Consider the following 227,806-nt stretch of genomic DNA (forward strand, 5'->3'; position numbering starts at 1 on the left):
CGGTCATCGTCGTCGAGCGATGGCTTAAGCAACATTTGCTCGAGTGCGGCGTACGAGGCGAAACGTTGCAAGCCGCCATCGACACCAGGCCAGTACAGCAGCAGGCTGCCGTTCGCGGTGGTGTCATCGAGCACGTCCTGGCGAGTGATCACCAGGACGCCATCCAGTTCGCGGGAGCGGCGCGCGCCCCCGGTTTCAGTCATGGACACCGACACCGTGGCGGCGACCACTGAGTTGTCCAGACGGTGAAGGGCGACCGGAGCGTCCAGCACGCTGATGATCATCGCCGCCTCGGCGCTATCCAGCTGCTTCAGCGCTTGCTGGATTTCGGCCTCGGCGCGCAGGCCCGCCAGGCGTGCGGCGTAGAGCTCGTCGTAGGCGGCGTTGGGTAGTTGGCGGAGGCTGTAAAGGTCCTGCGGGGTCTGCGCCTGCACCAAGGTGCGCGCTGCGGTCAGTGCGGCGAGCTGCTGGGTGCTCAAGGCGTCGATGGCGCGCTTGAGCGTCAGCAGGTTCGGATCATCGGCATCGCCTTGGTAATCGGTGCCAAGCAGCGCCTCGAAGGCATCGCGTTGCTGCATAATCGAGGTTTGCCGAGCGGCAAAGTCGAGGTCGGCGTAGAGCTGGCCGAACGGGCTGGCGGCGCCCTGCCGATCCTCAGCGTCGGGCAGTTGCGGGGCTGGGGCGAGCAAGCTCTGGCTGCTGCGGGATGCGTCGAAGCTATCGGCGGCGGCCAATGCCTCGCGGGCACTTTGCGGGAGCGGTAAATCGTTATGGCGGTAGAGGCTGTTGATCAGGTTGTTGCGCAGGCAGTTGACCAGCTCCTTGAACAGCGGCGCAATCCCGTGCTCCTGCTGGCCATAGCCAATGCTGTCCACTGCCGAAAATACCTGCGACGCATCGGGCCACAGGCGATGTTTGTTTTCGAGCAGCCAGGCCTCCAGCGCATTGCGATCGGCGAACAGCGACAGGGCCGGCGCCTGGCCGGGAAGGAAGAGCAATTGCTGGGTGGGCTCATGGCCGTCGTGGGTAATCACCAAGGCCCCTGGCAGTCGCTGTGAGCCAGCCCCCCAAGGCAACAGGGTGATGGTCTCGATATAGACGTGTTCATTATCGAGCAGCGGTTCGCTGTCGCCTGCTTCCAGCACTGCCAGTAGCGGCTTGAGTTCGGCGGCCGTCAGCGTCCCTTGGGCGTAGCTCAGTTGATAGGCGCAGTGCAGGTGTGTCTTGAAGTGCCTGGCGGCGAGATCCCGCCGAGCGTGTGGCGTGCCCGGCGCCCTGGCATTCCAGTAGGCATCCCACTGGCCTGTCACGAAGGCTTGGGGGGCAAGTGCCTTGAGTCGCTGCGCCAGTTCAAGGGCCGTTTTGCCGTGCAAGGGGTGTTGATCCGCAACTCCGCTGACTGCTGCATCGAGGTTCAGCGCGCTCAGGTCAGGCTGCTGAATCACCAAGGCGCAGAGTTCGAGCAAGCTGACGAATTGTTCGCTGTGGGTTTGATCCTCGACGTCGAGCGGGCCGGCGGGGTAGGTCAGGCCGACCTGATCTCCATCCAGGGCCAACTGGGCGTGGAGCAATTGGCGCAGTGAGGCCCTTGCACCGGGGGCGGCGCCTACCAGGTCGAGCAGCTGTTGGCGGCATTCCGTCCATTGCCTGGAGGCACTGAGAAACAGGCTGGGATCCTTGATCGGGCCGGGGCCGGCGTCGAACGGACGTGCAGGAAGCGTTGAGTCGATGGAATCTGTCATGGTTTACCTCTCCATTGGCGTGAAGCCGGCGCGGTCAGTCCTTGCCGGGTCGTGGCGCAATTAGAGAGGTACAGCGGTGCGTGCAGGTTTTACATATGTAGGGATCGATACACGCGGGATAGTCGCTAGCCCAGGCCGTACTTCTTGACCTTGTCGAACAGCGTGGTCTTGGCCATGCCCAGCTCCTGGCTGGCCTGGCTCTGATTGCCGCCACTGCGTTGCAGGGCTTCGCTCAGCAGGTTGCGTTCGAAGGCCTCCACCGCCTCGGTGAAATTCAGCGGTTGCTGCAGGGCGTCGCTGGCGCTCTTCTTGAACGCCGGCAGCCCCAGGGCATGACGCTCGGCGACGTTACGCAGTTCGCGCACGTTGCCGGGCCAGTCGTGGCTCATCAGACGCGACACCGTGCTGGCCTCCAGCGGTGGCGGCTCACGGTCGAAGCGCAGGGCCGATAACTGCAAAAAGTGCTCGAACAGCATGAGGATGTCCTCGCGGCGCTCGCGCAATGGCGGCAGCTCCAGGGTCACCACGTTGAGCCGGTAATACAGGTCGCTGCGAAATTGGTTTTGCTGGCTCAGCGCTTCGAGGTCGGATTTGGTCGCGGCGATGACCCGGCAATCAACCGCGATGGTCTGGTTCGAGCCCAGGCGTTCGAGGGTCCGTTCCTGCAGGACGCGCAACAGCTTGATCTGCATCGACATCGGCATGCTCTCGATCTCGTCGAGGAACAGCGTGCCCTGGTCGGCGTGTTCGATCTTGCCGATACGGCGCTTGCCGGCACCGGTAAAGGCATTGGCTTCATGGCCGAAGATCTCGCTGTCGAACAGGCTCTCGGGCAAGCCGCCGCAATTGAGCGCGACGAAGGCGTTGGTCTGGCGTCGGCTGAAATCGTGCAGGCAGCGCGCGACCAGCTCCTTGCCGGTGCCGGTTTCGCCTTCGATCAGCACGTTGGCCGAGGTGTCGCCGACGTTGGCGATCAGTTCGCGCAGGTTCGCCATCGCCGGCGAGCGCCCGATGATGCGCGTCTCCAGCGCCGAGCGCCCCGCCAGTTGGCGCCGCAGGGAGGTGACTTCTCGCGCCAGACCGCGATGCTCCAGCGCGCGGCGCACCACATCGACCAGCCGCTCTGGCGAAAAAGGCTTTTCCATGAAGTCGTAGGCGCCGGCGCGCATGGCACCCACCGCCATGGAGATGTCGCCGTGGCCGGTGATCAAGACGATCGGCAGGCTCGGGTCGCGGGCTTTCAACTGGTCGAGCAGCTGCAGGCCATCGATGCCGGGCAGGCGGATATCGCTGACGACGATGCCGGCGAAATCCTCGCCGATTCGTGCCAGGGCCTCTTCGGCGCTGCCGACACCTTCGCTGACGATGTCTTCAAGGGCCAAGGCCTGCTGGCAGCCCAGCAACACATGGGGATCATCTTCGACGATCAAAACGCTCAAGGGTGGGTTCATGCTGAGGGGCTCGCTGAAAGGGGTGCGCTCAGGGGCAGGCTGAGGATAAACACGGTACCGTCGGGGCCGGAGCTTTCCATCCCCAGATGCCCACTGGCGGCAGCGGCGAGGCTGGCCGAGAGGGTCAGGCCAAGGCCCAGGCCGAGGTCGCCCGGCTTGGTGGTGAAAAACGGTTCGAACAGGTGCTCGCGGGCATCTGCGGTAATGCCATGGCCGTTGTCGCGCACCCGCAGGCGATATTTGCCCGGTGGCTGTTGCTCATCCAGTTCACCGCTCAGCCACAGTTGCGGCTGGGCCTGGCTGTGCATGGCGTCCAGGGCATTGCCGATCAGGTTGACGAGAATCTGCTCGAGGCGGGTCTGATCGATGGGCAGTTGTGCTGCGGCAACGTCGCGGTGTACTTGCACGCCTTGCAAGCGCGCCTCCAGCAATTGCAGGGCGGCATCGACCGCGCCGGTCAGGGACGCCTGGCCCTGGTCATCGCCGCGTCGGGCGAAGGCGCGCAGGCTGGCGGTGATGCGGCCCATGCGGTCGATCAGATCGTTCATGGTGCGCAGATTGGTGCTGGCGGTCTCCAGCGCGCCGCGCTCAAGAAAGCGCACCGTGTTGCCCGACAGCGTGCGCAGCGCCGCCAATGGCTGGTTGAGCTCGTGGGCGATGCTGGTGGACATCTGCCCGATGGCCGCCAGCTTGCCGGCCTGCACCAGTTCGTCCTGAGCCTTGCGCAGGGTGTCTTCGGCCTGGCGTCGTTCGCGGATCTGGCCCTTGAGCCGTTCGTTGCTGGCACGCAGGTCGCTGGTGCGTTCGGTGATCCGTCGTTCCAGCAGGTTATTGGCTTCCTCGAGTGCCTCGCGGGCGGCCAGGCGCGTGGCGATGACCTTGCGCCGCTCGTTCCAGGCGATCATCAAGATGGTGCACAGGGCGAAGGCCACCGCCACCAGCACGCCGTGGATGATGGCTTCGCGGCGCTGATCCTGCAGGGGCGTGAGCAAGGTGAACTGCCAGCGCGAGCTGTTCAGCGGCTGGCTTTGCGCAAGATACGCGGTGTTGCCATGCAGCCCGTTGTTGCTCGGGAAGGTCAGTTTTTCGATGCCGTCGGTCAGGGTTTCCCGGGCCAGCGGTTGCAGCTCCGAAAACGGCGTCCAGTAGTACTGCAGGCTGCGGGCCAGGCGCTCCTTGGTTTCGGGGGAGAGCGGGCGGGTCGACTTGAGTCGGCGCTCAGGATCGCTGGAGAGAATGATGATGCCGTTCTCGTCGCTGACGAAGGTTTCCAGGTGGGCCCGTTGCCACAGGGATTCCAGCGCTTGCAGCTGGACCTTGATGACTGCCACGCCGATGATCCGGCCATTCAGTTCCAGGCCGTGGGCCAGGTAGTAGCCGGGTTCGCCCGAGGTGCTGCCGATCCCGTAGAAGCGTCCTTGCAGGCCGCGGATGGCGTCCTGGAAATAGGGGCGAAACGCCAGGTCTTCGCCAACATAGCTGTCGCTGTCGCGCCAATTGCTGCTGGCCTGCACCCGGCCGCTGGTGTCGAGCACGTAAATGGCACGGCTGTTACTGCGCCGGTTGAGGCCGTCGAGGTACACGTTGACCGGCTCGCGGTGGGCCGAGTCGGGGTGGGCGAGCAGGGCCGACACGGTATTCTCCAGCTCCAGCAGGCTGGGCAGATAGGTGTAGCGGTTGATTTCGCTTTCCACCGCCCGCGCTTGCAATTCCAGCTGGCGCTGGCCGTTTTCGCTGAGGCTGCGGATGCCGGCGCGATCACTGATCCAGAAGCCGAGGTAACCCAAACCGATCATCAGGGCGACCAGCAGGGGAGGCAGGAACACTTGGCGGATCAGTCGGGGTTTCACGGCGAGATCTGGCGGCGCAGCGCGAAATTGGGAGGGAGCGCATTTCATCACAGTCGCCTTGGGCCGACCAGCGTCCTGCGCCCGACGGGCGGGCACAGAAACGGTATGGCGATGCATCAGTGTTGCAGGATTTTCGCCAGGAACTGCTGGGCACGGTCGGAGCGCGCGGTGACATCGCCGAAAAACTCTTCCTTCTGGCAGTCTTCGACGATCTGTCCCTGGTCCATGAAGATCACCCGATTGGCGACCTTGCGGGCGAAGCCCATTTCGTGGGTCACGCACATCATGGTCATGCCTTCATGGGCGAGTTGCACCATGACGTCGAGCACTTCGTTGACCATTTCCGGATCGAGTGCCGAGGTCGGCTCGTCGAACAGCATCACCACCGGGTCCATCGCCAGCGCACGGGCAATCGCTACACGCTGCTGCTGACCGCCCGACAATTGCCCAGGGTGCTTGTGGGCATGGGCCTTGAGGCCGACGCGGTCGAGCAGCTGCAGGCCCTTTTGCGTCGCCTCTTCCTTGCTGCGGCCCAGCACCTTGATCTGCGCGATGGTGAGGTTTTCGGTGATGGTCAGGTGCGGGAACAGTTCGAAGTGCTGGAACACCATACCCACCCGAGAACGCAGCTTGGGCAGGTTGGTCTTGGGGTCGGCGATCGAGGTGCCGTCGACCACGATGTCACCCTTCTGGAAGGGCTCCAGGGCGTTGACGCATTTGATCAAGGTCGACTTGCCCGAACCCGACGGCCCGCAGACCACCACCACTTCGCCTTTTTTGACTTCGGTGCTGCACTCGGTCAGCACCTGGAAGTCGCCATACCACTTGTTGATGTTCTTGATGGAAATCATACGGCCAACCTTTTCTGCAGACGTTTGACCAGCAGCGACACGCTGAAGCTGATCACGAAGTACACCAGGCCTGCGAACAACAGGAACTCATTGGCCTGGCCAATGATGTCGCCATTGGCGCGGGCAGCATTGAGAAAGTCCACCAGGCCGACGGTGTAGACCAGCGAGGTGTCCTGGAACAGGATGATACTTTGCTGCAACAGCAACGGCGTCATCTTGCGGAATGCCTGGGGCAGGATGATCAGGCGCATGGTCTGCCCGTAGGTCATGCCCAGCGCCTGGGCCGCGCCCATCTGGCCCTTGGCGATCGACTGCACGCCGGCGCGCACGATCTCGCAGAAGTACGCGGCCTCGAACATCATGAACGCCACGACGCAGGAGGTGAACGCGCCCACCGGGGTGTCCTGGCCAGTGATCCAGCGCAGCACAAACGGCACCGCCAGGTAGAACCAGGTGATCACCAGCAGCAGCGGGATGGAGCGGAAGTAGTTGACGTAAGCGCCGGCAATGCGCGACAGCAGCTTGCTCGGCGACAAACGCATCAGCGCCAGCAAGGTGCCGAGGACGATACCGCCGACGATGCCCATGACCATCAGCTGCAAGGTCATCAGCATGCCGTTCCACAGGCCGGGCAGGGCGGGAATGATGCCACTGAAGTCCATTATTTGCCCCCCAGGGAGATCAGCCCGGGCACCGCGACTTTCTTCTCGATCAGGCGCATCAGCAGCATCAGGCTCATGTTCAAGGTGAAGTAGATCAGCGTCGCCAGGGTGAAGGCTTCGAACAGGTTGGCCGAGAACTCGGCGGTCTGCTTGGTTTGTGCCAGCAGTTCCATGAGGCCGATCAACGAGGCCACCGAGGAATTCTTGAAGACGTTGAGAAACTCCGACGTCAGCGGCGGAATGATCACCCGGTAGGCCTGTGGCAGCAGTACGTTCCAGTAGATCTGCGGCAGGCGAAAGCCCATCGCGCGGGCAGCGGATTCCTGGCCACGGGGCAGGGCTTCGATGCCGGTGCGCACTTGTTCGCAGACCCGCGCGGCGGTGAACAGCCCCAGGCACACGACCACGCTGAGGAACGCCGAAGTGGTCGGGTTGAGGTCCTGCTTGTACCACTCCTGCAGGTTGGCGGGCAGCAAATCGGGCACCAGGAAGTACCAGATGAACAGCTGCACGAGCAGCGGCACATTGCGAAACAGTTCGACGTAGGCGCTGGCAATTCCGGCTACCCAGCGGTTGGGCAGCGTACGCATCACGCCCAGCAGCGAGCCCAGCACCAGCGCGATCAGCCAGGCGACGATGCTGATGCCGATGGTCCAGCCCAGGCCGGCGACATACCAATCGAGGTAGATTTCGCTGCCGACGCCGGTGGATTTAAAGAACACGCTCCAATCCCAGTTGTAATTCATCAGGGTCTCCCCTCTGTAGCGAGCCACGGTTGCTCGCTGGCCCGCGATGGCGGGCCAGTGAGGTCAGTCAGTTGTTACTGCTTTTTATCCGGGGCGGGCTGGTCGCTGGGGTTGGCGATCAGTTGCTTGAGCTCGTCGCTCATCGGGAAGTTCAGGTTCAGGCCCTTGGGTGGGATCGGCTGGGTGAACCATTTGCTGTAGATGCCGTTGATATCGCCCGACGCGAAAGTGGCCTTGATGGCGTCGTCCACGGCTTTTTTGAATGGCTCGTCGCCCTTGCGCATCATGCAGCCGTAGATTTCATAGGACTGCGCGGTGCCGGTGACGGCCCAGTCGGTGGGCTTCTTGGCCTTGGCCATTTCGCCGGCCAGCAAGGCGTCGTCCATCATGAAGGCCACGGCGCGGCCTGATTCGAGCATCTGGAACGATTCGCCATGGTCCTTGGCCGAGATGATGTTCATGCCCATCTGCTTGTCGGCGTTCATCGACTTGAGGATGCGTTCAGAGGTAGTGCCAGCGGTGGTCACCACGTTCTTGCCCTTGAGGTCGTCAAAGTCCTTGTAGTCCGAGCCTTGCTTGGACAGCAAACGTGTACCGATCTCGAAGATGCCTACCGAGAACGCCACTTGCTGTGCGCGTTCGGCGTTGTTGGTGGTGGAACCGCACTCGAGATCGACAGTGCCGTTCTGTACCAGCGGGATACGCGTCTGGGAGGTGACCAGGTTGTAGTTGACCTTCAGGTCCGGCATGTCCAGGTCTTTCTTCAGGGCGTCGACGATTTTGAGCTGGATGTCGTGGGAGTAGCCAACGGGTTTGCCCGAGGCATCGGCGATGTAGGAAAACGGAATGGACGCATCGCGGTGGCCCAGGGTGATGGTCCCGGATTCCTTGATCTTTTTCAGGGTGCCGGTGAGCTCGGCGGCGAATACGGGGGTGCTGATCAGTGCGGCGGTAATGGCAACGCCCAACAGGTGGGGAACGATACGCATCGACTACTCCTCGAACTTTGTTTTTTTTATGGAGCCCGCAGGCTCGCTCGAACGAACGCCTGTTGAGGCATTCGATGAGAAGGGTAGAGCAGAAGTCGTGCCAGCCTGCGTGTTGATGTTTTTGCTACTGATTTATAAGGATTTTTTGCGTGTGGGGGAGATAGGGCGCAAATGTGATGTACGGTTTTTCGAATGCTTGGCTGACGAGGATTCGGAAATCCGAACGGGGTTGATAGCCTGTTTGCGAGCAGAGCCCGCTCCCACAGGTGCGTGAATCTGTGGGAGCGGACATGCCCGCGAAGGCATCGGCTCAGGCGGCCACGGTGCCGCTGGCCAGCTTGGCCTTGTCCAGGTAGCGCGCCAGATTGGCCTGCTCTTCCGGGGTGGTGAACAGGCCGAGCTTGGTGCGGCGCCAGAGGATGTCGTAGGCCTCGCAAGCCCATTCCTGGCTGCGCAGGTAATCGACTTCGCGGGTATACAGACCGCCCCCCAGATGTTCGCCCAGATCGTTCAGCCCCTGCACGCCCTCAAGCAGCTGCCAAACGCGGCTGCCATAGGTGATCGACCAGCGCTGGGCAAGGCCTGCGGGCAACCAGCCGAAGCGGTTCTCGAGGGTCTGCGCCAGCGCCTGCGGGGTGGTCATGTCCTCGCCGCCAGGCAGCGTTGCCTTAGCGGTCCAAGGTGCGGTCATCTGCTTGAAGAACGGTGCCAACTGGGCCATGGCCGACTCGGCGAGCTTGCGGTAGGTGGTCAGCTTGCCGCCGAACACCGACAGCAACGGGGCCTCTTGCGCCGAGCCGCTGAGCGACAAGGTGTAGTCGCGAGTAATGGCCGACGGATTGTCGGACTCGTCGTTGCACAGTGGGCGCACGCCGGAGTAGGTGGTGATGATGTCGTCGCGGGTCAGCTGCTTCTTGAAGTGTGCATTGACCACGTTCAGCACGTAGTCGGTCTCCTCCTCGGTGACGGTGACCTTGGACGGATCACCGCTGTATTCGCGGTCGGTGGTGCCGAGGATGGTGAAGCGCTGCAGATAAGGAATGGCGAAAACGATGCGCTGATCCTCGTTCTGCAAGATGAAGGCGTTTTCGCCTTCGTAAAGCTTGGGCACGATCAGGTGGCTGCCCTGAATCAGGCGGATACCGTACGCAGACTCCAACTTGAGATCTTCGCGAATGAACTTGGCAACCCATGGCCCGCCGGCATTGACCAGCGCCTTGGCGGTGATGGAGAAGCGCGAACCATCGGCGCGCTCCAGTTGCACCAGCCACTGGCCGCCGACGCGCTGAGCGCTCAGGCAGCGGGTGCGAGTATGGATGTGCGCGCCGTTTTCACGGGCGGCGATGGCGTTGAGCACCACCAAGCGGGCGTCATCGACCCAGCAATCGGAATATTCGAAACCGCGGCTGATCACGGGCTTGAGCGGGCTGTCGGCGCCGAAACGCAGGCTGCGCGAGGCTGGCAGCTTCTCGCGCTTGCCCAAATGGTCATAGAGGAACAGGCCGGCGCGGATCATCCAGGCCGGGCGCAGATGCGGGCGGTGCGGCAGCACGAAGCGCATAGGCTTGACGATGTGCGGCGCCTTGGCCAGCAACACTTCACGCTCGGCCAGCGCCTCGCGCACCAGGCGGAATTCGTAATGTTCGAGGTAACGCAGGCCGCCGTGGATCAGCTTGCTGCTGGCCGACGACGTGTGGCTGGCGAGGTCGTCCTTCTCGCACAGGAATACCGACAGTCCGCGGCCGGAAGCGTCCGCAGCAATACCGACACCATTGATGCCGCCACCGATCACGGCAACGTCGTAAACCTCGGCCAGCGGTGGGGTGGTCACGGTTGAATGGGGCATCGGGCGGCCTCCTGAGCATATGTGGCGCAAATTATTAGAGTGATTTCGAACATTCATGTTCGATTTCGAAAATACTAGCGCAATACTGAAGGCGTATCCAGTCGAATTCGATTGAATTTATGCAGGAGTGGGCTAAAGAAAGGAACATTAACGAACATTCAGCGGGGGCGAGAGGGCGGGCCCCCGATTTCATTACCGAAGCCACCGTCTGTGTGACTGAGCCACTATTCGGCGGCAAGCCCCCTCGCTACGGGCTGGGGTGGCGTTACACCACTTCGAGGCGCACCTTGTGCTGGTTCAACAGCTGGGTCAGGGAAGCCACCGGTGGTTGGTCGGTCACCAGGCAGTCGATCAGGCTGATCGGGCCCAGGCGGACCATGGCGTTGCGCCCGAACTTGCTGGAGTCGGCGGCCAGGATGACTTGCCGCGCGTTGGCGATGATCGCCTGGGATACCCGTACTTCCTGATAATCGAAGTCAAGCAGGCTGCCGTCTTCGTCGATGCCGCTGATACCCACCAGCGCGTAATCGACCTTGAACTGATTGATGAAGTCGACACTGGCCTGGCCCACCACACCGCCATCGCGGCGCACGTTGCCGCCGGCCAGCAGCACTTCGAAATCGTCCTTGCCGCTGAGGATGGCAGCCACGTGCAGGTTGTTGGTGATGACCTTCAGCTGGTTGTGGTTGAGCAGGGCGCGGGCGATGGATTCGGTGGTGGTGCCGATGTTGATGAACAGCGAGGCATGGTCCGGAATCTGCGCGGCGATGGCTTCTGCGATGCGCTGTTTTTCGTCGCGCATCTGATCGGCGCGCATGGCGTAGGCGGTGTTTTCGATACTGGAATCATAGGCCGCACCGCCGTGGTAGCGACGCAGCAGGTTGCTCTCGGCGAGCTGATTGATGTCGCGGCGGATGGTCTGCGGGGTAACGACGAACAGCTGGGCCATTTCTTCGATACTGACGTAGCCGCGTTCGCGGACCAGTTCGATGATTTGTTGTTGGCGCGGAGGCAGGTTCATGGGCATTCCTTCAGGCTGCCGTACAAATTCCCCCATGATGCCGCAGGATTGGCATTAGAGCCAGCATGCACGGCGCCGGCCCCCTCCTCCAGAGAGGGCTGGCGCCTGTCGGACTGCAATCAATCCGCGTCGTGCGGTTCCCAGTCGCGGGTGCGCTCGACCGCTTTCTGCCAGCCGGCATAAAGCTTCTCTTTCTCCGCTTCGCCCAGCAGTGGCTCGAACTCGCGCTCGATCACCGCCTTGCCGCGCAGCTCGTCGAGGCTCTTCCAGAAACCGCATGCCAGGCCTGCCAGATACGCCGCGCCCAGTGCCGTGGTCTCGCGCATTTGCGGGCGCTCGACGTGGGTGCCGAGGATGTCGGCCTGGAACTGCATCAGGAAGTTGTTGGCTACCGCGCCGCCATCCACGCGCAAGGCCTTGAGACGTTCGCCGGAATCCTGTTGCATGGCGTCCAGGACGTCACGGGTCTGGTAGGCGATTGATTCCAGTGCGGCACGGATGATGTGATCGACCTTGACCCCGCGGGTCAGGCCGAACAGCGCGCCACGGGCATAGGGGTCCCAGTACGGTGCGCCCAGGCCGGTAAAGGCCGGTACCAGATACACGCCGTTGCTGTCCTTGACCTTGCTGGCGAAGTACTCGGTGTCGTAGGCATCGTTGACCAGCTTGAGCTCGTCACGCAGCCATTGCACGGTAGAACCACCGTTGAACACCGCGCCTTCCAGTGCGTAAGCCACTTCGCCGCGCGGGCCGCAGGCGATGGTGGTGAGCATGCCATGCTTGGATTCGACCGCCTTGGAACCGGTGTTCATCAACAGGAAGCAGCCGGTGCCGTAGGTGTTCTTGGCCTGGCCCGGTTCCACGCACATCTGCCCGAACAGCGCTGCCTGCTGGTCGCCGGCAATCCCGCCGATGGCGATGCCGCTCTTGGTTCGGCCGTAGATTTCGGAGGACGATTTGACCTCTGGCAGCATCTCGCGCGGGATGTCCAGGGTTTCGAGCATCTTGGCGTCCCACTCCAGCGTGTGGATGTTGAACAGCATGGTGCGCGAGGCGTTGGTGAAGTCGGTGACGTGGGTCTTGCCGCCCGTGAATTTCCAGATCAGCCAGCTGTCGACGGTGCCGAACAGCAATTCGCCACGGCGCGCGCGTTCGCGGCTGCCTTCGACGTGGTCCAGGATCCATTTGAGCTTGGTGCCCGAGAAGTAGGGGTCGATCACCAGACCGGTGGTGGCCTTGATGTACTCTTCCATGCCGTCCCGCTTGAGCTGCTGGCAGATCTCGGCGCTGCGTCGGCACTGCCAGACGACCGCATTGTAGATGGGACGGCCGCTTTCCTTTTCCCAGACCACGGTGGTTTCGCGCTGGTTGGTGATGCCGATGCAAGCGACCTGATCATGGTGCAGGCCCGCTTTTGCCAGGACCTCGACCATGGTCGCGCTTTGCGTGGCGAAGATTTCCATCGGATCGTGTTCGACCCAGCCTGGTTGCGGGTAATGCTGAGTGAATTCGCGCTGCGAGCTGCACACCACATTGGCATCGCGATCGAAGATGATCGCCCGCGAACTCGTGGTGCCTTGGTCAAGGGCGATGATGTAGTTCTTGTTCTGAATATCGGTCATGGCGATGGCCTTGCGCAAAAAGTGGATGAATCAGCACGGTGGGCACGAAGCGGGTCAGGCTCGGGCTTTTTCCCCGGCAATGTTTTTGACGGTATCAGCAACAACGGGCTCGGGCGTTGCGACCGGCAGATTGCGGCCGATCAACACGCGGTATGCCCCGGCACCCAGGCAGGCACCAATGATCGGTGCAAAGATGGGAATCAGGAAATAGGGGATATCACGACCACCGGTGAAGGCGATATCGCCCCAGCCCGCGAGGAAGGTCATCAGCTTGGGCCCGAAATCCCGCGCCGGGTTCATCGCGAAGCCGGTCAGCGGGCCCATCGAGCTGCCGATGACCGCCACCAGCAAGCCAATCAGCAGCGGTGCCAGCGGGCCGCGGCGCACGCCGTTGTTGTCATCGGTGAGGGCCATGATCACGGCCATCAGGATAGCGGTGATGACCATCTCGACCAGAAACGCCTGGGGGGTGCTCAAGGCCGGATGCGGATAGGTAGAGAAAACCGAAGCCAGTTGCAGGCTTTCGACGCTGCCCCGCACCATGTGATGGGTTTGTTCGTAATCGAAGAATAGCGAGCTGTACAGCGTGTACACCAGCGCCGCGCCGCAGAAGGCGCCGGCAACTTGGGCAACGATGTAAAACGGCAGTTTGCGTTTTTCGAAACCGGCGAACACGCACAAGGCGATGCTCACCGCGGGGCTCAGATGGCCGCCGGAAACACCGGCACTCAAATACACCCCGAGGCTGACGCCCACGCCCCAGATGATGCTGATTTCCCACAGGCCGAAGCTGGCGCCCGCGACCTTGAGCGCGGCCACGCAGCCGGTACCGAAAAAGATGAACAGTGCGGTTCCGAGAAATTCGGCCACACATTGACTGGACAACGTCGGTTGCTGGATCGAGTGGGTCATGTGGTACCTCTTTTTTGTTTTTGTCTGGCGCCGTTGTGGCGCTCTGTATTGTCCCGGCCGTAAAACCCCATCACGGTCGGCGGTGTCGCGGCGAATGGTCGCAGTTTGACGCACGATCTTCACAAACGAAAAAATATAGACAAGAAACGCATATGTCAAAGGTCGAAAGTGAACCAGCGGCCATTATATGACCGTCGGGCGGGTCGATGATGGCGAAAAGACTGCGCAAGGCGTCGATCAAGGGGGAAAAATACTGCCGTTTCGGCCAGAATCCATTGGGCGTCGGTGTGGTAGCCGGCGCTTTCCCTGAATTGCAGGAGCCCTCATGACACCCGCTCTGGATTTACTGAAAAAAGCCCGCGCCGAACATCGGATTCACAGTTACGAACACGATCCCAAAGCAGCCTCCTACGGCTTGGAGGCGGCAGAAAAGCTCGCCCTGCAACCTGAGCAGGTGTTCAAGACCTTGTTGGCCGCCACTGAGCGTCACGAATTGCTGGTGGCCGTGGTGCCGGTGGTGGGTAGCCTCGATCTGAAAGCGCTGGCCCAGGCCGCCGGCGTAAAAAAGTGCGAGATGGCCGATCCGGCGGCGGCGCAGCGCTCTACCGGCTACCTTCTTGGTGGCATCAGCCCGTTGGGGCAGAAAAAACGCCTGCGAACTTTCATCGATCAATCGGCTCAACCCTTTACTACGATCTTTGTCAGTGCCGGTCGTCGTGGTCTGGAGGTGGAATTGGCGGCATCGACGCTGGCCGAGCATACCCAGGCTCAGTTCGCCGCCATTGCCAAGGCCTAAGTTTTTTCAATCGTCGCTCGCTTATCCTAGAGGTCTGGCCATGCCACTGGACTTTCACCAGGTTGACGCTTTTACCGAACATCCGTTCGCCGGGAATCCGGCCATCGTCTACCGCCTGGACGCCTGGTTGCCTGACGGGCGGATGCAGCAGATTGCCGCAGAGCATAACCTGGCAGAAACGGCGTTCGTGGTGCACGAAGCGGCGGGTTGGCACATCCGCTGGTTCACCCCGACCACCGAGGTCCCCCTGTGCGGGCACGCCACTTTGGCCGCTGCCCACGTGCTGTTCGAGATCTATGCATTGCCCGGCGACTTCATCGAATTCGCCAGCAAGTCCGGGCGTTTGAGCGTCACCCGCGAAGGTGGTCGGCTGTGGCTGGACTTTCCAGTTATCGAGCCCAGCGAGCTAGGCGTGACGGTCGATGTCGAGCGGGCGCTGCGCACGCCGGTGGTCGATGTGCTGGCGTCGATGTCGCTGCTGGTGGTGCTCGAATCGGAAGCGGCGGTGAGGGCATGCCAGCCGGACTTCGCGTTAGTGGCCAAATTGTTATGGCCGGGGGTGATTATCACCGCTCGCGGCGACCATCACGATTTTGTCTCGCGCTATTTCGCGCCGGCTATCGGTATCAATGAAGATTCAGTGACCGGATCAACTCACTGCAGCTTGATTCCCTATTGGTCGCATCGTCTGAACAAGACGTTGCTCAGCGCCTGGCAGTGTTCCGCCCGCGGCGGTGAGCTGGCGTGCAGGTTGGAAGACGATCGAGTGAAAATCGGCGGATATGTCAGGCTGGTGGCCAGCGGCAGGTTGCTGGTGGAGTAGCCGGCTGCACTGGCGTGGCAACTGGGGCATTGGCGGCTAGAGCCTGCTCCAGCAGGTTTGCTAGCGCTGCTGGAGCGGGATTATTGACTGACTGACGGCGCAAAGCTGACCAGCGGCCCGGGTCGCAACGCGATGCCGATTTCGCTCCCGAGTGCGTACTGCAACTGGCTTGGCAGCAAAGCCTCTACCGCCGCGCCGCTGGGCAATTGCAGGCGGTACAGGATCGACGCACCCTGGAACACCGTGCCCAGCACCCGCGCCCGCACCGGGCTGTCGGGGGCGTGCAGCAGGCTGTCCGGGCGAAGCAGTATATCGACGGCAACCCCTGGGGCGACGTCAGCATGGGCTTGCACCTCACCCAGTTCGGTGTTCACACCTCGCCCCTGGCCCTGCTGGCCGCGGATGAAGAACCCTTGGCCGATGAAGCTGGCAACATAGGGTGTTTTTGGCGCGTGATAGAGATTGTAGGGCGTATCCCACTGCTCCAGTCGGCCCTGCTTGAACACTCCGACCTGATCGCTGACGGCAAAGGCTTCTTCTTGGTCGTGGGTGACCAGGATGGCACTGGTGCCGCGGTGCTTGAGGATATCGCGTACCTCATGGCTGAGGCGCCGACGCAACTCGACATCGAGGTTGGAGAAGGGTTCGTCGAGCAGCAGCAGTTGCGGTTGCGGTGCCAGGGCGCGGGCGAGGGCGACGCGTTGCTGCTGGCCACCGGACAGCTCATGGGGGAAGCGCTGCCCCAGCCCTTGCAGGTTGACCAGCTCGAGCATTTCATCGGCCAGCGTACGCGCCTCGGCCTGCTGGCGAATACCGAACAGTACGTTGTCGGTCACCGTCAGATGGGGAAATAGCGCGTAGTCCTGAAACACCATGCCGATCCGGCGCTTTTCGGGTGCCACGGTGAAACCGGAGCGGGCGACGGTTTTGCCGCCCAGGCGAATCTCACCGGCGTGCACCGCCTCGAAACCGGCGATGGCGCGCAGAGTGGTGGTCTTGCCGCACCCCGAAGCCCCCAGCAGACAGCCGATGTCGCCCGCTTGCAGCTGCAGATTCAATTGCTGGACGACGGGCTGGCCACCATAGCTGCAGGCCAGGTCGTGAAGCTCGAGCAGGCTCATGCCGGGTGATAGCCCGTCTCGACGAGGAATTCGAGCAGAGCTTTCTGGGCGTGCAGGCGGTTCTCGGCTTGATCCCAGGCCACGGCGCGTGGGTCGTCGAGCACGTCCAGGCTGATTTCTTCGCCGCGGTGCGCGGGCAGGCAGTGCATGAACAGCACATCGCTGGCCGCCAGGTCGAGCAGCTCGCGGTTGACCTGATAGGGCGCGAACAATTTGAGGCGCCGGGCGGTTTCTTCTTCCTGGCCCATGGAGGTCCAGACGTCGGTGCTTACCAGGTGAGCGCCACGTACGGCTTCTTTCGGATCACGGAAAATCTGCACGCGATCGCCAGCCAGGGCGACGAATCTGGGGTTCGGTTCGAAACCTTCCGGGCAGGCGACGCGCAGCTGGAAATCGAACTGGATAGCGGCTTCGATATAGCTGTTGCACATGTTGTTGCCATCCCCGATCCAGGCCACGGTGCGGCCCTTGATCGAGCCACGGCGCTCGAGGAAGGTCTGCATGTCCGCCAGCAGCTGGCAGGGGTGCAGATCGTCGGACAGGCCGTTGATCACCGGTACGCGGGAGCTGGCCGCGAACTCGGTGATATTGCTGTGGGCATAGGTGCGGATCATCATCACGTCGAGCATGCTTGACATGACGACCGCGCAATCGCCGATCGGCTCGCCACGACCCAGTTGGGTATCGCGCGGCGACAGAAAGATCGCCTGGCCACCGAGCTGGATCATGCCAGCCTCGAAAGACAGCCGGGTACGGGTCGAGGATTTTTCGAAAATCATGCCCAGCACACGGCCTTTCAGCGGTTCGAACAGTACGCCGCGGTTACGCAGGTCTTTGAGCTCGACCCCTCGACGAATGATGCCGACCAACTCATCGGGCGTGCAATCCATCAGGGAGAGAAAGTGCCTTGCGCTCATCATTGACTACCTTTTTGCAACGGACCGCAGATCGTCTATAAGACCGTTTCGACAAAAACAGCTGAGACCTGCGGGCGAAAGCCGCACGGGGCGACGAAAATAAGGGAAGACGCGATCGTATAAGAAAATGTCGCGCCTTACCAATAGCGGCTACTCTTTATCGATGGGTTTGCAAGAAATAATGCCGCGAGACCACCGAGAAACCGCTACTGGAATGCCTCGGGAAAGAGTGCAACGATTTATGACAGGCGCCGGTGAACAGCCCTTTTCAGAGCCTGTTTGACTCCCACGGGGGCCGAGCAGGGCTTTTTGTACACTGGACCTGCAGTCTTTGGCAATGAACTCCGTGCAGACGCCCAGGGTCATTGGTAGAGACGGGCATCCCGCAATTCGTTCCGATCCGATAGCGGGACGTTCCATAAAGTCCTTGGGTGAGATATATAGTGTGTCCCATGCGATACAGGGAGTCGTGGAATGGATTCAAGAGAGCAACAATTGATGGAGTTGCTGGGCATTACCGCCCGTACGCTGACCCATCTGACGGCATCGATGACGTCGATGTCGTTCGAGCTGCTGCGCAGTGAAGACTCCGTTACCCGCGCCGCAGGTAAACGCATGATCGACCGAATGGCGACCATCAGCACCGGGCTCGATGAGCATTGGCGTCTGATCGGCGAGCTGACGGGCGTGCCATTGGCTCAGGAAGAGGTCGAGACCGTGCTGGAGATCCAGCTGCTCAACCCGCCTTCCACGGTTGTGCCATTGACTTCATGAGGCGAGGGGCTGCCCCTTGATTCATGAAAGTGGGCCGGTGGTCCCATGCTTGAGCGTTTTGCTCGGCTTTTTGTTACCATTGGTCACCGTGCCGACATTCTGAGTCGGAAAGTTTAGCCGAGGTGCTCCAATGGATATCATCGAAACGATCAAAGATCAGATTGCCGCCAACACCGTACTGCTCTACATGAAAGGTGCACCCAATGCACCGCAGTGTGGTTTTTCGGCCAAGGCATCGCAGTGCATCATGCAGTGCGGCGAAAAATTCGCTTACGTGGACATCCTGCAAAATCCGGAGATCCGCGCCAATCTGCCTAAGTACGCCAATTGGCCGACCTTCCCGCAACTGTGGGTGGGCGGCGAGCTGATCGGCGGCAGCGATATCATCGCTGACCTGTTCGCCAGCGGCGAGCTGCAAACCACCATCAAGGCTGCCGTCGAAAAAGCCAAGGCCGCTGAGGCCCAGGCAGACGCCTGAAGTCTAGCCTGCGTCGTGGGAGCGGGTCCTGCCCATTCCCACAGTAGAGGCAGTGTTTGCCAGCCATGAAAAAGCCCGGCCTCCTTTGCAGGAGCCGGGCTTTTTTACGGCCGGCCGAAAGTCAGTCTTCTTCGCCCATGCCCGATTGCAAGTAGTTTTCGATACCGATCTTGTCGATCAGGCCAAGCTGGGTTTCCAGCCAATCGATATGCTCTTCTTCCGATTCGAGGATATCTTCAAGCATTTCGCGGCTACCGAAGTCTCCAACGCTTTCGCAGTGGGCGATAGCGGCCTTGAGGTCCTGATGGGCCTTATGCTCGAGCTTGAGGTCGCATTCGAGCATTTCCTGGGTGTGTTCACCGATGAGGATCTTGCCCAGTTCCTGCAGGTTGGGGATGCCTTCCAGAAAGAGAATACGCTTGATGATCTTGTCAGCGTGCTTCATCTCGTCGATGGATTCTTTGTACTCGAGCTTGCCGAGGCGATTCAGGCCCCAGTCCTCATACATGCGTGCGTGCAGGAAGTACTGATTGATCGCAATCAGCTCGTTCCCGAGGACTCTGTTGAGATGCTGGATAACGCTGATATCGCCTTTCATGGTTGGCCCTCACCGGCTCTTTAACTGTCTATGTGCCGGAGTTTGAGCCTGGCCACGAAGACTGTCAAACCTAAGTTATTGAATAATAAGTGAAAATTAATCGGAATAAGAATGTTTGTGTTCCGCATCATGGTGCTAACTAATTGAATTTCATGCATAAAAAAACCGGACACTAGGTCCGGTTCTTTAAAATCGAGGATTCAAGCCGCAGTAAATTCCACTGGATACGGTATGGCCGCTTGGGTTGCCTGGAGTTCGGTGAGCGTCTCGCGGACAACATCCTTGGCCAGGCATGCGCATTTACCACATTGCGAAGCGACGCCGGTAGCTTCCCGGACTTCCCGATAGCTGCAGCAGCCATCGAAGATTGCATCGCGGATTTGACGATCGGTGACACCTTTGCAGAGGCAGACGTACATAGAGAAAAACCGTCGCGGTGAAAAGCTGATGACGGAGATCTTAATGGTAATGAGAATGCTTGTCAAAGTACGAACATGAAACCTCTGTAACCCGCGATGAACGGTCAGATCACTTCCGTGGTGGGAGCCGGCTCTGCCCACGAAGGCGTCGGTTGAGGCCCCCACACAGAGAGCAGTACAAATCGCTTTCGCGGGCAGAGCCCCACAGATAACGCTGGCTGTTTACTCGTCGTAGTCCGGCCAGCCGCCCATTTGCTTCCAGCGATTGACGATCCCGCAGAACAGCTCGGCGGTCTTCTCGGTGTCATAGCGAGCCGAGTGAGCCTCGCGGCCGTCGAAGTCGATATCTGCCGCCTGACAGGCTTTTGCCAGCACGGTCTGCCCATAGGCGAGGCCGGCCAGCGTCGCGGTGTCGAAGCTCGAAAAGGGGTGGAAGGGGTTGCGCTTGATGTCACCGCGCACCACGGCAGCGTTCAGGAACCCAAGGTCGAAGCTGCTGTTGTGGCCGACCAGGATCGCCCGCTTGCAACCGTTGGCCTTCAAGGCCTTGCGGATACCGCGGAAAATATCGGTCAGGGCGGTTTCTTCGCTCACCGCCATGCGCAGCGGGTGGTCCAGCTTGATGCCGGTGAACTCCAATGCCGCCGCTTCGATATTGGCCCCCTCGAACGGTTCGACTCGGAAGAAGTAGGTGTGATCGGGGAACACGAAGCCTTTTTCGTCCATGCCGATGGTCGTCGCGGCGATTTCCAGCAGGGCGTCCGTGGCGCAATTGAAACCACCGGTTTCGACATCGACGACTACCGGCAGGTAACCGCGGAAGCGTGCGGCCATGGGATGGCGCGAACCGCCACCGCCGCTGCCTTCGGACTCGTCATCGAAATGATCTTCACTCACGCATTTTTCTCCAGCAGGCGCCAGCGCAGTTTTTCACCGGCGCGCAGCGGAATGACAGTCTGCTCGCCAAACGGCAGGCTGACCGGGGCAGTCCATTCTTCACGGACCAGGGTAATGCTGTCGGTATTCACCGGCAAACCGTAGAACGCCGGGCCGAACAGGCTGGCGAATCCCTCAAGTTTATCCAGGGCGTTACGCTGTTCGAAAGCTTCGGCATACAGCTCGATGGCCCCGTAGGCGGTATAGCAACCTGCGCAGCCGCACGCGGCCTCTTTGGCGTGTTGAGCGTGGGGCGCCGAGTCGCTGCCGAGGAAAAACTTCGGGTTGCCGCTGGTGGCGGCGTCCAGCAAGGCCACTTGGTGGGTGTTGCGCTTGAGGATCGGCAGGCAATAGAAATGCGGGCGAATCCCACCCACCAGCATGTGGTTGCGGTTGTACAACAGATGCTGGCAAGTGATGGTCGCGGCGACGTTGGCCGGGGCCTCGGTGACGAACTGCGCGGCTTCACTGGTGGTGATATGTTCGAAGACGATCTTCAGCGTCGGGAAGCGGTCGACCACACGGCGAAGATGCTCGTCGATGAACAGTTTCTCGCGGTCGAACACGTCGACCTCGCCACGGGTCACTTCACCGTGCACCAGCAACAGCATGCCCAGCTCGGCCATGGTTTCCAGGGCCGCGCTGATGTTGTCGAGGTGGGTGACCCCGGAATCCGAGTTGGTGGTGGCGCCAGCCGGGTACATCTTGGCGGCGCGCACGAAGCCGGTGGCAAAGGCCGCACGGATATCTTCGGGTTGGGTGCGGTCGGTGAGGTACAGCGTCATCAAGGGCTCGAACGCGCTGCCGGCCGGGCGGGCATCGAGGATGCGCTGGCGGTAGGCGGTGGCATCGGCGGCGTTGCGCACCGGCGGTACCAGGTTGGGCATGATGATCGCGCGCCCGAAGGTGCGGGCCACGTCGGCTACGGTATGGGGAAGCACTGCGCCATCTCGAAGATGGATGTGCCAGTCGTCGGGACGCAGGAGGGTCAGGCGGTCGGACATTGGGGATTCCAGGCGGGTCGAACTCCCGGCGAATGCTACCGGAAAACGGCGGTCCAGGCACTCGCTATCAAGTTTTGCCACAACCGACCGATATCCCCAGAGTATGTAAAAGCAATCAGGGGAGTCTCCCGTGCGCCAGCTCTATCTAGCCTTATTCACTGCATTCGCCAGCTTGCCTGTCATGGCGCTGACCTTCCAGACACGCATGGAGAATGCGGCCTGGACGGTCGACGGCGATCAGTTCGAGTGCCGCTTGACCCAACCAGTCAGCGGTTTCGGCAGCGGCGCCTTTGTGCGCCGTGCCGGCGAGCAGGCCACTTTTCACCTGGCCTCGACCTCGTCCATGCTGGGCAGTGGCTCGGCGACGTTACTGGCCGCCGCTGCTGCCTGGCAGCCTGGGCGCAACGATATCAACCTCGGTGCGGTGCGCCTGGGCGCGGGCGATAATCTGTTGAGCAGCACCCAGGGGCAGGCCAGCCGACTGCTCAACGGCCTGCTCGAAGGCCGCAGCGTAGTGGTGCGCAGCGGTGCCGGTGAGGGCCCGCGGGGTACTGAAGTGCGGGTGTTGCCGATCAATTTCAGCAAAGCCTACGGTGATTTCCAGATATGCGCTGGCAAGTTGCTGTCGATGAACTTTGACCAGGTGCGCGAATCCCAGGTCGGCTTTCCCAAGGACATCGAACTGGACGCCGCAGCGAAGAAACATCTGGACGTGATTCTGGCGTTCATGAAGGCCGACCCGACCGTCAACCATGTCGAGCTCGATGGTCACTCCGACAACAGCGGCAATCGCCTGACCAACCGCGATCTGTCCCGCCGTCGTGCACTGGCGGTGATGGAGTACCTGAAGGCCAATGGCGTGCCGGAAGAGCATATCGTCATGCGCTTCCATGGCGAGCAGTTTCCGCTGGTGCCGAACAATTCGCCGGCCAACCGCGCCCGTAACCGTCGGGTGAATATCGAGCTTGAGCGGGTCACGGGCGAGCAGAAAGCCGCTCCTGCACCGTTCGTCATGCCGCCGACGCCCGTCCCCAGTGCGCAAGCGCCTGCCTCGGCGGCGTCGGTGATACCGGTGACACCCGCCAAGCCTGCGGTACCGGCTGCACCTGCCGCAGCCCCTCCCGTAGCCGCCGCGGCACCGGCCAAGCCCGCCACACCTGCCAAACCCTGAACCCTGTGGCAGTGAGCTCTGCGCGCGAAGCCGCGCGGGCAGAGCTCACCGCAACAGCGGAATGCAGCGCAGAAAAACACAATAAACCGTCGCTTTGTCGTCATTGGCTGTCGCGCCACTGTAATTTCACGGGTTTGGACGGTAGAATCAGCGGTTTTCCGTACAACCCCGTGGAGTGATGGCATGGCGGACGTAAACAAGGTCGTTCTGGCGTATTCCGGCGGCCTGGACACTTCGGTGATCCTCAAGTGGCTGCAGGATACTTATAACTGTGAAGTCGTGACCTTCACCGCTGACCTGGGTCAGGGCGAAGAGGTCGAACCGGCACGCGCCAAGGCTCAGGCCATGGGCGTCAAGGAAATCTACATCGACGACCTGCGCGAAGAGTTCGTGCGCGATTTCGTGTTCCCGATGTTCCGCGCCAACACCGTCTATGAAGGCGAGTACCTGCTGGGTACGTCCATCGCTCGTCCGCTGATCGCCAAGCGCCTGATCGAAATCGCCAACGAAACCGGCGCCGACGCCATCTCCCATGGTGCGACCGGCAAGGGCAACGACCAGGTGCGTTTCGAGCTGGGCGCCTATGCCCTCAAGCCGGGCGTCAAGGTGATCGCTCCGTGGCGCGAGTGGGACCTGCTGTCCCGCGAGAAACTGATGGATTACGCTGAAAAGCACGCTATCCCAATCGAGCGTCACGGCAAGAAGAAATCGCCTTACTCCATGGATGCCAATCTGCTGCACATCTCCTATGAAGGCGGCGTGCTGGAAGACACCTGGACCGAGCACGAAGAAGACATGTGGCGTTGGACCGTCTCCCCGGAGAAGGCGCCCGACCAGGCGCAGTACCTGGAGCTGACCTACCGCAACGGTGACATCGTGGCACTCGACGGCGTCGAGATGACCCCGGCCACCGTGCTCGCGACCCTCAATCGTATTGGTGGCCAACACGGTATCGGCCGTCTCGATATCGTCGAAAACCGTTACGTGGGCATGAAGTCCCGTGGCTGCTACGAAACCCCGGGCGGCACTATCATGCTGCGCGCGCACCGCGCCATCGAGTCCATCACCCTTGATCGCGAAGTCGCGCACCTCAAGGATGAGCTGATGCCCAAGTACGCCAGCCTGATCTACACCGGCTACTGGTGGAGCCCGGAGCGTCTGATGCTGCAGCAGATGATCGACGCCTCCCAGGCGCACGTGAATGGCGTAGTTCGTCTGAAACTGTACAAGGGCAACGTTATCGTTACCGGGCGCAAGTCCGACGAATCGCTGTTCGACGCCAATATCGCTACCTTCGAAGAAGATGGCGGCGCCTACAACCAGGCGGATGCTGCGGGCTTCATCAAGCTCAATGCGTTGCGCATGCGTATTGCTGCAAACAAAGGTCGCAAACTGTTCTGATCGACGGTTGCTGACTGAAAAAGCCCTGGCTCATGCCGGGGCTTTTTCGTTTCGGGCTATTGGTCGGGAGGCCTGCCTGGTACATCAAGTGCCCAGCCGATCGCTGCTGACCAATATCACCACTTGGCTATCCACCGTCTGCTGATCACTGGCCCGAGACAGCGCGCTGATTTTCTCGATCAGTTCGAAGCAGTGGTGGCGGTCCCTGACATGCTGGCAGTCGATGACATGCACCAACCCACCGGGTAATGGCAGGTAAGCCGACTCGGCAATCTTGCTCGCGGCGCGGGCGGCAATGGCCAATTGATTGTAATCAGTGGCAGTGCCGGAAACGCCGGCAGGCGCTTCCTTGCTGGTATTTTGGGTCTTCAGGAAGTTCTCCTGGTCAGTAAAGTCTGACGGTGAATAGAGTGCCCGATTGTTGAAATTAAGTGTCACAAAAAACAGCAGTGTCAAAAAAGGCGGGAAGCCAATCAGAAACCACGTATATATGTATTGATTGTCCGATTCGAGCAGTGGCAGTGATGCAAGCGCAGAGGCTTCTATTGTCGCTGCAAATATTGCAATGATCGTCAGCGGGCTTTTGGCTAGTTGCGTGCTTTCCATGAGTTGGCGCTCCAGGTCGATGCGGCACTGTCTGCTGGTCAATGTCTGTCGAGCCAGTCTGCGTGCTTCGCGGTGCAGCGTCAGGCTCTATCCAGAGGTGCGCGAGTGGTTTTCTCGATTGTCTCAATCCCTTGGCGGAGCGACCCCGTACATAGATAGCGCATTGAATCGGTGGCCTGCTTCTTGAAATGGAATAACAAGTTAAAACATTTAGAAGTTATGCCTGATGCTCGGTAACGCCTTGTGAAGATTGCTGATGTCAAGTCGTTTGCTGATCACTAACCGCTTGTGTACCGTTTGGGCTTGCGCGGAGATAGCTGTTGGCGAGGCCGGCTGACGATGCTTTACGGTGATATCGGAAAGATATTCTGTAGGAAAATTCGTTCGCTGTTGTAGGAATCGTCTCAACCACTAGTTGGATGGAGTACTGCGATGCAAACGGAAGAAAGACTGCGCTATCTTGCGCGCTCTAAAAATTCTAACAGCGAAATTTGGATGCCCCATGAATAGAGTGCTGATCGTGGATTATCATCCGGTCGTTCGCCTGGCGGTGCGCATGCTGATGGAACGGCACGGCTACGAGGTGGTGGCGGAAACCGATAACGGCGTCGATGCTCTGCAGCTGGCGCGGGAACACAAGCCGGACATCGTGATCCTCGATATACGTATACCCAGGCTTGGCGGGCTTGAGGTCATTCATCGCCTGACGGCGCCGGTTCATGCCCCGCCCGTCAAGGTGCTGGTGCTGACCTCGCAGACGCCTGGACACTTTTCCGGACGTTGCATGCAGTCTGGTGCGGCGGGGTACGTGTGCAAGGAGCAGAACCTCACGGAGCTGCTGAGCGCCATCAGGGCTGTCCTCTCCGGGTACAGCTACTTTCCCAATCAGGCCTTGCATTCGGTCCGAGCCGACATGGCGAATGCCTCTGAGGCAGACATGGTCGACCGCCTGTCCGGGCGAGAGATGATGGTGTTGCAGCAGTTGGCTCAAGGCAAGAGCAACAAGGAGATCGCCGAGGGCATGTGCCTCAGTAACAAGACGGTGAGTACCTACAAGACTCGGCTGCTAAGCAAGCTCAATGCCCGCTCGCTGGTAGATCTGATAGAGCTCGCCCAGCGCAATGGCCTCGTTTGAGCGATGCAGGCACATGTCGCCGCCGGACGCCAGCGAGGGATAGGCGCAATGTCGCCAACAGTGGGCCGTTCGCAGGCGCCGGTTGCTAGATATCGAAGTCCAGATCGGCCAGGCGTTTTTGCAGCCGTCGTTCCTCCAGCAGGTTATCGATGGTGCGGCGTTTGCTCAAATTGGTCTTCGCGACTTCCACCGGTGCCTCGGCCTCGTCGTTATCGCCCGCGACAAAATCTTCGTCAACATCCAGTTGTTCTTTACCAGTGCTCATCTGTCCTCTCCAGGCATGGGCCGTTGGCGCCTCTTATAGCGATATTCGGTGACCGGGGGAAAAAGATTTTTTCAATCGAGTGATGCGCTTTTTCTATAAAGAACCAATGAATAGCTAACGAACGGTCATGGGAGCCTCAATCGTCCGAGGTCTTGAACCGGTAATCGCACAGGTCTTCGACTCGGCAACTGCCGCAACGGGGCTTGCGCGCCTGGCATACATAGCGACCGTGGAGGATCAGCCAGTGATGGGAATCCAGCAAATATTCGCGGGGCACGAATTTCATCAGGGCTTTTTCAACGTCCACCACATTCTTGCCAGGAGCCAGTCCGGTGCGATTCGATACGCGGAAAATGTGGGTGTCTACGGCCATGGTCAGCTGCCTGAACGCGGTATTGAGCACCACGTTGGCGGTTTTTCGCCCAACCCCTGGCAGTGCTTCGAGGGCTTCTCGGCTCTGCGGCACTTCCCCGCCATGCAGCTCCACCAGCAGGCGGCAGGTCTCGATGACATTCTTGGCCTTGCTGTTGTACAGGCCGATGGTCTTGATGTACTCCGACAGTCCTTCCACACCCAGCGCGTAGATGGCCGCCGGCGTATTGGCCACGGGATACAACTTGGCAGTGGCCTTGTTGACCCCGACATCCGTGGACTGCGCCGACAGGATCACCGCGATCAGCAGCTCGAACGCCGAACTGTAGGCCAATTCGGTTTTCGGCTCGGGGTTGTCCTCGTGCCAGCGGCGGAACATTTCTCGGCGTTTGAGCGCATTCATCGCGGTCGGCAATCCTGAGTAGGGGCAAGGGTAGGGGGTTGCAAGCGCAGCAGGTTGGCTTCGGCCGCGTCGAGTTCATCCTGCAAGGTCTGCAGGCGCGCGAACTGTTCGGCGGTCGGCGGCGAATCGTAGGCCTGGCGAGTCTTGTTGACTTGAGCGCGGGTCATGGCCACGGCGATTTTTGCCTGTTTCAGCGCGGTGTTCTGGGCCAAGGCCTTTTGCGCCTTGATCCGCTCGATCGCCGAGAGGGGTGTACCTGAGACTGGGCGCACTGCAGTATCAGGCACGTCAGACGCCGCGAGCCTGGACTGTCGGGCCACCTGTTTGCGCTGCAAATCACGTTGCAGGCGGGCGGTGCGATTTTCGAAGCGTCGCCGGGCCTGGTCGCGTTTGTCAGTGCGCAGTTGCCGCTGGATAGGTGCCAGGGCCAGGTCGCCCACCAAGGCGATCACTGGCTGCTTCAGGTCGGCCAGCGGGATCAGATCGATACAGTCGACCGGACATGGCGCCACGCACAGGTCGCAGCCGGTGCATTCGTCGATCAATACGGTATGCATCTGCTTGGCAGCGCCGAGGATGGCGTCCACCGGGCAGGCCTGAATGCATTTGGTGCAACCGATGCACTCGGCTTCGCGAATGAAGGCGACCTGGGCTGGGGCATCGCCCCGTTGCAGGTCCAACTCGATGACGGGGATGTGCAGCAGCTCGGCGAGGGCGGCAATGGTTTCGCTACCGCCCGGCGGGCAGCGGTTGATCGGCTCGCCGGCAGCAATGCCTTGCGCATAGGGCTTGCAGCCCGGATGGCCGCATTTGCCGCATTGGGTTTGCGGCAGCAGGGCATCGATGCGTTGGATCAGGCTCATGGGATCGGTCGAATGGAAGGGGCTGGATAGGGCAACCAAGCCGACCTGGTGTCTGCCAGATCGGCACGCGGGCTACTTGATGCGTTGGCCCGGTTTCGCGCCGCTGTCCGGACTGAGCAGGTAGATTTCGTCGCCACCTGGGCCCGCAGCCAGCACCATGCCTTCAGACATGCCGAAGCGCATTTTGCGCGGTTTGAGGTTGGCGATCATCATGGTCAGCCGCCCTTCCAGTTCGGCGGGGTTGGGGTAGGCGCTCTTGATGCCGGAGAACACGTTGCGCTGTTGATCGCCGATGTCGAGCGTCAGGCGCAGCAGCTTGTCGGCGCCCTCGACGGCTTCGGCCTTGAGGATCAGCGCGACGCGCAGGTCGACGGCGGCAAAGGCGTCAAACTCGATCTCGGCGGCCAGTGGCTCCTTGAGCAGTTCACCGTTGCCAGCGGCAGGCGCGCCTGTATCGCTCGCGGCCAGGTCTTCCTTGGAGGCGTCGCTCATGGCTTGCACCTTGACCGGGTCGATACGGTTCATCAGCGCCTTGAACGGGTTGAGCGGGTGATCGGCCAGCAGAGTGTTGTGGTCGTCCCAGGTCAGCGGCGCGACGTTGAGGAAAGCTTCGGCGTCGGCGGCCAGGTTCGGCAGCACCGGCTTGAGGAAGATCACCAGTTGACGGAACAGGTTGACGCCCAAGGCGCAGATGGCCTGGACTTCATCCTGTTTGCCTTCCTGCTTGGCCAGTGACCACGGCGCCTTTTCGGCGATCCAGGCGTTGGCACGGTCGGCCAGGGCCATGATTTCGCGCATGGCGCGGGCAAAATCACGGTTCTCATAGGCCTCGCCGATGCTTGGCGCGGCGGCCAGGAACGCGTCGGTCAACTCGGGCGCGGCGTTGCCGGCGACCAAGGTGCCGGCATTGCCTTTATGGATGAATCCGGCGCAACGGCTGGCGATGTTGACCACTTTGCCGACCAGGTCGGAGTTGACCTTCTGCACGAAGTCATCGAGGTTGAGGTCGAGGTCGTCGACGCCGCGGCCCAGTTTGGAGGCGTAGTAGTAACGCAGGTATTCCGGCGCCAGGTGATCCAGGTAGGTGCGGGCCTTGATGAAGGTGCCGCGCGACTTGGACATCTTCTGGCCGTTGACGGTCAGGTAACCGTGCACGTTGAGTGCGGTCGGCTTGCGATAGCCGGCGCCTTCGAGCATGGCGGGCCAGAACAGCGCATGGAAGTTGACGATATCCTTGCCGATGAAGTGGTACACCTCGGCAGTCGAGTCCGTGGCCCAGTAGGCGTCGAAGTCCAGTTCCGGGCGGCGCGCGCAGAGGTTCTTGAAGCTCGCCATGTAGCCGATCGGTGCGTCCAGCCACACGTAGAAATACTTGCCTGGCGCGTCAGGGATCTCGAAGCCGAAGTATGGCGCGTCACGGGAGATGTCCCAGTCATGCAGACCGGCGTCCAGCCACTCGGCGAGCTTGTTGGCGACGGCGTCCTGCAGGCTGCCGCTGCGAGTCCAGGTCTTGAGCATGTCCTGGAAGCTGCTGAGCTTGAAGAAGAAATGTTCCGAGTCCTTGAGCACCGGTGTCGCTCCGGAGATCGCCGACTTGGGGTTCTTCAACTCGGTCGGGGCGTAGGTCGCACCGCATTTCTCGCAGTTGTCGCCGTATTGGTCTTCGGTGCCGCACTTGGGGCAGGTGCCCTTGATGAAGCGGTCGGCCAGGAACATTTTCTTGTCCGGGTCGAAATACTGAGTCACCGAACGAGTGGCAATGTGCCCGGCATCGCGCAGCTTGAGGTAGATCTGCGACGACAGCTCGCGGTTTTCTTCGGCGTGGGTCGAGTGGAAGTTGTCGAAGTCGACCAGAAAATCCGCGAAGTCGGCGCTGTGCTCGGCCTTGACCTCGTCGATCAGCTGTTCCGGGGTGATGCCCTGTTTTTCGGCGCGCAGCATGATGGCCGAACCGTGAGCGTCGTCCGCACAGACATAAGTGCACTGATTGCCAAGGTGCTTCTGGAAACGCACCCACATGTCGGTCTGGATGTACTCGAGCATGTGGCCAAGATGGATGGAACCATTGGCATAGGGCAGGGCGCTGGTGACGAGAATCTTGCGGGGCTCGGACATGGGGCTCGGCTACTTGAACGGGATCGAAGACCGACCACTATAAAGCCCAAGGCGTTTTTTTTCATCCCCGAGCATTGCCCGTGTCGCTGTTGATGTGCGGTGATAAGCGCTAGGATAGCCGCCTATTTTACTCAGTCTTTATTTCCGGGAGTGTCCATGAGCGCCGTCAACCGCGCAGCGGTGGAAGCCGTCCTTCGTCAATACACCGATCCTTACCTGAATCAGGACCCTGTCAGTGCCGGTTGCGTGCGCGCCATCGACATCGACGCAGGCAGAGTCCGGGTGCAGCTCGAGCTGGGCTATGCCGCCGGTCTGTTCAAGTCTGGCTGGGCGCAGATGCTGCAGCTGGCCATTGAAGGCCTCGACGGCGTGTCATCGGCGCAGGTCGAGGTCGCGTGCGTGATCGCCGCGCACAAGGCGCAGGCGCAGATACCTGGCATGACCAACGTCAAGAACATTATCGCGGTGGCCTCCGGCAAGGGCGGCGTCGGCAAGTCGACTACGGCGGCCAACCTGGCATTGGCGCTGGCCCGCGAAGGCGCGCGGGTGGGCATTCTCGATGCGGATATCTATGGCCCCAGCCAAGGTGTGATGTTCGGTATCGCCGAAGGTACCCGGCCCAAGGTCAAAGACCAGAAGTGGTTCATGCCGATCGAGGCTCACGGCGTCGAGGTGATGTCCATGGCCTTTCTGACCGACGACAACACGCCGATGGTCTGGCGCGGGCCGATGGTCTCTGGGGCATTGCTGCAATTGATCACCCAAACGGCCTGGAATGACCTGGATTATCTGGTCATCGACATGCCTCCGGGTACTGGTGATATCCAGCTGACCCTGGCGCAGAAGGTGCCCGTCAGTGGCTCGGTGATCGTCACCACGCCGCAAGATCTGGCACTGCTGGATGCGAAAAAGGGTGTCGAGATGTTCCGCAAGGTCAACATTCCGGTGCTGGGCGTGGTCGAGAACATGGCCGTGCACATCTGCTCGCAATGCGGCCATGCCGAGCATCTGTTCGGTGAAGGCGGTGGCGAGAAGCTGGCCAGCCAGTACGGGGTCGAGCTGCTGGCCTCGCTGCCGCTGTCGATCTTGATCCGCGAGCAGGCCGACAGCGGCAAGCCCACGGCGATCGCCGAACCGGACAGTCAGATCGCCATGATCTATCAGGAACTGGCTCGTCAGGTGGGTGCGCGCCTGGTGCTGCAGGCTGCAGCCAGCCCGGCGATGCCGACCATTAGCGTCTCAGACGACTGATGCACTGATCTTTGCGGCCCCTCTGCGTGCAGGCCTTGCTACCACATGTGGGAGCAAGGTTGCGCGTTCGGCCGGGAAGAGGCCGGCAGCAGCACCACAATCCTGCAGGCAAGAAAAAGCCCCGCCTTTTAAGGGGCGGGGCTCTTTCAAGCTTTAAAGCAGCAGTTAGATAACTGTTACTTCTTCAGCTTGCATGCCTTTCTGACCGCGGGTAGCGACGAAAGAGACCTGTTGGCCTTCTTTCAGGCTTTTGAAGCCGTCAGATTGGATAGCTTTGAAGTGAACGAACAGGTCGTCACCGGATTGTGGAGTGATGAAGCCGAAGCCTTTTTCATCGTTGAACCACTTAACGGTACCGGTTTGGCGATTGGACATGGTGTATCTCCTTGGACAAAGTTAACTGCGGTTCAGGAAATGCCCTGGCCGAGACTGAGTGCAAAGAGCAGGAAAATTCGTGAAGATGTAAAACATCGTGTAGAGATTCTCAGAGACATAAGCAACACAGTGACGCCACCTTAAACCTTTTTCGGGGAGGTGCCAATAACCTTTAGCGTGCTTTGCAGTATTTCGTGACATAAGTTTCTTTGGCAGCCCTGCGAGCCGCCAAATGAGCGGCTTTCGGCAGCACAGGTGTGGCCAACTGCCACACATGGCGCAGGGCCCAAGCGTCGCAGCGTTCGCCAGCATATGGCGCAGGTCCTTTAACCTGCGAGCCGGGCCCGGTAAGATGCCGGTCAGATTTTCTTCACCTCGCTATTCACCTCGTTATTCAGGACAGCCCGCCATGAGCATCAAATCGGACAAGTGGATTCGCCGCATGGCGCAAGAGCACGGCATGATCGAACCTTTCGTCGAGCGCCAGGTGCGCGGCGAGGGCGCTGATCGCGTCATCTCCTTCGGCGTGTCCAGCTATGGCTACGACGTGCGTTGCGCCGACGAATTCAAGGTGTTCACCAACATCAACTCGGCCACTGTCGATCCGAAGAACTTCGACGAGAAGAGCTTCGTCGACATCAAGAGCGACGTCTGCATCATCCCGCCCAACTCCTTCGCGCTGGCCCGTACCGTCGAGTATTTCCGCATTCCGCGCAACGTCCTGACCATCTGCCTGGGCAAGAGCACTTACGCCCGTTGCGGCATCATCGTCAACGTCACGCCCCTGGAGCCGGAATGGGAAGGCCACGTGACCCTGGAGTTCTCCAACACCACCACCTTGCCGGCGAAGATCTATGCCAACGAAGGGGTGGCGCAGATGCTATTCCTGGAGTCGGACGAGGAATGCGAAGTGTCCTACAAGGACCGCGGCGGCAAGTACCAAGGCCAGCGTGGCGTCACGCTGCCACGCACCTGACCCCGCGACGGGCCGACGAAGCGACGGAATTAGTCGCCGAAAACGCACTCTATTGAGCGAACTGCCCCCATTCGTTGCTGCGAGTGGGGCCATTGCTCAGGAGTGTCTATGAAAATCGACCCGACCATCAGCGCCAAACTGGCCAAACTGCAACCCAACCAGATCGGCATGCTTGCCTGGTCATTGCTTGCAGATCCCTACGCCCACCTGGCCGGTGGCATACCCGGTCAGCCGGATCCGGACCCCAACCCCGATTTCCCTCAGCCTAGTGAACCTGGCAGCCCCACCCAGCCGGATGAAGCCCCACCTGCGCCAGTGGCGTGATTCATCGGTCTGTCAAAGCACGCCTGTTGTCGGCTAATCTGCTCGGCGCCCCTTGAGGCGTTCAGATAATCCCGACAACAAGGTCTGCCATGTCTTCGTCTTCTCGATTCAAGCGTACAGCGCGTTTCTGTGCCATTGGCCTATTGCCCCTTGGCCTGTTGTTTGGCACGCCGGGTTTTGCTGCCGATGCACCCATCTCCGCACCCGCTGCGGTGACCACTCCTGTTGCCAGCAACCATCTGCAACAGATCATCGCTCGCGGTACCCTGCGTGTCGGTACTACTGGCGATTACAAGCCCTTCAGTTACCGGAACGGCGACAACGACGGCTTCGTCGGGCTCGATATCGAGATCGCCCAGGGGCTGGCCGATTCACTGGGGGTCAAGCTGGAACTGGTGCCCACCACCTGGCCGACGCTCATGGCCGACCTGCAGGCCGATCGTTACGACCTGGCCCTGAGTGGCGTTTCGGTGAACATGGAGCGCCAGAAGCAGGCGTTCTTCTCCGAGCCTTATCAGCGCGACGGCAAGACCCCGATCACTTTGTGCAAGAACCAGAGCAAGTTCCAGACCCTGGCGCAGATCGACAAACCCAACGTGCGGGCCATCGTCAATCCGGGCGGCACCAATGAGAAGTTTGCACGTGCGCAACTCAAGCAGGCGCAGATCATCGTGCATCAGGACAACGTCACCATCTTCCAGCAGATCGTCGACGGCAAAGCCGACCTGATGATGACCGATGCGGTGGAGACGCGCCTGCAACAGAAACTGCATCCTGAGCTGTGCGCCGTGCACCCGGACAAACCGTTCGATTTCTCTGAAAAGGCGGCCTTGTTGCCGCAGGACATCGTGCTCAAACAGTACGTTGACCAATGGCTGCATCAGGACATCGCCAGCGGTCGTTTCAGCCAGCGATTTCAGCGCTGGCTGGCGTATCCATGGCCGGTGGCCCGTCACTGATCGGCCAGACCCGCCCGTCGCCGCTGACGAACAGGCGCACCCCGGCTTCGCGCTGCACGGCGTAACCACCGGTAAAGGCGCCGAAGGCCGGCAGCACGCTGACCTCGGTGCCGATCTGAAAGCACGGCAGGCGCAGGCTCTGGCGGCCTTTGCCGCGTAGCCGATAAACCGGGTGCACGTGCCCTGCCAGCACATGCAGGCCGGGGCACGGTGTGGGCTCGTGCTGCAAGGCGAACGGCCCGAGTCGCAATGGCTCGGTCACCACCTCGAAACCGAGCTCGGCGGGCGGATCGCCGGCGCGCAGATCATGATTGCCGCGTACCAGAATGATCCCCAGCCGTGGATGTCGCACCCGCCATTGCGCCAGCGCCGCCAAGGTGTTGATGGCGTGGGAGCCTGGGCCGTGAAGAAAGTCGCCCAGAAATACCAACGCCTGGCTGGGGTACTGGGCCAGCAGCTGATCCAGCACCAGCAGATTGCTTTGAGTGGTGCCATGGGGCACCGGCTGGCCCAGGCGCCGATAGGCTGCGGCCTTGCCAAAATGCGCATCAGCGACCAGCAGGACTTTCTGCTCGGGCCAGTAGGCGGCTTTCTCTGGCAGCAACCACAGCTCGGTGCCGGCCACACTGATCGGGTGATAGGCCGTCATGCTCCTTCCTCAGGGCCTGCGGCCTGTTCGAGGTCATTGACCATGCGCTGGATGCGGTCTGCAAGTTTCTCCGAACTCAGGCTCTCGCGAAAGCGCTCGACCATCAGTGGAAAGGCCAGGGGCGTTGCGCGTTTGATCGAGTGGATGTCCAGGCGCCGCTGCTGCAGGCGCTGCAAGGTGTGTTCGAGGTGCTGCACGTCGAGTTCCTGGCGCAGTACTTCCTCCTGAGCCTGACCGAGCAGCAGGTTGCCGGCATCGTATTGCTTGAACACCTCAAAGAACAGCCCGCTGGAGGCTTGCACTTGGCGTGTGCTCTTTTGCGCCCCCGGGTAGCCACCGAACACCAAGCCGGAGATCCGCGCGATTTCGCGAAAACGTCGCAATGCCAGCTCACCGGCGTTGAGGCTGGCGAGCACGTCGTGCAGCAGGTTGTCCGGGCTGAGCCAGTCGCTGGCAAGTGCTTGTGGCCAATCCACGGCTGTGGCGCTGAGCAGCTCCAGGCCATAGTCGTTGACGGCGATCGAGAAGCTTAACGGCTTGCTCTGGCTCAGGCGCCAGGCCAGCAGGCTGGCCAATCCGAGGTGCACCTGGCGGCCGGCGAAGGGATACAGAAAGAGATGCCAGCCCTCGCGGGACTTGAGGGTTTCGGCCAGCAGGGTATGGCTAGTCGGCAGCGCCGACCATTGCCCTTGCAGCTCCAGCAACGGCCGCACGGCTTGCAGCGCGGGGCTTTGGTACTCGCCGCGAGCGGCGGCGTCGAGCTGCGCCACCACCGCATCGGCCAATTCGCTCGACAGCGGCATACGCCCGCCATTCCAGCGAGGCACGGCGGCCTTGCGTGCGGTCGAGCGCTTGACGTAGGCGGTCATGTTCTCGACCCGTACCAACTCCAGCAGGCGCCCGGCGAACAGAAAGCCATCACCGGGCCGCAGGCGAGCGATGAAGCCTTCCTCGACGTTGCCCAAGGTGCGACCGCCACCGCCCTTGCTCCAGAATTTCAGCTGCAAGCTGGCATCGCTCACAATGGTGCCGATGCTCATGCGATGTCGCCGGGCCAGGCGCGCGTCCGGCACGCGCCAGCGGCCCTCGGCGTCGGGCGCGACCCGTTGGTAGTCCGGGTAGGCGGTCAACGAATGGCCACCGTGGCGGACGAAGGCCAGGGCCCAGGTCCATTCCTCGTCACTCAGATCGCGGTAGGCCCAGGTGCTGCGCACTTCATCCAGCAGTGCCGGCGGCTCGAAGCCGCCGCCCAAGGCCATGCTCACCAGGTGTTGAACCAGTACGTCCAGAGGTTTGTGCGGTGGCTTGCGGGCTTCGATATGGCGCGCGGCGACCGCAGCCTGTGCGGCGGCAGCTTCGACCAGTTCCAGGCTGTGGGTCGGCACCAGGGTCACCCTTGACGGCCGTCCCGGGGTATGGCCAGAGCGCCCGGCGCGCTGCATCAGGCGCGCGACACCTTTGGCCGAGCCAATCTGCAGTACCCGCTCGACCGGCAGGAAGTCGACCCCCAGGTCCAGGCTGGACGTACACACCACCGCACGTAACTGGCCCTCCTTGAGGGCCTGCTCGACCCAGTCGCGGGTTTCACGGGCCAGCGAGCTATGATGCAGGGCAATCAGCCCGGCCCAATCGGGGCGCGCTTCGAGAAGTGCCTGGTACCAGACTTCGGCCTGGGCGCGGGTGTTGGTGAACACCAGGCAACTGTTGCAGGCCTCGATCTGCGCGGCGACCTGCTTGAGCATCCGCAGGCCCATGTGACCGGCCCAAGGGAAGCGTTCGATGGTCTCCGGCAGCAGGGTGTCGACCAGCAGGGTCTTGGCCTTTTCGCCCTGCACACTGATGCCATCGCCGGCCGGCAGCAGCACCTGCTGCGCTTGCAGCTGATTGCCCAGGGTGGCGGAGATCCCCCACACCATCAGCCCAGGCTGCCAGCTGCGCAGGCGCGCCAAGGCCAGTTGCAGTTGCACGCCGCGCTTGTTGCCAAGCAGTTCGTGCCATTCATCGACCACCACCAGGCGCACGCTGGCAAGCTCGGTGGCAGCGTTTTCGCGGGTCAGCAACAGGGTCAGGCTTTCCGGGGTGGTCACCAGCGTGCTGGGCAGGCGTCGGCCTTGGCGGGCGCGTTCGCTGCTGCCGGTGTCGCCGGTGCGCAGGCCGAGGCTCCAGGGGATGTTCAGATCATCGATGGGCCGCTGCAACGCGCGCAGGGTATCGGCGGCCAGCGCGCGCATGGGCGTGATCCACAGCACGGTCAGGGGCGCCATCGGCGGTTTGCGTTTGGTTGCCGGCGCCACGGCAGGCGCTGGCGGCGGCGCCAGATGTTGCAACGCGGCGAACCACAGGGCGTAGGTCTTGCCGGCGCCGGTGCTGGCGTGCAGCAACCCGGATTCACCACGCTTGACCGCGGCCCACACGGCCTTCTGAAACGCGAACGGCTTCCAGCCGCGGGCGGCGAACCAGTGCTTGGCTATATCGCGAGGGGCTGGCATGCGCGAGCGGTGAACTCCGGTAGTAGGTAGTTCACAGACTCGCAGGTGGGTGGATTAGTTGCCTGGAATTTGCTGGCAACTGCAGATCTTCGTCGATTGTGCCGACCCTTTCGCGTGCAAGCCTTGCTCCCACCGGCCTGCATCTGTGGGAGCAAGGCTTGCCCGCGAAGGGGCCATCATAGGCAACGCATAACTACTTCAAATTGCCGCTGAGGAACTGCCGCAGCCGATCGCTTTTCGGATTGCCCAGCACCTCGGCCGGCTCGCCGTGCTCTTCCACCAGCCCCTGATGCAAAAACATGATCTGGCTGGACACTTGGCGGGCGAAGCTCATTTCGTGGGTAACCATGATCATCGTGCGACCTTCTTCGGCCAACGCCTGGATCACCTTCAATACCTCACCCACCAACTCCGGGTCGAGCGCTGAAGTCGGTTCGTCGAACAGCATGATCTCCGGTTCCATCGCCAAGGCGCGGGCGATCGCCACCCGCTGCTGCTGGCCGCCGGAGAGGAAGGCCGGATACTGATCGGCGACTCGGGCCGGCAAACCGACCTTGTCCAGATAGCGGCGCGCGCGCTCTTCGGCTTCCTGCTTGCCCACGCCCAGCACGCGGCGCGGCGCCATGGTGATGTTTTCCAGCACGCTCATGTGGCTCCACAGGTTGAAGTGCTGGAACACCATGGCCAGGCGCGTGCGGATGCGCTGCAGTTCGTCCGCGTCGGCGACGCGCATGCCATTGGCGTCGCTGACCATACGGATCTGCTTGCCATCCAGGCTCATGGCGCCGTCGTTGGGGGTCTCGAGGAAGTTGATGCAGCGCAGGAAAGTGCTCTTGCCCGAACCGCTGGCGCCGATCAGGCTGATCACGTCGCCGGTCTTGGCTTTGAGCGAGACGCCCTTGAGCACCTGGTTGTCGCCGTAGCTCTTGTGCAGGCCATCGATCGTCAGTTTGTACATGCGCAAGGAGTCCTCAAGGAGAAAGAAGGTAGCCGCTGCGGTAGGCTTCATGCCCGGCGACATGGGCGATGACCATGCCAGCGGTGGCCATGCGGCGCAGCGAGCGGGCGTAGAGCAAGCCCGCTTGAACGTTATGGACCGGGGTCACCTGGTCCGAAATCGGGTCGATGACTTCGGCGATCAGCGTGCCGGCCTCGACGTAGTCGCCCGGCACGGCGAAGAACACCAGCAGGCCGCCGGCCGAGGTGGTCACCGGCTCGACGGCAGCCAGTGGGGTGGCCGGTTGCAGCAGTTTTGGCAGCAACTCGGTCGCACCACCGATTGCGCCATAGTGGCTCAGGTAATCGAGGATCGCCTTGCAGTCGGCAATCGCCAGCGGGTGGCTGACGTCATGCTGGCCGCGCAATTCCACCGTCACCGAGAAACTGCTCAGCGGCAGGCGGTCACCGAAGCGCTGTTGCAGGTTCCACCACACCAGCGAAAAGCATTCGTCGAACGACTGGCCGCCCGAGTCGGTGGCCAGCAGGCTGGCCTGCGCACCCAGGTAACGCGACAGCGCCTCGACCCGTGGCCAGGCTTGCGGAGTGGTGTACAGGTGCTCGACGGCCTCGAAGTCACAGTGCAGGTCGAGCACCATTTCGGCGTCGCAGGCCAGGCGCTGCAAGGTCAGACGCTGGGACTGCAACTGCGTGCTCGGCACCTCGCGCTCCAGAGCCTCGCGCAAATGCTGGCGGACCAGATTGGCGTTGTGCTGGGGATCATCGTTGAGCAAGCCTTGGATGGCATCACCGACCACCTGGCTGAGATCGACGAAACGGCGGTTGAAATTCTCCCCGCTCTCGAGCTCGTAGCGGCCCAGAGGAGTGTCCATCAGCACCTGCTCCAGGCCGGCCGGATTCGCGATCGGCACCAGCACGATTTCACGGCGCAGACGGCCTTCGGCTTCCAGCTCGCGCAAGCGCTGCTTGAGGTGCCAGCCCACCAGCATGCCGGGTAGCTCGTCGGCGTGCAGCGAGGCCTGGATGTAGATCTTGCCGGCGGCTGCAGCGTCGGGTGCGAAGTGAAAACTATGGATTTGCCGCGCGGTGCCAGGCATCGGCGCGATCAGGTTGTGGGTGCGATGTTCCATGACAGCTCCTAGTGCGCCGGGCCGAGAAAGGCCAGCCAGCGACGTTCAGCCAAGCGGAACAGGCCGACGAGGGTGAAGGTGATGGCGAGGTAGATGAGCGCGGCTATCCCGAACGACTGGAAGGTCATGAAGGTCGCCGAGTTGGCGTCCCGAGCGACCTTGAGAATATCCGGGATGGTCGCGGTGAAGGCCACGGTGGTGGAGTGCAGCATCAAGATCACTTCGTTGCTGTAGTACGGCAACGAACGGCGCAGCGCCGAGGGCATGATCACGTAGGCGTACAGCTTCCAGCCGCGCAGGCCGTAGGCCTTGGCCGCTTCGACTTCGCCGTGATTCATGCTGCGGATGGCGCCGGCGAAGATCTCGGTGGTGTAGGCGCAGGTGTTCAGCGCGAAGGCCAGCAGGGTGCAGTTCATGGCATCGCGAAAGAACGGCCCCAGCAGCGGCTGGTCGCGGACCGCTTCGAGGCTGTAGATGCCGGTGTAGCAGATCAGCAGCTGGATATACAGCGGCGTGCCGCGGAACACGTAGGTGTAGAACTGCACCGGCCAGCGTACCCAGAACCTGGGCGACACGCGGGCGATGGACAGCGGAATGGAGAGGAAGAAACCGATGAAGATCGACGCGCTGAGCAGCCACAGCGTCATGGCCAGGCCGGTCATGTTGACGCCATCGGTGTAAAGGAAGGCTTTCCAGTATTCCTGCAGAAGTTCGATCATCGGACGGCCTCACGGGTACCGGCGCTGTAGCGGCGCTCCAGGCGGCGCAAGACGACGTTGGAAGCGCTGGTGATCAACAGGTAGATCAGCGCCGCCAACACCAGGAAGTAAAACAGCTCGTAGGTGCTCTTGCCGGCGTCCTGGGCGTTTTTCACCAGGTCGGCCAGACCGATCAATGACACCAGCGCCGTGGCCTTGAGCATCACCTGCCAATTGTTGCCGATGCCGGGCAGGGCGAAGCGCATCATTTGCGGGAAGATCACGTAGCGAAACCGCTGGCCACGGCTGAGGCCATAGGCGGTGGCCGCTTCGGCCTGGCCGCGCGGCACGGCGAGGATCGCGCCGCGGAAGGTCTCGGTGAAATAGGCACCGTAGATGAAGCCCAGGGTAATGACCCCGGCGGCGAAAGGGTCGATCTCGATGTAGTCCCAGCCGAGGGCATCGGTCAGATTGCTCAGCCAGGTCTGCAGGCTGTAGAAAATCAGCAGCATCAATACCAGATCGGGCACGCCGCGAATCAGCGTGGTGTACACCTGCGCCGGGATGCGCACGGCCTTGACGCTGGACAGCTTGGCACTGGCGCCGAGCAGGCCGAGCAGCACGCTCACCAGCAACGACAGCACTGCCAGCTTGATGGTCATCCAGGTGCCTTCCATCAGCAGCGGGCCAAAGCCCTTCAAGCTGAGGGAGGTGAGCCCCAGGGTTTGCAGCAGGGAATCAAACATGGATCAAACCTTTTGCGCTCGATAAAACGCCCGCTCCCTCGTGAGGAGCGGGCGTTGATGCAAGGTGTCGCTTACTTGCCGCTGTACAGGTTCAGGTCACCGAAGTGCTTCTTCTGAATGGTGGCGTAGGTGCCATCATCGTGCAGTGCCTTGATACCCTTGTCGATCAGAGCCTTGAGCTCAGTATTGCCCTTTTTGATGCCGACGGCAGTCTTGGCAGGCAGCAGTGGGTCGTCGATCGGCTTGCTGACTTCGTAGCCGGCGCCTTGTGGCGACTTCAGGAAGCCCAACTCTGCTTGCAGCATGTCTTGCACCGAGGCGTCCAGGCGGCCCGAGACGAGGTCGGCGTAGACCTGGTCCTGGTTGGCGTAGGCCTGGGTCTTGACGCCAGCCTTGTCTAGGACGGCCTTGGCGTAGGCTTCCTGGATGGTGCCTTGCTCGTAACCGACGGTCTTGCCTTTCAGGGTGGCGACATCGGTGGTCAGGCCTGCACCTTTTTTGAACACCAGGGAGGTTGGGCCGGAGAACAGTTCGTTGGAGAAAATAATGGCTTTCTCGCGGACTTCGGTCACGGTCATGGACGAGATCACGCCGTCGAACTTGTTGGCGTTCAGGCCCGGGATCATGCCGTCGAAATCGCTTTCAACCCATTTGCACTTGACCTTCAGTTCGGTGCAGATGGCGTTGCCCAGATCGATGTCGAAGCCGACCAGACTGCCGTCGGCGGCTTTGGACTCGAACGGTGCATAGGAAGGATCGACCCCGAAACGCAGCTCTTTGTATTCCTTGGCCAGCGCGCTACCAGCAGACAGACAGAGAGCCAGTGCAGAGAGGGTCAGCAATGCTTTTTTCATTGTGCGGTCCTTGAAAACCAAAAATACGTGCGAGCACGCGAGTTCTGTTACCGGCTATTGCCAGACATCAGGGTAATAGCAATATTCGCACCATAGTTCATGGGAGGACCGGTGTCGCGGCGCCTGGGAATTGCTTTTCGTCGCAGTTTCGACCGAATGGTTTTTTAGCGACGTATGCGCCTGTATATATAGGTGCACTTAACGGTGCACGGCAAAATTTGTGCGCCATTGTGGTGCCTCGCGAACCTCAACTCAACAGGTCTTGTAACATTTCCAGACTGTCCGCCTCGTCGACCGGTTTGTCGTGGCGCCAGCGCAACATGCGCGGAAAACGCACCGCGATCCCGCTTTTATGGCGTTTGGACAGGGCGATGCCCTCAAAACCCAATTCGAACACCAGTGTGGGGGTAACACTTCGTACCGGGCCGAATTTCTCGACCGTGGTCTTGCGAACGATCGCATCGACCTGGCGCATCTCGGCATCGGTCAGGCCGGAGTAGGCCTTGGCGAACGGCACCAGGTTGCGCTCGGAACTGCCGGGCGGGCCATCCCACACCGCAAAGGTGTAGTCGCTGTAGAGGCTGGCCCGGCGACCATGGCCTGCCTGAGCGTATATCAGCACAGCATCGACGCTGAATGGGTCGACCTTCCATTTCCACCACACGCCCATGTCCTTGGTGCGGCCGACCCCATACAGCGCCTCGCGGGCCTTGAGCATCATGCCTTCGACGCCCAGGCGGCGGGATTCCTGCCGCAGCTCGGCAAGCTCGGCCCAGGTGTTACCGCTGATGACCGGGGACAGCCGTAACACCGCCTGGCCCTGGCTGGCCACCAATTGCTCCAGGGCCTCGCGCCGCTGCCATTGCGCGATGTTGCGTTGGTCCTTGCCTTGCCATTCGAGCAGGTCGTAGGCCAGCAGGACCACCGGCACTTCGTCCAGCAGCTTCTTGCTCAGGGTCTTGCGGCCGATGCGCTGTTGCAGCAGGGCGAAGGGCTGTACTGCCGGGGCGTCTTGAGCGTCGTGGTCACTCGCAGGCTCGAGGGCGAAGTCCTCGGGCGCTTTGTCAGTGTCGCGGGCGGGCTGTTTCCACACCACGATTTCGCCGTCGATCACAGTGCCGTCCGGCAGGCTTGCGCCCAGACTGTGCAATTCGGGGAAGCGGTCGGTGACCAGTTCTTCGCCCCGCGACCAGATCCACAAGCGGCCCTCGCGCTTGACCAATTGCGCGCGAATACCGTCCCATTTCCATTCCACTTGCCAGTCGCTGCTCGGCCCTATGAGCGCTTCGAACTGCTCGACCGGCTGCTGCAGGGCATGGGCGAGGAAGAACGGATAAGGCTGGCCGCCGCGCTGGGCATGCTCGTCGCTGGACTCGGGGGCGATCAATTTGAGGTAGCTGGCCGCGACGGGGCGGTGCGACAGATCGGTGTAGCCGACCAGGCGTTGGGCCACTCGCTTGCTGTCCAGATCGGCCAGTTGCGCCAGCGCCCGGGTGACCAGCAACTTGGAGACGCCGACGCGAAAACTGCCGGTGATCAGTTTCAGGCACACCATCAGGCTTTGTTGATCGAGTTGGGCCCACAGCGGCGGCAGGCGCTCGGCGAGCTCCTCGGGCGGCAGGCCGCGCAGGGGCAGCAGCGCCTCTTCCAGCCACCAGGCCAGGCCTTGCCCGGCACTGTGGGGGTTTTCCGGGAGCACCAGCGAGACGGTTTCGGCGAGGTCGCCGACGGCCTGGTAGCTTTCCTCGAACAGCCATTCTGGCAAGCCAGACAGCCGGGTCACCAGCTCGCGCAACAAGCGCGTAGGGATCAGCTGGCGAGGGCGGCCGCCGGCGAGGAAGTACACCGCCCAGGCGGCGTCTTCGGGCGCGGCTTGGGCGAAGTAGCTCTGCAGGGCCTGCAGCTTGGCGTTGCTGGAGGTGGTGGCATCAAGGTCGGCGTAGAGGGCGGCAAAGGCTTTCATGGCGCGGCATCCGCAGCGGGTTCGGCGCTGCTCTCGGGGTTGTCGTCCTCATCGCCGTATTCAGTGGCGAACCCCTGTGCATCCAGGCCGCGCTGCTCGCGCAGGTAGCGCACCAGCACGTTGACCGACCCGTGGGTGACCATCACCCGCTCGGCGCCGGTCTGCTCGATGGCCCACAGCAGTCCCGGCCAGTCGGCATGATCGGAGAGGATGAAGCCGCGATCGACCCCACGTCGCCGACGGCTGCCACGCAGGCGCATCCAGCCGCTGGCGAAGGCGTCACTGTAATCGCCGAAACGGCGCATCCAAGTGCTGCCACCGGCCGAGGGTGGGGCGATGATCAGGGCGCTGCGCAACGCCGGATCGGTCTTCTTGAAGTCGCCGGCATAAAGGGTCGGTGGAATGTCGATGCCGCCCTCGCGGTACACCCGGTTCAATGGCTCCACGGCGCCATGACAGAGGATGGCGCCGATGCTGCGGTCGATGCCGTGCAACAGCCGCTGCGCCTTGCCGAAGGCATAGCAGAACAGCACGCTGGCCTTGCCCGCCGCAGCGTTGGCGCGCCACCACTGGTTGACCTCGGCGAAGATCTCGGCCTGGGGTTGCCAGCGGTAGATGGGCAGACCGAAGGTGGATTCGGTGATGAAGGTGTGGCAGCGCACCGGTTCGAACGGCGCGCAGGTACCGTCGGCCTCGACCTTGTAGTCACCGGAGGCGACCCACACTTCGCCGCGATGCTCCAGGCGCACCTGGGCCGAGCCGAGTACGTGGCCGGCGGGATGAAAGCTCAGGGTCACACCGTGATGGACCAGGCGTTCGCCATAGTCGAGGGTCTGCAGGTTGATGTCCTGGCCCAACCTTGCACGCAGGATGCCGGCGCCGGGGGCGGCGGCCAGGTAGTGCTGATTGCCGGTACGGGCGTGGTCGCCATGGCCATGGGTGATGATCGAGCGCGGCACCGGGCGCCACGGGTCGATATAGAAATCGCCGGCGGGGCAGTAGAGGCCTTCGGGGCGGGCGATGACAAGGTCCATGGGCTGGCCGGGGTGGTGGGCTTGTCAGTTATGAGGGGGATGGCTGGCGGGAAGTTCAGCTCCGTTGCATGCCATCGACTCCTGTGGGGGCGGGCAGAGCCCGCTCCCACAGTGGAGCGGGTGAGCCTTACTTCCCAGGCACCAGCGTCAACCGCTGGGTGCCATACGCCTTGTCGAAGTTCTGCCGCTGCATCGGGAACGACACGTACTGCGCCTTGAGCCAGGCATCGATGCCGTCCGCATAGTGCGGGCTGGCCGGGTTGCCCGACTGGCCGGTGCTGTTGAGGCCCATCATCGGTTCGACCTGACCGAAGTCGACGATGATGCGCATCGCCGGTGCCAGGAAGGTATCGAAGTTCTGCCCGCCCCAGTGATAAGCCGACGCGTTCAGCGTGCTCTGGTCACCACCGGCCGGATAAGGCCCGCGATCCAGGGTGCTGCTGGCGGCGCTCAGGCCCAGGCGCTGGCTGGCATCGAGCAGCGGCGCGAGTTTGATGCTGTCGGACTTGAAGCTGTAGGTGTGCAACTTGCCCCACTGCCAAGCCTTGCGGTCACCACCCAGCAGGTTGTCACCGGCGGTGACCGCAGCGGCCAGGCTGCGGGCCAGAATCGTCGGTTTGTCTTCCTTCTGCGGGGTACGCACGTCATCCCAGAACGGGCTGTCCTCGCGGCCCAGCAGGTGATCGGCCTGGGCCGAGTAGGACAGGTCGGCATTGGCCACGAAGGCTTTCCAGGTCGGGCTGTCTTGCGGGCCGAGCTCGTCGAGGAAGATCTGCTTGGCGCTCTCCTGCAGGAACAGCTCGTAGAGCGCCGCATCCGCCGAGGTTGGGCTCAAGCGGCCATCGAACGCCATCAAGCGCGAGTAGGCCTCGCGGGCCTTGGCACGATCAGCCTCAGGCAGTGCATCGATAGCGGCCTTGAGTGGCTTGGCCATGCCGGGCGCTTCGAACATCTTCTTCAGCTTGTCGGCGAAGGTGGTGGTCTGGTCGTATTGCATGGCGATCATGCTGCGGGTGTCCTGCTGCGTTGCACTGGCCAACTGCGCCAGGCGCTCGCTGCGCTCCGGGTAGTACCAGGAGTTGGACAACTGCATGCCGTAGCCCTTGCCGATGGTGCGCTGGTTGGCGGTGCCGAGCCAACCCTGGGCAGGGTCCTGGTCATAGGGGTGCAGCATCGGGTCGGCGTAACCGTCCCAGTCGTAGCGCGGCGTCCAGCCCGGCGATGGCACCAGGCCCAGGCCGTCCTTGCGGTTGGGGTAACGGCCGGTGACTTGCCAGCCGATGTGCTGGGCATCGGCGAACACCAGGTTCAGCGCCACTGCGCGGATCTGCCGGCTGGCGTCGGAGGCCTGCTCCACGGTTTGTGCGCGGGACAGGTCGAAGAACGCGTCGAGGCTCTTGTCGTCCTTGAAGTCCGGGGTCTGCAGGGCCAGGCCGTAGCCACTGTTGAAGCTGGAAGGCTGCAGGTCGAGCTGCTTTTGCCCCAAGGTGCCGTTGAGCAACGGGCCGTGGCGGGTTTCATAGACGGTCTCGCGGATCGGCTTCTGGCCCTTGATCAAGAAGGTTTCGTTGCGCGCCATGGCTGGTTGCCATTTGCCGTCGACTTCATACATCAGGCGGCTGCCTTCGCGTTTGACCTTCTCCAGAAACAAGTCCTGATTGTCGCCCATGACCATGGTCATGCCCCAGGCCACCTTGCCGTTGAAGCCGGCGACGATGGCCGGTACGCCCGCGATGGTCACGCCTGCGGCCTGGTATTTCGGCGCGCTGATCTGCATGTAGTTCCAGGCCGAGGGCAGCGAGATCGGCAGGTGCGTGTCGTTGGCGAACAGGGTCTTGCCGCTGCGGCTGTGGGACGGCGCGATGGCCCAGTTGTTGGAGGCAGCGACGCCGAGCATGCTCACGTCGGCGAGTTGCGCGACCACTTTGTCGAGGCCCTCGAGGCTGGCCAGTTGACCACCCAGATTGAGGCCCTTGAGCTTGCTGGTTTCGTCGAAGGGCAGGGCTTCATCGGGGTAGGTCGGCAGCAGCCAGGCGAGCTTGTCGGCGCCGACTTTTTGCGCCAGCACCAACGAGTTGATCTCTTCCTGGAGGTTGACCGAGAGGTTGAAGTTGACCAGGCAGAAAATCAGCGCCGAGTCCTCGGGCTTCCAGTATTCCGGCTTGTAGTCGGCCTGGGCCAGGTCCATCGGCAGGTTGTCGCGGTAACGGAACAGGTAGGCGTTGACGCCACGGGCGTACACCTCGAAGAAGCGCTTGAGGCGTGGCGAGGCGCTGGCGTAGAGCTCGTCGGCGCGGCGCTTGAGGTTGACGGTGCGCATGAAGCGGTCGACGTCGAGCACCCCTGGGCCAGCCATCTCGGCAAGGCGCCCTTGGGCGAGCAGGCGCATGCCGACCATCTGGCTGATGCGGTCGCTGGCGTGTTCATAGCCCATGGCGAACAGCGCGTCGTGGAAGCTGCTGCTTTCGATCAGCGGCATGCCCAGGCGGTTGTGGCGGATCGACACGTTGTTGGCCAGCCCGGTCAGCGGTTGCACCCCGGTGGTCGGCGGTACGCTGGCGGCGTAGCGGTCTTCGAGCCAGCCCTGGCAACCGGCCAGGCTCATCAGCGCGGTGACGGCAGCGGCAGTGCCGAGGGTGGGGAGGAAGCGAAGGCGGGCGGACGAGGCCATGGGTGAAACTCCTGCGGGTCTGGCGTCACAAAGGCGCTACGTTAGTGAGCGCATCGACGCCACGCAAGACGGGGCGGGCTGTTTATTTTCTCATGCAGAACTCACTGACGATGATTTCCTTGTGGGAGCGAGCTCTGCTCGGAGATGGGCCACCCCGGACGCCGGTGCCTGACATGAGGCTCCTTCGCGGGCAGAGCCCGCTCCAGCAGGGGTAATGACGGCTTGGGCGGGTGGATCTTCGCTATCCATTCATAGGCCCGCGCGGTCGCAGGGCGGGCCTTGATGGCGTTGAACCGGCGGTGGACGTTGGGGAAGTCCGCAAGGTCCTGATTCTGCCACTCGTGGGACACGGTCCACGGATAGATGGCCATGTCGGCGAGCAAGTTTTGCTCCCGCTTCATACATCTAAGGGCGCAAAGCTTGCTCACGAAGAGGCCCGGTAGACCACTACGTGATCAGGCGCCGTGGCACTTCTTGAATTTCTTCGCGCTGCCGCATGGGCAAGGATCGTTGCGGCCGACTTCCTTCAAGGCATTGCGCACCGGCTCTTGAGGCGCATGATTGCAATGCGGGCCGTGAACATGGCCATGGGGCTCGTGATGGTCATGTGCATGGTCATGATCGTGGTTGCAGTCGGGGCCATGGACATGGGGTTGCTGGGTCATTTGTGCTTACTCCGGAAGATAATCGCCGGGAATTATCTCACCACTGTGGTCCAGATGCAGGTTATGCCTGAATAAAAATCCGGTTTTCAGCCTGCCTTCCAGACGATAGGGCACGGGACGATCGGGATGCTTGAGCAGTTTCGCCAGGTCGCGCACGTGCTCCCACAGGTTGGTGCGCACCGGGATCTCGTAATATTCCTTGCTGCGCGCCGCCACGGTGAACCAGTCGTCGACCTCTCCGTCGGTCAACAGCGTATCGCCCAGCGTCACCCGGTAGATCAGCCCGCGCACCCGCAATCGCGAGTTGTTGGGGTTGTCGATGCTGAACCGCAACACGAAGCGCTGCTCAAGGACCTTGGCCTTGACCACCTCGACGTGCACCAGATGCACTTGCGGATCCTGGTCAGGGCCGCTGAACCAGGACGAGCAGCCGCCAAGGCCGAGCAGCAATGCCAAGCCTATAGCGTGCTTGAGGCCAACGGCGTGAGTCAGGTGCGTCCTGTAGTTCATCGGTGATTCCCTCTTGCCAGCAGTCTAACAAGCGCCGGGGCGGGGGCAAGCCCTCTGACGGGATATCACGCGGCCCTTGTTGGGCAAAAAGCCCCTGGGTCATACTGGCCCCCAGCCGGCGCGGCCTGTGCGGCCCACTGAGGAGAATTGCCATGAGCGTTTACGAAATCGTCTTTACTGGCCAGGTGCTGCCCGGCGCTCGGCTGGAGGCGGTCAAGGCCAACCTCGCGCGGCTGTTTCAGGCGGATGAACAGCGCATCGAATTGCTGTTTTCCGGGCGTCGTCTGGTGCTCAAGAACAGCCTCGACGCCGCCGCCGCCGAGAAGTATCGATCGACGCTGGAGCGCGCCGGTGCTCTGGTCGAGGTGGTCGACCTTGGTGCCCAGGTCGAGGAAATCGAAATGGCCCCGGCCCCGGCGCAGGCCGTCGGGCGCGTCAAGGTCGTGCCGCGGGATGTCTATATGGCGGCGTTTACCGAGGTGGATGCGCCTGATTACGCGATCGCCGAGGTGGGCGCCGCGATGCAGCCACCCAAACCCGATGTGCCGCCGCCGGCACTGGACCTCAGCCAACTCAGCCTGGCGCCCACCGGCAGTGATCTGGGTCAGGCCAAGGCGGCACCAGCGGGCCCTGCGCCGGATACATCGCATTTGAGCATTATTGGTTGAGGTAGGCAGCGCAGCACTTCTTGAACTTCTGCCCGCTGGCACAGGGACAGGGGTCGTTACGCCCTGCATCGAGGCCCACCGTGGGGTCGATGAAATACCAGCGGCCACTGTTTTGCACGAAAGCCGAACGTTCGCGATGGCTGTGTTCACCGTTGCTGTCGTGCCAGCGCGCGACGAAGGTGACGAAGGCGTGTTCGGGCTGCCCGCCGATGACCTGCGCGTTTTCCACTTCCAGCCCCAGCCAGGTGCTTTGCGCGCTCCATTGCTCGATGGCATCTCGGTCGAGGCCGGGCTGCTGGGCCGGCAGCGTGGTGGCCAGCAGATAATCGATATGGCCCAGCACGTACGCGCTGTATCGCGAGCGCATCAACGCCCGGGCGTCAGGCGCCGGGTGGCCTTCATGATAGTGACCACAGCAGACATTCAGCAGGTTGCCGCTGCCGCAGGGGCAAATCGCCATGCTCATAGGGTCACCACCAATATTTGCCGAAGTTTTCCGGGTTGGCCCAGAACCGCGCATTGAGCCAGTCCGGGACCTGTTTGTACTCACGTAGATCATAGGTGAACAACGTCAGCACCTGGCCGTCGCGCTCGAAGCGCTCGTTGGCCTGCAGGGCCAGGGAATAGAAATCGGTATCGCTCCAGCCGCTCGCGGCCAGGTCCACCAGCACGGCGATGCGGCTGGCGTTGAGATTGCGGATGCCACCGAGCAGTTGCAGGCCCTCGCGCTTGGGCAAATGCTCCAGGCAGTCGATGACCACCGCCAGGTCGAAGCGCTGGCCGGCGAGGTCTGCCGGCAGGGGACCTGGGGCGCAGGACGAGATCCGCGAACCGGAATGGGCCGCAGCATAGGCGTCGAGCGCCGGGAATTGTCCGGCACCGACCACCAGCAGGCGTTCTGCCGCCTGCTGGTCGAGCAGGGCCGCCAGGGCCTGCTGCGGTGTGCGTGTGGAAAAGCCTTCAGTCATGGGGTGTCCTCGATCAGAACTGCCAAGACTAGCCGGGTCACGCGTCGAGGCCTATAGGCGGGTCAATAATTGGCAGATTTCAATCACTTGCGAGGGAACTTTTTCAAAGTGTCAATTTTTCTGCAGCCCGCGCCGGCTTTAGCTTGTAGAGGCGTTGCGGGCCTGCTTTACTGCACCTGGACCGGCATCAGCCGGTAGAAACCAGGAGTAAGACGATGAGAAATCTCACGCGGGGATTCATTCCCGTTCTTCTGGTCAGTAGTGTTCTTTCGGGGTGCGCAATGACCACACACAGTGATGGCAGTGCACCGCTCAACCAAAGGAACTGGCCTATTTGCAGTGTGGTGGGTGGCCTGGTCGGCGGCGGCCTCGGTGCTATCAAAAGTGGTGCGTGGGCAGGTGGCGGTGCAGCCTTGGGGGCTATCGCCGGGGGGTTGATCTGCTTTGCCCATGACGGCGACGAAGACGGTGATGGGGTGTTCGACCGTCGCGACCGTTGCAAAGGCACTCCGCCGCATACGCCGGTGAGCATGGCCAACGGTTGCCCGCTGCCGCAGTATCCAGCCAAGGCACCTGAAGCCCCGCCGCCTGTGCCGCCTGTGGCTGAGCAGGTGATTACGCTCAGTGATGCCGAGAATGTGCTGTTCGCCTTTGATTCGTCGGTGCTGACGCCGGAGTTCCAATCGGAGTTGAGCAAGCTGGTCGATGATCTGAAGAAAACCGACATCAAGGGCATCAAGGTCGTGGGGCACACCGACAGCGTCGGTACTGATGCCTACAACCAGAAACTCTCCGAGCGCCGCGCCGCCAGTGTGGTGAAGTTCCTCACTGCCGAGGGCGTGTCTTCCAGCCTGCTGACCAGCGAAGGCATGGGTGAGAGCCAGCCGGTGGCGGATAACGCGACCGCAGAGGGACGATCGCAGAATCGACGGGTCGAGTTGCATTTGAGTCGTTGAAGCATTGGCGCTGCCGATGACGTCTTCGCGGGCAAGCGTTGCTCCCACCGTGTTGAGTCGCGTATTTGTGGGAGCAGGGCTTGCCCGCGAAGAGGCCAGAGAGGCAGGCCAAAGGTCTTGGCTGGGAAATTGTGCATTCAGGCGCTAAGGTACGCCTCTTTCACTTTTACCGAGGTCGCCGATGAAAGGGCTGTTGTGGTTCGGCAAAATGCTCACGCTGTTGTTCTGGTGGGTAGTGCTGGTCAATCTGTTCGTGCCGTTGGGGCAGCCTTTCGAGTGGCTGATTCACTTCGGCGCCTTGGCGTTGCTGGGGCTGCACGTGGTGGAGTTGGTCGCATTCAATCGGCGCCTGCACGGTCGTAGCCATCCCTGGTTCGATCGCCTGCAGATCCTGCTGACCGGGATCTTCCACGTCATTTCCATTCCCCGTGTCGGGCCCGCAACGACTGCCTGATTGCCCTTTATTGGCGCACTGGCTTCAGCGCCACTGGCTAAAACCATGGTCGCGCCGAGGCCAAGGCGATCACTGCCAGGCCGATCAGCAGGTTGATTCCTACCAACCTGCGGATGCGCGTCATGGCCTCCGCGCCCCTGGTCCAGTCCTGAGCATCCACCGCGCGTCGCAACTCCGGTAATTGCAAGCCCTGGACCCGCAAAAACAGCGCGGCCATGACCACATACAGCCCCATCATCGCCTGCACATAACGCGGCGCACCGTCGAAACCGTGGTAGCGCAGGTGCAGCATGGCCACGCCGCTGATCGGAAGCGTCAGCAAACACAGCCAGACCCAGGCGAAGAAGCGTGGGAAAATTCCCGCCCATAATCCCAGTCGCGTCGGCCCTTCCAAGGTTGCAGCCGCTACGGGCCGCAGGATCATCCAGGCGAAGAACATCCCGCCGACCCACACCACCGATGCCAGGACATGCAAGGTGTAGAAGAAGTTGAAGAGGGCCATGCATATCTCCGTTCGGCGTTCCGAGGTTTAGCGGGGTATGATAGCGACCCGATTGAAACACTGAAAATTTATACAGGCTTCAGCGCCCAAGACTCATGATCAGCACAGCACTCAAATCTCAGATCCAGGGCGCCTATTCGCGTTTCCTCGAAGCCAAGAGCCTCAAGCCACGCTATGGCCAGCGCTTGATGATCGCCGAGGTGGCCAAGGTCCTGGGTGACATCGAGGTCGATGACGAAGGCCGCCGCAGTGGCCCGCCCGCCGTCGTTGCCGTGGAAGCCGGTACCGGTACCGGCAAGACCGTCGCCTACAGCCTCGCCACCATTCCGGCTGCCAAGGAGGCCGGCAAGCGCCTGGTCATCGCCACGGCCACCGTCGCCTTGCAAGAGCAGATCGTCTACAAGGACCTGCCCGACCTGATGCGCAACAGCGGGCTGAATTTCACTTTCGCCCTGGCCAAGGGGCGGGGGCGCTACCTGTGCCTGTCCAAACTCGACGCGCTGCTGCAGGAGGGCCACGCGCAAACCGCCACGGCCCAGCTGTTCGAAGACGAAGGCTTCAAGATCGAGGTCGATGAGGTCAGCCAGAAGCTCTTCACCAGCATGATCGAGAAGCTCGCCGGCAATAAATGGGATGGCGACCGCGACAGCTGGCCCCAGGCGCTGGAAGATCATCACTGGGCGCGGCTGACCACCGATCACAGCCAGTGCACCACCCGGCACTGCCCCAACTTCCAGCAATGCGCCTTCTACAAGGCCCGTGAAGGCATGGGCAAGGTCGATGTGATCGTTACCAACCACGACATGGTGCTGGCCGACCTCGCTCTGGGTGGGGGCGCCGTGCTGCCCGATCCGCGCGATACCCTCTATGTATTCGACGAAGGCCACCACCTGCCCGACAAGGCCATTGGTCACTTCGCCCATTACAGCCGCCTGCGCTCCACCGCCGACTGGCTCGAGCAAACCGCCAAGAACCTCACCAAGCTGCTGGCCCAGCACCCATTGCCCGGTGATCTGGGCAAGCTCATCGAGCAGGTACCGGAGCTGGCGCGGGAGATCAAGGCGCAACAACAGTTCATGTTCGCGGCATGCGAGCAGGTCGCGGACTTCAAGCCGGGCGAAGACATGGAAGGCCGCGAGCGTCCCCGTCATCGCTTCGTCGGCGGGGTGATTCCCGAGCACATGCGCGAAATGGGCATCGAGCTGAAAAAAGGCTTTTCGCGCCTTACCGACCTGTTCACGCGCTTGAGCGATCTGCTCAAGGAGGGCATGGAAGGGGAGGTCAATATCGGCATCGCCAGCCACCAGGCCGAAGAGTGGTATCCACTGTTCGGTACCTTGCTGGCACGTGCCTCCGGCAGTTGGGAGCTATGGACCGCGTTCACCGCCGAAGACCCGGAAGACAGCGCCCCCATGGCGCGTTGGTTGACGTTGTCCGAGAGCGGCGCGCTCTATGACATCGAGGTCAATGCCAGCCCGATCCTGGCGGCCGAAATGCTGCGGCGAAATCTGTGGAACGTGGCGTACGGCTGCCTGGTCACCTCGGCGACCCTGACTGCACTGGGCAAGTTCGACCGCTATCGCATGCGCGCCGGCATTCCCAAGGATTCGGTGACCACCGTGGTGCCAAGCCCGTTTCATCATGCCGATGCTGGCGTGCTGCGCGTTCCGGACCTGGGCGCCGATCCCCGGGATGCCGCCGCCCATACCGCCGCTATCATCCGTGACTTGCCCGACCTGGTCGAAGGCTCGCGCGGCACCCTGGTGCTGTTTTCCTCGCGCAAACAGATGCAGGACGTCTTCGATGGACTGGATCGCGACTGGCGGCGTCAGGTGTTCATTCAGGGCAACCTGTCCAAGCAGGAAACCCTCAACAAGCACAAGGCGCGAGTCGACGGTGGCGAGAGCAGCGTGCTGTTCGGCCTTGCCAGTTTCGCCGAAGGCGTCGACTTGCCTGGCGCCTATTGCGAGCATGTCGTGATCGCCAAGATCCCCTTCGCCGTACCGGACGATCCCGTCGAGGCGGCGTTGGCCGAATGGATCGAGGCGCGGGGCGGTAATCCGTTCATGGAAATCGCCGTGCCCGATGCCTCGCTGCGCCTGATCCAGGCCTGTGGTCGGCTGCTGCGCACCGAGCAGGACCGCGGCACCATCACCTTGCTGGATCGCCGTGTCGTCACCCAGCGCTATGGCAAGGCGATCCTCAATGCACTGCCGCCGTTCCGCCGCGAAATCAGCTGAGCCGTTGACCGCTCAGGTCCAGTGCGGGCATTGAGCGCAATGCCCTTCTATGCTGTCTATACACAAATACCGAGGTCCGCCGGGCCTCATCGAGGAGATACATCCGTCTATGTTGCGCCGTTCCCTGCCAGCTGTACTTGCGCTGATGTTCGTGGCTCCACTGATGGCCGCCGAGAGCGAGGCACCTGCCGTGCCCGCCAGCGCGCCGAGCCAAATGCCAGTCGCTGCCACGCCGAGCACTGAGGCGCCAACCCCTGTTACCCCGGCAGCCGCTATCCCGCCATCCGCCACTTCGGCTGCGGACTCCAGCGGCCCGGCCGGCGCTGGCGGCGCGCAGGCACTGTTCAACTTCGTGCGACCGACCGATACGGTCAAGATCATCACGCAGGGTGCCGATCTGCCTCAGGCCAATGCCGAGCAGACCGCTGAGGGTGAGGTCTTGCGGCGCGTTACCTTCAGTGCGGCAGACAAACCCAGCTTGCGCCTGGCACCCCCGACCGGGGTGTGGGACTGGCGGCAGAACAGCGCCCTGACCCTGCGCGTGCAGAGTGCAATGGATTGGGCCCTGACCCTTTATGTCACGCTGCAGAGTACTGACGGCAAGACCCTCACCAGCCGCATCGATCTACCGGCCGGTCCTGCCCAGACGGTGATCGTGCCGCTGCTGGCCAGTTCGCCATCCAGCCAGGGCATGCGTGCCGGCCCGCCGATGCCCTGGACGCAGGACGGCCAACGCGTGCTGCTGGCCAGCAGTGCCGGTGACCTGAGTCGTGATCAGGTGGCGTCGGTGACGCTGTCGCTGGACAAGCCCAACGTCGCGCAAAGCATTTTGGTCGAACGTGTGGCGTTGTTGTCCGGCGATACGCTGCAGAAGGCCGCGTACAGCCAGATCGTCGATGCCTACGGGCAGTTCACTCGCAGCCGCTGGCCGGAAAAAATCAGCAGCGACGAGCAACTCCAGACCGAAGCCGGGCGCGAGCAGCAGCAACTCAAGGGCTGGCTGGCTGAGCGTAAGAAATCGGGCCTTGATCGATTTGGTGGCGTGACGGGCGGCGTGAGCTTCGAGGCCACTGGTTTTTTTCGCACCCAGAAACAGGACGGTCGCTGGTACCTGGTGACGCCTGAGGGCCATCCGTTCTATTCGCTCGGGGTCAACGCGGTGACGGCCGACAACGAGCGGACTTACACAGAAGGCCGTGAATGGATGTTCTCCAGCCTTCCCAAGCCTGAAGACCCGGCGTCGGCATTTTACGGCCAACGGGATGATCGCAGTGGCAACGGCTCGGCCCAGGGCGTGGGCTATAACCATGGGCGCTGGTTCGATTTCTATGCTTCCAACCTGCAGCGCACCTATGGCAAGCCTGGCGCGCCGGCGGCGTTCGATGCCGCGCGCTGGCAGGCCCATACCCTTGATCGCCTGCAAGGCTGGGGTTTCAACACCATCGGTAATTGGAGCGACGCTGGCTTCGAAAGCGCCGAGCGCGTGCCCTACACCCTGCCGCTGTCGATCGTCGGCGATTACGCCAGCATCAGCACTGGCATGGATTGGTGGGGGCGCATGCCCGACCCCTTCGATCCACGCTTTGCCATGGCCACCGAGCGCGCCGTGGCTATCGCCGCCCGCGATCATCGCGAAGATCCTTGGCTGATCGGTTACTACGCGGACAACGAGCTGGCCTGGGCCGGCCCCGGCGCCACGCCTGAAACCCGCTATGCGCTGGCCCTTGGAACGCTCAAGCTGACGACCGATATCCCGGCCAAGCGCGCTTTTCTCAAGCAGCTGCGCGATAAATACCGCAATCAGGAAGGGCTGTCGAAAGCCTGGGGCATCCAGCTATCGGCGTGGGAATTGATGGAAGATCCCGGCTTCCAGGGCCCGCTGCCAAACGCCGAACATCCACAGATCGAAGCCGACTACCAGCACTTCCAGGAAACCTTCGCGGACACCTACTTCAAGACCGTGTCCGATGCGTTGAAATGGCATGCGCCGAACCAACTGCTGCTAGGCGGCCGCTTCGCTGTCAGCACTCCGGAGGCGGTCGAGGCCTGCGCCCAGTATTGCGATGTGCTGAGCTTCAACTTCTACACCCCGACGCCGCAGGACGGCTATGACTTCAAGGCCTTGGCGGCGCTGGACAAACCGGTGCTGGTCACTGAGTTCCACTTCGGCTCGCGTGATCGCGGTCTGTTCTGGCCGGGTGTGATGGAGGTGGCCCATGAAGAGGACCGTGGCCCGGCCTACGATAAGTTTCTCGATGCCGCCTTGAAGGAACCGTCGATCGTCGGTGTGCACTGGTTCCAGTATCTGGACGAACCCCTGACCGGGCGCTTGCTGGACGGCGAAAATGGCCACTTCGGCCTGGTGGCGATCACCGATCTGCCCTATACCGGATTTGTGACGTCGGTACGCAAGAGCAATCTCGCCGCCCTTGACCGGCTGCGCAAGCTGGCCCCGGCTGTTGCAGCCCCGGCCCATGATGGCAAGGGCGGTGCCCATGGCGCGGCTGGCGGCCCTGGTCATGGCGGCAAAGGCGGCTCGCACTGACCGGATAACCGGCCATGGGCGCCACCCAGCGCCCATGGGTTCCCAAACGCCGCGCAGACTGGAACAATGCCCGCACTTTTGTTCATGGGTTGCGGGGGCTTTCGGTGCAGATTCAGGGTCATTACGAGCTTCAGTTCGAACCGGTACGCGACGCTTTCGCGGCGTTGTTCGATGATCCTCAGGAGCGCGGAGCGGCATTGTGCATCCAGATCGGCGGCGAGTCGGTCATCGATCTGTGGGCCGGCACCGCCGACAAGGACGCCAGCCAGGCCTGGCACACCGATACCATCGCCAACCTGTTTTCCTGCACCAAGACCTTCACGGCGGTTACCGCCCTGCAACTGGTGGGCGAGGGAAAGCTCAGCCTCGACGTGCCGGTCGCCCATTACTGGCCGGCGTTCGCTGCCGCGGGCAAGGAGCGGGTCACCTTGCGGCACTTGCTCAGTCACCGTGCCGGCCTGCCTGCGTTACGCCAGCAGTTGCCGGCCGAAGCGCTCTACGACTGGCAGGTAATGGTCGATGCCCTGGCCGCCGAAGCACCCTGGTGGACGCCCGGTACCGCCCATGGCTACGCGGCGATCACCTATGGCTGGCTGGTGGGCGAACTGATTCGACTGGCCGACGGTCGCGGCCCGGGCGAGTCTATCGGCGCGCGAGTGGCACGGCCGTTGGGGCTGGATTTCCACGTCGGGCTGGATGACCAGGAGTTCCACCGCGTCGCCCATATTGCCCGTGGCAAGGGCAACAGTGGCGACGACGCCTCCCGGCGCCTTTTGCAGGTCACCATGCGCGAGCCCGAAGCCCTGAGCACCAAAGCCTTCACCAATCCGCCTTCGATCCTGACCAGCACCAACAAACCCGAATGGCGGCGCATGCAGCAGCCAGCGGCGAACGGGCACGGTAACGCCCGCAGCCTGGCCGGCTTTTATAGCGGCCTGCTGGACGGGCGGCTGCTCGAGCCGGAGCTGCTCGAAGAGCTGACCCGCGAGCACAGCATCGGCCAGGACCTGACCCTACTGACGGCCACGCGCTTCGGCCTGGGGTGCATGCTCGATCAACCGTACGTGGCCAACGCCACGTTTGGCCTCGGGCCGAAGGCGTTCGGCCACCCGGGCGCCGGTGGCTCCATCGGTTTCGCCGATCCCGAGCGAGACGTCGCTTTCGGTTTTGTCACCAACACTTTGGGGCCTTATATCCTCATGGACCCAAGGGTGCAGCGGTTGTCAGCGGTGCTGGCGAGCTGTCTTTGAGCGAATCGACCGACGGTGCGCTATGATGCGCCGAATGTTCTACTATCCAATCAATAGTTTATGCGGGTTTGTTAACCCGATTTATCTTCACATCACCTTGCGGACTGATCATGTTGCCGAATAAATCCCTCGCTTTTGCACTTTGCCTGGCCATTACCGGTTGCGCGCAAACCCCGTCCCAGAGCGGTGCCGACACCGGGCCGCACTGGTGGCAGTTCGGTTTTCAACAGCCGGCGGACAAAGGTGTCGAGCAGGCGGTGAACGATCGCGTCGCCAAGGCTGATGCGGCCTCCGATGCCAAGGCCCAGAGCGAAAACCACTGGTGGTGGCCGTTCGCAAGCAGCGACAAACCAGCCGATGCCCCGGCCGTGGCAGCCGTTCCCAAGATCGATGCCAAAGCGACCAAAGCCTGGCTCGACAACTACGAGCCCAAGGTGCGCGAAGCTCTCAAGGACAGCAACTTTCAGGTCGAGCGTCGTGAAGACCTGCTGGTCATCACTGTGCCTGCTGACAGCAACTTCAACCCCAAACGTCCGGAAATGCTCCTGCCAGTGACCCTGGGACCGATCACCCGCGTCGCCAAGGTCATCGAAACCGATCCGAAAACTGCCGCATTGGTGCTTGGTCACGCCGACACCAGTGGTGCTGCCAGCGCCAACCAGTCGTTGAGCCTGCAGCGTGCACAGTCAGTGGCGTCGATCTTTCGCCTGAGCGGCCTGCAGCGTGACCGCCTCAACCTGCGTGGCATGGGCTCGGTCATGCCGCGCGCCGCCAACGATAGCGTCGAGGGCCGTGCCCTTAACCGCCGCGTCGAAATCATGCTGACCCCGCAAGAAACCATGATCGCGCTGGTAGCCCGCTATAATCAACCGACGCCACCGGCAGCCGAGATGGTCGCGGTGCAGGACGTCAAGCCGTTGCCAGCAACGACTGCAGCCAAGCCTGCTACCGCCGCAGCCAAGAAAACCGCCGGCAAGAATGCCGTTGCCGCCAAACCTGCAGCAACCAAGAAAAAAACCGCTCCGGCCAAAGCGGCGACTCCAGCGAAAAAAACCGTAGCCAAGAAAGCCACTACTGACACCACCAGCAATAACTGAGCGGCGGATAAACAGTCATGAGCCAAGCCATCGCTGACATGCGTCGCGACTACACCCGGGACGGGCTCGCCGAGGCGCAAGCCCCGGCCGAACCTTTCGCGCTGTTTCGGCGATGGTTCGAAGACGCTGTAAAGACCGAACAACCCCCGGTCGAGGCCAATGCCATGACCTTGGCTACCGTGGACGCGCAAGGGCGTCCGCATTGCCGGGTGCTGTTGCTCAAGGGCCTGGATGATCAGGGTTTCACCTTTTTCAGCAACTATGGCAGCGCCAAGGGCCAGCAACTGGCGGACACCGGACTGGGTGCGATGACGTTCTTCTGGCCGATGCTCGAGCGCCAGGTGCGTATCGAAGGGCGAGTGGTCAGGGTCAGTGCTGAAGAGTCCGATGCCTACTATCAGGTGCGTCCGCTGGGCAGCCGGCTCGGGGCCTGGGCCTCTCCGCAAAGCCAGGTTATCAGTGACAGAGCCGAACTGGAGGCGCTGTTGGCGCAGACCCAGCAGCGCTTTGCCGATGATGCGCCCACTTGTCCTCCCCATTGGGGTGGTTATCGACTGCTGCCCGAGCGCATCGAGTTCTGGCAGGGCCGCCCGAGCCGCCTGCACGATCGCCTCAACTACCGCCTCGAAGGGGCCGCCTGGACGCGCGAGCGTCTGGCACCCTGATCCTCCTCCTGTACAATGCGCCTGACCTTTCGGGCGCTTGTGCTGTCGACTGAACAAGGCCGCTGCAGCGATGCCAGCACCGCCTGACATCTCTGTACCTGAGCTGAATGGAAGCAAATTTAAACAGCTTGTTTCGTGACACCGAGCAGACTGCGGCGTCTAATAGCCATCTGCCAATCTGGAGTATTTCTCATGCGTAAATCTGTTGTGATGGTTGCCTTTTTCTCTACCATGTCACTGTTGTTGAGCGGTTGCATGTCCGATCTGAGTGGCGACTCCTACTCCCGCGATGAAGCGCGCCGTGTGCAGACCGTGCGCATGGGCACCATTGATTCGCTGCGGCCGGTCAAGATCGAAGGCAGCAAGACCCCAATCGGCGCTGGCGCTGGTGCGGTAGTCGGCGGCGTCGCTGGCAGCGCGATTGGCGGCGGCCGCGGCAGCATCATCACCGCTGTCATTGGCGCCGTCGCTGGTGGTTTGGCGGGTTCGGCCGCCGAAGAAGGCCTGACCAAAACCCAAGGCGTGGAAATCACCGTTCGCGAAGACGATGGCAGCATGCGCGCCTACGTCCAGGCCGTGCAGGAAAACGAGATTTTCCGTGTCGGTGAGCGTGTTCGCATCATGACCGTCGACGGCACCAGCCGCGTCGCTCACTGATCCAGCGCTGCAATAAAAAGCGGGCCCTTGCATGCAAGGGTCCGCTTTTTTATGCCTGCTGGTTAGGTAAGTTCACGCCAGGTTGGATTTTTTCCTGCTGGCCGCTGCCGTGATCGCGTAACCCAGCAGCGCGGCGATCACCGACCCGGTCAGGATACCCATGCGGTCTTCGCCGGCATACTCGCTGACCCCTGGCACAAATGCCAGCGAGCCGACGAACAGGCTCATGGTGAAGCCAATGCCGCACAGTACGGCGACGCCGAAAACCTGACCCCAGTTGGCGCCGGACGGCAGCTTTGCAATGCCGATTTTTATCGCCAGCCACGTGAGCCCGAACACGCCAGTGGCCTTGCCCAGTAGCAGGCCCGCGGCGATACCCATGGGCACGTGATGGGTGAAACTCTCCAGCGTCACGCCTTTGAGAGACAGCCCGGCATTGGCGAACGCGAACAGCGGCAGGATCGCATACGCCACCCAGGGATGCAGGGCATGTTCCAGGGTGGCCAACGGCGCGGGCTTGTTGCCCGTACGCAGGGGAATGCAAAAGGCCAGCGCCACGCCAGCCAAGGTAGCGTGTACGCCGCTCTTGAGCACGCAGACCCACAAGATCACACCAACGATCAGGTAGGGCGCCAAGCGCACGACACCCAGGCGATTCATGCCGATCAGCACCGCCAGGCAAGCGGCGGCGAGCAGCAGGGCCATGCTTGACAGTTCGCTGGTGTAGAACAGGGCGATGATAATGATCGCGCCCAGGTCATCGATGATCGCCAGGGTCATCAGGAATAGCTTGAGGCTGGTCGGCACACGGTTGCCCAGCAGCGCCAGTACGCCCAGCGCGAAGGCGATGTCCGTGGCGGTTGGAATGGCCCAGCCGGCCAGCGCTGCGGAGTCGTGGTGGTTGAGCCACCAATAGATCAGCGCGGGCACCAGCATGCCGCCAATGGCTGCCGCGCCGGGCAGAACGATCTGTGCCGGGTTGGACAATTGGCCTGCCAGCACTTCGCGTTTGACCTCCAGCCCGATCAGCAGAAAGAACAACGCCATGAGCCCGTCGTTGATCCACAGCAGCAGAGGCTTGTCGATCTTCAATGCGCCGATCTGCGCTACCACTTGGGTATCAAGGAAGCCCTGATAGAGGGATGACAAAGGCGAGTTGTTGATGATCAATGCCAATACGGCACCCGCGATCAGCAGCAGGCCGCTGGACGCTTCCATTTGGATGAATCGGGTCAGAGCGCCGCGAATACGCATGGCAGCCTCGTTGAAGAATGTTGAAGGACCGCCACCCTAACCCGTGTCGTCAGTTGTTAAAATAAAATTTATATTCTTTTTTGTTATAAGTAGCAGGGCCGGGAGTTTTGCGGTTTTGGGCTAATAGGACGTGTCTGATAAGTGTTACAACCCGTTTCTGAAGCATCGATGTAGCGAGGGGCTCGCCCCCGAAAAGAGTGTCGGCTACAGGGCTGTGGCTGGCACTCTGATCGCGGGCTCGCCGATTCGCTACAGGCGTTACGGTGTTGGGATACCAAGGATATCCCGCGCCACCGCCTCGGCGATGCGGATTCCGTCGACACCCGCCGACAGAATACCTCCAGCGTAGCCTGCGCCTTCACCCGCCGGGAACAGGCCGCGAACATTGAGGCTTTGCAGGTCGGCGCCGCGAGTAATGCGCAGCGGCGACGAGGTCCGGGTTTCGATACCGGTGAGAATCGCGTCGTGCATCGCATAGCCCTTGATCTGCCGGTTGAACGCCGGCAGCGCCTCGCGGATAGCCTCGATGGCAAAGGCCGGCAACGCCAGGGCCAGATCGCCCAGCGATACGCCGGGCTTGTACGAGGGCTCGACGCTGCCCAACTCGGTCGATGCCTTGGCGGCGACGAAGTCCCCCACCAGTTGCGCGGGCGCGTGATAGTTGCTGCCACCCAGCAGGTAGGCTTTGGATTCCAGCTGTTCCTGCAACTCGATACCGGCCAGCGGGCCACCCGGGTAGTCCTGCTCGGGGGTGATGCCGACGACGATGCCGGAGTTGGCATTGCGTTCGTTACGCGAATACTGGCTCATGCCATTGGTGACCACGCGCTCGGGCTCGGAGGTCGCCGCGACCACGGTGCCGCCTGGGCACATGCAGAAGCTGTACACAGAGCGGCCATTCTTGGCGTGATACACCAGTTTGTAATCGGCCGCGCCGAGTTTCGGGTGGCCGGCGTACTTGCCCAGCCGTGCCTGGTCGATGACGGTCTGCGGATGCTCGATACGGAAACCCACCGAAAACGGCTTGGCCTCCATGAACACGTCGCGGGCGTGCAGCATGCGGAAGGTGTCGCGGGCGCTGTGACCCAAGGCCAGCACCACGTGCCGGGACAGCAACTGCTCGCCGCTGGCCAGTTCGATGCCTTGCAGTTGCCCGTTGTCGATCAGTACATCGGTGACTTTCTGTTCGAACCGCACCTCGCCACCCAAGGCTTCGATTTCCTTGCGCATGGTTTCGACCATGCCGGTCAGGCGGAAGGTGCCGATGTGCGGTTTCGACACGTAGAGGATCTCGTCCGGCGCACCGGCTCGCACAAACTCATGCAGCACCTTGCGGCCGTGGTGCAGCGGATCCTTGATCTGGCTGTAGAGCTTGCCGTCGGAGAAGGTTCCGGCACCGCCTTCTCCGAACTGCACGTTGGACTCGGGGTTGAGCACGCTTTTACGCCACAGGCCCCAGGTATCCTTGGTGCGCTGTCGGACTTCGCGGCCGCGCTCCAGCACGATCGGCTTGAAGCCCATCTGCGCCAGCAGCAAGGCGGCGAAGATGCCGCATGGGCCGAAGCCGACCACCACAGGACGCTCGCCCAGGTCGGCCGGCGCATGGCCGACTACTTTGTAGGTGACGTCCGGCGCCGGATTGACGTTGTGATCGTCGGCGAACTTTTGTAACAGTGGCGCTTCGTCGGCGACTTCGAGGTCGATCGTGTAGATGAACTGCAACTCGCTGTTTTTCTTGCGGGCATCGTAGCTGCGCTTGAACAGGGTGAAGTTCAGCAGGTCAGCGTCGCTGATGCCCAGGCGCTGCACGATGGCAGGGCGCAAGGCCTCGTCGGTGTGGTCGAGGGGCAGCTTGAGTTCGGTGATTCGTAACATGACAGGTCCAATATCCGAGCCGCAGGGACGGCCCCGCAGCTTTTTCTAGCCGGCGATTATAAGCTGGCAGGGCCTGCCTGCGTCAGGCTAAATCAGACGTTCAGTCGTTGCGCCCACCACCGAAATAGCCGCAGCCGCGCTGAGCCTGGCCGTTGACGCGGATTTCGGCAGTCAGAAACTGCACGCTGGCGCCGTCGACGCAGCGCTGCGGCGCCAACCAGACATCGATGCGCTGGTCGTTGGCGGCACTCGACAGGTTGAGGCGGCCGTCGGGCAGTTGTTCTTCCAGATAGGGCAGGGCCAAGGGGGCTTCGCCGGCACGGTTGAGGACCATCCCGCTGGCGCTGACTTTCAGTTCCCATTCAGGGTTGTGGCCGCTGGCATGCACGGTTTGCAACTTGAAATTGGGATCGCTGCAGGCCGTATCGGAACGTTCGACGCGGTACAACTGCGATAGTTTGAGCGTGCCATCCATGCCCCCGGTCTTGCTGGCATCGAAGCTGCCGCGCAGGTCGACGAACAAGGTGCCAGGTTTGCTCGCCAGGTTGCCGGCTTCCTGCAGCACGCCGGTGTTGCCGACATCGCTCACCGCAAAGCGGCGATGTTCGCCACAAGGTTGAAACAGCAGATGACCGCCTTCGCCAATCAGTGCGCCTTGCATGCGCGTGAGCCCGGCATTGGGGTGCGGTTCGTTGGCGCCCAGTCCGAGCATCTGGCAGGCGGAAAGCAACGGCAGGAGGGTGAGGAGTGCAGCGGTGCGCAGGTGATGCATTGACGGGGCTCCTTGAACGAGGCGGCCACCGTAGCACAGGCAATAATGGTAAACGTCAAAACGGTGTTGGGGGTTGGCTGGGGGCGGTGTCAGGGCGGGCCTCTTCGCGAGCAAGCTTTGCTCCTGCAGTGCCAGCCGATATCGAGTCGCACTGTAGGAGCAAGGCTGCGCGTCCGGCGGCGAAGGGGTCATCAGCCGCGCCGTATGGATCAGCCGCCCAGATACGCCTCGCGCACCTTGGGATCGGTCAACAACGCCTCGCCCGAACCTTCCATCACCACCCGGCCGTTCTCCAGCACATAGGCGCGGTCAGCGATTTTCAGCGCCTGGTTGGCGTTCTGCTCCACCAAAAACACCGTCACACCATCCTTGCGCAGTTGCTCGATGATATCGAAGATCTGCTGGATGATGATCGGTGCCAGCCCCAACGAAGGCTCGTCGAGCAGCAGCAGCCTGGGCTTGCTCATCAACGCCCGGCCGATGGCGAGCATCTGCTGTTCGCCCCCGGACATGGTGCCGCCGCGCTGGTTGAAGCGCTCCCTGAGCCGCGGAAACAGCGCCAGTACCTTGTCCATCTGCGCCTGGTAATCGCCCTTGTCGGTGAAAAAACCACCCATGGCAAGGTTTTCCTCGACCGTCAGCCGCGCGAAGATCCGCCGCCCCTCGGGCACCACCGCAATGCTCTTGCGCATGATGATCGAGGAGTTCTGGCCCACCAGTTCTTCACCCATGTAGCGGATGCTGCCCGAGTGCGCCTGGGGCGAACCGCAGAGGGTCATCAGCAAGGTCGATTTACCCGCGCCATTGGCGCCGATCAGGGTCACGATCTCACCTTGACGGACCTCGACGTTGACGCTGTGCAGCGCCTGAATCTTGCCGTAGAAGGTCGAAACGTTTTCAAACTGCAGCATTTACGCTTCCCCCAGGTAGGCTTTGATCACGTCAGGATTGTCGCGGATCTGTTCAGGCGTGCCATCGGCCAAGGGTGTGCCTTGATTGATCACCACGATGTGGTCGGAAATGCTCATGACCAGTTTCATGTCGTGTTCGATCAACAGCACGGTGGCGTTGTACTCCTCGCGCAGGACGCTGATCAGCGCTTTGAGATCCTCGGTTTCCTTGGGGTTGAGGCCAGCGGCGGGTTCGTCGAGCATGAGAATGCGCGGGCGCGTCATCATGCAACGGGCGATTTCCAGGCGACGCTGTTGGCCATACGCCAGGGTACCGGCGGTACGGTTGGCGAACTCCTTGAGGTTGACGCGCTCCAGCCAGTGCTCGGCGTACTCCATGGCTTCGCGCTCGCTGCGGCGAAACGCGGGGGTCTTGAAGAGGCCGGAGAAAAAGTTGGTGTTGAGGTGCCGGTGCTGGGCGATCAACAGGTTTTCGAGAGCGGTCATTTCCTTGAACAGGCGTACGTTCTGAAAGGTGCGCACCACGCCCTTGCGGGCGATTTCGTGGCCGGGCATGCCCTGGATCGGCTGGCCGTCGAGCAGGATGGTGCCGCCAGTAGGCTTGTAGAAACCGGTCAGGCAGTTGAAGACCGTGGTCTTGCCGGCGCCGTTGGGGCCGATGAGGGCGACGACCTGTTTTTCCTGGACCGTGAGTCCGACGCCGTTGACCGCCAGCAGGCCGCCAAAGCGCATGCTCAGGTTGCTGACTTCGAGAATGTTCCGGATCATTTACGCAGCTCCAGGTGTGGCCTTTGCATCGGGAGAAAGCCCTGCGGACGCCAGATCATCATCAGCACCATCATGGCGCCGAACATCAACATGCGGTATTCGCTAAAATCGCGCATCATTTCCGGAAGCACGATCATCACGATCGCGGCGAGTATCACCCCCAGTTGTGAGCCCATGCCACCCAGTACGACGATCGCGAGGATGATCGCCGACTCGATGAAGGTGAACGACTCGGGAGTGACGAGGCCTTGGCGAGCGGCGAAGAAACTGCCCGCGAAGCCCGCAAAGCTTGCGCCCAGGGTGAAGGCCGACAGCTTGATGATGGTCGGATTCAAGCCCAGTGCCCGGCAGGCGATTTCGTCTTCACGCAGCGCTTCCCAGGCACGGCCGATGGGCATGCGCAGCAAGCGGTTGATGATGAACAGCGCCGCCAAGGCCAGCACCAGCGCCACCAGATAGAGGAAGATCACCTTGCCTACCGGGTTGTACGTCAACCCGAAGTAATCGTAGAAGGTCTGTCCGCCATCTGCGGCAGTGCGATCGAAGCTCAGGCCGAACAAGGTCGGTTTGGGGATGCTGCTGATACCGTTGGGACCGCCGGTGAGATCGGTGAGGTTGCGCAGGAACACCCGAATGATCTCGCCAAAGCCCAAGGTCACGATCGCCAGGTAATCACCACGCAAGCGCAGCACCGGGAAACCGAGCACGAAGCCGAACGCCGCTGCCGCCAGGCCGGCAATCGGCAGGCACACCCAGAAGCTGAAACCGTAGTAATGCGACAGCATGGCGTAGGTGTAGGCACCCACCGCATAGAAGCCGACATACCCCAGATCGAGCAGGCCGGCGAGGCCGACGACAATGTTCAGACCCAGGCCCAGCATCACATAGATGAGCACCAGAGTGGCCAGGTCAACCGCGCCCCGCGAGCCGTAGAACGGCCAGATGAACGCCAGCACGATCAGGCCGATGATGAACCACTTCTGGGTGCTCGGCAGGGTCAGGAAGTTGCTGGCGCTGGGCGGGATCAACGCGCCCTGGCGACGGGATTTCCAGGCAGCGGTCAGGGAACGATCGAACAGCACACGCAAGAACATCAGGACCGAGCACAGGGCGATGATGGTCACCGTAGTGGTGCTGGCGTTTTCGACGATCAGGTTAATGCCATCGATCGACAGCTTGAGGCCGAGCACCGGGTAGGCCACGGCCCACACCAGCAACGCGCTGAACAGCGCGGATTTGAGAGGACGGGTCATACTTTTTCTACCTCCGGACGGCCAAGAATGCCCGTGGGGCGGAACAGCAGCACCAGCACCAACAGACCGAACGACACGACGTCCTTGTACTGATCGCCGAACACATCGGCGCCGAAGGCCTCGGCCACGCCCAGCACCAGGCCGCCGAGCATGGCGCCCGGGATACTGCCGATGCCGCCGAGTACTGCTGCGGTAAAGGCCTTGAGCCCCACCAGGAAGCCGGCATTGGGGTTGATCACGCCATATTGCATGCTCAACAGCACGGCGGCGATCGCCGCCAACGCGGCACCAATGACGAACGTCAGGGCGATGATGTTGTTGGTGTTGATGCCCAGCAGGTTGGCCATCTTGATGTCTTCGGCGCAGGCGCGGCAGGCGCGGCCCAGCCGCGAACGCGAGATGAACAGGGTGAGGCCGAGCATGGCGATGAGGGTGATCGCGAAGACCAGTACCTGCATGTAGGAGATCAGCACTTCCTGTGCCCCGCCGGGGCCGAAGGAGAAGTTGCCGGGCAACAGGTTGGGGATCGATTTGTCCTTGGAATCCTGCGAGAGCAGCACGGTGTTTTGCAGAAAGATCGACATGCCGATGGCGCTGATCAGCGGAATCAGGCGGTTGCTGCCGCGCAGCGGTCGGTAGGCGATGCGTTCGATGCTGTAACCGTAGGCGCTGGTGACCACGATGCTGGCGATGAACGCCACAGTCATCAGCAGCGGCAAGCTGTGGATACCGAACATGGCCAGGCCGGCGATGGCGATGAACGCCACGTACGAGCCGATCATGTATACCTCGCCATGGGCGAAGTTGATCATGCCGATGATGCCGTAGACCATGGTGTAGCCGATGGCGATCAGGGCATAGGTACTCCCGACAGTCAGGCCGTTCACCAACTGTTGGAAGAAGTGATAAAGGTCGGGCATTGCTGTGCTCCTAAATACAAAGCCCACTGCAGGGAGCAGTGGGCTTTGTAGTCAGTCTGTGGATCTTACTTGGTCGGGGCTTCGGTTTTGCTGCCGTCTTTGTGCCACTCGTAGACCACGAACTTGAAGTCTTTCAGGTCGCCCTTGGCGTCGAAGCTGAGGTCGCCGGTCGGAGTCTTGAAGGTCCCGGCGTGGATGGCTGCCGCCACCTTGGCGGTGTCTTCGCTCTTGGCCGCTGCGATACCGTCAGCGATCACTTCCACCGCTGCGTAAGATGGGAACACGAACGGGCCGCTCGGGTCTTCCTTCTTGGCTTTGAAGGCCTCTACCAGTGCCTTGTTGGTAGGGTCCTGATCGAAGGATTTCGGCAGGGTCACCAACAGACCTTCCGACGCGCTTTGGGCGATCTGGGAAATTGAAGCGTTACCGACGCCTTCAGGCCCCATGAACTTGGCCTTCAGGCCCTTTTCCTGGGCCTGGCGCAGGATCAGGCCCAGCTCGGGGTGGTAGCCGCCGTAGTAGACGAAGTCGACGTTGGCTTGCTTGAGCTTGGCGATCAGCGAGGAGAAGTCCTTGTCGCCGGCATTGATGCCTTCGAACACCGCTACTTTCACGCCTTTGCCTTCCAGGGTCGATTTGACCGCGGTGGCGATGCCTTCACCGTATTGCTGCTTGTCGTGGATGACCGCGACGATCTTCGGCTTCACCTGGTCGGCGATGTAATTGCCGGCGGCCGGGCCCTGGGCGCTGTCCAGGCCGATGGTGCGGAACACCATCTTGTAGCCACGGGCGGTGATGTCCGGGCTGGTGGCGGCCGGGGTGACCATGATCACGCCTTCGTCTTCGTAGATATCGGAAGCCGGCTGAGTGGAGCTGGAGCACAAATGGCCGACCACGAACTTGACCCCGTCGTTGACGACCTTGTTGGCGACCGCGACCGCTTGCTTGGGATCGCAGGCGTCATCGTATTCGACCGCTTCGAGCTTCTTGCCGTCTACGCCGCCTTTGGCGTTGAGCTGCTCGATCGCCATTTTAGCGCCGCTGAACTGCATGTCGCCGTATTGCGCGACAGCACCCGTCTTGGGACCGACAATGCCGATCTTGATGGTGTCGGCGGCGAACGAATGACTGGCAACGCCGGCCAATACCATAGCGGCGAACAGCTTGGAAATCTGCTTGTGCATAATGCTCCACTCTCGTGTTTTAGTTTTTATAGTTCTGGCGGCCAGGGCTGCCGAACCGGGTAGGTCTCGGCCCGTATCGAAAGCACTTTGCTCCCTTTACCAAGGCGCTCCGACTCCCCCGACTTTTTCACCGAGGGCAGTGTAGAGCGCCGGTTTACGCCTTGAAAAGCGGCGAATGGCGAGCGCGATACGGGTGTCGCTAAATCGACACAAAGTTACAGAAACACGGCGCCGCTATCGATTTCAGCCCGCCAAAAGCCCTTTGTGCAACAAGGACTTGCCCATGGCTGGCAAGCAATTCGACCCGGCAGGTGAACCGTCCCCGACGGCGTGCACACCTTTGCCGTTTTAAACGCTGTAATCAATGCTGGATTTGCAACCGGGTTTTGCCGAAAGCGCGCCGACGTTATGATTGCGCCTTCGTTTATTCGGTGAGACCCATGACAGAACAACCTAGCACCCTCTATGCCAAGCTACTCGGCGAGACCGCCCCGATCAGCTGGAAAGAACTGCAACCCTTCTTTGCAAGGGGCGCCCTGTTATGGGTCGACCCCGGCCTGGATCTGGTCGCCGTGGCCGAGTCTTTTGCCTTGGATCAAAAGGAGCCGATCGCTGCCTGGTTGGAGGCCGCAAAGGTTGAAAAGGTGTCTGACTCGCGGGCTCTGGAGCTGCATGACGGCGCTCCAGACCTGTGGGCGGTGGTGGTATCGCCCTGGATACTGATCCAAAACAGGGCGTCATGATCTTTAGAGCCCTGTTGTGGTGCGAAAAAAACGTAGGTGTCCGGCTCAGCGGTTGGGCGTCTTGCCTACGATCGACAGGGTCGGCGGCGGCGCGGAGGGTGGGGGTGGACGTTTCTCGACCTGGCCTAGCAGTTCACGCAGCTGCGCCATGGGCACCGGATGCCCGAGCAGGAAGCCCTGTGCAAAGTCGCAGCCATACTGTTTGAGCATTTCGTATTGCTCTTCGGTCTCCACACCCTCGGTAATCACCTGCATGCCCAAGGTGTGGGCCATGGCAATGATCGCCTTGACCACTTGCATGTCGTAAGGCGCGGGCGAGGTGTTCTGGATAAAGCTGCGGTCGATTTTCAGGGTATTGAGCGGCAGGCGCTTAAGGTAGGCCAAGGACGAATACCCGGTGCCGAAGTCATCGATCACCAGCGATACACCCAGTGCCTCGATGCTGCTCAGCACCTTGATGGCGGCATCGATGTTGAGCATCACTGCGTTTTCGGTAACTTCCAGTTCCAGTCGTTGTGGCTTGGCGCCGGTATCGGCCAGGGCCTTGGCGATTTCGTCCACCAGCGACTCGCGCTTGAGGTTGAGCGCCGAACAATTGAGGGCGATGCGCAGCTTGTCGTGACCCAGGCGCTCCAGTTCGCCGAGGTCCAGGCAGGCGCGGTGCAGTACCCAGCCGTCCAGTTCGGCGATCAGGCCGTTGGTCTCGGCAATGCCGATAAAGGCGTCTGGGCTCAGCAGGCCATGCTCGGGATGTCGCCAGCGCACCAGGGCTTCGAGGCGGGTAACCTGGCCGCTGCGCAGGTCGAAAATAGGCTGGTAGAACAGTTCAAGCTCCTGTCCGCCGCGCAAAGCCTCACGCAACTCGGCTTCCAGATGCAAGGCCATGGAAGCCTTGCTGCGCAGGTCCTCGCTGAAAAAGTGCGCGCTGTTGCGCCCGTTTCCCTTGGATTGATAGAGCGCCAGGTCGGCGTTTTTCAGCAACGCTTCGGTGCTGTTGCCGTCATCCGGGAACAGACTGATGCCGATGCTGGTGGTCATCACCATGCGCCTGCCAGCCAGTTCGATGGGGTTTTTCATGGCGGTCATGATGCGCTGGGCCATCATCCGCGCCTCGTCCCGGGTACGCAGGCTCAGCAGCACGCAGAACTCATCGCCGCCAAAGCGCGCGACCACATCATCCTGGCCGCGGGTGGCGTTGCGCAGCAGATTCGCGATTGCCTTGAGCAGCTCGTCACCGGCGTCGTGGCCGAGGCTGTCGTTGATCCGCTTGAAGTGGTCGATATCGAGGAACATCACCGCCAGCATGCCCCCCGTAGCTCGGCGCTCCTGCAGTTTGTCAGCGAACAATTGATCGAAGCCGCGGCGGTTGACCAGGTTGGTCAGGCCGTCGTAGTGGGCCGCCTGCTGCAGTGAGACCTGGGCCTGATCGAGCTGGTTGAGCATGGCGGTGGCGTGGCGCAGGTCCTGTTCCTTGCTTTGCAGCTTTTTGTCGGCGAGGGCGGCGTTGATGCACAGGGCCATGATCAGCAGGGTGATCGCGGCTACGGTGATGCCCAATTGGGTGCCGTTGGAGGTGACGTTGCCATGCATGTGCAGGTCGACCGGCATGGCCATGGTCAGCGCCCACATACCGGTAAAGTGGGTGCTGATGATGCCTGCCGCCATCAACAAGGTCGCGGCGTATTTGCGCAGCTCTGCATAGCGCCCACTGGGATAGCGAAAGCGTCGCGTCAACACCAGTGCGGCGAAGCTCACGGCAATGGCGATCACGATCGACAGCGCGAACAGCCAAGGGTCGTAATAGGTTTGGGCATTGGAGCGCATGGCCGACATGCCGTAGTAGTGCATCGCCACGATGCCCAGGCCAAGGATGACCGCCGCTTGCAGGTATTGGCCGCCGTTGAGCGTCGCGCGCTCGAGACTGCGCAACGTCGCCAGGCTGGCGATCAGCGCAATCAGCAATGAGACAATGGTGATGGGCAGATCGTAATGCACTTCCATCGGCGCCATGAACGCCAGCATGCTGATGAAGTGCATGCCCCAGATGCCACCCGCCAAACAGGCGGCACCGGCCCAGCGCCAACGGCGGCGAGTGCCTGGATGTTCGGCTTGTTGCAGGCGTTCGGCGATATCGAGGGTGGCAAAGCTGCCAGCGCAGGCGACCACGTAGGCCAGTAACACCAGAAAGGGGTCGTGCGTGCAATGCAGGAGCATCTGCCCCTGTTCGGGGAGCGCACCGGTGAAACGCAAACCAAGCCAGTCCATAGCGCGCCTCGTACAGCCTGTACGTTTTTTAAGGCGAGTATACCCAGCACCCTCGCGGTGATGGCGAAGTGGCTTCAACTATTTCGGAATAAGAACGGCTTTCTCAGAAGCACATTACACCCGTGGGGGCGAACTCTGCTCTCGTAGCTTTCAAAGGCTTTAGGAGCAGAGCTTCCCGCAGGTGTTGATGTGCAGCTTAGCCGGCTACCAGCACGCGGATGGCCTCGAGGCGCAGCGCCGCCTTGTCGAGCATGGCCAGGCCTTGCTCGCGCTGGGTGCGCAGGGCTTGCAGCTCACTGTCACGTACGGTCGGGTTGACCGCTTGCAAGGCAGTCAGGCGCGCCAACTCTTCATCGGTTTCTGCCGCCAGGCGGCGCTGGGCCTCGGCCACACGTTCGGCATGCCGTGGGGCGACCTTGGCTTCGCCGGCGTTGATACGCGGGGTCAGCTGGTCGCGCTGGGCCTGGATGAACTTGTTGGCGCTGGCCTTGGGTACGCTCTCGAGTTGGTCGTTGAGGGTCTCGAAAGACACCCGTCCGGCCAGGTCGTTACCGTTGGCATCCAACAGGCAGCGCAATGCCGCCGGTGGCAGGTAGCGGCCCAATTGCAGCGAGCGTGGCGCCACCACTTCACTCACATACAGCAGTTCGAGCAGCACCGTGCCTGGCTTGAGGGCCTTGTTCTTGATCAGCGCGACGGCGGTGTTGCCCATCGAACCAGCCAGTACCAGGTCCATGCCACCCTGCACCATGGGGTGTTCCCAAGTGATGAACTGCATGTCTTCGCGGGACAGCGCCTGATGACGATCGTAGGTGATGGTCACGCCTTCGTCGTCACCCAGCGGGAAGCTGGCGTCGAGCATTTTTTCGCTGGGCTTGAGGATCAGCGCGTTCTCGGAGTGATCTTCGCTGTCGATGCCGAAGGCGTCGAACAGGGTTTCCATATAGATCGGCAGGGCGAACTGATCGTCTTGCTCCTCGATGGCCTCGACCAGTGCCTGGCCTTCGCCGGCGCCACCGGAGTTGAGCTCCAGCAGGCGGTCGCGACCGCCATGCAGCTCGGCCTCCAGGCGTACGCGTTCAGCGAGGGCTTCGTCAACCAGCACTTGCCAGGCCTCGTCGTCACCTTCATCCAGCAGTGGCAGCAGGCGTGGGCCGAACTGGTGCTGCAGGGCGTTGCCGGTCGGGCAGGTATTGAGGAAAGCGTTGAGGGCCTGGTGATACCACTGGAACAGGCGCTCTTGCGGGCTGTTCTGCAGATAGGGCACGTGCAGCTCGATGATGTGCTTCTGGCCGATCCGGTCGAGACGGCCGATGCGCTGTTCGAGGAGATCGGGGTGCGCCGGCAGGTCGAACATCACCAAGTGATGGGCGAACTGGAAGTTGCGACCTTCGGAGCCGATCTCCGAACAGATCAGCACCTGGGCGCCAAACTCCTCGTCGGCAAAGTAGGCCGCAGCGCGGTCGCGCTCCAGAATGCTCATGCCTTCATGGAAGGTGGTGGTCGGAATGCCGGAGCGCACGCGCAGGGCGTCTTCGAGGTCCATGGCGGTTTCGGCATGGGCGCAGATGACCAGGACCTTCACGCGCTTGAGCATCTTCAGAGTATCGATCAGCCACTCGACCCGTGGGTCGAAGCGCCACCAGCGGGTTTCTTCGCTGCTGTCGGCCTGCGCCTGGAAGGCCACCTCCGGATACAGCTCGGCCTTTTCGCCAATCGGCAGTTCGAGGTATTCATCCGGGCAGGTCAACGGATACGGGTGCAGCTTGCGCTCGGGGAAGCCTTGCACGGCGGCGCGGGTGTTGCGGAACAGCACGCGGCCGGTGCCGTGGCGGTCGAGCAATTCGCGGATCAGACGCGCGCTGGCTTCGGCGTCGCCATCGTTGACCGCGGCCAGCAGGGCATCGCCCTCGGCACCCAGGAAGCCCTGGATGGTGCTGTGCGCGCCAGGCGACAGGCGACCTTGTTCGAGCAGTTCCTGCACAGCTTCGGCCACTGGGCGATAGTTTTCGCTCTCGGCGCGGAAGGCAGCCAGGTCGTGGAAACGGTTGGGATCGAGCAGGCGCAGGCGCGCGAAGTGGCTGTCCTGGCCCAGTTGTTCCGGGGTCGCGGTGAGCAGCAGTACGCCAGGGATGACCTCGGCGAGCTGTTCGACCAGCGAATATTGCGGGCTGGCCTTTTCTTCATGCCACACCAGGTGGTGCGCCTCGTCGACCACCAGCAGGTCCCAGCCTGCGGCGAACACGGCATCTTGAGCTTTTTCGTCTTCGGTCAGCCACTCCAGCGAAACCAGCGCCAGTTGCGCGTCTTCGAAGGGGTTGCTGGCGTCGCTCTCGATAAACCGTTCGGCGTCGAACAGGGCAACCTGCAGGTTGAAACGCCTACGCATTTCAACCAGCCATTGATGCTGGAGGTTTTCCGGGACCAGGATCAGTACCCGATTGGCGCGCCCCGACAGCAACTGGCGATGGATCACCAGGCCGGCCTCGATGGTCTTGCCCAGGCCTACTTCGTCGGCCAGCAGTACCCGCGGGGCGATACGGTCGGCCACTTCGCGGGCAATGTGCAATTGGTGGGCGATCGGTTGCGCGCGCACGCCACCCAGGCCCCAGAGCGAGGACTGCAATTGCTTGCTGGTGTGTTCGAGCGTGTTGTAGCGCAGCGAGAACCAAGGCAATGGGTCGATCTGCCCGGCGAACAGGCGGTCACTGGCCAGGCGGAACTGAATGAAGTTGGAGAGCTGGGTTTCCGGCAGCACGCAGGTCTGGTTCTGGCTGTTGAGGCCATGATAGACCAGCAGGCCGTCGACGTCCTCGACCTCGACGACCGTGAGCTTCCAGTTCTCGAAGTGCGTGATGACGTCGCCTGGCGAAAACCGCACTCGGGTGAGCGGGGCGTTGCGCAGGGCGTATTGGCGAGTCTCGCCAGTCGCCGGATAGAGTACGGTCAACAAGCGGCCGTCCTGTGCCAGAACGGTGCCTAGACCTAACTCGGCTTCGCTGTCGCTGATCCAGCGTTGCCCCGGTTGATACTGCTGCGCCATGCTGCCTGACTCCCGCCCTAAAAAGCCGACTATTCTAACGGATAGGGACCCCGAGGGCCAAAGACTCTGGTCAGAAACATGGCAATGAGCTCGGTTATCTTCTGTCGGAGTGGGGCTCTGCCCACGAATGGGGCTGTGCGGTGCCCCGGCTGACGCCTTCGCGAGCGAAGCCCGCGCCTGCAGGAAGCGACCGGCGGTGCAGTGAAAGTGTGATCCAGGTAACGATATTGATACAAGGTGCGACAAATAGACTCAAGTCGCCTCATGCGCTGCCGACAGCCTTGGCGACAGGAGACCTAAACGATGATACCGCCCCATTTACCGATCAGCGCCTTGCCCGTGACGTCGCAACTGGATCCCGTGCGCCAGCCGCCCGCGATCCCTCCGGTGGCGCCGGTTCAGGCCAGTCCGGGGAATCCGACGCTCGAATTTCGTCAGCGCGATCAGGACGAGACCGCGCAGCGCCTGCATGAAGAATTCCAGCGCCAATATCGCGAGCGGCGCGGGGAGGGCGAGGAAGAGGAGCACGCCGAGCCCGAGGAGCCCGAGGCCTATCTGCCGATGCCCGGCTACGAACTCAACCCCGATGACACGGTGCCGGTGGCGCCGCTGATCGACAACGAGCCGCGCCAGGGCCTGTTGATCAATATCGAGGTCTGACGGCGGGGCTGGTCAGCGGCCCGAGCAGCCCGCATTATGAGTGCATCCCGAAATCGAAAACCGATGTGCGATGACCATGAGCGATGATCCGAACCTGATCGACTTTTCTGCCGAACGCGCCAAGCGCGTGCATGACCTCAACGAAAAACGCCTGAAGGAAGTCCGTCAGGCGTTCGAGCAGGCGCTGCCGCTGGGCAAAGGTGCCAAGAAAGCGAAGAAGAAACCAAAGAAGAAATGACCCGTGGTCACCTTGATCCAGGTCAATGTCGCCCCGCTGCCCTGCGGTTATTCTTGCCCCATGCACTCGCAAACAGGCACGCAAGGCATTTGGGGCGACTTCGGTCGCCTTTTTTTTCGTCTGGATTTTAGTGCCGATCAACCCACCTGAATCGCCGGCAGCGTCGCCAAGGTCACGGTCTGCTGCTTGCGCGGCGCGAGGATTTCCGCTTCGCCGTCCACCACCAGCTCATCGCGCTGATTGAAGACGCGAGTAGCGATGCGCACGCGAAATTTCGGCAGTTTTTCGAGAATTTCCAGGCGCACGGTCAGGGTGTCGCCCAGTTTGACTGGCTTCTGGAAAGTCATCTGCTGGCCCAGGTAGATGGTCCCCGGCCCAGGCAGTTCGCAGGCCACTGCCGCGCTGATCAGGGCGCCGCTGAACATGCCGTGGGCGATGCGCTCCTTGAACATGGTGGCGGCGGCGAATTCGGCATCCAGGTGCACGGGGTTGCAGTCACCCGACATGGCGGCGAACAACAGGATGTCACGTTCCTCGACGGTCTTGCTGAAGCTGGCGGTCTGGCCGACTTCAAGCGCTTCGTAGGGCGTGTTGGTGACTTGTGTCATGGAGAAGAATCCTTCGCTGAACGTGAAAAGCCGCGATGCACCGTGCATCAGGTGGACACGGTAGTGGCAGCGGTGACGAAAACTGCTTTGAATGGTTGAGACGTCCGACCAAGCGCAGTGGAGCACATTGGCGATGCCTCTATATTAAATAGATTCACGATGTTAATAGTGAAGCATTGCCTGTGGGACTGTTCGTGCTGACCTGCTAACGTCCTGAACGCTGCGCTGTGCTTGCCCTGCATGGGGTTCGGCAGGTGTCTGCGCGGCCTGAGGACAATAATAATGAATGCCGATTTCTGGAACGACAAACGCCCTGCCGGTGTGGACTCGTCCATCGACTTGACTGCCTATCGCTCCGTGGTCGAGGTCTTCGATCGCTCCTGTGAACGCTTTGCCCAGCGCCCGGCGTTCAGCAATCTGGGTGTAACGCTCGATTACGCCCAGCTCCAGGCTCACGCCCGTGCCTTCGCCGGCTGGTTGCAGCAGCACACCTCGCTGCGCCCCGGTGACCGCATCGCCATTCAGATGCCCAACGTGTTGCAGTACCCCATCGCCGTGTTCGGTGCGCTGCTGGCCGGGCTGGTGGTGGTCAATACCAACCCGCTGTACACCGTGCGCGAGATGCGCCACCAGTTCAAGGATGCCGGGGTGCGCGCGCTGGTCTACCTCAACCTGTTCGGCGACAAGGTCGAGCAGGTGTTGGATGACACGGATATCGAATTTCTCATCGAGGCAAGGATGGGCGACCTGCTGCCGGCGCCCAAAAGCTGGCTGGTCAATCTGCTGGTGGCCAAGGTGAAGAAAATGGTGCCGCTCTATCACCTGCCGCAGGCCGTCAAGTTTCGCCAGGTGCTCCACGCGCAACTACAGGCCGTTGCGGTAGCGGTCGGCCAGGATGACACCGCGGTACTGCAATACACCGGCGGTACCACCGGTCAGGCCAAAGGCGCGATGCTCACCCACGGCAACCTGATTGCCAACATGCTGCAGGTGCAGGCCTGTTTTTCCCAGCGGGGCGAAGGCGGCGAGCGGATGATCGAGCCGGGGCAGGAGGTGATGATCGCGCCGCTGCCGCTGTACCACGTGTATGCCTTCACGGCCAACTGCATGTGCATGATGGCCAGCGGCAATCACAACGTGCTGATCACCAATCCACGGGATATCGGCGGCTTTATCAAGGAACTGAAAAAGTGGCGGTTCACCGGGCTGCTGGGGCTCAACACCTTGTTCGTCGCCTTGATGGATCACCCGCAATTTCGCAGCCTGGATTTCTCCTCGCTGAAGGTCACCAATTCCGGCGGTACGGCGTTGTCCACCGCCACGGCCGAGCGCTGGGAGGCGCTGACCGGTTGCCGTATCGTCGAAGGCTATGGCTTGACCGAGACCTCTCCCGTGGCCTGCGCCAACCCCTATGGCCCCAGCGCGCAATTGGGCTCGGTGGGTATCCCGCTGCCGGGCACTGCCGTCAAGGTCATCGATGACCAGGGCGTCGAGCTGGCGCTGGGCGAGCGCGGCGAGTTGTGCATCCAGGGCCCGCAGGTGATGAAGGGCTATTGGAACAATCCCCAGGCGAGCGCCGACACTCTGGACAGCGACGGCTGGTTGAAGACCGGTGACATCGCCATCATCAGCAGCGACGGCTTCGTGCGCATCGTCGACCGCAAGAAGGACATGATCATCGTCTCGGGCTTCAACGTGTACCCCAACGAAGTCGAAGAGGTGGTGATGGGCCATCCCAATGTCGCCAGCTGCGCCGCCATCGGCGTTGCGGACTCGCGTACCGGCGAGGCGGTCAAGCTGTTCGTGGTGCCGCGCGGGGCGGGCCTCGACCTCGAGGAGTTGAAGCAGTTCTGCAAGGCTAACCTCACCGGCTACAAGGTCCCGCACCAGATCGTCCTGCGCGAGAGCCTGCCGATGACGGCGGTGGGCAAGATCCTGCGTCGGGAGCTGCGGGACAAAGGTTGACCGCTTGCATGCTCGTAATGGGTAGGACCGGGCAGAGCCCTGTCCTACAGTGTGGTGCTTTTACTTTAAATATGACCAGATATTAATATTTGGTTCCGAGTATGACCATTAAGCCCTGCTCGGCCCTCTGGTGGCCGTTTTGCAAAGCTGCTACTCTCGGCCGCGCTTTGGCTCTATCTCGCTGTTGTGGGAGAGGCCGAACGACACTTTTAATAATAGCCGCATCAAATGCGGTGAGTCTTTGCAGTGGCTGGAGGAGCGGGGTTCGATGATCGACAACTTCTGGAAGGACAAATATCCGGTGGGCATCGCCGCCGATATCGATCCGGATCAGTATCCGAATATCCAGGCAGTGTTGCAGCAGTCCTGCCAGCGTTTCGCCGACAAGCCGGCGTTCACCAACCTGGGCAAGACCCTCACCTACGGCGAGCTCTACGAGCTGTCCGGCGCCTTTGCGGCTTACCTGCAACAGCACACCGATCTGCAGCCCGGCGATCGCATCGCCGTGCAGTTGCCCAACGTGTTGCAGTATCCGGTGGCGGTATTCGGCGCTATCCGTGCCGGGCTGATCGTGGTCAACACCAACCCGCTGTACACCGCGCGGGAAATGGAACACCAGTTCAACGATTCCGGCGCCAAGGCGCTGGTGTGCCTGGCCAACATGGCGCATCTGGCACAGAACGTGGTGCCCAAGACCAAGGTCAAGCACATCATCGTCACTGAAGTGGCCGATCTGCTGGCGCCGCTCAAGCGCCTGCTGGTCAACAGCGTCATCAAGTACGTGAAGAAAATGGTGCCGCCGTACCACCTGCCCACCGCCGTGCGTTTCAACGACGTGTTGCGCAAGGGCCATGGCCATGCGGTGCGCGAAGCCAATCCGCAGCATGACGATGTAGCCGTGCTGCAGTACACCGGTGGGACCACCGGTATTGCCAAGGGCGCGATGCTCACCCATCGCAACCTCATCGCCAACATGTTGCAGTGCAAGGCGCTGATGGCCTCCAACCTCAACGAAGGTTGCGAGGTGGTCATCACGCCATTGCCGCTCTACCACATCTACGCGTTCACCTTCCATTGCATGGCCATGATGTTGATCGGTAATCACAACATCCTGATCAGCAACCCGCGGGACCTGCCAGCGATGGTCAAGGAACTGTCGAAATGGAAGTTCAGCGCCTTCATCGGCCTCAATACGCTGTTCGTGGCGCTGTGCAACAACGCTGAATTTCGCGCGCTGAACTTTTCCTCGTTGAAGGTCACCCTGTCCGGCGGGATGGCCTTGCAGCTGGCCGCCGCTGAACGCTGGCGGGAAATCACCGGTTGCCCTATCTGCGAAGGTTACGGCATGACCGAAACCAGCCCGGTGGCGAGCGTCAACCCGATCCAGAAGATTCAGGTGGGCACCATCGGCATTCCGGTACCCTCGACGCTGTGCAAGGTGGTCGACGACAGCGGTCAGGAATTGTCCTTCGGTGAAATCGGCGAGCTGTGTATCAAGGGCCCGCAGGTAATGAAAGGCTACTGGCAGCGCCAGGAGGCAACCGACGAAATCCTCGACAGCGAAGGGTGGCTGAAGACCGGTGATATCGCCTTGATCCAGGAAGATGGCTACATGCGCATCGTCGATCGCAAAAAGGACATGATCCTGGTCTCGGGTTTCAACGTGTATCCCAACGAGCTCGAAGATGTACTGGCTTCGCTGCCAGGCGTGCTGCAGTGCGCGGCCATCGGTATTCCGGACGAAAAATCCGGCGAAGTCATCAAGATCTTCGTGGTGGTGCGCCCAGGCATGACCCTGACCAAGGAGCAGGTCATGGAGCACATGCGCGCCAACGTCACCGGCTACAAGGTGCCCAAGTCCGTGGAGTTCCGCGATGCGCTGCCGACCACCAACGTCGGCAAGATCCTGCGCCGCGAGTTGCGCGACGAAGAGCTGCGCAAGCTGGGGCTGAAGAAGATCGCTTGATCGGATCGTGCGGCGATGCGCAGGGCCTGTTCGCGAGCAAAGCTCGCTCCCACGGTGGTACGGTGTACACCTGTGGGAGCAAGGGCGCGCGTTCGGCGGCGAAGAGGTCGGTACAGCCTGCGCACATTCCCCCACGCCCACGTCACCGGGCATTTCTGCGATAATGCCCGATCACGGTGAAATGCCCTCCTGTAGAAGACTCCGACGTACCTGATGACCCTCCAGACTCCCGCTACCGGCGACCTGCTCAATACCCTCGACCATGCCATGATCGGCGATCGCAACCGCCTGCGACGCCAATTGCTGGAACTGCGCAAAAAGCCCGATGAAGGCAAGCTGGCGCAGTGGGTCGAGAAACTGCAGGCCTCGTGCGCCCGGGTCACGGCGCGGCGCGACAGCGTGCCGACGATTCGCTACGACGACAATCTGCCGATCGCCGCCAAGCGCGACGAGATCAAGAAGCTGCTGTCCGAGCACCAGGTGCTGATCATCGCCGGCGAGACCGGCTCGGGCAAAACCACCCAGTTACCGAAGATCTGCCTGGAACTGGGCCGCGGCCAACATGGCCAGATCGCCCACACCCAGCCTCGACGGATCGCCGCACGCAGCGTCGCCGCACGAGTCGCCGAAGAACTCGCCACCCCGCTGGGGGGGCTGGTGGGCTATCAAGTACGCTTCGAAGACCAGAGCGACAGCAATACCTTGGTCAAGCTGATGACCGATGGCATCCTGCTGGCCGAAACCCAGCACGACCGCTTTCTGGAGCGCTACGACACTATCATCGTCGACGAAGCCCACGAGCGCAGCCTCAACATCGATTTCCTCCTCGGCTTCCTCAAGACCTTGCTGCCACGCCGCCCGGACCTGAAAGTCATCATCACCTCGGCGACCATCGACCTGGAGCGGTTTTCCGAGCACTTCGACAAGGCGCCGATCATCGAGGTGTCCGGCCGCACCTACCCGGTGGACACCTGGTACCGGCCGCTGACCAGCGAGCAGGACGAGGAGGGCAACAGCGTCGAGGAAGACCTCAGCGTCGACCAGGCAATCATCGCCACGCTCGATGAAATCGCCCACTTCGAACGCAGCAACGGCAAAGGCCCGGGCGACGTGCTGGTGTTTCTGCCCGGCGAGCGGGAAATTCGCGATGCGGCCGACATGCTGCGCAAGGCGCAACTCAAGCACACCGAAATCCTGCCGTTGTACGCGCGGTTATCGCCGGCCGAACAGCAGCGCATCTTCCAATCGCATCCAGGTCGACGGGTGGTGCTGGCCACCAACGTCGCCGAAACCTCGCTGACCGTGCCCGGCATCCGCTACGTGATCGACAGCGGCACCGCGCGCATCAGCCGCTACAGTTACCGTGCCAAGGTCCAGCGCTTGCCGATCGAGGCGGTGTCCCAGGCCAGCGCCAACCAGCGCAAGGGTCGTTGCGGGCGGGTCGAGCCGGGCATTTGCGTGCGCCTGTACAGTGAAGAAGACTTCAACGCGCGGCCGGCCTTCACCGATCCCGAGATCCTGCGCACCAACCTGGCGGCCGTGATCCTGCAGATGCTGCACCTGCGCCTCGGCGCCATCGACGCCTTCCCGTTCATCGAGCCGCCGGATGGCAAGGCCATTACCGACGGCTTCAATCTGCTGCAAGAGCTCTCTGCGGTGACCCGCGACAATCAACTGACCCCCATGGGCCGGCAGTTGGCACGTTTGCCGGTGGACCCGCGTCTGGGGCGGATGCTGCTCGAAGCCGCGCAGCAAGGCAGCCTCCAGGAAGTGTTGATTGTCGCCAGTGCGCTGTCGGTGCAGGACCCGCGCGAGCGCCCTCCCGAGCGCCAGCAAGCGGCGGACCAGGCCCACGCACAGTGGAAGGACGCCGATTCGGATTTCGCTGCATTGGTCAATCTGTGGCGCGGCTTTGAAGAGCAGCGTCTGGCCCTGACCGCCAGCCCGCTGCGCAACTGGTGCCGCAAGAATTTCCTCAACTACCTGCGTCTGCGCGAGTGGCGCGATGCCCACCGCCAGCTCGGGCTGATCTGTCGCGACCTGCAGCTGACCGTCAACAAGGACCCGGCCGATCATCCCAGAATGCACAAGGCGATCCTCTCCGGCCTGCTCAGCCAGATCGGCCAGAAAACCGAAGAAGGTGATTACCTTGGCGCTCGCCAACGGCGCTTCTGGATTCATCCGTCGTCAGGTATTGGCCGCAAACGTCCGCAATGGTTGATGGCCGCCGAGTTGATGGAAACCACCAAGTTGTACGCGCGGATGGTGGCCAAGATCGAACCGGACTGGATCGAGCCCCTGGCGCGCCATCTGGTCAAGACCAACCACTTCGAACCGCACTGGGAGAAAAAGCGCGGCCAGGTGGTGGCCTTCGAACAGGTCACGCTGTACGGCCTGATCATCATCGGTCGGCGGCCGGTGCATTTCGGCCCGGTGGATCCGGTCGCCTCGCGCGAACTATTCATCCGCGAAGGGCTGGTGCGTGGCGAGATCCAGTCGCGGGCACGCTGCCTGAGCGCCAACCGCGAATTGCTCGAGCAGCTCGATGCACTGGAAGCCAAGGCGCGCCGCCGCGATATCCTCGCCGACGAGGAGACCCTCTACGCCTACTACGACGCGCGGGTACCGGCGCAGATTCACCAGACGGCCACCTTCGACAGCTGGTACAAGGTCACCAGCCAGAAAGACCCGCACTTGCTGATCATGCGCGCCGAAGACGTGCTGGCACGCGAGGCCAGCGAAGTCACCGCCGCGCAGTACCCCGATACCCTGCGCCTGGGCGACCTGACCCTGGCCCTGAGCTATCATTTCGAGCCCAACCATGCCCGTGATGGCGTGACCCTGACCGTGCCCGCGCCGCTGTTGCCTTCGCTGCCAGGCGAGCGCCTGGAATGGCTGGTGCCAGGCCTGATCGAGGCCAAGTGCATCGCCCTGGTGCGCAACCTGCCCAAGGCGTTGCGCAAGAACTTCGTGCCGGTGCCGGATTTCGTCAAGGCCGCTTTGCAGCGCATGACCTTCGCCGAGGGCTCGCTGCCGCAGGCGCTGGGCCGCGAGTTGCTGCGGATGACGGGCGCGCGGGTCAGCGATGAGGCTTGGGCCGAGTCCGAGCAGCAGGTCGAAAGCCACCTGCGCATGAACCTCGAAGTGCTCGACGGCGCGGGCAAATTCCTCGGCGAAGGGCGCGATCTGGCCGAGCTGACCGCGCGTTTCGCCCAGGCCAGCCAAGCGGCGCTGGCGGTACCGGCGACGGCAAAAAACCAGAAGCCGGTGGAGGCCAAAGTCTTCGCCGCCGTGGCCGAGACCACCCAGCAGAACATCGCCGGGCTGTCGCTGACGGTATATCCGGCGCTGGTAGAAGAAGGCGGTACGGTCAAGGAAGGGCGTTTCTCCACTGCCGCCGAAGCCGAATTCCAGCATCGTCGCGCGCTGCAACGCCTGCTGTTGCAGCAGCTGGCGGAACCGGCGAAGTTCCTGCGCGGCAAGCTGCCGGGGCTGACCGAGCTAGGCCTGATGTATCGCGACTTGGGGCGCATCGACGCGCTGGTGGAGGACATCCTGCTGGCTAGCCTCGACAGTTGCGTGCTCGAGGGCGAGCCCATCCTGCCCCGCGACGGTGCCGGGCTGCTGTCGCTGGCCGAGCGCAAGCGCGGTGCCTGGGCCGAGCATGCCGAACGCCTGGCACGCTTGAGCCTGGAGATTCTCAAGCTGTGGCACGGGCTGCAAAAACGCTTCAAGGGCAAGATCGATCTGGCCCAGGCCGTGGCCTTGAACGATATCAAGCAGCAGTTGGGCAACCTGGTCTATCCGGGGTTCGTGCGTGAAACGCCTGGGCTGTGGCTCAAGGAGCTGCCACGGTTCCTCAAGGCCATCGAACTACGCCTCGAAAAACTGCCGGCCCAGGTGCAGAAGGATCGGGTCTGGAGTGGCGAGCTGTCCGGTTATTGGGCGCAATACGCCACACGCCTGGACAAGCACCGCCAGGAGGGCAAGCGTGATCCGCAGTTGGAGCTGTTTCGCTGGTGGCTGGAGGAGTACCGGGTGTCGCTCTTCGGCCAGCAGCTGGGCACCAAGGTGCCGGTATCGGACAAGCGTCTGAGCAAGCAGTGGAGCCAAGTGGAAGCCTGACCCCCCTGCAGGCAAGCGGGGGCGCCAGGGTTCAGGCAAACAGGCGAGTCGCGTAGGGCATGGCCGCGCGGTCGGTGTAGCCGACGGCGAGGAGCTTGCCGTCGGGTTGGGCAATCACGCTGGCGCCAATGGCGTCGAGAGTATCCAGACGGGCAACGCCCGCGACACCGAACTCGGGGTCGACGCTGCCATCCGCCATGAGGCGGGTGACCATGGCGCGCAGATAGCCCGATTGCATGTCCAGATAATCACCAATGAAAAACAGACGCCCTCTCGCGTCGATTCCCGCGTAAGTCAGGGCGGAGTAAGCGAGCCCGGGGATGTAGGCACCGTTGTCGCCAAAGTCGTCATCTTGCACGCCGCTGGCGCTGAAGCGCACAACGATGGCCCGCATACTGCTGCCGACACCGACGCCGAACAGTTCGCCTTGATCATCAACGACCAGATCGTTGATACGGAAGGCCTGACGGGTCAGGGCGAAGCCGTTGTCAGTGCCAAAGCCTGGATCCTTTATGCCGGCGTAGTCGACGCGGACGGCCAGCGCGGGATTGCTGCCTCCGGCCGCGCCGCCGGCCACATAGATCCAGTTTTCCTGCACGGCGATGGAGCGCAGCAACACGCTGTAGTCGTCCGATTGCAGCGCCGCCACACCTTGGTCGGCAAACGCTGCGTCCAGCCGACCTTCGGCGGTGATACAGAAGATCAGGCCGGCCAACCGAGGAGAATCGCCGATCCTTCCGGTAGCCACCACGTACAGCTTGCCGTGGGCCACACGCATGTCGAAGTTGACCTGATTGAAATCCTGCATCTGCCTGGACGGCGCCGCAAAGCGGGTATTGATGGCCAGGCCGGTAGTGCTGCACAGGGCCAGATTGGTTTCGAAGCGGATAGGGCCCATTGCGCATCGTGCCGTTGCCAGCACCTCGGCCAACACCAACTGACCGGTGCCATTGAATCGGGTCACACGCTGGCCCTGTAGGTCATAGCATGCGATGGCGGGGGAATATTGGCCTGGTAGATATTCGGTCATGCCGCCGATCATGATGGTCTGGTCAAGGATCGCGACACGGCGGCCTGGGGTGATGCCGTCGCCGACGTTGGAGCCGTAGCAGTCGCGAACGATACCTGCCGAGCCGAATGCCGGGTCGGCGATACCTTGATCGTCGATGACCGCCAAGGCGTACTCGCGCCCTTTGCTGAGAGCCAGGCAGGTGCGCGAGTGTTGCTGCCAATGGGTGACACCGTGCAATTGGAAACCATCCAGGCTCGCTAATACAGAGGCAGGATTGAAGCTGGCATCCGGGGTGCCGGGCAGGGCGTGCGGGTGGGTGTGATCGTGCATCAGGGGCATCCTTAATAGGTTCTAGGGTTCCATACCGGTGTGTGCCGGGCGGATGACTATTAAGTGCTCCGGGAGCCGTGCTTCCTATGGGGAAGTGATTCCCTGTTGACAGCCCTGGCGGCGCTCAAGGGGGCGCCGGATAGGCCGTCAATCGGGGCGGCGCTCAGTATTTTCTGGGGGAACAGCGTTGAGCGACGACCGACTCGGGCGGCGAACTTTGAAATTTACGGTAATAACATCCTGCTTTATGGACGACATCTACCGCTTTCAGGCGGGTGTAGTTTTGTAGGGCGGTTTTGCACAGGCGCGCGCATCGAAAGCGGATATGGCACACTTGGCAACTAATAACGAACAACATTGGCGTCATTCATAGAGGAACGATCGTGCATAACGTCGTCATCAGCGGTACCGGGCTCTACACCCCGGCCGACAGCATCTCCAACGAAGAACTCGTGGAGTCCTTCAACGCCTATGTGCACCAGTTCAACAGCGACAACGCCGCCGCCATCGAGCGCGGCGAGGTCGTCGCCCTCGGCGAATCCAGTGCACCGTTCATCGAGAAGGCCTCGGGTATCAAGAGCCGCTTCGTCATGGACAAGGCCGGCATCCTCGATCCCCAGCGGATGAAGCCGCGGTTGCGTGAACGCAGCAACGATGAGCCGTCGATTCTGTGTGAAATGGCCACCGCCGCCGCCGAGCAGGCCTTGCAGCGTGCCGGCAAGACCGCCGCCGATATCGATGCGGTGATCGTCGCCTGTTCAAACCTGCAGCGCCCCTATCCAGCGGTTGCCATCGAAGTCCAGCAGGCGCTGGGTATTCAGGGTTTCGGCTTCGACATGAACGTCGCTTGCTCCTCCGCCACCTTCGGCATCCAGACCGCCGCCAACAGCGTGCAGCTGGGCCAGGCGCGGGCGGTGCTGGTGGTTGATCCGGAGATCTGCACCGGGCACCTGAACTTCCGCGACCGCGATAGCCATTTCATCTTTGGCGACGCAGCGACCGCCGTGGTGGTCGAGCGCGCTGATCTGGCGACCTCGGCGCATCAGTTCGATATCGTCAGCACCAAGCTGTTGACTCAGTTCTCCAACAACATTCGCAACAATTTCGGCTTCCTCAACCGCACAGCAGAAGAGGGCATTGATGCCATCGACAAGCTGTTCGTGCAGGAAGGCCGCAAGGTGTTTCGCGAAGTCTGCCCGATGGTCGCCGAGCTCATTGCTCAGCACCTGGCCGAGAACGACATCGAGGTCAGCGCGGTGCGGCGCTTCTGGCTGCACCAGGCCAACCTCAGCATGAATCATCTGATCGTCAAGAAGCTGCTGGGGCGAGATGCCACGCTGGACGAGGCACCGGTGATTCTCGATACCTACGCCAATACCAGCTCGGCGGGTTCGGTGATTGCCTTGCACACGTATCAGGATGACTTGCAGGCTGGGGCGTTGGGCGTGCTGAGTTCTTTCGGGGCGGGGTATTCGATCGGTAGCGTGATCTTGCGCAAGCGTTGAAGCGGCTGGCCTCATTGCGAGCAAGCTTTGCTCCCACGCACTGGAACGGTGTGAACGGTGGGAGCAAGGCTTGCCCGCGAGGAGGCCGGCAAGCCTGTCGAGATGAACCTTAGAACTTGGCTTCCAGGTCCAGCTGCAGGGTGTTGACGTCGTCGTCGCGCTGCAGGTTCGCGGCACCGTTGGACTGGGTATTGGTCTTGGCCATGAAGTAAGTCACGCCCAAGCCGAAGTTCTTGTCGATGTCGTAGCCCAGTTTGATCTTGCTGCCGTGGGCGCCGGTGTAGCCGTTGCCGAAGTCGGAGTCGGTGAACGCGCCCACCACTGCGTTGTTTTCTACGCGGCGGTAGTTGTAGTCCAGCGAGAAGTCACCCAGCTTGGTTTTGACACCCACCAGGTAAGCTTTGTCGTCGCTGTCGACTGCTTGGCTGTTCTTCACGTATTGGCCATAGATCGCCAGTGGAATCGGCAGGTTCTTGATGTCGAGTTGACCAAAGCCTTCCCACAGACGGAAGTCTTCGTTGGCCACCGAGTTGCCGTTACGCGACAGCGCAGTATTGGCCGCGACGGTGCCGTTGTTGTCTTCGTTGTTGTAGGTATAGAGGCTGCCACCTACGGTCACGCCGACGGCATTGCCCAGGTTGAACTTGCCACCCAACTGACCGGCGTACAGGCTCAGGTCGTGGTTGTATTGATAGCCTTCGCCGTCAACGTTGTCGGTCAGGGTGTAGTAGCCCAGGCTGCCGAACAGCGATGCGTCTTTGCTCAGCGGCAGTTTGTAAGTGGCGGCGACGCCTTCAGGGTTGATGTCGCTATCCCAGATCACGTCGCCCATGCTCACCCACGGCTGGTTCATCTTGCCGCCGATCAGATGCAGGTTGGGCACGGCAGTCGGGTGCCAGTCGAGATAGCCCAGGTCCAGCCACAGGGATTTCTTCGAGAAGTTGCCGTTCAGGTCCTGGTTGGTCGAGCGGGTGTCGTTGCTGCCACCGGTGGCGACGCGGATACCAGCGTCGACCTGCGGGTTGATCTCGCTGTACACACCCAGGCGGGCGCGGATGCGCTGGCGGTCGGCGATGCGATCACCGTCGGAGCTGGAGGAGCCGTGATCCTGGTCGATGTTTTCCTGGCGCACGCGCACGTCACCGTGAATCTGGGTCTTGGCGGCCCAGGCAACTTTCTGATCAAAAGCCGAAAGTTCGGTCTTTTTCTGCGCGGCATCGGCGGCGGCTTGCTGTTGGTCCTTGGCCAGTTCGCCTTGCAGCTCGCTATATTGGGCGGGTGTGATCGAGCCGTTGGCCTTGAGCATTTCCAGCAGTTTGGCGTCGACAGCGGCATTGGCAGAAGCGCTGGCGGCGAGAATCAGACCGCCGCACAAACCTGCCGCAGTACGTTTAGATACGAAACCCATGTGTGAACTCCCCAACTCTAATACGGCGAAAAGCGCCTGAATGCACGCCGAGCGCAAGGCTCGGTCGCGTGGGGGTTTAGCACCCCCGGTTCTAAAAACAGGCGCCAGTATTGCGAGGGCTTATGACAGATAGATGGCGGTTTGATAGCAGAAAGATGAATCGGTTTAGCCCTCGAGAACACCGAACTAGAGCGGTTGCGTTGGTTTGTCGCAGGGTATTGAAAGTCGACGAAGTCAGGGAAACCGTGGCTTTCACGGATTTTTCACATGTGTGGGGAGGGGGCCCTCATGTCGTTTTCAGAAGCGTCTCGACGACAATTCGAGTTCCGTTGTCATAAATAATTAATTTACATAAATCTCCATAGCGTTTTCTTAATCCAGTTTCATTGGTGGCTGTACCCTGTGCTCGTCTTAATGCCGCTACACGATTTTCGTGCAGGGGAGTGACATAAAATGAGAATCTTTAATACGCTTCAATTGAGCGCCATGACCGCTGCCGTCGTGATGGCATTGCCAACCTTGGTGCACGCCAGTGATCAATCCGACACCAAAGGCTTTGTCGATGGCAGCAGTTTGAATCTGCTGAACCGCAACGTGTTCTGGAACCAGACCGGGGGCGGCGGTCATACTCGTGACTGGAGCCAGGCGCTGATGGCCACCTTCAGCTCGGGCTTCACCCAAGGCACCGTCGGCGTGGGCGTTGACGCTTTCGCTGACCTGGCATTGCGTATCGATGGCAGTACTGACCGTGCGGGCGGTCCGACCATTCCCACCGATAACGACGGTGATCCGAAGCACGGCATCGCCAAGGGCGGCGGCGACGTCAAGTTCCAGGTGTCCAACACCCAGTTGAAAGTGGGGGATCTGCAACCCAATGCGCCGGTCTTTGCCACCGCTGACAACTATCTGATGCCGCAAACCGCGTCGGGCTTCTTGATCACCAGCCACGAGTGGGCGGGGCTGAACCTGGAAGCCGGTCACTTCACGTCGGGCACGGGCACCACCACTGCTGCGCATAGCGGCAACATCATGGCCAGCTATGCCAAGGTCGATACTCCTTCGGCGAGCTATGCTGGCGCCAAGTACCAGTTCAGCAAGGAGTTCACCGCTTCGCTGTACGGGGCTCACCTGGAAGACGTGTGGAACCAGTACTACCTGAACCTGAACCTGGTTCATCCGTTCTCGGATAACCAGGCGTTGGCGGTGGATTTCAACCTGTACCGCACCCTCGATGACGGCGATGCCAAGGCCGGTACCATCAACACCACCGCGACGTCGCTGTCGGCGGCCTACACTTTGGGCGCGCACACCTTCACGCTGGCCGGGCAGAAGATCAACGGTGACGAGCCGTTCGATTACGTCGGCTTCGGTGACAACGACGCTGCCGGCCGCTACGGCAACTCGATCAGCCTGGCGGACTCGGTGCAGTACTCCGACTTCAACGGCCCGAACGAGCGCTCGTTCCAATTGCGTTATGACCTCGACATGACCAGTTACGGCGTGCCAGGGCTAGGCTTCATGGCGCGTCATATCCGCGGTTATGGCATCGATGGCACCCACGTCGACAGCTCTTCGGCGTACGTCAATTTCTATGGCGCGGATGACAGCGAACACGAAACCGATGCCGAGGTGAAATACGCGGTGCAATCGGGCCCTGCGAAGAACCTGACCTTCCACCTGCGCGAAGCCTGGCACGATGGAGATGCGTCCACCGGTGGCAAGTTGATTCAAACTCGCTTGATTACCGAATACCCGCTGAATATTTTCTGATTCTATACAATTGATATCAAGTGGCTCACCGGCATGTCATAAACGTTATATATAAAGTTTCAGTGAAGGATGTTTAAAGGTTGCCGGTGATGGTGGCTGTTAATATCCAGTCTTGATTGCTCCTACAATCAACTTGGCCGGCAGGGCGCCCACTCTGTCGGCCTTTTTTATGGGCGCCGATTGTCCACCTGCGGATGAAAATCCTTGTACCGCCTTGCGAGGCGGGGCCTATGTGCTGATACTCGACCTATTCTTGCGTCGAGGTGGGTCATGTCCGTTCGTATAATTTCCAGCCTCGCTGATGTTCTCCCTGACCAGTGGGATAGATTGCTGGACGCACCTCAGCCGTTCTTGCGCCACGGATTTCTCTCGGCACTCGAGGACAGCGGCAGCCTCGGGCCCCAATCGGGCTGGCGCGCCGAGCATCGGCTGCTGGAACAGGACGGACAGTTGGTGGCGGCGCTCCCGGCTTATCGAAAATGGCATTCCTATGGCGAGTACGTCTTTGACCACGGTTGGGCCGACGCATGCCGGCGCGCTGGCATCGCTTACTACCCCAAGCTGCTCTGCGCCGTGCCGTTCAGTCCGGTAACCGGGCCGCGCCTTTTGGCCCGCAATCCAGGTGATGGTCTGGCGTTGTTGCGCGAGCTACCGGGCTATCTGCAGGCAGAGGGGCTGTCCAGCGCCCATTTGAATTTCACCGAGCCTGCGCTCGACGAGCATATGCGTGGTCAAGTGGGTTGGCTTGAGCGGTTGGGGTGCCAATATCACTGGCATAACCGCGGTTATCGGGATTTCCAGGATTTTCTCGACACCCTCAGCTCGCGTAAACGCAAGCAGATGCGCAAGGAGCGTGAACAAGTGGCCGCCCAGGGCATGGTGTTCGATTGGCGTGAAGGCCACGAGCTGAACGAACGAGACTGGGATTTCGTCTATCTGTGTTACGCCAATACCTACGCGGTACGCGGGCAGTCGCCGTATCTGACACGTGAGTTCTTCAGCCTGCTGGCCGAGCGCATGCCCGAAATGATTCGCGTGGTGTTCGCCTTGCAAGGCTCGCGTCCGGTCGCCATGGCGTTCAGCCTGGTCGGTGGCGATAGCTTGTATGGCCGTTACTGGGGCTGCCTTGCCGAGTTCGACCGGTTGCACTTCGAGACGTGTTTCTATCAGGGCATGGATTACGCGATCGCCAAGGGGATCAAGCGCTTTGACGCTGGCGCTCAGGGCGAGCACAAGCTGATTCGCGGCTTCGAACCGACCATCACGCGGTCGTGGCACTACCTGACGCATCCTGGGCTGGAGGCTGCGGTGCGAGAGTTTCTGGAACAGGAGCGGGTGGGGGTAGTGGCCTATGCCGAGGAGGCGCGGGCGGCGTTGCCTTATCGGCAGGGGTGAGTGATGAATCTTTATGGCTGATGGCCTCTAGCGGGCAGAGGCCATCAGCAGCGATCAATCAATCCCGACAAACCCTCCCGTCTGGTGATGCCACAGCCGCGCATACAGCCCTTGTTGGGCCAGCAGCTCGGCATGACTGCCGACCTCGACGATACGCCCATGCTGCAGCACCACCAGGCGATCCATCTTGGCAATGGTCGACAGTCGGTGCGCGATGGCGATCACGGTCTTGCCCTTCATCAGCGTCTCGAGGCTCTCCTGGATCGCTGCCTCAACTTCCGAGTCCAGTGCTGACGTGGCTTCGTCCATGATCAGGATCGGTGCGTTCTTGAGCAATACCCGCGCAATCGCGATGCGCTGACGCTGACCACCGGAAATCTTCACCCCGCGTTCGCCCACATGCGCTTCGAAACCGGTTCGTCCCTCGGAGTCGGACAGCAGCGGGATGAACTCTTCGGCGCGCGCCTTGCGTACCGCATCCCAGACCTGTTCCTCCGTGGCATTCGGCTTGCCGTAGCGCAGGTTCTCGAGGATCGAGCGGTGCAACAGCGAAGTGTCCTGAGTGATCAGGCCGATCTGTGCTCGCAGGCTCTCCTGAGTGACGCTGGCGATGTCCTGGCCGTCGATCACGATGCGCCCGGCAGGCAGGTCATAGAGACGCAGCAGCAGGTTGACCAAGGTCGACTTGCCGGCGCCGGAGGGACCGATCAGGCCGATTTTTTCGCCGGGGCGAATATCCAGGGTCAGGCCATCGATGATGTTAGGGCCTTTACCGTAGCTGAAGTCGACGCTTTCGAAGCGCACATTGCCACGGCTGACGTTGAGCGCCGGAGCGCCTTTGGGATCGGTCACCGTTACAGGCTGGGCGATTGTCTGCAGGCCGTCCTGCACCATGCCGATGTTCTCGAAGATGCCATTGACCACCCACATGATCCAGCCAGACATGTTGACGATACGAATTACCAGGCCTGTGGCCAGCGCGATGGCGCCCACCGAAATCAGCGATTGCGTCCACAGCCACAGCGCCAGCCCGGTGGTGCCGACGATCAGCAGACCGTTGATGGCGGTGATGGCGAAATCCATGCTGGTAATGACCCGGCTGGCCATCTGGGTTTTTTCGGTCTGCTCGGTCAATGCTTCACGAGCGTATTGCTGCTCCATGCTGGTGTGGGCGAACAGCTTGAGGGTGGCGATGTTGGAATAGCCATCGACGATGCGCCCCATCAGCTTGGAACGGGCATCGGAAGAGATCACCGAGCGTTCCTTGACCCGTGGCACGAAGTAATACAGCGACAGGATGTACAGCCCGATCCAGCAGATCAGCGGGATCATCAGGCGCCAGTCCGCCTCGGCGAACAGCACCAAGGCACTGATGGAATAGATCAGCACGTGCCACAGGGCATCGACGGCAGCCACGGCCGAGTCGCGCAGCGAGTTGCCGGTCTGCATGATGCGTTGGGCGATGCGCCCGGCGAAGTCGCTATGAAAGAAGTTCATGCTCTGCTTGAGCACGTAGTTGTGATTTTGCCAGCGGATCATGCTGGTCATGCCAGGGCTGATGGTCTGGTGCACCAGCAGGTCGTGCAAGCCGATGAAGATCGGCCGCAGCACCAAGGTGACCACCACCATCCAGATCAGCTCGAGGGCGTTGTCCTGGAAGAAGTGCACGTTGGGTGTGCCCTGCGCCATGTCGATGATGCGGCTGAGGTAGCGGAACAGCGCGACTTCGATCAGCGCGCCGATCAGCCCGACTACCAACAGCACGGCGAAGGTCGGCCAGACCTGACGCAAGTAGTAGATATAGAACGCCAGGACCTTGCTGGGCGGCGACTCGGTTGGAGCTTCGCGGAAGATATCGATCCATTGCTCGAAGCGGCGGTAGATCATGGGGGCGGGCTCTCCTGTGCGGTTGGGGCAGTCCTGGCGGGCTAGAGCTAGACGTCAGTCGATGCGCTTGGCCGAAAGGATCAATACGGGGTCGACGGGCACGTTCTGCATGCCGCTTTTGGTCGTGGTGTTGCTGTTGGCGATGATGTCGACGACATCCATGCCCTTGACCACCTTGCCGAACACCGCGTAGCCAGCGTTACCTGGGGCGTAGTTGAGCGAGTCGTTGTCGCGGTGGTTGATGTAGAACTGGCTGGTGGCGGAGTCGGGATCCGAGGTACGGGCCATGGCGATGGTGCCACGCGCATTCTCGAGGCCGTTGTTGGCTTCGTTCTTGATTGGCGGGTTGGTGTCCTTTTCCTGCATCTGCTGAGTGAAACCGCCACCCTGAATCATGAAATTGGGGATCACGCGGTGGAAAATGGTGTTGGTGTAGAAACCCTTGTCGACATACGCGAGGAAGTTCTTGGTGCTGATGGGCGCTTTGTCGCCATCCAGCTCCAGCTCGATGTCGCCGTTGCTGGTGTGCAGCAATACGTGGGGCTTGTTGCCGCTGGCCGGTTGCGCGGCCATCAGGTTGGCGGCGAAGAGCAGGGTGGAGGCGGCGATCAGGATTTTCTTGAACATGGACTCATTGATCCTTGAGGGTGTTGTCTGCGGTGGCGATGAAGCGCAGCAGGGTTTGGTTGAAGCGTTCTGGTTGATCCAGCGGTGTAGCGTGACGCGAATCTTCGATGACCGCCAGATGCGCGTCCGGAATGAGTGTGACGTAATGTTCTTTTACCGCCACCGGGGTGTAATCGTGGTCAGCGCTGATCACAAGGGTAGGACAGTCAATGGCGCCGAGACGTTCCTGCACACCCCAGCCAACGATGGCGTTGAAGCTGGCGAGATAAGCGCGTTTGTCGTTGCCGGCCCAGCGCTCGGCGACTTTGGCGCGCAGTGCGCCCTGGTCGGGTTTGGGAAAAAGATTCTTGCCCAAGGCGATGCCGATGGTGCGCATGCTGGCCACCCGCATGAGGCCCCAGCGCTTGAACCACTGCCAGTAATCGCTCGGGGAATGCAGCTTGACCTGTGGGCCACTGTTGACGATGCACAGGCTCTTGAGCCACTGCGGATGATCCACCGCCAGTTGGAAACCGATCATGCCGCCCATCGACAGGCCGACCAGATGTACCGGCCCGCAACCCAGGTGTTCGAGCAGCGCGATGACATCGGCGCTGAAGCCTTCGATGCTGTAGCGCTCGCGGGGCTTGGCAGATTGGCCATGGCCGCGCAGGTCGAGCACGATGACTTTATAGTGAGCCGCCAACGCCTCGGTCTGGTATTCCCAGTCCAGCCCGCTGGAGCCCAGGCCATGCAACAGCAGCACAGGGCTGCCATGGCCGGTGACTTCATAGTGCAGGGCGCAGCCTTGGTGGTCGAAGCGAGCCATGGAGCTTCCTTGTCAGACGGTCAGCGCAGTGGCTTGCAGGGTGCTCAGCGGGGTGGTATCGAAAGTGCGCAACAACTCGATGAGGATCTGCGTCGCCGGGCCGAGAGGTTTATCCTTGTTCGAGTATAGGTAGAACAGCGGATGGCGCGAGCCGCCCTGATCCAAAGGCAGTGGCTTGAGCACGCCCTCGCGCAGTTCGCGGCTGATCATGTGCCGAGGCAACCAGGCGAAACCCAGCCCGCTGCCGACGAACGTGGCGGCGGTACCGAGGCTGCCGACGGTCCAGCGCTGTTCGGCGCCGAGCCAGCCGACATCACGTGGTTGCTGGCGGCCGGAATCGCGGATCACCACCTGGAGCTGGCTTTCGAGGTCCTGAAAGTTCAGTGTGCGGTTCATCTTGTGCAGCGCGTGGTCAGGGTGGGCGACGGCGACGAACTCCACTGCGTTCATTTCCGTGCCGAGGTAACCGGGGATGTTGTAGCCGCTGATGGCCAGGTCGGCGATGCCTTCGTGCAGCACCTCCTCGACCCCTGACAGCACTTCTTCACGCAAGCGCACGCGGCAGCCACGGCTTTGCGGCATGAAGGCCGTCAGCGCATGTACCAGCCGCGCACTGGGGTAAGCGGCGTCGACCACCAGTCGGACTTCCGCCTCCCAGCCCTGTTCCATATGCAGCGCCAGGTCTTCCAGCTGGCTGGCCTGTTTGACCAACTGCCGGGAGCGGCGCAGCAATACACCACCCGCTTCCGTGAGTACCGCCTTGCGGCCATCGATACGCAACAACGGTACGCCCAGTTGCTCCTGCATGCGCCCGACGGTGTAGCTCACGGACGATTGCGAACGGTGCAAGGCTTCGGCGGCCTGGGCGAATCCGCCGTGATCGACCACTGCCTGAAGCGTGCGCCATTGGTCGAGGGTTACGCGTGGCGCTTTCATGACCGGCTCTCAAGGTAATTACACATCTGGCTAATAAAACAATTAAATCGATGGATTACGAGCCTTTTTTCAAATGTTTCATCGAAGGTTAATAGGCGAAGCGATCAACCAAGCACAACAATTGCCTCACGCCGAGCGAGCCGCTATGGTCGCCGGCTCACTGCACGAGGCCGTCATGCCCTACCTTCTGATCGTTACTCTTATCCAGGCATTTTCCTTCAGTCTGATCGGCGTCTACCTTGCTGGCCACGTCGACAGCTACCTGGCTGTGGTCTTGCGAATCCTCTTCGCCGGCCTGGTGTTCATCCCGCTGACCCATTGGCGTCAGGTCGAGCCACGGTTCATGCGCTCGATGCTGCTGATCGGCGCTTTGCAGTTTGGCGTCACCTACGTGTGCCTGTACCTGAGCTTTCGCGTGCTGACTGTGCCCGAGGTGCTGCTCTTCACCATCCTCACGCCGGTGCACGTGACCTTGATCGAAGACGCGCTTAATCGGCGCTTCAATCCCTGGGGATTGGTGGCGGCGCTGGTGGCGGTGATGGGTGCTGCGGTGATTCGCTTCGACAGCATCGGTGCGGACTTCTTCATGGGCTTTTTGCTGTTGCAACTGGCCAACTTCACCTATGCGGCGGGGCAGGTGATGTACAAGCACCTGATTGCGCGCTACCCCAGTGATCTGCCGCATTACCGGCGATTCGGCTATTTCTATGTCGGGGCATTGCTGGTGGCGTTGCCGGCCTGGCTGGCGTTCGGCAACTTGCACCACTGGCCAGAGGCGCCGCTGCAGTGGGGCGTGCTCATGTTCCTCGGGCTGGTGTCCACGGCGCTGGGCATGTACTGGTGGAACAAGGGCGCGTGTCAGGTGAGCGGTGGGACCTTGGCGGTGATGAACAACCTGCATGTACCGGTGGGGCTGTTGCTGAATCTGCTGATATGGAATCAGAGCGAGCCGCTGGGGCGACTGGCGTTGGGTGGGGGGGTGATTATGGCGTCGTTGTGGATCAGTCGGCGTGGGCGACGGGCTTGCCACTCGCCTGCCTTGCGCCACGCTGATTCGGGTCTTGAGCGATAAGTGCTCCATCTCCAAGGATCCGTCACTTTCAAGCCAGCAGCCTCTTAGGGCGCCGTAGCCCTGGACGCAATTGCATACCCGCGCGCAGCGGCAATAACTGCGATATACCCATTCAGTGGCGTACCTGCGCTGCGGTCATTCCTGCATCGGAGATGGGATGGAGGGCGCATCCGCGGATGGCAGGCGTATACCGCCCCCCAGTAAGCCTGCCCGCATATCCGCGCCACTCGGCTGCTGAAACACCCCCAGCCCGAACTCCGGCAATACCGCCAGCAGGTAATCGAAGATATCCCCCTGAATCCGCTCGTACTCCACCCAGACCGTCGTGCGGGTAAAGCAGTAAATCTCCAACGGCACCCCCTCGGCGCCGGTTTCCATCTGCCGGACCATGCAGGTCATGTTCGGTTGGATGTCCGGATGGCTTTTCAGGTAGGCGAGGGCATAAGCCCTGAAGGTGCCGAGGTTGGTCATGGTCCTGCGGTTGGCCGCGACGCTGGCGACATTGCCCTGGGCTTCGTTCCAGCTCTGCAGTTCGGCTTGCTTGCGGCCCATGTAGTCCGTCAGCAGATGCACCTGGGTCAGCCGCTCGATCTCGTCCTGGCGCAGAAAGCGCACGCCACTTGAATCGATGAACAGGCTGCGCTTGATGCGCCGGCCACCGGCCTGCTGCATGCCGCGCCAGTTCTTGAACGACTCGGACATCAAGCGCCAGGTAGGAATGCTGACAATGGTCTTGTCGAAATTCTGCACCTTCACGGTATGCAGGGTGATATCCACCACATCGCCATCAGCCCCCACCTGGGGCACCTCGATCCAGTCGCCGACCCGCAGCATGTCGTTGCTGGTCAGCTGCACGCCGGCCACGAACGACAGCAGCGTGTCCTTGTAGACCAGCAGGATGACGGCCGACATGGCGCCCAGCCCGGACAGCAGCAACAGCGGCGAGCGGTCGATCAGGGTGGCGACGATAATGATGGCGCCGAAGATGTAGAGGATCATCTTGGCCAGTTGCACATAGCCCTTGATGGAGCGGGTGCGGGCATGTTCGGTGCGCGCGTAGATGTCCAGCAAGGCGTTGAGCAGGGCGCCCACGGCAAGCATCTGGAACAGGATGGTGAAGGCCAGGGCGCCGTTGCCGAGGAAGTGGCGGGCGACTTCGGTCAATTCCGGCACCAGATTGAGCCCGAATTGCACGACTAGCGAGGGGACCGTCTGGGCCAGGCGGTGGAAGACCTTGTTGTGCAAAAAATCGCTGAGCCAATGCAGCGCCGGTTGGCGGCTGAGCAGCTTGATGCCGTGGATGATCACATACCGCGCGACCCGGCCGAGCGCCAAGGCCACACCGAACAGCAGGATGAGGCCCAGAGTGGCGTGCAGCCAAGGATGTTGATCAAGCGCGCCCCAGAGATGCTGGGCGCGCAGCCAGAGTGATTGAAAATCCATGTTGGTGGCAGGCCGTCGCTCGATAGGGCGGCTATTAAAGCGCAGACCTTGTTGTCGATGCCATGCGCCGAGGCCTCAAAGAGTGTGACTGTATGTTTGAGAGCCGAAGTCATGCTGTGGTCCTGCGCAGCATTCTCCGGCGTCTTCGCGAGCAAGCTTTGCTCCCACAGGTGTACGCCGATGCAACTGTTTGCAGAGTGGGAGCAAGGCTTGCCCGCGAAGAGGCCCGACGCGCCACTGCAAATCTTGCAGTATCGTACTTAAGCCCGGGCCTGATCCTTGGCCGCTGGGGCAACCGAACGCCGAGCGCCGATATCCTCCACCTTGCGCTGCTTTTCATACAAAAAGCTCAGCACCGCATGACGATACTGGTTATACAGGGGATCGTCCGCCAGCTCGATGCGGTTGCGCGGGCGCGGCAGGTCGATGCTGAGGATCTCGCCGATGGTCGCCGCCGGGCCGTTGGTCATCATCACGATGCGATCGGACAGCAGCACGGCCTCGTCGACATCGTGGGTGATCATCATCACCGTATTGCGCAGTTCGCCCTGAATCCGCATCACTTCATCCTGCAGATGCGCGCGGGTCAGGGCGTCGAGGGCGCCGAACGGCTCGTCCAGCAGCAGCACCTTGGGTTGCATGGCGATGGCGCGGGCGATGCCGACGCGCTGCTTCATGCCGCCGGAAATCTCGCTCGGGCGCTTGTGCAATGCATGGCCCATGCTGACCATCTCCAGGTTGTACAGCGTCCATTCATGCCGTTCGGCCTTGGTCTTGCTCGACTTGAACACCTTGTTGACCGCCAGCGAGACGTTTTCGTACACCGTCAGCCACGGCAGCAGCGAGTGGTTCTGGAACACCAGGCTGCGATCCGGGCCGGGCGAATGCACTTCGCGGCCATCGAGGATCACTGCGCCGCTGCTGGCCTGCAGCAGCCCGGCGACGATGTTCAATACCGTCGATTTGCCACAGCCCGAGTGGCCGATGATGGAGATGTATTCGCCGCGCTCGATGTCCAGGTTGACGCCGCTCAGGACCTGACTGCTGACCCCGTCGCGCTCGAAATGTTTGTCGACGTTTTCGATGCTCAGATAACGTGTGCCCATGGGCTTTGCTCCTTAGCTGGCGGACGTGCCGCGGGTGACCAGTTGGCCCACAAGGGCGACCAGGCGATCGAGGCAGAAGCCGACGATACCGACGTAGAACAGCGCGAGGATGATGTCGCTGATGCGCGAGGCGTTCCACGCATCCCAGATGAAAAAGCCGATGCCTACGCCGCCGATCAGCATTTCGGCCGCGATGATCGCCAGCCACGACAGGCCCACACCGATGCGCAGCCCGGAGAAGATGTACGGCGCGGCGGCGGGCAGCATGATCTTGACGAAGTACTCGATGCCATTGAGGCGCAGCACCTTGGCGACGTTACGGTAATCGTCGGGGATGTTGCGCACGCCCACCGAGGTATTGATGATGATCGGCCAGATGGCGGTGATGAAAATCACGAAGATGGCCGACGGGTGACTGTCCTTGAAGCCTGCCAGCGACAGCGGCAACCAGGCCAGCGGCGGCACGGTACGCAGGATCTGGAACAGCGGATCGAGGCCGCGCATGGCCCAGCTCGATTGTCCGACGAGCACGCCCAGGCTGATGCCGGCGACCACTGCCAGCAGGTAGCCGTAGGCGACGCGCTTGAGGCTGGCGAGCAGTTGCCAGGCCATGCCGACATCGTTGCCGCCATTGTCGAAGAATGGATTGACGATCAGCTCCCAGGTGTCCTTGATCACCTGGGTCGGTGGCGGCAACGCCGAGCCCTTGCCGCTGCACAGCAGTTGCCAAAGACACAGCAGCAGGGCGGCGATCACCAGGGGTGGCACGACATTGTGCAGCAACGCCGTACGCAGGCGCTTGAGCCAGCCGGGCATCGGGCGCTGAACAATCGGTTTGGGCTCTAGCGCGTGAGCGGTGGCCTTGGGTAGTTTTGCATCAGCGTTCATCGGCGTCTCCAAGGATGCGTGAATAACGGTATTTTGCGCTGGGATTGCGAGCCTCTTCGCGGGCAAGCCTTGCTCCCACAATGCGTGCCGTTGTGGGAGCGAGGCTTGCCCGCGAAGAGGCCCTCAGAGGCCCCGCAGATGTCAGGGAGTTACACCAACGCCTTGATCGCCAAACTATCGAGATAGGCCTTCGGGTTCTGCGGATCGAACTGCTTGCCATCGAAAAAGGTTTCGATGCCACGGGAAGTCGAGGTCGGGATCAGCTCGGCGGACAGGTTCAATTCAGCGGCAGCCGTGCGCCAGATGTCCTCGCGGTTGACCTTGTCGATCAGCGCCTGGGTATCGAGGTTCTGCGGCAGGTAGCCCCAGCGCTGGTTCTCGGTGAGGAACCACAGGTCGTGGCTCTTGAAGGGATAGGAGGCGTGGTCATCCCAGTAGCGCATCATGAACGGGCTGTTTTCTACCACCTTGCCAGTGCCGTAGGCGAAGGTGCCCTTCATGCGCGAAGCGATGTCTTCGACCGGCGCGTTGATCCAGCGACGCTTGGCGCAGATCTGCGCGACCTCGTCCTTGTTCTCCGGTTTTTCGCAGAACATCTGCGCTTCCATGATGGCCTTGAGCAATGCCTTGGCGGCATTAGGGTTGGTGGCGACATAGTCCGAGCGCAGGGCGAAGGCTTTTTCCGGGTGCTTGTCCCACAGCTCGCCGGTGGTATTGGCGGTGTAGCCGATCTTCTGGTTGACCAGCTGCGAGTTCCATGGCTCGCAGACGCAGAAGGTATCCATGGTGCCGACCTTCATGTTGGCGACCATCTGCGGCGGCGGTACGACGATAGTGGCGACGTCCTTGTTGGGGTCGATCCCGCCGGCGGCGAGCCAGTAGCGCATCCACAGGTCGTGGTTGCCACCGGGAAAGGTCACTGCGGCGTTGACCGTCTTGCCGGCGGCTTTCTTGGCCAGCAGGGCGGCCTTGAAGGGACTCGAATCGGTGCCCAGTTTCAGCGCCGAGTACTCCTCGCCCACGGAGATGCACTGGCCGGCCAGGTTGAGGCGCGCCAGGATGGAGATCGGCACCGGCTGGTTGTTGGTGGTGATCTTGCCGGTGCTCATCAGGTACGCCATGGGCGTCAGCAGGTGCGCGCCATCGATGCCATTGGCCGCCGAGCCGAGCACCAGGTTGTCGCGGGTGGTGCCCCAGGAGGTTTGTTTGAGGATGTCGACTTCGGTCATGCCGTATTTGGCGAACAGGCCCTTTTCATCGGCAACGAACAATGGCGCAGCGTCGGTGAGGGCGATGAAGCCCAGCTTGGCCTTGGTGGTTTCCGGCGCATCGCTGCCGGCCGCCCAGACCTTCGACTGCAGGCCCGCCGGCAGCAGGGTCAGCGCTGCGCCAGCGCCGAGTACACCGAGGGATCGCTTGAGAAAGGTGCGCCGCGGGGCATCGTGTTGTTCATCTGCTGCACTGAAAGGTGTGTCATCCATCGTCGATTCCCCAAATGACGCGCATAAAAAAACGGCGACCACTCTTGATGGGCAATGCTGCCGCAAGAAGAATGGACGCCGTTGTCCTGTATTCGATTGAGAGGCCCGTGTCGTGCGGCCTGATCAACACAAAGCAGAATGTGTGCCAGCGAGAAAGATGAACGAATGCTCTGAAACTAAACCTTTTAAATCATGGGTTTGTGGGGCACCAGCATGGGCGATGCCGAGTCATCGATCCGGTTTGCGCCGCACACTGCAGGAGCACGCTGCACTTCAACGGCGCAACCCTGGGCCGCTTCAGCGCCGCCGTGCGGCAAGATTGAGCAGATTCTGCGCGACATCCACCAGGCGCTCGCCGCGCTCCATGGCGGTCTTGCGCAAGCGCACGTAGGCCTGGCTTTCAGTGACTTGATATTCCTCCATCAACAGTTTTTTCGCGCGCTCGACCACCCGCCGCTCGTTCAGTGCCTCGCGCGCCTCGTCGAGTTGCTCGGTGGCAGTGACCAGGCGCTGGGTCTGGGCTTGCAGCAGGTCCAGCACCGAGCGGCTGAGGTGCGGGCCCAAGGTGTCATGACCATTGCCGCCGAGGTCGCTGGCGTGGACATTGAACAGTTTGCTGAACTCGCCTTCGTCGCGGCGTTCCAGGCTGCCCAGGCGTTTGAGCAGCTCGCGGTGGTTGTCGAGGTCGGCGCGGGCGTGCTGGATGCCACGGTGGCAACTGCTGTGGAGCAAGGTAGAAATATGATTTTCGACACCCTTGAAAGCATCCATGCGCTCGGTGCAGACGTCGAACCAGAGCTCGGACAGCTCCGGCGAGACCTTGTCCTTTTCCGAGGTGCGCAGCGCCATCGCGCGCATGCGTGCCTGCTTGGCGTTGACGTCGCTGGTGGCTGTGTTGAACCACATTTCTCGGGCCCGGTCATCGGCGAAATCGAGAAAGGTTTCGAAGCAGCGCTCCTGGCTGTGGGCGAGTTGCTCCATTCGATCGCGCCGTGGGGCGTCGAAAAACCCTTGGGAAAAGCCGCCGACGCCGCACGCGCGTTCCTGACCGGCCAGTTCCTTGCCCTGCATGAAATTGAACATGGCCACCAGCACCCGCGTGATAAGCGGATCGGCGGCCGTGTCGGCGGCTTCGAACACCACGGCCAGCAAGCCGCCGATCATGCGCGTGAACGCTACTGTGGCATCCCCAGGCTCCAGCATCTGGTCGCGAATTCGCCGGCGCAGGCCGGGCAGCTCGTCGAGGCCGTGCAGCACATGGGCGATCCGGTTGAACAGGCGGGCGCGATCGGTGGCGCTGTTGGATTCCAGATCCATGCTGTCGAAGCGTTCGCGCACCACCCGCTCGATCTCCAGGGCGTCGTCGCTGAGGTGATCGAGGTAGACCCGGTGGGCATCGCTGAGCTGGGCCAGATACAGGTTGGTGTAGCCGCGTTCGCGTTGCAGGGCGTGGATCAATTCGCTGATGCGCGTGACCAGCTCGCAGGTGACGGCAAGGCCTTCAAGGCCCTCCAGCTCGATTCGGCGTGCGGCAAGCATGAAACGCAGGGCGGGCGGCATCTGACGGTCGGGCATGGCGGCGGTCTTGTGTCGAGGTGGGAGGGCTGTGTCTGCTCGTTACAGCCTATACCAGCTTGATGCCAAATATGTAGTGGGGCGAAAAAGCCATCCGCCCACATCAAAAGAACGCGCGGACGGCCTGAACCGTGAACACCCCTTCACACTGCGGGTTGTGCCCCGAGTACGCCGAGCAATCTTCGCCACGCAGGCTCGAATCGCTGTAGATGAAGTCCAGGTTGACGCCTTTCCACGGTTTGGAAAGCTGCAGCGACCAATCATTGAAGCTGGCCACCTGGCCGCCGGAGCCCAGTATGTACGGGGAGTCGAGCTGGTGGTTGGTAACCTTGAAGCTCATGTCGACATCCAGCAGCGGTAAACCGTGCAGGCTCGCGAAAAGGGTGCTGTTACGGCTATCGACGGCTTCGTTGAAGGCAGCGCCGAAGCGTGTGTCGAGCACTTTCAGGCCCGCGTAGAACTCATGGCTGTCAGTGGCCTCGAGACGGGGATAGCTGTAATGGATAATGCCCGCTTCATAGCCCATCCCCAGATTCTTGTCGAAGGGGTGCTTAAAACCGGCATAGGAGTCGATTTCCAGGGTGCTGTCACTGGTCAGTCCGACACTGGGTGACCACTGGCCCGCGTAGAAGCCACTGTCGTGAGTCAGGTCGAGGCCTCCGTGTAAGGTGCCAACGGAGGCCGGTTGAACCAGGCCTGCCGCCATGCTGCGCGTAGGCGTGGTGCCGATCTTGAGATCGAAGTCACCCAGATTGCGCTCGGCAACCTGCCCATGGGCGTAGGGTATGGCCAGAAGCGTGGCGGTCAGAACAAGTCGGGTTCTGAGCATGTCTTACTCCGTGTAGTGCCGAACGCAGTGTGCCGCGCAATGATCGGCGCGGTCTGTGAAGGTGGGCGCAAAGGCCCGAGCTAGACGGTGCAAAGCATACCCTCTGAACTGCGCAGATGGGCGCCACTCGTCTATTTTTCGGCAGGCTGCGACATCGAGTCGCAAAAAAGAGGATGTTGCGGGCGACGGTTTGTCGCCTGAAGCCGTGGGCGTTTCGCGCTGCCCACTGACTTCGATTCAGGCTCGGGTGCTTTTAAGCTTACTTCTTGCCGAGGCTGATATGGCGCGAAGGGGTGAAGGTCTGGCCGCTCACACCTTTGGCGATCTGCTGGATCTCGCCGCCCTTGTTCAGAAACGCAGCGATCTGTTCGTTGATCGACTCGCTGGTCTCGACGGCCGGAGCTGGTTTCGCTTTGGTGGTGGATGCTTTTACGCGCATGGCTGCCATTAACCTTTGAAAATTAACTTGGCCAGGCATTGTACACGAAATAACCAGTGGCCGGTGGCCGAATGTCGCAACGGGCCAGAATGCCACGGTTGCCGTTCGTCAGGCAAGGCATGCGGCAGCGATCTCGGGTAGAATACCGGCCTCGCAGTGAGGATCTTGAGCATGGCTTTGATTGGGCGTTACAACAGTTTGCAAGTGGTTAAGCACACGGACTTCGGTCTGTATCTGGACGGAGGCGCCGATGGCGAAATCCTGCTGCCCAATCGGTACATTCCCAAGGACACGCCCTCGGAGGTCGAGGACTGGCTCAACGTGTTCGTCTACCTCGACAGCGAAGACAAGCTGCTGGCCACGACCGAAAAGCCCAAGGTTCAAGTCGGCGAATTCGCCAGCCTCAAGGTCAAGGAAATCAACAGCATCGGCGTGTTCCTCGATTGGGGTCTGCCCAAGGACCTGCTGCTGCCGTATTCCGAAGAAAAGCGCCAGCTCAAGCAGGGCGATTACTGCGTCGTGCACGTCTACCTAGACAAGCGTACCCGGCGCATCACCGCCACCGCTCGCCTGGACCGCTATCTGGACAAGGTCGCCGCCAACTACAGCCTGGGTCAGGAAGTGAAGTTGCTGGTGGTCGAAGAAAGCGACCTGGGTTTCAAAGCGGTGATCAACAACCAGCACTGGGGCTTGATTCACAAGAACGAAGTCTTCAAGTTCCTGCGTTCGGGCAAGCAGGAAATCGGCTACATCAAGGCCTTGCGCGATGATGGCAAGATCGCCTTGAGCCTGCAGCCGGTCGGCGCCCAGGCGGCGGACAGCCTCAACGAGAAGATCCTCGGCAAGTTGCGCGACAACCAGGGCAGCCTGCCCGTGAGCGACAAGAGCGAACCGCAGGTGATCGCCGATCTGTTCGGTGTCAGCAAGGGCAACTTCAAGAAGGCCATCGGCGCGTTGTACAAGAACGGCCAGATCGTCATCCACGCCGATCGCATCGAATTGAGCTGATTAAGCGCGTGAGTTGAGCGAAAGTCCCTGTGTGAGGTCCACTTTCTGTCTTTACACAGAATTCTTCGCACAGAGGCTTCCCCATGAAACGTTTCGCCCTTGCCTATCTGGGTGCCTTGCTGGCGCTGATCATCCTCGATGGATTGTGGCTCGGGGTGTTGATGGGCCCCACCTACAAGGCCATGCTCGGGCCATTGATGCTCGATCAACCACGGTGGCTGCCGGCGCTGCTGTTCTATCTGCTGTATCCGCTGGGCGTTGCGTATTTTGCGGTGTTGCCGGGGCTGCTCAGCGGGCGCCTGGGGCGAGCGCTGAGCAGCGGCGCCTTGCTCGGCCTGATCGCCTATGGCACTTACGACCTGAGCAATTGGGCGACGCTGACCGGGTGGCCCGGCGCGCTGGTTGCCATTGACATGGCTTGGGGCGTGGTCATCTCGGCTCTGAGCGCGGCTGCGGGCGTGTTCATCGCTCGGCGTGCGACCGAGTGAAGCCCTTCGCGGGCAAGCCTTGCTCACACTAGTGCAAGCTCAGGTGCGGCGGGCACTGAGGGAGCAGAGGTTGCTCGCGAAGAGGTCATCAGCCACAGCGCAACTATCGGGATCTCGGTATCAATCCTGCACGAAAGACGCGAAGCCCATATTGCTGCCCAGCGGCCGGACGTCCTTGAGGAAGGAATCCTTGTCGGCGCTCAACTCCAGGCTCACCGTCGATTTGCGTTTGCCGGCGTTGCGCACGACCAAACCTTCAAGCCCCTCGCGCATGACTTTTGTCGGCACCTTGGCATGAACCAGGCGATCAGTCAGCGGATCGTGCATCAGCAGGTGAATCCACTCGTACTGGCCAATCTGCAAGCGTGCCACCGGGATATCGAACCACCAGATGTTGCGGCGCTTGTCGAGAACGGAAAAATGGCAGTTATTGACGCCGAGCACTGCGCCGCCGAGTTGTTCGTTGCGGCGAACGATGGCCTGGGGTTTATCGAGCTTCATGGAAAACCTGTAAAAAAATGACGCACGGGCACATGCCTGAACTGGCGCCTATTCTGGTGGCAAAGCCTTTGAATATAAAGCCCCGGACGATTTTTTCAGGCGCGCCGATGAACGGTTGCAGTAAAAATTGAAACTCTCTCGCCTGCGTTGCAGTCAACCTTATGTCGATTAAGACACTTCGATCTCATTAGGAGAAACACCATGAGTGGCACTAAAGATAAAGTGAAAGGTGCGGTAAACGAAGCAGTCGGTAACGTCAAGCAAGGCGTCGGCAAAGCCACTGGCAGCGCCAAGATGCAAGCTGAAGGTAAAGTGCAGGAACGCAAAGGCGAAGCACAGAAAACCGTCGGCAAGGTCAAAGATGCTGTGAGCAAGAAGCATTAAGGCGCACGCCGACACCGGACGCGCTCCGGTGAGCTGTAGCACTATCAACGGTCATCCACGGATGGCCGTTGCGCTGTCAGCGGGTAGCGAATTGGCCCCGCGCATCAAGATAGGGTAACGTCGGCGCGCCGCAAGGCATTGGCTGCGCGCGTTGACTGATCAAAAGCGTTCACGTTGTCGTGGCGAGTGAAGGGGGCTGCCAGATGCCCCGTTGTATTCAAGCCGCTGCTCGACAAGGCGAGGCGAAAGGAGACGCTATGATTTTCCCCACATTACGTAATTTGTCGTTGGGCCAGGTCATGGTCAGGACGGTCAAAGAGTTCGTCGACGACGAGATGTCGACCTATGCCTCGGCATTGGCCTATCAGATGCTGTTTTCACTGTTCCCATTCATCCTCTTTCTGATCGCCTTGATCGGTTTCCTGCATTTGCCTGATTTCTTCTCCTGGCTGCGCATGCAGGCGGGGATGGTCTTGCCGCCTCAGGCGCTGGATCTGGTCAATCCGGTGATCGACCAATTGCAGACTTCCAAGAGTGGCTTGTTGTCGGTGGGTATCGTCGTCGCGCTGTGGAGTGCGTCGGCGGGTATCCGCCTGCTGATGAGCGCGATGAACGCCGCTTACGATGTTCCGGAAGAGCGCCCGGTCTGGAAGCGTCTGCCGTTGTCCGTACTGTATACCGTCGGGATTGCTGGCATGTTGCTGGCGGCGGCGGCCCTGATGGTATTGGGGCCGCAAGTGATGAACTGGATCGCTGCACAGATCGGCCTCGAAGACATAGTCGTCACGTTATGGACCATCGCCCGGTGGCCCGTGATTATCATTTTGATGATGGTGGCCGTGGCGCTGATGTATTACGTGCTGCCCGACGTGAAGCAGGAGTTTCGCTTCATCACCCCTGGTTCTGTGTTGGCGGTGGTGATCTGGATCATCGCATCACTGGGCTTCGCCTTCTATGTGAAGACATTCGCCGATTACAACGCCATGTATGGCAGCATCGGCGCGATCATTGTCCTGCTGCTGTATTTCTATATTTCCTCGGCGGTGCTGTTGCTGGGGGCAGAAATGAATGCCGTGATCGAGCATATGTCGACGGAGGGCAAGGCCAAGGGTCAGAAGGACGCAGACGCGCCAATGGAGGAAAAACATGCCACAGTATTGGGCCACACGCACAGCCCATCTCCTGTTGCGCCGCCCCCTCCAACTGGAAGCATGACCCGATGATCCGCGACATTCTGAAAATGGGTGACGAGCGTCTGCTGCGAATCGCCCCACCCGTGCCTGAAGCCTTGATCGGTACCGAGGAGCTCGATGCGCTGATCGCCGATATGTTCGAAACCATGGAGCATGTCGGTGGCGTCGGTCTTGCCGCGCCGCAGATCGGCATCGACATGCAGTTGGTGATATTTGGTTTCGAGCGCAGTGAGCGTTACCCCGAAGCCGAGCCGGTGCCGCAGACCGTGTTGCTCAACCCGTTGATCACGCCGCTGAGTCCGACTGTGGAAGAAGGCTGGGAAGGGTGCCTGTCGGTGCCAGGCTTGCGCGGTGTAGTCGAGCGTTATCAACACATTCGCTATGAAGGGGTCGATCCGCAGGGGCGGCCCATTCAGCGTGTAGCCCATGGATTTCATGCGCGTGTGGTGCAACACGAATGCGATCACTTGATCGGCCGGTTGTATCCGTCGCGCATTCGCGACTTCACCCGGTTCGGGTTTACCGAGGTGTTATTTCCAGGGCTCGATCCCAACGCCGACGATTGAATCGTCGCTGCCGGCCCGTTCGCGGGGCAGCGCTCGCTCCCACAAGAGCCGTGGGTTGGATGGGAGCGGCTCCGCCCGCGAAGAGGCAATCGGGGGACACCACCCTCACCCCCGCTGCATCGCAATCAACTCTTTGCTCTGCTGATAGCGCCTGAGGCGCTCTGCCAGCGCTGGCGGCAGTGTCTCGGCGACATCGAACTCGACCCGCTCATAGAATCCACGCAACTGCGGATGACAGAACAACCATACTGGTCCTGCAGCGATCGAGGCGTCGATCAGCGCGTGCGCCACGCCACGCCCCCGCCAGCCTGGTGTCACCAGCAAACCCGTCAGCCATTGACCCCGAGCCACCGGGGTCAGGCACAAGCCAGCGATGATTTCGGCGTCACGTGCGACCCAGCCTTGAGCATCCGGGGGCAGGCGCATGGCAGAGCGGTGTTGGCGGTAGTACTTGTTCAGCAGTGGGCGAGCGGCGGCTTGCAGCGCAGCGTACTGGGGTATGGACATGGCTGGCCTTCCTTGGGACTTAGGCAGAGTGTATCCGATTGTTGCTGAAACGGTAATAGTGCATGTCTATAACATGTGTTTAATCTAAATTTCATTCTTGTAAGATATGTTCATCCCTTACGAAAACAACCCGCAGGGGACTCCGGAAGAGTAACTGTCTTCTAAGAGGTCTGGATACTTCGTGTTACGACGCGGTGAATCGTCAAACTATAATAAGCTGTTTAATTTGACCCTATACTGTCCTTATAAAAACTAATAAGCCTAGTCGCCACATGAAGCAAATCGGTTGTAAGATTGCTCTAAAGGCCATTGATCATGAAAAGTATCGCTGCTCTCGCTCTTGTTGGTTTTTCGATTATCGGTTGCATGTCCGCTGCTCAGGCGGCTGATGGCAGCAGTCGTAAGTTGGCGGTTACCGAGTATACCTACGGTACCAAGCTGGATATCGCCAAGGTCGTGGATGTTTCACCGGTTCCGGATGTGTGCGGTGTGGTGCCCGTCACCATGACTTATTTCGACCATCAGGGTCAGGAACACAAGATTGAATACCGTGTGATGGGTAACGGTTGCCAGCAAGGCTAATGTGTTAATTGTTACGCCAAAAGCCCCAGCAGCAGCTGGGGCTTTTTGTATTCGAACTTTAATGCCCTGCCTTGCGAAAAGTGCAATTGATCCGCCAGGGGCCCAGCAATGAATGCTCGGCAGGTTTGATCGGTAATACGCCATGAAATCGCAGCCGGTCGGCACCGCCCCATACCACTACGTCGCCATGGACCAGCGGAACACGCTGGGTACGGTCGCTGCGCTCGAAGCCACCAAATAAAAACGTCGCAGGCAAGCCCAATGAAACAGAAACAATGGGTTCGCCCAGTTGTTTTTCGTCGCGGTCTTGATGCAGTGACATGCGCGCACCCGGCGCGTAGTGATTGATCAGGCAGGCATCCGGATCGAAGTGCTCGAAGCCGGCTTTCTGCGCGGCCTCGCGCGCCAGTTCCAGCATCAGCGGCGGCAGCGCGGGCCAAGGCTCGCCGCTTAGGGGATCGACGGCCGAGTAGCGGTAACCCTGGCGGTCGCTGACCCAGCCGAGGGACCCGCAATTGGTGAGGCCGACGGACATGGTGAAACCGCCAGGGGTGACCATGTGACGGATCTGTGCGCGGCGTTTGATGCTGTCCAGCAATGGCAGCAGCGCGGCGATGTAGGGCAGGGCGAAGCCTTCGAGCACGAATGCCTGACCGCCGATGGCGCGCACGCCACCTGGTGCGCCGGGCAGACCGTCGAACAGGCCTAGGGTGTATTGCACCTGGGTTTTCTCCGATTTTTTGGGGGGAGCCAGTAGGTTCATCGGGCGGGGATAGCGGCCCCTTGCACGTGGTACGACTATGCGTCTGCTGGCACCGCGGGAGCAAGGCTTGCCCGCGAAAATGCGCATGCATGAGAACCCAGGACTTGCGCCCATCGTTCAAGTTTGCAGGACATGCAGGTATTCTGCCCGGCCTGATTACTGATGCGATGGAACCCGCCATGCAATTCACCAGTGGCTTCTTGCTGAGCCTGTCGTTGTGCCTGGATATCGGTGTGGCGAACATCGCCATGATCACGCTGGCCATGCAGCGGGGCTTTTTGCCTGGGTTCTGGTTGGGCCTTGGCACCTGTTTTGGTGATCTGGCCTATGCCGTACTGGCACTGGCAGGCATGACGGTGCTGCTGCAATACCAAAGCGTGCGCTGGGTGCTGTGGCTCGGCGGTTCGGCGTTGTTGATCTGGTTTGCCGTGCGCATGCTGGTGTCGGCAGTCACTAGCAGCAACGAGCTGGCAGTGGCGGGCGAGGCCGGGCAGCGGTCGTCGATCAGAGCGTTTGGCCGTGGGGTGTTCCTGGCGATGTCGTCACCCAGTGCGATTCTGTGGTTTGCGGCGGTCGGCGGCGTGTTGATTTCCCGCGCAGGGGCCTCGGGGCCGATGGGCACCGGGTTGTTTCTGGGCGGGTTCTTCAGTGCCGGGGTGTTGTGGTGTCTGGCGTTATGCGGCGTCGCCAGTCAGGGTGGCAAGCTGCTGGGCGCGCGCCTGCTGAAGGTGTCGTATCTGGTGTCGGCGGGGATTTTCGTGTGGTTCGCGGTGTTCGTGATCATGTCGGGGTACCGCGAGTTCATTCTTGGGGCCGCATCATGAAGTTGAGGTGATGCGGCCGGCCTCTTCGCTAATCCAGGCCCCGGTGAATCAGCGCTTGCAACTGTGGAAGATATCCAGCGCCGGCTGATACACCGCCGTTTGCACCGAAAACAGCCCCAGCACCGAGTGGAACATGTAGTCCTGGCTCAAGTCCGCCTGGTCGCGCTTGTTCGCCAGGCAGTCGCGATCAACACCTGCCGCCGGCAAGGTGCCGTCACCGAACCACATCACCATCGGCACGTGAATCTGCGCCTCTGGCGCAATCGCGTAAGGCGCTGCGTGCAGGTACATGCCGTTCTCGCCCAAGGATTCGCCGTGATCGGAGATGTAAATCATCGAGGTGTCGTATTTGTCCTGATTCTTCTTCAGGAAGTCCACTACCTGCGCGAGGAAGTGGTCGGTGTAAAGAATCGTGTTGTCATACACGTTGACCAATTCGTCCTTGCTGCAACTGCCTAGCTGGTTGGTGTGACAGACCGGCTTGAAGCGCTCTTGATCGGTAGGGTAGCGATCGTAATATTCCGGGCCGTGACTGCCGTCGGCGTGCAGGACGATGATGGCGTTGTCCTTCAGGCTATCGACATAGGGCTGCAGCCCCACCAGCAGCGATTCGTCCAGGCAGCGATTGCCATCGCAGAAGGCGCTCGGCTGGTTCTTGGGGATGTCCTTGTGCGGCACGCGCAGGCAGGCACCCTTGCAGTCGCTGTTGTTGTCGAGCCACAGCACCTGGACGCCGGCGCGCTGCATCACGTCCAGCAGGCCCTCGTAGGTCTTGCCTTTCTTGTCGCTGTAATCCTTGCGCGGGAACATCGAGAACATGCAGGGTACCGACACCGCGGTCGAGGTCCCGCAGGAATGCACCTGGGTGTAATTGAGGATATTGAGCTTGGACAGCTCCGGGTTGGTCTCGCGTGCATAGCCATTGAGCGAGAAGTGGTCGGCGCGAGCGGTTTCACCGACCACGAAGATCATCAGCTGTTTTTTCGGGCGCTGCAGGGCCGCGTTGCTCAGCACGGCGTCTTCGCCGATCTTCTGCACCACCAGGTTTTCCTTGATGGCGAAGCGTTGTTTGATCAGGCGGTTGCTGGCGTAGATATAGTTGGTCGGGTTGATGAAGTGCGTGAGCTTGTCCTGCTGGCGGAAGATCGGCGCGTAGGTGGAATAGAAGCTGCCCACCGATGCTGCCACCAGCACCAGACAACCAACGATCACCAACACCTTGTTGATCAGCCCCGGTAACCAGCGCCGATACACCACCGGCCAGCAGCAGACCAACAGCGCGGGAACGACGCCGAGCAGCAACAGATAACCGAACAGTTTCGGGCTGAGCAGCGCGGCGGCCTCGCCAGGATTGGTTTCGAGGACGTTCTGCATCATGTCGGTATCGATGGCGATACCGTAGGTGTCCATGAAATAGGCCGCCGCCGCCGAGCACAGGAAGATCACCACCAGCACCGGTTTGAACACAGGCCGAAACGACACCACTGTCAGTAGCACAGTGAAGGCCGCCCACAGGAATACGGCGAACGACAGATTGAACGCCAGCGCCTTGAGACCCGAAAAATTCACCAGTGCGTCAACGGCTTTCCAGGTGGCCAGATTGTAGATCGCCACTAACACTGCGGCGCAGAGCATCACCAATCGTTGGCTGCTGATGGAGGGGAGGCGACGGCTTATAACGCTGATCATCGATGGCTCTTGTTGTTAGAGGGAGTGGCGGAAAAGGGACGCCAGGGGCTAACTGGCGCGCCCGTCGACTGTAGAGTGCCACTTATCGAAAAATTGTGAAAACGCTACGACCTGGCACGCAGCGGCGGTACGAAATGACCTGTTCGTCGTGAATTTTGGCATTGCCGATTTTAGCTTTGAAGCGCCATCATGGGCCGGCGAATCGTCAGCGTTCCAACCCGAACGAAGGAAATAACAATATGAGCCTTCAATCACTCGCCGTTGCTTCACCTGCCTACGAACTGTCCATTACCCGCCTGATCGACGCCCCTTGCGCCCGCGTGTTTCGCGCCTGGACCCGCGCCGAACTGCTCAAGCGCTGGTGGGGACCCCACGGCATGACTACCCCTGAATGCACCCTGCAGCTATGGCCCGGCGGCCTGTTCAGCACCCTGATGCGCGCCCCGGATGGTAGTGAGTATCCGACCCAAGGCGTGTTCCTGGAAATCGAAGCGCCGCGCCGGATCGTCTTCACCGATGCCTTTTTGCCCGGTTGGATACCCTCGGCCAAGCCCTTCATGACCGCCGTTATCGAACTCGAGGACGTGCATGGCAAAACCCGCTACACCGCCAGCGCCTGGCATTGGAGCGCCGAAGATTGTCGCAGTCATGAGGCAATGGGGTTTCATCAGGGCTGGAATGAAAGTCTGGATCGGCTGGTGGAGCTAGTCACCCGCGAGTTACGCGATGATTGATCGGCTCACTCCGGCTTGAGCGCCAGCCTGAAAGTGAACAGCGTGCCCGTCTCGGCCGTCGAAGACACCTCCATATGACCGCCATGGGCGCGGGCGATCTGATCGGCGATGTACAGCCCAAGGCCCAGGCCGCTGGGCGGTGCATCGGCGTTATGGCGGGTGAAGGGCTGAAACAGTTGCGCCAGCACCGGCGCCGAGATGGGCGTGCCCTGGTTGTGCACGCTCAGGCGAAATATCCCGTCTTCGACGTCCGCTTCAATGATCACCGGACCCTCTTTCGAACCATGGTGAATGGCGTTGGCCACCAGGTTGGAGAGCAGTTGGGTGATACGCTCGCGATCGCCTTTGAGGTCGCGCAGGTCGCCAATATGCAGATTGAACACCCGCTGCGGATTGACTCGATGAACTTCGGCGACCACATGTTGCAGCGCCTCGGCAAGATCGGGCAGCGGCACCATGTTCACGGTGATGCCGGAGCCCAGGCGACCGCGGGCGAAGTCGAGCACGTCCTCGACCAGCCGCGAAGCGCGATTGCTGCTGGTAATGATGTGCTCGATGATGCTGATGCTGCGCTCGTCCACGGCGCGGCGCAGAAGCATTTCGGCCCCGGCGTTGATGGCGAACAGTGGATTGCGCAGGTCATGGCCCAGCACGGCGATGAACTGCTCGCGCAATTCGGCCACCTGACGCTCCTGCAGCAGCGCCTGTTCGGTCTCGACGAAGGCTTCTTCACTTTCCATCTGGATCGATAGCAGGCGCGCGAAGGACTCGATCATCGGCTGAATGGCCGAACCCTTGAGCTGTACGGGATTGGGGTCGAGCGCGCAGATGGTGCCGAAAAACTCGCCGTTGGTGCGGAACACCGGCACCGAAATATAGCTCTCGAACTTGTAGATGCGCGGGGTGTGATGATCGCAGTAAAGCGGGTCGGTGCTCGCCTGATCCATGATGATGGTGCGGTGGTGATCGCGAATCTCGTCACACAACGTGGTGTTGAGCTCGAGTTCGCCACCCACTTGCAGACCAAATCCGAGGTTGTCGAGCACCGCGCAGGCGATCCAAGCAGTATCCGTCACCCTCGCGACGGCCGCAAAGCGCATGCCAGTGGTCTCGCAGATCACCTGCAATAACGCGGGCACGGCATTGATTCGGCCGATGGTGGCGATATCGGCAGCAACGGTTTTCGCCATGGAGCAGTGGATTTCCCAGAAAATGGAAGCGGCTCGCGTCGGTGCGAGCATACAGTAGCTGGGAGTCTAAGCGAGACCGTAGTGCGCTGTAAAAAGATGTTTTCGGACCGCATTATCTGCTGTCAGGGCCCGCATGGCTCATGCGCTACGACTGGGCAACCGAGCTTCATCCTGCTGGGCCAACAGCCTGCCCAGCGCCAGTTTGTCGATCGGCCTGCTCATATAGAAGCCTTGCACCTCGTGACAGGCATCGGAGTTCAAGAGTGCCAGTTGCTGCTCGGTCTCTACCCCTTCGGCGGTGACCTTCAAACCCATGGCCTTGCCCAGGTTGATGATCGCCTGTACCACCGCGCGATCGTTGCTGCCCAGGGCCATGGCGGCGATGAAGCGCTTGTCGATCTTGATGCTGTCGAATGGGTAGGTGCGCAGATAGCCGAGAGACGAGTAACCGGTACCGAAATCATCCATGTTCAGGCGCACGCCCAGCTCCTTGAGGGCGTTCATGATGTGCAGGGCATTGTCGATATCGTTGAGCATGACGTTTTCGGTGATCTCCAGCTCCAGGCGATGGGCCGGCAGGCCGGTCTGGATCAAGGTCTCGCGTACATCCGCGACCACATCGCTGCGGGAAAACTGCGCGGGCGACAGGTTCACCGAGACCATCAGATCGCCCGGCCAGTGGCGCGCCGTCTCGCAGGCTTCGCGCAGCACCCAGCGGCCGAGGGGCACGATCAGCTCGGTCTGTTCGGCCAAGGGAATGAAGGCATCGGGGCTGATCAGGCCCTCGATCGGATGATCCCAGCGTACCAGTGCCTCGACGGAGACGATGGTCATGCCGTCGAGCTCGTAGCGCGGTTGATAGTGGAGGATGAACTCGTGGTTCTTTACCGCCAGGCGCAGTTCGTTTTCGAGGTGGCGGCGATGCTGGATTTCCTCGTTCATCTGCGCCGAGAAGTAGCGCCAGGTGTTCTTGCCTTCGGCTTTGGCGGCGTACAGGGCGATATCGGCGCAGCGGATCAGTTCAGTCGGATCCGGCCCCTGCAGATGGCTTTGAGCGATGCCCATGCTGGCGCCGATGTACAACTGTTGATCGCCATGGACGATGGGCTGGCGCATGCTTTCGATGAGGCGCGCACAAAAGCGATCGATCTCCTTGTCGTTGGTCAGGCCGCTGAGCACCATGAGGAATTCGTCCCCGCCCAGGCGCGCCACCAGGTCCTGCTCGCGGGTGGCGTCGCGCAGGCGCTTGGCGACTTCGAGCAACACGGCATCGCCGACGGGGTGGCCGAGGGTATCGTTGATCGGCTTGAAATCGTCCAGGTCCAGCAACAGCAAAGTCAGGCCATGGGCATTGCCGTGGTTGCCGGGCGGATGCGACAACCGACCAAGGGCCTCTTCCAGGTGGCGAGCCAGCAGATTGCGGTTGGGCAGACCGGTGAGGGCGTCGTGCATCGACAGGTGCTGGATCTGCGCATGGGCGGCCACTTCGTCGGTGATATCGCTCGCCGTGCCGCGAAACCCCGCTACCTGGCCATCCTGCAGTATCGGCCGAGCCGACACCCGGCAGTAACGTGGTTGCGCACAATGATCTCGGTAAGTGCAGCGCAGATGAGCCGTGTGGGGCTGGCTGTTGCGCAGATCGGCCAGCCAGGTGTCGATCGGCAACGTGTCGCAATGCAGCAGCTGCTCGAGGGGTTTGCCCAGCCAGTCGTCACTGGTAAAGCCGGTCACCGCCACGAATCGCGTCGACAGGTACAGGATCCGACCTTGCTCATCGGTTTCCCAGATCCAGTCCGAGGCAGCCTCTGCCACCGCGCGAAACCGCTCCTCACTGGCTTCCAGCGCCTGGTTGCTGACTTTTAAAACCCGGTAGTTGGAGTCCATTTGCTGTGAGGTGCGCAAGGCGAACCGGAAGAAGTAACCCAGCAGCAGGCATAGCACCATACCGGCAGCCAATAGGGGAGGGACCACCGACCACAGCAGGTCGTTGCCGGGTCGCGGCTGATCCCAGGTCAGGCGATAGCCGGTGCGGCCCAGATTGAGTTGCGGACGCGACGAGGTCTGCACCCCTGGCGCCTCGATCGCAAGGCCCGTGAGGCCATAGGCTTGACCCAGTTTGAGCAGTTTGGCCGGGGTCAACTGGTCGACGAAAATCATCACCGACAGGGAGGCCGGATCGACCCGCGTGCCGTCGTCACCGGGTTGAATCGCCGCAGCCGTGACCAGCGCCGGCCAGCCATTGAACAGCGCGAAGCGGTCTACTGCTCGGGCCTGTGCGGCTGCATCCTGGGCGGCGTCGATCAGGCTGCCCAGCGAGGTGTCCAGGTACCGCGACAGCGCAACCTCGGTGAGGCGTCCGTTGAGCAGGCCGTATTTGGTGCTCTTGCGGTCGATCACGAACACGCCTTCGTAGCCGTTGTTGATAAACAGCGGATCGCCCAGATTGCGCTCTTTATAGGCCCACTGAGTGTCGGCAATGCCGTTGAGGTGGTCGTAGGCGCTGTCCCAGACGGCAAAGGAGCTAATCAATGCCGCCGACGTGGCAGTGCGGGTTTCCAGGGCCTTTTGGGTATAGAAGTAGCTTTTCTGCAGCTCTTCGCTGTTGAGGTTGCGGGCGATGTTGATCAGGGCGCCCATGCCGAGCAAAAACGCTGCGGCAAACAACAAGCCGATCAATGCCACCAGCGTGCGGGTATGGGGCGTTTGGGGTAGGGCAGGTAAAGACGAATCCGCATTGGTTTTATTCATTATTGTGCTGATCCTTGCGATTGTGCGTTGGATTGACTGACCCTGGCACTTTTGCTTCCTGCAAAGGGCGCCCTGAAGCGTCGGCAGCCCTTGTTCGTAGAGTCTGGTTGGCATACGTAAATGTGTCGAACTCGACGACAAGATGCGCTGAAAAAGCAGACGAGTGGTGGAAGGAACTTTGGTAATAAATTGTCACGTTTGTGGGAATTTGCCCCATTGACCAAAGCGGGTGGTTGCAGGATCGGCGGTGCGAGCACCGCCTCCAATCGGTAGCCAAGTCGGAGATTTAGCCTTGGCGAGTAAAGAAATTCGGCCTTTGGCGTGGAAACCGTTACGCTATGCCGTTGAATTTCCGAACTGCGCCGAGGTAACACCCGTGTTTTCCCAATTTGCCCTGCACGAACGCCTGCTCAAAGCCGTGGCCGAACTGAAATTTGTCGAGCCTACGCCAGTGCAGGTCGCGGCCATTCCGCTCGCGCTGCAAGGCAAGGACCTGCGGGTAACCGCCCAGACCGGCAGCGGCAAGACGGCAGCGTTTGTGCTGCCATTGCTCAATCGCCTGATGGGGCCGGCCCAGGTACGCGTCGATATCCGTGTGCTGATCCTGTTGCCGACGCGCGAACTGGCGCAGCAGACCCTCAAGGAAGTCGAGCGCTTTTCGCAGTTCACCTTTATCAAGGCCGGCCTGATCACCGGCGGTGAGGACTTCAAGGTCCAGGCCGCCATGCTGCGCAAGGTCCCGGACATCCTGATCGGTACCCCGGGCCGCCTGCTGGAGCAACTCAACGCCGGTAACCTGGACCTGAAAAAGGTCGAGGTGATGGTCCTCGACGAAGCCGACCGCATGCTCGACATGGGCTTCTCTGAAGACGTCCAGCGCCTGTGCGACGAAGCCGTCAATCGCCAGCAGACCCTGCTGTTCTCCGCCACCACCGGCGGTGCCGGCCTGCGCGACATGATCGGCAAGGTGCTCAAGGACCCTGAGCACCTGCTGATCAACAACGTCAGCGAGCTGGCCTCGGGCACTCGTCAACAGATCGTAACTGCCGACCACAACGTGCACAAGGAACAGATCCTCAACTGGCTGCTGGCCAACGAGACCTACCAGAAGGCGATCATCTTTACCAATACCCGGGCCATGGCCGACCGTATCTACGGCCGTCTGGTGGCGCAGGAATACAAGACGTTCGTCTTGCATGGCGAAAAAGATCAGAAGGACCGCAAGCTGGCGATCGACCGCCTCAAGCAGGGCGGCGTGAAGATCCTGGTGGCCACCGATGTCGCGGCCCGTGGCCTGGATGTCGAAGGCCTCGACCTGGTGATCAACTTCGACATGCCCCGCAGTGGTGACGACTACGTGCACCGTATCGGCCGTACGGGCCGGGCTGGCAACGAAGGCCTGGCTGTGTCGTTGATCTGCCATGGCGATTGGAATCTGATGTCGAGCATCGAGCGCTACCTCAAGCAGAGCTTCGAGCGCCGAGTGATCAAAGAGGTCAAAGGCACCTATAGCGGCCCGAAAAAGGTCAAGGCATCAGGCAAGGCCGTCGGCGTGAAAAAGAAGAAGGTCGACGGCAAGAAAGCCGACAAGAAGACTGCCGCCAAGGGCCCGACCAAGCGCAAGACGGTCAATCGTCCGAAAGCCGACCCGTTGGTGAGCGGTGATGGCATGGCGCCGCTCAAGCGCCGCAAGCCAGAGGCTGCGGCCGAGTAATGCGAGGCCCCGTAGCGAGGGGGCTTGCCCCCGATTAGGCTGATCAGCCATCTGGATAGTGCTGGCTTCCCTTTTGGTGGCTAGCCTGCTCGCTACGGGTTCTGAAATGAAATGTGGCGATATTTGGTGATTTAAGGCAAGCGCTGCTATGGACATCGGACTATCATCAGTTTGAAGCGCAGCAGTTCTGCCGCTCAGTATCACCCTGAAGGGGGGCTGTATGAGAAATCCACTGTACAACTGGCTCCATGACCTCGCCGTCGCACTCGGCCTGGTGCCTCCACCTTTGCAACCCGTGCCTATTCCCACCGAAGACAAGCGCCGTCAGCCGCCACGCCGCCGCTGAATATATCCAAAGTCCGCACGGCTCTTTCGCGGTATAGCCTTGCTCCCAGAGGTGTGCGCTCACAAGCGGAGCACACAGTGGGAGCAAAGCTTGCTCGCGAAGAGGCCCGCAGGATGCCTTCACCAGCAAGCCCTTACGCTGATCAAAACCGAGGCTTGACCTGCGTCCAGTCAGGTTTGTACTTGCGCATCTGCTTCACATCATCCCGGCTGCGAATCCCGCAGCTCAAGAATTGCTCGTGCAGCTTGCCCAACTGATCGTAATCCAGCTCCAGGCCCAACCCAGGGGTCTTGTTGATCTGCACGGCGCCGTTGACGATCTTCAGCTTGCCGCCCTTGATCACTTCCTCGTCCGGTTCCTGCCACGGGTAGTGGGTATCGCAGGCGTAATCCAGATTCGGCGTCGCCGCCGCCACGTGAGCCATGGCCATCAGGCTGATCGCCAGGTGCGAGTTGGAGTGCATCGACACGCCCAGGCCCCATACGTCGCACATCTTCGCCAACGCCACCGTGTCGCGCAGGCCGCCCCAGTAATGGTGGTCGGCCAGCACGATCTGCACACTGTTCAATTCCACGCTGCGGCGGAACTCGTCGAAGTCGGTGACCACCATGTTGGTCGCCAGCGGCAGACCGGTGCGCTTGTGCAGCTCGGACATGCCGTCCAGGCCCGGGGTCGGGTCTTCGTAGTACTGCAGGTCGTCGCCCAGCAGCTCGGCCATGCGGATGGCGGTTTCCAGCGACCAGTTGCCATTGGGGTCGATGCGCAGCGGGCAGTTGGGGAAGGCTTTTTTCAACGCCTTGATGCACGCCACTTCGTGTTCCGGGTCCAGCGCGCCGGCCTTGAGCTTGATGCTCTGGAAGCCGTTCTCGTCGATCATGCGCTTGGCCTGGGCGACGATCTGCGCTTCGCTCAGGGCTTCACCCCAGGAATCCGGCGCGTAGGGTGAGTCGATATGCTGGGCGTACTTGAAGAACAGGTAGGCACTGAAGGGCACTTCGTCACGGCAGCGGCCACCGAGCAGGTCCACCAGCGGCAGGTTCAGCGAACGTGCTTGCAGATCGAGGAACGCCACTTCGAAGGCCGAATAGGCGTTGCTCACCGCCTTGCTGGCGTGGGAACCCGGGGCCAGTTCGGCACCGGCCAGGCTGGCGGGCCGATGCTTGGCCACCACGCTTTTGACCACTTCGCGCAGGTGGTTGAGGTTGAACGGATCCAGGCCGATCAGTTCGCCTTTGAGGGCTTCCTGGATCGCCAGTGCCGGCGCATCGCCGTAGCTTTCACCGAGGCCAATGTAGCCGTTGTCGCTTTCGATTTCGATGATCGAGCGCAGTGCATAGGGCTCGTGGATGCCGCTGGCATTGAGCAACGGCGGGTCACGGAAGGCAATCGGGGTGACGGTTACGCGTTTGATTTTCAAGAGTCAGCTCCTAAGACTTAGTGAACCATGGCCGGGCCGGCCGGCTGCGAGCCGGCCTTGTCACCCTTGGGTTTGGTGCGCGCGAAGAAGATCACGATGGCGGCCAGCAACGAGGTCGCGGCCAGGCCATACAGGCCACCCTGGATCGACCCGGTTTTCTCTTCCAGAAAGCCGAACACGGTCGGCGCAACGAAACCGCCGAGGTTGCCCAGCGAGTTGATCAGCGCAATCACCGCCGCTGCCACGCGAGCATCCAGGTAGCCCTGTGGAATCGGCCAGAACAGCGCCGATGCCGCCTTGAAGCCGATTGCCGCAAAGCAGATGGCCACGAAGGCGAACACCGGGCCGCCGTAGGTGGAAGCGAACATGCCGATCGCCGCGATCACCAGGCAGGTCGAGACCCAGGCCTGCTGAAACTTGAACTTCGCAGCCAGGGCGGCAAAACCGTACATGGCAATGATCGAGATGATCCACGGAATCGAGTTGAACAGGCCGACTTCGAAGTCGCCCATGTTGCCCATCTTCTTGATCATGCTAGGCAGCCAGAAGGTGGCGCCATAAATGGTCAGGGCAACGGAGAAGTAGATAAAGCAGAACAGCGCGATCTGCCGGTCCGCCAGCAAGCGCATCAGCGACGGACGCACAGTGTATTCGGCGTCCTTGAGGCGTTGTTCTTCTTCGATGCAGTCGATCAGTGCGGTTTTTTCGGGTTCACTCAGGTACTTGGCTTCGCTGATATGCGAATCCAGCAGGGCGTAGACGAAAAAGCACAGCACCACCGAGAAGCCGCCCTCGATGATGAACATCCACTGCCAGCCGTGCAGGCCCAGACCGGAGACGCTGAGCAGGGCGCCGGTGACAGGCCCGGAGATCACCGAGGCGATGGCCGAGCCGCTGAGGAAGATCGCCATGGCTTTGCCGCGTTCGCTCGAAGGCAGCCACTGGGTGAAGTAGTAAATGATGCCTGGGAAGAAGCCCGCTTCCGCTGCGCCGAGCAAGAAGCGCAGCACGTAGAAGCTGGTCTCGCCCTTGACGAACGCCATGGCCATGGCCACCACGCCCCAGGTCAGCATGATGCGCGCCAGCCAGGCGCGGGCGCCGAAGCGTTGCAGCAGCAGGTTGGAAGGTACTTCAAAAATCGCGTAGCCGACGAAGAACAATCCGGCGCCCAAGCCATAGGCGGCCGCGCCGATGCCGAGGTCGGTTTCCATGTGCGTGCGCACGAAGCCGACGTTGACGCGGTCGATATAGTTGACGATGAACATGATCACGAACAGGGGTAATACGTGCATCTTTACTTTCGCCACCGCCGACTTGAGCGTTTCGCTCATCGGGGTGCCGGACACTGCAGACGGAGTCTTCACATTACATCTCCCACGCGGTTGTTTTTTGAGTGCGGGTCAGCGTATGGGTGAGTCAGGGATAGCGGATAACGTGCGGGAGGAGGGGCGTTTGCAGCGGACGTGCGGGTTGGGCGTAGGACATGGTGACACCTGGGCTCGTTTGTTTTTATGTGGCGGAGACTAGCCTGATTTGTCTGTCATCGTACAACTGTGGGAGTGGCGCCGCAATGGCTTTTTGCACTTGTGGCGGGAGGTATGGACTGATGCAAAGAGGGCGATTCGTCGCCAAAGCCCGTGCGCCGATTGGCAAGCCCCAGGGTATGCCATCAGCAACGCGCGCTCTGCCGCGAAAAGAGCAGTGGATCGCTAGATCACGTACGGAGGCTATTCATCGCCATAAGGGCTCAGGAGGCTACCTGCGTCCATAACGTAATTGCCTCGGTCGGCTTCCAGCCGATATTGGAGGTGTGTCTCTGGGTGCATTTGTACACGTTGCCCAGATAAGTCACGCGATCGTCCACCTCGTAGAGCTCGCCAGCCTCGATCCACTCTGGCGCTCCTGGAGTGCCCTCAGTGCTGACGTTCAATTCGTTGCTGGCGGGTGAGTACTGCCCGAGTGTGTCGATCGCCTTCACTACATAACGATAAGCAGTGCCAGGTGCCAGGCCGTGGTCAGTGAACTCCAGCGTGCGCTGAGGCAAGCGCGCAACTTCTTCGCCATTACGATACACCAGATACAATATGCCTTTACTGCTGGTCGAGCCCGTCCACATAAGACTTACGGAAGTTTCGGTTTTTGCCATTGCGTGCAAGTTCGCCGGCGCTGTCGGTGGTGGAGTATCACCCTCGGCGCTCCAGGTCCTGACCGTCAATATACTGCTGGGAAGTGACTCGCGTCCCAGGTTGTCGGTCGCTGATATGAAGTAAGTGTATTCAGTGTTTGCTTGCAGTTGCGTATCTAGATATTGCAGTTCGGTCTGATCATTTACCACGACATGACCCACTCCATCGCGATAGAGGGTGTATTTTTCAATCTGGCTACCGCTGCTCGCCGTGGAGGCCAGCCAACTCAAGCCGATGGTCGATTTTGATACATTGCTGGCAGTCAGCCCTTGTGGGGCAGTGGGCGCCTGACCTTCGCTCGTGCCCGCAAACTGCAGGTCGATGACCTGGTAGAAGGCTGCGCCAGTATTGGCGACTTCCCATACCGCCAGCAGCACGTGATAGCCCTCGCGTCTGGGCAGCAGTACCTCGTGCACCGTCGGGTCGGGCGGTGTCAGTGCCACCGTATGAGCCCAGTGCGGGTCAAGGGCGTATTCCACCTTATAGAAAGGCGACTCCTCGAAATGTGCGCGCTTGAGCGGTTGCGAGGAGTCCCAGCCGGGCTTGGTGAGGAAGTAGTTCCACCGTCGGGTGGTGTGAATGGCGTGGTATGACCAGGATACGGTGAGTTTCTCCCCAGAACGTACCTCGTGCTTTTGCCAGTCTGGGCGCGGTTCGTCGAGTATGGCGGCAGCTGCATAGCCCGCACTGGCAATCTTGCCATCAGCGGGGGGCGTGCCGTTGACCGAGTCTTCTGTACCGATGGCGTCCTCCAGTCCGCTCTCATAGCGGGGGAAGAACTTACCGGCCTCCAGCGAATTGGGGATCGAGTCGTCGACCAACAGGCCTTTTTGCCGTGCGAAGACGGCTCGGGACTCAGGCAAGGTTACGCGTCCGTGGCGCGGAGAAATATTTTTACCAGACATTGAGATCAACTCCACTCTTGCGAATAAATAAATGGACAGGATGCGGACAAATAAACGCACTGCGTAATAGTGCAGAGGAAGACTTAAAGTTGCCGGCAAGTGGCAGACTAGCAGAGGAGGTAGAGAGGGCAAGGCGGGAGGATAAATATTATGATGTAAATAAATATTGGTGTTTCAATGTTTTAAAACTTTAATTTCATCGTGTAACGGTTTTTTCGTAATGTTGTTTTGATCAACTAAAATATTCAAGATTAAGATAGGGATGGGCGTAGAAAGGGGCAGGTCGCGATAGCCTTCCAAAGATCGCTATCGCGCACGCCGGGCTATCGCGCACGCGGCGCGAAATGCCCTTGGGCTACAGGGAGGGCGTTGACTTCAGGCCTGCACCGTGTGGCGCTTGGGCAACGGTATGCCCCGGCCCATAGACTGCGGCAGGTTCCGGAAACAGCTTCAGCAACAGGCCATACAGCAGCGCCGCCAGCCCCAGGGTTACCAGCAAGCTGATATCGATGCCATCCGCCAGATTGCCCAGCGGCCCGACGAATTGCCCCGGCAAGTTGACGAAGCACAAGCCCACCAGCGCGCTCGGGATCCAAGCCCCCAGCCCGCGCCAGTTCCAGCCATGGTTGAACCAATAACGGCCACCGGTCTCGCCGCGCGTGAACACTTGCAGGTCCTGCGGGCAGTACCAGCCGCGGCGCACCAACAGCCCGATGAGCATGATCACCATCCACGGTGTGGTGCAGGTAATGATCAGCACCACGAAGGTCGATACGCTCTGCACCAGGTTGGCGGCGAAGCGGCCGATAAAGATGAACGCAATCGACATCGCCCCAATTAGCAGCGTCGCCTTGACCCGCGACAGCACTCGCGGGAACACGCTGGACATGTCCAGGCCCGTGCCATACAGCGCCGTGGTGCCGGTGGACATGCCGCCGATCACCGCCAGCAGGCACACAGGCAGGAAGAACCAGGTCGGCGATACCGCCAGCAAGCCACCCACATAGTTGTTGTTGGTGATGTAGTCCGGCGCCTGCGCCGCGACGATGGTCGCGGTCGCGAGGCCGAATACCGAGGGCAGCAAAGTCGCCAGTTGCGCCAGGATCACCGCACCCAAGATGCGGCTCTTGGCCGTGGTGCGCGGGATATAGCGCGACCAGTCACCCAGGAAGGCGCCGAAGGAGATCGGGTTGCTCATGGCCACCAGAGAGGCGCCGATGAACGCCGCCCAGAAACCTGCCTGGCCGTGGGCGAGACTGCCGGCGAAGTTGACGTCGAAGCTGGGGGCGAACGCCACGATGCCCAGCAGGAACAGCGCGCTGGCCGTCCATACCGCCACCTTGTTGACCCACAGCATGAAGCGAAAGCCATAGATGCACACGGTCAGCACCAGCAGGGCGAACAGGCCGTAAGTCAGCGCCAGTGACAGATCATTCTCAGGCAGCCCGACCAAGCGCTTGGCGCCGCCGACCAAGGCATCCCCCGAACTCCACACCGACAGCGAGAAGAACGCGATGGCGGTCAACAGCGACAGAAACGAGCCGACGATGCGCCCGTGCACGCCGAAATGCGCCCCCGAGGACACCGCGTTGTTAGTGCCGTTGATAGGGCCGAACAGGCCCATGGGCGCCAGAATGACTGCGCCTACCAGCGTGCCTAACAGGATCGCCGCCAGCCCGGCCTGGAACGACAGCCCGAACAACACCGGGAAACTGCCCAGCACGGCGGTGGAAAAGGTGTTGGCGCCGCCGAATATCAGTCGGAACAGGTCCAGCGGGGTGGCGGTACGTTGATGGTCCGGAATCTGTTCGACGCCGTTGGTTTCGATTTCATTGATGCGCTGCGCATTTTTATTGTCGTGCATGATCAGCTCCGAGCATGCGGTGGATTGGTGGCAGTGTTTTTTGGGTGGGGCGTTTTTTATTAGGTCTGTGGTGAATGGGCCGGCCTCTTCGCGAGCAAGCTATGCTCCCACAGGTGTACGACGTACCACTGTGGGAGCAATGCTTGCCCGCAAAAGCGATTTCAAGACCGAAACCGATGCATCAGCGGTGCACGACCCCTGGCAGCACGCAGAGCATTTCGTACAGCAGGTTGGCACCCAGCAAGGAGGTATTGCCGGTGGTGTCGTAGGGCGGCGACACTTCCACCAGGTCGCAGCCGACCAGATCCAGGCCCTGGCAACCGCGGATGATCTCGATGCCCTGAATGGTGGTCAGGCCGCCGATTTCCGGGGTCCCGGTGCCCGGCGCCCAAGCCGGGTCGATGCCGTCGATATCGAAACTCAGGTACACCGGGCCGTCACCGACCTTGGCGCGCACTTCTTCCATCAGCGGTTTGAGCGACTGGTGCCAGCACTCCTCGGCCTGGACCACGCGGAAACCCTGCTTGCGGCTCCAGTTGAAATCCTCGGCGGTATAGCCCTGGGCACGCAGGCCGATCTGGACCACGCGATCGCAATCCAGCAAGCCTTCCTCGACGGCGCGGCGGAAGGTGGTGCCGTGGGCGATCTTTTCGCCGAACATATGATCGTTGACGTCGGCATGGGCATCGATATGCACCAGTCCGACCTTGCCGTGCTTCTTGTGAATGGCCCGCAGGATCGGCAGGGTGATGGTGTGGTCGCCACCCATGGTCAAGGGGATCACATTATGTTCGAGGATTTCGTCGTAGGCTTCTTCGATGATCCGTACCGAGTCGAGAAGATTGAACGTGTTGATCGCGACGTCGCCGATGTCGGCCACTGACAGCGAATCGAAAGGCGCGGCGCCGGTGGCCATGTTGTAGGGACGGATCATCACCGATTCGGCGCGAATCTCGCGCGGCCCGAAGCGGGTGCCGGGGCGCAGCGAGGTGCCGATGTCCAGTGGAATGCCGACAAAGGCTGCATCCAGACCTGCGGCGCTCTGCAAGTGCGGCAGGCGCAGCATGGTAGCGATACCGCCAAAGCGCGGCATTTCGTTGCCACCCAGGGGTTGGTGATAGATTTTTTCCACGGCTGATATCTCCCATCTCAAGCTTGAGGCCCGTTCAGGAACGGGCACGCATCGCCGGAGTCTGGGCATTGCGGGGAAAGGGAAGAATCGCTGTCGAGAAATACTTAGTTCAGGATTTTCTGAAGTAAACTCCGCCCCGAGGGAGTTCGCTCCTTCCATCGTGTCAGCGCCATTATCGTGGCTGACTCACCGTTATCGGGGGCGAGCCCCCTTGCTAGAGGGGTTATGATGGGTAACGCGCTGCCGGATCTGAAGCTGCTGCGAATTTTCGTCAGCGTCGTGCGCCATCAGGGGTTCGCCACCGCCCAGCAGGAGCTGAACCTGTCGACCTCGGCGATCAGCACCTACATGAGCCAACTGGAAACCGCGCTGGGGATCGTCCTTTGCCACCGCGGCCGCGGGGGGTTCAGCCTGACCAGCAAAGGCGAGCTGTTCCACCAGGAAACCCTGCGCCTGTTGGCTGAAATGGAAGGCTTCGAGCAATACGCCGCGGCGCTCAAGGGCGAATTGCGCGGTACGCTCAATCTGGGTGTGATCGATTCCACCGTCAACGATCACTCCTTGCCGCTGGCTGAAGCCATCGGTGCCTATAGTCAGGAGCATCCGGCGGTGCACTTGCACCTGTCGGTACTCAGCCCCTATGAATTGCAGCTGGCGGTGCAGGACAATCGCCTCGACCTGGCCATTGGCGCGTTTTCGACGCGCATGAGCGGGCTGGTCTATCAGCCGCTGTATCGCGAACAGCATTGGTTGTACTGCAGCAGCCGTCATCCGCTGTTCAGCGAGCGGCGCATTCCACCACAGGTGATCACCCAGCAACGCATGGTCGGGCGCGGTTACTGGAGCCAGGCGGAGCTGGCGCGTCATGGTTTCAAGCACAGCGCGGCGACGGTCGACAGCATGGAGGCGCAGCTGATTCTGGTGCTCTCCGGCGCCTATGTCGGCTACTTGCCGGAGCACTACGCCCAGCCCTGGGTCGATAAAGGCGATTTGCGCGTGCTGTCGCCAGCGACCTTCGGCTACCAGGCACCCTTTACCTTGATACTGCGCCGTGGCCGCAGCCGCGAGCCCTTGATTCAGACATTCCGTGATCTGCTCAAGACTCAGCTCATTCAGGTCTGACGATGTGTATCGACACCGTTGGCCCTTTCGCGAGCAGAGCTCGCTCCCACAGGTGCTCACGCTCCAGTGATTTGCTTGGTTTTGAATGAAAGTGTCGCCGCGACAAGCGCAATTTGCCCCGACAGGGAGTAGCCTTGTGATCGGCATGGTGCTGGAGTGTTACATGAGGTCTGGTTTTATTCTGGTCATTGCGACCTTCGCCTGTTTCACCCTGGCTCAGGCCCACGCTGTAGAAGCGCCTGAAGGGCCGGTGCTGCCTGTGCCGCAGAGCCCGACCGCGGCGGCCGCAACCCCTTATCCGCAGGTCTCGACACAGGCAGTGTTGACTGGCAGCCCGCTCACTGACAGCCAGCCAGCATTGCCACCGATACAAGTGCCGACGCCACCTGCCCGCGAAGCCGCCAGTACCCCGGATACCGGGGAGGATGCCAACAAGAGCAAGCCACCTGGGGGCTGATGCCGTCAGTACTGGCCTGCTCGGTCAGCGCATTTCCCGGATCACGACACCCGCTGCCCATCCGCCATGCGCAAGCGCTTGGACATCGACACCGCCAACACGCGGATGATCTTTGCGCCCACCTTGGGCACATCGTTGAGCATTTTTTCCAGCGAGTCCTTGCCCAGGTTCAACAGCTTGCAGTCCTGCGCGGCGATACAGCTGGCCGAACGCCGTTCGCCATCGAGCACCGCCATCTCGCCGAATGCGCGGCCTTTGCGCAAGGTCGCCACTTCCACTTGCTTGCCTTCGCTGTCGGTCTTCTGGATCGACACCTGGCCGTAGTGAATGATGCACATGAAGGTGCCGGCATCGCCTTCGCGAAAGATCGCTTGATCCTTGGCGACGTCGACGATGCTGAAATAGCCCGAGGCTACCTTCAGGTCGTCAGGATGAATCTGCACGAACATGCCGCAGTCCATCAGCATGTCGCGAATTTCGTTGTTCAGGTAGGTCGGATCAGGCATGGCATCAGGTCTTTGCTATGGGTGAAAACCCCGGGGCGAACGCCGAATCGCCCGCAGGGTAGTAGGAATTTATACCAGCTCGAGCACCTTGAACACGAATCCATACTCCAGTGCCACATCTCGCAGGCCCTGATAGCGCCCGCTCATGCCGCCGTGCCCGGCACCGAGCTCGGTCTTGAGCAGCAGTAAGTGATCATCGGTGCGGGTGGCGCGCAACTTGGCGACCCACTTGGCCGCTTCCCAATACTGCACGCGGCTGTCGTTGTAACCGGCGATCACCAGCATGGCCGGATACGCCTGGGCGCTGACGTTCTCATAAGGAGCGTAGCTCTTGATGCGCGCATAGACGTCAGCTTCTTGTGGATTTCCCCATTCGTCATATTCGGTGACCGTCAGCGGCAGGTCCGGGTCGAGCATGGTGTTGAGCACGTCGACGAACGGTACTTCGGCAATCGCTGCCCGGAACAGTTCAGGGCGTTGATTGAGCACCGCACCGATCAGCAGGCCACCGGCACTGCCTCCGCTGATCACCAACTGGGCGGGGCTGGTCAGTTGCTGCTCGATCAGGTGCTCGGCGCAGGCGATGAAGTCGCTGAAGGTGTTGGCCTTGTGTTCCTGCTTGCCGGCGCGGTACCACGCTTCGCCTAGCTCGCCGCCACCGCGTACGTGGGCGATGGCGAAGGCGACGCCGCGCTCCAGCAGGCTCAAGCGAGCATGGGAGAACCACGGATCGAGGCTCTCGCCGTAGGCGCCATAGCCATAGAGGTACAGCGGCGTAGCGGTGCCCACGGTATCGCGGCGCTGCACCAGGCTGATCGGCACTTGAGTACCATCGGCTGCGGTCGCCCACAGCCGCTGGCTCAGGTAATCGTCGGCGTTGAACGGGCCGAGCACCGGGGTTTCCTTGAGCACCACTTGGGCGCCGTCGGCGAGGCTGAGCTGGCGCACCTGAGCGGGGCGATTGAGGGCCTCGTAGCGCAGGCGGATGCGGGGGTTGTCGAATTCCAGGCTGTCGGAGATATACAGGCTGTAGGCCGCATCCGGCAGTTGCACGCGATATGCGGCGGCGCCCTGCGGGTGCACCTCGATAATCGGCAAGCCACCTTCGCGCAGGCTGAGGCTATAGGCCCGGGCATTGAGGGTGACGCCTTCGAGCATGCTGTCCTGACGGTGTTCGATCAGGGTTTGCCACTGTTCGCGGCCCGGCACCTGGCCGGTGTCCGCTGCCTGGTAGAGGGCGAAGTTGATGCCGGCCTGGTTGCTGCGGATAAACCAGGTCCACTGGCCTTCGAGCTGGCCGTGGTCGGGGTAGTACTCGTGATCCTCGACCCGCGGCGCCAGGCAGGTGAAATCGCCCAGCGGTGTCTCGGCGTCCAGCACCCATGCTTCACTGGTGGTCTTGCTGTTGAGCAGCAGGATCAACTGGCGCTCGGAGCTGGCGCGGTAGCAGTGCAGGAAGAAGCGCCCGTCGGTTTCCTCGAACACCGGCTCGGCGATGTCGCTGCCCAGGCGATGGCGATACAGCTTCCAGGGGCGGTGGGTATCATCCAGTTCGCCGAAAAACAGGGTCTGGCTGTCGTTGGCCCAGGTCATGCTGCCATCACATTGCTCGAATGGCAGCTCGGTGATCGCGCCGCTGCTCAGCTCCTTGATGTACAGGCGATAGGTTTCCTCGCCGTTGGTATCGAGGCTGTAGGCCAGGCGCTGTTGGTCCGGGCTGATGCTGAAGGCGCCCAGCGAGAGGAAGCCGCCTTCGGCCAGCACGTTGGGGTCGAGCAGCAACTGCTCGTGCTGTTCGTCGACGGTCGGCGAGTCATCGGCCGGGCGCGGGCAGCGGTAGTGGCGAGCGTATTCATCGCCGGCGGTGGTGCGGGTGTAGTACAGCCAAGGGCCCCAGGGCGAGGCGAGCGACAGATCGGTTTCGCGGATCCGGCCTTTGATTTCTTCGAACAGCTGCTCGCGCAATTCGGCTTGATCGGCCAGTTGCGCTTCCTGATAGGCGTTTTCGGCCTTGAGGTAGTCGAGCACGGCATCGGTATCGCGCTCTTGCAGCCAGGCATAGGGATCGTCACCCGCGGCGCGACGGGCGATGGGAGGCAGGGGGGGTGTAGAGGCCATGAGGATTCCTGAATTATCTGAAAGTCGAGCGCCTGGGATGGGCTTGCAATGATGGCGTTCATACGGGCCTCTTCGCGGGCAAGCCTTGCTCCGACACCTGTACGGTGCGGGACCTCATTGCACTGTGCAAGCAAAGCTTGCTCGCGAAGAGGCCATCAGCAGCACCACGACGCTCTCGGGGAAGCTTTGCTTCCATAAAGCCGTTATCATAAGCGTCTCTTTGCCAGCCTTACCACGGACACCATGACCGAGCACGATTATTTCCTCGCCTGGGGCATCTACGCTATCGCCGCTGTCGGCTGCTTGTTGGTCTGGTTTCGCCTGACCCGCTGGATGTGGCGCTATCTACGCGAGCCGCTGCGCGTGCTGGCACTGGTGCTGCTGGCCACGCCGACCATCGTCGATCCGCTCAAGGAGCTTTACGCGCCGGCCATCGCCATCACGGCCCTCGATCTGCTGGTCAAGGCAGGTAACAACATCCTGCAGGCCGCGTCCGACCTGGCCATGTATGGCATGTTCGCCTTTGGCCTGTACCTGATCTTCGTGCTGATTCGCTGGCCGATCGTCAGTGCCTCGCGCCGACGCAAGGCCGAGCAGGCGGTCGCCGCCGAGCGTCGCGCCGCCGAAATCAAGGCCGAGGAAGAGGCCCAGGAACGATTCGAGGCACGCGGCGAGCGCCGTCCCGCTGCGGCCAATACCGGTTATCGTGTAGAACCGCGCCTCTAACGCTGATTGCGAGAACCCGCACATGTGCGAATTGCTGGGCATGAGTGCCAACGTTCCGACCGACATCGTTTTCAGCTTTACCGGGCTTATGCAGCGCGGCGGCCGCACCGGGCCGCACCGCGATGGCTGGGGCATCGGCTTTTACGAAGGCCGCGGCCTGCGGCTGTTTCAGGATCCGACCGCCAGTAGTGAATCGCAAGTCGCACAACTGGTGCAACGTTACCCGATCAAGAGCGAAGTGGTAATCGGCCACATCCGCCAGGCCAATGTCGGCAAGGTGTGCCTGGCCAACACTCACCCGTTTGTGCGCGAGATGTGGGGGCGCAACTGGTGTTTCGCCCACAACGGCCAGTTGGCCGACTTCAACCCGGCAGTCGGCTTTTATCGGCCGGTGGGCGATACCGACAGCGAGGCAGCGTTTTGCGATCTGCTCAACCGCATCCGCAGTGAATTTGCCGAGCCGGTCAGCCTCCAAGCGCTGCTGCCGGTGCTGGTCAAAGCCTGTACCGAGTACCGCAGCCAGGGCGTTTTCAACTGTCTGCTGAGCGACGGCGATGGGCTGTTCAGTTTCTGTTCCAGCAAGTTGGTGCACATCACCCGGCGGGCACCTTTCGGCCCGGCGCGCCTCAAAGATGTGGACATGATCGTCGATTTTCAGGCCGAGACCACGCCCAACGATGTGGTCACGGTGATCGCCACCGAGCCACTGACCGAAGACGAGATCTGGCATCGCTACGCCTCGGGCGAATGGCGCCTGTGGCGCGGTGGTGAATGCACAGACCATGGCCAGACAGCGGTTATCGAATAGGGAAGCTCCCATGCTGCGAAGTTACGCGCGCTTGATTCTGTTTACCTTCGGCCTGCTGGTGGGCGTGCAGGTGCCCGGTTTCATCAACGATTACAGCCATCGGGTCGAGGCGCATCTGAACGAGGCGCAGCAGAGCCTCAAAGGTTTCAATGACACGGCCAACCAGTTCTTCAACGGTAATCTGCAGGCGCTGGTCGAGCATTATCGCAGCAGCGAAGACCCGGTTTTCCGCAGCGACGCTACCAGCATTGGCACCTTGGCCAGTCGTCAGGCCGCGCTGGATGCCGAGTGGATGGCGCTGCAGGGCCCCTGGTATCAGAGAGCCTGGCACGTGATCACCGCCGCCGATCCGGCGATTCTTGACGAGACCGCCAATGGCTACAGCTACCAAGTGCTGCTGGCGCCCGAGGCCATCGCCTGGGGGATGGCCTGCGCGTTCCTGCTGGCGTGGCTGATCGAAGGGTTTATCGTTCTGCTGGACTGGGCGTTTGCCGGTGGGCGGCATCGGGGCAAGATCAGCAAGCACGAGAGCTGGCGCTGAGCCTGACCCGCTCCCACAGGGGCTGCGTTATTTGGCCAAATAACGCATCCCTTCCTCCAGGCCGCGCAAGGTCAGGGGATACATCTGGTCCTCGACCAACTCCCGGATGATCTGCGTCGAGGCGGTATAGCCCCAAGTGTCCTTCGGATATGGGTTGATCCAGATCAACTTCTTGAATTTCTCCCTGAAACGCTGCATCCACACATACCCGGCTTCCTCGTTCCAGTGCTCGACGCTGCCGCCTGGCTGAGTGACTTCATAGGGCGCCATGGCCGCATCGCTGACGAAGATAACTTTGTAATCGGCGCCGTATTTGTGCAGCAGGTCCTGGGTGGAGGTGCGCTCGGAGGTGCGCCGCAGATTGTTCTTCCAGACCGATTCATAGATGAAGTTGTGGAAGTAGAAATACTCCAGATGCTTGAACTCGGTCTTGCAAGCCGAGAACAACTCTTCGCACACCTTTACATGGGCATCCATCGAGCCGCCGATATCGAACAGCAGCAATAACTTTACCGAGTTGCGTCGTTCCGGTCGCATCTGGATATTCAGCAGGCCGGCATCGCGAGCGGTGTGGTCGATGGTGCCATCGATGTCCAACTCATCGGCCGCGCCTTGGCGAGCGAATTTGCGCAAGCGCCTCAAGGCGACCTTGATGTTGCGAGTGCCGAGTTCGACTTGATCGTCGAGGTTCTTGTACTCGCGTTGATCCCAGACTTTCACCGCCTTGCCCTGGCGCTTGCCGGCATCGCCAACGCGGATACCTTCGGGGTTGTAGCCCCCCGAACCGAACGGACTAGTGCCGCCGGTGCCAATCCATTTGTTGCCACCGGCGTGGCGTTCTTTCTGTTCTTCAAGGCGCTGCTTGAAGGCGTCGATCAACTGGTCGAGGCCGCCGAGGGATTGAATCTCGGCGCGCTCCTCGGGTGTCAGCGAGCGCTCGAACTCCTTGCGCAGCCAGTCTTCCGGAATCAGTGCCTCGAGGTGTTGATCGAGATTTTGCAGGCCATTGAAGTATGCCGAAAACGCCCGGTCGAACTTGTCGAAATGGCGCTCGTCCTTGACCAGAATCGCCCGCGACAAATAGTAGAACTCATCCATGTCGGCAAAGATCACTCGCTGTTGGAGAGCGTTGATCAAGTCGAGCAACTCGCGCACCGACACCGGCACCTTGGCGGCGCGCATTTCATTGAAGAGGTTGAGCAGCATGGCCGTCGCCCTTTGGCAGAAAATCGAAAGTCAGCGGTTGCCGCGACGGCTCATGAACGCGAGGCGCTCGAGCAACTGCACGTCCTGTTCGTTCTTCACCAAGGCGCCTGCCAGGGGCGGGATGGCCTTGGTGGGATCGCGCTCGCGCAGGACCGCTTCGCCGATGTTGTCGGCCATCAACAGTTTGAGCCAGTCGACCAATTCCGAGGTGGAGGGCTTTTTCTTCAGGCCCGGCACCTTGCGTACATCGAAGAACACGTCCAGCGCCTCGCTGACCAGTTCCTTCTTGATGTTCGGGTAATGCACGTCGACGATTTTCTGCAGTGTGATGCGATCGGGGAAGGCGATGTAATGGAAGAAGCACCGGCGCAGAAAGGCGTCCGGCAGTTCTTTCTCGTTATTGGAGGTAATAATGATGATCGGCCGCTGCTTGGCCTTGATGGTCTCGTCGATCTCGTAAACGTAGAACTCCATCTTGTCGAGTTCTTGTAGCAGGTCGTTGGGGAACTCGATGTCGGCCTTGTCGATTTCATCGATCAAGAGGATGACCCGGTCTTCGGATTCGAAGGCTTCCCATAACTTGCCCTTCTTCAGGTAATTGCGCACATCGTGGACTTTGTCGACGCCCAGTTGCGAGTCGCGTAGGCGGCTGACGGCATCGTATTCGTAGAGGCCCTGATGGGCCTTGGTGGTCGATTTGATGTGCCAGGTGATCAGCCGTGCGCCGAAGGATTCGGCCAGTTGCTCGGCCAGCATGGTCTTGCCGGTGCCGGGTTCGCCCTTGACCAGCAAAGGCCGTTGCAGAGTGATGGCTGCGTTGACCGCCAGTTTCAGGTCGTCAGTGGCGACATAAGCGGCTGTGCCTTCGAATTTCATCGGTGCAACTCCGGTCTTGTTGAATGAATATTCCCGACTATAACGCGGGGGCTAAATCATGGGAACGCGACACCGTCTATGTGGCCGCACGCGCGAGCTCGCTCCCACAGGTTTGACGTTGCTACCTGCTATTTATCAGCACTTGGCGGCGCTTGTTCATATCGGGCATTGAACGCTTGCACGAACCCATTGCGCAGGATCTCCCAGAACGCCTCCAAGGCGCTGATATCCTGGCGGTGCACATTACCGCTGAGGTCCACTCGGGTGGCGAACTGGTTTTTGTTCTGGTTTTTCAGCAGCGTCTGCGAGCCGCCGACAATGGCTTCCCAGATGGAACGGAAAATGCCCTTGTCCTTGTTCTCGACATCCTGCTGCCAATTGAACACATCGACGTTGTGCAGCAGCGGTTTGATATAGCCGCTCAGCTGAGCCTTCTTGGCATCGGCCTCGATGACGATATCGCCGGTGCCCGCATTGAAGTCGAACTTGCCATAGGCGCTGGAGAAGTCATTGAGCCTGCGCAGTTCGATGCCTGTGGCGCGCAAGCGAAATTCGAAGTCCTCGAAGTTGCTCAGCGGATCGAAGGTCGCTGTGGTTTCCACCGGCGCCTGGCCGAACAGCTGGGCCTTGGCCGTGAAGCGCGCGTCACGTTTGCCTTGTACATCCACCACGTTGGTCAGGTTATAGACGCTGGCATTGACCTGGGTGGCCTGCAGATCGACCGGTGGCTTGGAGGTGAAGTTACGGAAGCTGATCTTGCCGTCGTCGATGCGCACCTCGTTGAGGGTAATCGGCAACAGCTTGCCCAGTTGTGCGCGCCAGTCGGTGCCGCTACCGGTCTGCGAGGCTTGCTTGTTGGTGCCGCCGTCGACGAAGTTGAGCGTCGGACGCACAAACTCCATCTCGGCCACCACGGCATGGTCGTACCACAGCGAATGCCAGCTCACCGACAGATCGATCAACGGTGCGTCCAGCAGCGGCACGGGCACCTTGCCATCGACCTTGGTGATCTGCAGGCCGTTGATCCGGTAGGCGCCGCGCCACAGCGCCAGGTCGACGTCATCGACATGGCCATGGTAGTCGCCCATGCTCGCCAGCTTGTCATTGAGGTAGTTGCGCACCACGTAGGGCAGGGCGATATGCACCACGGCCAGGATCAACACCAGACCGACAAGGGTCCACATGGGCCAGCTGTAGCGACGTTTCATGACCAGGTTCTCGTGAGATATGGACGGTTGACTGCGGGGCACGCTATCGGTTCGCCGCGACTGGACTCGTTCGCGTGGCAGGCATACCCTTGAGTTTTGACGCTGATGCATAAGGACCCGTCCCATGAGCCGCATTTTCGCCGACAACGCGCATTCCATCGGCAATACGCCGTTGGTGCAGATCAACCGCATCGCCCCGCGGGGCGTGACCATCCTGGCCAAGATCGAGGGGCGCAACCCCGGTTATTCGGTCAAGTGCCGGATTGGCGCCAACATGATCTGGGACGCCGAAAGCAAAGGTCGGCTCAAGCCCGGCATGACCATCGTCGAGCCTACCTCCGGCAACACCGGTATCGGCCTGGCCTTCGTGGCTGCTGCGCGGGGCTACAAGCTGTTGCTGACCATGCCGGCGTCGATGAGCGTCGAGCGGCGCAAAGTGCTCAAGGCGCTGGGAGCCGAGCTGGTGCTCACCGAGCCGGCCAAGGGCATGAAGGGCGCGATCGACAAGGCCGCCGAGTTGCTGGCCAGCGACCCTGACAAATACTTCATGCCGCAGCAGTTCGAGAACCCGGCCAACCCGGCCATTCACGAGAAGACCACGGGCCCGGAAATCTGGAACGATACCGACGGCGCCGTGGATGTGCTGGTGGCGGGGGTCGGCACCGGTGGGACCATCACGGGCATCTCGCGCTACATCAAGCACACGCAGAAGAAGTCGATTCTCTCGGTGGCCGTGGAGCCGATCGGTTCGCCGGTGATCACCCAGGCGCTGGCGGGCGAAGAAATCAAGCCGAGCCCGCACAAGATCCAGGGCATCGGCGCCGGTTTCGTGCCGAAAAACCTCGACCTGTCGATCGTGGACCGTGTCGAGCTAGTGAGCGACGACGAGGCCAAGGCCATGGCCCTGCGCTTGATGCAGGAGGAGGGCATTCTCTGCGGCATTTCCTGCGGCGCGGCCATGGCGGCGGCGGTACGCCTGGCGGAGAAGCCGGAGATGCAAGGCAAGACCATCGTGGTGATTCTGCCGGATTCGGGTGAGCGGTATCTGTCGAGCATGCTGTTCAGTGATTTGTTTACCGAGGCTGAGTTGCAGCAGTAGTGATGTAGGCAGGGTTGGCCCCTTCGCGGGCAAGCCTTGCTCCGACAATGCTCGCGCTGTGGGAGCGAAGCGGGCTCGCGAAGGGGCCGGCACAGGCTGCTCCATTGACCCAAATCACCCACCCCGTCGCCACAGGTGTTCCCCCGCTGCAATCGGGTTTATCATGGTGGACTGCCTTTTCGTGGAGTCCACGCATGACCCTTTCTCTCGCCGCCAAGCTACTGGTGCTGCTGATTTTCGTCGGCAGCATCCTGTACGTGCATTTGCGCGGCAAGGCGCGGCTGCCGGTGTTGCGCCAGTTCGTCAATCATTCGGCATTGTTCGCGCCTTATAACGCCCTGATGTACCTGTTTTCCAGCGTACCTTCCACGCCATATCTGGACCGCAGCAAGTTCCCCGAACTCGATGTGCTCAAGAACAACTGGGAAACCATCCGCGAAGAGGCCATGCACCTGTTCGACGAAGGCTATATTCGCGCCGCCGCCAAGGACAACGATGCCGGATTCGGCTCGTTCTTCAAGAAGGGCTGGAAGCGCTTCTACCTGAAGTGGTACGACAAGGCCCTGCCATCCGCAGAGGCGCTGTGCCCCAAGACCGTGGCGCTGGTCAACAGCATCCCCAACGTCAAGGGCGCGATGTTCGCCTTGCTGCCAGGCGGCAGTCACCTCAACCCGCACCGCGACCCGTTTGCCGGCTCGCTGCGCTATCACCTCGGCCTGTCGACGCCCAACTCCGATGCCTGCCGCATTTTCGTCGACGGCAAGGAATATGCCTGGCGCGACGGCGAGGACGTGATGTTCGATGAGACCTATGTGCATTGGGTCAAGAACGAGACTGACGTGACCCGAGTGATTCTGTTCTGTGACATCGAGCGGCCGCTGTCCAACCGTATCATGGGACGTGTGAACAAGGCCGTGAGCGACTTTCTCGGTCGCGCTACTGCACCACAGAACACCGACGACGAACGCGTGGGCGGTATCAACCAAGCCTATGCCTTCAGCAAGCGCTTCAGTAATGGCTTCAGCGCCAAGGTCAAGGCCTTCAAGCGCCGCAATCCCAAGGCCTACCGCGTGTTGCGGCCAGTGCTGGCGGTGGTGGTATTTACGGCTGTGGGCTACTGGTTGTTCGGCTGACACCGCCCATACCCTAGTGGCAACGCGCAAGCCCGCTCCCAAAAGGGGGGAGGGGGCGGCGTGATTCAGGCGAGGATTGCCGCACCCGCCCGCGCTACCTGCACGTCATCCTTGGACGCCACGCCCGACACTCCCACCGCACCGATGACCTGACCGCCGACGATCACGGGCACCGCGCCTTCGAGGCTAGTGAGCACCGGGTTGGACAGGAACGAGGTGCGCCCTTCGTTGACCATCTTTTCGTACTTGCTCGACTCGCTGCGCCCCAAGGCCGAGGTCCGTGCTTTTTCGGTGGCGATGTACGCTGTGCTCGCAGCCGCGCCATCCAGGCGCTCCAGGCCCAACAGATGGCCACCATCGTCGACCACTGCGATAGTCACTGCCCACTGATGTTGCTGCGCCTCCGCGCGGGCGGCAGCGAGGATGCGGGTGACTTCGGTATGGCCGAGAATCAATTTACTCTGCATGGGAAGAGGCTCCATCTAGGGAAACGGCCATCATTGGCTTTTTGCGCGCGGGCTGTCCAGTGTCGATCCGTTGATCGAACCGTACGAAAATATTCCCATAGGTGTAAGTCGCCTGCCCTATGGGCTTTCAGTCCAATGGCGGGGATTTAGCAAGGCTGAGTGTTCCATGTATTGATCTGTGTCATGAAAATGGCGTCAAACACACTTGAATGAATTGGTAAAAAAAAGACACAATTCGGATGGATGTCTTCAGGAGCTGTGATGCGAGGGATATTTCGCACCTGGGAAATACCACTGGAAGCTCGACTGTATGATTGATCTGCATGTGCGCACGGCCACCCTTGAGGACGCCGCCGCGCTGCTCGCCCTGCAAGCTGGCCCGCCTGATGTTTCACGGCGCGAGCTTGCCGAGCTGATACAACACACCCTCAAGCTGTACCCCTTTCTGGTGGCAGAGCAGGCAGGCCGCGTGTTGGGTTATGCCTATGGCGCTGCGCACCGCTCACTGATGGCGCTGCGCTGGTCAGTGGATGCTCGCGTCGAGGTCCCGGGGCAGGATCCCGACGTAGCCGCTGCGTTGTATAACAGCCTGATTCGGCACTTGGGTGAGCAAGGCTTCATGGCGATTTACGCTGCGGTGTCGGTGCATGACAGTGACAGTGCCGATTTGCACAAGCGCTTGGGGTTCGCCCCGATCGGCGTGCACCAGAGCATCGACGTGCACTGCGAAGCGGACTACTGGTGCATGACCCTCGCGGCCAGCCCGGCGCGCGAAGAGCCGGTATCGTTCAACGTGCTGCAGCGACGCCTGGAACTGTGCGGCCGCTGAGCGGTGGGCTGTATTTCAGGCCCCTTGCGGCGCGCTGTCGCTGCGCACCTGGGCGTGGCTGATCAGGGCGAAGATGAAACTGCCGCCGATGATGTTGCCCGCCAGGGTCGGCCCGGCGAAGTGCGCCCAGAATTCGCCCCAGCTCAGTTCACCGGCCCAGACCAGATACGACACCTCTGCCGAGCCCACCACGATGTGGGTGAAGTCTCCCAGCGCCATCAGGTAAGTCACCATCACGATCAGCCAGATCTTGCCATCCTTGACCGAAGGGATGATCCACACCAGCGTGGCGATCATCCAACCCGAGATGATGCCCTTCGCGAACATCGGCCAAGGCGCGTTCTCCATGACCTTGCGGCCGATTTCAAGGAAGGCTTGATCGGTTTTGCTATCGAAGATCGGCAGGTGCAGCATCACGTAGGACACCAGCAGAGTGCCCATCAGATTGCCCACCAGTACCACGCCCCATAGCCGTAACAGGCGGCCGAAGTTGTTCAGCGTCGGTTTGGTCATCACCGGCAGCACGGCGGTCAGGGTGTTTTCGGTAAATAACTGCTGGCGCGCGAGGATCACCGCCAGGAAGCCCGCGCAATAGCCGAAGCTGGCGATGACCTTGAAGCCTTCAGCGTCCGGCAGCCGCGAATTGAGCAAACCCATGGCCATGAGCGACAGGCCCATGGTCAGCCCCGCCGCCAGCGCGGACCAGAACAACGCCGCGAAACTGCGTTCCAGCTCATGATCACCCTGGCTGCGGATGATCTCGTGCAGCACCGCCGCCCGGGCAGGCTGCTGTTCGTTGGCTTCCTTTTTCTCGTCCTTGGACAAACCGGGCGTTTCGCCGTCCTTGTGAGGCTCGGGGGAGGTATCGGGTTGTGGCCTGGAGTCCATGCTGAATCCTTGAACGCTGAAGTCATTCGGGGTTCTAGCACAGACTCTGGCAGTGGCGAGTTAGTTGCGTCAGCCGGCGCCTATATCCGCATTGACCTTGAACAGCTGGCGAATCGCTTCAGCATACTGTCGGTTACCGACGATCATGCTGTTGTTATGGGTGCCGCCTGGGATCAGCAGCAGCTTCTTGGGCGCCATGGCGGCCTCGAACAGTTCTTCGCTCAAACGCGGCGGGATGTATTGATCTTCAGTGCCGTGCACGATCAGTACCGGAATGCCGACGTCGGCGATCTTGTCGATGGAATCGAATTTCTCCGACAGGATCCAGCGCACCGGCAGCGAAGTCTTGATCACCGCCTGGGCGGCGGCGCCCATGTCGGTGAAGGTCGATTCGATAATCAATCCCGAGGCCTTGGGCAGGTCGTCCTTGTCGATCTGTTCGGCCAGGTCGATGGCGATCGCGCCCCCCAGCGAATGGCCGTAGATCATGCGTTTGCCGGCATCGGGTTGCAGTTGTACCAAGCGTTTCCAGGCGGCCTGGGCATCCTGATAGACGCTGCGCTCGGAAGGCAGGTCGCCGGGGCTCTGGCCAAAGCCGCGGTAGTCGATGGCCAGCACCGCGAAGCCCATGTTGTGCAGGGCGGTGATGCGGCCCAATTGGGCGGTCAGGTTCCAGCGCATGCCGTGCAAGTACAATAGGGTCGGCGCGTTACTGCCGCGTGCCGGCCACCACCAGGCGTGCAGGTACTGGTTGCTGCTGAGGGTCTTGTCGATCGGGATGTCGAGTTCCTGCATGCCGGCGGGTATGCCGGTGAACCACCCGGCATTGCCCGGCTCGATACTGAAGATCAGCTCCCGCTCCTTGTGGACCAGCTGCGAGCAACCGTAAGGCAGGCCGACGCCGATGAACAGCGCCAACAACAGCCAAGGCAGCCAGCGACGGCGTTTGATGGGGGCGGCAGGTGTGGGCATGGCGCGGGCCTGGTACGGGGGGATGGCTTCCAAGATGGCGAAAAAATTCGGGAGCGGCAAGGGCTGGTTCAAGTCTCGACATGTCAGTGTCGGGGCTGGCCTCTACGCCGCCTGACGCGCGGTATAGGTTTACAACGAAAACCGCCCCAGCATGCCATTGAGCTCCACTGCCAGCTCCCCCAGCTCCTGACTCGCAGCGCTGGTCTGCGCCGCGCCGGTAGCACTCTGCAGCGACAGATCGCGAATCCGCACCAGATTGCGATCCACCTCGCGCGCCACCTGGGCCTGCTGTTCGGCCGCACTGGCGATCACCTGATTGCGCTCATCGATGGTCGCCACCGCCTGGGCAATACTGCCCAGCACATCCTTGGCCGCCTGCGCCCGTTCTCGGGTTCGCCCCGCCTGGCTCGCACTGGCGGCCAAGGCCTGCACGGCCAGGCCGGTGCCCTGATGAATACCGTCCATCATCTGCTCGATCTCTCGGGTCGAGGCGCCGGTGCGGTGAGCCAGGGCGCGTACTTCGTCAGCGACCACCGCGAAACCTCGGCCCACTTCCCCGGCACGGGCCGCTTCGATGGCGGCGTTGAGGGCCAGCAGGTTGGTCTGCTCGGCGACATTGCGGATTACATCCAGCACCTTGTTGATGCCGGCCGTTTGCGCGGCTAGATCCTGGGCGCGGGCGGCGGCCTGCTCGACTTGGTCGGTGAGTTCGCCGATGTCGGCCATGGTCTGGTCCAGTTGCGTCTGGCCCTGGCGCACCGCCGTACTGGAGGCGCGTGAGTCAGTGGACGTCGAGACCGCGTTGCCGGCCACCTCTTCCACCGCCTGGCTCATTTGCGTGACTGCCGTAGCGGCCTGCTCGATCTCGTTGTACTGCTGCTGCATGCCCTCGGCGTTGCCTTGCATGATGGCGCCCATCTCGTGCGTCGCGGCATTCAAGCGCGTCACTGCACCGCCGATCTGGCTGATCACCCCATGCAACTGGTCGCGCATGTGGCCGAGCATCTGCAACAGCTGTGCGGCCTCGTCCCGGCCTTCGGCGTGCACCGCTTGGCTGAGGTCGCCAGCGGCCACGGTGTGGGCGACCTGCAGGGCCTGACGCAACGGCCGAATGATGCTGACGCTCAGGCGCCAGGCCAGCAGCAGGGTGATCAGCAGCGCTACGGCAATCGCAATGGGGATCACCAGCCGCGACTGCGCATCGGTCTGGGCCGAGGCGGCCAACGCATCGGCGGTGGCCTGCTTGTTCAGCTCGCGCAGCAATTGCACCTGCATGTCCATCATCGCGCCCTGATTGCCCAAGGCTCCGTTGGCCATGGCATTGGCCTCGCTGGTACGGTTCTGCTCGATCAGGCCGATGGCGTCCTTGAGCGGGGCGAGGAACTGCTGATAGGCGTCCTGCAGCAGCATGATCGAGTCGTGCTCGGTGCCGGCAGGCACATTGGCCAGGTAGTCCTTGAAGCCCTGATTGACCTCGTTGGCCAGTTGCTCGACGTTGATCTTGCGGTTCACCGTTTCGCCCGGATCGTGGGCGTAAGCCAGCAGCAGCGCCGCTTCCAGCCGCAGTTTGACTAGGTCGATGGCGATGGCATCGGCCTGGGCGATGCTGGACAGCGGCCCGCGTTCGATCAATTCGCCCTGATGGCGGATCTTCTGCATTTCCAACAGGCAAAAGCCGCCCAGCGCGCCCATCAGCAAAGCGGTCAGGATGAACCCGGCCAGCAGACGCGGGCCGATGGCCAGGCGGCGCAGCAGGGGACGACGCAATCGAGTGATCAAAGCTTTCACGGCACGAACCTGAGTAATCAACTGTTCATGGTGTTGTAACAAAACAAGATGATGGCTTTATGACACTCGATTGACGTCAACGCATTGAATACGCTTTTTTCCGGTGCGAGCGGTGCTTTTAGACGGCCTGCAAGATTGGGGTGAGCAACGTGCACAGCAATAGGCCACAATGGCGGCTTTCCTGCGAGCACGAATACCTTCTAGCGCTGTTACGTGCCCGGCCGTATTTTCATCCTTCCAAGAAGGCGATCGCTTCAATGAACACCCCCCTCAGCACCGAACCCTTGACCGACGACGAACTGGACGAGCTCCAGAGCGCCCTGGATAGTTTCCAGAGCGAAGACTCGGTGCGTGATATTTCCGAACTCGACGGGTTTTTCACCGCGCTGATTTCCAGCCCGGAAATCCTGCCGTTCAGCGTTTGGTACAACGCGCTGTGGGGCAACCCAAAAGTCCTGCCCAAGTGGAAGGATGAAAAAGCATTCGATCGCTTCGTTAACCTGCTGGTCCAGCACATGGGCAATCTGGAGCTGGTGATCACCGAGCATACTGCCGAGTTCGCGCCGATCTTCAACGAGGTGCTGGACGACGACAACGAAGACGCCGATGGCATGCCAAGCCTGCAGGAATGGTGCTACGGCTACCGTCGCCTGGCTGACAGCTGGCCGAAGATGCCAGACGACCAGGACGTGATGCTCTCGATGATCGTCCTGCAATCGTTGGGCGATGATGCCTACGAAGAGGGCGAGCTGCCGGAGATCGACGTCTTCACGGCTGCCGATATGATTACTCATTCGGCTGTGCAGTTGCATGAGTACTGGACCGAGCAGCGCCCGACCAACACCCCGGTGCGTGCCGCGGAAAAGGTCGGTCGCAATGACCCTTGCCCGTGCGGCAGTGGCAAGAAGTTCAAGCAGTGCTGCGGGGCCTGAGACCTCACGGGTTGAAACTAGCCGTTGACAGCTTCGTATAAACCCGTAAAATCCCGCGCCACAGCAGGCACGTAGCTCAGTTGGTTAGAGCACCACCTTGACATGGTGGGGGTCGTTGGTTCGAGTCCAATCGCGCCTACCAAACAAAATCCGCTCTGCTGGGCGGTGAAAAAAGGGCGACCCGAGAGGGCCGCCCTTTTTTGTGGACGTTACTTTGTCGCGTGGCTACTTGGCCGCTGGCGCCTTGGCGCTGACGATCTGCTGCACGAACGCGTCGTGGCTGCTCTGATCGGCAGCGCGGGAAACCACTTCCACGGCAGTCATGCGCGCGCCCGAGCCCGCGACCAGGGTGGTGGTGATGGTCTTGCCGCCGCCCATGGTGCCGGTGCTGTCGATCTGGCGTACGCCGAGGGTGTTGATCTTCATGCTCTTCTCGCTGACTTTCTGATAGTCCGGCAGCCCTGCGCGTTGCTGGCTCGCCAGGCCGGCGGCGGCGCCGTCGAGGAAGGTGTCGTCGTTGTCGCTGACCTGGGTGCCATTGGGGATCGGCGATTCGGTGACGATGATCACCCGTTTGAGCGCCTCGTTCAGGTACATGGTGCCGCTGGCGCCCTCGGTGCCGTGGGCCGCATCACCAGCCGGCAGCGGGTTGGCAGCGTAGCCGGCGGGTAAGGTGAAGGCGAACTTGCCGCCCAAGGTCGAGACCTTGAGCGCGGCGCTCGCCGGCGCTTCCTTGGCGGGCTCCTGCTTGTGCTTGCTGGCGGCGTAGCCGGTGACGGGCGAAAGCGCCGCGAGCACAGACAGGCTCATGGCAGCGAGAAGCGGGCGGTACGACAGCATGGGCAAGGTCCTTTGACAGGTAAACGTGGTGCATTGATGGCCAAGGGTGAATCATCCCATATCGCGTAGGTCTAGAGCTCATCGAAAATCGCGGTGTGCGTCGGGTTGCCGAGGTCCGTAACGCGACTGATAGAATCCAATCCCCTGCCCATACTGGAAGCTTTCGCATGGAAGGCCGTCCCGCCTCGTTTCACCGCCTCGCCTTGGTCACCTTGACGCTCGCATTGCTGGCCGGTTGCAGCCATACCCCGCCTGTGCCCGAGCAACCACAGTCGCCCGGCCTAGCGATATTCCAGGAGGCCGTGGCCTTGCCAGCGGTGACCAGTTCGGTGGTGCGCGAAGGTGATCAGGTCTCGTACCTGGTCAGTCGCCCCGCCAGCGGCGATCAGCCCGAAACGCTCATTGCTCGTTTCAATGCCTCTTGCACTCAGCCCCGCGGCCAGATGATGTATCCCACCGGGGGCGGCATGGCGTTTTTTGCGGCCATGCCGCGCAAGATCGGGGATGAATCGCAACTGCCTGCCGAGCAACTTGACCAGTTGCAGGGCAGTGCACAATTGCGTCAGGCCTGTGCCGACAATCCTCCGGCCGATTGGCGCAGGCTTAAAGGCGAGTCTGGCCAGTCATGGCTGTTGCTCGACGGCGCGAGCCTGCACCGTGAAGGCCGCGAGGTGCTGTTCTGGGGCGCGTACGATTACCCTCGCGAACAACTCGATAGCCAGCGCAGCGGCTACTACGTTCAACGCCGCGAGCGCTTTGCGGCAGATTGCTCGCAGCAGCGTTTTCGGCGCTTGAGCGCGTTTTATGTCGATGCCGACAACGGTGTCGGTGCCGGCCAGGTGTTGCTCGAAACCCAGGTGCACCCGCTTGCCGATGCCACTGTCGATGAGCGCTTGCTGTTGCAGAAAGTGTGCGCGGCACCCGCCAGCCTGGCGTCGCTGCCGCGCTACGAAGGGCGGATCAAAGCTCCGGCCAAAATGCCTGTCCCACCCGTCGCCGCACCTGTGACTGAAGCAGTGCAAGGGCTGATGTTGCCGCCGCCGCCAAAAAACCTCAGCCGCCTGGGTCTGGTGTATGACGCCACTGTGCTCAAGCGCAAGATTGCCGACAACGACAAGGCGCAGTGGTTTTTCAGCACCGATCCGGCCACTGGCCAGATGGTGATCCAAAAGCGTGGTCTCACGGCCGCGGGCAATATCGAGGTGAGCTTCAGGGGCTTGATTCCGTTGTCTGCGGCCATTTCCGATCCCTCCGCTGAAGGCCCGAAAGCCAATGTGATTGCCCTGACTTACCTGCGCTTCGACGGTGACTGGCAGAACCTGCCGGTCGGTAAGACCGTTAGCTACAGCCGGGCCTACAAGCCCTTGGTGAACGGTGAGCCGAAACTGGGCGACCTGATCACCCTCTACTGTTCGATCGATAGCGAACAACCGGCCAATACCCTGAATCCGGTATTGCCAGGCACCGCAAAACAGGTCACCTGCAAGGGCGACAACGAGCGCGCCACGGGCGTCGGCCATTACGCTTACCTGAGCGCCTACGGCTTGTTTTTCCCGTTGCGCACAGTGGATCAGATCAGCGACTGGGCATGGCGGATTCAAGCGGTCGAGTAACCTCCTCGGGCCCACACGATTGCTACCACCAGCGCAGCGGCCACCGCAGCCAGGGTGAAGAGGGCGGCGGCATGGCCCTGCGCGACCATGTACACCCCCAAGGTGGTGGCGGCGGTCTCGGCCAGCGCCCAGGTGAAGGTCAGTACCGCCATGGCGAAGGCCGGGCGACCAGGGAACAGCTGGATCGACATCGACTGATACAGCGGCCCGAAGATCATCTCGGCGAGGGTCAGCAACAGGATGGCAGCGACCATCGCGGTCATTTTTTGCGTGGCGAACAGCAATGCATACACCCCGATGGCCAACGCCAGGTTGGCCGCGGTAATCAAGTCGCGGCGGTTACGCCGGGCACACAGGCGGGTCAGGGGGATCTGCAGGATGACGATCAATACGCTGCTGGCAGCGAAGAACAGCCCGATCGTCTCCGCCCCCAGGCTGTCTTCGGCATAAAACGGAAACACGTTGTAAAACTGCGCGAAGGCAAAGAACGACAAAAAGTTGATGGCCAGAAATTGCACACGGCTTTGGCCATTCAGGCTTCGTGCCTGCGGTTGATTACAGGTGAGTGGCTGCTGCTGCGCGCAAGTGATCCGCATACAAAGTGCGACAGTGGGCAGGCAGTACAGCAAGGCGAACGCCAAATACCAGTCCGGTAAGTGGGCAAGCACCAGGGCCGACAGGTAGGGAGTGATCCCGGCACTCAGGTTGAGCGCGACGTTTTCCTTGGAAAACGCCGTGACCGTGTCGTCTTCGGCATGACCGCTGGCGATGAAGGTCAGTTGCGTCAGAGTCGATACCGAGTTGGCGATGCCGAACACTGCGACGCCCAGCAGCCAGGCCGCTAGTGAATATACCTGATGCAGGTGCAGCCATTGCAGCCAGATGATAGCGGCCATCAACAGCACCTGCATGCCGATCATCACAGCGCGAAAATCCCATCTGCCGATCCAGCGGGTGAACAACAGCGCGCCAGCACGGTTGGTCATTGCGACGGTGCCGGCAATTATCGCAATGTCGGCGGCGCTGAAGGGGGCCGAGGTCGCCAGCCACACGGCAAAAAAGGTGAAAAGGATGCTCCATGCGCCCCATGTGAAAAATCGGATGATGTAAAGGGTCATAGTGCTTCCTGTTGCCCTTCAGTCCAGCGTGAATGCAGGATCGGTGGTGCCTTTTTCGGTCCGCACAGTGATGCAGTGGATGTCGGCGAGTACCTCTTCCTCCGCGCCGCAAAGCAGGCCCACCCACCCGTAATCCGACGTTCCCACTTTGGCCAGCTGGCTGCCTTCGACCGCGAATTGTGTGTGCTGGCTGCGGATCTTGGGTAGCTGCACGCACTCCAGGGTGCCGGCCTCGGGTAGGCCATACCAGATACCCAGCGTCCTCTGCGGGGCCAGCCGTGCGCTGGCGCATAGCGACAGTGGGCATTTGCCGCGCAACACCGGCAATAACAGCACGTGGGCCAGCAACTGCCGAGGATTGATGCTGTGGGCCAGGGCCACTTGTTCGAGCACGGTGGCGCCGCCGATACGACCGACATTGGCATCCACTAGATAGATGCTGGTGGCGGTCTGGATGAATTCGCAATGGAAATAGCCGAACTGATAGCAGGATCGGCTGACCAGCGTTTCTACGCAGTCCCAGCCGCGGGCGATTATGGCCTGGCTGAGGTGGTCGTCTGCCGGGTACTTGTTCGCGACCTCGGTAAAACCGAGACGCGAGCGACTGGAGATCCCCAGGCGGCGCACCCATCCCGCTTCGACGAAGCCTTCGAAACTCAACAGACGTCCGCTCACTTCCTGTTGCAGTATCCAGTCGGTGTCGGCGTGATAGCCGCTATGGTGCAGGTGAGCTGCCAATTCCGCCTTCAAGGTGCCGCTGGTGGCCAGATGGTGTAGCCCCAGACCCCCAGATGAGCACGCCGGCTTGAGCACCAGCCGGGGGCCCCAGTTATCGACTCGACGCAGATTCATCGAACGCAATTCATGGCTCTTGAAGCTGAGGCTGGGCGGGCTGAATTCGGGAATCAGCGACAATACGCTGTGCTTGTGACTCAGCCAGGCCAGCACGGGGCCGGAGTACGCCCAGTCGAATTCCTTGGCCAAGGCTTCTACCAGAGTGAATTGCTCGTCGAACAGGCTGGTCACCGCGACTACCCCGTCGAAAGCGACCGGATGGACACGGATGTAGTTGATGACCTGTGGGATGGACGCGGTGTCGACTTCGTGGATTTCCAGCTCATCCAGGTAGTGTTGTATCTGCTCCGAGAATGCGCCTCGGCGCGCCAGCAGCACGGGCTGGTAGCCGAAAGGCTCCAAGGCTTGCACCAGGTACTTGAGGGCAACGCAGCCAACGCCGGTAATCAGGAGTTTCTTCATGGTAGTGATCTCCCGGGGCGCGCAAAGATCAACCGCGCGATCTGTGGGACGAATATGTCGGGTTGCAGGGTGATGCGGATCAGGCTCTGGCCATTGATCGTGGCCGGCTTGCTGACGCTGACACCCAACTCGAGCAAGGCCCACTGCAAGTGGTTGGCGGCCTCGGGGCTGGGCATGCACAGGGTGACGAAGTTGGTGGCGCAGGGCAGGCAGGTCAGCCCGGCTTCGTCGGCGAGCTGCTGGAAGCGCACTCGCAGTTGGAGAGTTTGCGCTCGTAACTGAAGGCTGTAGGCGCTGTCGTCAAGGGCTTGTTCGGCCAGCCACTGGGAAAGGCCGCAGACCGAATAATGGATACGCGCTTGCACGAGATAATCAAGCAATGTCACCGGTGCCATCGCATAGCCGATGCGCAGCCCGGCCAAGCCGTAGGCTTTGGAAAAACTGCGCAGGCGCAAGGTATTGGGCCAGAGGCGGACGGGGTGCAGATCGTCGACGGCGAACTCCAGGTAGGCTTCGTCCAGGAGCAGCAAAGTCTCCTCGGGCAGCGCCTGGGCGAAGGCCTGGATGGTCTGCTCGTTGTGGTAGTGCCCGGTAGGATTGTCCGGATTGGCGAGGTAGAGCACGTTCGGGCGAATGTCCCATGCAGCGGCTAAAAGCCCCGGCAGGTCGTTGCGCAACTGCATACCTTTACCTGCGTAGGGCATCAGCCTGACCTCCAATCCCTGTGCGCGGGCGAAGTATTCGAAGGTGGGATAGGTCCCTGTCGAGCAGAGCACCTGATCACCGGCTCGGGTGAAGGTGCGCAGGGCAAGATGGATCAGGCTGTCGGCACCCGCATCCACCAGCACCTCGTCGATACCGATGCCTCTGTGCCGACCCAGTGCCAGGCGCAGGCTATGGGCTGCGGGGTCTGGGTATTGGCGGCATTGGTCGAGGAACTCTTCGCGATAGGTCCGCAGCCATTGGTCGGGATGGATCGGCAGGGCTTCATTGCCGCTGAGGCGGCTGATGATGGGACGTCCCAGTTCGCGTTCCAGTGCCGGGATACCCGGGAATGGGTTCTCCAGGGTTTTATCGATGAATTGCCGAGCGGCGAGGGGCATGGCGGGCTCTCTGTGCAGTGGTCCAGGATTCAGTGCGGGTTGACCAGGTTGCGGTGCCAGCCGCTGAGCAGCAGTTGCAGCACGCATCGCGCCGCCTTGGTGCGCAACTCGCCCAAGGCGCGATCCGAATAGAAGGCGACGTGGGGTGACCACAACACCTCTTCACCTCGCAGCACGGCCGCCGGGAGGCGGGTTTCGTCGGCATGCACGTCCAGTCCCAGACCGCGCAGTTGTCGTCGTTGCATGGCGCTTTCCAGGGCATCGGGGTCGATCAATGCGCCCCGAGCGGTGTTGATCAGGAACTTGCCATGCAAGTGCTGCAGGCTGTGCTGGTTGATGAGGTGGCGGGTATCGGCGTTCAGCGGTGCATGCAAGGTGACCAGATCAGCGAAGTCGAGCAGGTCATGCAGGGTTTCGCAGCGTTTGAGCCGCAGGGTTTTCTCCCAGCCACTGCCAATGTGCGGGTCGTGAAAGGCGATATCGCAGCCGAATGCCCGGAAGCGCTGTGCAACTGCGGCACCGATCCGGCCAAGGCCGACGATACCGACGCGCAGGTCGCCCAAGCGCGGGATCGAGCCGACATCACGCCAGTCCCAACTGCCGCTACGCACCACGCGGTCGGCGGCCTTGAGCTTGCGCAGCAGCGCCAGTGACAGTGCCAGCGTGTGATCGGCGACTTCGTCGGTGCCATAGTCCGGCACGTTGGCGACCTGAATCTGACGGCTGCGGGCGTAATCGAGGTCGATGTTGTCGAACCCTACCGCCGCCCGCACGATGGCCTTGCAGCGCGTGAAGCGGCTCAGCGCAGCACGCCCCAGTGGCACGAGATGCCAGGAAATGATCGCATCGCACTCCAGCGCGCTGGCCGGCAACTGGTTGACGGTTTCGACGTGATATAGCTCAACCTCGGCGTACTCCTTGAGGTACTGATACTCGAGGTCCGGCTCGGTGACGTAAGCGTTGAGAACTGAATCCAGGATGATGATTTTCATGGGGACTGTCCGGTCAAATCCGAAGGGATGGTTCACTGCGGGAACACGCAATGGGCATCCTGCCAATTGGTGAAGTGCATGAACTCATTGCCCGATTCATCCTGATGCAAGCGTGCCGCAGGCTTGTCGAGGTCCAGCGGTACGCTGTATTTGCCCTCGCGATGGGGCAGCACGAACTCGGGGACCGCCAGGTTCGACAGTCGCCGCTTCATCTGTGCAACCAGTGCGATGCCGCTGCGCAGCGGCGTGCAGAAGTATTCGGCGCCCGGCGAAAAGGGCATGAACTGGTACAGGTAGTGGGGCACGATGCCCAAGCCATAGAGACGCATGCACAGGGTTTTGAGCTGCGGGTAGTTGTCGTTGATACCGGCCAGCAGCGGCATGTTGGCGAACAGCACGGGTACGGCCTTGCGCAAGCGCATGGTCGCATCGATGAAGGCTTCGCTGATTTCCCGGGAATGGCTGATGTGCAGGCCGAGCGCGTTGACGTTCCATTTTTCAAGCACCGCCAGCAGCTCGTCGGTGATGCGGTAGGGGTTGAAGGTCAGAGCGCGCGTATGCAAACGGATGATGATCTCGGGGCGGTGCGCGCGTAGCGACGCCAGCAATTCGTCGAGGCGGCGATCGGACAACATCAGCGGCTCGCCGCCGCTGAGGATCACTTCATCGACCTCGGGATGGGCCACCAGATAGTCCAGCGTCAGTTGCCACTCGCTCTTCCTGAATGCCTGTTTTTGGCTGTTGCGCTCCAGCGTGCGCAGGGCCTCGTAGCAGAACTGGCAATAGGCATGGCAGATATTGGCGGTACGCACCAGCACCCGGTTGTCGTATTTATGCTGGCAGATGGGGGTAACCATCTCGCCGGGCAGCTCCCAGTTTTCTGCCGTGCCGTCGTAGGCGAAGGCATTGCCGGGGACGTGCTGGTTGTGAGTGTGGGCTGGCCACAGCGGCGCTACTTGGCGCCAGAGCGGATCGTCGGGCAACGGGCAACCCAAGGCATCGGTCTCGATCAGGCTGGCGAAGTAGGGGGTAATTCCCACTTTGCGGGTGCCGAGATGTTGGACGATATTGCTCAGCTGTGCAGTGCCGCGCAGCCCAGGGAACGCCTTGAGCAGATCGTCGGCGGATTGCAGCGTGTTGCGCTGTTGCCACTGCCAATCCTGGTAATCGGCAGGCGCGCAGGTGGCGAGAATCTCCACTGGGGTCATGAGCAGGGCGTCCTTGTTCTGTGGGGCCAGTAACAGTGCCGATCAATGGCAAGGCCGTGAAAGTGGCAGGGAGAATATCGTCAAAGGTGGGGGGCTTTCCCTAACAGAGGGGCGCAAAAACTGGCGGCTGTTAGATAGGTTTTTCTAACAGCCCCGGCGGGGCTGGGGGCATGTCGATTTCGAAACACTTGGTCTCAATAGCGCAGTTGCCCTGGGTACTGTGCCCCCCTAACGTGGTCCGGTCGGTCAATGCGAAAGGAGTTTCGCTCGTGCACTTCAATGGAAAGCCCCATTCAAAACCCCCCGCGCGTACTGCCCCTCTTTGCCCGGTCATGACCGTCGCCCGGCGCCCTTCGTTGGCTGCCGAGCAACTGGCGGCGCGGCTCAGCCAGGAGATCGCCGACGGGCGCCTTGTCTGCGGGCAAAAGATCCCTTCCATCCGGCAAATGGCCGCAAGCCTGCGCATCAGTTTTCATACTGTCGTCAGTGCTTATGAGCGGCTAGAAGCGCAAGGCACCATCAGGGTCGAGCCGGGGCTCGGCTATTTCGTCGCCACGGCGGGCGTGTCCTTGCCCGCATGCGCGAAGCCGGCAACCGAAGGGCCGCTCGACCCCCATGGCATCAAGGCATTCTGGCAGTTGTTCCATGGCAACGACCAATGCCTCAAGCTGGGGTGCGGCTGGCTCCCCGCAGGCTGGCGCGATACCCAGGCACTGGCGCGGGTAGTACGGCGAACGGCCAATTTTGCCCACAGTTCACTGGTCGACTATGGCGATCCGGCCGGTTATCTGCCATTGCGGCAAAAACTCGTTGCGCATCTGCAGCCCCGGCTCGGGGTAGCGTTGGCACCTGATCATTTGCTCACCACTCTGGGAGCGACACAAGCGCTGGATCTGATCATTCGCCAGCACATCGAACCGGGTGACCGAGTGCTGGTCGACGACCCCTGCAACAATAATCTGGTGCAACTGCTCAGGCTGCGCGGCGCTATCATCCTGGGCATCCCTCGCGGTCACGATGGTCCTGATATTCCAGCGGTGGCGGCACGGCTGGGGGAGGGCCGGGTCAAGGCATTCTTCCTCAATTCCAGGCTGCACAATCCCACCGGCACCTCGCTCAGTGATCACGGCGCATTTCGCCTGCTGCAACTGGCCAACGAGCACGATCTGCTGCTAGTGGAAGACGACGTGTACGGCGATTTCTGCCCGGCTGGCCAAAGCCGTCTGGTCGCCCTCGATGGGCTGCACAGGGTCATCTACATCGGCAGCTTTTCCAAGACCCTCTCGGCCAATCTGCGGGTGGGATACATCGTTGCGCCACCGGCGGTGATCCAACCCCTGGCGGATCTCAAATTGCTGACCAGCGTCGCGGTGCCGGGGTTTTGCGAGCGGTTCGTCAGCGCCATGCTCGCCGACGGCAGTTACGAGCGTCATCTGCGCCGCGTGCGGCGGCAACTGCAAACCGCTCAGGTCACAGCGCAGAAGCACCTTCAGAGCTGGGGTTGGGAGCTGTTTCATACGCCAGTGGATGGCATGTTCCTGTGGATCAGACACCCACAACTGCCGTGCCTTGCGGCCTTTATCGAGGCTGCTTTTCACCAGGGTATCCTGCTTGCTCCGGCCACGTTGTTCAGCGCCCAGGCGCAGGCCGGACCGTGGCTGCGAATCAATGTCGCGCATTTTCACGCGGACCTCGCACGCCCCTTGTTTCATTGGCCCAAGACGCCATCGTCGAGCACAAATATTTAAGTTGCCCTACAGGGAATGCTGCCCGGGCCGATAGCCCGTACAAGCAAGCAGAACACTGCAGTTCATTCCCTGTTATTCACTTTTCAAGGACTCACCATGGCCAAGTCCCTCGCCCCGATGACCGCATCCGAATGGTTCGATCTGTTCGAGCATGGCTTGCGTTCGCTGGGTGATCGGCTGCCTCAGGCGCTGCGGCTCAATGGTTCGGGCGAGCAGTGGATTCAGGCGCAATTGAGCCTGTATGCCTGGTACCAGCACGACATGGAAATCTGGAGCGGTGACCGCAACGCCCCGGACTTGCCCGGTCGCCTGTTCACCCATGACCAGCAAATGGCCGTCGAGATCAAGTACCTGCGCAAGCCCCAGCGCGCGCGCCTGACGACCACCGCGCCGCTGGACCGCCCGTCAGCGGTCAATGATGCCAGCCTGTGCGACGATATCGAGCGCCTGAAATCCCTGCAGGGCTACCAGCACCGGTTCATGGTCGTGGTGTCCGCTGACGGCATCGATAACGCCATCGACACCGACACACTCACTCATGGTGCGATGATGCAGCGCCAATTCGCGGTGGCTGGCGGTTCGATCCGCGTTTGCCAGATCTGAGCAATCGCTTCTACACCTAGCCCTCTGCAATGGCGGCGATCCGCGCAATGTTCTAGCCCCACCTACAACCTTCGGGGCAGAGCCCCCTGACGTATTCCCCTCAAAATCCCCTACCGGTTTGCTGGCGTCCACGGAACTCCCATTCCTAGAATGCCTTCAACAGCAGGGCTGACGGCGCATGGCGTTCATTGCCTTGCGACAGCCGTCTTCGCCTCTAAAACCAAGAAAGGAAGCCTCCTGTATGACGATCCCTGCCATCTCCCTCAACGACGGCACCACTATCCCCGCCGTCGGCTTCGGTACCTGCAAGCTCAACGGCTCGCCGGGCGTAGAGGCCATATTGCGGGCCATCGATTCGGGCTATCGCTTGCTCGACAGCGCCTTTGCCTACGAGAACGAAGGAGCCGTGGGCGAAGCGGTGCGCCAGACCACGATCCATCGGGCGGAACTGCGCGTCACCTCGAAGCTCCCCGGCCGCTACTACAAATATGAGGACGCATTGGCCACCGTCGAAGAATCCCTCTATCGCACCCGGCTCGATTACATAGACCTGTACCTGCTGCACTGGCCCAACCCGCAACAGGGGCTGTACCTCGAAGCCTGGAGCGCTCTGGTCGAGGCCCGTCAGCGTGGCTGGGTGAAATCCATCGGTGTGTGCAACTTCCTGCCAGCACACCTGGAAACGCTGATTGCCGCCAGTGGCATCACGCCGGTCGTCAACCAGATCGAATTGCACCCGTACTTCCCGCAGGCCGAGCAGTTGGCGTGGGACAAAGCGCACGGCATCGTCACCGAGGCGTGGAGCCCGATCGGCCGTGGTAATGACCTGCAGCACCATCCGCTACTGCAAGGTATTGCGCAGCGCACCGGCAAGAGCGTGGTGCAGGTGATCCTGCGCTGGCAGTACCAACTTGGCGCCGTCGCGCTGCCCAAGGCAAGCTCGGCCAAACGCCAAGAGGAAAACCTCGCGCTGTTCGATTTCGAATTGTCGGGAGAAGAGATGAAGGCCATCGCCGGATTGGCGAAGCCGGATGGCCGGATCCTGGGGCAGGATCCGGCGAGTTACGAAGAGCTCTGATCGATAAGGGGTGTGCTTGCGGGGGATTCAGGTCCCTCGCTGCTCGCGCTCCGCCGGCCTGGCTACACCGTAAATACTCACCCAACGGAACTCCCCGGGCCCACAGCCTTCAATAGTTAAACCGCAGCTAAAAATATCGTCACAAAGCTTGAGGCGCAGGAAATCTATAGTTGACGTTCGTGTGCATGGCCTTCGGGCTTTTTTTTGCACTGGATCTGAAACCGGTTTCAGTCTTTTATCCACCCTCAACGAAGTAGGTCCGTACGTGAACAACCTGTCTTTGAAACCCCTGTGCCTGAGCCTCATGATGGCTATTGCGCCGCTCGCTGCCCACGCCGAAACCGCCGACCGCAGCCAGGTCCCTGTGGGCTCGCTGACTGAAGTGGCCGCCTTCGCCGGCCCTGGCCCTTCCGGCATTGTCGTCACCCCGCAAGGCCGCACCTTCGTCGGCTTCCCGCGGCACGCTATCGACCACCCCGGCATGACCCTCGGCGAACTGGTCAACGGCAAACTGCAACCCTATCCTTCGGCGCAGGTTAGCGAACCTTCGGCCCTTACCGACGCGCAACGCCTAATCTCGGTTCACGGCATGACCCTCGACACCAGCGGTATGCTCTGGTTGATCGACGATGGCAAGCACGCCGGCCACGACGGTATCGCCCCAGGCGCCGCGAAAGTCGTCGGCATCGACCTGAACACCAACAAAATCGTGCACTCCGTCGTGCTCAAGGATGCGCTGCTGCAAGACAGCCACATGAACGATCTGCGCGTCGACCTCACCCACGGTGCCCAGGGCACCGCGTTTGTGGCTGACTCGTCGTTCGGCGACTCGCCGGCCATTGTCGTGGTCGACATCGCCACCGGCAAACAGCGCCGCGTGCTGAGCAACGATCCTTCAGTGGTGCCGCAAAAAGACTTCGTCACCCAGCTTGACGGCGTGCCGATGCGCTATGAGGGTGGCAAATCGCTGTTTCCCCATGGTGGTGTCGACAGCGTCGCCCTGGCCCCGGATAGCTCGCGCCTGTACTACTCGCCGCTGACCAGCCGTCACCTGTGGAGCCTGCCAACTGCGGCTCTGGCGAACTTCAGCCTGGATGACAAGCAACTGGCCAAAGAGATTCGTGACGAAGGCGAAAAAGTCATGACCGACGGCATGGACATGGACCGCCAGGGCCGCCTGTACCTCACCGACGCCGAGCACCACCAGATCCTGCGTCGCTGGCCCGACGGCCACCTCGACGTGGTGCTGCGTGATCCGCGGCTGGTCTGGCCAGATGGGCTGTTCGTCGCCGGCAACTCGGTATACGTCACCCTTGGCCAGTGGGACCGCCTGGGCAAAAACGTCGACACCCGCAAGCCACCTTACCTGTTGATCCGTACCTCCACCGACGGGACGCCGAACTTCAACGCGCAACCCTGAACCCCCTAGAAAAGGAAGCCTCGCCATGACCATTCCTGCCATCACCCTCAACGACGGAACTGATATCCCTGCAGTCGGTTTCGGGACCTACAAGCTCAACGGCGAAGACGGCGTGGGTGCCATCGTCAATGCCATCGACTCCGGCTACCGATTGCTCGACAGCGCCGTCAATTACGAGAACGAAGGTGCGGTCGGCGAGGCGGTGCGCCGCAGCCGTATCCCCCGAGAAGACTTGCGCATCACCTCCAAGCTGCCCGGCCGCCATCATGCCTACGACCAGGCGCTGACGTGCATCCAAGAGTCGCTGTTCCGCACGCAACTGGGCTACATCGACATCTACCTCATGCACTGGCCCAACCCCAAGCAAGGCCTGTATGTGGAAGCCTGGAGTGCCTTGGTCGAAGCGCAGAAACGCGGCTGGGTGAAGTCCATCGGCGTGTGCAACTTCCTGCCGGAGCATCTCGAAAAAATCATTGCCGCCAGCGGCGTGACACCGTGCATCAATCAGATCGAACTGCACCCGTACTTTCCCCAGCACGCGCAGTTGGCCTGGGACAAGGCGCACGGCATCGTCACCCAGGCCTGGAGCCCGATCGGGCGCGGCAATGACATGGCCAAGGACCCGGTGTTACAGCAGATTGCCGACCGGGTAGGGCGTAGCGTGGTGCAGGTGATTTTGCGCTGGCACCACCAGCTCGGCGCCGTCGCACTGCCCAAGGCCAGCTCGGTGAAACGTCAGCAGGAGAATCTGGCGCTGTTCGATTTTGAATTGACGGCAGCGGACATGGCCGCGATCGCGACCCTGGCCAAGCCTGATGGGCGTACGGCGGATCAGGATCCGGCGCAGTACGAGGAGTTCTGATTCGGGCTGGATCTGCGGCTGCGCTGATGTCTTTAGCGTTGCGGCTGACCCCTTCGCGGGCACGCTTTGCTTGCACAAGTGCACGGCGCTGTAGGAGCAAAGCTTGCTCGCGAAGAGGCCATCGGCCTCATCGCGAGTCATCAGGCTTACACCTTGAACCGCAACACCACCTGATTCAGCGCCACCGCCAACTGCGACAACTCCCCACTCGCCGCTGACGTCTGATTGGCCCCGGCCGACGTCTGGATCGACAGATCCCGAATACTGGTCAGATTGCGATCCACCTCACGCGCCACCTGCGCCTGCTCCTCGGTTGCCGTCGCAATGCTCACGTTGCGCTCATTGATCTGCACGATCGCCTGAGTGATCTCGGTCAACGCCCGCCCGGCGGCTTCAGCCACATCCAGGCTGGCCCGCGCGCGCTCGCTGCTATGGCCCATGGCCGTGACCGCCTTGCTGGCACCGCCCTGGATCGAATCGACCATCTTTTCGATTTCAGCCGTCGACTGCTGCGTGCGATGCGCCAAGGCCCGCACTTCATCCGCCACCACCGCAAAACCGCGCCCGGCCTCACCGGCGCGCGCCGCTTCGATCGCCGCGTTGAGCGCCAACAGGTTGGTCTGCTCGGCAATCCCGCGGATCACATCCAGCACGCCGCTGATGCCCTGCACCTGCACCGCCAGGCCATCGATCTCGACCGCGGTCGCGCCCACTGCCGCATGCAGCTCGTTGATCACGTTGACGGTTTCACCTACACGCTGACGGCCGTTTTCTGCCGACTGGCTGGAATCGCGCGCGGCCGTCGAAGCCGCTGCCGCATTACGCGCTACTTCTTCCACCGCAGCGCTCATCTGATTGATGGCGGTCGCGGCCTGGTTGATCTCGTCGTTCTGACGCTGCACGCCGCGCAGCGAATCCTCAGTCACGGCGGTCATCTCTTCGGAGGTCGAAGCCAACTGGTTCGATGAATCGCCCAGCTCGCCCAAAGTGCGGCGCAGGTTCTGCTGCATCACCGACAGCGCCACCAACAAGCGGCCCGGCTCGTCACGGCCCTCGACATCGATCGGCTTGCTCAAATCGTTAGCGGCGATCTGCTCGGCCACTGCCAGTGCCTTGGCGATCGGCGCCACCAGGCTGCGGGTGAACAGCGCGGCCAAACCCAGGGTCGCGGCAAGGGCGACGATAATCGCGGCGATGGTCACGTTGCGCGTTTGCGTGTAGGTATCGTCGGCGCGGGCGTCGGATTCTGCCGACTTGAGATCTGCCAGATGGGTAATGTTGGCGATGTCCTTGGCCAGCGCATCGGCGGCCTGCGTCTGCTCGCCAGACGGCGCGGTGAAGCTGCTGATCAAGTCGTCACGCTTGTGCGCCACAGCATCCAGATAACGCGAATGCACCGCCAGGTAAGCGCGCATATGGCTTTCCATATCGCTGTACGCCGCCTGGCCACGCTCAGTGATCAGCAGCGGCTTGAGCTTTTGGGTATCGGCTTCCAGATCGCTACGGCCTTGGGTGATGCGCTTTTGCGCCGCAGCAATACTGTCAGCATCCTGCGCGGTACGCAGATTGGTATTGCCCAGACGGATGGTCAGCAGGTCGCTCTTGATCGCCGCGATGGCCTGAATGGTTGGCAACACGTTGTCCTGCAACGTCTCGCGCGCCTCCTTCAGACCTACAGCCTGCTGCAGCGAGAACAACCCTAGCGCCGTGATCAGCACGGCGAAAAAGCCGAAGCAAAGCAAAGAACGGGGAGCGATGTTGAGGTTTCTCAGATTCATGCGGGTGGCCCGTCAAGAAAGTAATTAATCCCAAGGTATCGACATGAATCGTTTCACCTTTAGTCATACAGATGAATATCTCTATGAAACTCGACCACCGTAGGTGAATTATTCTTTTTGGCAGGGCAAATGATCTGATGGGCTATTCGAACCTTTTCAAGTGGGTCCAGCCCGCCGGGTATCGAACAATCTATTCGATTGACTTTATTTTAGTTCAGGCAGGAATTGGAAAAAGTAAATAAGAACTATCTGATTTTTCCAGAAAAAACTAGTTTTTACTAGATATTTCCGTGCTTTTTCCTGAGGTTCATTCCTGATATAGATTCCGCTTCCGTTAACGAGTGGCATTCAATCGAATGCATTTCGGCATAATAAATCCAATGGAGCGCAACCGATGAAACTCTTCTGTCACCTTCTAGCTGCCCTGGCGCTGTCCACCTTCGGCCTGGGCGCGCAAGCCGGCCCGACGTTTATCAACATCCTTACGGGCGGCACCAGCGGGGTCTATTACCCCATCGGGGTCGGCCTCTCGCAGATCTACGGGCAGAACATCGCCGACGTGAAGGTGACGGTGCAGGCCACCAAGGCTTCGGTCGAGAACCTCAACCTGCTGCAGAACGGCCGCGGCGAGCTGGCCCTGGCCCTCAGCGATTCGGTCGGCGATGCCCGCCGCGGCGTTGCCGAAGCCGGCTTCAAGCAGCCATTGGACAAGCTGCGCGCCATCGCCAATGTCTACCCCAACTACATCCAGATCGTCGCGAGCCAGCAGTCAGGCATCACTCGCCTGGAGGACCTCAAAGGTAAGCGCATTTCGGTCGGGGCGCCGAAATCCGGCACCGAACTCAACGCTCGGGCTATCCTCGCGGCGGCGGGCATGAGCTACGCCGACATGGCGCAGGTGCAGTTTTTGGCCTACGCCGAATCGGTCGAGCTGATCAAGAACCGCCAGCTCGATGCCACCTTGCAATCTTCCGGCCTCGGCATGGCGGCGATCCGCGACCTGGCGGCCAGCGTGCCGATCCGCTTCGTGCCGATACCTGCCGAGGTCGTGGCTGCCATCGACGATCCGGCCTACCAGGCCATGCCCATTCCCGCCGGGACCTACGACGGCCAGGAGGCCGACGTACCGACCGTGGCCATCAACAATATTCTGGTCAGCCACACCGGGGTGTCCGACGACACGGCCTATCAAATGACTCGCTTGATGTTCGAGAACCTGCCGCGCCTCGGCAACGCCCATTCCGCCGTCAAATCGATTGATGTAAAGAATGCCGCCCAGCACCTGCCGATCGAATTGCACCCCGGCGCCAAGCGTTACTATGAAGAAGTTGGAGCGCTGTGAGCATGACTGAAGTCGAGCAGCAGGCCCCCATCACAGCGCCGCCCTGGACGCGCGTGCTATTCGTCATCGCTATCGCATTTTCAACTTTCCAGATCGTCACGGCGGCGTTCCATCCCTTCTCCAGCCAAGTGCTGCGCGCGCTGCATGTGGGCTTTCTGCTGGTGATGGTCTACCTCGCCGTACCGGCGGCGGGCCAGAGCGTCACTGCCCGTGCCTGGGGTTGGCTTTTGGCGCTGGCCGCCATTGGGACCGCCGCCTACCAGCAGTTTTTCGAAGCCGACCTGATCCAGCGTTCCGGCGACCTCACCGGCGCCGACCTGTGGATCGGTGTGGTGCTGGTGGTGCTGGTATTCGAAGCTGCCCGGCGGCAGATGGGCCTGGCCCTGCCGCTGATTTGCGCGCTGTTCATCGCCTATGCGTTGTTAGGCCAGTACCTGCCGGGCGATCTGGCGCATCGCGGTTACGATCTAGACCAGTTAATCAACCAATTGGCCTTCGGCACCGAAGGCTTCTACGGCACGCCCACCTATGTGTCGGCCACCTATATCTTCCTGTTCATTCTGTTTGGCGCCTTTCTCGAGCAGGCCGGGATGATCAAGCTGTTTACCGACTTCGCCATGGGCCTGTTCGGCCACAAGGTCGGCGGGCCGGCCAAGGTGTCGGTGGTGTCCTCGGCGTTGATGGGCACCATCACCGGCTCCGGGGTCGCCAACGTGGTTACCACCGGGCAGTTCACCATCCCCTTGATGAAGCGTTTTGGCTACGGCGCCGGGTTTGCGGGCGGGGTCGAGTCCACGGCAAGCATGGGTAGCCAATTGATGCCGCCGGTGATGGGTGCGGTGGCGTTCATCATGGCCGAAACCCTCAACGTGCCGTTCATCGAAGTGGCCAAGGCGGCGCTATTGCCGGCGGTTCTGTATTTCGTGTCGGTGTTCTGGATGGTTCACCTCGAAGCGCGCCGCGCCGGCCTGAGCGGCTTGCCCAAGGCGCAGTGCCCTGACCCATGGGCGGCGGTGCGCCAGCGCTGGTACTTGCTGATTCCCTTGGGCGTGCTGGTGTATTTGTTGTTCTCGGGCCACACGCCATTGTTTTCCGGCACAGTCGGGCTGGCGTTGACTGCCATCGTGATACTCGGCTCGGCGGTGGCGTTGCGGGTCTCGGCATTCAAGCTGCGTTGTGCGTTCTGGATCGCCCTTGGCCTGCTGTGCAGCGGGTTCTTTCAGGTCGGCATCGGCGCGGTATTCGCCGTGATCGCGGTACTGATCGCGCTGTGCGCCTGGCATCGGGGGTCGCGTGCCACCTTGCGGCTGTGCTTGCAGGCGCTGGTCGAAGGCGCGCGTCATGCAGTGCCGGTGGGTATCGCCTGCGCCTTGGTCGGGGTGATCATCGGCGTGGTCTCGCTGACCGGCGTGGCGTCGTCGTTCGCAGGGTTCATACTCGGCATCGGCGAGAAGAGCCTGTTCCTCTCACTGCTGTTGACCATGCTCACCTGTCTGGTGCTGGGCATGGGCATCCCGACCATTCCCAACTACATCATCACCAGTTCCATTGCCGCACCGGCGTTGCTCGAACTGGGCGTGCCGCTGCTGGTGTCGCACATGTTCGTGTTCTACTTCGGCATCCTCGCCGACCTCACCCCGCCAGTCGCCTTGGCTTGTTTCGCCGCGGCGCCCATCGCGCGGGAAACGGGGCTCAAGATCAGCCTGTGGGCCATCCGCATCGCCGTCGCCGGCTTCGTTGTGCCATTCATGGCGGTGTATGAACCGGCGTTGATGATGCAGGGCGGCGGCGCACTGGCGGTCATTTACGTGTTCGCCAAGGCCGCCTTGGCCATCGGGCTGTGGGGCGCAGTGTTCACAGGCTTTCTGGCGCAACCGCTGAGGCTTTGGGAGCGCTTGTTCGGCTTCGCGGCCGGGGTGTGCCTGGTGCTGGCACTGCCTTGGAGTGATGCGCTCGGCTTTGCCCTGGCCCTCGGTTTGATTGCCCAGCATCTGTGGCGCGCCCGTCAGTGCAGGGTCGCCTTGGCATGATCGGTGTGTGCCTGGGCCTGGCCGGCGTGATCTGGACGCAATTGCCCGCCAGCGATTTTTCGCTGGCGTGGCAACACAGTGTGGAAAAGGTGCGCTGGGAGGAGGACTACAGAGTCCAGCACCGCCAGCTATACCTCGAACACGCGCGCGTCGAGGGCAGCGGCGCGGGGATGGAGGTCCCGGCGCAGGCACGTTTCGAGCACGGTCGGTGGCACTATCGGCCGGACATAACCTTGGACATCCTGCGGCTGGGGCGCACCCCCGAGGCGGGGGATTATCAGCTATGCCGGGCCGGTGGATGCCTGCCGATGGCTCACTGGCTGGGGGCGCCTACCGCCGCGCAACCCGCCGTCGAGCTATGGGTGTGCGAACTGGGTTGAGGCCTGCTCAGGCCTCCCGCTCAAACCTCAACATCCCGAAAACCCCCGAACTCTTGCCATCCGCCGGATGCGCCACCCCATCCAGCACCTGTAGCTCTTCGAAATCGAACGGGCTGATCCCCAGGCACGCCACATTCACTCCGTATTGCTGCGGATTGGAGCGGCGTTGGTGATGGGTATAGATCCCGCATTTGCAACAGAAGTAATGCTTGGCCGTTTTGCTGTTGAATTCATACAGCGTCAGGGCCTCGGCCCCGGCGGTGATATGGATGTCTTCCAACTGCGCACTCACCACCACGGCCCCGCGCATTCTGCAGAATGAGCAATTACAGCGGCGCGCGGTGTGCAGGCCATTGGTGAGCTTGACGCTGAAACGCACCGTGCCGCAGTGGCAGGCGCCTTCGGTGGGGGAGAGGTCTTTGTTCATGGTTCGGCTCGAGTGGCATCAAGGGCGTCATTGCACACTAGAAGATTTTCGCGAGTGCGGCAGTACAAGAATGTCAAAAAATCATGAAATAAATGGTAACAGTTTGCAATAACGCCTGATAACATGATTGCCTCTGAGACACATTCGTATTGCCAGGAAGGCACCTCATTTCTTGTTGAGCCCTTGCTGGAGCCTCTTTGCATGGCACTTCGTTTTCCCTCACGTCCTACCCTCTTGGCCTTGTGCTGCTCGATCAGCGTCAGCGCCTATGCTGCTGACGGCACACTCGAACTCGGCGCCACCGCGATCAATGCCGAGGCGACCAAGCCCAGCGCCAATGAGCTGCCTGAAACCTACGCCGGCGGCCAGGTTGCGCGCGGTGGCCAACTGGGTGTCCTGGGCACCAAAGACAACATGGACGTGCCCTTTTCGCTGACCAGCTACACCTCCAAATTGATCGAGGATCAACAGGCAGAAAACATCGGCGACGTATTGCTCAACGATCCGTCCGTGCGCCAATCCCTGGGTTACGCCAACCAGTCGCAAGTCTTTGTGATCCGTGGTTTGCCATTGAACAGTGACGATATTTCCTACAACGGGCTGTACGGCGTATTGCCCCGGCAGATCATTTCCAGCGATGCATTGGAACGTGTAGAAGTGTTCAAAGGCCCCAATGCCTTCATCAATGGTGCCACTCCGGGCGGCAGCGGCCTGGGCGGTACGGTCAACCTGGTACCCAAGCGCGCGACCGACCAGCCCATCCGCCGTTATACCCAGGACATCAGCACCGATGGCCGGGTCGGCGAGCACCTCGATCTTGGCCAGCGCTTTGGCGAAGACAACCGCTTCGGTGCACGGGTCAACCTGTCTCAGCGTGAAGGCGAAACGGCCGTCGATGACCAGCAACAACGCAGCAAGCTGTTCACCCTCGGGCTGGATTACCGCGGCGATGCGTTCCGCTTGTCTGGCGACTTCGGCTACCAGAAGCAGCGCGTCAACGACACCCGCAACACCGTACAACTGGGCGCGGGCCTGACCAGCATTCCCCATGCGCCGAGCGCCAGCCACAACTACGGCCAGGACTGGGCCTACGCGCAAAACGAAGACACCTTCGGCATGCTGCGTGGTGAATGGGACCTCAACGACAGCTGGACCGCCTACCTCGCCGGCGGCGCCAAGCACACAAACGAAGTCGGTGTGTACGGCACCCCGGTCCTGACGAATGCCAGCACGGGTGCCGCCACCATCGGCGGCTCGATGATCCCCCATAAGGAAGACAGCACCACCGTTATGACCGGCCTCAACGGCACCCTTCAGACCGGGCCCGTCAGCCATCAGATCAGCCTCGGCGCCTCGAGCATCTGGACCCAAAAGGAAAACGCCTACGAGTTTTACGTCCCGGCCGGCGCCACCAACATCTACCACACCCCGGCGCTGGCCAAGCCGAGCACCGTGACGTTCGCCGCCGGTGACATGAGCGATCCAGGCGTGACCTACAAGATGCGCAACCGCAGCGTGGCGCTCTCCGATACCTTGGGCTTTTTCGACGACAGGGTATTGCTGACCGCAGGCGTGCGCCGCCAGCAATTGCTGGTCGAAAACTATGCCTATGAGAGCACCACCGGGGAGGGCGGATCGCGCTCCGACATGTACGACAAGGGCATCACCACCCCGGTGTACGGCATTGTCTACAAGCTCACCGACAACGTCTCGCTGTATGCCAACCACATCGAAGGCCTGGCGCCTGGCCCGATTGCTTCGGGCACTGTGAGCAATATCGGCGAGTCTTTCGCCCCCGGCCGCACTAAACAGTCTGAAGCCGGCATCAAGCTCGACATGCAGACCTATGGCGCAAGCCTTGCGGTATTCCGTCTCGAGAAGCCCACCGATGGCTACGTCGATACCGCTCGCGCCCTCTATGTGCGGGACGGCGATCAGGTCAACCGTGGCGTTGAACTGAGCATGTTCGGCGAACCGCTCAAGGGCTTGCGCCTGATGGCGGGCGGCACCCGCATGCAGTCCGAGCTGCAAAACACTGCAGGCGGCGCCGCCGACGGCAATCATGCCGTCGGAGTGCCGACCTTCCAGCTCAACGCCTCGGTGGACTGGGACGTACCCGGTCTCACCGGCGTTGCGTTGAACGGCCGCATGCTGCGCACGGGCGGGCAATATGCCGACCAGGCCAACACGCTGAGTTTGCCGACCTGGAATCGCTTCGATGTGGGCGCGCGCTACACACTCAAGGTCGAGCACAAGGATGTGACCCTGCGGGTCAATGTCGAGAATTTGACTGACAAGAATTATTGGGCGTCGGCGAATGGGGGGTATCTGACCCAAGGCGATCCGAGGTTGGTGAAATTCTCGGGCACGATTGATTTTTAAGGTGGTGTGAGGAGCGCGCTGCTAACAGCGCGCTCTGTGCCATTACCCGTCTACTAAAACCCGCCACCCCATTAGCGATCCTCGCGCAGACACGCTACCCTCAGCCCCCACTGCCTATCCACCGACCGTCACAGTGAGTCACGGCCCGCACTGAATCAGGATGATGAATCAATATTCTTTCAAACTAGCGAACTACTGGCGTACCTCTCTGGCCGATGCCGAAAATGGCAAAGGCGCATTGCAAGCGGCCCAGGTGGCCACGCTCACTCCCTTGTCCGTCGATGCGCTGCTGCAAGGTTGCGTGAACACTGAAATCCTTGAAGCGTTGTTTGCCGGTGAGCCCGCCGAGCTGCCCAGCGTCGAAGTCACCTTGCGCCCGCTGGTCTACAATCCGCGCCTCGAACACGGCAAGGCCCGCACCGGCACGGCGGCGGCCGTCACTCCGGTGGTCAGCCAGGTGCTGGTCACCCGCGATGGTCGGCTGTACCCGACGGCCAACACGCTGGTGCCCCGCGACATCCTCGAGCCCCAGGCCAACGGCGCATTGGTGGTGGGCGCACAGATCGAGCTGGATGCGTTTTTGTCCCGCCACGAAGTCCCGGTGTTCGAACCGGCCGGGGAGGGCGAGGCACCTAGCGCCGTCGAGCACGCCAAGCAATGGAACGCCTACCTGCAATTTTGCGCAAAAATGTTTCAGCACGTCGGCCGCGATTGGCAATTCGCTGAAGACGGCTTTCAGGTCGCCGACCACGCTTACCTGTTCAAGGAAAGCAATCCCACTGGCTTCACCCAGCACATCCTGCCGCTCTACGATCATCTGCGCACCAACAAGCCCGACGTCGCGCTGTTCGAGCGTTTCGCCCAGCGCGAGGCGAGCCGCGATGAGCCTTGCCTGGCCGCCAACAGCCAGTTCGCCGCGCGGCTCGCCCATGCTGGAGATCGCTATGCGTTGGCCCCCGCGCAACGGGATGCGCTGGGCCATCTGCTGGCCGGTCGCGACGGCGACATGCTAGCGGTCAACGGGCCGCCCGGCACCGGCAAAACCACCTTGCTACTGTCGGTCGTCGCCTCCCTGTGGGCCCGTGCCGCGCTGGCCGGCGGCGAGCCCCCGGTGATCGTCGCCAGTTCGACCAACAACCAGGCCGTCACCAACATCATCAAGGCCTTCGGCAAAGACTTCGCCACCGGCAGCGGCCCGTTCGCCGGACGCTGGCTGCCGGACATCGACAGCTTCGGCGCGTACTTCCCCAGCTTCAGCAAAGAAGCCGAGATGGCGCGCAGCTATCAGACCAAAAGCTTCTTCGAGCAACGTGAGACCGAGCAGTATCTGGCTCAGGCTCAAGAGGCCTATATCGCCGCGGGGGTTATCGCCTTCCCCGATGCGGGCAGCGTGGCCAGCATCGTCGACAAACTCCAGGGCGCGATCCGTCACAAACAGCAGCAACTGCTCAGCATCGAGCAGACCTGGGCGTCGCTCGAGCGCGCGCGTCAGGACTTGATCGATCTGTTGGGTGAAACGCCCTACACCGCGCTGGCGCAGTTGCAAGCCCGCCACGTCGAGTTGTCCGCTCAGCTGGCGCAGGCACAAGCGCACGAGAGGCAGTTCAAACAGTACCTCGCCCACGAACCGCTGTTGTACAGCCTGTTTGGCTGGCTGCCGCCGGTGGCCAACAAACGCCTGCGCCTGGCCAAACTGCAGCTCGACCAGAATGTCCCGGCAGTGCAAAACGCCGGTAGCGTCAGCGACATCGAACAGCTGCTCAACCTCGCCGTCGCTCAGGCCGCCCAGGCGGTGCAAGACCTCGATGCTCAAGTGCAACGCGCGCAGTTATTGGTCAAGACCGAACAGCAACGCACCGCCGAATGGGACAGGAGCCTCGCGCCATTGCCGCGGCCAGCCAACACGCCCGCCGAGGCAGTGCGGCTGAGCGATTGCGACGCCTGGGCCGACACCTCGCTGCGCTTCGAGGTGTTTTTGCTGACCACCCATTACTGGGAAGGCCGCTGGCTGCTGGAGGTGGGCGACACGCTCAAGGAGATCCTCGACGGCCGCAAAAAGAATGGCCGCAAAGCGCTCGCCAAAAACTGGCACCGCTGGATGAAACTGACCCCCTGCGTGGTCGCGACCTTCTTCATGTTGCCCAAGGAAATGGCGTGCACTGGCAAGGACTACGCCAAAGGCTACGCCCTCAACTTCATTGATCTGTTGATCGTCGACGAAGCCGGCCAGGTCCTCCCCGAAGTCGCCGCACCAGCTTTCGCCCTCGCCAAGCAAGCCCTGGTGATCGGCGATACCTTGCAGATCGAACCCATCTGGTCGATCCCCGAGGCCGTGGACATCGGCAACCTGATCGGCGCCGACGTGCTGACACGCGACCACGACATCGACGATGCCTACGAAGCCTTCCGCGCCAGTGGCCGCAGCGCCGCCAACGGCAGCGTCATGGCCATCGCCCAGAGCGCCAGCCGCTACCACTACGACCCGGACATGGCCCGCGGCATGTTTCTCTATGAACACCGGCGCTGCTACAACACGATCATCGAGTACTGCAACGCCCTCTGCTACAAGGGCAAACTCATCCCCAGCCGCCCCGACCAGCCCAAGCCAGGCTTGCCGCCGCTGGGCTACCTGCACGTCGATGGCCGCTGCGAACCGGGCAATGGCGGCAGCCGCCACAACCTGCTCGAAGCCGCCACCATCGCCGCCTGGATTCAAGCCAACGCCGCCGACCTGCTGGCGCGCTACGACGGCAAGCTGAAACTGTGGGAAATCCTCGGCATCATCACCCCCTTCGGCGCGCAAACCCAAGCCATCAGTCAGGCCTGCGACGCCCTGGGCCTGAAGACCGGCAAGGGCGAAGGCGAAATCACCGTCGGCACCGTGCACTCGTTCCAGGGCGCCGAGCGACCCGTGGTGATCTTCTCGGCGGTGTACTCCAAACACGCCGACGGCGGCTTTGTCGACCGCCGCGACAGCATGCTCAACGTCGCCGTTTCCCGCGCCAAGGACAGCTTTCTGGTGTTTGGCGACATGGACCTCTTCGGCCAAGTGCCGGCCAACAAACCCCGCGGGTTGCTCGCGGAGTTTTTGCTGCGCGATCCGGCGAGCGAGTTGACCTTCGACTATCAACCCCGCCAGGACCTGCACACCGCACGGACCGGCCTTGAGCACCTGCACCAAGCCCACGAGCACGACCGCTTCCTGGCCGCGACCCTGCAAACCGCTCGCCAGCAAGTGCAGATCGTCACGCCTTGGGTGAAATTGCACTGGATGGAAAAGAGCGGCGCCATGGCCGAAATGGCCGCCAGCGTGGCGCGGGGGGTGCAGGTGGTGGTGTATACGGATTTTGGTTTCAACACCGATGTATCCCGCGACAAACCGCAGGGCGATCCGGCCAAGGTTGCCGAGTTCAGAGTGGCGATCGAGGCGTTGCGGGCGCTGAATGTTCAGGCGTTGGTGGTGAATAAAGTGCACAGCAAGATCGTCATGGCGGATGAGGAATTGCTGTGTATCGGGTCGTTCAATTGGCTGAGCGCTTCGCGGTCGCACAAGTGGATGAACCACGAGACATCGATGGTATACCGCGGGCCGGATGTGACAGGGGAGTTGGTGACGCATCGCACAAATCTGGCAGGACGGGTGTTGAAGCTGCGCTGATCTACCGCTGGAACACCCTCTGTGGGAGCGGGCTCCGCCCGCGAAAGCAGTCACGCCGTTGGCAACAGAATGACTACAAGCGCTGTTCGTATAGCGCTATGCCTGTAAGAGCAGGGTCAGCTCCAATCACTAATGAAAAAACCGGGCGATCGGCCCGGTTCATTCAAGCATTTGGTAAAACATTCCACCTGGAAGGATCAGTATCTGATTCGCGTTTCTTTAGTGATGTTCCCGCGAACGCCGAACCCTCTACCCTGGCGAAAGCTTCGATCGCGTCGGCGTCGAAAAAGCTTCTGTAGTTGGGCGACTTCTGCAAGCGGGCGAGCTTGGCCAGTGCGGCGGCTTTGTGATCAGGTTTAACATCAGGCGTCATAATTGAGTACCTCATCGGTGCTTTCATCATAGTCTTGGGCCAAATCGTAGGCAAGGCCGACGCCAGGCAACTGGACAAAGCCCTCTCGTTCATAGGCTTCTCTCGCCTGCGGGATGGGATTGTCGATGACTACGTATGACATCCCAAGCAGCAACCCATAGCTGCGAACTGCGCTCAAGCATAGCGGTGCAATGAACCCACGAGTTGGCAACCGTTTATCGGGATTGCGCTGGATATAGAGTACAAACACCTTTTCGTGGCTGTTTTTCGGGGATGCCCAACACATCCCGGCCAAAACGCCTTCATACCAGACAGCAATATCAATGGCCACGGCATGCGCGGGGCGGCTTTTCCAAGCCAAGACACGTTCCCAACCAAAGTCGTACTCTGATCTCCAATCTTCGTACTGATCGATTGCCTCCTCACTGATTTCAGTGACGGCAATGAGCGCCGGATTGTAGATGACGTTCTTCGCCCACATTTCTTCTAAAGCTGACTCGCGTGAGGCCTCCTGATAGCCCCTTAGCTGATCTATATCCATGCCGCATTTTCCTGAAGCGATCCACGCTCGTTGCGTGCTTCCCCTTAGAACGGGTGGCATTTAACAGGGACCTATTGAGGTGAGCGGCCGATACTAATCCATGGGTGCGAAGCGGTACTGACTGGCGTGCATCTGTTGTGTGAGGGATTGTGTATTGAGCGTTCCAAAACAAACGTGCCACTGCTGACAGTGGCCCTTCGGGTACATCACGAAGAGGTCTCACCCTACGCCGATTTTCCAGCCATCGACGGGGCCCTTCGTCAGTCATTGCCGCTGTAAGGCTACTGATTTCGCGTTCAGGCCCTTTAGGCGAGCACAGGCGCGTGTCAACCGATATGAGCCATCGCCCGTCAAGTAAACTCCCGCACCACCTCAATAAACGCCCGCAACCCACTCGGCACATGCCGATGCCCCGGGTAATACAAAAACAGCCCCGGCACTCGCGGGCACCAGTCCTCCAGCACCTGCACCAGCCGCCCGTCCCGCACATACCGCGCCACCGTGTGCTCCGGCAGATACACAATCCCCATCCCGCGCACCGCGGCATCGGCCATGATTTCCAGGCTATCCAGGGTCAGATTGCCGGACACCTCCAGTGTCATCGCCTGCCCGTGCTTCTCGAACTCCCAACGGTACGGCTTGCCGCTCGGCATGCGAATGCAGATGCACTGATGCCCGCGCAGATCATCTGGCGTGACCGGTGCTGTACGCGTGGCCAGATACTCGGGTGAGGCCACTGTCATGAAACAGGTATCGGGCCCCAGTGCCACGGCGATCATGTCCTGCGGCACCGACTCGCCCAGGCGCACGCCGGCATCGAAACCCTCGGCAACGATATCGATCAGCCGCCCATCGGTCTTCAGGTCGATCGCCATGCTCGGGAAGCGCGCCAAAAATGCCGGCACCACGGCCTCCATCAAGATCCGCGCCGCCGGCTCGCTGGCGCTGATGCGCAGCACACCACTGGGCGAATCGCGGGACTCGTTGACCTCCTCCAGCGCCAACTCGAACCCGCGCATCAACGGCGCCAGGCGCGCCACCAACCGCTCGCCGACCGCCGTGGGCGCGACGCTGCGCGTAGTGCGGTTGAGCAACCGCACGCCCAGATCAGCCTCCAGCGTGCGCATCATGTGGCTCAAGGTCGAAGCCGACAACCCCAGCTCGCTCGCCGCCTTGCGAAAGCTGCGATGGGACACGATCAGCGCCAGGGCGTTGAGCTCGGAGAGGCTAGGGGAGGGTTGATTCATGGGTATCTTTCACCAGTGCATCCGGGATCAGCCGGATAGTACCAGCAGTGCGTGACCGCTAGGGTGACGATTCTGATAGCTAATACAAGAGGGCTGAGCATGAGCACTACATGGTTGATTACAGGCAGTTCGTCGGGTATTGGGCGGGCGCTAGTCGAGCAACTGCTGGCGCGCGGGGATCGGGTGGCGGCGACGCTGCGCCGGCCCGCAGTGCTGAGCCAACTGCAAGCGCAGTACGGCGAGCAGCTGTGGCTGGGGGAGTTGGATGTCGATGATGCGGTTGCTGTCCGCCGGGTGATAGGGCGAGCGTTCGACGAGCTCGGCAGGATTGACGTGGTGGTCAGCAGCGCCGGGTACGCGTTGTTTGGCGCCGCCGAAGAAGTCAGCGACGAGCAGATCGAGCAGCAACTGCAGACCAACTTGATTGGCTCGATCCAAGTGATTCGCGCCTGCCTGCCGCACCTGCGCGCCCAAGGTGGCGGCCGGGTGCTGCAGGTCTCCTCGGAAGGTGGCCAGTTGGCGTATCCGAACTTCAGCCTGTACCACGCCAGCAAGTGGGGGATTGAAGGTTTCGTCGAATCCGTCGCCCAAGAGGTCGCGCCGTTCGGCATCCAGTTCACTCTGGTAGAGCCGGGCCCGACGCGCACCAATTTCGGAGCCGCCTTGGTCAGCCCGCCGGTAATGGCGGTGTACGACCAAACCCCGGCGGGGGAGGTTCGCCGCGCGGTCACAAGCGGCGCCTTCGCCCTCAAAGGCGACCCCGAAAAGATGGCCCGGGAGATAATCACCGTCGCCAGCGTCGATCCCGCGCCAAAACGCCTGCTACTCGGCAGCGACGCCTATGACCGCGTCCACAGCGCCCTCACCGAACGCCTGGCGGCCTTGGAACAGCAGGTAGCTCAAGCCCGCAACACCGAGCTCGATAAATGACCCTGACTCGCTCGCAGCGATGACCTAGATCGCTGATCTTCAATCCTCGTACGAGCTAGTCGAGAAGGCTGACCAGCATCTTTCGGCTTCTGCTCAACGCTTCGGCTTTTTGATCAAGCAACGTCACCTGTTGCGAGATCCTGGCCTTCAAAACGTCACATAGCGGAGCGGAGGTGGCCGCCACGGCCGGAGCACACGCCAGCACGTCCTTGATTGCCGCAAGGGTGAGGCCTGCCTCATTCAACAACACGATCGCCTCGACAAGCTGAACGTCCTGGGCGCCGTATACACGATACCCAGCGGCCGTTCGCAGCGGAGTGAGCAATCCTTCCTGCTCGTAATACCGCAGCATGCGAATGCTGACGCCGGTAAACGATGCGAGTGCTCCAATCTTCATGGCTGTCCTTGACTCTCACAGTGCTGTCACGCTACAGAATCGGGCCCTTCTAAACAACAGAGGGCAAGTCCATGCTCAAGCTGACCATGTGTGTAAAACGTCAACCAGGGCGCTCGCGGGCTGAATTCGATGAGCACTGGCGCAATCAGCATGCGGCGTTGATACGCAAGCATGCGGCATTACTGGGGATCCGCAAATATGTGCAGACCACTCCCTTGGCCAACCCGACGGCACAGCATGCGTTACAGCAAAGTCGAGGTGCCGAGCCGGTGGATTTCGATGGGTGCGCCGAACTTTGGTGGGATGATCTAGAGTCCCATCTGGCCGCGAGAGGTTCGGCGCAAGGGCGTATGGCGCTGCAAGAGCTTATTGAGGATGAGCGGCGTTTTGTGGATTTGGCCAAGTCGCAAATGTGGTACGGGTTGGAGCGTGAAATTGTTTAGTGCGTTTTGAATAATCCCTCATCGCCAACATCAGCCAAATTTGTTCAAAACTGAACGCTGACCTGCATCGTGGCTTGCGTGGCGAACATTGGCACTTATGAATGACCTGTCGCTGAAACCCGGTTTCAGCGACAGGCTTTCGAGTCATGTCGCTGACGGCGACATGTTCTGCCACTTGAGTCTGACAACGCCAGATTGCCGAAGCCCCAGCATTTTCGGGATTGAAACGGAATCAATGGCCAATATTCCGAGCGTATGTGAGGTGCAATCACACAACACTCACCAATCCCGCACCCGCGTGCCGTCGATACATTCCTTTACATCCTGATCAATCAAATCACGCGGCTTCAAACACTGTGCCATGGTCTTGCGCGTACCCCGAACAGGCTGGGCCACCGCCATAGCGCCTGCCTGTTGATTCCGCCGCGCCGCGTCCCCGAGCGGGCCAGAAGTACCGGCGAGGTAATCGTTCACACCCTTGCTGACCGTTTTGGAAAACTCGGTGGCCAGCGGCTGGATGGCCTCGGCCGCTTGTGTCGGTAGAGGCTTGCGCTCGCCCGACACGGCGAACGCGATAACCGCCATGCCCAATAGCACGATGGCAGTGACGAATATCTTCATGAACGGGCTTCCTGGCCTATGACGTCTCGATGCAAACGCCCGAATTCTCGATGAGAATCCGGGCCATCACAATCGTTATTTGGTTACGCTCATTCCTGCCCGCGCGCGAGCCAAGGCATTCACATAAACAGTCGAGCCGATGCTTTCCACCAGCCCGCTGCTGTCGGCCGCTCAGCCTTGAGCCGATTGATCTCGCCGCTCCCCAGCATCTCCGGCAAATCCCGCATCCGCATCCAGGACTCGTTCTGCCAATGCAGCAGACTCAGCCGCAACCCCGGCCACTGCATCACGCTCAAACTCGGCGCCGACTCACTCGCCGGCAACTCCGCATCACGGATCACCGCAATCACCTCATGGGTCAGCCAATGCCGCAGGCTGCGATTCTCCGGCACGTTGTGGTGGACCAGCAGGGTGTAGGCGCCGGATTCGCTGATCATCAGCGCGTCGTGGTACTCGCCGTATTGCAGCAGGGAGAGCGTGCGGGTTTGGTCCGGGTCGAGTTTGCGGACGGCGTGTTCGTCGAGGAAACGGCCCATGAGGCGACCGAGATCGCGGGCGTGGAACCAGGCTTGGGATTCGAGCCAGAGGGTGTGGAGTGGACGGTTGTGGCGGGTGAATAGGGTGGGGGTGTGGGGGTTAGGCATGTTTCATTACCTCTGTGTGATGCAGCTTCTTACGGCTGGGTGTCGGGAGCTAAGAAACCTCACACAGAAGGCCGGACATATTTCCCTTTCGGGTCTTGTATTAGCCCACTCCCGACATAACAGAGTTTTCTGGAGGCGAAGTCTAACCGTAGGCTCCAGAAGCCGCATCTGTCGGGTGCGGACGGTCCGCTGTGTGATTGCGTTTCTTAGGCGCGTTGGCAGGGTAGGTCTAAGCTCCACACGAGGCAATGGGCAACGTTGTAGGACATTTCTGAAAAATACGAGAGATACGCTGAGAGCTCAAATCTGTGAATTTTTGACCAGTTTTTCAGTCGCACGGCAGCGATGACTGCGCTGTGCCTTTACCAGTAGTGGCAATTTGTTTATCGTTGCAGGAATTTTCCTACAAGGATGTTCTCAAATGGCTCAACTCTCCAGTCATTCGGAGTTGCTAGCTTGGTTTGAAGAACGCACCGGCCAGGTCCTTACTTGGGCGCAGCTTCAGCAAGCTCCTGATACAGTCGCGATTTCAGCTAAGGGGATTTTTAAGCCAGCGAAGTTGCCCTACGCGTTATCGGTCAGCCAAAGGCTGGAAAGCCCCTATAGTGATGAGAAAGCCGTTTACCAGGAGAACGGAAGCTGGCGGTACCGCTATGCTCAAGAAGAGAAGAAAAATAGTAATCCCGTAAGCCTTTTTACCAATCAAGGGCTGAAGAAATGCATGGATGATGGTGTACCTGTAGCGGTTCTGATCCAGCTAACTAAAAAGCCTCAAATCACGAAATACCGTGTTTTAGGACTGGCGAAAGTTCTCTCATGGGGAGACGGATTTTTTACACTTGAGAGCACTACTTTAGCGGGTGAGGGTATTACGGCAAGCCCGGTAACCGACGATTGGTTCAGCTACTCGTCGAAAGGAGTTGAAGACACTCGCGAACGTACTCTCAGGGAAATCGCAAAGCGCCAGGGGCAAGGAGCATTTCGAAGTGGATTGCTGACCGCCTATGAGGGGCGCTGCGCGATCACTGGCTGTGGGACTAAGCAAGTGCTAGAAGCGGCACACGTCACCCCATATTTAGGAACGAAAACTAATCATATTAGTAATGGCCTACTGTTACGCAGCGACCTACACACTTTATGGGATAGGGGGTTGATCTATCTTTGTGAAAATCTCACATTGAAGCTCAGGTCTGTCCTCCAAACCTCTGAGTACTCCGAACTGGCGGGGAAAGAAATAAGGTCTAGGGCAGACGACGCTCCACCGGTATCTATGGATGCCGTTCGAGAGCATCGAGAATGGTGCCTTACAATCAAAAATGTTTAGTAGTCCGCTCTATGTGAGTTGCGAAAAAAAGTGTAGCGGTCAGATGAAGCCGGACACCCTTTGAGCGAAAATGCCTGCCCCCAAGACGCGTTTGATGACCGAACGATGTCGTAGCATTATGCCGAAAGCTGCCTGTCCCGAAGGGCCAGACCAGACCCATAGCTCCCATTGGTGAAGCGCATCAGCCGGCCAACAGCGTACGGTAAGCCACGATAGGAATCGCCATGAGCAACCATTCTTATTGAAAAGAGGCAATCCGTAAATTGTCAGAGACCGCATAGGCTGGCGCCTGAAGCCGTTGGCATAGCGTGGAAAGCAGCGCCAAGAACTCGCCATTGGCTGATTCAGACCAGGCACTGCCATATCTGAGGGTCAGATGTACGGAAGTCACCGGGTCTCCGCTCAGCGCTGACTCAACAAAGTAACAATCACCTGCGGCAAATGCACCTTGAGCACCACTTGGGAATACTACATCTACTGAAGTCCTGACCGAGGCTGGAGGCCCAATATCCTCCACACTCTCTACGGCAGCCAAGTCATTGATGCTCAGGTCTGTAGGTCTCAAAATAATAATGTCGAAGCTCATGCGGCTCTCCTTTTCTCTAGTTTGGGCGACGCAATTTATCATTGACATGGTACTAGGCTTTAGTCTTAGAGTATTCGGCCATTAACCTAACCGTGAGAAAAAGGTGAGCGTAGGTAATCCTGTCGATCGTCCTCTTTAGGCCGAAAAGTCGTCAGTCGCAACAGGCGGCAGTCGATCTAAAATGGAGGTTGGGGTATGCCGTTCAAAAAACTATTTCACACCGTGCCTCGACTGCCTGCACTCGTAGTGTCAGGCCCGATTCGAACCGCATGACAAGGTGATGATCTGGTCGGATGTTGTCCGTAAGGTAGAAGGCTTCTGTATCGGCTTCTGGATCCACCGCTCCAATTGACTGTATAACACTGCTGACGTCGTCAATTGGGGCTGCATCACGCCCACTGGCTGAAAAGTATTCGACTTCACTGAATCTGATAGTTATTTCGCATGCTTCTTCGATCGGCACCCACGGGGCAGTCCGTCGAGTAAAGCTGAGCACAACCGACCGATCCAATACGTCGCAATTGATGGCGCTGGCTTGGTAGAAGCTATGCAGATCGTAAGCGCGACCGTCAATCTCAACCTCGATATGACCGAATACGAAACCTTGGAATAGCATGAGTTGAGGCCAAAGATTACCAGTAAGCGTGCATAGTACTGCACAGATGCAATGACCGCTATTGGCCGATTCTACTGAAAAATTCGATTTTTCAGGAAACGTGACGTTGAGCTTGGCCTCATAAAGAAGTTATTCACGATTTCTAAGTAGCTATTCGGTACTTCGCTGACCGTTGCTGCTTTGTCAGTGGGTTGATTTGAGGGCTTTTGCTTGAAGCAGGCGTACCTATCCTGTGGCGAGTGGTCCTTTAGATGTAAGTTTGGCCAGTCGGCGCAGGTTCTGTACCGCAGCCGCTAACGTGAACTCATCAGTCGCGCCACTCATCCCTCGTAGTCGCAAGTGTGTCTAAAAACGACTCTCTTCAGCGATTGGCCGAGGCAAGCTTCAGTAGGTATGAAAATTTAGAGATTGCTACATTGATCTCATCCTGAGTGTCGCAATCCCACTCTTCGACTGAGGCCAACTGTAGTTTTAACCCCTCTATGCGCCCTCTGATATCTGCAACTTCTTCGTCCCTGCATCGTACGGCGATTGCCTTCCAGCTTGCTTGAGAAACGCTTTCCTGGATTGAAAGCCCTATCCTAGCTTCAGCAATTAGCACCGATAGTTTACTCATTGAGTATTTATCCTTACGAAATGACGTGTCCGTTTTCTGTGAACGCAGTATGCTTCCAGCGACCACGCCTTCCAATACTCACCATTGACGGTGATGGCATCTGCGGATTTGATGGAAGCCATTGCCTCAGGCGTCGGGGTCAGAAAAGGTGTGTTGCCCGTACGGTTACGCCCAGCCGCCGGCATTGTCGTCTGATTCAGAAAATTGGGGCTTATGATCGAGACAAAAAAGGGTTGCCATTTGGCAACCCTTTCGACAGAAAAACCATTTCATTCTTGATGACTGATTCAGGTTTGATGCGACTGCATGGCCAGGAGACTTAATCCCAGCTCAAAGCCCCACCAGTCTGATACTCAATAACCCGCGTCTCAAAGAAGTTCTTCTCCTTCTTCAAGTCCATAATCTCGCTCATCCACGGGAACGGGTTCACAGTCCCTGGATACTCTTCCTTCAAGCCGATCTGCGACAATCGACGGTTAGCAATGAACTTGAGGTAATCCTCCATCATCGCCGCATTCATCCCCAACACCCCGCGAGGCATGGTGTCGCGCGCGTATTCGATCTCCAGTTGAGTCCCTTGCAGGATCATCTGGGTCGCTTCTTCCTTCAACTCGGCATCCCACAAGTGCGGGTTTTCGATCTTGATCTGGTTGATCACGTCGATACCGAAGTTCAGGTGCATCGACTCGTCACGCAGGATGTACTGGAACTGCTCGGCAACGCCGGTCATCTTGTTGCGGCGGCCCATCGACAGAATCTGGGTGAAGCCGCAGTAGAAGAAGATCCCTTCCAGCACGCAGTAGTAGGCGATCAGGTTTCGCAGCAATTCTTTGTCGGTATCGACGGTACCGGTTTCGAACTTCGGATCGGAGATCGCGCGGGTGTACTTCAGGCCCCAGGCGGCCTTTTTGGCGACCGATGGGATCTCGTGGTACATGTTGAAGATCTCGCCTTCGTCCATGCCCAGCGATTCGATGCAGTACTGGTAGGCGTGGGTGTGGATCGCCTCTTCGAAGGCCTGGCGCAGGATGTACTGGCGGCACTCGGGGTTGGTGATCAGGCGGTACACGGCCAGTACCAGGTTATTGGCAACCAGGGAGTCGGCGGTGGAGAAGAAGCCCAGGTTGCGCATGACGATGCGGCGTTCGTCGTCGGTCAGGCCGACCGGGTCGCGCCACACGGCGATGTCGGCGGTCATGTTGACCTCTTGCGGCATCCAGTGGTTGGCGCAGCCGTCGAGGTACTTTTGCCAGGCCCAGTCGTACTTGAAGGGTACGAGTTGGTTGAGGTCGGCGCGGCAGTTGATCATGCGTTTTTCGTCGACGGCGACGCGGGCGGAGGCGCCTTCGAGTTCGGCGAGGCCTTCGGCGACGTCGAGTTTGTCGAGGGCGGCCTTGGCCTTGATGATCGCGGCAGAGTCGCTAGCGGTGACGGCGCGGGCTTCCTGGGCGGCTGCACCGCCGGCGCTGTCGAGCTTGTCCATGGCGGCTTCGCTGGCGTGGCCGGCGTTGGCGCCTTTGGCGGGTTCTGCTGCGTCTTCTTTGTCGAATTCGTCCCAGCTCAGCATGAGGTTCTCCTGCTTGAGGGCCATATGGGGGGTGGCCGGTGTTGCTTGAATGTAGGGTGTTTGTTGCGGTGCAGCGTATGTGCGCGCAAGAAACTGGATTCTTTTACTGGGCCTTTGGGGCCTCTTGGGGCGGTGCTCGGGCCTACGGGTTGGGTAGGTTTTGAGGGCCTCTTCGCGGGCAAGCCTTGCTCCTACAGGGGCAAGGCATGGCTCTGCGGATGTTGCGTCAATCCCCGTGCCGGGCACGGGGAAGGGGTGTTACTGGCAAGCCTCGCAATCCGGCTCATCAATCGCGCAGGCTTTCGGCACTGGCGCTGGGCCGGCGGCCTGGATCGGGCTGGTATCGCTACCGCTCGATACGGCGTTGAGCTTGTTGGTGCTGATGGTCGACTTCTCGGTGCTGGTCGCGGCCAGGGCACGGAGGTAGTAGGTGGTTTTCAGGCCACGGTACCAGGCCATGCGGTAGGTCACGTCGAGCTTCTTGCCCGAGGCGCCGGCGATGTAGAGGTTCAGCGACTGGGCCTGGTCGATCCATTTCTGGCGGCGGCTGGCGGCGTCGACGATCCACTTGGTGTCTACTTCGAAGGCGGTCGCGTAGAGGTCTTTGAGCTCTTGCGGGATGCGTTCGATCTGTTGCACCGAGCCGTCGTAGTACTTGAGGTCGTTGATCATGACCGAGTCCCACAGGCCGCGGGCCTTGAGATCGCGGACCAGGTACGGGTTGATCACGGTGAATTCGCCCGAGAGGTTCGATTTCACGTAGAGGTTCTGGTAGGTCGGTTCGATCGACTGCGATACGCCGGTGATGTTGGCGATGGTGGCGGTCGGTGCGATGGCCATGATGTTGGAGTTACGGATGCCTTTTTGCACACGGGCGCGGACCGGGGCCCAGTCCAGCGACTCGTTGAGGTCGACGTCGATGTACTTCTGGCCGCGTTGCTCGATCAGGATCTGTTGCGAATCCAGCGGCAGGATGCCTTTGGACCACAGCGAACCCTGGAACGTCTCGTAGGCGCCGCGCTCGTCGGCCAGGTCGCAGGAAGCCTGGATGGCGTAGTAGCTGACCGCTTCCATGGACTTGTCGGCGAACTCGACCGCCGCGTCCGAACCATACGGGATGTGCTGCAGGTACAGGGCGTCCTGGAAGCCCATGATGCCGAGGCCGACAGGGCGGTGCTTGAAGTTGGAGTTCTTCGCTTGCGGCACCGAGTAGTAGTTGATGTCGATCACGTTGTCGAGCATGCGCACGGCGGTGTTGACGGTGCGCTCGAGCTTGGCGGTGTCCAGCTTGCCGTCGACGATGTGGTTCGGCAGGTTGATCGAGCCCAGGTTGCAGACGGCGATTTCATCCTTGTTGGTGTTCAAGGTGATCTCGGTGCACAGGTTGGAGCTGTGGACCACGCCGACGTGCTGCTGCGGCGAGCGCAGGTTGCATGGGTCTTTGAAGGTCAACCATGGGTGGCCGGTTTCGAACAGCATCGACAGCATCTTGCGCCAGAGGTCTTTGGCCTGGATGGTCTTGAACACCTTGATCTTGTTGTACTCGGTCAGGGCTTCGTAGTACTCGTAGCGCTCTTCGAAGGCCTTGCCGGTCAGGTCGTGCAGATCAGGCACTTCGTTCGGCGAGAACAGGGTCCACTTGCCGTCGTCGAAGACGCGCTTCATGAACAGGTCAGGGATCCAGTTGGCGGTGTTCATGTCGTGGGTACGACGGCGATCGTCACCGGTGTTTTTACGCAGCTCGATGAATTCTTCGATGTCCAGGTGCCAGGTTTCCAGGTAGGCGCAGACGGCGCCTTTGCGCTTGCCACCCTGGTTGACGGCGACGGCGGTGTCGTTCACGACCTTGAGGAACGGGACCACGCCCTGGGACTTGCCGTTGGTGCCTTTGATGTACGAACCCAGCGCACGGACTGGCGTCCAGTCGTTGCCCAGGCCGCCGGCGAATTTGGACAGCATGGCGTTGTCGTGGATAGCGCCGTAGATGCCCGACAGGTCGTCCGGCACGGTAGTCAGGTAGCAGCTCGACAGCTGTGGACGCAGGGTGCCGGCGTTGAACAGGGTCGGGGTCGAGGACATGTAGTCGAAGGACGACAACAGGTTGTAGAACTCGATGGCACGGTCTTCTTTTTGCTTCTCTTCGATCGCCAGGCCCATGGCCACGCGCATGAAGAAGATCTGCGGCAGTTCGAAACGCACGCCATCCTTGTGGATGAAGTAGCGGTCGTAGAGGGTCTGCAGGCCCAGGTAGGTGAACTGCTGGTCGCGCTCGTGGTTGATGGCGCGGCCGAGTTTTTCGAGGTCGAAGGTGGCCAGGATCGGGTTGAGCAGTTCGAACTGGATGCCTTTGGCGATGTACGACGGCAGCGCCTTGGCGTACAGGTCGACCATTTCGTGGTGGGTGGCGCTCTCGGCCACTTCCAGGAAGCTCAGGCCTTCGGCACGCAGGGTGTCCATCAGCAGGCGGGCGGTGACGAACGAGTAGTTCGGCTCGCGCTCGACCAGGGTCCGGGCGGTCATCACCAGGGCGGTGTTGACGTCCTTGAGGTTGACGCCGTCGTAGAGGTTTTTCAGGGTTTCTTTCTGGATCAGGCTGCCATCGACTTCGGCCAGGCCTTCGCAGGCTTCGGTGATGATGGTGTTCAGGCGGCCCATGTCCAGCGGCGCGAAGCTGCCGTCGGCCTTGGTGATACGGATGCTTGGGTGGGCTTCGACTGGCGCGTCGCCAGGGGCGCGGGTGGCGCGCTCCTTGGAGCGGTCGTTGCGGTAGATCACGTAGTCGCGGGCGACTTTCTGCTCGCCGGCACGCATCAGAGCCAGTTCGACCTGGTCCTGGATTTCTTCGATGTGGATGGTGCCGCCCGAGGGCATGCGACGCTTGAAGGTGGCGGTGACTTGTTCGGTCAGGCGCGCGACGGTGTCGTGGATACGCGACGAGGCGGCAGCGGTGCCGCCTTCAACTGCGAGGAACGCTTTGGTGATGGCGACGGTAATCTTGTCGTCGGTGTAGGCGACGACCGTACCGTTACGCTTGATCACGCGCAGTTGGCCTGGGGCGGTGGCGGACAGATTCTGCTCCGAGTCTGTGGCCTGAGGCGCCTTGGCCTGCGGGTTCTCGCGAGTTGTGTCGGTTTGCATAGGGTGGTTTCTCCACGATCTCTAATTTGGTTAGGCACTGCTGTACTGCTGGCGTTGCGTCCTGAATCACAGCACCGACAAACGGGGTGGGCGACTGCAGGGCGGCGCGCGCGTGGGGCCGTAGACTGCGGTAACGCGTACACCCCGGTAGGCCGGGTAAAGCGACTTCGGGACACTGCAGGAATAGGCTTGGCTGGCAAGCCGCTCCCTGGCCGAAGTGGTCTGGCGGCGGGATAGTGCTCCGCTGCCGGCTGCCATGTACCGGGGTACAAAGCAAGGAAATGTCTCTCGAAAAGCTGCTAAAAAAGCGCTGATTGGCGCTTGAGTTTCGGCTTTGAGTTGTGCTTGGTATTTTCGCCAAAACCCAACATGTAGTGTTTTTCGGCGCTGGGGATACAAGATAAAGCGGTATGGGGGGTAATGCAACCAGTCGTGTCTGTGGATAACGTGTGGGTAAAGTGTGTGTGCCGGGTGGGTGAAACGCTGTAGCCCTTGAGCTATCTGGTGTAGGACGTTTCGCCAGCTTTGTAGGACGGGGGAAATGCAATCTGCAAAATTTTCCGCTTGCTTTTTCGGCTCCTCGGCGCTCGCTGACGATGGGTAGAATAGCCCGCGCATTATTGCAAATAAGGTGCAAATTTCAGACCGTGAGCAGGGTCTGAGTCTTCACATTCGAGTCTGGAGTCAGGTATGGCGTGGCGTAGCGGGCCTTACGCGGGGTTGATCGAGACGTGGCTGGCCGACGATGACCCGCGCTTGGCGGTGTCGTTGCCGGAACTCATGCAGCCAGAGGTGATGGATCAGCTGTTATTGCGCATTTATGGCGCACAGTTGTTGGCCGACGAGCTGCCGGTGCTGGTGTCGCAGTGGTCGCGCTTCTACTTTATGCAGTGGCTGCCGGCGTTGCTGGTGACGCAGTTGGGCTATGGCTGGTTTCTGCCGCTGGAATTGCGCGCGGTGGGGCTGGTGCTGGATGAGCGTGGTCAGCCGACGGCGATGAAGATGCTCGAAGCCGGTGAGCCAGGGGAGAAGGGTGCTTCGCTGGAGCCGTGGATTGCGGTGAACATGCGCCCGTTGGTGGAGTTTCTGGCGAATTACGGTGGGGTCTCGCCGCAGGTGCTGTGGGGCAATGCCGGGGATATTTTCGAGCGGACCGTGCGCAGGCTTGAGGCGTTGGGCATGACCGGGTTGGAGCCGGCGCTGGGGATCCTGCAGACGCGCAAGCTGGCGGATGGGCGCACTAATCCGCTGTATGCGCCGGTCAAGTACCTGGGGGATGGGCGGCGGGTGTTGCGCAGTTGTTGTCTGGCGTATCGGGTGGTGGGGCCATGTGAGGATTGCCCGGTAGGGTAGGTGTCTGTGACGGCCTCTTCGCGGGCAGGCCCTCCCACAGGCATACGGCGCTGGGACTGTTCAAACTGTGGGAGCCGGGCTTGCCCGCGAAGAGGCCAGTCCTGCCAGTCCAAAGATCAGATGTGCACCAAGGTAAGCATGCGCCCCTCGCTAACGTTGAACTGCCCTGTGAACTCCACCCCCGTGTGAAATTCCTCCGACAGATCCGTCAGCAAACGCAGGCGCGCCTGACCGGTTGCGGTCCAGTCGAGCACTTCGGCGTGTTCGAAGTAGAAGCGTTTCAACACCAGCGGATACAGCGCCTTGAACAGGCTCTCCTTTATAGAGAACGTCAGGGTGATGAGCTGTGCTCGCTGATCGGCAGGGAGCTGCGCCAGGCGTTGCAGTTCGGCGGGGATGAGGATTTCGCCGGCCAGGCGTTCGGCGCGGTTCGCCTCTAATAATGTCTCGGCATCCAGGCCCACTCCGCGCCAGGCGTTGTTCGGCGCGACGATGGCCGCGGCCCAGCCATCGCTGTGGGTGATCGAGCCGGTGATGTGCGCCGGCCAGATCGGCGCGCGGTCTTCGCCCAGGTGGGGGGCGATGCTCGCGGCTTGCACGCCCAGTTCGGCGTTGACCTGTTGCAGCGCGGTGCGGGCGCACAGGCGGCCCGCCAGGTATTCGGCCTGGCGTTTGGCCACCGAGCGCTGGATCGAGGCCGGGGCGTCGATGGCGCTGACGGTAAAGTCCGTAGGGCTCAGCTCGGTGGGTTTGAAGCGGGTGCTGAAGAGTACGGCACCGGGCATGGCGACGGGGAACGGCCAATGGCGTGTGGGGACGGTGCAGCAGGCGGGGAGGGAGGTGTTCATAGGCGGGCATATTGCCGTGGAGTGAGAGGGGATTCCATGGTTTTGTGCGCGGTGTGCTGGCCTCTTCGCCGCCCACAAACGGTTCAGCCGAGGTTCAGCCGAGGTTCAGTGGGGGTTCAGGGGAGGTTCAGGACCGGCTGGGTATGCTTCATCCCACACACAAAACGCACCACCGGAGATAACTAAAATGGAAAATTTCAGCAAGCTACTCATCGCTGCCGGCATCCTCGGCATCAGCTCCCTGGCCCAGGCCTCCGATAGCAACTTTGTCGGCCTGAGCTACGGCAAGACCAGCGATAACATCAGCAAATCCAGCGCTCTGAATAGCAACCTGGGTCGCCCTGACGCCGACGCGGTGATCGCTCGCGAAGGCACCTGGGGCATTCGCGCCGGCCAGCAGAACGACGCCGGCCGCTACTATGCGACTTATGACTACACCTCCGGCAGCCACGATGGCGTCAAGCTGCGCCAGCAAAACCTGCTGGGCAGCTACGACGTGTTCATGCCGGTAGCCCAGCAGACCAAACTCTTCGGTGGTGTTTCCGGTGGTATCACTCGCCTGACCCAGAAGTCCGCAGGCTTCAGCCGTAATAGCGATACCGGCTATGCTGTCGGCTTCCAGGGCGGTGTGCTGCAACAGGTCGCGCAAAATACTCAGGTGGAGGCAGGCTATCGCTATCTGCGTAGCAACGCGGGCACCGAGATGTCCATCAACGGCAGCAAACAGGGTTCCTTGAGCCTGAAAAGTGCTGGCCAGTTGTATGTGTCGGCCAACTACGGGTTCTAACCCCGCGCCGTCCGTATAGCGAGGGGGCTCGCCCCCGATAGCTGAGTGTCAGGTATATCTTGGGTACTGACACACCGCCATCGGGGGCAAGCCTCCTCGCTACAGGTTTTTTGCAGTATCCGATCCGGAGTGCTTGATGAAACTGCTGGTGGTTGAAGACGAGGCGCTATTGCGCCATCACCTGTTTACTCGCCTGACCGACAGCGGTCACGTGATCGAAGCTGTCGCCAACGCCGAAGAGGCGTTGTATCAGGTCGGCCAGTTCAACCATGACCTGGCCATCATCGACCTGGGCCTGCCGGGGATGGGCGGCCTGGAGCTGATCCGCGAATTGCGCACTCTGGGCAAGAGTTTCCCCATCCTCATCCTCACCGCGCGGGGAAACTGGCAGGACAAGGTCGAAGGCCTGGCTGCCGGTGCCGACGACTACGTGGTCAAGCCGTTCCAGTTCGAAGAACTCGAAGCCCGGCTCAACGCCCTGCTGCGCCGCTCCAGCGGTTTTACCCAGTCGACCATCATCGCCGGGCCCCTGACTCTGGACATCAATCGCAAGCAGGCGCAGCTGGACGAAGAGCCCCTCGCACTGACGGCTTACGAGTACCGCATCCTCGAATACCTCATGCGCCATCACCAGCAGGTGGTGTCCAAGGATCGCCTGATGGAGCAGCTCTACCCGGATGACGACGAGCGTGATCCGAACGTCATCGAGGTGCTGGTCGGGCGCTTGCGGCGCAAGTTGGAGGCAGCCAACGGCTTCAAGCCGATCGACACGGTGCGTGGCCTGGGCTACCTGTTCACCGAGCGCTGCCGATGATTCGATCGTTGCGGGTACGCTTGATTCTGGCGGGCGGGACGTTGTCGCTGTTATTCATGATCGGTTTGTTGCCAGCGTTGCAGAGCGCCTTCAGCCTGGCTCTGCGCGAGGCTATCGAACAGCGCCTGGCCTCGGACGTCACCACGCTGATCTCCGCCGCTCAGGTCGAAGGCAATCAGCTGCGCATGCCCAAGCTGTTGCCCGACGAGGAGTTCAACCTGCCAGACAGCCGCTTGCTCGGCTTTATCTATGACCGCAACAGCAATCTGGTATGGCAGTCACGCGCCACGCACGAGAGCGACATTCATTACACCCCGCGCTATGACGGCCTGGGCACGGTGTTCACCCATATCCATGAAGTCGACGGCGTCGAGTACTTCGTTTATGACGTCGAGGTCAAGCTGCTGGCCGGCAAGGACGCAGCCTACAGTTTCGTCGCGGTGCAGCCGGTCGAGGACTACAAGCGCACCATCCATGGCCTGCGTGAGCGCTTGCTGTTGGGCTTTGGCGCCGCGCTGGTGGTGCTGCTGCTGTTGCTCTGGGGCGGCCTGACCTGGGGCTTTCGTTCGTTGAGGCTATTAAGCGTGGAGTTGAACGAGATCGAATCCGGCGCCCGCGAAAGCCTCAGTGAAGAGCACCCACGGGAACTGCTGCGCCTCACCGGTTCCCTCAACCGGCTGCTCAGCAGCGAGCGCGAGCATCGCCAGCGTTATCGCGACTCCCTGGGCGACCTGGCCCACAGCCTGAAGACGCCGCTTGCGGTTTTGCAGGGCGTCAGTGAAGTGATCGCCCAGCGCCCGCAGGATCTGGAGCAGGCCCGCGTGCTGCAAGCGCAGATCGAGCGCATGAGCCAGCAGATCAGCTATCAACTGCAACGCGCCAGCTTGCGCAAAAGCGGCCTGGTGCGTCATCGCGAGGCGTTATGGCCGGTGGTCGACAGCCTGGCCAGCACGTTGGACAAGGTCTACCGCGACAAACGCGTACGGGTGACCATGGAAATCGCCACCGACGCCTTGGTACCGATGGAGCGCAACGCACTGTTGGAGATGCTCGGCAACCTCATGGAGAACGCCTATCGTCTATGCTTGAGTCAGGTACGAGTCAGTTTGCGCGACAGCAGCCAAGGGCTGGATTTGTGCATCGAAGATGATGGCCCAGGGGTCCCCCCCGACCAGCGTGCGCGGATTCTGCAGCGGGGCGAACGCCTCGATCGGCAGAACCCGGGGCAGGGGATTGGTCTGGCAGTGGTCAAGGACATCATCGAGAGCTACGACGCGCAACTCAAGCTGGAGGACTCCAGTTTGGGAGGGGCGGCGTTCAGGGTGCGTTTCAGACCAGTCTGATTGACAAGGTTGGCGGATTTCCGCCTGCCTGCGCCGTCTCAGGCCATCTGATGGCGGATTCTCGCCAGATTTACAGGTTCATCACGGCTCGTTGCCTATTCGCCAGCCCCGTCACCACGCCTTGTGAAGCAAAACCAAGGATGTGGCACGGGGTTTGCGATGAAGCCAGCAGGACTGCCATCGTGCAGCCGCCTAAAACAAATCCCTCCGCTAACAGGAGGGTTCGTGGTGTTGTGTCGTGAGCGTCCGAGGAAGGATGCCGGACGACGCGCTTGAGGAACCTGCTATGACGACTCGTCAGCCGCTCTACAAATCGCTCTATTTCCAGGTGGTCGTCGCGATCATCATCGGTGTCCTGCTCGGCCATTTCTATCCAGATACTGCCAAGGCCATGAAGCCGCTGGGTGATGGCTTCATCAAACTGATCAAAATGGTCATCGCGCCGATCATTTTCTGCACCGTGGTGAGCGGTATCGCCGGTATGCAGAGCATGAAGTCGGTCGGCAAGACCGGCGGTTACGCGCTGCTGTATTTCGAAGTGGTCTCGACCATCGCGCTGATCTTCGGCTTGATCGTGGTCAACGTGGTGCAGCCGGGTGCCGGCATGCACATCGACCCTGCCACCCTTGATGCCTCCAAGGTCGCGACCTATGTCAGTCAGGGTGCGGACCAGAGCGTCGTCGGCTTTATCCTGAACATTATTCCATCGACCATCTTCAGCGCCTTCGCCACCGGTGATGTGCTGCAGGTGCTGATGTTCTCGATCATCTTCGGTTTCGCCCTGCATCGCCTGGGTGCCTACGGCAAGCCGCTGCTGGACCTGATCGATCGCTTCGCTCATGCGATGTTCAACATCATCAACATGATCATGAAGCTCGCGCCGCTGGGTGCCTTCGGTGCCATGGCGTTCACCATTGGTGCTTATGGCGTCAGCTCGCTGGTGCAGTTGGGTCAGTTGATGATCTGCTTCTACATCACCTGCGTGGCTTTCGTGCTGATCGTGCTGGGCGCCATTGCCCGCGCTCATGGTTTCAGCGTGTTGCGCGTGATCCGCTACATCCGTGAAGAACTGCTGATCGTACTGGGTACCTCGTCCTCCGAGTCGGCGCTGCCGCGCATGCTGCTGAAGATGGAACGCCTGGGTGCGAAGAAGTCGGTCGTTGGCCTGGTCATCCCGACCGGTTACTCGTTCAACCTGGACGGTACCGCGATCTACCTGACCATGGCTGCAGTGTTCATCGCGCAGGCGACTGACACCACTATGGACATCACTCATCAGGTCACCCTGCTGCTGGTGCTGTTGCTGTCGTCCAAAGGCGCTGCCGGCGTGACGGGCAGCGGTTTCATCGTGCTGGCGGCCACCCTGTCGGCTGTGGGTCATCTGCCGGTGGCAGGCCTGGCGCTGATCCTGGGTATCGACCGCTTCATGTCCGAAGCCCGCGCGCTGACCAACCTGGTCGGTAACGCTGTCGCCACCCTGGTTGTTGCCAAGTGGGTTGGCGAGCTGGACGAGAAAGTCATGCACGCAGAGCTGGCCTCGGGCGGTTCGCCGCTGCTCGAAACCCGTGTCGAAGACGACCTGGGTGTGGCTGAAGGTCAACCGGTGATCACTGAACACCGCTAAGCGTTAGCCGCAATAGCAAAAAGCCCATCTTCGGATGGGCTTTTTTCGTTGTGGGGCGGTTTCCCCTTCGCCGCCGAACGAGCACGCTCCACATCGATAGCATCCCCCCTGAGGGAGCAGGCTTTGCCCGGGAAGAGGCGGGCTATTCGACGCGCGTCTCGCCAGTGAACACCAGCATGTTGCGGCAACGTCGGCACAGGTAGCGCCGCCCTTGGCGCACCAGGCCGTGGCGTTGCGCCGAGAATGGGAAATCGCTGTCAACGCAAGGACAGCGATAGATATAACGGGTTACCCGCCGGCGCTTGACCTCATAATTGTGGCAGCGATGGGGCGGCAATTCGTACACGCCGCGCATGATCAGCTGCCACTCTTCGCCATGGGGCTGAATGCTGTCGCCGAAAATCTGATGGGCGACCAGGTGCGCGACTTCGTGGGGGACGGTCTGTTTGAGGAAGTCTTCGGTGTTTTCACTCATCAACTGCGGATTGAAACGCAGCATGTTTTCGTGAAGGTGAGCGACGCCTGCCTTCTGACCGCGCAGCTTGAGGCTGACCACGGGGCGTTTGAATGAGCGCTTGAAGAAGGATTCGGCTTGTTGAAAACAGGATTCGACGCGGGTATCGAGCAGTTCGGACATTCGTGAGGACACTCCAGATGGGGCGATTATGCCCCAAGCCAGAGTCATTGCCGAGCCGCTCGTCGTCCGGTTTTCGATCCTGATGGATGGGGTGCGTGTCCGGCCACGAAGAGGCCGGTCAGATCACTTGGTCACTCAAGGGCATACACCGGCCCCACACCCAGCCCCCAGATGATCACGCTCAGAGCGATGATCGCCACCAGCACGATCAACCCCACCGCCAGCACTGAGCTGGAGAACAGAAACCCCTCGTCCTCGTTCAGCCCCATGAAGGTCGGCAGCCCGACATACAGCAAGTACACGGTGTAGGCCACAGCGGCGAGCCCTGCCAGCATGCCCAGCCATAAATGCGGATAGAACGCCGCCACACCGCCGATGAACAGTGGCGTCGCGGTGTGGGTAGCAAAGGCAACGCTGCGGGCCATGGTAGGCATCTTGTCGTAGGTGCGGGCCATCCAGTGGATGAAAGTACCCATCACCGCGACGCCACCGAGCATCGCCGCGTAGGACATCAACGCCATCCAGGCCGCCGCATGCTGAGTGAGCACGACTGGCGCGCGGTTACCGATTACCCAGCCCACTTGAGTAGTACCGATAAAGGCAGCAACAGCAGGGATGGCCGCCAATAACAACGTGTGAGTGAGGTACAGATGGCGGATCGACTCGTCTTCGCTGCGAATCTGCCGCCATTCCTGGTCGGGGTGGGTGAACAGCCCGACAACGTGGTGCATCATTGCCGATCCTCCGTGTGCGGTCTTGCGACCTGTCCTTGCAGTGTAGATCACTCTTCGCAGGCGCTCACGAACAGACAGGACGCCTGCACCGCGCCCGCATTTATGCGTAAAATAGCCGCCTTTTCGTCATACCTCGCGGATCTGCTAGCGCTATGGGCACCCTTTCGGTCAGTCAGAACAAATTGCAAAAACGTCTTCGCCGGCTGGCCGGTGAGGCCGTCGCCGACTTCAACATGATCGAAGACGGCGACAAGGTCATGGTCTGCCTGTCCGGCGGCAAAGACAGCTACACCATGCTCGACGTGCTCATGCACCTGAAGAAGGTAGCGCCGATCAAGTTCGATATCGTCGCGGTCAACATGGACCAGAAGCAGCCCGGCTTCCCCGAGCACGTGTTGCCGGCCTACCTCAAGGAGCTGGGTGTCGAGTATCACATCGTCGAGAAGGACACCTACTCGGTGGTCAAGGAGTTGATCCCGGAGGGCAAGACCACCTGCTCGCTGTGCTCACGCCTGCGCCGCGGCACGCTGTACACCTTCGCCGACGAGATCGGCGCGACCAAGATGGCCTTGGGGCATCACCGCGACGACATCGTCGAGACGTTCTTCCTCAACATGTTCTTCAACGGCAGCATCAAGGCCATGCCGCCCAAGCTGCGCGCCGACGATGGCCGCAACGTCGTGATCCGTCCGCTGGCCTATTGCATCGAGAAGGACATCCAGGCGTATTCGGACTTCAAGCAATTCCCGATCATCCCCTGCAACCTCTGCGGCTCACAGGAAAACCTGCAGCGTCAGGTGGTCAAGGAGATGCTTCAGGACTGGGAACGCAAGACGCCGGGGCGTGTAGACAGTATTTTTCGCGGCCTGCAGAACGTGGTGCCATCGCAACTGGCGGACCGCAATCTGTTCGACTTCACCAACCTGAAGATTGACGAGACGGCGGCCTCGCGGTTCGTGAACGTGGTGAATTTGTAGGTGATCCTGCGGGCCTCTTCGCGACCCGGCTTTGCGCTCACAGGTGTACGCCCGTGGGCGCAAGGCTTGCTCGCGAAGAGGCCATCAGCTATGCCCAAAAGCCCTATCGCTGCTGCTCGATAAACGCCACCACCCGCTTGCCCAGGGCATCCGCCAGCGGCAAGTCAGGATTGCGGTACGAAGCCACCTGGGCCTTCATGTCCATCGGCACGATGCGCAGCACGTGGTTCATCCCGCCGATCAGCGCCAGTTCGGCCTTGGGCTGGGCGGCGTGCAGTGCTTCGGCATCCTTGACACCCACCTGAATATCGTTGCGTCCCTGCACGATCAGCACCGGCATGCGCAAGGCGGCGTAGGCTTTGGCCGGGTCCTGGCGGAACAGGCTGATCAGGTATGGCTGCACGCTGGGGCGGAACACCACCTGCAGCGGTTTGGGCACATCGGTGTCCAGATGCCCGGCCTTGAGGCTGGCGATGATCTGCTCGCTGCGCGGCAACAAGCTCGGCGCCACGCGCGCCTGCAATTGCTCGCGCAGTACCTGATCCACCGGCCGGCCGCTGCCCGCCACCGAGATCATCGCCTTCGCGCCCGCCTCGGGGGCGGCCAGGCCACCGACCAACGAGCCTTCGCTGTGGCCGAGTATGATCAGCGTGCTGAAGCGCGGATCCTGCTTGAGCTGCTTGCCCCAGGCCACCGCATCGGCCACATAGGACTCGACATTGAGCATGCGTTCATCGGGCGCCAGCGGCAGCCCTGAGGCCACGCCGCGTTTGTCGTAGCGCACGCTGGCGATATTGTTGGCCGCCAGCAACAGCGCCAGTCGGCGCAAGTAATCGTTATGGCCGCCGTCGGGGTTGTTGCCGTCGCGGTCGGTCGGCCCGGAACCTGGAATGATCAGTACCACTGGCACTGGCTGCCTGGATTGCGGGAGCAACAGGCTGCCGTGCAACTGACCGCCTGGGACGTCAAGGTCGATGGGCCGCTGCAAGACAACGGGGCTGGCGGCTTGCGCCAGGGAACTGCAGAACACCACAAGCAGGGCCAGGGCCCGGAACATCGGAAGTCGCCGTAACATCATCAAGCCAGTATCGGTAAAGGTTCCGGTTGGACTCTACCCCGCTCGCAACGTTCGCGTGATGAAACCTCTTGTCACCAAAACCCGTTGTTGCTCGATGCTCACCCTGCGGGGGCGTGCGCCGTCAGGCCAGCCTGCGTATACTGGCACATCGTTTCTCAGGTTGATTCGCGGAGCCTTACGCATGTCCGGCAATACCTTCGGCAAGCTGTTCACTGTCACCACCGCCGGCGAGAGCCATGGCCCGGCCCTGGTCGCCATTGTCGACGGTTGCCCGCCGGGCCTCGAACTGTCGCTGGACGACCTGCAGCGCGACCTCGATCGCCGCAAGCCAGGCACCAGCCGCCACACCACCCAGCGCCAGGAAGCCGACGAAGTCGAAATCCTCTCTGGCGTATTCGAGGGCCGCACCACGGGCACCTCCATCGGCCTGCTGATCCGCAACACCGATCAGAAGTCCAAGGACTACTCGGCCATCAAGGACCTGTTCCGCCCAGCCCACGCCGATTACACCTATCACCACAAGTACGGGGTGCGCGATTACCGTGGCGGCGGCCGCAGCTCGGCGCGCGAGACCGCTATGCGTGTCGCGGCCGGTGCCATCGCGAAAAAATACCTGGCCGGTCTGGGGATTCGGGTGCGCGGCTACATGAGCCAGCTGGGCCCGATCGAAATTCCCTTCAAGACCTGGGATTCGGTCGAGCAGAATGCGTTTTTCTGCCCCGATCCGGACAAGGTCCCGGCGCTGGAGGCCTATATGGACCAACTGCGCCGTGACCAGGATTCCGTGGGTGCGAAGATCACCGTCGTGGCCGACGGCGTGATGCCGGGCCTGGGCGAGCCGATTTTCGATCGTCTGGACGCTGACCTGGCGCACGCGCTGATGAGTATCAACGCGGTCAAAGGGGTAGAGATCGGTGCCGGCTTCGACAGCATCGCCCAGCGTGGCACCGAGCATCGCGACGAGCTGACCCCGCAGGGCTTCCTGAGCAACAATGCCGGCGGCATCCTCGGCGGGATTTCGTCGGGCCAGCCGATCATTGCGCACCTGGCGCTCAAGCCGACCTCGAGCATCACGACCTCGGGGCAGTCGATCGACGTCAATGGCGCCGCCGTGGACATGATCACCAAAGGCCGCCATGACCCGTGCGTCGGCATCCGTGCCACGCCCATTGCCGAGGCCATGATGGCCATCGTGCTGCTCGATCACCTGCTGCGCCACCGCGGCCAGAACGCCGATGTGCGGGTGACCACGCCAGTGCTCGGTCAGTCGTGAGGGCAGCGTGACCGCCCAGGCGCCAATTCCGTACTGGCGCCTGTCGACCTTCTATCTGTTCTACTTCGCTTTGCTTGGCGCCACTGCGCCGTTCCTGGCGCAGTACTTCGATCATCTGGGTTTCAGCAGCGCGCGCATCGGCGAGCTGGTGGCCATCCCCATGCTGACCCGCTGCGTAGCGCCCAACCTGTGGGGCTGGTTGGCAGATCGCACCGGCCGACGCTTGACCATCGTACGCTTTGGCGCCATGTGCGCGCTGCTCAGCTTCAGCCTGATCTTTTTCGACAAGAGTTACGCCGCGCTGGCGCTGGTCATGGCCATGCATGCGTTCTTCTGGCACGCCGTGCTGCCGCAATTCGAAACCATCGTCCTGGCCCATTTGCGCAGCGAGCCACAGCGTTACAGCCAGATCCGCCTGTGGGGCTCGATCGGGTTCATCCTCACGGTTGTGCTGTTCGGACGTCTGTTCGGCTGGTTCGGCCTCGACATTTATCCCTATGCGGTAGTGGTGATCCTTTCAGGCATTCTGCTGGCCAGCTTCTGGATACCCATGGCCCAGCCCATCAGTGCGGGCAAATCGCTGCTGGCTGGCGGCTTTGTCGCGCAATTGCGCCAGCCAGGGGTCATGGCTTTTTACACTTGCGTCGGGCTGATGCAACTGAGCCATGGGCCTTACTACACCTTTCTTACCTTGCACCTGGCTTCGCTCGGCTACAGCAGTGCGCTCATCGGTGTGCTCTGGGCCGTGGGCGTGGTGGCCGAAGTGCTGATGTTCATGCTCATGAGCCGGATATTGGCGCGGTACTCGGTGCGCCGGGTGTTGGCGGTCAGCTTCGCCCTGGCGGCATTGCGCTGGTGCTTGCTGGGCAGTTTTGCAGATCATCTGTGGATATTGCTGATTGCTCAGGTGATGCACGCCGCTACGTTCGGCAGCTTTCATGCAGCGGCCATTCACTTCGTGCAAAGTAGCTTTGCTGCACGACAGCAAGGGCAAGGCCAGGCGCTGTACGCGGCGCTGTCCGGCATCGGCGGTGCGTTGGGCGCGCTGTACGCGGGCTATACCTGGAACAGCCTGGGGCCAGCCGTCACTTTTGCGATTGCCAGCGCGGCGGCGTTGGCGGCTACCCTGTTGATACTGATCACCCTGAAAGAGGAACACGCCTGAACCCCAGGCGTCCAACTTCAGGTTTTTCCATACTGAACAAATTGTGCTGAACGCGCGATCACCCACTGATCGCCGACCCTCAAGGAGTGGCCCGATGAGCAGTTTGACCGTTTACCACGTTGATAGCCCTGATGTCCCCAACAAGGTCCTGACCCACGCCGAGGACATCACCAGCACCCTCAAGGCACATAACGTGCGCTTCGAACGCTGGACGGCCAGCACTTCGATTCGTCCTGGTGCCAGCGAAGAAGATGTCCTCGGTGCCTATCAGCAGCGCATCGACGAGTTGAAGAGCGAAGGCGGCTACATGACGGTCGACGTGATCAGCCTGGACAGCGACCACCCGCGCAAAACAGAGCTGCGGGAAAAGTACCTGCGCGAATACCGGCATGGCGAAGATGAAGTCAGATTTTTCGTTGCGGGGAGGGTGTTGTTCTACCTGCATATCGACGATTACGTGTATGCGGTGCTGTGTGAAAAGGATGACCTGATCGCGATACCGGCGGGTACCCGCCACTGGTTCGATCTGGGCGAGAACCCATATATCGTGGCGATTCGGTTGTACAACAATGCGGGCGATGCGCCGGCCAACTTCACGGGTGATCCGATTGCCGAGCGTTTTCCACGTCTGGAAGACGCCATCTGATCAAGCACTGGAAACAACTGTGGGAGCGGGCTCTGGCCGCGAAGCCTTGGCAAGCTTCGCGGGCAGCGCCCGCTCCCACAATGGTATTACCGTATCGATCAAGCCGAATGATAAGTCGGCAGGGCGAAGCGATTCTGGCTCTGCAGCATGTTGATCGCTGGCAGGTCACTGGCCTCGGCTGCCAGATCGCGGCGGATCGCACTGATCACCCAGGACAGCTGTTCCGGTGTGTTCAGTTGGGCGTAAGAGATCGAACGACGGATCTGTTTGCCGGCCTGATCGCGCAGGGTCAGGAGCACGGCGCCGTCTGGACGCGGTTGTGCAGTGACTTCGTACTCGGAAAACAGCGAAGTGAATTTCTCTTGGATAAAGTTCATGTCAGCTCCTCAGGTCTTGCGTAGGCAGGCTTTGCAAGTAAGGAGTGCAGTGACTGTGCCAGTTTTGGCTAAATAAAAATTCCCTTTAAAATCAATGATTTGAAAATATCAGGATTTTTTTGTTTCGTGCAATTTGCAAGATCGTCGCAGGAGGGGGATGCAAATTGAGCGGGTCGGGGATGAAGCGAGAAGGGAATTTGTACGCACGTACACAATCTATGACCATGATTCGCCGATAAATTCCCTTGCCACCTACCGATAGCCACAGTCTGTTGACCAACGGCGCAATCCTGCACAGACTCGCCCCACTTATTTTTTGACCAGGAGCCGCACCGCATGTCCGACCAACCCCAAGGCCCGCAGATGACCCCCGACGAAGCCGCCGAGTTTGCCGCGCAGGTGTTCGATGTGGCGCGCCAGGGCGATGCCCAGATGCTTGCTCGTCTGTTGGAGAAAGGCCTGCCAGTCAACCTGCGCAACCACAAAGGCGATACCTTGTTGATGCTGGCCAGCTATTACTGCCACGTCGATGCGGTCAAGGTACTGCTCGAGCACGGCGCCGATCCGGAGATCCGTAACGATAATGGTCAAAGCCCGGTGGCTGGCGCAGCGTTCAAGGGCGACCTGGGCGTGGTGCAGGCGCTGATCGAGCATGGCGCCGATATCGAAGGCGCCTCCGCAGATGGCCGTACGGCGCTGATGATGGCAGCCATGTTCAATCGGGTAGAAATCGTCGATTACCTCTTGGGCAAAGGCGCCAACCCCAGCGCCCAGGACGCCAAGGGCGTGACCGCATTGGGCGCCGCACAAGCCATGGGCGCGGCCGAAACCACCGCACAGCTGCAAAAACTCCTGGGCTGAAACTGCTGGAATGTACTCCTTATGGGAGCGGGCTCTGCCCGCGAATTCTGTTAAAAGCTTCGCGGGCAGAGCCCGCTCCCACAAGGTCGGATAGTGTATTCTTCGCGACCCTTTTTCGATCCCCGCGCAGGTCACCGTCATGAAAGCCACTCTCGTTGAACTCATCGGCAAAATCAGCTCGGGGTGCATGACGGCGCTGGACATCGAACGCATCGCCGACGAAGCCGCAGCAGCCTATGCCGATCCGACGGGCTTTCTGGCCGCCAACCCGGACATCAACTACGACGACACCTTTCCCATCCCGCTGGGTGAGTGGATCGTCGTCGGCAGCCTGCCGGACACCGTGCTGTTTCAGGCGGACACCTACGCCGACCTGTTCGCGCAGATCGTCGCCTCGTTCGGCCCGGCAGTGGCCTTCAACCTCAAGGCCAAGCAGTTGGCCAAGACCGAAGCGCTCACCGCTCTCAATCGCATCCAGTTGCAGATGAGCGCCATGGCCAAGGAAGACGGTGGCTACGTGCTGATGAACTTCAGCCAGTTGCTCGACGACGAACTGCAAGTGGTGCTGGTCTACGGCAACGACGTGCCGCGGGTGCTCGAGTTGTGCAGCGCCGCAGGCATTGCCGCTGCGCCGGCCCTGGAAGCGCTGAAGGTAGCGGTCCATCAATAACCCCGCCTTGCCACCGGTGTGTGGCGCAGTACGGAACCTCTGCCCCCCGCCAATGCTCATACCCATAGCTACTCTTCCCTCAAGGAGCATCACATGGGTTCTACCTTCAATGGCTTGATCGGCCTGATCATTCTCGCTCTGGATATCTGGGCGATCCTTAACGTGGTCAAAAGCGGTGCCGAAATCGGTGCCAAGGTGCTGTGGATCCTGTTGATCATTCTGTTGCCGGTTCTCGGCTTGATCATCTGGGCCATTGCCGGGCCGCGTGGCAACGTGCGGGTCTAGCCCGCAGCGGGGGAATTCACCATGGATTCCCTCAGGTTTCATCCGCAACGTTCGACCCTTCCTCTTCCTCCACGTAGAATGCGCGCCGTTACAGGGCGCATTCGTCGTGCTGCTTAATGTGTTGCAGAGTGTAAGCAAGTATTCCGGTGCGTTCGCGTGCCATTCGCGGGCGGAGTCCGCTCCCACAGGGGTTAAGTGCTTCTGTAGGGGCGGGCTCCGCGCGCGAAGCGCTTGATCCTGCCAACGCAATTTTGACAGCCCGTTGCCGACAATCCGCGCCCTACACATCCAATCGAAATCCAAGGGATCATCACACGCTATGGCCAACCCGGACGCCTCCAGCCCACCGCTAGCCAAGCCTCGGCTGCCGCAACCCACCGTCAGGTCACACATCGCCTATATGCTCCTCAGCGGCCTGGCCATCATGGTCATGCTCAGCCTGCTGCGTCTGGCGCTGCTCGCCTACAACCGCGAGATGATTCTCACCACGCCCGCTTCGACCTTCCTCGAAGCTTTTGGCAATGGCGTGCGCTTCGACTTGCGCCTCACCGCTTACATCCTCGTGCCGGTAACGTTGGGCCTGCTGTTCCAACGGCTGATTGCAATGCGATGCATCTGGCGCCTGTGGCTGACGGTCACGTCCAGCATTGCCCTGTTCCTCGGGCTGATGGACATGGACTTCTACCGTGAATTTCACCAACGTCTCAACGGCCTGGTGTTCCAGTACGTCAAGGAAGACCCGAAAACCGTACTGAGCATGATCTGGTACGGCTATCCGGTGGTCCGCTACCTGTTGGCCTGGGCCTTGGTGACCTGGCTGCTGAGCCTGGTGTTCAAGGGTATCGATCGCTTGACCCGGCCACATACCCCACGCGTACCTGCCAAGTGGTTCCTGCGCCTGGGCGTGCTGGTGATCTGCGCGGCCGTGCTGGTGCTGTCCGCCCGCGGCACGCTGCGCCAAGGCCCGCCGCTGCGTTGGGGTGATGCCTACACCACCGATTCGAACTTCGCCAACCAGTTGGGCCTCAACTCCACGTTGAGCCTGATCGAAGCCGCCAAAAGCGAATTCTCCGAGCAGCGCAGCAACATCTGGAAGTCGACCATGCCCCCTGATGTAGCTCGGGACGTAGTGCGCAAGATGCTGCTGACGCCGAACGACACCCTGGTCGAGCCTGATCTGGCACCGGTGCGCCGTGATAACACGCCGCCGGCCGAGAACACCCTGCCAATCAAGAACGTCGTGGTCATCCTCATGGAAAGCTTCGCCGGTCACTCGGTGGGCGCGCTGGGGGCGGATACCAACATCACGCCGAACTTCGACAAGCTGGCGAAAGAGGGCGTGCTGTTCGACCACTTCTTCTCCAACGGCACCCATACCCACCAGGGCATGTTCGCCACCATGGGCTGCTTCCCCAACCTGCCGGGCTTCGAATACCTGATGCAGACGCCAGAGGGGTCGCACAAATTGTCGGGCCTCCCGGCTCAGCTGAGTGCGCGCAAGTACGACGACGTGTATGTCTATAACGGCGATTTCGCCTGGGACAACCAGTCGGGCTTCTTCGGCAACCAGGGCATGACCACCTTCATCGGCCGCAACGACTTCGTCAATCCGGTGTTCTCCGACCCGACCTGGGGCGTGTCCGACCAGGACATGTTCGATCGCGGCAACGAGGAGCTGGCAGCTCGGGGCGACAAGGGGCGGCCGTTCTACGCGCTGCTGCAAAGCCTGTCCAACCACGTGCCGTACGCCTTGCCGAAAAAACTGCCGGTCGAGCCGGTAACCGGCCAGGGCAGCCTCGATTTGCACCTGACCGCCATGCGCTACGCAGACTGGTCACTGGGGCAGTTCTTCGAAAAGGCCCGCAAGTCGCCGTACTTCAACCAGACGCTGTTCGTCATCGTCGGTGACCACGGCTTTGCCAACAACAACCAGGTCACCGAAATGGACCTGGGGCGCTTCAACGTACCGTTGCTGCTGATCGGCCCGGGCATCCAGCAGAAGTTCGGTGCGGTCAACCACACCGTGGGTACTCAGGTCGATATCGTGCCGACCATCATGGGCCGTCTCGGTGGGACCAGCCGCACCCAGTGCTGGGGGCGCGACTTGCTCAACCTGCCGGCGGGCGATCCTGGTTTCGGCATGATCAAGCCTTCGGGTGGTGAGCTGGAAGTGGCCCTGGTCACCGGCAACCGCATCTTCATCGAGCCGGCCGAGAAGGACATGCCGCCCAAGCTGTATCACTATCAGCTGGGCCGTCAGTTCAGCGCCGAGGCGATCCCCGATGGCGACCCTGATGCCGCTGACAAGGCCGACCTGCGCCAGCGCCTGGATGCCTTTATCCAGACCGCCACCCAAGCGCTGATCGATAACCGTGCCGGTGCCGAAAAGGCCGCCAAGGACAACTGATCCAGCGCAACCCCTTGTGGGAGCGGGCGCTGCCCGTGAAGCTTTCAAAGGCTTCGCGGGCCGTGCCCGCTCCCACAGTTGTTTTGCGCATTGCAATCGCGCTGAACGATTGCCAACCCCATCCGGTCTACTGCTCCACAAGCACGTATCACACAGCTTCTTGTGCCATCAGCTGAGGAGATACCAATGAAAGAGTGGGTGATCAACTTCATCGATCAAACCGGCATGCCCACCAGCATTACGGTGAGCAAGGATCAGGAGCCCAGCAGGGAAGATGCTGCGGTGCTGATTCGTGCGCAATTGTTCCCGGTGATCGACAAAGCCAACCTCAACGATTTCGAAGGGCGGGTCGACAAGCCCACCGAACGTTCGCTCGAGGAACATGGCGGGGTGAAGATCATTTCCATCACAGCGGCTGCCTGAAAGACCCACTGGTACACCGTTGCCCTTCGCGTTACTCTGCAACTCAGGCCCTGGCGAATGTCCTGTTCGCTACGGTCTGTCTGTTCGCTACATGCTGTTCCCAGGTGACCGTTTGCGTTGCGCTGTCCAACCCGCTTATCAAGAAGGGAGGTCCTGGAACACTGAAAGTCTATCCATCAATCTGAGGAGGACGATCCATGAGCACAGCCTATCAAGAAGACATCAGCATCTCCGTACTGCGCCGCATGAAGGAAGGCGGCTTCGATTTCGCCCGTATCCATCCCATCGAGTTCTACGCGGTCTTCCCCGACGAAGACCGTGCGCGGGTGGCTGCCGGCAAGTTCCAGGGCGAGTCGCTCAACGCGCAGGTCTGCGAGCGTGACGACGGCGGCTGGGGATTGGAGCTGAGCAAGGTGATGTACGCGACTTATGGTGGGATCGGTGAGTTCGAACAAGAACTCGAAACCTTGATAGAGCCACTGGGGGGCGAGGTGGAAGGCTGGGGAGTCAAGCACGAAATCAAGCGGCAGCACGCTTGACTCAGGCAGGTCCTCGAAAAGGGGCGGGTGGCGACACTCGCCCCTTTTGGCAACACCCGACGCCTTCGGCGTCAAAAAATACAGCGACGCATCTGGCAGTTCTGCTAAGTGCGTTCACCTGCAAGGATTGCCGGTCACACGCAGTAAAACAGTCATCCTTATGCCAATGAATTCTCTGCCGGCTAAGCTGGTCATAATCGATGGGCTGCATCGTGATGAAGCGTTGGCGATTCCATTGGAGCGTTTGCCGCACAGCTTTGGTGCGAGGCATTTGGCGCTTGGCTCCAAAGGGTTGATTTTAAAGCGTTTATGCCGATGGCACGGGCCTTGCGATGGTTCTTGTGTCCGGGTGACAAGGAGTACGGCATGAGCCGCACCAATTATGATGAGATGTACGATGCCGACGGCAATGTCCGCCCGCATTATCGCGAGTTCGCACGCTGGCTTGCCGACACGCCTGACGACCTTCTGGCCCAACGGCGGCGTGAAGCCGACCTGCTGTTCCATCGCGCCGGTATCACCTTCACCCTATACGGGGACGAGCAGGGTACTGAACGGCTGATTCCTTTCGACACCATCCCGCGCAGCATTCCTGCCAGCGAGTGGCGAGTGGTGGAAAAAGGCTGTATTCAGCGGGTCAAGGCGTTGAACATGTTCCTTGCCGACCTGTACCACGATCAGCGCATCATCAAGGCAGGTGTCGTGCCGGCCGAACAGGTACTGGCCAACGAGCAGTACCAATTGGCGATGCAGGGCCTCAACCTGCACCGTGACATTTATTCGCATATCTCCGGGGTCGACCTGGTTCGCGATGGTGACGGCACTTACTACGTGCTGGAAGACAACCTGCGCACGCCGAGCGGCGTCAGCTACATGCTCGAAGACCGTAAGATGATGATGCGCCTGTTCCCCGAGCTGTTCTCCGCGCAGCGCATCGCTCCCATCGATCATTACCCCAACTTGCTGCTCGATACCCTCAAGAGCTCCAGCCAGCTGGATAATCCCAGCGTGGTGGTGATGACCCCTGGGCGCTTCAACAGCGCGTTTTTCGAGCACGCGTTTCTGGCGCGGGAGATGGGTGTCGAGCTGGTAGAGGGTGCGGACCTGTTCGTGCGTGACGATCGGGTATTCATGCGCACGACCTCCGGGCCCAAACCGGTGGACGTCATCTACCGCCGGCTCGACGACGCTTTCCTCGATCCGCTGGCGTTCAATCCGGATTCGGCGCTGGGCGTGCCTGGCCTGCTGTCGGCCTATCGCTCAGGCAACGTGGTGTTGGCCAACGCCATCGGTACCGGGGTAGCGGACGACAAATCCATCTACCCGTATGTCACCGACATGATTCGTTTCTATCTGGACGAAGAAGCCATCCTCAAGAACGTGCCCACCTGGCAGTGCCGCAAGCCCGACGAGCTGTCTCACGTACTGGCCCACTTGCCGGAACTGGTGGTCAAGGAAACTCAAGGATCGGGCGGCTACGGCATGCTCGTGGGCCCGGCGGCCAGTGCTGCCGAGATCGAATCCTTCCGTGCCCGCCTGAAGGCCAAGCCCCACGCCTATATCGCTCAACCGACGTTGTCCCTGTCGACCTGTCCGACCTTTGTCGAGAACGGCATCGCTCCACGTCACATCGATCTTCGCCCGTTCGTGCTGTCCGGTCGTGAAACCCGCGTGGTCCCTGGCGGCCTGACCCGAGTGGCGCTGCGTGAAGGCTCCCTGGTGGTCAATTCCTCCCAGGGCGGCGGAACCAAGGACACCTGGGTGGTTGAAGATTAAGGAAGCCTGCCAATGCTAAGTAGAACCGCCTCGGATTTGTACTGGATGTCGCGTTACCTGGAGCGTGCCGAAAACCTCGCACGCATGCTCGACGTCAGCTATTCGCTGTCGCTGATGCCGCAGGATGGTCGTGAAGGCCTCGACGAGATGGCCATGCCGTTGCTGATTACCGGCACGCTGGATGATTACCTGGAGCGTCACGGCAAGCTGCACGCCGAGCGTCTGTTGTTCTTTTTTGCCCTCGACGCCACCAACCCCGCCAGCATCTACAGCTGCCTGGGCGCGGCACGTGCCAGTGCCCACGCCGTGCGCGGGCGGATCACCGCCGACATGTGGGAGAACATCAACTCCACGTGGCTGGAAATTCGCGGAATCGCCGAGCAAGGCCTGAGCCGCTATGGCATGAGTCGCTTCTGCGAGTGGTTGAAAGAGCGTTCGCACCTGTTTCGCGGTGCCACCTACGGCACCCTGATGCGCAATGATGCCTTCCGCTTCATTCGCTTGGGCACCTTTATCGAACGCGCCGATAACACCTTGCGCCTGCTCGATGCCAGATACGAAATGCTCGGTGATGAAGCCGACGCCGTCAGCGACAGTTCCGCCCGCGGGTACTACCAATGGAGTGCCCTGCTGCGGTCTCTGTCGTCGTTCGAGGCGTACACCGAGATCTACCGCGATGCGCCCTCGGCGCGCAACGTTGCGCAGATGCTGCTGTTGCGTGCCGATGTACCGCGTTCGCTGCGTGCCTGCACTGAAGAGATCGACCAGACCCTGTCGCAACTGCCAGGCACCAATGGTCGGCCGGCTCAGCGCCTGGCTGCAGAGCTCGATGCCCGCCTGCGCTATACCGGGATCAGCGAGATCCTCGAAGAAGGCCTGCATGAGTGGTTGAACGAATCCATCCCGCTGATGGCTCAGCTGGGCAACGAAATTCACAGCTCTTACCTGGAGGCTCTATGAGGCTTTCGATCAGTCACGAAACCGCTTACCACTATGACGACGAAGTGCGTGCCAGCATCCAGTATCTGCGCCTGACGCCCCACGACAGCGATCGCCAGCATGTCCTCAGCTGGGAGTTGGACCTGCCTCGCCAGGTGCGCGCGCAGATCGACCCGTTCGGCAATATCTTCCATGTACTGACCTTGGACGAGCCCCACGAGAGCATCGTCATCAAGGCCCGCGGTCAGGTCGATATCGATGAGAAGAGCGAGTCGGAACATGAAAGCCAGTCTGCGTTTCCGTTCTTGCGAATGACCCGCCTGACGGAGCCGGATGCAGCCTTGCGCGAGTTCGCGGCCCAGCAATGCAATCAACGCCGGGATCGCAATGCGCTGATCGATTTGATGCATGGCCTCAACCAGCACATCGCCTATACCCCTGGGGTGACCAAGGTCGACACCAGCGCCGCCGAGGCCTTCGAGGCCAAAGCCGGCGTCTGTCAGGACCACACCCACACGTTCCTGGCTTGCGCCCGCAGCCTGCACGTGCCCGCGCGCTACGTGTCGGGTTATCTGTTCAGCGAGAACAGCGAGCACCTGGCCAGCCATGCCTGGGCTGAAGCCTGGATCGACGATGCGTGGTACAGCTTCGATGTCACCAATGGGCTCTCCAGGCCCGAGCGCCACCTCAAGCTGGCCGTGGGCCTGGACTACCTGGATGCCTGCCCGGTTCGCGGCATGCGTCGGGGCGGTGGCTTCGAGCAGATGCATGCCAAGGCGGTGTCGATGCCGAGGATTCAGGTGCAGCGCCAGTAGATTGGGGGGCAGATAGCATCGCGGGCAACGGCTGCTCCCACAGGACAGGGTCTAATGTGGGAGCGGGTGTTGCCCGCGACGCTGTTTCAACCAATCAACCTGGTCAGATTGGGAATGATCAGCAGCAAAGTCGTTGCTACCACGATGAGTCCGGCCTGACGAATTTTGGGATGTCTGAACATGGCTCGGTGCCTTTGTTGTTATTGCGATGTGCCGACTGCTTGCCGCGTAGCCCGGGCAACGGCCAGAACTGCGAAATCGATCGTCGACCTCCGGCTCCGGCAAAACCCGGCAGCGGAGGTACAGGGTTAACAGTAGAAGCCACGCGGACTATGACTTAGAACCATTTTGTATGAATGACTCGAATTCTAATCTTTCATGGGAATAAGCCCACTGGCGCGCGCTTCACCAGCCGCCAGCTAGAGGCGTTGGAGGCGAGTAGTAACGATTCAGCATGGGATTGCCGTTCGTCAGAGGTGATTTTTTCGCGCTCCCCTTGCCTTGAGGCAATCTTTCAAGGCAAGGTTTGGCCAGTGCCTTCACCTTCTTCCCAGTGTCGAGAATATTTATGTCGTTACGCATCTGCATTCTGGAAACGGACTTTCTGCGTCCGGAGCTGGTCGATCAATACCAGGGCTACGGCCAGATGTTCGAGCGCTTGTTCGCACAGCAGCCGATCCCTGCCGAGTTCGTCCGCTACAACGTCGTTGACGAGCAGTACCCGGGCGATGACGAAAAATTCGATGCCTATCTCGTCACTGGCAGCAAGGCCGACTCATTCGGTACCGACCCCTGGATTCAAACCCTCAAGACGTACCTGCTGGATCGCTATCAGCGTGGCGACAAGTTGCTCGGTATCTGCTTTGGTCATCAATTGCTGGCGCTGCTGCTCGGTGGCAAGGCCGAGCGCGCCACTCAAGGGTGGGGTGTCGGCATTCATGATTACCAGGTCGCGGCCCATGCACCCTGGATGAGCCCGCCAGTGGATGACCTGACCATGCTGATCAGCCATCAGGACCAGGTCACCCAATTGCCACCCGAGGCGGTGGTAGTGGCCTCCAGCGAGTTCTGCCCCTTCGCGGCGTACCAGCTCAACGATCAGGTGCTGTGCTTCCAGGGTCATCCGGAGTTCATTCACGACTACTCTCGGGCGTTGTTGGACTTGCGCCAGCAGCACCTCGGCGAGGCCATCTACAGCGCCGGTATCGCCAGCCTCGACCGCCCGCACCATGGCACCACGGTGGCCGAGTGGATGATGCGCTTCGTCGCGCACCAGGCTTGAGGTGGGCGTCGCTATTGCGGTCTTGGTGAGGAGTCAGTGACGCTTCAAAGCCAGCCCGAGCGGCGGAAGCTGACATACAGCGTGGTACACACCGTAGCGATCGTCCCCAACACCACAAAATATCCATAGCGCCATTCCAGCTCCGGCATGTTGTGGAAGTTCATGCCGTAGATCCCCGCCACGGCTGTCGGGAACGCCAGGATTGCGGCCCAGGCGGCGAACTTGCGCTGGGTGATGCTCTGGCGCGACGACTCCAGCAGCAAACCGATCTCGATGGTCTGGCTGGCGATCTCGCGCATGGTGGTCAGGTCTTCCATCTGCCGATTGACATGAATCTGCACGTCACGAAAGTATGGCCGCATGTTCTTGTCGATGAACGGAAAATCCAGGCGCTGCAGCTCTTCGCTGATTTCCACCATCGGCGCCAGATAGCGGCGCAGTCGTAACAGGTCGCCGCGCAGGCTGTGAATATGCTGGATGTCGGACTCGTGCAGCGCGCCGCCGAGCACATTGGCCTCCAGGCGTTCGATATCGGCATGGATGGATTCGGTTACCGGCTGGTAGCTCTCGGTGACGAAGTCGAGCAAGGCGTAGAGCACAAAATCCTCACCGTGTTCGAGCAACAGCGGCCGTGCCTCGCAGCGCTGGCGCACCTGCGCATAGGAACGCGAATGGCCGTTGCGCGCGGTAATCACATAGCCGCGGCCGGCAAAGATATGGGTCTCGATGAACTCCAACTTGCCGTCCTGGCGCACGGGCGAGTAGGTGACGATGAACAAGGCGTCGCCGAAGGTTTCGAGCTTGGGCCGGCTGTGTTTTTCCGAGGCGTCTTCGATGGCCAGTTCATGCAGATGAAACTGGCATTGCAGGTTGGCCAGTTCCTGCGCATCGGGCTGTTCAAGGCCGATCCAGACGAAATGCTTGGGCTTGCTGGCCCATTGGCTGCCTTCTTCGAGGCTGATATCCGCGACTTTCTTGCCGGCGGTGTACACCGCAGCTGCAACGACTCGACCCATGTGTTTGGCTCTTTGGCAGTAAAAAAGACAACCGCTGCGCCTCCCCTGTAGCCAGGAGCCTTGCCCCCGAAAGACGTGTCAGTCCGAGTGGATGCTCGGCTGTACTCTTTTTTTCGGGGCCAGCGCCCTCTCTACATTAGTGTCACAGCGACCGTGCGACCCAGTATGCTGCGCCTGGGTTTATCGTCATGAGACAACGCTTGTGCTGAATTATCTATGGTTTTTTCTGGCCGCCGTGTTCGAGATTGCCGGTTGCTATGCGTTTTACATGTGGTTGCGCCTCGGCAAGAGCGCCCTCTGGGTGCTCCCGGCGTTGCTCAGCCTGACATGTTTCGCGCTGTTGCTGACCCGCGTCGAGGCCGGCTACGCCGGGCGCGCCTATGCGGCTTATGGCGGGATCTACATCGTCACTTCGCTGGCCTGGCTGGCGCTGGTCGAGGGTGTACGGCCGACGGCCAGCGACGGCTGGGGGGCGTTATTGTGCGTGATCGGCGCCACGGTGATTTTGCTGGGCCCACGCTTGAGCCAAGGCTGAATTTCGTGGGTGACACTACAGGCTGTAGGACCCTTCCGACGGGCGTTTCCGTCGCCCTTGTAGGAGTCGCCTGATTCGCCTGTACCCGGTTGAAAACCACCCTGAGCCCCTGCAATCTGGGGCTCTTATTGGTTTCGACGGTGGGCAGGGACATGCTGGTACTGACACGAAAAACAGGCGAACGCATTCACCTGGGTGATGACATCTGGATCGAGGTGTTGGAAATTCGCGGCGGCACCGTGCGCCTGGGCGTCATGGCACCCAAGGACGTCGAGGTCTATCGCGACGAGATCTATCAACGGATCCGCAAGGGCAGGGCGATCAGAGAGGGGCTCAATCAAACAACTCCTTCGGAATGTCGTGTTTGAGCATCAGTTGGCATTGCTGACTGTCAAGGTCGAAGACGATAAAGGCCTGGGCCTTGGTCAGCGCCTGACGCACTCGTAGGACACGGGTCTGCAGCGGCGTATCGTCGCCGTTGTCGGTGCCGTCACGTGTGACGAAATCTTCGATCAGGCCGGTGAGGGTATCGGGCGCCAGTTGATCGTAGGGGATAAGCATGGTGGACGGTCTCGCAGGGTAAAGGGTGCATGCTACCGCAGAACCACCGTGGGAGCGGGCTCAGCCCGCGAAGAAGTGCATACGGTGTGACTGATGACCTCTTCGCGAGCAGAGCTCGCTCCCACACGATTCCACTGTGCCCCGTTATTTGCCCACCAGCGATTCCACCGTCGGCACCCGGGTATCACTCTCCATCTGTGCATCGTGCTCGATCTGGTGGCTGAATTTCTCCAGTGAAGCATTACCCGGTTTGGCATCACTGGCGAACACCGGCGGGCTCAACACATAGGCCACCAGCAGTCGGCTCAGGGCGTTGAGGCTGTCGATGTGGGTACGTTCGTAGCCATGGGTGGCGTCGCAACCGAAGGCCAGCAGCGCCGTGCGGCTGTCATGTCCGGCGGTGATCGCCGAATGGGCATCGCTGAAGTAGTAGCGAAACAGGTCGCGGCGCACTGGCAGTTCGTGCTCGCTCGCCAGTTTGAGCAAGTGCCGGGACAGGTGATAGTCGTACGGTCCGCCCGAGTCCTGCATGGCCACACTCACCGCATGCTCGCTGGACTGCTGTCCGGGGGCTACTGGTGCGATATCGATACCGACGAATTCGCTGACATCCCACGGCAATGCAGCCGCCGCGCCGGAGCCGATCTCTTCGGTGATGGTGAACAGTGGATGGCAGTCGATGGGCGGTTGCACACCACTTTCCACGATGGCCTTGAGCGACGCCAGCAGGGCAGCTACGCCGGCCTTGTCATCCAGATGGCGGGCGCTGATATGGCCGCTCTCGGTGAACTCGGGCAGGGGATCGAAGGCCACGAAGTCGCCGATGTTGACGCCCAGCGATTCGCAATCCGCCTTGGTCGCGCAATAGGCGTCGAGGCGCAGCTCGACATGGTCCCAGCTAATCGGCATCTGATCCACGGCGGTATTGAACGCGTGCCCCGATGCCATTAGCGGCAACACGCTGCCGCGGATCACGCCGGTGTCGGTAAACACACTCACGCGGCTGCCTTCGGCAAAGCGACTGGACCAGCAGCCGACCGGCGCCAGCGACAGCCGACCGTTGTCCTGGAACGCCCGCACGCTAGCGCCGATGGTGTCCAGATGCGCCGATACGGCGCGGTCGGGGGAGTCCTTGCGGCCCTTGATCGTGGCGCGAATGGTGCCTCGGCGAGTCAGCTCGTACGGAATGCCAAGCTCCTCGAGGCGCTCGGCCACGTAGCGCACAATGGTGTCGGTAAAGCCAGTGGGGCTGGGAATGGCGAGCATTTCCAGCAGGACTTTCTGCAGATAATGAATATCCGGTTCGGGAATTTTGTCAGTCATGGAAACTCCTGATTTGGATAGAGGTGGATAGCTTTTGTGGGAACGAGCTCTGCCCGCGGAGGCTTTCAGGCCTGACCCAGTCAAAAGCTTCGCGGGCAGCGCCCGCTCCCACAGGGAATGTGTGCACAGAGGGCGCGCAGGGTGAAGCTCAACGCGGCCCACTGTGAGGAAACAGCAGATCGACGAAACGCTCGGCGGTCGGCTGGGGTTCGTGGTTGGCCAGGCCCACGCGTTCGTTGGCCTCGATGAACACATACTCGGGTTGATCGGCGGCCGGCACCAGCAGGTCCAGGCCCACCACCGGAATGTCCAGCGCCCGGGCAGCGCGCACAGCGGCGTCTACCAGCGTCGGATGCAAGATGTCAGTGACATCTTCCAGATGGCCGCCGGTGTGCAGATTGGCGGCTCGCCGCACCGGCAGCACTTCACCGCTCGGCAGCACCGACTCGTAGTCGTAACCCGCAGCCTGCACCGTGCGCAGCGTCTCGTGATCCACCGGAATCCGGCTCTCGCCCCCGGTGGCTGCCTGGCGGCGCCGGCTCTGGGCCTCGATCAGGAAGCCCACGGTGTTCTGGCCATCGCCCACCACCTGAGCTGGGCGGCGAATGGCCGCCGCTACCATCTCGAAGCCGATCACCACGATGCGCAGGTCCAGGCCTTCGTGGAAGCTTTCGAGGAGCACCCGGCTGTCGTACTGCCGCGCGGCCTCGACCGCTTCCTGAACTTCTTCCAGGTTCGACAAATCCACAGCCACACCCAAGCCCTGCTCACCGTCCAGCGGTTTGACGACGATGCGCCCGTGCTCGTCGAGAAAGTCCTGGTTGTCATCGGCGCTACCCGCCAGTTGCTGCGCGGGCAGTTTCAGGCCGGCCGCCTTGAGCGTCTTGTGGGTCAGGCTTTTGTCCTGACACAGGACCACGCTGATGGAGCTGGTCAGGTCGCTCAACGACTCGCGGCAGCGCACCCGGCGACCGCCATGGCTGAGGGTGAACATACCGGCTTCGGCGTCGTCGACCTGCACATCGATGCCGCGGCGAAATGCTTCGTCGATGATGATGCGTGCATAAGGGTTGAACTCGCCTTGCGGTCCCGGGCCGAGGAAGAGTTTCTGGTTGATGCCGTTCTTGCGTTTGATGGCGAAGGTCGGCAGGTTGCGAAAACCCAGCTTGTCGTAGAGATTCTTGGCCAAGCGGTTATCGTGTAGCACCGACAGGTCAAGGTACGCAAGGCCGCGGCTCATGAAGTGCTCCACCAGGTGGCGCACCAGCACTTCGCCTACACCGGGGCGAGTGCAACGCGGATCGACCGCCAGGCACCAGAGGCTGCTGCCGTGCTCGGGATCGTCGAAGGCCGTGCGATGGTTGAGGCCCATGACGCTGCCGATCACCTGGCCGCTGTCTTCGTCCTCGGCCAGCCAGTACACCGGCCCGCCTTGGTGGCGCGGGGTCAGCAGCGTCGGGTCGATCGGCAGCATGCGGCGCTTGAGGTACAGCGCATTGATCGCCTGCCAGTCGCCCTCGGTGTGGGCGCGGCGAATTCGAAAGCCACGAAACACCCGCTGGGCAGGACGATAATCGCTGAACCACAGGCGCAGGGTGTCCGAGGGATCGAGAAACAACTGTTGTGGTGAATGGGCCAGCACGTTCTGCGGCGCCGCCACGTACAGGGCGATGTCACGCTCGCCCGGTTGCTCGTTGAGTAGCTCTTGCGCTAACGCGTCCGGGGTCGGGTAGGTATGACCGATCAGCAGCCGGCCCCACCCGCAGTGCAATTGCCGCGGTTGTGCCTGCTCGCTGCCGTCCTCGGCCAAGCGTGCCTGGAGGCGCTCGTAGGACGGTGATTGGCCGCGCAGCCAGCGCTGGCTGTAAGCGGTCGCTGAAGCTTTCATCGATCAGATTCCTTGTTCGCTGAGCCACAGATTGAGGGCCGCCAGTTGCCACAGTTTCGAGCCGCGCAATGGCGTCAGCTGGCCTTGGGGGTCAGTGAGCAGGCGATCGAGCATGGACGGGTTGAACAGGCCGCGGTCCTGGCTCGGGTCCAGCAGCAGCTCGCGCACCCAGTTCAGGGTGTCGCCTTGCAGGTGCTTGAGGCCAGGGACGGGGAAGTAACCTTTTTTGCGGTCGATGACCTCGCTGGGGATGACCCGGCGCGCGGCTTCCTTGAGCACTTGCTTGCCGCCATCGGGCAGCTTGAACCGCCCCGGCACTCGCGCCGAGAGCTCTACCAGGCGGTAATCGAGGAACGGCGTGCGCGCTTCCAGGCCCCAGGCCATGGTCATGTTGTCGACGCGCTTCACCGGGTCGTCGACCAGCATGATGGTGCTGTCCAGGCGCAGGGCCTTGTCGACTGCTGCGTCCGCGCCAGGTTGGGCAAAATGTTCACGGACGAAATCGCCCGCAGCGTCGTTGGCGGTCATCCACTTGGGCATGACCGTGTCCGCGTAATCGGCATAACTGCGATCGAAAAACGCATCGCGATACGCGCCGTAGGGATCAGTCGCACCGTCCACTTGCGGATACCAGTGATAGCCAGCGAACAGCTCGTCGGCACCTTGGCCGCTCTGCACCACCTTGCAGTGTTTGGCCACTTCCCGCGACAGCAGGTAGAAGGCGATACAGTCGTGGCTGACCATCGGCTCGCTCATGGCGCGAAACGCCGCGGGCAGTTGCTCGATGATCTCGCGTTCGTCGATGCGCAGTTGGTGGTGCTGCGTGTTGTAGTGTTTGGCGATCAGGTCCGAGTACTGAAACTCGTCGCCACGCTCGCCACCGGCATCCTGAAAGCCGATGGAAAACGTCGACAGGTTCTCGACCCCGACTTCGCGCAGCAGGCCCACGAGCATGCTCGAGTCGACGCCCCCGGACAGCAGCACGCCGACATCCACCGCGGCACGCTGGCGAATGGCGACCGCCTCGCGGGTGCTGTCGAGGACGCGGTCGACCCAGTCTTCCAAGCCCAGGTTCTGCTCATCCGGGTTGGGACCGTAGGGCAGGGTCCACCAGGTCTGTTGCTCGGTGCGGCCATCGGCGTCGATGCGCATCCAGGTCGCGGGCGGCAGTTTTTCGATGTTGGCCAGCAGGGTGCGCGGAGCCGGCACTACCGCGTGAAAATTGAGGTAGTGATTGAGGGCGACGGGGTCGAGCACCGGGTTGATGTCGCCGCCTTTGAGCAGCGCTGGCAACGCCGAGGCGAAACGCAGGCGGCTGCCGGTGCGCGACAGGTACAGCGGCTTGACGCCGAGGCGGTCGCGGGCCAGAAACAGCCGGCGGCTGTCGCGCTCCCAGATGGCAAAAGCGAACATGCCGTTGAGCTTGGGCAAAAGGTCGGCGCCCCAGGCGTGATAGCCCTTGAGCAACACCTCGGTATCGCCGCCGGAAAAGAAGCTGTAGCCCAGCGCTTCGAGCTCGCTGCGCAGTTCCGGGAAGTTGTAGATGGCGCCATTGAAGGCCAGCGACAGGCCTAGATGGTTGTCGACCATCGGCTGCGCGGAGCCATCGGACAGGTCCATGATTTTCAGTCGACGATGACCCAGGGCAATCGGCCCTTGGCTGTGGAACCCCCATGCATCCGGGCCGCGCGGGGCCAGATGATGGGTGATTCGTTCAACCGCCGCGAGGTCCGGGGGTTGTTGATCAAAGCGTAACTCTCCAGCTAATCCGCACATAAGTCCTTACCGGTTGTTCCGTTGGGGAGAGGCCTGCGCTCGTGGTTGAGGCGGCATCAGGTGCGTTGTGCACCCTATGAGATGACCGGTGCAGGATCGCTGAGTTTTAGATCATTAAGTTATAAGGACGGGCGGCGTGCTTTGCTGCGGGATGAGCGCTGCGCAGGAAGTCAATAGCCGGTAGACATCCAGTTATATATTGTTTGGGTTGGCCAGTATGAAATTAGTGAAGTCCTATGTTTTAGGCTGTAATCAAATTTACATTACGTAACTAAGGAAAGTATGTTGGGAGATTGCGGAGTTTTTATCCTGAATGCAGTTCATGTAGGCGATGTTGTCGCACGCTGACCTCTGCTGCGTAGCATAAGTGGATAAGCGTATGATTTGTACGCTTTAAGCAATTGAAAAATAACGCTTTAAAATCTACAGGCAGTGATTTGCAGACGCTTCGGTGATCGTAATATTTTGTATTATCTCGGGTTTTATCTTCTATCTATGCGTGAGGGTTAATATTTTTTATTTATGTTTCCATCGATTTTGGATGCTTATAATTGGTCACGCCTTGCAGCAGACGCGGATCGGGTGATTTGCCTGGCGTGGCCATTTTTATTCAAAGGAGCTGATTTAATGCCGCACTGGAGTGAAGCAAGACGCAAGGCGTTGGTAGACCAGGCGCAGCGTCTCGAGCCGATGTTCGAGAATCTGTCTACCACTGTACGTGATCTGGGCTTTGATTCCTGGCGATTCACGGTCCTTGATCCCAATCCTTTGAGACCGCCGTTGTTGATGAAGACGACGCTGGATGATTCATTCGTTGATCGATACGTCGAGCAGCGGCTCTATGTTGAGGATCCTTGCTATCAACACGGGCGGGTATCGCTGCAACCCTTGCACTGGCAACCCGCTTTGTTCAACCAAACACCTATGTTGTGGCAAATGATGCGCGATGTCGGTGTGAACCATGGGATGAGTCAGGCCTGCCATCACACCAATGGATGGGCGGCCGTGTTGTGCTTTGGACGCTCGCGCCCTGAGCTCGGGGTCGATGAGTTTCAGGATAAAGCGAGCACCCTGCTGTCGTTGACCAGCCATCTGGCAGTCGCCACTGTCGAGCCGGTGGCCAACGATGGGACGATTGGCTTGCCCATTCCCTATACGGACAAGTTGCTGACCAAGCGCGAAATCACCGTACTGGAACAGACCGCCACAGGGCATACCGCAGCGCAGATTGCGGCGGACATGTCGCTGGCCGAGCGCACCGTGCAGTTTCATATTTCCAGTGCGATCACCAAGCTACAGGTGCCTAACAAGACAGCGTTGGTCGCCCAAGCGATCTTGCGGGGGTATATCGATTGGCCTTTGCCAGACCTGGATCGATAGTCGGGCCTGACTCGATCAATAGCCGGTCATTTCCAGATAGCCAACGCCCTGCTGGCTGCCGCTGAAATGCACGGGGCCTTCCCAGTAACCGGTACTGAGTGCCATCCAGGCGTTCGGGTTGAGGGCTTCGATATCGATCTGCAACCGCTTGCTCGGGATGCTCAACGTCCAGCGGGTCGGCACGCTGTGGCCTTGCACCTGAGTGTGGGTCTGCGGCGTCAGTTGCAAGGCATCGGCACCGAGCAACTGATTGTGGCCATCGGGGTCGATCCAGTTGGCCGTCAGGTAGTGTTTGCCGTCGTTTTGCCGTAGCCGATAAAGCATCAATTGGCTGCCGTCCTGCAGATGCAGCGCCAGCCAGTCCCAGCCGGGCTGATCGTCAGCAAGGGGCTGGCTGCTCCATTCGCGGTCCAGCCAGGCAGTGCCGGTAACCTGATAGCGCTTGCCGTCCAGCTCGATGTCGCCACTGGTTTGAAAGAACGGCTGACTGTAGTAATACGAGGCTTGGCCTTGGGTGGATTTCTGGCTGTAACCCGCGTCGCCTTGCAGCACAGGTGCATGTTTGGTGCGCAATTGCAGGTGGTAGCTGAAGTCCTTGCCGGTGCCGTCCAAGGCCATGTGCGCCAGCGGGTCGGGGCTGTCCGGGGCCGTCAGGCTTCGCAGCGAGTTATTGTCGATCCATGCCGCGAAAGGCTGCAGGCTGACACCCGCCTGGCCGACGCCACCGCGGCCGACGTACTGCACCGAGCGTTGTTGATTGGCGCTGGTGAGGCCGATGTGACCCAGCCACAGATTGCTGTCGGCCCAGCCGGTGCCGCTGCTGTGGGCACGCAGAGCGTTGCGAAACAGCGTCCACTGGATGCCGAACGACTGGCCCTGGGCGTCCTTGAGATTGGCGGTCACGTACCACCATTCGATGCGAAAGTCCGGGTGCGCGGCGTGATCGCGCGGGAACACGAACGGCCGCCCGCGGCTGACCTGGGCGTAGTCCTGGCTGGGCTTGGCCAGGCCGGCGAAGCCGCTGTTCGGTGGTGTGCTGTTGTCGCAGGCGCTCAGCAGGCTGAATGCGCATAAAACGAGGCCGATCAGGGTCAGCTTGGCTTGCACAAATCTATCGCTCATCGGCAAATACTCGCAGCAAATCCGTAGGCTGGCTCTGGCGCAATCGCCACAGCGGCCAGGCCGACGCCAGGGCTGTGGCCAGCGCCGCCAGCCCCAGCAAGCGCAGTATCTGCAGCGGGAATACCTGCAGCGGCAGGCGCCAGCCAAAAGCCTGGACGTTGATCACCGCCACCAGACACCAGGCCAGCAGCAAACCCAGCGGCACGGCGCACACCAAGGTGAGGGCCGCCAACAGCCAGGTCTGCCCCAGGTTGAGCAGCATCAGTTGGCGGCGGCCGACGCCCAGGGCCCACAGCGGCGCCAGTTGTCCGAGGCGGCTCTGGCTTTGCGTCAACAGGGCGATGAACAGCGCTACGCCCGCCACCCCGAGGGTCAGACTGTTGAGGGCCGCCGTGGCGGTGAAGGTGCGTTCGAACACCTGAGTGGCCCATTGCTTGAGCTGGGCCTGATCGACCAGCCGCCCGTCATCCAGCGTGAATGATTGCTGCAAGCGTGTCTTGAGGGCCGACACCTGGGCGGGATCGCTGCGCACATTGAGGCGCGCGATCGGCGCACTCGGCCAATGGCGATGCAGGCGATCGCCCGCCACCAGCAGATGGCCCTTGGGATTGCCGTAGTCGGCGTAGATGCCAACGATGGTCAGCGCCCAGGGCCCTTGGTCGGCGGGCAGCGTCAGGCGGTCGCCAAGCTTTACCTGCAGGTGTCGCGCCAGTTGCTCGCTGAGCATCAGGCTGTCGCTCGTGAACAGGCTGTCCCAGGCACCCTGGGTTTGCTCCAGCAAAGGCCAGTGCTCACGGTACAGGGGATCGTCGACTACACCGCTGATGCTGGCCGGCCAGCCTTGCAGGCGCAGCTCGACATCGCGTACCGGCAGGGTAGCGCGAACCTGTGGCTGAGTGTTCAGCCACTGGGCGATGGCGTCTGCCTGGCTGGCCGAATCAGGCCGTACATACAACTCGGCAGACAGGCGCTGGTCGAGCCATTGCAGGAAGGTCTGGCGAAAGCCCTCGGTCATGCTCGCCGCGCCGATATTGGCGGCGACCGCCAGCAACAGGGCCATCAGCGCCAGGCTCAGGACCGGCAACTGCTGCCGACAGTCCGCCAGAAACCACTGGCCCAGGGCCGAGCGCACGCCTCTCGCAGCGAGCGTCAACAAGCCACTGAGCAGCAATGGCAGGCCCAATGCAGCGGCCAGCAACAGCGCGCCCATCAAGATGAAGCCGATTGCCAGGCTGTTGCCCCACAGCGCAGCGGCGCTTGCGATCAACGCCGCGGCGCCCGCCACCCAGGCCTGATGCCGTAGCCAGTTGCGGTGGGCGCGGTACCAGCTGTCGTTGCCTGCCAGGGCCAACAACGGCAGGCGCGCGGCCCGCCAAAGGCTGCTGGCACCGGCCAGCAAGGCGCCGCCCAGGCTCAGGCCCAGCCCGGCCAACCACCAACTTGGGCTCAGGCTCAATTGCCCGGCGACTTCGGCGCCATAAAGGCCGCGCAGGCTGGCGGCCACATCGGGCAACAGCAGGCTTGCCAGCCCGTAACCACTGACGACGCCGGCGAGGCCGCCGAGCAAGGCCATGGCCAGCAGTTCCAGGGTCAGGGTGAGGATCAGCGTACGCGCACCGACACCGCAGGCGCGCAGGGTGCGCAGCAGGCTGCGACGCTGCTCCAGGGCCAGGCCGATGGCGGCGTGGACGATAAACAGGCCGACGGCAAAGGCCAGCAGCCCGAGGGCATCGAGGTTGAGGTGGAAGCTGGCGGTCAAGCGCTGCAGATCACTGTCTGCCGTGTGTTGCACAATGTGCAGGCGTTCGGTCCAGGGCCCAGGCAGGGCTTGATCGAAGCCGCCGGGCAACACCAGCGCGCTGATCTGTTGATCGGCTTGCAGCACGCGTTGCGCCGCGCCGATGTCCAGAATCAGCAGGCCGGGGGCCATGCGCGGCTGGATCTGCAGGGGTGGCAAGGGCTCGCCATTGCTCAGTTGCGGTCGCTCGCCCTCGTGCCAGTGCTGCTCGCGCAGGGTGCTGAGGGCAATCCAGGTGCGCCCTGGGCTGGCGATGAAGTCGCCGATGTCGGCGGCTTGCAGGGCTTGCCCGGCCACGGCGGTGTCCTGGGGCAGGGTGATCGGTTCCAGACCCAGGACCTGCAGGCGCCGCGGTTCATTGCTGCTGGTGCCGGCGTCGCGCAGTTGCACACGGCCTTCGAGCAATGGCGACACGGGCCAGCCCTGGCGGCGCAGGTCGACGAACGCTTGCTGCTCGAAGCGCCCGCCGTTGCGCGCTTCGATGCGCGTGGCGGCCTGGCTGCCCAGCGTTTGACTGGCCAGCGCATAGCTTTCGCGGGCCTGACTGTTGAGCGCCTGCACGCCGGTGAGCAAGGCGGTGGCCAGCCACAGCCCGGTGAGTACGCTGAGCAGCTGAACCGGATGCTTGCGCCAGTGGCTGAGCAGGGCGGCCAGGGCCCAGCGCATTACCATGTCGGATCTGCCACACGCCCGGCGCGCAACACCACGCGGCGCTGCAGGCGGGCAGCGATCAGCGGGCTGTGAGTGACCATCAGCAGCGTGCAGCCGGTGCTGCGTTGCAGTTCGAGCAGCAGGTCGAGGACTTCGGCAGCGGTCGCTTCGTCGAGGTTACCGGTGGGTTCGTCCGCCAGCAGCAAGGCCGGGCGCGATGCCAGCGCTCGGCCCAGCGCCACCCGTTGTTGCTGGCCACCGGAGAGTTGCTCGGGATAACGCTGTAGCAACTCGCTCAGGCCCAGGCGCCGGACCAGTTCGGCCTGCCACTGGGTGTCGTGGCGCCCGGCCAGGCGCGCCTGGAACGCCAGATTATCGGCCACCGACAGGCTGCCGATCAGGTTGAACTGCTGGAAGATCAGGCCGATATGGGTACGTCGCCAGTCGGCCAGTTGTGCTTCGCTGAGGCGATGCAGGGCGTGGCCGTCGATGTCCAGGCTGCCCCGATCAACCCGATCAAGCCCGGCCAAAAGGTGCAACAGGGTGCTTTTGCCACTGCCCGACTCACCCATCAAGGCCAGGCTGGCGCCGCGCTCGACCTGCAGTTCCACGCCTTGCAGCACCGGTAGAGGACCTTGTGGGGTGGGATAGCTTTTGTGCAGGTCGTGGACGTTCAGCATCTGCTCAGGCTCGAAGGGATGGCTGTTCTTTGTAGCACACACCGCCTCGCTACAAACGGCGCGCGTAGCCGGATCATTTTTTACCGCGAATCAACTGACGCAAGGCGAAGCGATTCGGGTGGCAGGCTTCGGCGATGGCGCGCGGCACCGGCAGGGGTTCGCCTTCCAGCCACGCGGCGATCAGTTCACCCGACAACGGCGCGGTGATCAGCCCCCGCGATCCATGGCCGCTGTTGATGTACAAACCATCGAGCCAAGGGCAGGGCAGGTCGGGGACCTGGCGAGCGTCGCGGGCCAGTGCCGCGTAAGTGCTGGCGAACGCCTCGGGATCGGCCAGCGGCCCGACGATGGGCAGGTAGTCCGTGCTGGTGCAGCGGAAAGCGGCACGGCCCTGGAGTTGCGCCGCAGGGATGTCGGCGCTGTGCAAGGCGGCGCTCAGCGCGGTGGAAATTTCACTCAACAGCGCCAGGTTGCCTTGATGTTCGGCGGCCGTGGGTGTGAGGTCGTCGTTGGTGAAGTCGAAGCTGGCGCCCAAGGTGTGCTCGCCCAGGCGCGCCGGGGCCACGTAGCCTTCAGCGCACACCACGGTGCTCAGTAAGCGGCTCGCGGCGGTGGCCGGCAGACGGGTGATCTGGCCGCGGATACGCTTGAGCGGCAAGCCCGCTGCCGGGGCGAAGGCCTTGACCTCGGCGGCGCCGGCCAGCACCACCACCGGGGCCGTGGCGACGCATCGATCGGCGTCCCAGGCTTGCCATTGGCCGCTGTCGGGGCAGCGTTGCAGGGTGACGATCTGCCGATGGGGCACCAGGGTGATGTTGGCGTGGCGAGCCTGCCACTGGCACAGCGCAGGAGGGTGCACCCAGCCGCCCTCAGGGAAAAACAGCCCGCCCGAAGGCAGCGAGGTGCCCGCGCGGGCTTCGGCCGTTGGCTGATCCAGCAACTGCAACAGGTCCCTCGGGAAGGCCTCGGCCAGTTGCTGCTGGCGGGCGGCCTCCTTGGCATCGAAGGCCAGTTGCAGCACACCGCAGGCATCCCAGTCGACGCCGCGCTGCAGCTGCTCAAGCAACCGCCGCGTGTAGCCGAAGCCAGCGACGATCAGTTGCGACAGGGCGGTGCCATGGGCGGACAGCTTGAGGTAAAGCACGCCCTGGGGATTGCCCGAGGCTTCCTCGGCGACGCCGGCGTGGCGCTCCAGCAAGGTGACCTGCCAGCCGCGAGTGGCCAGGCTGGCGGCTGTAGCGCACCCGGCCAGGCCGGCGCCGATGACCACGGCGTGCTTGGCGCTGGGCCTTGGCGGCCGCGCGTACCAGGGCTTGCATTGCTCCCGGTGGGAGTGGGCTCTACCTGCGGCGCTTTCGGCGTCGCCGCGTGGCGGCGCCATTCCCGGATCGACGTTGCCAGTCGAGTGCGGCTCCTGGCCCCCTTCCGGGCAGAGCCCGGTTGCACAGGGTTCGGTGGGGTGCTCTGGCCCCACAAACACGCCCCGCAATACCTCCCATTTATGCCCGATACCAGGCACCCGCTTCATCTTGAAGCCTGCCGCCTTGAGGCTGCGTCGCACCCAGCCGGTACTGGTGAAAGTGCCCAGCGTCGCCTGTGGCGCCGATAGCCTGGCCAGCTGCGCGAACAGCTCTGGGCTCCACATTTCAGGATTGCGCGCCGGCGCGAAGCCATCGAGGAACCAGGCATCTACGGCAGCGTCGAGTAATGTCAGTTGCTCGATGGCATCGCCGATCAACAGCGTGAGGGTCACCCGGCCGGCGCTGAATACCAAGCGCTGGAAGCCCGGATGGATGGCCACGTACTGTTGCAGCAGCGGTTGCGCCTGCGCCGTCAGTTGCGGCCACAACGCCAGGGCGCGTTGCAGATCGGCGGCGGTCAGGGGGTATTTCTCGACACTGACGAAATGCAGCCGGGCGGTGCTTGCGGCGCATTCCTCGAACAGCTGCCAGGCGCACAGGAAATTCAGCCCGGTGCCGAAGCCGGTTTCGCCGATCACCAGCCGCTCACCGGGGGCCAGTTGACGGAATCGTTCGCCCAGGCGGTTCTGTTCGATAAACACGTGGCGCGTTTCATCCAGGCCCGAGGCGAGGGAAAAGTACACGTCGTCGAAGGCTCTGGAGCGTGGGCGACCTTCATCGTCCCAGTCCAGATCGGCGTGGGCAACAGCGGCGTGAGGCAAGGAGGGCGCAGGGGGCCGATCGGCTGGCATGACAGCAGGGTTCCATGAAGACTTGCGGTGCAAAGCACACCGGACGCAACATTTTGCCAGATACCGGGGTCCAGATGCCCGCGAGTGTTGTTCATTCAAACTACAGGAGCAGGGAATGTTCGAATCCGCCGAGATCGGCCACGCCATCGACGACGACACCTATGAAAAACAGCTGCCGGCCCTGCGCGAGGCGTTGCTCGACGTCCAGTACGAGCTCAAGCAGCAGTCGCGCTTCCCGGTCATCATCCTGATCAACGGCATCGAAGGCGCCGGCAAGGGCGAGACGGTCAAGCTGCTCAACGAGTGGATGGACCCGCGGCTGATCGAGGTACGCACCTTCGACAAGCAGACCGACGAGGAGCTGGCCCGCCCGCCGGCCTGGCGTTATTGGCGGCAGTTGCCGGCCAAGGGCCGCATGGGCGTGTTTTTCGGCAACTGGTACAGCCAGATGATCCAGGGGCGGGTGCATGGCGACTTCAACGACGCCGTGCTCGACCAGGCCATCGGTGATGCCGAACGCCTGGAGCAGATGCTGGTCGACGAAGGCGCGCTGATTTTCAAGTTCTGGTTTCACCTGTCCAAGAAGCAGATGAAGGCGCGGCTCAAGGCACTGCAGGACGACCCGCTGCACAGCTGGCGCCTGAGCCCGCTGGACTGGAAGCAGACCGACACCTACGACCGCTTCGTGCGTTTTGGCGAGCGCGTGTTGCGCCGCACCAGCCGAGACTATGCGCCGTGGCATGTGATCGAGGGCGTGGACCCGAACTACCGCAGCCTGGTGGTGGGCAATATCCTGCTCGAAGGGCTGCAGGCGGCGCTCAAAGCGCCGATCGAACCGGTACGCCAGCCCATCGCGCCGCTGGGTGAGAGTATCGATGGCCGTAGCCTGTTGGGCAGCCTTGACCTCAGCCAGCGGCTGGAAAAGGACGATTATCACCAGCAGTTGATCGAAGAACAGGCGCGCCTGGCCACCCTGCTGCGTCACAAACGCATGAAGGCCCACGCGCTGGTCGCGGTGTTCGAGGGTAACGATGCGGCCGGCAAGGGCGGTGCGATCCGGCGGGTGGCGGCCGCGCTGGACCCGCGCCAATACGCCATCGTGCCGGTGGCCGCGCCAACTCAGGATGAATTGGCCCAGCCGTATCTGTGGCGCTTCTGGCGGCATATACCGGCGCGCGGCAAATTCACCGTGTTCGATCGTTCCTGGTATGGCCGCGTGCTGGTGGAGCGGGTCGAGGGCTTCTGTTCGGAAACCGACTGGATGCGCGCTTACAGCGAGATCAACGACTTCGAAGAGCAGTTGAGCGAGGCCGGCATCATCGCCGTCAAGTTCTGGCTGGCCATTGACGAGAAGACCCAACTGGAGCGTTTCAAGGCCCGAGAGAAGATCCCTTTCAAGCGCTACAAGATCACTGAAGACGACTGGCGCAACCGCGACAAGTGGGGCCTCTATCGGGATGCGGTGGGGGACATGGTCGATCGCACCAGTACCGAGATCGCCCCGTGGACGCTGGTGGCCGCCAATGACAAACGCTCGGCACGGGTGCAGGTGCTGCGTACCATCAACGACGCGATCGAGGCGGCGATCAAGAAGGATAAAAAGGGCGAGAAGGGTTGATCATGGAAGGACTGATCATAGAAAGTATTGCAATCACTTGTAAGCGACATGGACCGACCCTCCGGGAGGGTGACAGGAGGGCGGCTCAGAGCAGAACGTAGAATGCGCTGTAGTAGTTGTTTCGGTTGCAGGGCCAAGTGGCGGTGGCCAGCGCCAAGGTTGCACTTGCCGGCGCCCGCTTGGCCGCTGTCAGGCCTGGCGTTTCGCTAGTGCGCACAAGCGCGGCTGTCAGCGCGCTGTACCCTCAATGCCGGCGCTGAATACGCTCCACATAAGCGGCCATTTCCCGCTCGGCGTCTGCGCGAGTGGCGAAGGGCCCCTCGAGGGTGTTCTCCCGAGTACTGAAGTAGAACTGGCCATTGACCAGGCTGAAACGCCCTGCACGAAAGTGCGTTGCTTCATCGGCGTCTTGGGTGCGTTTACCAAACATGACAACTCCCTGGTGAGGTTGACTGACTTGTGCATCAGACTAGCCATCCCCATTGTCCGTGCCTGCCATCCGACCAATGGTCATCGTCATACAGTCACGCGCTGATGTAGTGCACGATTGTGTCTGTCTGTGCGCTCGATGGGCGACTACACTGCACGCTCCCCCCGCCATAGGGCATGAGGCTCTACATGCATATCACTTCCGGACGCTGGGCTTACGGGCTGTTCCTGGCGTTGCTCACCGCTCTGCTTTGGGGCGTTCTGCCGATCAAACTCAAGATAGTCCTGCAGGCCATGGATCCGATCACGGTGACCTGGTTTCGCCTGGTGGGCGCCGGGGGAGTGCTGTTCATCTACCTTGGCCTGACGAAGCGCTTGCCGGCGTTTCGCCCGCTGGGGCGCAAAGGCTTCGGTCTGGTGACGCTGGCGGTGCTCGGGCTGGTGGCCAACTACGTGCTGTACCTGTTCGCGCTGCGATTGATCAGCGCGGGTACCGCGCAATTGATGATCCAGGTAGGGCCGATCTTCTTGATCCTGTGCAGCCTCTATGTGTTCAAGGAGCGTTTCAATCGGGCTCAGTGCATTGGAATGGTCGTGCTGCTTGGCGGGTTCGGGTTGTTTTTCAATCAGCGTATCGGCGAGCTGCTGGGCTCCATGGGTACTTACACCACCGGGGTGCTCCTGGTGTTGCTGGCCTCGGCGGTGTGGACCTTCTATGCGATGAGCCAGAAGCAACTGCTCAATCAATGGAATTCGCTGCAGGTGATGATGGTGATCTACCTGGGCTGCGCGCTGGTAGTGACGCCTTGGGCGCATCCGCTACAAGCCTTGAACCTAAGCCCCCTGCAGGGCTGGCTGTTGCTGGGATGCTGCTTGAATACACTGATTGCCTATGGCGCCTTTGCCGAGGCGCTGGCGCACTGGCAAGCGTCGCGAGTCAGCGCAACCTTGGCATTGACCCCGCTGGTGACCTTTGCGTCGGCGGCGCTGGGGTCCAGTCTGTGGCCAGATCTGGTGCACAGCGAAGACGCCAATGGGCTGGCGTATTTCGGGGCTGTGGTGGTGGTTGCCGGGTCGGCGGTGGTCGCGCTCGGGCCAACGTTGATGGCGAGCTGGCGAGCGCGTCAGGCTGGGGCGAATGCGCCGCAGCCCTCCTGACATCGTTGGCTCGCAGTTCTGCTGCGTATGAGTGATCGCTTGCGCGGGCAGGCCTTGCTCTCACACAGCGATGGCTCAAGACTGGCCAGCGCTGTGAGAGCAAGGGTGCTCGATCCGGGGCCAAGGACCAGTTCGGCTGGCATTGAATTCAGCCCAGCATATTCTCCGGCCGCACCCACTCATCGAACTCGGCTTCGGTCAGGAATCCCAACTCCAACGCGGCTTCGCGCAAAGTCTTGCCTTCGCCGTACGCTTTCTTGGCGATCTGCGCGGCCTTGTCGTAGCCGATATGCGGGTTCAACGCGGTGACCAGCATCAGGCCACGCTCCAGATGCTCGGCCATCTTCGCCGTATCCGGTTCCAGACCAGCGATGCAGTGGGTCTGGAAGTTACTGCAGCCATCGGCCAGCAGTCGCACCGATTGCAGCAGGTTATGGATGATCACCGGCTTGAACACATTCAACTGCAGGTGCCCATGACTCGCTGCCATGCTGATCGCGAGGTCGTTGCCCAGCACCTGGCAGGCGAGCATCGACAACGCTTCGCACTGAGTCGGATTGACCTTGCCGGGCATGATCGAGCTGCCTGGTTCATTCGCCGGCAAGCGCACTTCGGCGATGCCGCCGCGTGGCCCAGAGCCCAGCAGGCGCAAATCGTTGGCCAGTTTCATCAAGCTCAGCGCCAGGGTTTTCAAGGCGCCGGCGAGGGTGGTCAAAGGCTCATGGCCCGCCAATGCGGCGAACTTGTTGGGCGCGGTCACGAACGGTAACCCCGACAACGCCGCCAGTTCACCGGCGATCGCCTCGCCAAAACCATGGGGCGCGTTGAGCCCGGTGCCCACCGCCGTGCCGCCCTGAGCCAGCTCGCACACGGCTGGCAGGGCGGCACGAATGGCGCGCTGGGCATGTTCGAGCTGGGCCACGAACGCCGAGATTTCCTGGCCGAAGGTGATCGGGGTGGCGTCCATCATATGGGTGCGGCCGGTCTTGACCAGGTGCATGTGCTTGGCCGACAGCTCGGCCAGGCCGTCGCTCAGCTCCTTGATCGCCGGCAGCAGGTCACCTTGGACTGCTTGCACGGTGGCGATGTGCATGGCCGTGGGGAAGCAGTCGTTGGAGCTTTGCGAGCAGTTGACGTGATCGTTGGGGTGCACCGGCGATTTGCCGCCGCGGCCTTTGCCGGCCAGCTCGTTGGCGCGCCCGGCGATGACTTCGTTGACGTTCATGTTGCTCTGCGTGCCGCTGCCGGTCTGCCACACCACCAGCGGGAACTGGTCGTCGTGTTCACCGGCCAGCACCTCGTTGCTGGCCTGTTCGATCAGCCGGGCGATATCCGCAGGCAGGTCGCCGTTACGGTCATTGACCCTGGCGGCTGCCTTTTTGATCAGTGCCAGGGCGTGCACCACCGCCAGCGGCATGCGCTGATCGCCAATGGCGAAGTTGACCAGCGAGCGTTGAGTCTGCGCCCCCCAGTAGGCCTGTTCCGGAACTTCAACCGGGCCGAT

At 61.2% G+C, this 227,806-nt stretch carries 203 protein-coding genes, 1 tRNA gene and 2 pseudogenes (2 of these 206 only partly in view); 88 read left to right on the forward strand and 118 right to left on the reverse strand.

Annotated elements, in window-relative coordinates; translation table 11 throughout:
• The 11 genes from LIX93_RS16025 to LIX93_RS16075 all read right to left on the reverse strand — a co-directional run.
• A protein-coding gene (locus LIX93_RS16025; protein WP_226505037.1) for a DUF6543 domain-containing protein crosses the window boundary here: on the reverse strand, positions 1-1,742 show its start. The gene continues 3,877 nt to the left of window position 1, outside the view; only the first 1,742 of its 5,619 coding nucleotides appear in the window; the start codon lies at positions 1,740-1,742; its stop codon lies off the left edge, out of view.
• Between the two features lie 125 nt (positions 1,743-1,867).
• Positions 1,868-3,193: a sigma-54 dependent transcriptional regulator gene (locus tag LIX93_RS16030; RefSeq protein ID WP_226505038.1), complete on the reverse strand. Its 1,326-nt coding sequence runs from the start codon at positions 3,191-3,193 to the stop codon at positions 1,868-1,870.
• The gene (locus LIX93_RS16035) at positions 3,190-5,091 is read right to left on the reverse strand and encodes an ATP-binding protein (RefSeq protein WP_226505039.1); all 1,902 of its coding nucleotides are present in this window, start codon (positions 5,089-5,091) and stop codon (positions 3,190-3,192) included. Before LIX93_RS16035 ends, LIX93_RS16030 begins: the two co-directional genes overlap by 4 nt.
• Positions 5,092-5,159: 68 nt before the next feature.
• The gene (locus LIX93_RS16040; RefSeq protein ID WP_226505040.1) at positions 5,160-5,894 is read right to left on the reverse strand and encodes an amino acid ABC transporter ATP-binding protein; all 735 of its coding nucleotides are present in this window, start codon (positions 5,892-5,894) and stop codon (positions 5,160-5,162) included.
• Positions 5,891-6,559 (reverse strand): ABC transporter permease subunit, encoded by a 669-nt coding sequence (locus LIX93_RS16045; RefSeq protein ID WP_226505325.1) that lies wholly within the window; start codon positions 6,557-6,559, stop codon positions 5,891-5,893. The genes LIX93_RS16040 and LIX93_RS16045 overlap by 4 nt, the downstream gene beginning before the upstream one ends.
• Complete coding sequence (locus LIX93_RS16050; RefSeq protein WP_226505041.1) at positions 6,556-7,302, reverse strand: amino acid ABC transporter permease; 747 nt, start codon at positions 7,300-7,302, stop codon at positions 6,556-6,558. Before LIX93_RS16050 ends, LIX93_RS16045 begins: the two co-directional genes overlap by 4 nt.
• A gap of 74 nt (positions 7,303-7,376) precedes the next feature.
• Positions 7,377-8,291, reverse strand: a complete 915-nt coding sequence (locus LIX93_RS16055) for a glutamate/aspartate ABC transporter substrate-binding protein (RefSeq protein WP_226505042.1) — start codon at positions 8,289-8,291, stop codon at positions 7,377-7,379.
• A 310-nt stretch (positions 8,292-8,601) separates the two neighbouring features.
• Positions 8,602-10,137 (reverse strand): glycerol-3-phosphate dehydrogenase, encoded by a 1,536-nt coding sequence (gene glpD, locus LIX93_RS16060; protein WP_226505043.1) that lies wholly within the window; start codon positions 10,135-10,137, stop codon positions 8,602-8,604.
• A 265-nt stretch (positions 10,138-10,402) separates the two neighbouring features.
• Positions 10,403-11,158, reverse strand: coding sequence for a DeoR/GlpR family transcriptional regulator (locus LIX93_RS16065; protein ID WP_226505044.1), 756 nt, complete (start codon positions 11,156-11,158; stop codon positions 10,403-10,405).
• A 119-nt stretch (positions 11,159-11,277) separates the two neighbouring features.
• Positions 11,278-12,780: a glycerol kinase GlpK gene (glpK, locus tag LIX93_RS16070; RefSeq protein ID WP_226505045.1), complete on the reverse strand. Its 1,503-nt coding sequence runs from the start codon at positions 12,778-12,780 to the stop codon at positions 11,278-11,280.
• 54 nt (positions 12,781-12,834) lie between these two features.
• Positions 12,835-13,692: an MIP/aquaporin family protein gene (locus LIX93_RS16075; RefSeq protein ID WP_226505046.1), complete on the reverse strand. Its 858-nt coding sequence runs from the start codon at positions 13,690-13,692 to the stop codon at positions 12,835-12,837.
• Between the two features lie 325 nt (positions 13,693-14,017).
• On the opposite strand from LIX93_RS16075, the gene ybaK reads away from it, so the two are divergent.
• A complete protein-coding gene (ybaK, locus tag LIX93_RS16080; protein ID WP_226505047.1) occupies positions 14,018-14,488 on the forward strand; it encodes a Cys-tRNA(Pro) deacylase in 471 nt (156 codons plus the stop codon).
• A 40-nt stretch (positions 14,489-14,528) separates the two neighbouring features.
• The gene (locus LIX93_RS16085) at positions 14,529-15,311 is read left to right on the forward strand and encodes a PhzF family phenazine biosynthesis protein (protein WP_226505048.1); all 783 of its coding nucleotides are present in this window, start codon (positions 14,529-14,531) and stop codon (positions 15,309-15,311) included.
• Positions 15,312-15,391: 80 nt separating this feature from the next.
• On the opposite strand, the gene LIX93_RS16090 is transcribed toward LIX93_RS16085, so the two are convergent.
• Positions 15,392-16,432, reverse strand: a complete 1,041-nt coding sequence (locus tag LIX93_RS16090; RefSeq protein WP_226505049.1) for an ABC transporter ATP-binding protein — start codon at positions 16,430-16,432, stop codon at positions 15,392-15,394.
• Positions 16,429-17,349 carry an ornithine carbamoyltransferase gene (gene argF / locus LIX93_RS16095; protein ID WP_226505050.1) on the reverse strand — a complete coding sequence of 307 codons (921 nt, stop codon included), beginning with the start codon at positions 17,347-17,349 and terminating at the stop codon, positions 16,429-16,431. Before argF ends, LIX93_RS16090 begins: the two co-directional genes overlap by 4 nt.
• A gap of 474 nt (positions 17,350-17,823) precedes the next feature.
• On the opposite strand from argF, the gene LIX93_RS16100 reads away from it, so the two are divergent.
• The gene (locus LIX93_RS16100) at positions 17,824-18,123 is read left to right on the forward strand and encodes a hypothetical protein (protein WP_226505051.1); all 300 of its coding nucleotides are present in this window, start codon (positions 17,824-17,826) and stop codon (positions 18,121-18,123) included.
• 130 nt (positions 18,124-18,253) lie between these two features.
• Positions 18,254-18,601: a Grx4 family monothiol glutaredoxin gene (grxD, locus tag LIX93_RS16105; RefSeq protein ID WP_226505052.1), complete on the forward strand. Its 348-nt coding sequence runs from the start codon at positions 18,254-18,256 to the stop codon at positions 18,599-18,601.
• Positions 18,602-18,722: 121 nt separating this feature from the next.
• Here grxD and bfr read toward each other — a convergent pair whose 3' ends face one another.
• The 4 genes from bfr to pyrC all read right to left on the reverse strand — a co-directional run bounded on the left by bfr (position 18,723) and on the right by pyrC (position 21,558).
• On the reverse strand, positions 18,723-19,199 hold the full coding sequence (gene bfr, locus LIX93_RS16110; RefSeq protein WP_226505053.1) for a bacterioferritin: 477 nt from the start codon (positions 19,197-19,199) through the stop codon (positions 18,723-18,725).
• A gap of 200 nt (positions 19,200-19,399) precedes the next feature.
• A complete protein-coding gene (locus LIX93_RS16115; protein ID WP_226505326.1) occupies positions 19,400-19,618 on the reverse strand; it encodes a bacterioferritin-associated ferredoxin in 219 nt (72 codons plus the stop codon).
• Positions 19,619-19,840: 222 nt separating this feature from the next.
• Positions 19,841-20,515, reverse strand: a complete 675-nt coding sequence (rnt, locus tag LIX93_RS16120; protein WP_226505054.1) for a ribonuclease T — start codon at positions 20,513-20,515, stop codon at positions 19,841-19,843.
• Positions 20,512-21,558: a dihydroorotase gene (gene pyrC, locus LIX93_RS16125; RefSeq protein ID WP_226505055.1), complete on the reverse strand. Its 1,047-nt coding sequence runs from the start codon at positions 21,556-21,558 to the stop codon at positions 20,512-20,514. Before pyrC ends, rnt begins: the two co-directional genes overlap by 4 nt.
• Before the next feature lie 130 nt (positions 21,559-21,688).
• Here pyrC and LIX93_RS16130 point away from each other — a divergent pair, with 130 nt between their 5' ends.
• Positions 21,689-22,729, forward strand: a complete 1,041-nt coding sequence (locus LIX93_RS16130; protein ID WP_346015224.1) for an OmpA family protein — start codon at positions 21,689-21,691, stop codon at positions 22,727-22,729.
• Between the two features lie 183 nt (positions 22,730-22,912).
• The gene (locus LIX93_RS16135; RefSeq protein ID WP_226505056.1) at positions 22,913-24,130 is read left to right on the forward strand and encodes an argininosuccinate synthase; all 1,218 of its coding nucleotides are present in this window, start codon (positions 22,913-22,915) and stop codon (positions 24,128-24,130) included.
• Between the two features lie 84 nt (positions 24,131-24,214).
• On the opposite strand, the gene LIX93_RS16140 is transcribed toward LIX93_RS16135, so the two are convergent.
• A complete protein-coding gene (locus tag LIX93_RS16140) occupies positions 24,215-24,736 on the reverse strand; it encodes a hypothetical protein (protein ID WP_226505057.1) in 522 nt (173 codons plus the stop codon).
• A gap of 502 nt (positions 24,737-25,238) precedes the next feature.
• On the opposite strand from LIX93_RS16140, the gene LIX93_RS16145 reads away from it, so the two are divergent.
• Entirely contained in the window at positions 25,239-25,871 is a 633-nt protein-coding gene (locus LIX93_RS16145; protein ID WP_226505058.1) for a response regulator transcription factor, read from the forward strand.
• An 85-nt stretch (positions 25,872-25,956) separates the two neighbouring features.
• On the opposite strand, the gene LIX93_RS16150 is transcribed toward LIX93_RS16145, so the two are convergent.
• The 4 genes from LIX93_RS16150 to metG form a co-directional block, all read right to left on the reverse strand.
• Positions 25,957-26,136 (reverse strand): hypothetical protein, encoded by a 180-nt coding sequence (locus LIX93_RS16150; protein ID WP_226505059.1) that lies wholly within the window; start codon positions 26,134-26,136, stop codon positions 25,957-25,959.
• 136 nt (positions 26,137-26,272) lie between these two features.
• Positions 26,273-26,911 carry an endonuclease III gene (gene nth, locus LIX93_RS16155; RefSeq protein WP_226505060.1) on the reverse strand — a complete coding sequence of 213 codons (639 nt, stop codon included), beginning with the start codon at positions 26,909-26,911 and terminating at the stop codon, positions 26,273-26,275.
• On the reverse strand, positions 26,908-27,774 hold the full coding sequence (rsxB, locus tag LIX93_RS16160) for an electron transport complex subunit RsxB (protein ID WP_346015225.1): 867 nt from the start codon (positions 27,772-27,774) through the stop codon (positions 26,908-26,910). The genes nth and rsxB overlap by 4 nt, the downstream gene beginning before the upstream one ends.
• A gap of 72 nt (positions 27,775-27,846) precedes the next feature.
• Complete coding sequence (gene metG, locus LIX93_RS16165) at positions 27,847-29,889, reverse strand: methionine--tRNA ligase (protein WP_226505061.1); 2,043 nt, start codon at positions 29,887-29,889, stop codon at positions 27,847-27,849.
• Positions 29,890-30,045: 156 nt separating this feature from the next.
• Here metG and apbC point away from each other — a divergent pair, with 156 nt between their 5' ends.
• On the forward strand, positions 30,046-31,140 hold the full coding sequence (gene apbC / locus LIX93_RS16170; protein WP_226505062.1) for an iron-sulfur cluster carrier protein ApbC: 1,095 nt from the start codon (positions 30,046-30,048) through the stop codon (positions 31,138-31,140).
• Between the two features lie 165 nt (positions 31,141-31,305).
• On the opposite strand, the gene LIX93_RS16175 is transcribed toward apbC, so the two are convergent.
• Complete coding sequence (locus LIX93_RS16175) at positions 31,306-31,515, reverse strand: cold-shock protein (RefSeq protein ID WP_024780123.1); 210 nt, start codon at positions 31,513-31,515, stop codon at positions 31,306-31,308.
• Positions 31,516-31,924: 409 nt separating this feature from the next.
• Here LIX93_RS16175 and dcd point away from each other — a divergent pair, with 409 nt between their 5' ends.
• The 3 genes from dcd to LIX93_RS16190 all read left to right on the forward strand — a co-directional run bounded on the left by dcd (position 31,925) and on the right by LIX93_RS16190 (position 33,774).
• Positions 31,925-32,491 (forward strand): dCTP deaminase, encoded by a 567-nt coding sequence (gene dcd, locus LIX93_RS16180; protein ID WP_002554836.1) that lies wholly within the window; start codon positions 31,925-31,927, stop codon positions 32,489-32,491.
• A 108-nt stretch (positions 32,492-32,599) separates the two neighbouring features.
• Positions 32,600-32,815, forward strand: coding sequence for a hypothetical protein (locus tag LIX93_RS16185; RefSeq protein ID WP_226505063.1), 216 nt, complete (start codon positions 32,600-32,602; stop codon positions 32,813-32,815).
• Between the two features lie 89 nt (positions 32,816-32,904).
• Entirely contained in the window at positions 32,905-33,774 is an 870-nt protein-coding gene (locus LIX93_RS16190) for a transporter substrate-binding domain-containing protein (protein ID WP_275948754.1), read from the forward strand.
• Here the strand turns inward: LIX93_RS16190 and pdeM are convergent.
• From pdeM to LIX93_RS16255, 13 genes and pseudogenes are all read right to left on the reverse strand, one after another.
• On the reverse strand, positions 33,719-34,423 hold the full coding sequence (pdeM, locus tag LIX93_RS16195; RefSeq protein ID WP_226505064.1) for a ligase-associated DNA damage response endonuclease PdeM: 705 nt from the start codon (positions 34,421-34,423) through the stop codon (positions 33,719-33,721). The two genes, LIX93_RS16190 and pdeM, sit on opposite strands and share 56 nt — an antisense overlap.
• Positions 34,420-36,912: a ligase-associated DNA damage response DEXH box helicase gene (locus LIX93_RS16200; protein ID WP_226505065.1), complete on the reverse strand. Its 2,493-nt coding sequence runs from the start codon at positions 36,910-36,912 to the stop codon at positions 34,420-34,422. Before LIX93_RS16200 ends, pdeM begins: the two co-directional genes overlap by 4 nt.
• Positions 36,913-37,105: 193 nt before the next feature.
• Positions 37,106-37,870 carry an ATP-binding cassette domain-containing protein gene (locus tag LIX93_RS16205; RefSeq protein ID WP_226505066.1) on the reverse strand — a complete coding sequence of 255 codons (765 nt, stop codon included), beginning with the start codon at positions 37,868-37,870 and terminating at the stop codon, positions 37,106-37,108.
• Positions 37,871-37,883: 13 nt separating this feature from the next.
• On the reverse strand, positions 37,884-38,999 hold the full coding sequence (locus tag LIX93_RS16210) for a succinylglutamate desuccinylase/aspartoacylase family protein (protein ID WP_226505067.1): 1,116 nt from the start codon (positions 38,997-38,999) through the stop codon (positions 37,884-37,886).
• A gap of 8 nt (positions 39,000-39,007) precedes the next feature.
• Positions 39,008-39,718, reverse strand: a complete 711-nt coding sequence (locus LIX93_RS16215; protein WP_226505068.1) for an ABC transporter permease — start codon at positions 39,716-39,718, stop codon at positions 39,008-39,010.
• Positions 39,715-40,443, reverse strand: coding sequence for an ABC transporter permease (locus LIX93_RS16220; protein ID WP_226505069.1), 729 nt, complete (start codon positions 40,441-40,443; stop codon positions 39,715-39,717). Before LIX93_RS16220 ends, LIX93_RS16215 begins: the two co-directional genes overlap by 4 nt.
• A gap of 71 nt (positions 40,444-40,514) precedes the next feature.
• Positions 40,515-41,297 (reverse strand): transporter substrate-binding domain-containing protein, encoded by a 783-nt coding sequence (locus tag LIX93_RS16225; RefSeq protein WP_226505070.1) that lies wholly within the window; start codon positions 41,295-41,297, stop codon positions 40,515-40,517.
• Between the two features lie 247 nt (positions 41,298-41,544).
• Positions 41,545-43,260, reverse strand: a complete 1,716-nt coding sequence (locus LIX93_RS16230) for an ATP-dependent DNA ligase (RefSeq protein ID WP_226505071.1) — start codon at positions 43,258-43,260, stop codon at positions 41,545-41,547.
• Positions 43,257-44,294 (reverse strand): ligase-associated DNA damage response exonuclease, encoded by a 1,038-nt coding sequence (locus tag LIX93_RS16235; RefSeq protein ID WP_226505072.1) that lies wholly within the window; start codon positions 44,292-44,294, stop codon positions 43,257-43,259. Before LIX93_RS16235 ends, LIX93_RS16230 begins: the two co-directional genes overlap by 4 nt.
• 127 nt (positions 44,295-44,421) lie before the next feature.
• The gene (locus tag LIX93_RS16240) at positions 44,422-46,965 is read right to left on the reverse strand and encodes a penicillin acylase family protein (protein WP_226505073.1); all 2,544 of its coding nucleotides are present in this window, start codon (positions 46,963-46,965) and stop codon (positions 44,422-44,424) included.
• Positions 46,966-47,066: 101 nt separating this feature from the next.
• A pseudogene (locus tag LIX93_RS16245) lies at positions 47,067-47,345 on the reverse strand (hypothetical protein); the annotation flags it as partial.
• A 75-nt stretch (positions 47,346-47,420) separates the two neighbouring features.
• Entirely contained in the window at positions 47,421-47,630 is a 210-nt protein-coding gene (locus tag LIX93_RS16250; protein ID WP_226505074.1) for an SEC-C metal-binding domain-containing protein, read from the reverse strand.
• Between the two features lie 6 nt (positions 47,631-47,636).
• A complete protein-coding gene (locus LIX93_RS16255; RefSeq protein ID WP_226505075.1) occupies positions 47,637-48,140 on the reverse strand; it encodes an LEA type 2 family protein in 504 nt (167 codons plus the stop codon).
• Between the two features lie 152 nt (positions 48,141-48,292).
• Here LIX93_RS16255 and LIX93_RS16260 point away from each other — a divergent pair, with 152 nt between their 5' ends.
• Complete coding sequence (locus tag LIX93_RS16260) at positions 48,293-48,808, forward strand: hypothetical protein (protein WP_226505076.1); 516 nt, start codon at positions 48,293-48,295, stop codon at positions 48,806-48,808.
• Here the strand turns inward: LIX93_RS16260 and LIX93_RS16265 are convergent.
• Positions 48,798-49,274, reverse strand: coding sequence for a YchJ family protein (locus LIX93_RS16265; protein WP_226505077.1), 477 nt, complete (start codon positions 49,272-49,274; stop codon positions 48,798-48,800). The genes LIX93_RS16260 and LIX93_RS16265 overlap by 11 nt on opposite strands.
• 4 nt (positions 49,275-49,278) lie before the next feature.
• Positions 49,279-49,776, reverse strand: coding sequence for a DUF6231 family protein (locus LIX93_RS16270; protein WP_226505078.1), 498 nt, complete (start codon positions 49,774-49,776; stop codon positions 49,279-49,281).
• Positions 49,777-49,991: 215 nt separating this feature from the next.
• Here LIX93_RS16270 and LIX93_RS16275 point away from each other — a divergent pair, with 215 nt between their 5' ends.
• Positions 49,992-50,732, forward strand: coding sequence for an OmpA family protein (locus tag LIX93_RS16275; protein WP_226505079.1), 741 nt, complete (start codon positions 49,992-49,994; stop codon positions 50,730-50,732).
• A 181-nt stretch (positions 50,733-50,913) separates the two neighbouring features.
• A complete protein-coding gene (locus tag LIX93_RS16280; RefSeq protein ID WP_226505080.1) occupies positions 50,914-51,186 on the forward strand; it encodes a DUF1145 domain-containing protein in 273 nt (90 codons plus the stop codon).
• 37 nt (positions 51,187-51,223) lie between these two features.
• Here LIX93_RS16280 and LIX93_RS16285 read toward each other — a convergent pair whose 3' ends face one another.
• A complete protein-coding gene (locus LIX93_RS16285) occupies positions 51,224-51,688 on the reverse strand; it encodes a DUF2269 family protein (protein WP_226505081.1) in 465 nt (154 codons plus the stop codon).
• Positions 51,689-51,783: 95 nt separating this feature from the next.
• Between LIX93_RS16285 and dinG the strand changes: the two genes are divergently transcribed.
• The 6 genes from dinG to LIX93_RS16315 all read left to right on the forward strand — a co-directional run bounded on the left by dinG (position 51,784) and on the right by LIX93_RS16315 (position 60,142).
• On the forward strand, positions 51,784-53,928 hold the full coding sequence (gene dinG / locus LIX93_RS16290) for an ATP-dependent DNA helicase DinG (RefSeq protein ID WP_226505082.1): 2,145 nt from the start codon (positions 51,784-51,786) through the stop codon (positions 53,926-53,928).
• Between the two features lie 109 nt (positions 53,929-54,037).
• A complete protein-coding gene (locus tag LIX93_RS16295; protein ID WP_226505083.1) occupies positions 54,038-56,473 on the forward strand; it encodes a beta-galactosidase in 2,436 nt (811 codons plus the stop codon).
• Between the two features lie 104 nt (positions 56,474-56,577).
• Positions 56,578-57,723 (forward strand): serine hydrolase domain-containing protein, encoded by a 1,146-nt coding sequence (locus tag LIX93_RS16300; protein WP_226505328.1) that lies wholly within the window; start codon positions 56,578-56,580, stop codon positions 57,721-57,723.
• Positions 57,724-57,833: 110 nt separating this feature from the next.
• A complete protein-coding gene (locus tag LIX93_RS16305) occupies positions 57,834-58,820 on the forward strand; it encodes an OmpA family protein (RefSeq protein WP_226505084.1) in 987 nt (328 codons plus the stop codon).
• Between the two features lie 17 nt (positions 58,821-58,837).
• Positions 58,838-59,485, forward strand: coding sequence for a pyridoxamine 5'-phosphate oxidase (pdxH, locus tag LIX93_RS16310; protein WP_226505085.1), 648 nt, complete (start codon positions 58,838-58,840; stop codon positions 59,483-59,485).
• A 192-nt stretch (positions 59,486-59,677) separates the two neighbouring features.
• Complete coding sequence (locus tag LIX93_RS16315) at positions 59,678-60,142, forward strand: glycine zipper 2TM domain-containing protein (protein WP_226505086.1); 465 nt, start codon at positions 59,678-59,680, stop codon at positions 60,140-60,142.
• Positions 60,143-60,214: 72 nt separating this feature from the next.
• Here the strand turns inward: LIX93_RS16315 and nhaA are convergent, their stop codons facing one another.
• The 8 genes from nhaA to LIX93_RS16355 all read right to left on the reverse strand — a co-directional run bounded on the left by nhaA (position 60,215) and on the right by LIX93_RS16355 (position 69,079).
• The gene (gene nhaA, locus LIX93_RS16320; protein ID WP_226505087.1) at positions 60,215-61,396 is read right to left on the reverse strand and encodes a Na+/H+ antiporter NhaA; all 1,182 of its coding nucleotides are present in this window, start codon (positions 61,394-61,396) and stop codon (positions 60,215-60,217) included.
• 258 nt (positions 61,397-61,654) lie between these two features.
• Positions 61,655-63,271, reverse strand: a complete 1,617-nt coding sequence (locus LIX93_RS16325) for an NAD(P)/FAD-dependent oxidoreductase (RefSeq protein ID WP_226505088.1) — start codon at positions 63,269-63,271, stop codon at positions 61,655-61,657.
• Between the two features lie 100 nt (positions 63,272-63,371).
• Positions 63,372-64,043 carry a hypothetical protein gene (locus LIX93_RS16330; RefSeq protein ID WP_226505089.1) on the reverse strand — a complete coding sequence of 224 codons (672 nt, stop codon included), beginning with the start codon at positions 64,041-64,043 and terminating at the stop codon, positions 63,372-63,374.
• A gap of 209 nt (positions 64,044-64,252) precedes the next feature.
• Positions 64,253-64,954 carry an ABC transporter ATP-binding protein gene (locus LIX93_RS16335; RefSeq protein WP_226505090.1) on the reverse strand — a complete coding sequence of 234 codons (702 nt, stop codon included), beginning with the start codon at positions 64,952-64,954 and terminating at the stop codon, positions 64,253-64,255.
• Positions 64,955-65,722: a high-affinity branched-chain amino acid ABC transporter ATP-binding protein LivG gene (gene livG / locus LIX93_RS16340; RefSeq protein WP_226505091.1), complete on the reverse strand. Its 768-nt coding sequence runs from the start codon at positions 65,720-65,722 to the stop codon at positions 64,955-64,957.
• Positions 65,719-66,975 (reverse strand): high-affinity branched-chain amino acid ABC transporter permease LivM, encoded by a 1,257-nt coding sequence (locus tag LIX93_RS16345; RefSeq protein ID WP_226505092.1) that lies wholly within the window; start codon positions 66,973-66,975, stop codon positions 65,719-65,721. Before LIX93_RS16345 ends, livG begins: the two co-directional genes overlap by 4 nt.
• The gene (livH, locus tag LIX93_RS16350; RefSeq protein ID WP_226505093.1) at positions 66,972-67,895 is read right to left on the reverse strand and encodes a high-affinity branched-chain amino acid ABC transporter permease LivH; all 924 of its coding nucleotides are present in this window, start codon (positions 67,893-67,895) and stop codon (positions 66,972-66,974) included. The genes LIX93_RS16345 and livH overlap by 4 nt, the downstream gene beginning before the upstream one ends.
• 65 nt (positions 67,896-67,960) lie before the next feature.
• Positions 67,961-69,079 carry a branched-chain amino acid ABC transporter substrate-binding protein gene (locus LIX93_RS16355; protein WP_226505094.1) on the reverse strand — a complete coding sequence of 373 codons (1,119 nt, stop codon included), beginning with the start codon at positions 69,077-69,079 and terminating at the stop codon, positions 67,961-67,963.
• A 440-nt stretch (positions 69,080-69,519) separates the two neighbouring features.
• Between LIX93_RS16355 and LIX93_RS16360 the strand changes: the two genes are divergently transcribed.
• Positions 69,520-69,822: a DUF2288 domain-containing protein gene (locus LIX93_RS16360; RefSeq protein ID WP_226505095.1), complete on the forward strand. Its 303-nt coding sequence runs from the start codon at positions 69,520-69,522 to the stop codon at positions 69,820-69,822.
• 45 nt (positions 69,823-69,867) lie between these two features.
• On the opposite strand, the gene LIX93_RS16365 is transcribed toward LIX93_RS16360, so the two are convergent.
• On the reverse strand, positions 69,868-72,087 hold the full coding sequence (locus tag LIX93_RS16365) for a bifunctional diguanylate cyclase/phosphodiesterase (RefSeq protein ID WP_226505096.1): 2,220 nt from the start codon (positions 72,085-72,087) through the stop codon (positions 69,868-69,870).
• A gap of 196 nt (positions 72,088-72,283) precedes the next feature.
• Positions 72,284-75,130 (reverse strand): RNA polymerase-associated protein RapA, encoded by a 2,847-nt coding sequence (gene rapA, locus LIX93_RS16370; RefSeq protein WP_226505097.1) that lies wholly within the window; start codon positions 75,128-75,130, stop codon positions 72,284-72,286.
• A gap of 303 nt (positions 75,131-75,433) precedes the next feature.
• Here rapA and LIX93_RS16375 point away from each other — a divergent pair, with 303 nt between their 5' ends.
• Positions 75,434-75,790: an aspartate-semialdehyde dehydrogenase gene (locus LIX93_RS16375; RefSeq protein ID WP_226505098.1), complete on the forward strand. Its 357-nt coding sequence runs from the start codon at positions 75,434-75,436 to the stop codon at positions 75,788-75,790.
• Positions 75,791-75,866: 76 nt separating this feature from the next.
• Positions 75,867-76,028 (forward strand): hypothetical protein, encoded by a 162-nt coding sequence (locus tag LIX93_RS16380; protein WP_226505099.1) that lies wholly within the window; start codon positions 75,867-75,869, stop codon positions 76,026-76,028.
• A 137-nt stretch (positions 76,029-76,165) separates the two neighbouring features.
• Here the strand turns inward: LIX93_RS16380 and LIX93_RS16385 are convergent, their stop codons facing one another.
• Positions 76,166-76,636, reverse strand: a complete 471-nt coding sequence (locus LIX93_RS16385; RefSeq protein ID WP_226505100.1) for a MaoC family dehydratase — start codon at positions 76,634-76,636, stop codon at positions 76,166-76,168.
• Between the two features lie 282 nt (positions 76,637-76,918).
• Between LIX93_RS16385 and LIX93_RS16390 the strand changes: the two genes are divergently transcribed.
• The 3 genes from LIX93_RS16390 to hrpA all read left to right on the forward strand — a co-directional run bounded on the left by LIX93_RS16390 (position 76,919) and on the right by hrpA (position 84,692).
• Entirely contained in the window at positions 76,919-78,601 is a 1,683-nt protein-coding gene (locus LIX93_RS16390; protein ID WP_226505101.1) for a long-chain-fatty-acid--CoA ligase, read from the forward strand.
• A gap of 268 nt (positions 78,602-78,869) precedes the next feature.
• Positions 78,870-80,567: a long-chain-fatty-acid--CoA ligase FadD1 gene (gene fadD1, locus LIX93_RS16395; RefSeq protein WP_226505102.1), complete on the forward strand. Its 1,698-nt coding sequence runs from the start codon at positions 78,870-78,872 to the stop codon at positions 80,565-80,567.
• 213 nt (positions 80,568-80,780) lie between these two features.
• Positions 80,781-84,692, forward strand: a complete 3,912-nt coding sequence (gene hrpA, locus LIX93_RS16400) for an ATP-dependent RNA helicase HrpA (RefSeq protein ID WP_226505103.1) — start codon at positions 80,781-80,783, stop codon at positions 84,690-84,692.
• A gap of 31 nt (positions 84,693-84,723) precedes the next feature.
• On the opposite strand, the gene LIX93_RS16405 is transcribed toward hrpA, so the two are convergent.
• Complete coding sequence (locus LIX93_RS16405) at positions 84,724-86,034, reverse strand: hypothetical protein (RefSeq protein WP_226505104.1); 1,311 nt, start codon at positions 86,032-86,034, stop codon at positions 84,724-84,726.
• Positions 86,035-86,417: 383 nt separating this feature from the next.
• Here LIX93_RS16405 and LIX93_RS16410 point away from each other — a divergent pair, with 383 nt between their 5' ends.
• Positions 86,418-87,539 carry a beta-ketoacyl-ACP synthase III gene (locus tag LIX93_RS16410; RefSeq protein WP_226505105.1) on the forward strand — a complete coding sequence of 374 codons (1,122 nt, stop codon included), beginning with the start codon at positions 86,418-86,420 and terminating at the stop codon, positions 87,537-87,539.
• 109 nt (positions 87,540-87,648) lie between these two features.
• Here the strand turns inward: LIX93_RS16410 and LIX93_RS16415 are convergent, their stop codons facing one another.
• Entirely contained in the window at positions 87,649-88,947 is a 1,299-nt protein-coding gene (locus LIX93_RS16415) for a putative porin (RefSeq protein ID WP_226505106.1), read from the reverse strand.
• A 486-nt stretch (positions 88,948-89,433) separates the two neighbouring features.
• Between LIX93_RS16415 and LIX93_RS16420 the strand changes: the two genes are divergently transcribed.
• Positions 89,434-90,717, forward strand: a complete 1,284-nt coding sequence (locus LIX93_RS16420) for an OprD family porin (protein ID WP_226505107.1) — start codon at positions 89,434-89,436, stop codon at positions 90,715-90,717.
• A 270-nt stretch (positions 90,718-90,987) separates the two neighbouring features.
• The gene (locus tag LIX93_RS16425) at positions 90,988-92,112 is read left to right on the forward strand and encodes a GNAT family N-acetyltransferase (protein ID WP_226505108.1); all 1,125 of its coding nucleotides are present in this window, start codon (positions 90,988-90,990) and stop codon (positions 92,110-92,112) included.
• A 54-nt stretch (positions 92,113-92,166) separates the two neighbouring features.
• Here LIX93_RS16425 and LIX93_RS16430 read toward each other — a convergent pair whose 3' ends face one another.
• From LIX93_RS16430 to LIX93_RS16445, 4 genes are read right to left on the reverse strand one after another with little or no spacing between them, the layout of a single operon-like run.
• Positions 92,167-93,999 (reverse strand): ABC transporter ATP-binding protein, encoded by a 1,833-nt coding sequence (locus LIX93_RS16430; protein WP_226505109.1) that lies wholly within the window; start codon positions 93,997-93,999, stop codon positions 92,167-92,169.
• A gap of 54 nt (positions 94,000-94,053) precedes the next feature.
• Entirely contained in the window at positions 94,054-94,626 is a 573-nt protein-coding gene (locus LIX93_RS16435) for a peptidylprolyl isomerase (RefSeq protein WP_226505110.1), read from the reverse strand.
• 4 nt (positions 94,627-94,630) lie between these two features.
• Complete coding sequence (locus LIX93_RS16440; protein ID WP_226505111.1) at positions 94,631-95,434, reverse strand: alpha/beta hydrolase; 804 nt, start codon at positions 95,432-95,434, stop codon at positions 94,631-94,633.
• A gap of 12 nt (positions 95,435-95,446) precedes the next feature.
• Entirely contained in the window at positions 95,447-96,370 is a 924-nt protein-coding gene (locus LIX93_RS16445; RefSeq protein WP_226505112.1) for a LysR family transcriptional regulator, read from the reverse strand.
• 175 nt (positions 96,371-96,545) lie between these two features.
• On the opposite strand from LIX93_RS16445, the gene LIX93_RS16450 reads away from it, so the two are divergent.
• Positions 96,546-97,442: a carboxylate/amino acid/amine transporter gene (locus LIX93_RS16450; RefSeq protein ID WP_226505113.1), complete on the forward strand. Its 897-nt coding sequence runs from the start codon at positions 96,546-96,548 to the stop codon at positions 97,440-97,442.
• Between the two features lie 135 nt (positions 97,443-97,577).
• On the opposite strand, the gene LIX93_RS16455 is transcribed toward LIX93_RS16450, so the two are convergent.
• The 7 genes from LIX93_RS16455 to LIX93_RS16485 all read right to left on the reverse strand — a co-directional run bounded on the left by LIX93_RS16455 (position 97,578) and on the right by LIX93_RS16485 (position 105,212).
• A complete protein-coding gene (locus LIX93_RS16455) occupies positions 97,578-98,885 on the reverse strand; it encodes a mechanosensitive ion channel family protein (RefSeq protein WP_226505114.1) in 1,308 nt (435 codons plus the stop codon).
• 260 nt (positions 98,886-99,145) lie between these two features.
• A complete protein-coding gene (locus LIX93_RS16460) occupies positions 99,146-99,991 on the reverse strand; it encodes an ABC transporter ATP-binding protein (protein WP_226505115.1) in 846 nt (281 codons plus the stop codon).
• A gap of 12 nt (positions 99,992-100,003) precedes the next feature.
• A complete protein-coding gene (ntrB, locus tag LIX93_RS16465; RefSeq protein WP_226505116.1) occupies positions 100,004-100,879 on the reverse strand; it encodes a nitrate ABC transporter permease in 876 nt (291 codons plus the stop codon).
• A gap of 149 nt (positions 100,880-101,028) precedes the next feature.
• Complete coding sequence (locus tag LIX93_RS16470; protein WP_226505117.1) at positions 101,029-102,360, reverse strand: CmpA/NrtA family ABC transporter substrate-binding protein; 1,332 nt, start codon at positions 102,358-102,360, stop codon at positions 101,029-101,031.
• Between the two features lie 297 nt (positions 102,361-102,657).
• Positions 102,658-103,935 (reverse strand): nitrate regulatory protein, encoded by a 1,278-nt coding sequence (locus LIX93_RS16475; protein WP_226505118.1) that lies wholly within the window; start codon positions 103,933-103,935, stop codon positions 102,658-102,660.
• Positions 103,936-104,038: 103 nt separating this feature from the next.
• Positions 104,039-104,764 carry a TorF family putative porin gene (locus tag LIX93_RS16480; RefSeq protein WP_226505119.1) on the reverse strand — a complete coding sequence of 242 codons (726 nt, stop codon included), beginning with the start codon at positions 104,762-104,764 and terminating at the stop codon, positions 104,039-104,041.
• Positions 104,765-105,023: 259 nt separating this feature from the next.
• Positions 105,024-105,212: a hypothetical protein gene (locus tag LIX93_RS16485; RefSeq protein ID WP_226505329.1), complete on the reverse strand. Its 189-nt coding sequence runs from the start codon at positions 105,210-105,212 to the stop codon at positions 105,024-105,026.
• A 162-nt stretch (positions 105,213-105,374) separates the two neighbouring features.
• On the opposite strand from LIX93_RS16485, the gene LIX93_RS16490 reads away from it, so the two are divergent.
• Together LIX93_RS16490 and LIX93_RS16495 are read left to right on the forward strand one after the other, a co-directional pair.
• On the forward strand, positions 105,375-106,211 hold the full coding sequence (locus tag LIX93_RS16490; protein WP_226505120.1) for a S1-like domain-containing RNA-binding protein: 837 nt from the start codon (positions 105,375-105,377) through the stop codon (positions 106,209-106,211).
• An 83-nt stretch (positions 106,212-106,294) separates the two neighbouring features.
• Positions 106,295-106,699 carry a DUF2177 family protein gene (locus LIX93_RS16495; RefSeq protein ID WP_226505121.1) on the forward strand — a complete coding sequence of 135 codons (405 nt, stop codon included), beginning with the start codon at positions 106,295-106,297 and terminating at the stop codon, positions 106,697-106,699.
• A gap of 120 nt (positions 106,700-106,819) precedes the next feature.
• On the opposite strand, the gene LIX93_RS16500 is transcribed toward LIX93_RS16495, so the two are convergent.
• A complete protein-coding gene (locus LIX93_RS16500; RefSeq protein WP_226505122.1) occupies positions 106,820-107,200 on the reverse strand; it encodes a hypothetical protein in 381 nt (126 codons plus the stop codon).
• A gap of 201 nt (positions 107,201-107,401) precedes the next feature.
• Between LIX93_RS16500 and LIX93_RS16505 the strand changes: the two genes are divergently transcribed.
• The 3 genes from LIX93_RS16505 to def all read left to right on the forward strand — a co-directional run bounded on the left by LIX93_RS16505 (position 107,402) and on the right by def (position 109,343).
• The gene (locus tag LIX93_RS16505; protein ID WP_226505123.1) at positions 107,402-107,584 is read left to right on the forward strand and encodes a CsbD family protein; all 183 of its coding nucleotides are present in this window, start codon (positions 107,402-107,404) and stop codon (positions 107,582-107,584) included.
• 257 nt (positions 107,585-107,841) lie between these two features.
• The gene (locus LIX93_RS16510) at positions 107,842-108,807 is read left to right on the forward strand and encodes a YihY/virulence factor BrkB family protein (RefSeq protein WP_226505330.1); all 966 of its coding nucleotides are present in this window, start codon (positions 107,842-107,844) and stop codon (positions 108,805-108,807) included.
• The gene (def, locus tag LIX93_RS16515; RefSeq protein ID WP_226505124.1) at positions 108,804-109,343 is read left to right on the forward strand and encodes a peptide deformylase; all 540 of its coding nucleotides are present in this window, start codon (positions 108,804-108,806) and stop codon (positions 109,341-109,343) included. Before LIX93_RS16510 ends, def begins: the two co-directional genes overlap by 4 nt.
• Positions 109,344-109,448: 105 nt before the next feature.
• Here the strand turns inward: def and LIX93_RS16520 are convergent, their stop codons facing one another.
• Positions 109,449-109,850: a GNAT family N-acetyltransferase gene (locus tag LIX93_RS16520; protein WP_226505125.1), complete on the reverse strand. Its 402-nt coding sequence runs from the start codon at positions 109,848-109,850 to the stop codon at positions 109,449-109,451.
• A gap of 315 nt (positions 109,851-110,165) precedes the next feature.
• Between LIX93_RS16520 and LIX93_RS16525 the strand changes: the two genes are divergently transcribed.
• Positions 110,166-110,432: a DUF2790 domain-containing protein gene (locus LIX93_RS16525; protein ID WP_226505126.1), complete on the forward strand. Its 267-nt coding sequence runs from the start codon at positions 110,166-110,168 to the stop codon at positions 110,430-110,432.
• Positions 110,433-110,490: 58 nt separating this feature from the next.
• Here LIX93_RS16525 and alkB read toward each other — a convergent pair whose 3' ends face one another.
• Positions 110,491-111,135, reverse strand: coding sequence for a DNA oxidative demethylase AlkB (gene alkB / locus LIX93_RS16530; protein ID WP_226505331.1), 645 nt, complete (start codon positions 111,133-111,135; stop codon positions 110,491-110,493).
• Between the two features lie 239 nt (positions 111,136-111,374).
• Between alkB and LIX93_RS16535 the strand changes: the two genes are divergently transcribed.
• Positions 111,375-112,019: a LysE family transporter gene (locus LIX93_RS16535; RefSeq protein ID WP_226505127.1), complete on the forward strand. Its 645-nt coding sequence runs from the start codon at positions 111,375-111,377 to the stop codon at positions 112,017-112,019.
• A gap of 48 nt (positions 112,020-112,067) precedes the next feature.
• Here LIX93_RS16535 and LIX93_RS16540 read toward each other — a convergent pair whose 3' ends face one another.
• Positions 112,068-113,708 carry a phosphoethanolamine--lipid A transferase gene (locus tag LIX93_RS16540; protein ID WP_226505128.1) on the reverse strand — a complete coding sequence of 547 codons (1,641 nt, stop codon included), beginning with the start codon at positions 113,706-113,708 and terminating at the stop codon, positions 112,068-112,070.
• A gap of 239 nt (positions 113,709-113,947) precedes the next feature.
• Between LIX93_RS16540 and LIX93_RS16545 the strand changes: the two genes are divergently transcribed.
• Positions 113,948-114,442: an SRPBCC family protein gene (locus LIX93_RS16545; RefSeq protein ID WP_226505129.1), complete on the forward strand. Its 495-nt coding sequence runs from the start codon at positions 113,948-113,950 to the stop codon at positions 114,440-114,442.
• Between the two features lie 5 nt (positions 114,443-114,447).
• Here the strand turns inward: LIX93_RS16545 and LIX93_RS16550 are convergent, their stop codons facing one another.
• Both LIX93_RS16550 and LIX93_RS16555 read right to left on the reverse strand, forming a co-directional pair.
• Positions 114,448-115,632: an ATP-binding protein gene (locus tag LIX93_RS16550; protein ID WP_226505130.1), complete on the reverse strand. Its 1,185-nt coding sequence runs from the start codon at positions 115,630-115,632 to the stop codon at positions 114,448-114,450.
• 138 nt (positions 115,633-115,770) lie between these two features.
• Positions 115,771-118,380 carry an EAL domain-containing protein gene (locus LIX93_RS16555; protein WP_226505131.1) on the reverse strand — a complete coding sequence of 870 codons (2,610 nt, stop codon included), beginning with the start codon at positions 118,378-118,380 and terminating at the stop codon, positions 115,771-115,773.
• A 376-nt stretch (positions 118,381-118,756) separates the two neighbouring features.
• Between LIX93_RS16555 and LIX93_RS16560 the strand changes: the two genes are divergently transcribed.
• Positions 118,757-120,094, forward strand: a complete 1,338-nt coding sequence (locus tag LIX93_RS16560) for a DEAD/DEAH box helicase (protein ID WP_226505132.1) — start codon at positions 118,757-118,759, stop codon at positions 120,092-120,094.
• Positions 120,095-120,314: 220 nt separating this feature from the next.
• Positions 120,315-120,440 (forward strand): PA1414 family protein, encoded by a 126-nt coding sequence (locus LIX93_RS29595; RefSeq protein ID WP_260524817.1) that lies wholly within the window; start codon positions 120,315-120,317, stop codon positions 120,438-120,440.
• A gap of 142 nt (positions 120,441-120,582) precedes the next feature.
• Here the strand turns inward: LIX93_RS29595 and LIX93_RS16565 are convergent, their stop codons facing one another.
• From LIX93_RS16565 to speB, 5 genes are all read right to left on the reverse strand, one after another.
• Positions 120,583-121,857, reverse strand: coding sequence for a glucarate dehydratase family protein (locus LIX93_RS16565; RefSeq protein ID WP_226505133.1), 1,275 nt, complete (start codon positions 121,855-121,857; stop codon positions 120,583-120,585).
• A gap of 17 nt (positions 121,858-121,874) precedes the next feature.
• Positions 121,875-123,188 (reverse strand): MFS transporter, encoded by a 1,314-nt coding sequence (locus tag LIX93_RS16570; protein ID WP_226505332.1) that lies wholly within the window; start codon positions 123,186-123,188, stop codon positions 121,875-121,877.
• Between the two features lie 416 nt (positions 123,189-123,604).
• Positions 123,605-124,948 (reverse strand): lytic polysaccharide monooxygenase, encoded by a 1,344-nt coding sequence (locus tag LIX93_RS16575; protein WP_226505134.1) that lies wholly within the window; start codon positions 124,946-124,948, stop codon positions 123,605-123,607.
• A 355-nt stretch (positions 124,949-125,303) separates the two neighbouring features.
• Positions 125,304-126,812 carry a cytosine permease gene (locus tag LIX93_RS16580; protein ID WP_226505135.1) on the reverse strand — a complete coding sequence of 503 codons (1,509 nt, stop codon included), beginning with the start codon at positions 126,810-126,812 and terminating at the stop codon, positions 125,304-125,306.
• Between the two features lie 181 nt (positions 126,813-126,993).
• Entirely contained in the window at positions 126,994-127,944 is a 951-nt protein-coding gene (gene speB, locus LIX93_RS16585) for an agmatinase (RefSeq protein WP_226505136.1), read from the reverse strand.
• 228 nt (positions 127,945-128,172) lie between these two features.
• On the opposite strand from speB, the gene LIX93_RS16590 reads away from it, so the two are divergent.
• Together LIX93_RS16590 and LIX93_RS16595 are read left to right on the forward strand one after the other, a co-directional pair.
• Entirely contained in the window at positions 128,173-129,066 is an 894-nt protein-coding gene (locus tag LIX93_RS16590) for a LysR family transcriptional regulator (protein ID WP_226505333.1), read from the forward strand.
• Between the two features lie 163 nt (positions 129,067-129,229).
• Positions 129,230-129,523, forward strand: a complete 294-nt coding sequence (locus tag LIX93_RS16595) for a hypothetical protein (protein WP_226505137.1) — start codon at positions 129,230-129,232, stop codon at positions 129,521-129,523.
• Between the two features lie 41 nt (positions 129,524-129,564).
• Here the strand turns inward: LIX93_RS16595 and LIX93_RS16600 are convergent, their stop codons facing one another.
• Together LIX93_RS16600 and LIX93_RS16605 are read right to left on the reverse strand one after the other, a co-directional pair.
• Positions 129,565-130,029 (reverse strand): cyclic nucleotide-binding domain-containing protein, encoded by a 465-nt coding sequence (locus LIX93_RS16600; RefSeq protein WP_226505138.1) that lies wholly within the window; start codon positions 130,027-130,029, stop codon positions 129,565-129,567.
• Positions 130,030-130,098: 69 nt separating this feature from the next.
• Positions 130,099-132,147 (reverse strand): S9 family peptidase, encoded by a 2,049-nt coding sequence (locus LIX93_RS16605; RefSeq protein ID WP_226505139.1) that lies wholly within the window; start codon positions 132,145-132,147, stop codon positions 130,099-130,101.
• A 243-nt stretch (positions 132,148-132,390) separates the two neighbouring features.
• On the opposite strand from LIX93_RS16605, the gene LIX93_RS16610 reads away from it, so the two are divergent.
• The 3 genes from LIX93_RS16610 to LIX93_RS16620 are packed head-to-tail and all read left to right on the forward strand — an operon-like array spanning position 132,391 to position 134,222.
• Positions 132,391-132,873, forward strand: coding sequence for an MFS transporter (locus tag LIX93_RS16610; protein ID WP_226505140.1), 483 nt, complete (start codon positions 132,391-132,393; stop codon positions 132,871-132,873).
• A gap of 22 nt (positions 132,874-132,895) precedes the next feature.
• Positions 132,896-133,681, forward strand: coding sequence for a class II glutamine amidotransferase (locus LIX93_RS16615; RefSeq protein ID WP_226505141.1), 786 nt, complete (start codon positions 132,896-132,898; stop codon positions 133,679-133,681).
• A gap of 10 nt (positions 133,682-133,691) precedes the next feature.
• Positions 133,692-134,222 carry a DUF2937 family protein gene (locus tag LIX93_RS16620; protein ID WP_226505142.1) on the forward strand — a complete coding sequence of 177 codons (531 nt, stop codon included), beginning with the start codon at positions 133,692-133,694 and terminating at the stop codon, positions 134,220-134,222.
• 27 nt (positions 134,223-134,249) lie between these two features.
• Here the strand turns inward: LIX93_RS16620 and LIX93_RS16625 are convergent, their stop codons facing one another.
• From LIX93_RS16625 to LIX93_RS16635, 3 genes are all read right to left on the reverse strand, one after another.
• Positions 134,250-135,428: a VWA domain-containing protein gene (locus LIX93_RS16625; RefSeq protein WP_226505143.1), complete on the reverse strand. Its 1,179-nt coding sequence runs from the start codon at positions 135,426-135,428 to the stop codon at positions 134,250-134,252.
• A gap of 30 nt (positions 135,429-135,458) precedes the next feature.
• Positions 135,459-136,304: a MoxR family ATPase gene (locus LIX93_RS16630; protein WP_226505144.1), complete on the reverse strand. Its 846-nt coding sequence runs from the start codon at positions 136,302-136,304 to the stop codon at positions 135,459-135,461.
• Between the two features lie 128 nt (positions 136,305-136,432).
• Positions 136,433-137,512 carry a DUF748 domain-containing protein gene (locus LIX93_RS16635; protein WP_226505145.1) on the reverse strand — a complete coding sequence of 360 codons (1,080 nt, stop codon included), beginning with the start codon at positions 137,510-137,512 and terminating at the stop codon, positions 136,433-136,435.
• Positions 137,513-137,636: 124 nt separating this feature from the next.
• Between LIX93_RS16635 and cysK the strand changes: the two genes are divergently transcribed.
• The gene (gene cysK, locus LIX93_RS16640; protein ID WP_226505146.1) at positions 137,637-138,611 is read left to right on the forward strand and encodes a cysteine synthase A; all 975 of its coding nucleotides are present in this window, start codon (positions 137,637-137,639) and stop codon (positions 138,609-138,611) included.
• Positions 138,612-138,805: 194 nt separating this feature from the next.
• Entirely contained in the window at positions 138,806-139,744 is a 939-nt protein-coding gene (locus tag LIX93_RS16645) for an aspartyl/asparaginyl beta-hydroxylase domain-containing protein (protein WP_226505147.1), read from the forward strand.
• A gap of 65 nt (positions 139,745-139,809) precedes the next feature.
• On the opposite strand, the gene LIX93_RS16650 is transcribed toward LIX93_RS16645, so the two are convergent.
• Positions 139,810-140,211 (reverse strand): heme-binding protein, encoded by a 402-nt coding sequence (locus LIX93_RS16650; RefSeq protein ID WP_226505148.1) that lies wholly within the window; start codon positions 140,209-140,211, stop codon positions 139,810-139,812.
• Positions 140,212-140,521: 310 nt separating this feature from the next.
• On the opposite strand from LIX93_RS16650, the gene LIX93_RS16655 reads away from it, so the two are divergent.
• Positions 140,522-141,040, forward strand: coding sequence for a GNAT family N-acetyltransferase (locus LIX93_RS16655; RefSeq protein WP_226505149.1), 519 nt, complete (start codon positions 140,522-140,524; stop codon positions 141,038-141,040).
• A 15-nt stretch (positions 141,041-141,055) separates the two neighbouring features.
• On the opposite strand, the gene LIX93_RS16660 is transcribed toward LIX93_RS16655, so the two are convergent.
• The 3 genes from LIX93_RS16660 to LIX93_RS16670 all read right to left on the reverse strand — a co-directional run bounded on the left by LIX93_RS16660 (position 141,056) and on the right by LIX93_RS16670 (position 144,655).
• Positions 141,056-141,928 (reverse strand): formate/nitrite transporter family protein, encoded by an 873-nt coding sequence (locus LIX93_RS16660; RefSeq protein WP_226505150.1) that lies wholly within the window; start codon positions 141,926-141,928, stop codon positions 141,056-141,058.
• 69 nt (positions 141,929-141,997) lie between these two features.
• Positions 141,998-142,900 carry an alpha/beta fold hydrolase gene (locus tag LIX93_RS16665; protein WP_226505151.1) on the reverse strand — a complete coding sequence of 301 codons (903 nt, stop codon included), beginning with the start codon at positions 142,898-142,900 and terminating at the stop codon, positions 141,998-142,000.
• 129 nt (positions 142,901-143,029) lie between these two features.
• The gene (locus LIX93_RS16670) at positions 143,030-144,655 is read right to left on the reverse strand and encodes a methyl-accepting chemotaxis protein (protein WP_226505334.1); all 1,626 of its coding nucleotides are present in this window, start codon (positions 144,653-144,655) and stop codon (positions 143,030-143,032) included.
• Between the two features lie 290 nt (positions 144,656-144,945).
• Between LIX93_RS16670 and LIX93_RS16675 the strand changes: the two genes are divergently transcribed.
• Positions 144,946-145,620, forward strand: coding sequence for a UPF0149 family protein (locus LIX93_RS16675; RefSeq protein WP_226505152.1), 675 nt, complete (start codon positions 144,946-144,948; stop codon positions 145,618-145,620).
• Positions 145,621-145,685: 65 nt separating this feature from the next.
• A tRNA-Val gene (locus LIX93_RS16680) sits at positions 145,686-145,762 on the forward strand.
• Between the two features lie 83 nt (positions 145,763-145,845).
• Here the strand turns inward: LIX93_RS16680 and LIX93_RS16685 are convergent.
• Positions 145,846-146,460 (reverse strand): hypothetical protein, encoded by a 615-nt coding sequence (locus LIX93_RS16685; protein ID WP_226505153.1) that lies wholly within the window; start codon positions 146,458-146,460, stop codon positions 145,846-145,848.
• 167 nt (positions 146,461-146,627) lie between these two features.
• On the opposite strand from LIX93_RS16685, the gene LIX93_RS16690 reads away from it, so the two are divergent.
• Positions 146,628-148,073, forward strand: a complete 1,446-nt coding sequence (locus LIX93_RS16690; protein WP_226505154.1) for a surface-adhesin E family protein — start codon at positions 146,628-146,630, stop codon at positions 148,071-148,073.
• Here the strand turns inward: LIX93_RS16690 and LIX93_RS16695 are convergent.
• The 5 genes from LIX93_RS16695 to LIX93_RS16715 are packed head-to-tail and all read right to left on the reverse strand — an operon-like array spanning position 148,058 to position 153,751.
• A complete protein-coding gene (locus LIX93_RS16695) occupies positions 148,058-149,191 on the reverse strand; it encodes an MFS transporter (RefSeq protein WP_226505155.1) in 1,134 nt (377 codons plus the stop codon). The two genes, LIX93_RS16690 and LIX93_RS16695, sit on opposite strands and share 16 nt — an antisense overlap.
• Before the next feature lie 18 nt (positions 149,192-149,209).
• Positions 149,210-150,448: a hypothetical protein gene (locus tag LIX93_RS16700; protein WP_226505156.1), complete on the reverse strand. Its 1,239-nt coding sequence runs from the start codon at positions 150,446-150,448 to the stop codon at positions 149,210-149,212.
• Complete coding sequence (locus LIX93_RS16705) at positions 150,445-151,551, reverse strand: aminotransferase class I/II-fold pyridoxal phosphate-dependent enzyme (RefSeq protein WP_226505157.1); 1,107 nt, start codon at positions 151,549-151,551, stop codon at positions 150,445-150,447. The genes LIX93_RS16700 and LIX93_RS16705 overlap by 4 nt, the downstream gene beginning before the upstream one ends.
• A gap of 29 nt (positions 151,552-151,580) precedes the next feature.
• Positions 151,581-152,543, reverse strand: a complete 963-nt coding sequence (locus LIX93_RS16710; protein ID WP_226505158.1) for a C-terminal binding protein — start codon at positions 152,541-152,543, stop codon at positions 151,581-151,583.
• A gap of 32 nt (positions 152,544-152,575) precedes the next feature.
• Complete coding sequence (locus LIX93_RS16715; RefSeq protein WP_226505159.1) at positions 152,576-153,751, reverse strand: radical SAM protein; 1,176 nt, start codon at positions 153,749-153,751, stop codon at positions 152,576-152,578.
• A gap of 269 nt (positions 153,752-154,020) precedes the next feature.
• Between LIX93_RS16715 and LIX93_RS16720 the strand changes: the two genes are divergently transcribed.
• The 5 genes from LIX93_RS16720 (at position 154,021) to LIX93_RS16740 (ending at position 159,462) form a co-directional block, all read left to right on the forward strand.
• Positions 154,021-155,499: a PLP-dependent aminotransferase family protein gene (locus tag LIX93_RS16720; RefSeq protein ID WP_226505160.1), complete on the forward strand. Its 1,479-nt coding sequence runs from the start codon at positions 154,021-154,023 to the stop codon at positions 155,497-155,499.
• A 96-nt stretch (positions 155,500-155,595) separates the two neighbouring features.
• Complete coding sequence (locus tag LIX93_RS16725; protein ID WP_226505161.1) at positions 155,596-156,102, forward strand: hypothetical protein; 507 nt, start codon at positions 155,596-155,598, stop codon at positions 156,100-156,102.
• A 241-nt stretch (positions 156,103-156,343) separates the two neighbouring features.
• Positions 156,344-157,180 (forward strand): aldo/keto reductase, encoded by an 837-nt coding sequence (locus LIX93_RS16730; RefSeq protein WP_226505162.1) that lies wholly within the window; start codon positions 156,344-156,346, stop codon positions 157,178-157,180.
• Positions 157,181-157,445: 265 nt separating this feature from the next.
• Positions 157,446-158,600, forward strand: coding sequence for a major royal jelly family protein (locus tag LIX93_RS16735; RefSeq protein ID WP_226505163.1), 1,155 nt, complete (start codon positions 157,446-157,448; stop codon positions 158,598-158,600).
• A gap of 25 nt (positions 158,601-158,625) precedes the next feature.
• A complete protein-coding gene (locus LIX93_RS16740; protein WP_226505164.1) occupies positions 158,626-159,462 on the forward strand; it encodes an aldo/keto reductase in 837 nt (278 codons plus the stop codon).
• Between the two features lie 146 nt (positions 159,463-159,608).
• Here the strand turns inward: LIX93_RS16740 and LIX93_RS16745 are convergent, their stop codons facing one another.
• A complete protein-coding gene (locus tag LIX93_RS16745; protein WP_226505165.1) occupies positions 159,609-161,240 on the reverse strand; it encodes a methyl-accepting chemotaxis protein in 1,632 nt (543 codons plus the stop codon).
• A gap of 394 nt (positions 161,241-161,634) precedes the next feature.
• Here LIX93_RS16745 and LIX93_RS16750 point away from each other — a divergent pair, with 394 nt between their 5' ends.
• Genes LIX93_RS16750 through LIX93_RS16760 form a run of 3 tightly spaced genes read left to right on the forward strand, consistent with a single transcriptional unit; the run spans position 161,635 to position 164,992 of the window.
• The gene (locus LIX93_RS16750) at positions 161,635-162,582 is read left to right on the forward strand and encodes a TAXI family TRAP transporter solute-binding subunit (RefSeq protein WP_226505166.1); all 948 of its coding nucleotides are present in this window, start codon (positions 161,635-161,637) and stop codon (positions 162,580-162,582) included.
• Positions 162,583-162,584: 2 nt separating this feature from the next.
• The gene (locus LIX93_RS16755; protein WP_226505167.1) at positions 162,585-164,612 is read left to right on the forward strand and encodes a TRAP transporter permease; all 2,028 of its coding nucleotides are present in this window, start codon (positions 162,585-162,587) and stop codon (positions 164,610-164,612) included.
• Positions 164,609-164,992, forward strand: a complete 384-nt coding sequence (locus tag LIX93_RS16760; protein ID WP_226505335.1) for a DUF1850 domain-containing protein — start codon at positions 164,609-164,611, stop codon at positions 164,990-164,992. Before LIX93_RS16755 ends, LIX93_RS16760 begins: the two co-directional genes overlap by 4 nt.
• Before the next feature lie 7 nt (positions 164,993-164,999).
• Here LIX93_RS16760 and LIX93_RS16765 read toward each other — a convergent pair whose 3' ends face one another.
• Positions 165,000-165,419, reverse strand: a complete 420-nt coding sequence (locus tag LIX93_RS16765) for a GFA family protein (RefSeq protein WP_226505168.1) — start codon at positions 165,417-165,419, stop codon at positions 165,000-165,002.
• A 201-nt stretch (positions 165,420-165,620) separates the two neighbouring features.
• Between LIX93_RS16765 and LIX93_RS16770 the strand changes: the two genes are divergently transcribed.
• Entirely contained in the window at positions 165,621-167,801 is a 2,181-nt protein-coding gene (locus LIX93_RS16770; protein ID WP_226505169.1) for a TonB-dependent siderophore receptor, read from the forward strand.
• A gap of 163 nt (positions 167,802-167,964) precedes the next feature.
• Positions 167,965-171,459: an AAA domain-containing protein gene (locus LIX93_RS16775; protein ID WP_226505170.1), complete on the forward strand. Its 3,495-nt coding sequence runs from the start codon at positions 167,965-167,967 to the stop codon at positions 171,457-171,459.
• A gap of 163 nt (positions 171,460-171,622) precedes the next feature.
• On the opposite strand, the gene LIX93_RS16780 is transcribed toward LIX93_RS16775, so the two are convergent.
• The 3 genes from LIX93_RS16780 to LIX93_RS16790 all read right to left on the reverse strand — a co-directional run bounded on the left by LIX93_RS16780 (position 171,623) and on the right by LIX93_RS16790 (position 173,620).
• A complete protein-coding gene (locus LIX93_RS16780; protein ID WP_226505171.1) occupies positions 171,623-171,832 on the reverse strand; it encodes a hypothetical protein in 210 nt (69 codons plus the stop codon).
• The gene (locus LIX93_RS16785) at positions 171,822-172,373 is read right to left on the reverse strand and encodes a hypothetical protein (protein WP_226505172.1); all 552 of its coding nucleotides are present in this window, start codon (positions 172,371-172,373) and stop codon (positions 171,822-171,824) included. The genes LIX93_RS16780 and LIX93_RS16785 overlap by 11 nt, the downstream gene beginning before the upstream one ends.
• Positions 172,374-172,723: 350 nt before the next feature.
• Entirely contained in the window at positions 172,724-173,620 is an 897-nt protein-coding gene (locus LIX93_RS16790; RefSeq protein ID WP_226505173.1) for a LysR family transcriptional regulator, read from the reverse strand.
• A 99-nt stretch (positions 173,621-173,719) separates the two neighbouring features.
• On the opposite strand from LIX93_RS16790, the gene LIX93_RS16795 reads away from it, so the two are divergent.
• Positions 173,720-174,550: an SDR family oxidoreductase gene (locus LIX93_RS16795; protein WP_226505174.1), complete on the forward strand. Its 831-nt coding sequence runs from the start codon at positions 173,720-173,722 to the stop codon at positions 174,548-174,550.
• Positions 174,551-174,605: 55 nt separating this feature from the next.
• Here LIX93_RS16795 and LIX93_RS16800 read toward each other — a convergent pair whose 3' ends face one another.
• Positions 174,606-174,947, reverse strand: a complete 342-nt coding sequence (locus tag LIX93_RS16800) for a MerR family transcriptional regulator (RefSeq protein ID WP_226505175.1) — start codon at positions 174,945-174,947, stop codon at positions 174,606-174,608.
• A 71-nt stretch (positions 174,948-175,018) separates the two neighbouring features.
• Here LIX93_RS16800 and LIX93_RS16805 point away from each other — a divergent pair, with 71 nt between their 5' ends.
• A complete protein-coding gene (locus LIX93_RS16805) occupies positions 175,019-175,390 on the forward strand; it encodes an EthD domain-containing protein (protein ID WP_226505176.1) in 372 nt (123 codons plus the stop codon).
• A 279-nt stretch (positions 175,391-175,669) separates the two neighbouring features.
• On the opposite strand, the gene LIX93_RS16810 is transcribed toward LIX93_RS16805, so the two are convergent.
• Positions 175,670-176,011 carry a hypothetical protein gene (locus LIX93_RS16810; RefSeq protein WP_226505177.1) on the reverse strand — a complete coding sequence of 114 codons (342 nt, stop codon included), beginning with the start codon at positions 176,009-176,011 and terminating at the stop codon, positions 175,670-175,672.
• A gap of 119 nt (positions 176,012-176,130) precedes the next feature.
• Positions 176,131-176,655 (reverse strand): Bro-N domain-containing protein, encoded by a 525-nt coding sequence (locus LIX93_RS16815; RefSeq protein ID WP_226505178.1) that lies wholly within the window; start codon positions 176,653-176,655, stop codon positions 176,131-176,133.
• A gap of 421 nt (positions 176,656-177,076) precedes the next feature.
• Between LIX93_RS16815 and LIX93_RS16820 the strand changes: the two genes are divergently transcribed.
• Positions 177,077-177,979 carry an HNH endonuclease signature motif containing protein gene (locus tag LIX93_RS16820; protein ID WP_226505179.1) on the forward strand — a complete coding sequence of 301 codons (903 nt, stop codon included), beginning with the start codon at positions 177,077-177,079 and terminating at the stop codon, positions 177,977-177,979.
• A 238-nt stretch (positions 177,980-178,217) separates the two neighbouring features.
• Here LIX93_RS16820 and LIX93_RS16825 read toward each other — a convergent pair whose 3' ends face one another.
• The 4 genes from LIX93_RS16825 to LIX93_RS16845 all read right to left on the reverse strand — a co-directional run bounded on the left by LIX93_RS16825 (position 178,218) and on the right by LIX93_RS16845 (position 184,502).
• The gene (locus LIX93_RS16825) at positions 178,218-178,565 is read right to left on the reverse strand and encodes a hypothetical protein (protein WP_226505180.1); all 348 of its coding nucleotides are present in this window, start codon (positions 178,563-178,565) and stop codon (positions 178,218-178,220) included.
• A 977-nt stretch (positions 178,566-179,542) separates the two neighbouring features.
• A complete protein-coding gene (locus tag LIX93_RS16835) occupies positions 179,543-179,797 on the reverse strand; it encodes a hypothetical protein (RefSeq protein ID WP_226505181.1) in 255 nt (84 codons plus the stop codon).
• A gap of 319 nt (positions 179,798-180,116) precedes the next feature.
• Positions 180,117-181,364, reverse strand: coding sequence for a ribonucleotide-diphosphate reductase subunit beta (locus LIX93_RS16840; RefSeq protein ID WP_226505182.1), 1,248 nt, complete (start codon positions 181,362-181,364; stop codon positions 180,117-180,119).
• 258 nt (positions 181,365-181,622) lie between these two features.
• Entirely contained in the window at positions 181,623-184,502 is a 2,880-nt protein-coding gene (locus tag LIX93_RS16845) for a ribonucleoside-diphosphate reductase subunit alpha (protein ID WP_226505183.1), read from the reverse strand.
• A gap of 690 nt (positions 184,503-185,192) precedes the next feature.
• Here LIX93_RS16845 and fhuF point away from each other — a divergent pair.
• Positions 185,193-185,855 carry a siderophore-iron reductase FhuF gene (gene fhuF, locus LIX93_RS16850; protein ID WP_226505184.1) on the forward strand — a complete coding sequence of 221 codons (663 nt, stop codon included), beginning with the start codon at positions 185,193-185,195 and terminating at the stop codon, positions 185,853-185,855.
• Positions 185,856-185,971: 116 nt separating this feature from the next.
• Here the strand turns inward: fhuF and LIX93_RS16855 are convergent, their stop codons facing one another.
• A complete protein-coding gene (locus LIX93_RS16855) occupies positions 185,972-186,703 on the reverse strand; it encodes a 4'-phosphopantetheinyl transferase superfamily protein (RefSeq protein WP_226505185.1) in 732 nt (243 codons plus the stop codon).
• Between the two features lie 187 nt (positions 186,704-186,890).
• On the opposite strand from LIX93_RS16855, the gene LIX93_RS16860 reads away from it, so the two are divergent.
• From LIX93_RS16860 to LIX93_RS16875, 4 genes are all read left to right on the forward strand, one after another.
• Positions 186,891-187,490 carry a hypothetical protein gene (locus LIX93_RS16860; protein WP_226505186.1) on the forward strand — a complete coding sequence of 200 codons (600 nt, stop codon included), beginning with the start codon at positions 186,891-186,893 and terminating at the stop codon, positions 187,488-187,490.
• Between the two features lie 136 nt (positions 187,491-187,626).
• On the forward strand, positions 187,627-188,304 hold the full coding sequence (locus LIX93_RS16865) for a response regulator (RefSeq protein WP_226505187.1): 678 nt from the start codon (positions 187,627-187,629) through the stop codon (positions 188,302-188,304).
• A complete protein-coding gene (locus tag LIX93_RS16870) occupies positions 188,301-189,647 on the forward strand; it encodes an ATP-binding protein (protein WP_226505188.1) in 1,347 nt (448 codons plus the stop codon). The genes LIX93_RS16865 and LIX93_RS16870 overlap by 4 nt, the downstream gene beginning before the upstream one ends.
• 286 nt (positions 189,648-189,933) lie before the next feature.
• Entirely contained in the window at positions 189,934-191,271 is a 1,338-nt protein-coding gene (locus tag LIX93_RS16875; RefSeq protein ID WP_226505189.1) for a dicarboxylate/amino acid:cation symporter, read from the forward strand.
• A 142-nt stretch (positions 191,272-191,413) separates the two neighbouring features.
• On the opposite strand, the gene LIX93_RS16880 is transcribed toward LIX93_RS16875, so the two are convergent.
• Together LIX93_RS16880 and LIX93_RS16885 are read right to left on the reverse strand one after the other, a co-directional pair.
• The gene (locus LIX93_RS16880; RefSeq protein WP_226505190.1) at positions 191,414-191,908 is read right to left on the reverse strand and encodes a SprT family zinc-dependent metalloprotease; all 495 of its coding nucleotides are present in this window, start codon (positions 191,906-191,908) and stop codon (positions 191,414-191,416) included.
• 131 nt (positions 191,909-192,039) lie between these two features.
• Entirely contained in the window at positions 192,040-192,642 is a 603-nt protein-coding gene (locus tag LIX93_RS16885) for a Yip1 family protein (RefSeq protein WP_226505191.1), read from the reverse strand.
• A gap of 152 nt (positions 192,643-192,794) precedes the next feature.
• On the opposite strand from LIX93_RS16885, the gene ttcA reads away from it, so the two are divergent.
• Positions 192,795-193,619: a tRNA 2-thiocytidine(32) synthetase TtcA gene (gene ttcA, locus LIX93_RS16890; protein ID WP_226505192.1), complete on the forward strand. Its 825-nt coding sequence runs from the start codon at positions 192,795-192,797 to the stop codon at positions 193,617-193,619.
• A 103-nt stretch (positions 193,620-193,722) separates the two neighbouring features.
• Here ttcA and LIX93_RS16895 read toward each other — a convergent pair whose 3' ends face one another.
• Positions 193,723-194,676, reverse strand: coding sequence for an alpha/beta fold hydrolase (locus tag LIX93_RS16895; RefSeq protein ID WP_226505193.1), 954 nt, complete (start codon positions 194,674-194,676; stop codon positions 193,723-193,725).
• Between the two features lie 202 nt (positions 194,677-194,878).
• Between LIX93_RS16895 and aroC the strand changes: the two genes are divergently transcribed.
• From aroC to LIX93_RS16910, 3 genes are all read left to right on the forward strand, one after another.
• Positions 194,879-195,970, forward strand: coding sequence for a chorismate synthase (aroC, locus tag LIX93_RS16900; protein WP_226505194.1), 1,092 nt, complete (start codon positions 194,879-194,881; stop codon positions 195,968-195,970).
• 7 nt (positions 195,971-195,977) lie between these two features.
• Positions 195,978-197,135, forward strand: a complete 1,158-nt coding sequence (locus LIX93_RS16905; protein WP_226505195.1) for an MFS transporter — start codon at positions 195,978-195,980, stop codon at positions 197,133-197,135.
• 94 nt (positions 197,136-197,229) lie between these two features.
• Positions 197,230-197,781 carry an acireductone dioxygenase gene (locus tag LIX93_RS16910; protein WP_226505196.1) on the forward strand — a complete coding sequence of 184 codons (552 nt, stop codon included), beginning with the start codon at positions 197,230-197,232 and terminating at the stop codon, positions 197,779-197,781.
• A gap of 98 nt (positions 197,782-197,879) precedes the next feature.
• Here the strand turns inward: LIX93_RS16910 and LIX93_RS16915 are convergent, their stop codons facing one another.
• Positions 197,880-198,158, reverse strand: a complete 279-nt coding sequence (locus tag LIX93_RS16915) for a DUF3509 domain-containing protein (RefSeq protein WP_226505197.1) — start codon at positions 198,156-198,158, stop codon at positions 197,880-197,882.
• 336 nt (positions 198,159-198,494) lie between these two features.
• Between LIX93_RS16915 and LIX93_RS16920 the strand changes: the two genes are divergently transcribed.
• The 10 genes from LIX93_RS16920 (at position 198,495) to LIX93_RS16965 (ending at position 208,155) form a co-directional block, all read left to right on the forward strand.
• On the forward strand, positions 198,495-199,019 hold the full coding sequence (locus tag LIX93_RS16920; RefSeq protein WP_226505198.1) for an ankyrin repeat domain-containing protein: 525 nt from the start codon (positions 198,495-198,497) through the stop codon (positions 199,017-199,019).
• Between the two features lie 139 nt (positions 199,020-199,158).
• Positions 199,159-199,689, forward strand: a complete 531-nt coding sequence (locus LIX93_RS16925; RefSeq protein ID WP_226505199.1) for a hypothetical protein — start codon at positions 199,159-199,161, stop codon at positions 199,687-199,689.
• Between the two features lie 93 nt (positions 199,690-199,782).
• Positions 199,783-199,974 carry a PLDc N-terminal domain-containing protein gene (locus LIX93_RS16930; protein ID WP_226505200.1) on the forward strand — a complete coding sequence of 64 codons (192 nt, stop codon included), beginning with the start codon at positions 199,783-199,785 and terminating at the stop codon, positions 199,972-199,974.
• Between the two features lie 319 nt (positions 199,975-200,293).
• Complete coding sequence (locus LIX93_RS16935; RefSeq protein WP_226505201.1) at positions 200,294-202,381, forward strand: LTA synthase family protein; 2,088 nt, start codon at positions 200,294-200,296, stop codon at positions 202,379-202,381.
• Between the two features lie 186 nt (positions 202,382-202,567).
• Positions 202,568-202,804, forward strand: a complete 237-nt coding sequence (locus tag LIX93_RS16940) for a hypothetical protein (protein ID WP_226505202.1) — start codon at positions 202,568-202,570, stop codon at positions 202,802-202,804.
• Positions 202,805-203,001: 197 nt separating this feature from the next.
• Complete coding sequence (locus LIX93_RS16945; RefSeq protein WP_226505203.1) at positions 203,002-203,343, forward strand: ribonuclease E inhibitor RraB; 342 nt, start codon at positions 203,002-203,004, stop codon at positions 203,341-203,343.
• Positions 203,344-203,709: 366 nt separating this feature from the next.
• Positions 203,710-205,119: a circularly permuted type 2 ATP-grasp protein gene (locus tag LIX93_RS16950; protein WP_226505204.1), complete on the forward strand. Its 1,410-nt coding sequence runs from the start codon at positions 203,710-203,712 to the stop codon at positions 205,117-205,119.
• Positions 205,120-205,131: 12 nt separating this feature from the next.
• Complete coding sequence (locus LIX93_RS16955; RefSeq protein WP_226505205.1) at positions 205,132-206,079, forward strand: alpha-E domain-containing protein; 948 nt, start codon at positions 205,132-205,134, stop codon at positions 206,077-206,079.
• Entirely contained in the window at positions 206,076-206,873 is a 798-nt protein-coding gene (locus LIX93_RS16960) for a transglutaminase family protein (RefSeq protein ID WP_226505206.1), read from the forward strand. The genes LIX93_RS16955 and LIX93_RS16960 overlap by 4 nt, the downstream gene beginning before the upstream one ends.
• Before the next feature lie 568 nt (positions 206,874-207,441).
• A complete protein-coding gene (locus LIX93_RS16965; RefSeq protein WP_226505207.1) occupies positions 207,442-208,155 on the forward strand; it encodes an amidotransferase in 714 nt (237 codons plus the stop codon).
• A gap of 44 nt (positions 208,156-208,199) precedes the next feature.
• Here LIX93_RS16965 and LIX93_RS16970 read toward each other — a convergent pair whose 3' ends face one another.
• On the reverse strand, positions 208,200-209,171 hold the full coding sequence (locus tag LIX93_RS16970; RefSeq protein WP_226505208.1) for a magnesium and cobalt transport protein CorA: 972 nt from the start codon (positions 209,169-209,171) through the stop codon (positions 208,200-208,202).
• A 202-nt stretch (positions 209,172-209,373) separates the two neighbouring features.
• Here LIX93_RS16970 and LIX93_RS16975 point away from each other — a divergent pair, with 202 nt between their 5' ends.
• Positions 209,374-209,706, forward strand: a complete 333-nt coding sequence (locus LIX93_RS16975) for a YnfA family protein (RefSeq protein WP_226505209.1) — start codon at positions 209,374-209,376, stop codon at positions 209,704-209,706.
• Positions 209,707-209,858: 152 nt separating this feature from the next.
• Positions 209,859-210,074, forward strand: a complete 216-nt coding sequence (csrA, locus tag LIX93_RS16980; RefSeq protein ID WP_226505210.1) for a carbon storage regulator CsrA — start codon at positions 209,859-209,861, stop codon at positions 210,072-210,074.
• On the opposite strand, the gene LIX93_RS16985 is transcribed toward csrA, so the two are convergent.
• The 4 genes from LIX93_RS16985 to LIX93_RS17000 form a co-directional block, all read right to left on the reverse strand.
• Positions 210,040-210,267, reverse strand: a complete 228-nt coding sequence (locus LIX93_RS16985) for a YheU family protein (RefSeq protein WP_226505211.1) — start codon at positions 210,265-210,267, stop codon at positions 210,040-210,042. The genes csrA and LIX93_RS16985 overlap by 35 nt on opposite strands.
• 144 nt (positions 210,268-210,411) lie before the next feature.
• Positions 210,412-211,590 carry an osmoprotectant NAGGN system M42 family peptidase gene (locus LIX93_RS16990; protein WP_226505212.1) on the reverse strand — a complete coding sequence of 393 codons (1,179 nt, stop codon included), beginning with the start codon at positions 211,588-211,590 and terminating at the stop codon, positions 210,412-210,414.
• 148 nt (positions 211,591-211,738) lie between these two features.
• The gene (ngg, locus tag LIX93_RS16995; RefSeq protein WP_226505213.1) at positions 211,739-213,478 is read right to left on the reverse strand and encodes an N-acetylglutaminylglutamine synthetase; all 1,740 of its coding nucleotides are present in this window, start codon (positions 213,476-213,478) and stop codon (positions 211,739-211,741) included.
• A gap of 3 nt (positions 213,479-213,481) precedes the next feature.
• Positions 213,482-215,254, reverse strand: coding sequence for an N-acetylglutaminylglutamine amidotransferase (locus LIX93_RS17000; RefSeq protein ID WP_226505214.1), 1,773 nt, complete (start codon positions 215,252-215,254; stop codon positions 213,482-213,484).
• Positions 215,255-215,881: 627 nt separating this feature from the next.
• Between LIX93_RS17000 and LIX93_RS17005 the strand changes: the two genes are divergently transcribed.
• Complete coding sequence (locus LIX93_RS17005) at positions 215,882-216,634, forward strand: autoinducer binding domain-containing protein (protein WP_226505215.1); 753 nt, start codon at positions 215,882-215,884, stop codon at positions 216,632-216,634.
• Positions 216,635-216,649: 15 nt separating this feature from the next.
• Here LIX93_RS17005 and LIX93_RS17010 read toward each other — a convergent pair whose 3' ends face one another.
• From LIX93_RS17010 to mnmD, 5 genes and pseudogenes are all read right to left on the reverse strand, one after another.
• Positions 216,650-217,756, reverse strand: coding sequence for a lipocalin-like domain-containing protein (locus LIX93_RS17010; RefSeq protein WP_226505216.1), 1,107 nt, complete (start codon positions 217,754-217,756; stop codon positions 216,650-216,652).
• Complete coding sequence (locus tag LIX93_RS17015) at positions 217,746-220,226, reverse strand: FtsX-like permease family protein (protein ID WP_226505217.1); 2,481 nt, start codon at positions 220,224-220,226, stop codon at positions 217,746-217,748. Before LIX93_RS17015 ends, LIX93_RS17010 begins: the two co-directional genes overlap by 11 nt.
• On the reverse strand, positions 220,220-220,885 hold the full coding sequence (locus LIX93_RS17020) for an ABC transporter ATP-binding protein (protein ID WP_226505218.1): 666 nt from the start codon (positions 220,883-220,885) through the stop codon (positions 220,220-220,222). Before LIX93_RS17020 ends, LIX93_RS17015 begins: the two co-directional genes overlap by 7 nt.
• 73 nt (positions 220,886-220,958) lie before the next feature.
• Positions 220,959-222,365 carry a bifunctional tRNA (5-methylaminomethyl-2-thiouridine)(34)-methyltransferase MnmD/FAD-dependent 5-carboxymethylaminomethyl-2-thiouridine(34) oxidoreductase MnmC gene (gene mnmC, locus LIX93_RS17025; RefSeq protein ID WP_346015228.1) on the reverse strand — a complete coding sequence of 469 codons (1,407 nt, stop codon included), beginning with the start codon at positions 222,363-222,365 and terminating at the stop codon, positions 220,959-220,961.
• Positions 222,348-223,097, reverse strand: a pseudogene (mnmD, locus tag LIX93_RS29735) (tRNA (5-methylaminomethyl-2-thiouridine)(34)-methyltransferase MnmD); the annotation flags it as partial. The pseudogene mnmD and the gene mnmC, both read right to left, overlap by 18 nt.
• A 115-nt stretch (positions 223,098-223,212) precedes the next feature.
• On the opposite strand from mnmD, the gene pap reads away from it, so the two are divergent.
• A complete protein-coding gene (gene pap, locus LIX93_RS17030; RefSeq protein WP_226505220.1) occupies positions 223,213-224,715 on the forward strand; it encodes a polyphosphate:AMP phosphotransferase in 1,503 nt (500 codons plus the stop codon).
• A 244-nt stretch (positions 224,716-224,959) separates the two neighbouring features.
• Here the strand turns inward: pap and LIX93_RS17035 are convergent, their stop codons facing one another.
• Complete coding sequence (locus tag LIX93_RS17035; RefSeq protein WP_226505221.1) at positions 224,960-225,145, reverse strand: DUF6316 family protein; 186 nt, start codon at positions 225,143-225,145, stop codon at positions 224,960-224,962.
• 188 nt (positions 225,146-225,333) lie between these two features.
• Here LIX93_RS17035 and LIX93_RS17040 point away from each other — a divergent pair, with 188 nt between their 5' ends.
• Positions 225,334-226,302, forward strand: coding sequence for a DMT family transporter (locus tag LIX93_RS17040; protein ID WP_226505222.1), 969 nt, complete (start codon positions 225,334-225,336; stop codon positions 226,300-226,302).
• Between the two features lie 148 nt (positions 226,303-226,450).
• Here LIX93_RS17040 and LIX93_RS17045 read toward each other — a convergent pair whose 3' ends face one another.
• A protein-coding gene (locus LIX93_RS17045) for a class II fumarate hydratase (RefSeq protein WP_226505223.1) crosses the window boundary here: on the reverse strand, positions 226,451-227,806 show its 3' portion. It continues 24 nt past the right edge of the window; only the last 1,356 of its 1,380 coding nucleotides appear in the window; its start codon lies beyond the right edge, outside the window — the gene reads right to left on this strand; its stop codon occupies positions 226,451-226,453.

Origin of the sequence: Pseudomonas sp. MWU16-30317 (assembly GCF_020515695.1) — a bacterium.
Lineage (GTDB): Bacteria > Pseudomonadota > Gammaproteobacteria > Pseudomonadales > Pseudomonadaceae > Aquipseudomonas.

Coding starts and splice junctions, on each gene's coding strand:
- LIX93_RS16030 (WP_226505038.1), bottom strand. CDS start 3,193: ATGAACCCACCCTTGAGCGTTTTGATCGTCGAAGATGATCCCCATGTG.
- LIX93_RS16035 (WP_226505039.1), bottom strand. CDS start 5,091: ATGAAATGCGCTCCCTCCCAATTTCGCGCTGCGCCGCCAGATCTCGCC.
- LIX93_RS16040 (WP_226505040.1), bottom strand. CDS start 5,894: ATGATTTCCATCAAGAACATCAACAAGTGGTATGGCGACTTCCAGGTG.
- LIX93_RS16050 (WP_226505041.1), bottom strand. CDS start 7,302: ATGAATTACAACTGGGATTGGAGCGTGTTCTTTAAATCCACCGGCGTC.
- LIX93_RS16055 (WP_226505042.1), bottom strand. CDS start 8,291: ATGCGTATCGTTCCCCACCTGTTGGGCGTTGCCATTACCGCCGCACTG.
- glpD (WP_226505043.1), bottom strand. CDS start 10,137: ATGCCCCATTCAACCGTGACCACCCCACCGCTGGCCGAGGTTTACGAC.
- LIX93_RS16065 (WP_226505044.1), bottom strand. CDS start 11,158: ATGAACCTGCCTCCGCGCCAACAACAAATCATCGAACTGGTCCGCGAA.
- glpK (WP_226505045.1), bottom strand. CDS start 12,780: ATGACCGATATTCAGAACAAGAACTACATCATCGCCCTTGACCAAGGC.
- LIX93_RS16075 (WP_226505046.1), bottom strand. CDS start 13,692: ATGACCCACTCGATCCAGCAACCGACGTTGTCCAGTCAATGTGTGGCC.
- ybaK (WP_226505047.1), top strand. CDS start 14,018: ATGACACCCGCTCTGGATTTACTGAAAAAAGCCCGCGCCGAACATCGG.
- LIX93_RS16085 (WP_226505048.1), top strand. CDS start 14,529: ATGCCACTGGACTTTCACCAGGTTGACGCTTTTACCGAACATCCGTTC.
- LIX93_RS16090 (WP_226505049.1), bottom strand. CDS start 16,432: ATGAGCCTGCTCGAGCTTCACGACCTGGCCTGCAGCTATGGTGGCCAG.
- argF (WP_226505050.1), bottom strand. CDS start 17,349: ATGAGCGCAAGGCACTTTCTCTCCCTGATGGATTGCACGCCCGATGAG.
- LIX93_RS16100 (WP_226505051.1), top strand. CDS start 17,824: ATGGATTCAAGAGAGCAACAATTGATGGAGTTGCTGGGCATTACCGCC.
- grxD (WP_226505052.1), top strand. CDS start 18,254: ATGGATATCATCGAAACGATCAAAGATCAGATTGCCGCCAACACCGTA.
- bfr (WP_226505053.1), bottom strand. CDS start 19,199: ATGAAAGGCGATATCAGCGTTATCCAGCATCTCAACAGAGTCCTCGGG.
- LIX93_RS16115 (WP_226505326.1), bottom strand. CDS start 19,618: ATGTACGTCTGCCTCTGCAAAGGTGTCACCGATCGTCAAATCCGCGAT.
- pyrC (WP_226505055.1), bottom strand. CDS start 21,558: ATGTCCGACCGCCTGACCCTCCTGCGTCCCGACGACTGGCACATCCAT.
- LIX93_RS16135 (WP_226505056.1), top strand. CDS start 22,913: ATGGCGGACGTAAACAAGGTCGTTCTGGCGTATTCCGGCGGCCTGGAC.
- LIX93_RS16140 (WP_226505057.1), bottom strand. CDS start 24,736: ATGGAAAGCACGCAACTAGCCAAAAGCCCGCTGACGATCATTGCAATA.
- LIX93_RS16145 (WP_226505058.1), top strand. CDS start 25,239: ATGAATAGAGTGCTGATCGTGGATTATCATCCGGTCGTTCGCCTGGCG.
- LIX93_RS16150 (WP_226505059.1), bottom strand. CDS start 26,136: ATGAGCACTGGTAAAGAACAACTGGATGTTGACGAAGATTTTGTCGCG.
- nth (WP_226505060.1), bottom strand. CDS start 26,911: ATGAATGCGCTCAAACGCCGAGAAATGTTCCGCCGCTGGCACGAGGAC.
- rsxB (WP_346015225.1), bottom strand. CDS start 27,774: ATGAGCCTGATCCAACGCATCGATGCCCTGCTGCCGCAAACCCAATGC.
- metG (WP_226505061.1), bottom strand. CDS start 29,889: ATGTCCGAGCCCCGCAAGATTCTCGTCACCAGCGCCCTGCCCTATGCC.
- apbC (WP_226505062.1), top strand. CDS start 30,046: ATGAGCGCCGTCAACCGCGCAGCGGTGGAAGCCGTCCTTCGTCAATAC.
- LIX93_RS16175 (WP_024780123.1), bottom strand. CDS start 31,515: ATGTCCAATCGCCAAACCGGTACCGTTAAGTGGTTCAACGATGAAAAA.
- dcd (WP_002554836.1), top strand. CDS start 31,925: ATGAGCATCAAATCGGACAAGTGGATTCGCCGCATGGCGCAAGAGCAC.
- LIX93_RS16185 (WP_226505063.1), top strand. CDS start 32,600: ATGAAAATCGACCCGACCATCAGCGCCAAACTGGCCAAACTGCAACCC.
- LIX93_RS16190 (WP_275948754.1), top strand. CDS start 32,905: ATGTCTTCGTCTTCTCGATTCAAGCGTACAGCGCGTTTCTGTGCCATT.
- pdeM (WP_226505064.1), bottom strand. CDS start 34,423: ATGACGGCCTATCACCCGATCAGTGTGGCCGGCACCGAGCTGTGGTTG.
- LIX93_RS16200 (WP_226505065.1), bottom strand. CDS start 36,912: ATGCCAGCCCCTCGCGATATAGCCAAGCACTGGTTCGCCGCCCGCGGC.
- LIX93_RS16205 (WP_226505066.1), bottom strand. CDS start 37,870: ATGTACAAACTGACGATCGATGGCCTGCACAAGAGCTACGGCGACAAC.
- LIX93_RS16210 (WP_226505067.1), bottom strand. CDS start 38,999: ATGGAACATCGCACCCACAACCTGATCGCGCCGATGCCTGGCACCGCG.
- LIX93_RS16215 (WP_226505068.1), bottom strand. CDS start 39,718: ATGATCGAACTTCTGCAGGAATACTGGAAAGCCTTCCTTTACACCGAT.
- LIX93_RS16220 (WP_226505069.1), bottom strand. CDS start 40,443: ATGTTTGATTCCCTGCTGCAAACCCTGGGGCTCACCTCCCTCAGCTTG.
- LIX93_RS16225 (WP_226505070.1), bottom strand. CDS start 41,297: ATGAAAAAAGCATTGCTGACCCTCTCTGCACTGGCTCTCTGTCTGTCT.
- LIX93_RS16230 (WP_226505071.1), bottom strand. CDS start 43,260: ATGAAAGCCTTTGCCGCCCTCTACGCCGACCTTGATGCCACCACCTCC.
- LIX93_RS16235 (WP_226505072.1), bottom strand. CDS start 44,294: ATGGACCTTGTCATCGCCCGCCCCGAAGGCCTCTACTGCCCCGCCGGC.
- LIX93_RS16240 (WP_226505073.1), bottom strand. CDS start 46,965: ATGGCCTCGTCCGCCCGCCTTCGCTTCCTCCCCACCCTCGGCACTGCC.
- LIX93_RS16250 (WP_226505074.1), bottom strand. CDS start 47,630: ATGACCCAGCAACCCCATGTCCATGGCCCCGACTGCAACCACGATCAT.
- LIX93_RS16255 (WP_226505075.1), bottom strand. CDS start 48,140: ATGAACTACAGGACGCACCTGACTCACGCCGTTGGCCTCAAGCACGCT.
- LIX93_RS16260 (WP_226505076.1), top strand. CDS start 48,293: ATGAGCGTTTACGAAATCGTCTTTACTGGCCAGGTGCTGCCCGGCGCT.
- LIX93_RS16265 (WP_226505077.1), bottom strand. CDS start 49,274: ATGAGCATGGCGATTTGCCCCTGCGGCAGCGGCAACCTGCTGAATGTC.
- LIX93_RS16270 (WP_226505078.1), bottom strand. CDS start 49,776: ATGACTGAAGGCTTTTCCACACGCACACCGCAGCAGGCCCTGGCGGCC.
- LIX93_RS16275 (WP_226505079.1), top strand. CDS start 49,992: ATGAGAAATCTCACGCGGGGATTCATTCCCGTTCTTCTGGTCAGTAGT.
- LIX93_RS16280 (WP_226505080.1), top strand. CDS start 50,914: ATGAAAGGGCTGTTGTGGTTCGGCAAAATGCTCACGCTGTTGTTCTGG.
- LIX93_RS16285 (WP_226505081.1), bottom strand. CDS start 51,688: ATGGCCCTCTTCAACTTCTTCTACACCTTGCATGTCCTGGCATCGGTG.
- dinG (WP_226505082.1), top strand. CDS start 51,784: ATGATCAGCACAGCACTCAAATCTCAGATCCAGGGCGCCTATTCGCGT.
- LIX93_RS16295 (WP_226505083.1), top strand. CDS start 54,038: ATGTTGCGCCGTTCCCTGCCAGCTGTACTTGCGCTGATGTTCGTGGCT.
- LIX93_RS16305 (WP_226505084.1), top strand. CDS start 57,834: ATGTTGCCGAATAAATCCCTCGCTTTTGCACTTTGCCTGGCCATTACC.
- pdxH (WP_226505085.1), top strand. CDS start 58,838: ATGAGCCAAGCCATCGCTGACATGCGTCGCGACTACACCCGGGACGGG.
- LIX93_RS16315 (WP_226505086.1), top strand. CDS start 59,678: ATGCGTAAATCTGTTGTGATGGTTGCCTTTTTCTCTACCATGTCACTG.
- nhaA (WP_226505087.1), bottom strand. CDS start 61,396: ATGCGTATTCGCGGCGCTCTGACCCGATTCATCCAAATGGAAGCGTCC.
- LIX93_RS16325 (WP_226505088.1), bottom strand. CDS start 63,271: ATGTTACGAATCACCGAACTCAAGCTGCCCCTCGACCACACCGACGAG.
- LIX93_RS16330 (WP_226505089.1), bottom strand. CDS start 64,043: ATGCATCACCTGCGCACCGCTGCACTCCTCACCCTCCTGCCGTTGCTT.
- LIX93_RS16335 (WP_226505090.1), bottom strand. CDS start 64,954: ATGCTGCAGTTTGAAAACGTTTCGACCTTCTACGGCAAGATTCAGGCG.
- livG (WP_226505091.1), bottom strand. CDS start 65,722: ATGATCCGGAACATTCTCGAAGTCAGCAACCTGAGCATGCGCTTTGGC.
- LIX93_RS16345 (WP_226505092.1), bottom strand. CDS start 66,975: ATGACCCGTCCTCTCAAATCCGCGCTGTTCAGCGCGTTGCTGGTGTGG.
- livH (WP_226505093.1), bottom strand. CDS start 67,895: ATGCCCGACCTTTATCACTTCTTCCAACAGTTGGTGAACGGCCTGACT.
- LIX93_RS16355 (WP_226505094.1), bottom strand. CDS start 69,079: ATGCACAAGCAGATTTCCAAGCTGTTCGCCGCTATGGTATTGGCCGGC.
- LIX93_RS16360 (WP_226505095.1), top strand. CDS start 69,520: ATGACAGAACAACCTAGCACCCTCTATGCCAAGCTACTCGGCGAGACC.
- LIX93_RS16365 (WP_226505096.1), bottom strand. CDS start 72,087: ATGGACTGGCTTGGTTTGCGTTTCACCGGTGCGCTCCCCGAACAGGGG.
- rapA (WP_226505097.1), bottom strand. CDS start 75,130: ATGGCGCAGCAGTATCAACCGGGGCAACGCTGGATCAGCGACAGCGAA.
- LIX93_RS16375 (WP_226505098.1), top strand. CDS start 75,434: ATGATACCGCCCCATTTACCGATCAGCGCCTTGCCCGTGACGTCGCAA.
- LIX93_RS16380 (WP_226505099.1), top strand. CDS start 75,867: ATGAGCGATGATCCGAACCTGATCGACTTTTCTGCCGAACGCGCCAAG.
- LIX93_RS16385 (WP_226505100.1), bottom strand. CDS start 76,636: ATGACACAAGTCACCAACACGCCCTACGAAGCGCTTGAAGTCGGCCAG.
- LIX93_RS16390 (WP_226505101.1), top strand. CDS start 76,919: ATGAATGCCGATTTCTGGAACGACAAACGCCCTGCCGGTGTGGACTCG.
- fadD1 (WP_226505102.1), top strand. CDS start 78,870: ATGATCGACAACTTCTGGAAGGACAAATATCCGGTGGGCATCGCCGCC.
- hrpA (WP_226505103.1), top strand. CDS start 80,781: ATGACCCTCCAGACTCCCGCTACCGGCGACCTGCTCAATACCCTCGAC.
- LIX93_RS16405 (WP_226505104.1), bottom strand. CDS start 86,034: ATGCACGATCACACCCACCCGCACGCCCTGCCCGGCACCCCGGATGCC.
- LIX93_RS16415 (WP_226505106.1), bottom strand. CDS start 88,947: ATGGGTTTCGTATCTAAACGTACTGCGGCAGGTTTGTGCGGCGGTCTG.
- LIX93_RS16420 (WP_226505107.1), top strand. CDS start 89,434: ATGACCGCTGCCGTCGTGATGGCATTGCCAACCTTGGTGCACGCCAGT.
- LIX93_RS16425 (WP_226505108.1), top strand. CDS start 90,988: ATGTCCGTTCGTATAATTTCCAGCCTCGCTGATGTTCTCCCTGACCAG.
- LIX93_RS16430 (WP_226505109.1), bottom strand. CDS start 93,999: ATGATCTACCGCCGCTTCGAGCAATGGATCGATATCTTCCGCGAAGCT.
- LIX93_RS16435 (WP_226505110.1), bottom strand. CDS start 94,626: ATGTTCAAGAAAATCCTGATCGCCGCCTCCACCCTGCTCTTCGCCGCC.
- LIX93_RS16440 (WP_226505111.1), bottom strand. CDS start 95,434: ATGGCTCGCTTCGACCACCAAGGCTGCGCCCTGCACTATGAAGTCACC.
- LIX93_RS16445 (WP_226505112.1), bottom strand. CDS start 96,370: ATGAAAGCGCCACGCGTAACCCTCGACCAATGGCGCACGCTTCAGGCA.
- LIX93_RS16450 (WP_226505113.1), top strand. CDS start 96,546: ATGCCCTACCTTCTGATCGTTACTCTTATCCAGGCATTTTCCTTCAGT.
- LIX93_RS16455 (WP_226505114.1), bottom strand. CDS start 98,885: ATGGATTTTCAATCACTCTGGCTGCGCGCCCAGCATCTCTGGGGCGCG.
- LIX93_RS16460 (WP_226505115.1), bottom strand. CDS start 99,991: ATGGGCACACGTTATCTGAGCATCGAAAACGTCGACAAACATTTCGAG.
- ntrB (WP_226505116.1), bottom strand. CDS start 100,879: ATGAACGCTGATGCAAAACTACCCAAGGCCACCGCTCACGCGCTAGAG.
- LIX93_RS16470 (WP_226505117.1), bottom strand. CDS start 102,360: ATGGATGACACACCTTTCAGTGCAGCAGATGAACAACACGATGCCCCG.
- LIX93_RS16475 (WP_226505118.1), bottom strand. CDS start 103,935: ATGCCCGACCGTCAGATGCCGCCCGCCCTGCGTTTCATGCTTGCCGCA.
- LIX93_RS16480 (WP_226505119.1), bottom strand. CDS start 104,764: ATGCTCAGAACCCGACTTGTTCTGACCGCCACGCTTCTGGCCATACCC.
- LIX93_RS16485 (WP_226505329.1), bottom strand. CDS start 105,212: ATGGCAGCCATGCGCGTAAAAGCATCCACCACCAAAGCGAAACCAGCT.
- LIX93_RS16490 (WP_226505120.1), top strand. CDS start 105,375: ATGGCTTTGATTGGGCGTTACAACAGTTTGCAAGTGGTTAAGCACACG.
- LIX93_RS16495 (WP_226505121.1), top strand. CDS start 106,295: ATGAAACGTTTCGCCCTTGCCTATCTGGGTGCCTTGCTGGCGCTGATC.
- LIX93_RS16500 (WP_226505122.1), bottom strand. CDS start 107,200: ATGAAGCTCGATAAACCCCAGGCCATCGTTCGCCGCAACGAACAACTC.
- LIX93_RS16505 (WP_226505123.1), top strand. CDS start 107,402: ATGAGTGGCACTAAAGATAAAGTGAAAGGTGCGGTAAACGAAGCAGTC.
- LIX93_RS16510 (WP_226505330.1), top strand. CDS start 107,842: ATGATTTTCCCCACATTACGTAATTTGTCGTTGGGCCAGGTCATGGTC.
- def (WP_226505124.1), top strand. CDS start 108,804: ATGATCCGCGACATTCTGAAAATGGGTGACGAGCGTCTGCTGCGAATC.
- LIX93_RS16520 (WP_226505125.1), bottom strand. CDS start 109,850: ATGTCCATACCCCAGTACGCTGCGCTGCAAGCCGCCGCTCGCCCACTG.
- LIX93_RS16525 (WP_226505126.1), top strand. CDS start 110,166: ATGAAAAGTATCGCTGCTCTCGCTCTTGTTGGTTTTTCGATTATCGGT.
- LIX93_RS16535 (WP_226505127.1), top strand. CDS start 111,375: ATGCAATTCACCAGTGGCTTCTTGCTGAGCCTGTCGTTGTGCCTGGAT.
- LIX93_RS16540 (WP_226505128.1), bottom strand. CDS start 113,708: ATGATCAGCGTTATAAGCCGTCGCCTCCCCTCCATCAGCAGCCAACGA.
- LIX93_RS16545 (WP_226505129.1), top strand. CDS start 113,948: ATGAGCCTTCAATCACTCGCCGTTGCTTCACCTGCCTACGAACTGTCC.
- LIX93_RS16550 (WP_226505130.1), bottom strand. CDS start 115,632: ATGGCGAAAACCGTTGCTGCCGATATCGCCACCATCGGCCGAATCAAT.
- LIX93_RS16555 (WP_226505131.1), bottom strand. CDS start 118,380: ATGAATAAAACCAATGCGGATTCGTCTTTACCTGCCCTACCCCAAACG.
- LIX93_RS29595 (WP_260524817.1), top strand. CDS start 120,315: ATGAGAAATCCACTGTACAACTGGCTCCATGACCTCGCCGTCGCACTC.
- LIX93_RS16570 (WP_226505332.1), bottom strand. CDS start 123,188: ATGAGCGAAACGCTCAAGTCGGCGGTGGCGAAAGTAAAGATGCACGTA.
- LIX93_RS16575 (WP_226505134.1), bottom strand. CDS start 124,948: ATGTCTGGTAAAAATATTTCTCCGCGCCACGGACGCGTAACCTTGCCT.
- LIX93_RS16580 (WP_226505135.1), bottom strand. CDS start 126,812: ATGCACGACAATAAAAATGCGCAGCGCATCAATGAAATCGAAACCAAC.
- LIX93_RS16590 (WP_226505333.1), top strand. CDS start 128,173: ATGGGTAACGCGCTGCCGGATCTGAAGCTGCTGCGAATTTTCGTCAGC.
- LIX93_RS16595 (WP_226505137.1), top strand. CDS start 129,230: ATGAGGTCTGGTTTTATTCTGGTCATTGCGACCTTCGCCTGTTTCACC.
- LIX93_RS16600 (WP_226505138.1), bottom strand. CDS start 130,029: ATGCCTGATCCGACCTACCTGAACAACGAAATTCGCGACATGCTGATG.
- LIX93_RS16605 (WP_226505139.1), bottom strand. CDS start 132,147: ATGGCCTCTACACCCCCCCTGCCTCCCATCGCCCGTCGCGCCGCGGGT.
- LIX93_RS16610 (WP_226505140.1), top strand. CDS start 132,391: ATGACCGAGCACGATTATTTCCTCGCCTGGGGCATCTACGCTATCGCC.
- LIX93_RS16615 (WP_226505141.1), top strand. CDS start 132,896: ATGTGCGAATTGCTGGGCATGAGTGCCAACGTTCCGACCGACATCGTT.
- LIX93_RS16620 (WP_226505142.1), top strand. CDS start 133,692: ATGCTGCGAAGTTACGCGCGCTTGATTCTGTTTACCTTCGGCCTGCTG.
- LIX93_RS16625 (WP_226505143.1), bottom strand. CDS start 135,428: ATGCTGCTCAACCTCTTCAATGAAATGCGCGCCGCCAAGGTGCCGGTG.
- LIX93_RS16630 (WP_226505144.1), bottom strand. CDS start 136,304: ATGAAATTCGAAGGCACAGCCGCTTATGTCGCCACTGACGACCTGAAA.
- LIX93_RS16635 (WP_226505145.1), bottom strand. CDS start 137,512: ATGAAACGTCGCTACAGCTGGCCCATGTGGACCCTTGTCGGTCTGGTG.
- cysK (WP_226505146.1), top strand. CDS start 137,637: ATGAGCCGCATTTTCGCCGACAACGCGCATTCCATCGGCAATACGCCG.
- LIX93_RS16645 (WP_226505147.1), top strand. CDS start 138,806: ATGACCCTTTCTCTCGCCGCCAAGCTACTGGTGCTGCTGATTTTCGTC.
- LIX93_RS16650 (WP_226505148.1), bottom strand. CDS start 140,211: ATGCAGAGTAAATTGATTCTCGGCCATACCGAAGTCACCCGCATCCTC.
- LIX93_RS16655 (WP_226505149.1), top strand. CDS start 140,522: ATGATTGATCTGCATGTGCGCACGGCCACCCTTGAGGACGCCGCCGCG.
- LIX93_RS16660 (WP_226505150.1), bottom strand. CDS start 141,928: ATGGACTCCAGGCCACAACCCGATACCTCCCCCGAGCCTCACAAGGAC.
- LIX93_RS16665 (WP_226505151.1), bottom strand. CDS start 142,900: ATGCCCACACCTGCCGCCCCCATCAAACGCCGTCGCTGGCTGCCTTGG.
- LIX93_RS16675 (WP_226505152.1), top strand. CDS start 144,946: ATGAACACCCCCCTCAGCACCGAACCCTTGACCGACGACGAACTGGAC.
- LIX93_RS16685 (WP_226505153.1), bottom strand. CDS start 146,460: ATGCTGTCGTACCGCCCGCTTCTCGCTGCCATGAGCCTGTCTGTGCTC.
- LIX93_RS16690 (WP_226505154.1), top strand. CDS start 146,628: ATGGAAGGCCGTCCCGCCTCGTTTCACCGCCTCGCCTTGGTCACCTTG.
- LIX93_RS16695 (WP_226505155.1), bottom strand. CDS start 149,191: ATGACCCTTTACATCATCCGATTTTTCACATGGGGCGCATGGAGCATC.
- LIX93_RS16700 (WP_226505156.1), bottom strand. CDS start 150,448: ATGAAGAAACTCCTGATTACCGGCGTTGGCTGCGTTGCCCTCAAGTAC.
- LIX93_RS16705 (WP_226505157.1), bottom strand. CDS start 151,551: ATGCCCCTCGCCGCTCGGCAATTCATCGATAAAACCCTGGAGAACCCA.
- LIX93_RS16710 (WP_226505158.1), bottom strand. CDS start 152,543: ATGAAAATCATCATCCTGGATTCAGTTCTCAACGCTTACGTCACCGAG.
- LIX93_RS16715 (WP_226505159.1), bottom strand. CDS start 153,751: ATGACCCCAGTGGAGATTCTCGCCACCTGCGCGCCTGCCGATTACCAG.
- LIX93_RS16725 (WP_226505161.1), top strand. CDS start 155,596: ATGGCCAAGTCCCTCGCCCCGATGACCGCATCCGAATGGTTCGATCTG.
- LIX93_RS16730 (WP_226505162.1), top strand. CDS start 156,344: ATGACGATCCCTGCCATCTCCCTCAACGACGGCACCACTATCCCCGCC.
- LIX93_RS16740 (WP_226505164.1), top strand. CDS start 158,626: ATGACCATTCCTGCCATCACCCTCAACGACGGAACTGATATCCCTGCA.
- LIX93_RS16745 (WP_226505165.1), bottom strand. CDS start 161,240: ATGAATCTGAGAAACCTCAACATCGCTCCCCGTTCTTTGCTTTGCTTC.
- LIX93_RS16750 (WP_226505166.1), top strand. CDS start 161,635: ATGAAACTCTTCTGTCACCTTCTAGCTGCCCTGGCGCTGTCCACCTTC.
- LIX93_RS16755 (WP_226505167.1), top strand. CDS start 162,585: ATGACTGAAGTCGAGCAGCAGGCCCCCATCACAGCGCCGCCCTGGACG.
- LIX93_RS16760 (WP_226505335.1), top strand. CDS start 164,609: ATGATCGGTGTGTGCCTGGGCCTGGCCGGCGTGATCTGGACGCAATTG.
- LIX93_RS16765 (WP_226505168.1), bottom strand. CDS start 165,419: ATGAACAAAGACCTCTCCCCCACCGAAGGCGCCTGCCACTGCGGCACG.
- LIX93_RS16770 (WP_226505169.1), top strand. CDS start 165,621: ATGGCACTTCGTTTTCCCTCACGTCCTACCCTCTTGGCCTTGTGCTGC.
- LIX93_RS16775 (WP_226505170.1), top strand. CDS start 167,965: ATGAATCAATATTCTTTCAAACTAGCGAACTACTGGCGTACCTCTCTG.
- LIX93_RS16780 (WP_226505171.1), bottom strand. CDS start 171,832: ATGACGCCTGATGTTAAACCTGATCACAAAGCCGCCGCACTGGCCAAG.
- LIX93_RS16785 (WP_226505172.1), bottom strand. CDS start 172,373: ATGGATATAGATCAGCTAAGGGGCTATCAGGAGGCCTCACGCGAGTCA.
- LIX93_RS16790 (WP_226505173.1), bottom strand. CDS start 173,620: ATGAATCAACCCTCCCCTAGCCTCTCCGAGCTCAACGCCCTGGCGCTG.
- LIX93_RS16795 (WP_226505174.1), top strand. CDS start 173,720: ATGAGCACTACATGGTTGATTACAGGCAGTTCGTCGGGTATTGGGCGG.
- LIX93_RS16800 (WP_226505175.1), bottom strand. CDS start 174,947: ATGAAGATTGGAGCACTCGCATCGTTTACCGGCGTCAGCATTCGCATG.
- LIX93_RS16805 (WP_226505176.1), top strand. CDS start 175,019: ATGCTCAAGCTGACCATGTGTGTAAAACGTCAACCAGGGCGCTCGCGG.
- LIX93_RS16810 (WP_226505177.1), bottom strand. CDS start 176,011: ATGAAGATATTCGTCACTGCCATCGTGCTATTGGGCATGGCGGTTATC.
- LIX93_RS16815 (WP_226505178.1), bottom strand. CDS start 176,655: ATGCCTAACCCCCACACCCCCACCCTATTCACCCGCCACAACCGTCCA.
- LIX93_RS16820 (WP_226505179.1), top strand. CDS start 177,077: ATGGCTCAACTCTCCAGTCATTCGGAGTTGCTAGCTTGGTTTGAAGAA.
- LIX93_RS16825 (WP_226505180.1), bottom strand. CDS start 178,565: ATGAGCTTCGACATTATTATTTTGAGACCTACAGACCTGAGCATCAAT.
- LIX93_RS16835 (WP_226505181.1), bottom strand. CDS start 179,797: ATGAGTAAACTATCGGTGCTAATTGCTGAAGCTAGGATAGGGCTTTCA.
- LIX93_RS16840 (WP_226505182.1), bottom strand. CDS start 181,364: ATGCTGAGCTGGGACGAATTCGACAAAGAAGACGCAGCAGAACCCGCC.
- LIX93_RS16845 (WP_226505183.1), bottom strand. CDS start 184,502: ATGCAAACCGACACAACTCGCGAGAACCCGCAGGCCAAGGCGCCTCAG.
- fhuF (WP_226505184.1), top strand. CDS start 185,193: ATGGCGTGGCGTAGCGGGCCTTACGCGGGGTTGATCGAGACGTGGCTG.
- LIX93_RS16855 (WP_226505185.1), bottom strand. CDS start 186,703: ATGAACACCTCCCTCCCCGCCTGCTGCACCGTCCCCACACGCCATTGG.
- LIX93_RS16860 (WP_226505186.1), top strand. CDS start 186,891: ATGGAAAATTTCAGCAAGCTACTCATCGCTGCCGGCATCCTCGGCATC.
- LIX93_RS16865 (WP_226505187.1), top strand. CDS start 187,627: ATGAAACTGCTGGTGGTTGAAGACGAGGCGCTATTGCGCCATCACCTG.
- LIX93_RS16870 (WP_226505188.1), top strand. CDS start 188,301: ATGATTCGATCGTTGCGGGTACGCTTGATTCTGGCGGGCGGGACGTTG.
- LIX93_RS16875 (WP_226505189.1), top strand. CDS start 189,934: ATGACGACTCGTCAGCCGCTCTACAAATCGCTCTATTTCCAGGTGGTC.
- LIX93_RS16880 (WP_226505190.1), bottom strand. CDS start 191,908: ATGTCCGAACTGCTCGATACCCGCGTCGAATCCTGTTTTCAACAAGCC.
- LIX93_RS16885 (WP_226505191.1), bottom strand. CDS start 192,642: ATGATGCACCACGTTGTCGGGCTGTTCACCCACCCCGACCAGGAATGG.
- ttcA (WP_226505192.1), top strand. CDS start 192,795: ATGGGCACCCTTTCGGTCAGTCAGAACAAATTGCAAAAACGTCTTCGC.
- LIX93_RS16895 (WP_226505193.1), bottom strand. CDS start 194,676: ATGTTCCGGGCCCTGGCCCTGCTTGTGGTGTTCTGCAGTTCCCTGGCG.
- aroC (WP_226505194.1), top strand. CDS start 194,879: ATGTCCGGCAATACCTTCGGCAAGCTGTTCACTGTCACCACCGCCGGC.
- LIX93_RS16910 (WP_226505196.1), top strand. CDS start 197,230: ATGAGCAGTTTGACCGTTTACCACGTTGATAGCCCTGATGTCCCCAAC.
- LIX93_RS16915 (WP_226505197.1), bottom strand. CDS start 198,158: ATGAACTTTATCCAAGAGAAATTCACTTCGCTGTTTTCCGAGTACGAA.
- LIX93_RS16920 (WP_226505198.1), top strand. CDS start 198,495: ATGTCCGACCAACCCCAAGGCCCGCAGATGACCCCCGACGAAGCCGCC.
- LIX93_RS16925 (WP_226505199.1), top strand. CDS start 199,159: ATGAAAGCCACTCTCGTTGAACTCATCGGCAAAATCAGCTCGGGGTGC.
- LIX93_RS16930 (WP_226505200.1), top strand. CDS start 199,783: ATGGGTTCTACCTTCAATGGCTTGATCGGCCTGATCATTCTCGCTCTG.
- LIX93_RS16935 (WP_226505201.1), top strand. CDS start 200,294: ATGGCCAACCCGGACGCCTCCAGCCCACCGCTAGCCAAGCCTCGGCTG.
- LIX93_RS16940 (WP_226505202.1), top strand. CDS start 202,568: ATGAAAGAGTGGGTGATCAACTTCATCGATCAAACCGGCATGCCCACC.
- LIX93_RS16945 (WP_226505203.1), top strand. CDS start 203,002: ATGAGCACAGCCTATCAAGAAGACATCAGCATCTCCGTACTGCGCCGC.
- LIX93_RS16950 (WP_226505204.1), top strand. CDS start 203,710: ATGAGCCGCACCAATTATGATGAGATGTACGATGCCGACGGCAATGTC.
- LIX93_RS16955 (WP_226505205.1), top strand. CDS start 205,132: ATGCTAAGTAGAACCGCCTCGGATTTGTACTGGATGTCGCGTTACCTG.
- LIX93_RS16960 (WP_226505206.1), top strand. CDS start 206,076: ATGAGGCTTTCGATCAGTCACGAAACCGCTTACCACTATGACGACGAA.
- LIX93_RS16965 (WP_226505207.1), top strand. CDS start 207,442: ATGTCGTTACGCATCTGCATTCTGGAAACGGACTTTCTGCGTCCGGAG.
- LIX93_RS16970 (WP_226505208.1), bottom strand. CDS start 209,171: ATGGGTCGAGTCGTTGCAGCTGCGGTGTACACCGCCGGCAAGAAAGTC.
- csrA (WP_226505210.1), top strand. CDS start 209,859: ATGCTGGTACTGACACGAAAAACAGGCGAACGCATTCACCTGGGTGAT.
- LIX93_RS16985 (WP_226505211.1), bottom strand. CDS start 210,267: ATGCTTATCCCCTACGATCAACTGGCGCCCGATACCCTCACCGGCCTG.
- LIX93_RS16990 (WP_226505212.1), bottom strand. CDS start 211,590: ATGACTGACAAAATTCCCGAACCGGATATTCATTATCTGCAGAAAGTC.
- ngg (WP_226505213.1), bottom strand. CDS start 213,478: ATGAAAGCTTCAGCGACCGCTTACAGCCAGCGCTGGCTGCGCGGCCAA.
- LIX93_RS17000 (WP_226505214.1), bottom strand. CDS start 215,254: ATGTGCGGATTAGCTGGAGAGTTACGCTTTGATCAACAACCCCCGGAC.
- LIX93_RS17005 (WP_226505215.1), top strand. CDS start 215,882: ATGCCGCACTGGAGTGAAGCAAGACGCAAGGCGTTGGTAGACCAGGCG.
- LIX93_RS17010 (WP_226505216.1), bottom strand. CDS start 217,756: ATGAGCGATAGATTTGTGCAAGCCAAGCTGACCCTGATCGGCCTCGTT.
- LIX93_RS17015 (WP_226505217.1), bottom strand. CDS start 220,226: ATGGTAATGCGCTGGGCCCTGGCCGCCCTGCTCAGCCACTGGCGCAAG.
- LIX93_RS17020 (WP_226505218.1), bottom strand. CDS start 220,885: ATGCTGAACGTCCACGACCTGCACAAAAGCTATCCCACCCCACAAGGT.
- pap (WP_226505220.1), top strand. CDS start 223,213: ATGTTCGAATCCGCCGAGATCGGCCACGCCATCGACGACGACACCTAT.
- LIX93_RS17035 (WP_226505221.1), bottom strand. CDS start 225,145: ATGTTTGGTAAACGCACCCAAGACGCCGATGAAGCAACGCACTTTCGT.
- LIX93_RS17040 (WP_226505222.1), top strand. CDS start 225,334: ATGCATATCACTTCCGGACGCTGGGCTTACGGGCTGTTCCTGGCGTTG.